A 230686-nucleotide genomic window follows, 5' to 3' on the forward strand; every position below is an offset into this window, starting at 1 on the left:
GCGATATCAGGTTGTCGAGCTTCCAGTGCGCGGCGGACATCAGACCCTCCCAGACCGCGCCTTCGTCGAGTTCGCCGTCGGAGAACAGCGTGTAGACGAAGGAGTCCGAAGCTTTGCGCTTCAAGCCAAGGCAGCGGCCGACCGCGATCGTGAGCCCCTGGCCGAGCGAGCCGCCCGACATTTCCATGCCCGGCGTGTAGCTCGCCATGCCGGACATCGGCAGGCGGCTGTCGTCGCTGCCATAGGTTTCGAGTTCGTCGGCGGGCAGGATTCCGGCTTCGAACAGCGCCGCGTACAACGCAATCGCGTAGTGGCCGTTCGACAGCAGGAAGCGGTCGCGTCCTTCCCATTCGGGGTCGTCGGCGCGGTAACGCATCGCGCCGAAGTAAGCGACGGCCAGCACATCGGCGATGTCGAGCGCCTGGCCGATATAGCCCTGCCCCTGTACTTCGCCCATCAGCAACGCGTTGCGGCGGATGCGGTAGGCATGGTCGGCGAGCGTGACCGACTCGGTCATGGTCTCAGTGTCCATCGGTAACTCCTGTTGCAGGTCGAGAAAGAAGATCATCGGTTCACGGATTGGGCGGGCACCCTAAAGACCAGCAGCGCCCCCAGCGTCACCGCGATGGAAATGAACATCAGCCCGGCGGTGGATTTGCCGGTCAGGTCGTTGAGCCAACCGACGATCGCCGGAGAGAAGAAGCCCGCGAGATTCGCGAAGCAGTTCACGGCGGCGATGCCCGCCGCGGCGGACATGCCGCCGAGCAGCGCGGTCGGCAGCGACCAGAATTGCGACGACGACGCGAGAATGCCCGCCGACGCGACGCTCAGACACACGATCGACGCGCCGACGCTGCCGAGCAGCGGCAAGGTCGCGAAGCCCGCGGCGGCGACCAGCATCGGAATCGCCAGATGAAAGCGGCGCTCGCGGTGGCGGTCCGCACTGATACCGACGAGCGGCAGCGCGACGATCGCGCACAGATACGGAATCGCGGTGAACAGGCCGACCCACAGCGGATCGGCGACACCGGCCTTGCGGATGATCGTGGGCAGCCAGAACGTCAGGCCGTACTGACCCAGCACCACGCAGAAGTAGATCGCCGCCATCAGCCACAGGCGTCGGTCGCGAATGAATTCGCGGATCGAGACATGCGTGACGGTCTGTTGCGCGTCGTTCGCGACGTTGCGTGCGAGCAGCGTCTTTTCCGCATCGGTCAACCACTTCGCTTTGGCGATGCCATCGTCGAGATACAGCAGAATCGCGATGCCCAGCACGAGCGACGGCACCGCTTCGAGCAGGAACAGCCATTTCCATCCCGACATCGACCACGCGCCGTGCAGCGAGTGCATGATCGCGCCGGACAGCGGCCCGCCGATGATGCCCGCGAGCGGAATCGCCATGAAGAACAGCGACAACGCCTTGGCGCGGCGCTCCGCCGGGAACCAGTAGGTCAGATAGAGGATCACGCCGGGCGCGAAGCCGGCTTCGGCCACGCCGAGCAGAAAACGCAGCACATAAAACGCGGTGGGTGACCTGACGAACACGAAGCTCGCGGAGATGACGGCCCAGGTCAGCATGATGCGTGCGAGCCAGCGGCGCGCGCCGACGCGGTGAAGGATCAGGTTGCTCGGCACTTCGAACAGGAAGTAGCCAAGAAAGAAGATGCCGGCGCCCATCCCATACACCGTTTCGCTGAAGCGCAGATCGTTGAGCATCTGCAGCTTCGCGAAGCCGACGTTCACGCGGTCCAGATACGCGCCGAGGTAGCACAGCATCAGGAAGGGGATCAGCCGGCGGCCGACTTTCGTATAGGTGCGCGCTTCGAACGTGAGCGGGTCGCTGCGTGGCACCCGCTCGTCGGCAACGGCCGCGGTGGATTTCGCTTTCATCGATGTCTCCTTGGTAGGCCGCGGCAGCTCGCCGTGGCCACGTGCCCCGGATTGTGTTCCGGGTGCGTTGCTTGCGCCGTCGGGCGGCGCGCACTGTCAGTGAATCAGCATGCCGCCGTTGACGTCGAGCGTGATGCCGGTGAGGTAGCTCGACAGGTCGCTCAGCAGAAACAGGCACGCGTTCGCGACATCGGCGGCATCGCCGAGCCGGCCGAGCGGAATGCCTTTGATGATGTCCTCGCGCATCGCGGGCGTCAGTTTGTCGCCGGTAATGTCCGTTTGGATGAGGCCCGGCGTGATCGAGTTCACGCGGATATGGTTCGCGCCGAATTCACGCGCCATCGCTTTCGCGAGACCGAGCACACCGGCTTTCGCGGCGCTGTAGTGCGGACCGCCGAAGATGCCGCCGCCGCGCTGCGCCGATACCGACGACATGCAGACGATGCTGCCGCCGTTCTCCTCCTGCATCGCCGGCAGCACCGCTTGCGACATATACAGCGTGCCGCGCAGATTGACGTCGACGATCGCGTCGAAGTCCTTGCCGCCGATCTCGAGCGTGCGCACCGGCTGCGTGATGCCTGCATTGTTGACGAGACCGTCGATGCGGCCATAGCGCTGCAGCGTCTCGCGCGCGGCCGCGACGCATGCGTCCTTGTCGGTCACGTCGCAGGCGAGACCGAGATGCGCCGCGCCGAGCTCGGCGGCTGCGCTTTGCGCGTCTTCAAGGCGCAGATCGAGGATCACGACGCGCGCGCCTTGCGCGGCCAGCGCCCGGGCAGTGGCCCGGCCGATGCCGCGTGGCGACGCTGCACCCGTCACGATGACGGTCCGGTTCTCGAGCAACATGGTTTGTCTCCTGTGTGTTGACTGGTGCCCAGAGTGTCGGCTCACGAGGCGCCCGCATCAACGCGGAAACGCTCAGCAATGGCTGAGAAAAATTCAGATGATCGATGCGACCCGCCCCAGGCGCGAGTTCAGCCCCGCAAGTCGGCGGCCGCTTCGCGCTCGATCCACGCGAGAAAGCGCTCGACGCGCGGCAGCTCCGCGTTCTGCGCCGGATAGACGAGATGATGCGCGCCGACTTCGACCGCATAGCTGCTGTCGAACACCGGCACGAGCAGTCCTTCGCGCATCTTCACCGACGCGAGCATCAGGCTTTCGAGCGCGATGCCGAGCCCGAGCGCCGCGGTTTCGAGCGACATGTACGAGCGGTCGAACGAGAAGTCGAAGGTCTTGTGCGCGGCGGTGACGCCGGTCCTGCCGAACCATTGTTTCCACTGCACGAGCGGCGACTCGGAATAGATCAGCCGATGCGACAGCAGGTCTTCCGGCGTCTTCACCGGATGCTGTTCGAGGTACTTCGGCGACGCCAGCGGCGCGATGAACTCGCCGCGCACCGTTTTCACTTCGACGTTGCTCCAGTTGCCGTAGCCGTGGCGCACGTCGATGTCGTAGAAGCCGTTCGAGAACGACACGTTTTCGTATGAGCAGGCGAGGTTCAGCTGGATGTCGTCGTTCGCTTGCTGGAACGACGACAGCCGCGGCAGCAGCCACATCAGACCGAAGCTCGGGCTCGAATGCACCCGCAGGATCTCGACGTCGGCGCGGCTCGATGCGCGTTCGGTCGCGCGGCTCAGGTCCGCGAGCGAGCCCGTCACGTCGACCAGATAGCGCTCGCCGGTCGGCGTCAGCACGAGCCCGCGCCCGGAGCGCTGGAACAGCGGCTGACCGATGATCGATTCGAGGTTGCTCAACTGATGGCTGACCGCCGACGCCGTCAGGCCGAGTTCATCCGCCGCGCGATTCACGCTTTTCGTGCGGGCAACGCTTTCGAACGCGATGATCGCCTTCAGCGGTGGAATGCGCATAGTGAAATTTTTTTCAGTTGCAGTTGAAGGAAACCGGCTTGTTCGCAGGTGATGCACGCTGCCATTCTGTCCATACGCCGCACCGGTCCGGATTGCCTCACGGCAGGGACCCGCCAAGCGGCAGGCTGGAAACGTCGTTCAGGCCACGTTTTCATCACGATACCGAGAATGGCGCAGTGCACCACTGCGCAGGAGACAGACCGCCATGCATTATCTATTTTCCCCTCGCCGCGCGCGATCGTCGCGGCGTCTTCGGTAATCAAGCAAGCTTCGCTCCCGTCGTTCGCGTATTGCATCGCCTGACGGCACGCGCTGGCATTGCCGCCCTTTCCCTGTGATTCACGCGCTGAAGCGCTGATTTTGCGCCGGCTATGCCGCGCGCTCGCCCGCTTTCGCACCTGGAGATTCGACATGGCTCAAACGCCATTCCTGTTGTCCGCCCGCTCGATCGTCAAGAGCTTCGGACCGACGCAAGTGTTGCGCGGCTTCGACCTGTCCATTGCGCGAGGCGAAGTGCACGCGTTTCTCGGCGGCAATGGCGCGGGCAAATCGACGTTGATCAAGATCATCTCCGGCCAGCACGAGCGCGATGGCGGCACGCTCGAATTCGACGGCGAAGCCCTCGGCGCAACGGTAGCCGCGCACGTCGAGGCGGGCGCGATCGCGGTCGTGAATCAGGAGCTCGCGTTGCTGCCGCATCTGTCGGTGGCGGAGAACATCGCGATGCCGCGACTGCGGCGCGCGACGCAAAAGTACAGCGAGCGCGCGGCGCAAGCGCTTGCCGTCGACGCGTTGTCGTTGATCGACCCGCACTTCGCACGCGAGTCCGCCTCCCGGCTGGTTGGCGATCTGACGCTGCACGAGCGGCAACTGGTCGAGATCGCGCGCTCGCTCGGTTCGGGCGCGCGCTTACTGCTGCTCGACGAACCCACCGCGAACCTGACGGCCGCGGAGACGGCGCGGCTCTTCGCGGTGATCCGTAGGCTGATCGCCGAGACCGGACTCGCGGTGCTGTTCGTGTCGCACCGGATGCGCGAGATCCGCCAGATCGCAGACGTCTGCACGATCATCCGCGACGGCAAGACCGCTGTCGATCGCGTCGCGCTCGATGCGATCACGGATCGCGAGATCGTCGAATGCATGGGCCAAAGCGTCGAGTCCGATGGGCAAACGGGTGCGGCCGCGAAGACGATCCGCACGCGCGCCGCGACCGGCGCTTCGGCCGGCGGCGCGCAACGCGATGAAATCACCTTCGCGCAGGCGGACCTCCGCGTGACGCTGCGGCCCGGTTCGATCCTTGGACTCGCCGGCGCGCCGACCGGGCCGTCCGCGCTGATCAACGCGCTGACCGGACTCGCCGCTGAAAGCGCGTGGGACGTCGAGCGCGACGGCGCGCCGCTGCGCTTCGCGAATCCCGGCGCGGCGGCGCGCGGCGGCGTCGGCTTCATCTCGGGCGACCGCGCGAACAAAGGGATCCTCGAAACGCTGCCGATCGTCGACAACCTGATGGCCGCGCAGCGCGTCGTCGAGCGGCGAAGCGTTGCGCGCCGCGCCGAAGTGGAGCAGGGCGCGCGCCTGCTCGAAGCGCTGAACATGCGCGTGGGCTCGCAATGGGACCTACCGTCGACGCTGAGCGGCGGCACCCAGCAAAAGCTGCTCGTCGCGCGTTGGCTCACGCTCAAACCGAAGCTGCTCGTGCTCGAAGAGCCGACCCGCGGCGTCGATATCCGCACCAAGCGCGAGATCTACGCGCTGATCCGCGAGATGGCCGCGCAGGGTTGCGCGGTGGTCTGGTGGTCGACGGAGTACGTGGAGCTCGTCGAGTTGTGCGACACCGTGCTCGCTTTCGATCTCGACGGCCGTCCCACCGGCGTGCTCACGCACGCGGACGTCAACGAAACCAATCTGGCCAACGCGACGGGCATGGCCGCCTGATCACACATAGCAATGGAGACGAACATGAAGACAGTCACTCACACGGTCGCAGCGGAGGGCCGGCAGCCAGGCAGGACCGGGCGCCGTCTGCTATCGACCTACCGCACCGAAATCGCGATCGCCATCGCGCTGATCGTCATCGAACTGGCGGTCGGCATGATCGTGCCGGCCGCGCTGTCGGCGGGCAACATCGCGAACGTCACACAGGCGGCCGCGCCGCTCGTGATCATGGCGTTCGGCGTGCTGCTCGTGATCATCACGGGCGGCATCGATCTCTCGGTCGGCTCCGTGTTCTCGCTGACCGGCATGGTCACCGGGCTCGCGATGGCGCATGGCTACGGGTCGATCGCGAGCAGCTTCGCGGGACTCGGCGTCGGGCTCGTGATTGGGCTCATCAATGGTGCGCTCGTCACCTTCGTCGGCCTCGCGCCGTTCGTCGTCACGCTGAGCACCTATGCGATCGCGGGCAGCCTGTCGTTCATCGTCACCGATGGCCATTCGCTGCCGATCTCCGATCCGAACTACTACCTGCTGAACGCCGGCACGCTGATTCCCGGTCTGCCCAACTACGCGCTGTGGTGCGTGCTGCTGCTCGTCGCGATCGAGTTCTGCCTGCGCAAGGTCGTCGCGGGACGCTGGCTGTATGCCGTCGGCAGCAGCAGCTCGTCGGCGCGCGTGATCGGCATTCCGGTCAACCGCGTGCGGCTGGCGGCTTATCTGCTGTCGGGGCTGCTCGCTTCGTTCGCGGGCATCGTCAGCATCTCGTACATCAGCAATGCCGAGGCGACGGCCGGTTCGAGCCTGATGCTGCAGGCGATCGCGGCGGTCGTGATCGGCGGCGCGAGCCTGTTCGGCGGAACGGGTTCGGCGATCGGCGCGCTGCTCGGCTCGCTGATGATCACGATCATCCAGAACGGCGCGAATCTGATCGGTGTGAACAGCTTCTGGCAGGGCACCGTGACAGGGATCGTCATTCTTATCGCGGTGCTGGTCGACCGCATTACCAAAGCACGGCGCTAAGCCGCGGCAAACACAAGCTCATAGGAGACAGACATGAACCAGATCGCACCGAAGCAGGCCCGCATGACGCGAAAGCCGTGGGGCCGCGTAGCAGCGGCAGCCGTGTTGATGGCGGCGGCCGTGGCGTCGACATCGACGTTCGCGCAGGCGAAGCAGACCGTCGCGTATATCGCGCCGTCGCTCGATATTTCTTACTGGCAGTGGGTCGCGTATGGCGTCAAACAGCGCGCGAAGGAACTCGGCATGAACTACGTCGAGTTCACCTCGGAAAACTCGCCCGCCAAGCAGATGGACAACGTGCGCACGGCCTTGACGCGCGGCGTCGATGCGATCGTGATGGGACCGGTGAGTTCGACCAGCACGCCGCCGGTGCTGCGGGTGCTGAAAGAGAAGTCGGTGCCGATCGCGTTTACCGGGATCGGACCGCAGGCCGGGCAGACCGATTTCACGTCGGCCGTCACGGCGAACAACTACGAAACCGGCAAGGCGCAAGGCTCGTACGTGTGCAAGCTCGCCAAGGAGCGCGGCGGCAACAAGATCGCGATGTTGTCGCTGCCGCAGGACCGTGAGAACGCGCAGAAATACATGAAGGGCGCGCAGGAATCGTTCAAGGCCGATGGCTGCGTACTCGCGCAGGTGCTGGAGACGCATGGCCTGACCGTCAACGAGGCGGTCTCGCAAGCCAACGACATTCTGACGGCGCATCCCGACGTCAAGGCGATCTATGGCATGTACGACGAAGCCGCGACCGGCGCGGCGAAGGCGCTGCAAACGCGCGGGCTGACCGGCAAGGTCGCGGTCGTGACCGCGGACGGCAGCCCGACGACGATCCGTCTGCTGCGCGACGGTTCGATCCAGGGCATCTTCTTGCAGGAAGCGGTCGGACAGGGCATCGACGCCACCACGCAGGTGTTCAACGCACTGAACCACAAGCCGACGACGCAGCAACTCGCGTTGAAGGAACCGCTCGTCACCAAGGACACGATCGACCAGCCCGACGCGCAGGCCACCGTCAAGCGCGTCTATCCGCCTTCGGCCGGCAACTATTGAACGTGAGCCGAACGTAACGCGATGCGAGCCGTCCACGCGAGGTGGACGGCGTTTCGCTCCCATCATTCGTGAGACCCGGAGACACCGTGGACAACCTGCCTATCATCGACCCACACCATCATCTTTTCGATCTGAAGACCGGCAACTATCCCTGGCTGCAAGGCCCGATGCTCGAGCGCGTGTTCGGCGACTATTCGGCGATCCGCAAGGACTATCTGATCGACGACTTTCTCGCCGACATCAAGAATCAGAACGTCGTGAAGACGGTGCATCTGCAGGTCGAATACGATCACAACGACCCGGTCGCCGAAACGCGCTGGCTGCAAGGCGTCGCCGACAAGCATGGCTACCCTCATGGCATCGTCGGTTTCGCCGATCTGTCTGCGCCGGACGTGCAGTCGGTGATCGAAGCGCATTGCGAATTTCCGAATGTGCGTGGCATCCGTCAATGCCTGAATTTCCATCGCGATCCGGTGAAGACCTTCATCGACAATCCGCATCTGATCAGCGACGGGCAGTGGCGACGCGGTTATGCGCTGCTCAAGCGCTACGACCTGTCGTTCGATCTGCAGCTGTACTACACGCAAATGGAGGAAGCGGTCGCGTTGGCGCGCGAATTCCCGGATACCCCGATCGTGCTCAATCACACGGGCATGCCGGTGGACCGTACGCCGGGCGAAATAGAAGGCTGGAAGAAAGCGATGAAGCTGCTCGCGAGCGCGCCGAACGTTTCGTGCAAGATTTCGGGCCTTGGCATGGGCGACTGGAAGTGGACCGTCGACAGCATTCGCCCCTACGTGCTGCATGCGATCGAAGCGTTCGGCGTCGAGCGCTGCATGTTCGCGAGCAACTTTCCGGTCGATAAGCTGTTCAGCAGTTACGACGCGGTCTTCAATGCGTTCAAGGCGATTACGAAAGACTTTTCAGCGCAGGAGCGGCGTGCGCTGTTTCATGACAACGCGGAGCGGGTTTATCGGCTTTGATGCGGGCGAAGCGGGTGGCGCTTGAGTCGTCGCTCGCTTAGGTGGTACTGAAGAAAATGAATCCGTCTACCAGATCAATCTGAATTGCATATCGCCGTTATTGTCGTGCAACAAGTTAACACTAGTTAACTCTTTCGAATCCCCTGCAGCGTTATCTTTCTTGCTAGGTAAAGAATGATCGCTGCGGAAAATGAATTCGAAGTTGCTCCGGCGGGCTTACAGCCGGTACCGGGGTATGCTCGTTGCGGTTGCGGACACCGCAAGTGCCGCACGCAACAATAATGCGGGCGAGACCACTGCCTCGCATTCCGCGACACGCCTCTCGCTGTTTTCAATGCGGCGCGCGGCCTTCGCCGCGCTGCTGACCGATCGTCACTACTTCGGCGCCTCGCAGTTCGACGGTTCGCTCGCGTATCGCCAGAGTGTCGGCGGCCTCGGCGCGACACCGGACTTCTATCCGAACGGCCCGACCTACCGCTTCCGCATGGCCGTGCTCGACGCCAACCTGTCGGTACCGTTCCAGGTCGCGAGCCAGCCGCTACACCGTGCGCGGCTTCGACGGTGAAACCATGCTCGCGGCTGAACGCGGTTTCTACTGGCGCAACGAACTCCAGTTGCCAATTGGCTCGACAGGCCAGTCGTTCTACGCGGCCATCGACTACGGCCATGTATTCGGTCCGAGCGCCGTCTACCTCGCCGGTACGCGACTGGCAGGCGCGGTGGTCGGCATCAAGGGCAGCACATCGGCGAAGGCTGGCGCGCTCGCCTACGACCTGTTTGCCGGCACCCCTATCTATAAGCCGTCGAGTTTTTCGACGGCGCAAGTGACGCTCGGCTTTCAGGTAACGGCGCAATTCTGATGATTGCGTCGATCATTTCTGTTTTATCAAAAGGAGAACGAAGAACATGTCAAAACTTTATGGAGTTTCGATCCTTGCCGCAGCCCTTACGTTGGGCGGATGCGCAACCGAGTCGTCGCAATCGCTGCCGGTCCAGCCGGTGAGCGTTTCCCAGACTCCGTACGCGGGCCAGCGCATCGAGATGGCCGTGGGCAAATTCGACAACCGGTCCAGCTATATGCGAGGCATTTTCACCGACGGAGCAGACCGCCTCGGAGGGCAGGCCAAGACGATTCTGATCACCGCCCTGCAGCAGAGCGGGCGCTTCAATGTTCTCGATCGGGACAACCTCGACGAAATCCGTCAGGAAGCTGGCTTCATGAAGAAGGGGCAGGCGATCAAGGGTGCGAACTTTGTCATCACTGGCGACGTCACCGAATTTGGCCGCAAGGAAGTGGGTGATCGCCAGCTCTTTGGCATTCTCGGCAGCGGCAAGAACCAGGTGGCCTATGCCAAGGTAAGTCTGAACGTGGTGAATACCACGACCTCGGAAGTCGTGGCGTCGAGCCAGGGGGCAGGGGAATACAGCCTGTCGAATCGCGAAATCATCGGCTTTGGGGGCACCGCCAGCTACGACTCCACCCTGAATGGCAAGGTGCTCGACCTCGCGATCCAGGAAGCAGTCAACCACCTGGCGGCACAGGTCGATGGGGGCGTGCTCAACGTCTCGCGATAGACACACGACCCAGCGACGTCGCACAGCTTTTCGTGCGACACACCATCACACTGACGGAATTCACGATGAAACATACGCGCCCGATACGCGGAATGACGCTACCGGCAATGACAGTTGCGGTGCTCCTCACGGGATGTGCGGCAAGCAGCCCGCCGCCCCTTTACCAATGGACCGGCTATCAGCCAGCGGTCTATGACTACCTCAAGAGAGACAAGGACCCGCAGCAGCAGATCGACGCACTTGAAAAAGCGCTGCAGGAAATCCGAGCAAAGGGCGCCACGCCCCCGCCGGGTTTTCATGCGCAACTCGGGATGCTGTACGCGAGCGTGGGCAAGGACGGTCCGGCCATGGAGCAGTTCGGGACCGAGAAGGACCTGTTCCCGGAGTCCTCGACCTACATGGATTTCCTGATGAAACATAAAACTCAACAGCCTTAAACAAGCCGTCATGTCCAGATTCCTTTCTTTCAGACTTTGGTTTGCCCTCTCGGTGTTCACGTTGCTGGCTGCGTGCGCGCAACCCGTCAAGCATGCCGATTACACCGCTTTCAAAAACAGCCGGCCACATTCAATCCTCGTTCTGCCGCCCGAAAACGAGACGACCGACGTGCAGGCGACGAACAGCATGCTTTCGCAGATGACGATGCCACTCGCCGAAGCGGGTTACTACGTGGTGCCGGTGGCGGTGATGGATGAGACATTCCGCCAGAACGGCCTGACCGTCGCGGCCGATATCCAGGCAACCTCCCCCGCGAAGCTTCGGGAGATCTTCGGTGCTGACGCGGTGCTGTATTCGAAGATCAGCCAATTCGGCACCGTGTATCGCGTGCTCGATAGCGCGACTGTCGTCACGGCATCGGCGAAGCTGGTGGACCTGAAGACCGGTGACGTGCTGTGGCAGGGAAGCGCCAGCGCCAACAGCAACGAGGGGAACAACTACAGCGGAGGAGGCTTGATCGGTATGCTGGTGATCGCGGCGGTCAAGCAGATTGCAAACTCGGTGGCGGACAAAAGTCACGATATTGCCGGTGTGACGAGTTACCGGCTGTTGCACGCGGGGCCGCCCAATGGACTGCTATACGGCCCGAGATCGCCGAAATCGGGCACGGACTGATCACGCACGCGCGGGGCGACTACGGTCTGGATTCCACCTATGCGCCGTCGATCTCGACGGTACCCAGACATGTGAGTCTCGCGCGTCAGTGGGTCGCTGCTTCGTCTTCCGTTTCATTCGACTCAGTCGTTTCGCCCGTCGACACGACCGGCGGCGCTCGCTGACCCGCATCGTCATCGCGCGCGGGCGGCGCCAGACAGCCTCCGACAGACCGGGCACCCGGCCGCCGCCCGTCCCGCCCCGCGTACGCACAGCAGGCACCGACGACAAAAGCGCCAAGCGCGGGCAGCGGAAGCGCGAGGGTCAGGAATACCGATCCCGTGCCGATAGCCACCCAAGCCACGAAGGAGAAGTGTTTTCGGTTGGTCAGTGCGCGTCGCAGCATGGTCAGGTCACCTCCGCTGCGCGGTGCCCGGATCGATACGTGTCGCCGGATCGCTTTCGACGACATCGCGCGTCGCTTCCCAGTACGGTTCGCGGTGATAGAACTGATGGACCGACGCGCCCCATGCCCGATCGGCCATCGACGGCCAATGATCCTTGTCGAAGCCCGGCGCGCTTTTCACCTGCTCGGCCGTGGCGTCCAGCTGGAAGCACTTGTGCTCGGTGTCGAGCGTCAGCGAACGCCACGGAATCGCGTGCAATGTGCCGCCCATGCCGAGAAAGGCGCCCTCGGTCAGCACCGCATACGCGACGCGGCCGCTGCGTACGTCGAGCATGATGTCGGAGATCTTGCCGAGGTTCTGGCCATCGGAGGACATCACCTTGTTGCCGTCGAGCGTCGCGGCCGCCATCACCTCGGGTCCTGGACCTTCGCCAATGCCGTTGCCGGCGATTCGTGCGCCCACGCCTGACTGCGCGGGAATCGCGGAGGCGTTCGGGTCGAGTGGATCGAGCGGTGCAACGGGATCGAGCGGGTCCATGATGAACTCCTGATTTCCACTGGATGCCTTGGTCCCGCAAGGCGCGTGCCCGGCCGTTACATCTAACGAAAGCTCTCCTTCTGAAAACGCGCCCTGAAGCAAGCCGGACGGGGCATTGCAAGATTCGACGACTAGAATGAAACGAGCCGTATCGTGACGGGCGCGCTGCGTGCGAATAGGGGGAGCGACCATGCGCTCTGCAATCGTTCGACTGTGTACTGGCGTGGCGGGGACGCTCGCGCTGTCTGGCTGCGTCTACTACGGCCCGTATTCTTACTATCCGGCAGCAGGTGGCTATTACAGTTGCGCCAGCGCGACCGCCACCGCGCAATCAACGCCTGGCAACGGGGCAATGCCGGAAAGCGGTACGACTGGTTCGAACGCGACGCATAACGACTTGCCGCTGTCCGGACAGAATTGCACGTACGTCGCGGTGCCTTTGCCTGCTTATTACGGTTATCCCGGCTACTACGGTTATCCCGGCTACTACGGTTATCCCGGCTACTACGGATACCCAGGCTACTACGGATATCCAGGCTACTACGGTTATCCATGGGCGGGGTACTACGGATGGTGGGGACCTTCAGTGGTCATCGGCGGATATTGGGGCGGCCATGGCGGCTACTACGGACATTGGCACGGCCATGGCGGGCACTGGCATTGAGGAGCGCGGACGCGGCCGGCTACGAAAACATCGCCCACCCAACCGCGTCACAAGATGCAAAACATAAATATTGAATCGATATAAACATATCGAAATAGAATGATTCTCAGCGCGGTTTTTCGTCGCTACGCTGTGTTGCATATCGACAGCGAGGACTTATGACCGCATCTGTTTCAACGTCCATTTCGACACGTCGGCGCACGTTGCTGCGCGCGCTCGCCGCGACGCCGTTCGCCGCGGCATCCGCATTTGCCGGCACGAGCGATGCCCACGCCGCCGAAGCCGTAACCCTCGTGCTCGGCGATCAGGCCGGCGGCACGCGCGCACTCGTCGAAGCGGCGAAAGTGCTAGACGGCACGCCGTACGCGTGGCGCTGGGCCAACTTCCAGGGCGCGGCACCGTTGTTCGAAGCGCAGCGCGCCGGTTCGGTCGATCTTGCGCCGGCCGGCGACCTGCCGGTACTCGCGGCGGCCGTCGGCGACCCGTCGCTGAAAATCGTCGCGACGCGGGTAGGATCGGGCGCGCAACTCGGCATTCTGGTCGCGCCGCATTCCACGATTAGTTCGGTATCCGAGTTAAAAGGCAAGACCGTGTTCGTGTCGTCGGCGCGCGGCAGCATTTCGCAGTTCCAGCTATATGGCGCGCTGGCCGAGGCAGGGTTGTCGAAGGACGATGTATCGGTGCGCTTCATTCTGCCCGTCGATGCATTCGCCGCCTTCGCATCGGGCTCGATCGAAGTTTGGGCGACGTTCGACCCGTACTACGGCATCGCCGTGCAGCGCGGCGGCCGTGTGCTGCGCGACGGCACCGGTATCAATAGCGGGCTCGGCTTCATCACGGCATCGGGCGGCGCGCTGGCCGACCCGCGCAAACGTGCCGCGATCGCGGATCTGCTGCTGCGTTATCAACGCGCGGGAGACTGGGCGATCGCGAACCCCGAGGCCTACGCGCAAATCTATGCGACGCTCACGCGCTCGCCGCTCGACGCCGCGCGGCAGATCACGAAACGCGCGTCGTTGAAGCAGCATTTCGTCAACGACAGCGACATCGAAGCGCTGCAAAAAATCGCCGACCGCGCGCAGCGCGACGCGATCCTGCCAGGCCGCATCGACGTACGCGCGATCTCGGAGACTCATCTTGCCAACGCATGATCTCGCCTTGACGGAGCATGCCGTCGTCACGAATCAATCGCAGTCTCTCGAACTCGCGAGCATTGCCGAGACCGCTGAACCCGTCGCGCACGAACACGGCAAGCGCGTCGTTGCGGTGCTGGCCGCGCTCGGCTGGCTCGCCGGCGCGGCGCTCACGCAATGGTGGCCCGCGCTCGACGATTGGCCGTACACGCGCGAACTGCTGATTCTGAAGCTCGTGCTCGCGGCAGCGTCGCTCGCCATCGGCCTGGCCGGCTGGCGCGCCGGCACGGAAGCGAAGCTCGGTCCAGTCGCCGCGGCAAGAAGGCGTCTTGACGCGTGGCTCGATGCGACGCCATGGCTGCTCGCACTGTCGCTCGGCATCACCGGATGGGAAGTCGCTACGGCGCAACTCGAATGGCTGCCGCGGCCGTTCTTCGCGCCGCCGCAGGCCCTGATCGCCGTCTATGCCGACGATCTGCCGCGCCTTGCCACGAGCGTCGCGCATTCGTTCGTATTGCTGGCGTACGGTTATCTGGCCGGTGCGTTGACTGGCTTCGTGATCGGTGTCGCGATTGGCTGGTCGAGAGCGGTCGGCTACTGGGTGCATCCCGTGCTGCGGCTGATCGGGCCGCTGCCCGCCACCGCGTGGCTGCCGCTCGCGTTCTTCTTCTTTCCGTCGAGCTTCAGCGCGAGTGTGTTTCTGATCGCGCTGGCCACGGCGTTTCCGGTTGCCGTGCTCACGTGGTCCGGCGTCGCGAGCGTCAACTCCGCCTACTACGACGTGGCCCGCACGCTCGGCGCGCGGCCGTCCTTCCTGGTTCTTCGCGTGGCGATTCCCGCCGCGTTGCCGTCCGTGTTCGTCGGCCTGTTCATGGGGCTCGGCGCGTCGTTTGCCGTGTTGATCGTCGCCGAGATGATGGGCGTCAAAGCCGGGCTTGGCTGGTACCTGCAATGGGCGCAGGGCTGGGCCGCCTATCCGAACATGTATGCCGCGCTGCTCGTGATGGCACTGATGTGCTCCGGGCTCATCACGCTGCTGTTCCGCGTGCGCGATCGTCTGCTGGCCTGGCAGAAAGGAATGCTGAAATGGTAGTTGCCTCTGAAGCACACTTCGCCGCCGACACGCGGCCAGGCGCGCGCATCGACGTGCGCAACGTCAGTCATCGCTTCGCGTTGCGCGGCACCGCGTTGCCGGTACTCGACGACGTCAGCCTCTCGATCGAGCCTGGCGAATTCGTCGCGCTGCTGGGACCGAGCGGCTGCGGCAAATCGACGTTGCTGCGTCTCGTGGCCGGCCTCGAAGCGCCGGCACAAGGCGCGATCGACGCCGACGGCGAACGCGTCAGCGGACCGGACCCGTCGCGCGTGGTCGTGTTTCAGGACCCGACGCTGTTCCCGTGGCGCACCGTGCGCGACAACGTCGGGCTCGGTCCCGAGGCGCGTCGCACGAAGCGCGACGCCGCCGGGCGCATCGATGCCGCGCTCGAACTGGTCGGCCTGTCCGCATTCGCGAACGCGTTTCCGCATCAGCTGTCGGGCGGCATGGCGCAGCGCGCCGCGCTCGCGCGCGCGCTCGTCAACGATCCCCAACTGCTGGTGCTCGACGAACCGTTCGGCAAGCTCGATTCACTGACACGCATGCGCATGCAGAGTGAACTCGTGCAGCTATGGCAGGCACAGCGGTTTTCGGTGCTGCTCGTCACGCACGATGTCGAGGAAGCGCTGTATGTCGCGAATCGCGTGATCGTGCTCAGCGAGCGGCCCGCCCGCATCGTCGCCGAGGTGCGCAACGACGCGCCGTATCCGCGCCATCGCGACGACCCCGCGCTCGTCGCGCTGCGCCGCCAGGTGCTGGCACAGCTGGGCCTCGATACCTGATTTCATCACCACACCACACCACACCTCTGGGGAAGCACAGCAATGAACCATTTCGACGACGACTGCGCGCCGGCGAACCTCGCGCGCCGCGCATGGCTCGGTCGCGCGGCACGAGCCACGGGCGCGGCCGCGTTGGGCAGCGCCGCCTTCGGGCTGCCGGGCGTACGCGCATCGGCGGATGAAGCGTTGAAGCCGCTCAAACTGTCGTGGAACGCGGGTGCGATTTGCACCGCGCCGGTGCCGGTCGCCGCGCAGCAGGGCTTTTTCCGCAAGCATGGGCTGCAAGTGGAGCTCGTCAACTTCGCGGGCTCGACCGACCAGTTGCTCGAAGCGATCGCGACCGGCAAGTCCGATGCGGGCGTCGGCATGGCGCTGCGCTGGATCAAACCGCTCGAACAAGGCTTCGACGTGAAGCTGACGGCAGGCATCCACGGCGGTTGCATGAGGCTGCTCGCGACGCGCTCGTCGGGCATCGTCGATCTGCAGGGTCTCAAGGGACGCACGGTCGGCGTCAGCGACATGGCGAGCCCGGCGAAGAATTTCTTCGCGATCACGCTGAAGAAAATCGGCATCGATCCCGACAACGACGTGCGCTGGCGCCAGTACCCGGCACCGCTGCTCGGCGAGGCGCTGAAGAAGGGCGAGGTGCAGGCGATCGCCGATGGCGACCCGACCATCTGGACACTGCGCGAGACCGATCATTTGCAGGAGGTATCGAACAACCTGTGCGGCGAATACGCGAACCGTGTCTGCTGCGTGCTGGGCGTGCGCGGCTCGCTGATCCGCAAGGACCGCGCAACCGCACAGGCACTGACCCAGGCGCTGCTCGAAGCGACCGAATGGACCGCCAATCATCCGGCCGAGGCGGCGGCGATCTTCGCGCCGAACGCGCCGGGCGCGAACGTCGCGCAACTGACCGAGATGCTGAAGAGCCACACGGATCGTCATCACCCGGTCGGCGATGCGTTCAGGAAGGAAATCGCGCTTTATGCGGACGATCTGAAATCGGTCGGTGTGCTCAATGCCGGCACGAGTTCCGATCGTTTCGCGACGCGGGTGTTTTCCGACGTGCTGGCTTGAAGGGACCTGGTGAATATGATCGCGCGGCGCGTCAGTTTTACACGCGCCGCGCTTCTTCATTGCCGCCTCATGAATCAGCCACCGCAGGAATCAGCACAGCGACAGCGCGAGCTCCACGAAAAGCGTGACGCGAGCATTGGCCTCTCCGTATCGGTAGGCCACGGAAAGCGTCGTCGTCGTGTCTTCATCGTCGAGCGCGCGAAATACGACGCCGGGTATCGCGATGGCACGCAAGGTCGCCGGCACCAGTGCGACGCCTAAGCCTGTCGCAATCAATCCGATCAGGGTCGAAGCTTGTTGCGCCTCCTGGACGACGTTCGGCTCGAAGCCACGCTTGGCGCACAACGAAAGCATTTGCTCATGGATGACGACGCCGGCCTTCTGCGGATAGGCGATGAACGACTCATTGCGTAGATCGGCGAGGCGGACTTTGCGAGCCTTGGCGAAGCGATTATGTGATTGGACCGCCAGCAGCAATGGCTCGGTATAAAGCGGCGCAATGGCGATGTTGGAGGGGGGCGGTGCCTCGGGCGCGCGCAACAAGCCGACGTCCAGTTCGCGTTGTTCGAGCGCTTCCAGCTGCCGGGCAGACGAAAGCTCGATCAATGTGATCTTCACGTTGGGCCGCTGTGTGCGGTACGCGTGTATCAGCTTCGGAAACGTGGGAGAGAGCGACGACGCGTTCGTAAATCCCACTCGCAGCCGGCCTACCTCGCCACTTACCGTCTCCCAGACCGACTCTTTGGCGTGCTCGACACGAGCCAGGATCGCGCGCGCGTCGTCGAGGAGCGCGAGGCCCGCTTCGGTCAACGACACCTCGCGCCTGGTGCGATGAAACAGGCGTGCTCCGAGTTCCGCCTCGAGTGCCTGGATGCCGAGGCTCAGAGGAGCCTGCGTGATGCCGAGGCGCTCGGCGGTGCGCCGGAAATGAAGCTCCTCCGCCAGAACCGCGAAGTACTCGAGGTAGCGCAGATTCATTGATATGTTTTGTAAATCAATAATATTGAATTAAAGAATAATACAAAACGTTGTCATGGACCATACTTTCGTCGACCGAGAGAACAGACGGAGACGACATGAATGGAGCGGAACTGCTCGAACGCCTGCGTGGTGGACACAACGTGGTAGCGCTGGGAATCCGCGCTTCACGCACGCCCGAGATCGTTCGTTGGGCGAAAGCGGCCGGTTACGACACGATCTGGATCGACATGGAGCACAGCACGATGCCGGTCGACGCGGTCGCGCAGATGTGTCTATGTGCGCAGGATCTGGGGCTGATGCCGTGGGTTCGCGTGCCCGAGCGCGACTACGGGACGATCAACCGGGTGCTCGACGGCGGGGCGCTCGGGATCATCGTGGCGCGCATCGAGAGCGCGGAGGAGGCGCAAAGCGCCGTCACGGCGACTCGCTTCGCGCCGCTCGGCCAGCGCTCACAGATCCTCACGCTGCCGCACGTAGGCTATGCGGCGCTGCCGGTGCGCGAAATGAATGCTCGAGTGAATGCGGCGAGTGCGCTCAAGGTGCTGATCGAAAGCCGGGCGGGCGTACAGGCCGCCGATGAAATCGCCGCGGTGGAAGGTGTGGATATCGTGGCGCTCGGCTGCAACGATCTTTCGGCGGATCTCGGTCACGCTGGCGAACCCACGCATCCCGAAGTCGTCGAGGCGTGCCGTCATGTGCTCGAAGCCGCGCGTCGCCACGGCAAGGTGGCGATCGTCGGTGGCATGCCCGAAGGCGAAACGCTAGCGGCGCTGCGCCGTGAGGGCGCGAAGCCGTTCCTTTTCGCGGGCATCGATACCGATCTCTTTCTGGCCGCAATGCGGCAGCGGGCCGCACAGGCTCGCGCAATCCACTAATTCATCGATCTACGGGAAGTCATGGCTACCACTACGGAAACTCCGCTTATCTCAACGCCGATGCGCGATTGCCAAACGCTCGAACGCCCCGCGTTCGCCGTGCCCGACCTGGCGTGCGACGCGCACATGCACGTGTTCGGCTCACTCGAGCGTTATCCGTGCGTCGAGCGCCCGCATTACACGCTGCCCGACGGCAAGCTGGCGCACTATCTGCGGCTCATGGAGGTTCTGAAGCTCAAGCGCTTCGTGATCGTGCAGCCGAGCTTTTACGGCACCGACAATCGCTGCATGATCGATGCGCTCGAAGTGGCCGGATCGATCGCGCGCGGCGTGGCGATGATCGAGGAGGATACCGACGCGGCGACGCTTGAGCGTTTCCACAAAGCCGGCGTGCGCGCGGTGCGGCTCGACCTGTTCGCACGCGCGGCGTTGCCGACGGCCGAAATCCAGCAGTACATCACGCGCATGGCGAAGCGCTGCGCGTCGCTTGGCTGGCATGTGCAGTTCTACGCGCCGGGCTGGGTCGTGCGCAACCTGATTCCGTTCCTCGCGGACGTGCAGACCGATTTCGTGATCGACCATATGGGGTACATGCTCGAAGAGGATGGCCTCACGCAGGACGACTTCGCGCGTCTGCTCGGCCTGCTGCGCGACGGCCGCTGCTGGCTCAAGCTCAGCGCGCCGTACCGGATCGCGAAGCACCGTGGCTACGAAGCGGTCGCGCCGATGGCCAAGGGCATCATCGCGGCGGCTCCGCACAAGGTGATCTGGGGTTCCGACTGGCCGCATATTCCCGATGGCTCGCGCGACACGGGTGAACTGCTGAACCTGCTTGCGCAGTGGACCGATGATGCAGCCGTGCATCGCGCGATTCTGGCGGACAACCCGGCGCGCCTGTTCGACTTCTGACGTGGCGAGAGAGGCAACCATGAGTTATCAGCCGGATCCCGCCTTCGCGGGCCTGTTTCGGGCTTTCACATCCGACCCGGAGAGCATCGGTGCCCATCTGAGCATGCAAATGGCGCAACGGGCGGCGCGCGATCCGCTGATCGTGTCGACGGGCTCGGACATCGTGCTGTTTCCAGGCGGCGGCGCAGCACCGCGGATCGAGAGCTTCCGCAAATCCACGCGCGGTTTCATCGAGTTGACCGCGGTCTCGCATCTGCCGCTCGCGCTGGCGTATCTGGCGCGCATGCGCGAGTTGGCAGCCGATGACGGCGACGACGCGCAATGGCGTACGGACGCACGACGGTTGCTGGGCCACGTGCAAAAGACGCGCGACGCCAACTCGCTGGCGCTGTGGCGCGACTACGTCAACCTGGCGAGCTTTGCGGGTTACGAGCAGAAGATCGTCGATCTCGTCGACTATACGTGCGGCGCGTCGCTCGACATGCTCGAGCGCGCGTTGAAGGACCCCGCGCTGCTGCGCTTCGACACACTCAATGCGCAGTTCTTCGCGCCGCGTGGGGGCGAAGGTGTGAGCGTACCGATGAACGACGTGATGTTCGCGACATTCGGGCTTGCCTACCTCGATATCGTGTACCGCATCGGCAACTGGCTGCGCGAGCAGCGGCTCGATTGGAGCCGGGCGATGGCGCTGGTGAGCGGGCAGTCGGGACGCCCGACTGCCGGTGTGACCTGGGCCTCGAACAATATGTGCTACCTGCTGTGGCGCGCGTCGGAGCGTGCGTTGCTACCCGAGCGCGTGCTGGTCGCGCCTCACGCGCCGTCGTTTTCGGTCGTGCAGTTACCCGACGAGGCGGGTTTGGCGAAGCTCGAGCAGGACTATCGGCTGCTTTGGCTCAACACGCGTGCGAGCATCGAGGTCGCCCGCGAGCTGTTTCCCGAGCAGGCCGGCTATCGCTTCGAACCGCAGACGACCGGCGGCATGCCGCCGATCACGGACCTGCGCGATCGCGCGGCGACCACCGCGCGGCTGCGCCGCATCATGGAAGATCCGGCACAGCTGCTTTCCAACTGCGTGGCCGACTATATCGTCGACCAGTTGCATGCGAACGATAACGATCCGACGCGAGTGCCAATACCGGGCTTCACCGATGTCGACTATCCCTCGGCGGGCAGCGTGTGACATGCCGCGCTTCGTCACGGCGAAAGATCTATCGATAACGAAAGGGCGACGCAACGATCGTCGTCCGCAGGAGACGCAACCATGAACGCCCGTCCCACCGAGCGCGCCGCGCTCGTCACGCTCGTCTGTTTCGCCGTGTCGATGATCGACGGGTTCGATACGTTGATGCTGTCATTCGTTGCCCCGCTGATTTCGCACGCGCTCCAGATCGATCATGCCTCTCTGGGCCGGGTTTTCGGCGCGGGCTTCATCGGGACGGTGATCGGGTCGATCGCGGCAGGGCCTGCCGCCGATCGCTTCGGGCGCAAGCCGACGTTGGTCGTCGCGCTCGCGATCACCGGACTGCTCACGCTCGCTTGCGTGCTCGCCAGCTCGGCGCCGCAGCTTGCATTGCTGCGCTTTATCGGTGGCCTCGGGATGGGCGGCGCGATCCCGCCGGTTGCAGCGATCACCGCGGAGTGCGCGTCACCGAGGCAGCGTTCATCGCTCGTCATTCTGATGTTTATCGGCTTTCCACTCGGCGCGGTCGTGGGTGGTGCAATTTCGGCCGCATTGATGACCCGCTTTGGCTGGCAGATCGTGTTCGCGATGGGCGGTTCGTTTGCGCTGGCCATGCTGATTCCGGTGGTGTGGCTGATTCCGGCGCGTGAAGTTCCATTCGCGTCTCGGGCTCAGGGCCATGCGAAGCTGGGCGCAATTCTCGCAGCGGGCCGGGCCGCACCTGCTTTTGCGCTCTGGTGCGGAGTACTGGCGAGCATGATCGTTTCGGGATTCCTCGTCAGTTTCATTCCGACCATCCTGAACATCAACGGTGTGCCACCCGCTCGAGCGGCACTCGGCGCGGTCGTTCTCAATGTCGGCGCAATCGTTGGTGCGCTGGCGCTGTCGTGGGTCGTGCGCCGGCGCGAGCCGTTCCGCCCGGTGGCAGCGTCGTTCGTCGGGGGCGCGCTGTTGACCGGCGCACTCGGTTTGCTGATCGGCGTGGGCGACACGCTGTTCGGCATGCTGTTCCTCGTGGGTGCCTTTCTTGTCGGCGGACAGCTGACGTTCCCCGCGATCGCCAGTCGACTGTTTCCGGCGGCGGTACGAGCGTCCGGCGTCGGTTGGACGATGGCGATCGGCCGGCTCGGTTCGATCATCGGGCCGATGATCGGCGGTCTGATGCTGGCGCATCAAGTCGCGCTCGACAGATTGTTTGTTTTCGCGGGCCTGCTGGCGTTGCTCGCGGCTAGCGGCGTTGCGCTCGCGAGCGTCTGGGGCCGTGGCGCGCAGATGGCCAGCGACCGCGAGCCAGGCGCCGCCGCGCCGCTCGTCGCCGCGGACGGAAAGCATTGAGTCATACCGACTTTCAGTGCGACGACAGTCATTTTGGATAGGAGAAGAATTCAATGAGCGAACGTATCTTGACGCCGATCCAGGCGCTGGCAACGACAGGTGCTCGTGCGCTGGCGACCTGGCAACTCGACGACGTCCGCTATCTTGCCGTGGCGCAACTCGCGCGTGATATCCCCGGCGAGCCGCCGCACATGAATGGTGGTGACAGCGATATCGAGGCGCCACTGTTCCGCATGGAGGGTGAACGCTTCGTTCAGTTCGACGCATTTCAGTTGAGCGGCGGCGAGGATGTCGAGTACTTCGAGATCGGCGCCCGGCGTTTTCTCACCACAGCGGGAATTCGCCAGGGACGAGGCCCGTACGACCTCAATACACAGGCCACACTGTATGAGTGGCGCAATGGTGCATGGGAGCCACACCAGCACTTCGCGGCGTTCGCGGCCAAGCAGTGGCGCGCATTCGCGATCGGCGAAAGGCAATTTCTCGCGCTTGCGCAAGGCGTGACGCTTGACGGCGTGGACGCAACGCACCCGCGCAGTTCGCGGATCTTCGAATGGAATGGCGAGCGCTTCGAACTGTTCCAAACGATAGACGGCCTGTGGGGCTACGACTGGAATGATTTCCAACACGGCGACATGCATCTTCTGGCGTATTCGGATCATGTCAGTGGTTCTGCCGTGATGCGCTGGAACGGCGAGCAATTCGTCACCTTGCAGCGCTTCGAAGAGAAGGGCGGCCGAACATTCCGCTTTTTCGAAGCGGACGGCGAGTGCTGGATGGTGCACGTCAATCTGCTTGCGCACACCACGCTCTATCGATTCGACGGCGAGCGCTTTGTCGAGACGCAACAGTTGGGCGGGCCGGGAGGGCGCGAGCTTTGCCTCATTGAAAGCGAGCGCGGACGTTATCTCGTGCGTGTCTGCTTTATCACCGGCACACCCCAGGCACCAGTCGTCGAACGCGAATCGCAGATATTTGAATGGACCGGGAACACGTTCGCGCTCGTCGAGACGTTCGACACGAGCGCGGCAACGGCGGCCATCAGTTTTACGGAAGGTGGTACGCGCTATCTCGCCGTCGCCAACAGCTTGAGCGCTGAGCAGCGCTTTGGTGTGGCGTCGACGTTGTACCGCTTCGACGCCTAGCGCGACTCGTCGCGTTCCGATTGGGCCCGGAGAGTCCGGGCCATCCCCCACCGAAAGAAATTCCCTCGCACGAGGGAGGGAATCGTTTTGACTAAAAAAAGCAAAGGAGACACGCAATGAAGAGAATCGTGACGAAAGCGGCGGCCGCCGCGCTGATCGGCGCCGGCACCTTGGGGACCGCCCATGCGCAGAGTAGCGTGACGCTCTACGGCATCATCGATGCGGGCATCACCTACTTCAGCAATCTCAACGGGCATGCCACGTTCGTCGCAAACGATGGTTCGATCCAGTCGAATCGCTGGGGTCTGCGCGGTGTGGAAGATCTTGGCGGCGGCACGCGGGCCGTCTTCGACCTGGAAAACGGCTTCAACCTGTACAGCGGAACGATGGTTCAGTCAGGTGTGTTGTTTAGCCGGCAGGCATGGTTGGGATTGTCGAACGACGCGGCGGGCACGTTGACCTTTGGCAAGCAGTACGACTTCGTCTGGGACAACCTGACACAGTTTGCGATGGGACAGCTCGCTGGTCAGTACGCGTGGCACCCGGGCGACTTCGACCATCTCGCAGGCACATTGCACATCAACAACGCCATCAAATACACGTCGCCGACATTTGCCGGCGTGACGCTAGGCGGTCTCTATGCGTTCCCCTCGCAATCGGTGCCGGCGGGGACGGGCCGCGTGTATGCGCTGGGTGCGCGGTATTCGAACGGGCCACTCAATCTGGGAATGGCCTATACGAACACGCACGACCTTGGTCTGAACGGGCCGACCCAGGCGGGCACGACATTCTTTCCCGGGTTGCCCGCCGGGCCTGTCATTGCGAACAACGTCGCGTCGTTCGGCGTGGGCGGAAGCTATCGCTACGGTCGTAGCCTCACGCGTCTGCTCTTCACCAACACGCACTTCAAGATTGGCAGCGACAGCGGTTCGATGCTGACCTACGAGGCGAATGAGGCCTTCTATCTCACGCCAGCGACGATATTGATGGCGGGCGGCTGGTACAGCAAGCTCGGCTCGCAAAAGTGGGTGAACGCAACGGCGCTGTGCGACTACTGGCTTTCGAAGAGCGTCGACGTCTACACGAGCGCGACATGGCTTCATGCGTCGGGTGGAGCCGCGCCTGTATTCCTCGGCGGCGGGTCGGCACCGGTGTTCGAAAATGGCGTTTATGTGGGGACGGGCAATTCTTCGGTTGCGGTACGAGTGGGCATGCGCAAGTTGTTCTGAAGCGTCATACCGATCGTCACCGGGGCTTGCCATCCGCTATCAGAGATCGCGCGTCCGCGGGATGACGACCGCCTGGCCGTGTAGTTTGCCGTCCGCGTCGAGAAGCTGCCACAACGTGGCTTCCTCGATCATGAAGCGCTGGCCTGACTTGGTGACACGCACGCCCTTGTAGCCTGCCTCGTAGCCCAGCCGCTGCACCCGGGCAAGGAACTGCTGCCGCTCATCGCGATTCGGGGCCTCGGCCGAGAGTCGCGACGGCAGTTGGATGATTTCGTCCCAGCTATATCCAAAGCGGCGCTGCGCGGCCTTGTTGCCGTAGATAAAGACCGGGTCCGAAGCTGTATTGTGCGCGAGCACCGCAAACGGGGCGCTCTCATAAAGCCACTTTGCAGCTTCGACCACAGACATGGCCTGCGGCACCAGAGGGCGACCGAGAAGCCGGGCGTAGCTGTCGGCAAGAAGCTGATAGAAAGCTGGATTGCACTGGAGTGGGATCATCCGGGACATCTCGACGTGAGGTCTGCTCGACGGTGAAGGCGCACACGATACAGCATCTACGAGCGAGGGCTCATGGTTTCGCGCCGTTCGTTGCCACATCCCGACCGACCGCGGCTTGCAGATACTCACCGAGAAAGTCGATGAACGTACGCAGCTTGGTGGACAGCCTGTTGCGCTCCAGATAAATCGCGTGGATATCGGCGTTCGGCAGTCCCCATTCGATGAGCAGCGGCACCAGTTCCCCGCGTTCGATAAAGCCGCCGATCTCCCACTGCGAGCGCACGACGATGCCGCGCCCATCGAGCGCCCATCGCAGCACGGTACCGCCGTCGTTACTGGACAGCGCGCCATCGACTTTCACGGTCTCCGCACGCTTGCCCCGCGAGAAATGCCATGTGCCGTATGCGGAGTCGTTTTCGCGCAACACGATGCACGCGTGACTCGTCAGATCGTGCGGCACGGACGGCTTGCCATGCCGCTTCAAATACGCCGGCGATGCGCACACGATGCGCCGGTTCTTCAGCAGCAAACGTGCGTTGATGCGCGCGTCCGGCACTTCACCGAACAGGATGCCGAGATCGAAGCCTTCTTCCTGAAGACTGAGCGGGCGCTCGGTCAGTTGCAACTGGATCTTCATCGATGGAAAACGCTCGACGAAGTCGGATACTGCCGGCGCGATATGCGTGCGCCCGAAACCGAACGACGCATTCACGCGCAGCAGGCCGGCCGGTTCGGCACGACTGCGCGTGACGAGCTGTTCCAGTTCCGATAGTTCGTCGAGGATGCGGGAACCGTTCGCGAGATAGAGCTCGCCTTCCGGCGTGAGCGAAAGACGCCGCGTCGTACGATTCATCAGTCGTACGCCAAGGCGCTGCTCCAACTGCGCGAGACGTTTGCTGACGGCCGGCGGTGTCACGCCGAGCTCGCGTGCGGCAGCCGCCAGGTTGCGATTGCGCGCCACCAGCGCAAACAGATTCAGATCGGAAAAGCCATCCATCGCGTCACTCCACGGCTTGCGTGATTCGTTCCTGAAAGTTACGACCGGATTGCTTTTTGGGAAACCCAATCGCTTATGGCATCAATTAGACTGCAAAACAGCGTTGGGAGACAAGCATGTTCGAAGGCTTCACGGAGGCGTCGGTACAGACCGGCGATGTTCGAATTCACGCAGTCAAAGGCGGAAGCGGCCCTGCGCTTCTGCTTTTGCACGGCCATCCGCAAACCCATGCGATCTGGCACAAGGTCGCGCCCGCACTCGCCGAACACTTCACGGTGATCGCCGCCGATCTGCGCGGCTATGGCGACAGCAGCAAGCCGCAGGGTGCCGCCGATCATGCCAACTACTCGAAGCGCCGCATGGCCCTCGACCAGATCGAACTGATGAGCAGCCATGGCTTCACGTCGTTTGCGGTTCTTGGTCATGACCGTGGCGGACGCGTCGCCGCGCGCATGGCGCTCGATCATCCGAACGCGGTGACGCAACTGGTGACGCTCGACGTCGCGCCGACCGTCGCCATGTACGAGCAAACCTCATTCGAGTTTGCGCGTGCCTACTGGCACTGGTTTTTTCTCGTGCGACCAGCACCGTTCCCGGAAACGCTGATTCGCGCCGACCCCGACCTGTATCTGAAGCAGACCATCGGCGCACGCAGCGCAGGGCTCAGCCCGTTTACGCCCGATGCCTACGCGGCGTATCTGCGTTGCCTGTCCGATCCGGCCACCGCACACGGGATCTGCGAAGACTACCGGGCCTCGATCACCATCGACCTCGAACACGACCGCGCGGATTTCGCGGCGGGCAAGCGCATCGAGTGTCCGTTCCTCGCATTGTGGGGAGCGCACGGCGTGGTCGGGCAGTGCTTCGATCCGCTGGCGGAGTGGCGTCGGTGGAGCGCTCGTGTGAGTGGCGAGGCGTTGCCGTGCGGCCACTACATTGCGGAAGAGGCGCCGGCGTTGTTGCTCGACCGCGTGCTCCCGTTTCTGCAACGCTGATTTGTTCGTTTGCTTCTTTTCAGTCGGACCTCACCATGCCTTCATCAACGCTTTACCGCAAACTGGTCGATTCCCACACGGTATCGACCATCGACGCGGAGCACGTCTTGCTCTACGCCGATCTGCACATCATGAACGAGTACACGAGCCCGCAGGCCTTCACGGGGCTGCGCGACAAAGGCTTGCGCGTGCGACGTCCGCGCCAGCAGATGGGTGTCGTCGATCACGTGATTCCGTCCCGGCCGGTGCCGGTGCCCTCACGCACGATCGAGATCGTCGACGCCGCGAAGCAGGCCGCTAACTTCACCCGCAACTGCGTTGAGCAGGGCATTCATCTGTTCGACGTCAACGATCCGATGCAAGGCATCGAACACGTCGTCGCGCCGGAAATCGGTTTGATTCGTCCAGGTATGGTCGTCTTGTGCGGTGACAGCCACACGACGACCTATGGCGCGCTCGGTGCGCTCGGCTTCGGCATCGGTACGTCGGAAGTCGAGCACGTGCTCGCGACGCAGACGCTCGTCTATCGCGTCGCGAGAGACATGCGCATCGTCGTCGACGGCACGCTGCTGCCCGGAGCGACGTCGAAGGATCTCGTGCTGCACATCATCACGCGGATCGGCGCGCAGGGCGCGCGCGGCTACGCGGTCGAGTACACGGGCGAGGCCATCGATGCCCTGTCCGCGGAGGCGCGCATGACCCTGTGCAATATGACGGTGGAAGCGGGCGCGCGTGCCGCGCTGATCGCACCGGACCGCACGACGCTCGACTACGTGCGCAGCAAGGTGCGGGATCTCGATGCGAAGACGCTCGACGCCGCATGCGCCGCATGGTCGCAATTGCGCTCGGATGCCAATGCGCACTTCGACGCCGAGCACTGTTTCGACGCGACGCGCGTCGCACCGTACGTAACGTGGGGAACGAGCCCGGACCAGGCCATACCGGTCGACGGCCGTATTCCGGACTCGGCCGACGGCTCCGGTCTCGACGCCGCGACGATGCGCAAGGCGCTCGACTACATCGCGTTGCCGGCCGGCGCGCCAATCGAGGGCACGCCGATCGACCGCGTCTTCATCGGCTCGTGCACGAACGCGCGCATCGAGGATTTGCGTGCGGTCGCCGAGGTCGTGCGTGGCCGCAAGGTGGCGCCGACGGTGCGCGCGATGGTCGTGCCGGGCTCGGGCATGGTGCGCGATCAGGCGGAGCGCGAGGGTATCGCGCAGGTCCTGATCGACGCCGGATTCGAGTGGCGGCAGCCCGGCTGCTCGATGTGCCTGGCGATGAACGACGACGTGCTCGCACCGGGCGAGCGCTGCGCATCGACGACGAATCGCAATTTCGAAGGGCGCCAGGGGCGCGACAGTAAAACCCATCTGATGAGTCCCGCGATGGCCGCCGCCGCCGCGATCGCGGGGCGCATCGTCGACGTTCGCAAGGAGTTCGCTCATGGCTGAGCCATTCACGATTGCAGGCGTTGCCGCGCCGCTGCCGGTCAACAACCTCGACACCGACCAGATCATGCCGAAGCAGTTTCTGCTCGGCATCGACAAGTCCGGTCTCGCGCGCGGGCTGCTGTACGACCTGCGCTTCGATACGGACGGCCGGGCGCGCGACGAGTTCGTGCTGAACCGTGCCGACTATCAAGGCGCGAAGATCCTGCTGGGCGGTTCGAACTTCGGTTGCGGATCGAGTCGCGAGCATGCGGTGTGGGGCTTGCAGCAGGCCGGTTTCGAAGCAGTGATCGCGCCGAGCTATGGCGAGATCTTCTACTTCAATTCGGCGAACAACCGGCTCTTGCTCGTGACGCTGCCACCGGAGCAGATCGAGGCCTTGGTCGCGGAAGTCGAGAGCGGCAGCGACAAGCGCTTGTCGATCGACGTCGCCAACGAAGTCGTGACGACGCCTTCAGGCCGGCACTATGCGTTCTCGCTGCCGGCACGCCAGAAACGGATGCTGCTCGAAGGGCTCGACACGATCGGCATGACGCTGCGCGACGCGGCTGCGATCGACGCATTCGAGGCCCGTCATTGGGCGGCGCAGCCGTGGTGCCGCATCGATCTGCCCGCGCAGCAGAAACGCGTGTAGGCAGGCAACGAGGCTCGCGCTGCACGGCGCGGGCCACCCACTGATAACCAGACCGTCGATGCAATGCACACGACGGCAGGAGACACATATGAGCTTTGCCACAGTCGGTCCGCAGGATGACACCACGTTCGAGCGCAGCGTCGTACGCAAGGTGTCGCGGCGTATCACGCCGTTCATCATCCTGCTGTACTTCATGAGCTTCCTGAACCGCGTGAACGTCGGCTTCGCGGGCATCACGATGAATCACGACATCGGCCTCACGCAGGCGATGTTCGGCTTCGGCGCGGGGATTTTCTTCGTCGGCTATATCGCGGCCGGGATGCCGTCGAATCTCGCGCTGCAGCGGGTTGGCGCCCGCCGCTGGATCGCGCTGCTGATGGTGGTCTGGGGGCTGCTGTCCGCGGCCACCGCATTCGCGAGTGGGCCGACCAGCTTCTATACGCTGCGCTTCGTGCTCGGCCTCGCCGAAGCGGGCTTTTTCCCCGGCATCATTCTGTACTTGAGCTACTGGTTCCCGGCACGACATCGCGCATTCGTCACCGCGATGTTCATGGCGGCGGCGCCGCTGTCGAACATGATCGGCTCGCCGATCTCGGGTGCGCTGATGGACCTGAACGGCGTCGCGCATCTGCACGGGTGGCAGTGGCTGTTCATCGCCGAGGGTCTGCCGACCGTGCTGCTCGGCATCGCAACGCTCTTTTTCCTGACCGACAAGCCGGAAGACGCGCGCTGGCTCGCGCCGCAGGAGCGGCAGTGGCTCTCGCGCGAGATGCAGCGCGAGCGCGACGCCAGAGCCGCGCAGGGCAAGTCGAGCATCTGGGACGCGGTGAAGGATTCTCGCGTGCTGTTGCTGTCGCTCGTCTATGCGGGGACGTCGACCGGGCTGTACGCGATCGGCATCTGGGCGCCGATGATCATTCACCGGTTCGGGTTCAGTTACTTCGAGCTGGGTCTCGTCAACGCGATCCCGAACCTGTTCGCGGTTGTCACGATGGTGCTGTGGGCGCGCAATTCGGATCGTACGAACGAACGCCGTCTGCACGTCGCGATTGCGTGTCTGGCGGCCGGGATTGGGATGCTGATGTCCGGACATGCGACGAGCGCGCTCGTGCTGATCATCGGACTCTCGATCGCCAACTTCGGCATCAATGCGGCGAAGCCACCGCTGTGGAGCATGCCGACGCAGTTTCTATCGGGTTCCGCCGCGGCGACGGGCATTGCGTTGATCAACGCGATGGGGAGCCTGATCGGCGGCACGATCGGTCCGATGGTGATCGGCAGGCTGCGCGATATGAGCGGCGATTACTCCCTGGGGCTGTATTTCGTCAGCGCGACACTGCTCGTTTCTGCGGTGCTGTCGTATTCGTTCGGACTGCGTGCCCGGCGCGGTGAGCTGCAACCCGGTACGGATACCGCCGGCCCGTGTTGAAGGGCTAGCGACGTCGTTTCCGGACACGTCGGACACGTCGGACGCGCCGGCGCGCCGGGCACGGAACGCACGCTCGCCGCGGTGCGCGAGAGTCGATACGGAAGCTTGGGCACGGGCCAGACGTCGCCGTTCGGGTCGATGGCGGTACTCAACGCATCGTCGCGAAACGCGGCATCCTGGATCAACGTTTGAATGCTCGCCACGTCGCTTTCGGTGGCGAGTGCTGAGCGCTGGTTCCCTGCTGCGAAAAGCGCAGACCATGCGGCCACATCCTGCATTGCGATTTCTATGAACTTGCCCTCGTCGCTCGATAGCGCCGAAAGACGCGCGACGATGGCAAAGAGGGCCGCCTGTCCGCCGAGGATATCCGCAGCCGATGCGCCGATCTTGACCGGTTGACCGTCGCTGCGCGTCAGATCCATCAGGCCACTCATCGCCTGGATCACCGTATCGAATGCGGGCCTCGCCGGATAGGCGCTACAGACGCCGAATCCAGAGATGGAGCAGTAGATGAGGCGTGGATTGATCCCGGCAAGCGTCTCGCGATCGAATCCGAGCTTGGCAAGCGCGCCGGGCCGAAGATTTTCGACGAGCACATCCGCGTCGGCGAGCAGAGTCTTCAGGTACGCGCGGTCATCTTCCTTTTTCAGGTCGAGCGACAGGGTCCGCTTGTCCGTATTGTTCAGAGCGAAAAAATAGCTCGTGCCTCGTTGTCCCGGCGACCAGGTGCGTGAGAGTTCGCCCTCTGGCGCCTCGACTTTCACGACATCGGCGCCGAGGGCCGCAAGATGTTTGCCGACGAGCGGAGCGGTCGTATATTGACCGATTTCGATCACCTTCACGCCGGTGAGCGGACCTGCGTTCAGATCGAAGTCCGCGCGAGTGCTGGTGGCCGCACGCGCTCCGTTGGACAAGGGCGACTCGCGAAACAACGATACTTGGCGATAGGTGTCGCTACGGATTGCAGCCTGGGTCATACACGCCGCGGCGTCTCGATGGCGCAGGGCAAAATTCGGCTCACGCGCAAGTTCTTCGACGGATACGATCGGTCCCGCCGGTATCCCGAGACGCTCACAAAGCGACGAGATGTCCGCCGTGGTCATCGTGGAAGTCCACGTTTCCAGCAAGGCATCGAGTTCTTCGACGTGCCGCACGCGTTCGCTCAGGCTCGAAAAGCGCGCATTCTCCAGATCGGGCTCGCTGGCCGCGCCCTTGATCTTGCGCCATTGATCCTCGGTGCTCGTGCAAATGACGATCCAGCCGTCGCGTGTTCGGTACGCGTTCCAGGGTGCGCAGGAAGGGTGCCGGTTGCCGATGCGTCCAACCGGATCGCCCACGAGTGCCGCGGGCAGAAACGTCGTGAGCGCAGCAACGGCGCACCCGAACAGACTCACGTCGATATTCTGGTTCAGACCGCACATGCGCCTGACGCGCAGCGCCGCGGCGATCGCCGCCGAGGCATAGAGCGCCGCGGAGATCTCGCTGAACGGGACACCGATGCGCACGGGCCCTCCATCCGAAAAACCGGTGGTGTCCATCAGGCCGCTCATCGCCTGGATCTGCGTATCCGAATACACGGTGTTCTCGCTCGTGCGCTGAAGACCCATTGCCGTGATGTCGCAGACGATCGTATCGGCCGATGCCTTGAGCCGTGCGATGACACGCTTTTGCGCCGCAGAGCACGTATCGGACGACACGATCGCCACGTCGTACGCGAAGTCGCCCAGCGACACCGAGTCCGAATACGTGATCCGAGCCCCGGCCTGCGTGAGCACGCTAGCGCTCAGTTCGACGGCCTCGCGCATGCCGCATGCCAGAATCCGCACGTCGTTCAACATGATTGTCTCCTTGAGTCTGTCTGTGTTGCTTCGCACCGACAATGCGCATTCGCTGCGTGCTACCATTTTTCGATGCGAACCCTTCCGTCACTCAACGCGCTGCGTGCCTTCGAGGTCTGCGGCCGTCTGCTCAGCGTGCAGCTCGCGGCCAACGAGCTGAACGTCACGCCCGCTGCCGTCAGCCGGCAGATCAAGCTGCTCGAAGACCAGCTCGGCATGCAGCTGTTCGAGCGCGGTCATCGCTCGATGACGTTGACGGCGGTCGGCGAGCGCTATCTTGCCGACATCGTGCGTGGCTTCGAAACCATGCGAACCGCGACCATCAATCTCACCGAGGCGCGTCGCCGCCGCACGCTGAAGATTCGCGGCTACACGACATTCGCCATGAACTGGCTGCTGCCGCGTCTTTCCACCTTCCATCGCGACCACCCGGATATCGAGGTCATCTTTACGACCTCGCTGCAACCGGTCGACTTCAAGACTGAAGACGTCGATGCCGCGATTCGCCTCTCGCATGCGCCATCGTCGGACATAGGCTCCGATCGCCTCGTGCCTAACGAACTCGTGCCCGTGTGCAGCGCCGACTTCCTGCGCGCGCATCCCGATCTCAACGACGCCACGCCCGCTGCGCTCTCGAAGGTCACGCTTCTACATTCGCTGGCGCGTCGCGAGGACTGGGCGAAATGGCTCGATGCAGCCGAAGTGCGCGGCGTGAATCCGCTTGGCGGCCTCAGCTACGAAAGTTCGGTGCTCGCCTACGCCGCGGCGGTTCAGGGACACGGCGTCGCGATCGCGCAGCGCGTGCTCGTTGCCGATCAGCTGCGCGACGGCACGCTCGTCACGCCGTTCTCATTCGTGCTCGATCTCGGCGCGTTCACTTACTACCTCGTGTATCCGCACGAACATCTGCAGAAGCCCGAGTTCGCCTCGTTTCGCGACTGGCTTCTCTCCGTGAGCGCCGCATCGCCCGACGTTTAACGCCCCTTGAAACGCGGACTGCGTTTTTCAGCGAACGCGACGCGCCCTTCGACTCGATCCTCCGAATCGCGCATTGCGCCCCACGCGAGTTCCGTGAATTCGATCGCCTGCGCAAGCGGCACGTTGCTGCTCGTCTCGACGATCTTCTTGATCATCTGCACCGCGAGCGGGCCGTTGGCCGCGATCGTGTTCGCCATTTGAAGGGCCGTGTCCATCAGCACCGCTGCACCGACGACATCGGAAACGAGACCCACGCGTTCGGCGTAAGCCGCGTCGATCCGGAGGCCGGTGTACAGCATCTTCATCGCGATGGCGGACGGCACGGCCTTTTGCAGCGCCTGTATCCCGCACACCGCCGGAATGCTCGCGACGACCGGCTCGGGCAAGCCGAACATTGCGGTATCCGAAGCAATCCGCAAGTCGCATTGCAACGCGAGTTCGAGTCCACCACCGAGGCAATAACCATTGATCGCCGCGATGAGCGGCTTGAACAGGCGCAGCGACGTCAGGTCCATCATCCGCACGTAAATGCCTTCGGCGGCGGCGCGATCGACGGGTCTCACGAAAGACGAGGCAAAACTCGTTTGCGGCGGCAGCGTGTTCTTGAGGTCGGCCCCGACGCAAAACGACTTGCTTCCGGCGCCTGTGAGGACGATCACGCGCACGTCGTCGTCGTCGCGTGCGGTGGCGAGCGCTGCGCGCAGCGCCTTGAGGCTGTCGAGGTCGAGTGCGTTGAGCGCTTCTGGGCGATCCAGCGTGACGATCGCGACGTGCTCCGACTTGCCGTAGTGAATGGTCATGATCCGCTCCGTCAAACGCTGGGCGAGGACAGCGAACGTCCGCCGCACACGTAGAGCGTTTGCCCCGTGATGTACGAGGATTCTCGCTGGGCGAAAAACGACACGGCTTGTGCGATATCGTCGGGCGTACCAATGCGCTGCGCAGGCACGGACTTCTGCAAACGCTCCTGAAGCGCGGGATCGAAGGTGCGAAAGAGCGGGGTATCGACGATGCCCGGAGCGACGGCGTTGACCGTGACGCCCGCGCTGGCCCATTCGAGCGCGAGGCTGCGCGTGAGGCTGACTACGCCGCCCTTCGACGCCGAATAGTTGGACTGTCCGACGCCGCCGAGCCACGCGCGCGACGCGATATTGACGATGCGCCCATAGCGCGCGGTCGACATCGGTGCGAGCACCGCGCGGCAGCACAAAAACTGCGACTTCAGATTGACGCCGATGACGATGTCCCAGTCGTCGTCGCTCATCTTCGTGATGCGCCTGTCGCGCACGATGCCCGCATTGTTCACCAGGATGTCCACGCGCCCGAAGCGCTCGATCACGGTATCGACAGCTCCATTGACGGCCTCGCTGTTCGTGACGTCGACCGGCAGGCCGATGACCTCGACGCCAGCAGCCGCCAGTTCGGTGCACGCCTGATCGAGCGCCGCGCAATCGAGATCGAACAACGCGATGCGCCGTCCCTGACGCGCCAGCGTCCGGGCGATCCCGAGGCCGATGCCCTGGGCGCCGCCTGTGACGATCGCGACTTCGGTTGAATCAAGTGAAGCGTTCATGACATGTCTCCGTTCAATCCAGTCTGCAATTCATGGATTCCATGCTAGGGCGCGCGAGCCATCCACTTCAAACGACATTTTTAGCGGCTTCGATTGACATTTGATCAATCGAGAGTGGGCGTCTTCGATACAGAAAAAATCAATCGAACGCGCAGAAAAAGTCGGTTGTCCAGCGTGCTTCAGCACACCTAGGATGCGGTCATGTGCCGCCGGGCATCAACATCGACAGACACGGAGACAAGCATGGAAACCACCCTTCCGGGCGTAGCGGAACCCTCCTCGGTGACGCTCACGCGAGCGCAGAAGAGAGCCATCGTCGCGGCGACGCTCGGCACCATCGTCGAGTTCACGGACTGGATCATTTACGCGACGTTTGCCTCGCTTTTCTCGCGGCATTTCTTTCCCGCGCACGACGAACGCGTGTCGTTGCTGTCGGCCTTCGCGGTGTTCGCCGTCGGCTTCGTGATGCGCCCGATCGGTGGCGCATTGCTCGGCGCCTACGCGGACCGACGTGGGCGCAAGAATGGCCTCGCGTTGTCGGTGGCGTTGATGGCGGGCAGTTCACTCGTGATCGCGACGTGCCCTGGATATCGATCAATCGGTTTCGCCGCACCCGTCGTTCTCGTTCTTGCACGGCTCGTGCAAGGTTTTGCGGCGGGTGGCGAGTTTGGCTCCGCGGCGACGTTTCTGATCGAATCGTCGGCGCCTTCGCGGCGCGGTTTCGCGGGCTCGTGGCAGCACTTTGCGGTCAACGCGGGCGTGCTCGTGGCCGCCTCGGTCGGCGCGCTGCTGACCTCGTTCATCGAGCCGTCCGGGATGGCGGAATACGGCTGGCGAATCGCGTTCGGCATCGCGGGGGCGATGGGTTTCGTCGCACTTTGGGTGCGGCTCGCGGTCGCCGAAACCGACGCGTTCCGCAAGGTCGCGAGGCACGCGCAGTCGCGCCATCCGTTCATCTCGATCGTGCGCGATCACTGGCGCGCTGCGCTGCGCGTGGTCGGCATCGCGATGGCGGGCAATCTCTGCATCTATCTCTGGCTCGTGCTATTTCCGACGCTCGCGCATTTGAGAACCGGCCTGCCGCTTTCCTCTGCGTTTCGGGCGAGCGTGATTTCCATCGTGGTATCGCTGATCGCGATTCCGTTGTTCGGCATGTTGTCGGATCGCGTGGGACGCAAGCCGGTTCTGCTTGTGTTCGCCGGCGGCTCGGCACTCTTTGCGTGGCCCGCACTGAGCCTGCTCTCCAACAACTTCTGGAATGCGACCGTGATCGTCACGATCGGCATGGTGCTGTCATCGGGCTTCGCCGCGACCTGCGCGACCGTGATGGCCGAGCAGTTTCCCGCGCACGTGCGCGCCACCGGTGTCGGACTGCCCTATGCGATATCCGCGGCGCTGTTTGGCGGCACGCTGCCGTACATCGTCACCGCGATGTCCAACTCGGGGTTGTCGAAGTACTTGTGGATCTACGTGGCACTCGTGTGCGCGGTGGGTTTCGTCGTGTATGCGCGTATGCCGGAAACGCGCGGAAAGATCCTCGATTGATGCATTTTCCTCAGGAGACAGCAATGCGAGAAGTAGTCATTGGCGGCGTCGGCATGACGTCATTTGGGAAGTTCCTCGAACGCAATCTGAAGTCGCTTTCCGAGGAAGCGGTCGCGTCTGCTCTCAAGGATGCGCGCGCGAGCGTGAACGACGTCGAGCGCATTTTCTTTGGCAACGCCGCGGCGGGCGTCGTGACGGGACAGGAAATGATTCGTGCGCAAGCGTCGTTGCGCAATACTGGACTCGATGGAAAACCCATGTTCAACGTGGAGAACGCGTGCGCCTCGGGTAGTACGGCGCTCAATCTCGCGTGGTGGTCGGTCGCGTCGGGGCAGTCGGAAACGGCGCTGGTCGTCGGGGTCGAGAAGTTATCGCACGAAGACAAGGCGATTTCATTCGGCGCATTCGCGAAAGCGGTCGATCTCGAAGAGCCGTTGCCCGAAGGCGTCACCACCGGCACCGGATCGCTGTTCATGGATCTTTATGCAGCGAAAGCCCGCAAGTGGATGAAGCGAACCGGCGCCGATGCGAGCGATTTCGCACGCGTCGTCGTGAAGAGCCGCCGCGCGGGATCGCTGAATCCACTCGCGCAGTTCCGCAAGGAGACGACCGTCGATGAAGTCCTGTCGAGCCGCATGGTCAGCGATCCGTTGACGCTGTTCATGTGTTCGTCGATCGGTGATGGGGGCGCGGCCCTGTTCATCTGCTCGGAAGACTATGCACGCAAGCACGACATCGCGCCGGTGTTCATCCGTGCGAGTTCGATCGTCTCCGCGAAGGCCGACGGCTCGGGCGAACTGGTCGCGGTGCGCGCGGCCAGAGAGGCGTATGAGGCGGCCGGCATTGGACCGGAAGACGTGGATGTCGTCGAACTGCACGATGCATCGGCGCCGGCCGAGCTGATTCATTACGAGAATCTCGGCCTTTGCGCCCCCGGCGATGCGCCGAAGCTGATTCGCTCCGGCGATACGGATATCGGCGGACGCGTTTCCGTGAATCCGAGCGGCGGATTGCTGTCGCGTGGTCATCCTGTGGGCGCGACGGGCGTGGCGCAGATCGTCGAACTCACGCAGCAGTTGCGCGGTAGAGCGGGCGCGCGCCAACGTCCTGGGGCGAAGGTGGCGCTCGCCGAAAACAACGGTGGTCAGTTGGCCGGCGATTCCGCTGTCGCTCTCGTCACCATTCTGTCGACCTAAGCTAACCAGGGTGTCGGCGCGCTTCGCACTTTAGCCGCGCAAAGGCCTTAACCCCGTGCGCACTTCGTTCGCGAAGATCATCGGTTCTTCCCATGCCGCGAAGTGCCCGCCCGTTTCGGGTTTGTTGAAGTAAATCAGGTTGTGATAGGCCTTTTCGGTCCAGCTCTTCGGCGCCTGGTAGTTTTCTCCCGGAAATGCGCTCACTGCGGCAGGCACGTTGACGTCGGCCGCGAGGAAAAAATTCGCGTGCGACTCCCAATAGAAGCGCGCCGCCGAAATGCCGGTGTTGGTCAGCCAGTAAAGCGTGATGTCGTCGAGTATGTCGTCTCGGGTCAGCGCGCCGGCTGAATGACCGTTGACGGGATGACCGAGCACGGCTGCGCTCAACGCCGCCGCGGGCTGGCCGTAGCCGTCGCCATGGTCGAGCAGCCAGGAAGCCAGCGCCACCGGCGAGTCCGCGAGTCCGTACAGCGTCTGCGGGCGCGTGGCCATTTCGAAAGCGTAGCCGCGCTTCTTTTTGAAGTTGGCACTCAACTGCTCATACGCGTGCTTTTCGTCGTCCGATAAGCCGGCAGGCATCGGGTCGCCAGCGGCAAGCGACTTCAGAACATCCGCCGGAACGGCGGCGGGGAAGTTCACATGAATGCCGATCAGTTCGGGCGGCGCCTGTTTGGCCATGATGTTCGTGACGATCCCGCCGAGATCGCCGCCCTGCGAAGCAAAGCGCTCGTAGCCAAGGCGTTTCATCAATGTGACCCACGCACGCGCGGTGCGCTCCGGTCCCCAGCCCGTTGTGGTAGGTCGCGCCGAAAAGCCGTAACCGGGCAAGGAGGGAATCACGAGATGAAAAGCATCCGAAGCCGGCGCGCCGTAGGCAGTCGGATTGACGAGCGGGTCGATGATCTTGAACTGTTCGATGACCGAGCCGGGCCAGCCGTGGGTCACGATCAACGGCATCGCGTTGTCGTGCTTCGAGCGCACGTGAATGAAATGGATATCGAGTCCGTCAATCTCGGTGATGAACTGCGGATACGAGTTCAGCCGCGCTTCGCATTTGCGCCAGTCATAGCCCGTTGCCCAATATTGCGCGAGTCCCTGAATGGTCGCGAGCTGAATGCCCTGCGATTCGTCGGGCACTGTCTCGCGATCCGGCCAGCGCGTGGCCTTGATGCGGCCCCGCATGTCGGCGAGCTGCGAGTCGGGGACATGAACCCGGAACGGCCGGAGCGCCGTCTTGTCGCCGTTCGCGGGTTCGGTAATCACGCCGATGGACGGGCTCGTTTCCGCAAAGGCGAGCCGGCTCAGCGAGCCTGCCGCGAGCACTGCGGCGGCCATACCGACAAAGTGCCGGCGCGATGAGGATCGAGGTGTGTCTTCTGACATGGGATCGTTCTCCTGCCCTGGATCAGCGTGTCGCGTTGCGCGAGAAGTCTGCGATGTGCAGTCTCACGAAGTCGTACATGCTCATGGGTTTGCGGCCCGTGAGTTCGAACAGGTCGTTCGTCATGCGGTCGTATCGTCCCTGAACGTGCAGGTCGGCCATCACGGTCAGGTGAGCGACGACGTGAGCGGGAATGCCGAGTTCGCGCAATTTGTCCGACCACGGCGCGACGTCCACATTCCGGTAACGGATCGGCCGGCCGAGCGCGTCTGAAAAGACCCGCGCGGCTTGTTCGAGATCCGTTGATTCAAGACCAGTCAGGTTATAGATCCTGCCGATATGGGGCGCAGGGTCTTCGAGAATCACCGAAACCGCGTTCGCGACGTCAACGGCTGAAATGGGCGACGTCTTGCTATTGCCGAGCGGCAGTGCAAGTTCGTCGTTGTCGCGCACGCCGGCTGCGCCAAGCGTCAGGAAGAAGCTCTCGAGAAACGCCGTGGGCCGTACCGTGACGACGGGCAGCCCCGACCACTGCAAAACCTGCTCAGCGAGCCAGTGCAGTTTATGCTGGGGGCTGTCAGTCGTCTCCGTGATGCTCATTTCAGTGACTGTCATCTGCGACATGTTCACGATGGCTTCGACGCCATGATGACGCGCCACGGCAGCGAAATTGACGGTTGCTTCGAGATACGCCGGGGAGACGGACATGCCGAAATAGACGCGCGAACAGTCTTCGATCGCGCGGTGCAGCGAGGCGAGATCGGTCAGATCACCGACCACCACTTCGGCGCCAAGACGGCGCAGCTCGCTCGCGCGATCGTCTTCCTTGCGCACCAGCGCCCGCACTTTATAGCCTTTCGCCAGCAATGACGTTGTCACATTGCGGCCGATTCCGCCAATCGCGCCTCCGGCGCCCGTCACGAGAATGGGCCGATCATGAGCAGGGTTCGATGTCATATCACTTACCTTTCAGGGAAAAAAATCCTGTTTATGTATGCATATACACACACAGGCATGAAAAAATGCGCGCGGGGCGATTTGAAGTTTAGAAGTCACGCAGCCTGGCTGCGCAGATCGTCGGAACTCTGGTCGTTGACGATCGCCGGGTGCGAAGCGCGCTCGTGAACATGCGCGCTCGGCGTACGGTCGATCATCAGACTCAGCAATTCGGGGCGGTTGTAGTGGCCGGCCGAGTCCATCAGCATCTTGCGGCGGTCGATTTGAGCGAAGTCGAGATCGACGATCACTTCGCCTTCACCCGAGCGAAGCGGTTCGGCCATCAGCATGCCGTCAGGCGCGACGATCGTGGTGAAACAGCCGCCCGAGATCGGACCGATTCCACAACCGGTATCTTTCATGATCTGCGCCTGCTGGTCCGCGTCCAGCCACGCCGTTGCATTGACGACGAACGCGCCGGATTCGAGCGCATGCTGGCGGATGTTGATTTCCATGCGCTGGCTAAAGCCCTCGCCAAAGGCGGAACCGGGGTACATCGCCGAATGGATCTGCTCGCCGTCGGCGATCATCGCGTAGCGAGCGAGGGGATTGTTGTGCTCAAAGCATGCGAGTTGGCCGATGCGGCCGACTGCGCTGTCGACTGCACGCAAGCCCGAGCCATCTCCCTGGCCCCAGATCATGCGTTCGAAATGCGTCGGCGTGATTTTGCGGCGTCGCTGGATCAGCGTACCGTCGGCGTCGAAGAGCAATTGCGTGTTGTAGAGCGTGCCGCCATCGCGCTCATTGACACCAATGGAAACGACCATGCCTGCCTGTCGTGCGGCTGCGCCGATTGCCTCGGTAGCAGCGGACGGCACGGTCACGGCCTGTTCGAAGAGGCGCAGATGTTCGGTGCCCGAGAGAAGCTCGATGCCCGTCTGGACGGCCGCAAAATAAGGGTAGTAGGGCACGACCGTTTCGGGGAAGGTGGCGAACTGCACACCTTTCTGGCCGAGATCGTGGATCTTCCGCACGACCTTGGCGATGGTTGCTTCACGACTATAGAGCACCGGACTGAACTGGACGGCGGCGGCTTTGACGACTTTCATCACAAACTCCTTGACGGGGGGGTACCAAACGTTGGCCGATCTTGCATAGGCAACATCGACCGAAAACTTCAGAGCATGCGCAGCGGCAATTTGCGCGCGATATCGATGAGCTCATGGGCGCCCCCTTCGCCGAGAAAGCTCGTCGCGTGGCTCTGTGCAACCGACCACGCGCTTGCGGCGTTTTTGAGCAGCGCTTGGCCTTCGTGCGTGAGCGAGAGAGGGCGGCTTCGACCGTCGCTTGCCGGGACGTCCTCGGCAATCCAGCCTTGTGCAATCAGCGGCTGCAGATTCCTTGTCAGCGTCGAGCGCTCGTGATGATTTCTTCGACTCAGATCTGAGCGGCTGATAGGCCCGAACTTCGCGATCAGCACGAGCAATGAGAATTGCGGCGCCACGATGCCGAAGGGACGCAACGCGTCGTCATAGACGGAAGTCAGGACTCGGGAGATCTGCCGGGCGCGCGTCAACAGACAATCGCGCGCGATCAGGCTGCCCGGCGGCTCATCCGCGGTGCGGTCCTGTACAACGGTTCCGTTCGACTCGTGTTGCATATGCACGACCTCGGTAAGCCCAATTTATGCGGTGCGGTGTCTTGCTCGCGATGGGCGTATTTGAGCGGATGAACGTATCCCGCTTGTGTCCGAAATTCGCTTGTATGTAAGCGTGCGTATCCCTACCTGGTGTAGATACGTTGAGATACAGAACGATAGTGCGGGGAATGGAGGAGGGAAGCGGTGAGGGGTGCGGCGTGATGATCCCGCGAGGTCTGAGCGGCCGTTGCGGTCTGACTCGGCTTATCTACTCTCCGCTGCGGCACGCGAGAACCGCATCTGATATTCACTTGGCGACAACCCGGTCTTGCGCTTGAACAACTGCCGAAACGTGCTGATATCGCCATAACCGACCTGCTGACTCACCGTCTCAAGCCTGATTGGGCGCGTTTCCAGCAACCTTTTCGCGACCTCGATACGCAGATTCTGCAGATACGTCAAAGGTGCGAGCCCGACGGCTTCCTTGAAACGGCGATTGAGCGTTCGTTCGCTGACTGCAAGCGACGCCGCCAGATCGCTCAACCGGAATCCCTGCTGCAACGTAGCCTCCATCTGCTGCTGGGCGCGCGCGACAAGCGTGTCGGTATGTCCGTGTTCGTCGAGAAGCGTTGCAAAGGATGCCTGCGAAGTCCGGTTCATGTCGATCAACAGCGCCTTCGCGGTCAACGCGGCGAGTTCCTCGCCGGCGAATGTCTCCACGAGCCGCACCGCGAGATTCAGATACGACGTCACGGAACCGCCGGAGATGATGCCGTCTTGCGCGATCAGCAGTTCCTGTGCGCGAACTTCGACACGCGGATAGCGGCGCGCGAAGTCCGCGGCTCTCGCCCAGTGCGTCGTTGCGGCGCGGCCATCCAGCAGGCCCGCCTCGGCGAGCAGGTAGTTGGCCGTGCAATAAGCGGCCAGCACGGCACCTGCCTTGCGCTGACGCCGCAGTGCTGAAGACAGCGCGTTCAATTGCTCGCGGCGCCCGATAAATTCGTCGACGTTCGAGAAAAACGGTGCTGTCAGCAGAACGGCGTCTGCCCGTTTGCGCGGGTCGATCTTGCCGTCGACGTGAATGGTATGCCCGGATGCAGCCGTGACGGGTTGCCCGTCGAGAGATTCCACGCGCCATCCAAACACGGGCGCGGATGTCGTGCCGGGTGCAACTTTGCGCGCATGGAATTGATTGGCCGCGCTGAAGACGTCCACAGGGCCCGCGACGCCGGAGGCGAGAATTCCGTCGTAGACCCAGATGCGAACGATGGTCATGGCGTGTCTGAAATTCCTTGAATAATGGCGATACTGCCACTTCCTGCCGCACGAGTAAACCGCGATCATGGCCACATCCGATGACCTGAAAGCAGGAGCAGCACCATGCCGATCATCGATGCACTATGGCCCGAAGACGCTTTGACGCTCGAAGCAGCGCTCGATGCCGCTAGCGCAGGCATGACGAGCAAACCGTAACCGGAGCCCAGCATGAAATTCAACGACACGGCGCCCTTGCTGGCGCCCGCAGGCGGTCCGCCGCTCTGGCTGACGAGGCTCGCCGAAAACGCGACGCTCGAAGCCACCGTCCTGAAGCGTCCGATCGAGGGACGAGCCGACATTCTCGCCGTGATTAAACACGCGGTCTCGCTCTATGAATTTCAGCATCACAGCTACAAGGGCGAGATCGGCAACGGTTTGTACCTGGAATCCTATCGGTCGCAGATCCAGGGCGTGCCGATCGAAACGGTGGTCGTCGCGCATCTGAACGAACAGGGGGAGACCGATTCCGTGGTCATCAATCATCGCCCGCTCAATGCGGCGCTGCTGTTTTCGAAGCAGATGTGGGAACGCGTCGATGAACGCTTCCGCGATCGCTATCTGACGGGAGCAGAAGCCGCGGCGCTGAATGCGGCATCTGGTGTTGCCTCGCGCCAGCCGTCAGAGTGATGCGAAAAGAGCACGACATGATGAAACGGATTCTCCTTGATTTGACAACAGCCTCTGTGCTGGCCACTTCCGCTGGAGTTTCCATGGCACACACCACTCCAATGCCCACCACGCCAACCACGAAGATATTGGCAATTGGCACCTTTCCGCCGGGCACGGACATGCAGCTCGTCCAACACATTCTTCCGACCGAAGTTCGCGAGACGGCTCAGCTCTATCTCGAGGGCAAAATTGACCAGTGGTATTCGCTGCAAGACCGGGCTGGGGTAGCGTTCATCCTGAACGTTACGGACCAAAGTGAAGCGCATGAAATGCTCGAGGCACTTCCCTTGGGGAGAGCGCACCTGATGACGTTCTCGCTGCTCCCACTAGGCCCACTGAAGCCATTGAGCAAGCTTTTGAATCCGCCGTCCCCCCAGTAGAAAGCGCTCGCCCAACGAGGCGGACATGATTGAGCGGGCTTGGCGTTGACTTCGCCGACGCTCGCAGGACGGCGATGCTCCGTTATAGGGTAAACCTGATTGTTACGTCGAAGCGGCGCAGCGTCGACGGTGAAGTCGCGCACCTGTGAGTCGCTTCGAAGCGTTCGGACTCCCGGTTGTGCGGCACGTCGGCGAGATCATCGACATTGACTGCTGGACTATTACTATTCTCGACCGGACATCCAGGAGATTTAACGATTGTCTCGAAAGTGGTGCAGAAAGCGGAGACAGAATTTTAAGATAATTGCTTTCGTGCTTGCCATCTTGCCTGCCGCTTGAGAAGTCGGAGTCTTTCAACGCGATGACGACTCCCCTGACTCGCAATGTCAATTGAGCCGCCGTTGCGCGCCCATGCGTGGCGCATATGGAGCGCGCATGAGCAGAAGAGCGATGTGTCGCCTTCCATATGGTCGTTATCGAGGTCGTAATCGAATTTAATTTGTTATCTGATTACGATGTTTATATCGATTCTTTATCACCGAAATTAATCGAGTTATCGAATCTTTTATAGAAGCCATTTCTCTTGCTGGCCGAATTAACGAGCTATCGATAATCGGTATTCTCCGAATAAAAATTTCGGAAGATCGGTCTCCCGGCAAGTGATGTCAGTCGCTCGAAAAGCCTAACGAACGTTCGGAAACGCGGCACCAAGGTGCCATCGCAGGCGCTTCTGCGCATAGTCCGTTCGCTAAATCAACTTTTCAATAACTGCTTCGTAATTGGCCGCGCACGGACTAATGATAGCTGTCAGATTACTGTCTTGTCGCTGTAAAAAGTCTGTGTTCTAATGCAGCCTAAATTTTCCAGACCGGCAGGCATGCACCGATCGTGCGTGATACCAAACCGGCCTGACAAGTAAGTCACGGTTTCTTCTTCAAAGGCCATTACCCCTGACCAAGGTAGTGTTCATGGCCTGGAGGAAACCGCGGGGGACGAGCGCTAGAACTGCTACCAGCGCTCTATACGGCAGCCTGCCATCCGCGCAGGTTCGCCCAGCCCTGCAGTGGGTAGCCTGATTCAAAGAAAACTAAAGAAAGGCGCTCACGTTGACGACAACCCGTCAGCGGGCTCGAACTCGCGCGCATGCCGCGGGTGTGATCCTGCGCTCTTCGACCGGCTTTTGTACTTTGTACCCATGCGCTCGTCAATGAAGCGGGCGTTAGCGTTTGTTGTCCTAAACAGTCAAGCGTTTCCGGAGAGATTCATGTCGAACAGTTTGCAGAAATGGGTTGGGCGTAACCGTCCGCCGCGTGTCCAGATCACCTATGACGTCGAAGTCGGCGACGCGGTCGAGAAGCGTGAGCTTCCGCTCGTGGTCGGCCTGCTGGCGGACCTTTCGGGTCACCCGGCTACGCCGCTGCCCAAGCTCAAGGAGCGTCGTCTGGTCGACATCGACCGCGACAATTTCGACGAGATCATGGGCAAGATCGGCCCGCGCCTCGATCTTTCCGTGCCCGACACGATGAAGGGCGCCGGCAATATCAAGGTCGAGCTGAATTTCGAAAAGTTCGAGGACTTCCACCCGGAAAGCATCGTGAATCAGGTGCCGCGCCTCGCGAAGCTGCTCGAAGCGCGCCAGCAACTGCGCGATCTGCTCGCCAAACTCGACGGCAACGACGAACTCGATTCGATGCTCGAGCGCATCGTGCAGAGCAGTGAGGAACTGAAGAAGGTTCAAAGCCAGGCTCAGGCCAGCAATGCACCCGCGGCTGCGGGTGACGTACCGGCCGAATAAGTCACGACTACCTGACTGGCATAACGGGCGCAGCCCGAACCGCCCAGTGGTGGGCGCAATGAACTTTCAAAGGTGATTCACATGGAAAGCACTACTGAAGCCGGCGCAGCCGGTAGCGAAGTCCAGACCCTCGAAGCCCCGGCAGGCGCGGATTTGAGCCTGCTCGAACGGATCGTTCACGAAGGCAACATGGCCGTCGAGCCGTCGCAAAGCGGCTACGCGAAGAAACTGATCGGCCAGCTCGCGTCGCAGATTCTCGACGAAGGCATGCGCACGAGCCCGGACAAGAGCGTCGTCGCGATGATCAACGAGCGCGTCGCCGAAATCGACAAGCTGCTCTCGGATCAGCTCAACGCGATCATGCACGACGAAGCGTTCCAGACGCTCGAAGCGTCGTGGACCGGTCTGCACGACATGGTGTATGGCACCGAAACGGGCCCGCGCCTGAAGTTGCGCCTGCTGAACGTGACGAAGAAGGACCTGCTCAAGGACCTCGAAACCGCGGTCGATCACGACATGAGCGCACTCTTCAAGAAGGTCTACGAAGAGGAATACGGCACGTTCGGTGGCCATCCGTTTTCGATGCTGATCGGCGACTATTCGTTCGGTCGTCATCCGCAGGACATCGCACTGCTGGAACGCATCTCGAAGGTAGCGGCCGCGGCGCACGCCCCGTTCATCGCGGCAGCGGCGCCGAGCCTGTTCGACCTGAAGTCGTTCACGGACCTCGGTGTGACGCGCGATCTGTCGAAAACCTTCGAGAGCGCCGAGCTCGCCGGCTGGCGCGGTTTCCGCGACTCGGAAGACTCGCGCTATGTCTCGCTCGTGCTGCCTTCGTATGCCGCGCGTCTGCCGTATGGCGCGAAGACGAAGCCCGTCGAGAACTTCAACTTCGAAGAAGACGTCGACGGCTCAGATCACGGCAAGTACCTGTGGGCGAACTCCGCCTACCAGCTCGGCCTGCGCATTACCGATGCATTCGCGAAGTACAGCTGGGCGACCTCCATTCGCGGCGTGGAAGGCGGCGGCAAGGTGGAGAACATGGTCGCGCACGCGTACAAGACCGACGAAGGCGATGTCGTCCTCAAGTGCCCGACCGAAGTGACGATCACCGACCGTCGCGAGAAAGAGCTGAACGACCTTGGCTTTATTGCGCTCGTGAACTCGAAGGGCTCGAACTTCGCGACGTTCTTCGGCGGTCAGACGACCAACCGTCCGAAGCTCTACAACAAGGACGCCGCCAACGCCAACTCGCAGCTTTCGGCGCGTTTGCCGTATGTGCTCGCGGCCTCGCGCTTCGCGCACTACCTGAAAGTGATCATGCGCGACAAGGTGGGCAGCTTCCAGTCGCGTGGCGATGTCGAGGCGTATCTGAACAACTGGATCGCGGACTACGTGTTGATCAATCCGTCGGCTTCGCATGAGCAGAAGGCGCGCTTCCCGCTTGGCGAGGCACGCGTGGACGTGACGGAAGTGCAGGGCAAGCCGGGTTCGTATCGCGCGACCTGCTTCCTGAAGCCGCATTTCCAGATGGAAGACTTGACGGCGTCGATCCGTCTCGTCGCGGAACTGCCGGCGGCGGCCGCTTGATGATCGTGCGTGCGGCGCAAGCCGCACGCATGAGCCGAATTAATCAACATTGTTAAGAGACAGTCATGGATACCGTTCTGCTGCAGATCAAGGACATCAAGGGTAATTCGACGCTGGAAGGCGCGACCGACCAGATCGTGTTGTATTCGTATTCGCTCGGCGTGCAGATGCAAATGAACAATGACGTGGGCCGTACTGAACGTACGCTCGGCCGTCCGAATTTTCACGAATTCAGCGTCTCCAAGGCAACCGACCAGTCCACGCCGGCGCTCTACGCGGCGTGTGCGGGCGGCAAGAAGCTCGGCGATGCCAAGATTTCGATTGGGCGTAACGAAGACAGCAAGTTCATGCCGCTGATCGAGTACACGCTCAGCGACGCGATGATCTCGGCGATCACGACCTCCGGCGCCGGTGAATCGAACGATAGCGTGACGCTCAACTTCTCGAAGATCACGACGACGTACACGCAACAGAACGTGGACTCGACGAAGAAGGGCACCGCTTCGTTCGGCTGGGATCTGGGCGCGAACAAGGCGATTACGGTGTCGGCTTCCTGATTCTCAACTGCGCACCGCCCTCGGAGTCTAGAACTTCCCGGTCGGTGCCACACGGAGCTTTTGCGTGATGCCGGCAATCGTAAGCGGTTCACCGATGCCATTGTTCGATCGCCTCGCCGCCAGCGGCGAGGCGCAACTCCCCGGCGCGGATGCGTTGCGGGCGTCGATCGGACGCGAACTCGCGCGACTGCTCAACACGCGGTCTCGTTTGACATTCGAAGAATTCGCCGAAAGCGATGGAAGTGTGATCGATTACGGCGTACCCGACTATTCGGATCGGTCGCTGCATTCGGGACCGGACCGTGATGCGATAGCCGCCACCATCGCGCGGGCGATCTCGCTGTTCGAGCCGCGCCTCGTCGATGTCGATGTGGCGTTCGCTTTTCCCGCTGCCCACGCGCAGCGGGCAATCCTGACCATCAGTGCTCAAATGCGCGCTGGCCAAAGCGTCACGCACGTGGCGTTCGAGCTTGCCGCCAACGGTCATACGCTCGTGACGGCGTGAGGCAACACTCGAGCTGACATGCCGGCCGACGACATCCTTCAATATTACAAACGTGAACTCTCGTACCTGCGTCTTCAAGGTGCGGAGTTCGCGCGTCGCTATCCGAAGATCGCCTCGCGGCTCGCGCTGCACGGCACCGAATCACTCGACCCGCACACGGAGCGTCTTGTCGAGGCGACCGCGTTTCTCGCGGCGCGCGTGCATCGCGATCTCGACCAGGAGTTTCCGCAGGTCGCCTCGGCGTTGCTCGAGAACGCGTGCCCGACGCTCGTGCAGCCCGTGCCGTCGATGACGGTCGCGCAGTTCGCACTCGATCCGACCCAAGGCAAGGTAACGGCCGGCTTTGCCGTGCCGCGACACACGGGCCTGCAGGCGCGCACGGAAACCGGCGACGCGTGCCGTTTTCGCACGGCATGGGATACGGTGCTGTGGCCGGTTGCCATCAGCCATGCCGCGTTCGGCGAGGACGCCACGCTGCGCCTGACGCTCGAATGCGCGGAGGGCGTCGACTTCGCCGAGCTGGAAATCAGGCAGCTTCGCCTGCACCTCCACGGCGACTGGATGGTGACGATGCCGCTCTACGAGTTGCTGGTGTCGGGCGTCACCGACGTCTCGGTGCGTCCCGAAGGCGCGCGTGCGGCCGCCTTGCTGCCCGCGCGCGCGTGGCGCGAAGTGGGCTACGGCGAAGCGGACGACGTGCTGCCGCGCCCGCGCAACGCACAGCCCGCGTATGCGCTGATGCAGGAATACTTCGCGTTTCCGCGCAAGTTTCATTTTTTCGATCTGCACCATCTCGAAGGGCGTCTCGGCAAGGGCCGCCGTTGCGAGATCGTGCTGCATCTGAACCGGACGCCGCGCGGTCTCGGCATGCTGCAAGCGGGACATTTCCAGCTCGGCTGCACGCCCGTCATCAATCTGTTCTCGCAGACGAGCGAGCCGATCGTCGTCGATCATCGCCACTACGAGTACCGGCTTGTCGCGGATCAGCGTCGCGAGTCGATCACGGAGATCCACTCGATCGATTCCGTCGTGGCGTCGCATCCGACACTTGGGGGCGAGGCGACGGTGCCGTGCTTCTCGGCCATCGATCACGTCGAGACCCATGGCAATACCGTGTTCTGGTCCGCGCGGCGAGAGCACAGTCTGAGAGAGAACGTTCAGGGCACCGACATGTTCCTCAGCTTCGTCGATTCGGCCAACACGCTCGCCGATCCCGGCGCGCCCGTGATCTACGCGAACGTGCTGTGCACGAATCGACGTCTCGCGGAGCAGGTGCCAGTGGGCGCGCGCATGCTGATCGAGAAGGTATCGCAGAACGTGCGCGTGCGCTGCCTCTACGAACCGACCGCGCAGCGCAGCCCGGCACTCGGCAGCGAGACGCTGTGGCGACTGATCTCGCTGCTCACGCTGAACTATCACTCGCTCGTGAGCGGCGCGACGGGCCGTGCGCAGTTGCAGGAGATGCTGCGCCTGTTCGCTTCCGACAGCACGCGCGAGCAAGACCAGATTCGCGGCATCCGCAGCGTGGAGGCGCGCAGCGCGACCGCGCACGTGGGTGGCGACGCGTGGCGCGGCTATTGCCGCGGCACCGAGGTGACCGTCGAGTTCGATCCCGAGACTTTCGTGGGCGGTTCACCGCTGCTGCTGGGCGCCGTGCTCGCGCGCTTCTTCGCGATGTACACGTCGGTCAATTCCTTTGTGCGGCTCGTGGTGCGCCGTGGAGACGAGATATGGAAGCAATGGGAGCCGATGACGGGCTGCCAGCCGCTGCTCTGATCGCGCGTCTCAAGGCGAATCCGCAGCGCTTCGATCTGTTCCAGGCGATCAGTCTTCTGGAGCGGGCCGCGCCGTGGGCGCGTCCGCTCGGTCGCGGCAACGGGCTCGCCGAGGCCGTGCGCCTCACCGGCCACGTCTCGCTCGCGTTCGAGCCGAGCGACGTCCACAGCGTGCGCGAAACCGCGCCCGCGCAGCCGGACGGCATGTCCGCCGCCGGCAGTGTGTCGTATGCACCGCGCGCCAGCTGGACGCTGTCGACGCCCGTGCTCACGCTCGCCGGCGCCAACGGCCCACTGCCGATGGCGTACACCGAGCTCGTGCTGGAGCGTCGCGCGCAACGCGATACGGCGACGGCGGACCTGCTCGACATCTTCAACCACCGCTTTCTGTCGTTCCTGTATCGCAGCCGCAAGAAGCACGCGCCGGGGTTGAACTGGCGCTCGCCGCACGCGAGCGCGATCGCGGCCTCGCTCGACGCGCTCAGCAATCTGGGCCTGCGCGACGGCGTGCGCGGCCCGCGCGACGCACGGCTGTGGCTGCGCCACGCCGGTCTGCTCAGCGCCGCGCCGCGCTCGATGACGGGACTCGTCGCCATGCTTGCCGACCGGCTCGGGCTCGAAGTGCGCGGCGCGCAATTCGTCGGGGGCTGGCGCGAGGTCGACGGCGCCGATTCGCTGCGCCTCGCGCGCGCGGGTTCGGGCACTGGAGCGGCGAGGCTCAGCGGCGTGGCCGTGCTCGGGCGGCGCACGTGGGACCAGGCGAGCGGCATCTGCCTGGAGTTTCCCGGCCTGACGAAGGCGCGCTTCGAGGCACTTCTGCCCGGCGGCGCCGATCACGCACTGGCCGCGTGGCTGATCCGCGCGTATCTGCAGCAGGATTTCGACGTGCAGTTCGTGCTGCACCTCGCGCCGCAGCCCACCGCCTGCGAAGTCGGTGGCGCGCGCGCGTCCCGCCTCGGCTGGACGACGTGGCTGGGCGGCTCGCGCCATACCACTCACGCGCCCGCACCGGTGCGCCTCGCGATGCGCGAGGCGGCGGTGCCCGCGCCGAAGCACTACTAAGGAATCCGCGCATGGATATCGATATTCGCACGCTGTTGAGCCGCCTCAATCCCGCTTGCAAGCTCGCGATGGAACAGGCCGCGCAGCTGTGCGTGCGACAGACGCATTACAACGTCGACGTCGAGCATCTGGTGCTCACGCTGCTCGAATCCGACGCGCCGGATCTGAAGGCGATTCTTGCTCACTTCGCCGTCAAGCCCGAAACGCTGACCGCGCAGCTGCAAAAGGCAGTCGACGGCTTCAAGCGCGGCAACGCTCGCACGCCGGCGCTGTCGCCGAATTTCTCGCCGCTCTTCCAGGAAGCGTGGCTGCTCAGCTCGATGCTGCTTGGCGAGCAGCAGATCCGCTCGGGCACGCTCGTGCTGGCGCTGCTCGAAGTCGACAGTCTGCGCGGCATGCTGCTCGAATCGGCGCCCGCGTTGCTCAACTTTCCGCGTGCGGCGCTGCGCGAACGGCTCGCGGAGATTCTCGCGGGCTCGTCCGAGGATGCGGGTGGCTCGCACACGCCCGGGCAGGGCGCCGAGACGACGCAGTCTGGTGCGGCTGCCCCGTCCGCAGCGCCTACCTCGGCGGGGGTAGGCGCGATGCCTAACATGGCGGGCGGCGCCGCTGGCGCGAACGGCCGCAAGTCGGCGCTGGAGCAGTTCACCGTCGACATGACCGGCCTCGCGCGCGAAGGCAAGATCGATCCGATTCGCGGACGCGACGCTGAAATCCGCCAGTTGATCGACGTGCTGCTGCGCCGCCGGCAGAACAACCCGATCCTCACGGGCGAGGCGGGCGTGGGTAAAACGGCGGTGGTCGAGGGCTTCGCGCAGCGCATCGTGCAAGGCGACGTGCCGCCCGCGCTCGTCAACGTGTCGGTGCGCTCGCTCGACCTTGCGCTGCTCCAGGCCGGCGCGGGCGTGAAGGGCGAGTTCGAGAACCGCCTCAAGTCGGTGATCGCGGAGGTGAAAGCGTCGCCGGTGCCGGTCATCCTGTTCATCGACGAGGCGCACCAGCTGATCGGCGCGGGCGGCACCGAGGGCCAGGGTGACGCGGCCAACCTGCTCAAGCCGGCGCTCGCGCGCGGCGAGCTGCGCACGATCGCCGCGACCACGTGGGCCGAATACAAGAAATACGTGGAGCGCGATCCGGCGCTCGCGCGACGCTTCCAGGTGGTCAAGGTGGAAGAGCCGAGCGAGGCCGTCGCGATCGACATGCTGCGCGGCATGGTGCAGAAGCTCGAAGAGCATCACGGCGTGGAAATTCTCGACGACGCCGTGCGCGACGCCGTGAAGCTCTCGCATCGCTACATCTCCGGCCGCCAGCTGCCGGACAAGGCTATCAGCGTGCTCGACACCGCGTGTGCGCGCGTGTCGATCGGCCAGAGCGGCACGCCCGAGGAAATCGAGGCGCTTGGCCGCACGATCGATGCGGCCGAGCACCAGCTTCGCATCCTGCGCCACGAGGCCGCCACGGGCGCCGAGCGCGCGGATGCCATCGCGTCCACGACGAAGCAGCTGGACGACGCTCGCGCGCAGCGTGCGCGTTTGACCGACAAGCTGGGCACCGAAAAGCGCGCGGTGGAGGAGATCCTCGCGTGGCGCAGGAAGATCCGCGGCTTTCTCTCGGAGCCGGACAGCGCGGCCGACGGCGAAGATGCCGAATCGCTCGCGGCGAATCTCTCGCGCCTCGAAAAAGGCCTGGAAGCCGTGCAGAACGACGAGCCGATGGTGCCCGTGTGCGTGGACTCGGAAACGGTCGCCCAGGTTATTTCGGGCTGGACCGGCATTCCCGTGGGCCGCATGCTCGCCGACGAGCTGCACACCGTGCTCTATCTGCAGGACAAGCTCGCCGAGCGCGTGGTCGGCCAGGACGAAGCACTCGACGCGATCGCACGCCGCGTGCGCACGTTCCGCGCCAATCTCGACGATCCGGGCAAGCCGGTCGGCGTGTTCCTGCTCGTCGGGCCGAGCGGCGTGGGCAAGACCGAGACAGCGTGCGCGCTCGCGGACCTGCTGTATGGCGGCGAGCGCAACATGATCACCGTGAACATGTCGGAGTTTCAGGAAGCGCACAGCGTGTCCGGGCTTAAGGGCGCGCCGCCGGGTTACGTCGGCTACGGGCGCGGCGGCGTGCTCACTGAGGCCGTGCGCCGCCGTCCGTACAGCGTCGTGCTGCTCGACGAAATGGAGAAGGCCCACCCGGACGTGCTGGAGCTGTTCTTCCAGGTCTTCGACAAGGGCGTGATGGAAGACGGCGAAGGCGTGTCGATCGACTTCAAGAACACGCTGATCCTGCTGACGTCGAACGCCGCCCAGGACGTGATCACCGAAGCATCCCGCGGCGGCCGTCGGCCGGCGCCCGAGGAACTGATCGAGAAGCTGCGTCCGGCGCTGTTGCGTCAGTTCAGCCCGGCATTCCTCGGCCGGCTCGTGCTCGTGCCTTACTACCATCTCGGCGACGCGCAGATCAACGCGATCGTGAATCTGAAGCTCGAACGGCTCGCGCAGCGCTTCGAGCGCAACCATCATGCGCATTTCACATGGGGCGAGGACGTGGCCACGCTGATCGCGCAGCGCTGCAAGGAAGTGGACAGCGGCGCGCGCAACGTGGACCACATCCTCACGCAGTCGGTGCTGCCCGAGCTGGCGCGCCAGGTGCTGGAGCGCATTTCGCTCTCCGAGCCGTTCGGCGGCGTGCATCTCGCGTTGAGCAAGGCTGGCGCGATCGAGTTCCGCTTCCTCTCCAGCGAGGAGGCCTAAGCGTATGTCGACGCCCAGCCAGTCGAACTGGTTTGCATCGGTCTCGACGCCGTTCGGCGCGGACGTGCTGTTGCTCGACGGTTTTGGGGGCCGTGAAGCGATCTCCGAGCTATTTCGCTTCGACTTGCGGATGCGCTCGACGAACAAGGCGCTCGATCCCGCGCAGATCGTCGGGCAAGGCGTGACGGTGACGCTCAAGGACCAGACGGGCGCGGCGCGATATTTCAACGGCATCGTCACGCGTTTCGCGCATGCGGGCGCCGACGCGCAGTACGGGTTCTATTCGGCGGAGCTTGCGCCGCGCCTGTGGTTGCTCACGCTCGGGCAGGACCGTGTGATCTGGCAGAACCTGACGGCCCTTGACATCATCAAGAGCGTGCTGGGCACCTTCGGCGTCACCTTCGAGGACCGCACGAAGCGCACGAGCGCTTATGGGGCGCGTGAATACTGCGTGCAGTACGACGAGAGCGCGTTTGACTTCATCTCGCGGCTGATGGAAGAGGAAGGCATCTTCTATTTCTTCACGTTCGCGGACGGTGCGCACACGCTGGTGCTCGCCGACGATCCCTCGGCCCACGACGCGACCCCGGCCGGCGAGCTGTACTTCGCATCCGATGCGAATGCCGCCGCCGACGCGAAGCGCCTCGAATCGTTCACGATGGCGCGGGGCGTGGTACCCGGCGAGCACATCGTCAGCGACTACGACTACACCACGCCGGCCACGATGACGTCCTCGTCGAAGGGTTCCACGAGCCTGCCGACCGGCGCGCGCTACACGTTCCCGGGCCGCGTCGCCACCGCCGGACAGGCGACCCATCTATCGACCACGCAACTCGAGGCGCACAACGTCACGCAGCAGACCGGGCAAGGCGGCAGCGGCTACTACGGCCTCGCCGCCGGCGCCACGTTCACGCTGAGCGGACATCCGGACGATTCGTTGAACGTGAGCTATGTCACGCGCAGCGTGCGGCATATGGCTTCGAACACGGCTTATAGCAACGAGTTCGACGTATTTCCCGCCACCGTGCCGTTTCGCGCGCCTCTCGTGACACGCCGGCCGCTCGTGGTGGGCACGCATACCGCGAAAGTGGTCGGTCCGAAGGACGAGGAAATCTGGGCCGACGCGCAAGGGCGCATCAAGCTCAAGTTCCACTGGGACCGCACCGAAGAGGCCGACCAGAACAGCTCCTGCTGGGTCCGCGTCGCGCAGTCGGTGGCGGGGCCGGGCTGGGGGCACCTGTTCTTGCCGCGCGTGGGGCAGGAAGTCGTCGTGAGCTATGTCGACGGCGATCCCGACCGGCCGCTCGTGACCGGCTGTGTCTACAACGGCGAGAACGCGCCGCCCGTTGCGTTGCCGTCGCTGCAGACGCAGAGCGTGATGCGCTCGCGCTCGTCGAAGAACGGCACGGCCGGCAATGAAATCCGCATGGAGGACAAGCTCGATTCGGAAGAGCTGTATCTCCACGCACAGAAGGACATGACCGTCGAGATCGAAAACGCGCTCTCGACGACCGTGAAGGCGGGCGCGGAGACGCACGTCGTGCAGAAGGGCGACCGCAGCATCGAAGTGAGCGAGGGCAAGGAGACGCACACGGTCAAGGGCACGCGCGCGCTGGATGTGACCGGTGACGAAACGCACACCAATCACGCGAAGTTCACGCATAGCGTGACGGGCGATCACGCGCATACCGTCAACGGCAACTACACGCTGAAGGTGGGCGGCAATCTGACGATCGAGGTGACCGGCTCGGTGAGCATCAAGGCCGGCACGTCGTTCGCGAGCGAAGCCGGCACCACGCACGCGAGCAAGGCCACGACCACGCTCAGCACCGAAGGCATGACGGTGTCGCACAAGGCCTCGGCGCAGCAGACGGTCGATGGCGGCGGCCAGCTCGCGCTCAAGGGCGGCATGGTCCAGCTCAACTGAGGAACGTCATGTCCGCGCCCATGCCAACTGCCGCCGTGTTGTCCGTCGCCGAGGCCGTCGAGCCGACGGTGGTCGAGACGCGCGATAGCGCGGGCCGCGTCGTGAGCCGTGCCGAACTCGTCGACGGCGTGCCGCACGGCGAGACCGTGCAGTACGCGCCCACCGGCACGGCGCTGCTGCGCGCGAGCTATGTGTCGGGGCTGGTCGACGGCACGTTGCGCACGTTCGACGCCCAGGGGCGGCCCGTGCAGGAGGCGCAGTACCGCATGGGCCAGCTCGACGGTGCGATGTCGGTGTATCAGGACGGGCGCCTCGCGGGCCGGCAGCAATACGTAGCCGGCGTGCTGCACGGCGAGAGCACGACGTACGCGCCCTCGGGTCTCGTGACCTCGCGCATGACCTACGAGGCCGGCAAGCTGGAGCGAGAAGCACTGTTCCTCCACGACGGAGTGGTGGTGCGCCGCGCGCGCTATGCGAAAGGCCGGCTCGAAGGCGAGACGCGCGAGTATGCCGCCGACGGCACGCTCGCGCAGAGCCTGCCGTATCAGGCGGATCTGCTGCACGGCGCGGTGCGCCGCTATGCGAACGATGGAACGGCGACGCACGAGCGCATCTATCGGCTCGGCAAGCCGCAAGGCGACTGGCGAGCGCTCGACGCGCCCGCGGCCGACGGCGACGCCGCGCGCGGACCGCGCATCGTCAAGCAACTGGAAAAGTGGGTGAGAGGGTAGACATGGGTATTCAGGTGACTTCGGGCGCGACGCTCCAGTGCAGCTTCGGCGCCGCGCCCGCGACGCTGCAGGTGCTGCCGCTGAACCGCGTGATGGCGGGTGCGCCGGCGGCGAACATCATGGACTCCAAGCCGTTCGTCAACATCATGCCGTTCGGCCAATGCAGTTCGATGGCCAATCCGATGGTGGCCGCCGCCACGGCCGCGGCGTTGGGTGCGCTCACGCCGATGCCGTGCGTGCCGGTCACGGTCGCGCCGTGGGCGCCGGGTTCGCCCACGGTCACGATCGGCGCGATGCCCGCGCTGCAGAACTCGTCGAAGCTGATGTGCATGTGGGCCGGCGTCATTCAGGTCGTCGCGTCCGCGCAATTCACCACGCTAACCGCCTGAGGGCGAGAGAGAGATGCAATACGTTTTTTCGATGACTTCGCGCATGGTGACGATCGCCGTGAGCTGTGCGCTCCTGCTCTGCGTGCTGCTGTTCCTGCTCGGGATGGAGATCGGCGCGCGCATGAGCCGCGCGCCGGCAGAGAGCACCGCGCCCGCCGTCGTTTCCGTCGCGCCGCAGCCAGGCGCCGCGGCCCAGACTTCGCTCGACGCGGGCGATATGGCCGCAGCGCCCGCACCCGCTTCTTCGACTCCTTGAGACCGCTAATTCCATGTCGTTTTCCTTGTTCACCTTTCTGTCCAACCCCACGCGCGGCTCGCGAGCCGCGCTCCTGACGGGCGCCGTGCGGCGCAGGCTCGGCGTTTCGCTGGCGGGTGCCGCGCTCGCCGTGATGGCCGGCACGGCCGCCGCGACGACGGCCGGCGCCAGCGCGCCTGGTCTCGCACCCGCGAGCGCGGCTCCGGCTCCGGCAAGCGCGCCCGTCACCACCTCGACCGGTCTCGTCCAGATGCCCGATGGCCGGCTGCTCGCGCCGGAGTTCGCGCGCATCATCGGCCGCGGCGAACTGGTGGTGGCGGTGCTGAGCGTGGACCAGCCGCCGTTCTTCGAGGAGCGTAACGGCAAGCTCGAAGGTCTCGACATCGACCTCGCGCGCGACATGGCGAACAAGCTGCACGTGAAGGTGCGCTTCGACCGTGACGCGCATACCTTCGACGACGTCGTGAGCCTGCTCGCGCGCGGCCAGGCCGACATCGCGGTGAGCAAGCTTTCGCGCACGCTCACCCGTGCGACGGTGATCGCGTTCAGCTCGCCTTACCTGCGCCTGAATCGCGCGCTGCTGCTCAACCGCGTGAAGTTCGCACAGCTCGCGCACGGCCGCTCGGTGCCGGAGGTGGTGCGCACGTTCGACAGCACGATCGGCGTGGTGGCGAACTCGTCGTATGCGGGCTACGTCGTGAGCAATTTCCCGCGCGCGCAGGTGCGTAGCTATCCGACCTGGGACGACGTGCTCAAGGCGCTCAACGCGGGTGAGGTCACGGCGGCCTATCGCGACGAATTCGAAGTCAAGCGCGTGCTGAAGGTCGATCCGACCGCTTCGCTGCGCCTGCGCGTCGTGACGCTCCAGGACCTGGAGGACACGCTCGCGATCGGCGTGAACGTCAACGACCCGGCGCTGCTTTCGTTCGTCAACCAGTTCCTCGCCGAGCGCAGCGTCAAGCTCGACGTGAGCGCGGTCCTCCAGGCCGCCGACCACTAATCGAAAAAAGTGCGGAACAGCACAAACAGCACGAGAGAGACCACGATGAATTCCAGCAGGATTTACGCATTCGTTCTGAACCCTTGGGTGGTGATCGGCAGTCTCGCGCTTGGCGGCGCATTCGGCCTGCTCCTGCCCGAGCTCGCGCAAAAGTTCGGCTTCATCGGCGACATTTACGTCGACCTGCTGAAGATGACGACCTTGCCTTTCATGATCTCCGCGGTGATCTTCAGCCTGCAGCGGCTCTTTCGCGACGGCGGCACCTCGCGGCTGCTGATGCGCGTGATCTCGGTGTTCCTCGGCGCGTCGGCGACGGTCGCCGTGGTCGGCGCGCTCGTGCTGCTGGTCATGCACCCGGGCGCGAACATCTCCACGGCGACGATGCAGACCTTCGGCCTGATGGTCGGCAACGACAGTGCGTCGAGCGACACGGTCATGAACCTCTATGGCGCCGACCTCCCGGCGAAATCGCTGAACCTCTCCGACGTGCTGGCGAGCCTCGTGCCCACCAACATCTTCGCGGCGCTCGCCAATGGCGATGCCCTGAAGGCGCTCGTGTTCGCGCTGCTGTTCGGCCTCGCCGTGGGCCGCGTGCCCGAGCGCATCTCGGTGGGCCTGAGCCAGTCGCTCGAAACCGTCTATCACGCGTGCCAGAAGCTGATGCATTGGCTCAGCTACCCGCTGCCGCTGATTCTGTTCTGCATGAGCGCGGCGCAGCTCGGCAAGTCGGGCGTCGGCCCGCTGCACGCGATGCTGCAGTTCGTGCTGGCGTTCTTCGTGGCTTCGGCGCTGCTGCTGGTGCTCGCGGCCGTGATTATCTGGAAGCGTTCGAGCCACAGCCTCGGCAAGACTCTCGACGCGCTGCGCGCGCCGTTCGCGCTCGCGCTCGCCACGCGCAACAGCGCGGCCTGCATGCCGAGCATGATCGAGAGCCTCGCGGATAAGCTCGGCTTCGCGCGCTCACGCGTCGAACTGCTCGTGCCGCTGACGATCTCGCTGCTGCGCGTGGGACCGATGGTCTATTACGTGTGCGCGACGCTCTTCATCGCGCAGCTCTACGGTCATTCGCTCGGGGTGGTGGAGGTGGTGACGGTGCTGCTCGCCTCGGTGCTCGCGGGCTTTGCCTCGGCGGGCATGACCGGTCTCGTGACCGTTTCGCTGGTGGGCATGACCTGCGCCTACCTGCGCCTGCCGTTCGAGGCCGCGTTCATCCTGTTCCTCGCCGTCGATCCGCTTTGCGACATGCTGCGCACGCTCGTGCTCGTGATCGGCAATGCGGCGGCGGTTTCCGTGATCTGCCCGCGACCGCTGAAGATCTAGGAGCCGCAGATGGCAATGATCGGCATTCTTGGCGGCATGGGCCCGCTCGCGACCGTCGACTTCATGGACAAGATCGTGCGTCTGACCGTGGCGAGCAGCGACCAGGAGCATCTTCCGCTGCTGGTGGCGAACCTGCCGCACATCGAGGACCGTTCGAGCGCAATCATCGACGGCGGTGCCGATCCGCTGCCGGCACTGCTCGACGGCATCGATCTGCTGAACCAGAACGACGTGGGCCTCATTGCGATTCCGTGCAACTCGGCCCATCACTGGTACGAGCCGATGCGCGCGCGCAGCAAGGCGCCGGTGTTGCACATCGCGCAGACGTGCGTGGCGGCCGTGCCGCGCACGGCGCGCCGCGTGGCGATCCTCGCGACCGGCGGCGCGCTCGTTTCGGGTTTCTATCAGCAGGCGCTCACCGATCTCGACATCGAACCCGTGCTGCCCGACGCGTCGATGCAGTCGCGGGTTGCCGCGTGCATCCGTGAAGTGAAGGCGAGCAAGCTCGACGCAGCCGGCGCGCATCTCGAAGAGGTGCTTACGACGCTCGCGAGCCAGGGCGTGAGCACGGCGCTGATGGCCTGCACCGAGATTCCGCTGGCGGCGCAGCGCATTGCATCGCTGCCGCTCGTGCTGATCGACAGCTCGCTCGAACTCGCGCGCGCCACAGTGAAATACGCGTGCGAGCGCGGCTGGAACCGTCCCGCATGAAAGCACTGCATATGCTCTCGCGAAGCACGCTCGGGCTGATCGTCTGCCTCGCGGTGGGCGGCCTGTGCGGCGTGTTCGCCGAGCCGGCCGGCGCGCTCGCGTACTTCGCCGGACAACTGTATCTGTCCGTCGTCAACATGGCGGCGATTCCGCTGCTGGTCGTCGCGACCTTCTTCGGGCTGCGTCAGGTGATCGCGCTGCCGCGTCCGCGCACGCGCGTGGGCACCATCATGCTGCTCGCGCTTGCGCTCGTGGTGCTGAGCGGGATCGCCGGCACGCTGATCGGCGTGCTCGTCATGCCAGGCCAACATCTTTCCGCCGAGGCGCATGCGCATCTCGGCGAACTCGTGCTCAAGAGCGCGAGCGCGGACGAAGTGCGCGTCGCGCTGTTCGACCACGACGCGGGTAGCGCCGGCACCGCTACGAGCCTCATCAGCGTCAGCGACGTCTTTCCCGACAACTTCTATCGCGTGCTGGCGCAGGGGCACTCGCTCGGCATCCTGACCGGCACGATCCTGTTCGGCCTCGCATTCGCGGCGCTCTCGCGCGAGCAGACGCGCATGCTCAGCAATGTGTTCGAAGGCGTCTACCGCGCGCTCGAAACGATCATCGCGCAGGCGAACCTGCTCATTCCGGTGCTGGTGTTCGGCGTCGCCGCGCATCTCACCTCACACACCCAGGGCGCGACGCTCGCGGCCATGTGCAGCTTCCTGCTGTGCTTCGCGCTCTCGGCGTTCGTGCTGGCGAGCCTCGCGCTCGCGACCATCGCGGCGCGCGCCGGGCAGCCGCTCTTGCAGGCGCTGAGCGGTCTGAAGGCGCCGCTGCTGATCGGGTTGACCTCGGGCAGCGCCACCGCGCCGATTCCGCACACGATCGAGGCCATGAGCGAGCGCCTCGGCTTCAGCCGCGGCGTCGTGGAACTCGTGGTGCCGTTCGGCTCGGTGTTCGTGCGCGCGGGCTCGGCGCTGTATTACACGCTGGCGACGGTGTTCGTCGCCAATCTCTACGATCGGCCGCTCGGCGCGGGCGAGATCGCGCTCGTGTGCGCGGCGTCGGTCGTGGCTGCGTTTGTGTCGGCGGGGCAGAGCGGGGTGGCGGCGGTCGGCTACACGGGTGTGGTGCTGTCGATGCTGCATCTGCCCGTCGAGGCGGCGGGTGTGCTGTTCGTGTCGGTCGATCTGATCTGCGAAGGGCCGCGCAACGTGCTGAGCCTGCTTTCGGTCTGCACGGTGATCGCGCTGGTGTCGGCCGGACTGCCCTCCGAGCGCAAGTCGGCCGTCGAGGTACACGGCCATGCCCTGGGCTTGAGCCCCGTGCTGCGTTTCACGTTCACGCGCGGGCAGCTGGCACTCGCGGCGGGCTGCGCGGTGATGGTGGCCTCGCTGATATTGCTGATGGGAATTGGAGTGGGAGCGAGATGAAGAAGGTGGGATTGCATTGGCGCGCACGGCTCGCGCGCAGAGTGGCCGCGTTGCTGGCGGCCTCGGGCGTCGCGCTCGCGCTGGGCGGCTGCAGCATGCTTGGCTTGGGCGGCGAAAAAGCGAAATGGTCGGAAGTGACCTTCACCGCCAGTGACGACGTCAACAACAACAGCCCCGTTGCCGTGGATGTCGTGCTCGTGAGCGACCCCGCGATGCTCGCGCGCCTCGCCGAGATGCCGGCGTCGAAATGGTTCGTGGCGCGCGATGACCTCGTGAGCACCTATCCGAAGAATCTGCGCTATCGCAGCTGGGAGATCGTGCCGGGCCAGCATATGGATGTGAGCGGCGACGCATTCGCGGGCTCGCGTGTAGCCGGTGCGTTCGTGTTCGCCAACTATCAGGATCCGGGCGCGCATCGCGCACGGATCGAGCAGTTCAGCGGCCATATGGTGGTGCAGCTGGACAGCAATAACCTTACCGTCGTGGATTCGAAATGATGCATGACCGCAACATGGCAGTACCCGAGCGCATCGAGTGGTTCGAGGGCATGTTGCTCTCGCCCCAGCATTTTCAGCAGATGGCCTCGCGCAACGATGCGCTCGTGGCCTGGCAGACGCTCGCGGCGGCGCCGTTCAGTTGGGGCGTACGGCGCCTCGTGTTCGACATCGGGCTGCTGCCCGCGGGCCTGCTGCGCGTGCTGGAGCTCGACGCGATCCTGCCCGATGGCACGGCCATCACCTACCACGCGCAGGCCGCGGGCGCGGAGCGGCTCGAATTGTCGCTGGAGCCGTTTGCCGACGAGCTTTCGAACGGGCCGCTCGACTTCTATCTGGTGCTGCCCGGCGCATCGACGATGCGGCGCGCGGCGCAGGTCCGGCGCTTTCGCTCGACCTCGGTCGAGCCGGTGGAGGACCTCGTGTCCGACGCGCCGGCCGCCGACATTCCGCGCCTCGTTCCTAACCTCGCGCTGGCGGCGGGCGAGCTACCGTCGGCGACGCACGTGTGGCTGCGGCTCGGCTCGCTCTACAAGGATAACGAAGTGGTGCGTCTCGGCGAACACCAGCCGCCGCTGCTGGAAGTCGCCCGTGACAACCCGCTGTGGACGAGCGTGGCCTCGCTGCTCGGCCAATTGCGCGGCAAGGCCGCATTCGTCGCGCGACAGACCGCGAATCCCTCATCGCGGGTCGACGATCGACTCACGCAGCTGGAGCTGAAGGACCGCCTGCGCAGTCTGCTGAGCGCGCTGCCGCTTGCCGAAGCGGTGCTGCGCACGCCGCATCTGCATCCGCTCGCGCTGTATCACGCGCTGGCCGCGCTCAACGGTTCGCTTGCCATGCTCAAGCCCGGTGGCATGCCACCCGTGCCGCCCGACTACGATCACGGCGATCCGCTCTCGGTCTTCACGCCGCTCTTGCGCTCGCTGCGCGAGTCGATGTCGGAAGTGAACGAGGAATATCGCGAGCACAAGTTCGAATTCCGTCACGGCGCGTTCGAACTGACGCTGCATCCGGACTGGATCGGCGAGCGGCTCGTCGTGGGCCTGCGCGGCCAGTCGGATCGCGACCTGCTCGCGTGGATGGACGGCGCGGTCATCGGCTCGCAGTCGGTCTACGCCTCGCTGCGCAGCCGCCGGGTGCTGGGCGCGGCGCGGCGCGGCATCGACTACGCCGAGGATCTCGGTTTGCGCTCGGGTTCGGGCTATCTGCTGTTCGAGGTCACGGCGGAGTCCGCGCTCGTGCTCGCGAGCGAAATGCTGGTGATAGGCAATCCGAACGAAGGGGCGAGCGCGCAGCGGCCGCAGGAAATGCTGCTGTTCGTGAAGGGATGATGCGAGCGACGATGGCGGGAAGCACGCCGCACGAGGCAACGATGAAAGCAATGAAGACGTTAAACGCGAAGGCACGCTGAGCATGGCACGCAATCGACCAGAACCCGAAGAAGACGATCTCGTGACGGAGCAGTTCCGCACCTTCCTCGACGAACTCGTAAAGGCTCAGGCGCGCTTCTCCGAGCTGCCTGACGCAGACCCGGACCTTGCCGCGCAGGGCCTGAGCCGGCACCTGCTGAACCTGCTGGAGATCCAGACGCTGCAGTCGCGGCGTGACAGCACGCGCTTCGAAATGGAGATCGTCGCCGACGCGCGCTACCTGAAGGCCGTGCTCGCCGACGAAATCCTGCTCAACACGCCGTGGGCCGGACGCGAGCGCTGGACTGCGTATCTGCTCGAATCGACGCTGTTCCGCACCAACGTGGCGGGCGACCTCGTGTTCCGCCGCATCGAACAGCTGTTGTCCGAGCGCGAGAGCTCGCGCCGCAGCATCGCACGCCTCTATCTGTTCTCGCTCGCGATGGGCTTCCAGGGTCGCTTTCGCGGCGCCGCCGCCGCCGAGCGCCTGCGCAGCTACCGCGAGGAACTCTACGAGTTCGTCTATCAACGCCGCGCCGATCTGGGCGGGCGCGATCGCGTGCTGTCCGAAGCGGCCTATGGGAACACGCTCTCGCACGTCGCGCCGCGCAAGCTGCCGACCGTGAGCCGCTGGGCGGTGATTTTCATGCTCACGGCCGTGTCGCTGCTAGCGATTTCCGAGGTGCTCTGGCTATGGCAGTCGTGGCCCGTGCGCGAAGCCTTGCATGCCGACCCCGTGACGGGGGTGAGCCGATGAATCTGAACCCTGTGATGCGCGAGCCTGCAATGACGCCGTCGAAGCTGTTTTTCCCGGGGGCGCGCCGATGCTGACGAGCAACCTGTTTCTGCTTTCCATCGCGGTGCTCACGCTGGTCGCGTGCGCGGTGCTCGGCGCGGTGATCTACTTCGCGCTGCACGGCTCGCACGCGAAGCCCGCCGCCGAGCGCAAGATCGTGCGCCTGCGTTCGGACTCGCTGCGCAGCGCGTTTCGCCAGGCCGTCGAGCTGATCGAGGGCAACATCGCGTCGCGCGCCGAGCGCTACAACATTCCGTGGATCATGGTCCTCAACGAGGGCGACGATCCGCGTCCGCTGCCGATCGCCCAGGCGGGCGTGGCGAGCGTGCTCGGCGCCGACGCGGCGAGCCCGGCGGCCACGGAGGGCATTTCGTGGCACTTCTTCGATCGCGGCATCGTGGTGGACATCAAGGCGGCCTATCTGGGTTCGCCCGACGATGACGGCGACGGCAAGCCCTGGGACGAGTTCCTGAGCCTGTGCCGCAACTATCGCCAGCAGCGCCCGTTCGACTCGGTGGTGATCACGGTGCCCGCGGCCACGCTGCTCGCCGACGATACCGACGCGCGCCTCGAACTCGTGCGTCACGCGAAGCTCGCGCACCGCCGCCTGTGGCTGGCGCAGAACCGCTTCGCGATGCGCTTCGCCGTGTACGTGGTCGTGACCGGTTGCGAGGCGCTACCCGGCTTCGCGACATTCGCGCGTGCGCTGCCCGAGCCGCTGCGCGCGAGCATGCTCGGCTGGTCTTCGCCGTACGACCTGTCGACCACCTACCAGCCCGGCTGGGTCGACACGGCGATGAACGGCATCATGCGCTCGGTCTCGGACGCGAGTGCTGAGTTGTTCGCGCTCGATTCCGCAAATCTCGACGCGCGTCAGTTCCTGCAACTGCCCTCGCGCATCGACGCCATGCGCGCGCAACTCCAGCTCTACGTCGACGAACTGCTGCGCGCGAGCGCCTACCACGAGCCGTTCTTTTTCCGCGGCATCTATCTGACCGGCGACGCGAGCGAATTCGCGCAATGGAGCGTGGCGCAGACCGATGGCCCGGCGCTGGAGGGCGACGGCTTGCCCGCGCTCGAAGCGCCGTCCGGCGAGGTGCACGACGCGCTCGCGCCGTATGCGGCGAGGGAGCCTAGCTATGCGGCCGACCACCCTGGCAACGCAGCCGATGCGGAGATGGGCGGCGGCCGGCGCGAGCCTGGCGGCCAGATCAACGACCTCATGCTGCAGCCGGCATTCCTGCGCGATCTGTTCGAGAAGAAGATCTTCCTCGAATATGGCCTCACGCGGCCTTCGCGCTCGCAGCATCTCGCGCGCCCCGTGCTCAACCGGGCGTTGCGCTGGGGCGGCATTGCGCTGCTGGGCGGCTGGGGTCTCGGGCTCGTCGTCGCGACGGTGCAGCTCAGCCATCGCAACGGCGAGCTGGTTGCGGCCCTTGGCGCGCTGCATCGTGATTCGGCTGAGCGTGCGAATGCCGCGCAGCAAGGCCAGGACCTGCCCGCCGACTGGTATCGCCGCAAAGCGCTCGCGCTGATCGCGATGAACCAGAACCTCAGGACGGGCAGCGGCTGGACGATCTTCATGCCTGGCTCGTGGGGCTTCGTCGACGATCTGAACGCGCGCGTGAGGGACCGCTTCGAGCGCGAGTTTGGCGAAATTGCCGTCGCCGCGCTGGAGCGCGAGATGTACGCGCACGTGAGCCAGCTGACCGGCGTGGGGCGCGACCCGAGCTCGGGCCAACTGATCATCGGCGACGACTGCGCGGCGCCCAGCGCTGGCCGGGTCGACGCAGGCGCGCCGCTCAGCCTCGCGCTCGACGATCTGCCGCCGATGCGCGCGCTCCAGCTCTACGTGAACAACGTCGATCAGCTCGACGCGGCGCTGCAGGCGCTGCAGCGCCTACAGCATCCCGCGTCCGACAACGCCGACTCGCTGCGGCTCGTGGTGCGCTATGCGCTCGGCGCGGACCTGCAGGGCAATGTGTCGGGCAGCGTGCCTTACTTCTATCGCGATCAGGACGGCCGCAACCTGGCCGCCAATGGCTCGGCGGGTGTCAATCTCGCGGCCGTGCAGCAGGCCTTGGGCTGCACGTTCGTCAAAGGCGCGCAGCAACTCGATGCCGCCATGTTCACGAACAATCCGCTGCTGGTCGCGGAGCGTGCCATCTCCGATCGTCTGAGCAGCCTCACGGTAGCCGACTCGGGCACGGGCGACTTCGCGAAAATCACCGACGGCTACCGTGCGGTGGTGGCGGGCGTCGATACGCAGCGCGATCTGCTCGCATCGGGCAAGGGCGGGTGGATGCATCAGACGCAGTTCAAGCCGGGGCCGACCTACGAGCGCACGCTTGCACACGTGGCGCAAAGCCGCCTGCTCGGCGCCGACCTCGCCGCGCAAATCCGCCAGCGCGAGGACACCGGCTTCCAGGCCTTCCGCAGCGAGTTTGCGCTGCGTTTCGGCAGCGCGGACAGCGGCATCGTCTGGGTCGACAAGGATGCGCGCTACAGCGTTGCGCCGGGTCGCGTCGCATTGCGCGATGGTTTGTCGGGACTGCTGAGCCAGCCGTTCATGGTCGCCCCGCGCAATCGCGAACTGCCCACGCTCACCGAGGGCTCGACCATCGTCTGGGACCGTGCGCAGCTCGATCAGGCGCTCGCGCTCGGCGACGTGCGCAAGCGCTTCCTGGCCGAAGGTCTGGTGAATCTGCCAGCGGCGGCGCGCCCCGGTATCGAAGCCGCGCTCGATCTCCAGTTCGCGCGTCTGATCCTCGACCAGACCGCCGCGGCCGCGAACGTCACCACGGCGCCGGCCGACCTCGACAGCTCGGCGTTCGAGGCGGCTCGCTCGCGGCTCGCGCGCATCGAGGCGCTGCTCACCGAGCTACGCGCGAGCGCGCAACTCGAGGATCTCGACACGCTGGTGTCGAACGACGCCATGGCGCACCTGCGCCGCGTGGACGACGCCCTCACGCAATCCGAGCTGTACGCCACGCGCCAGGATGCGAGTGCCGACAGCGCGCACGGCGCGCGTTCGCCGATTCTCGTGGCGTTCGGCGTGGCCGACGGGGCCGCCCTCGCGCCGTATCTCGACCAGCAGTCCTCGCGCGCGCTGATGCTCGGCAAACAGGCTTCGGTGTATCTCGCCGCGCTCGATACGAGCGACGCCGCCTCGCCGCTCGCGCAACGCTGGCAGGCGATCGACCGCGACCTGGAGCGCTACCGCCTGAAGAACCCGAACAGCAGCTTGCTGCGTCTCGAGCAGTTCGTGCTGTCGGTGTCGGCCGATCCCGGTCCGGCGGGCTGCATGGCGAAGTTCACCGGCCGGCCGTCGACGAATGGCGGCGACGACTACTTCGCCACGCGGCACGCGCGCCTGTATGACAGCCTGCTCGCGCGTTGCAGCCAGGGTTACGCATCGGAAATGCGCCAGCAGTGGGGTAGTTTCGCCACGGCGTTCAACGAGAGCGTGGCGGGACGCATGCCGTTCGACAACAGCGAAATGCTGCGCGTGGCTGCGCGAAACAACGGCACGCCGACGGTGGCCGACTTTGGCGAGCTGGGCCAGGTGCTCAAGCGCTACGAGCCGGTATCGGAGACGTTCCATGCGTCGAGCACGGGCGCTTCGCCGGCGATGACGAACTACAAGGTGCGCCAGTTCATCGAGAACTTCGATCAGGTGAAGACGCTGCTCGCGCCGCTCTATCCGTCGGACGACGGCGCGGCCGCCGGCTACGACGTGGGCGTCGAGTTCCGCGTCAACCGGAACGCCGAGGTCGCGGCGAACCAGATCATCGACTGGACGCTCACCATCGGCTCGCAGAGTCTGTCGATGAACGAAGCGCCGCACGCCATGCACTGGGACTTCGGCACGCCGGTCTCGCTCGTGCTGCGCTTCGCGAAGGACTCGCCGCTGACCGCCGTGGCGGACGCGCAGCAGCGCGGCTACTCCACCGACGGCCGCACGCTCACCTGGCAGTTCTCCGATCCGTGGGCGCTCATCACGTTCATCAACCGGCAGCGGGTGGCCGACACCAGTGGTCGCGGCGAGCGCGCCTCGCAACTGCTGAAAATCGAGTTCCCGCTCGGCACGGCGAACCCCGCCGACCTTTCGCTGTTGCCGAAGCAGGCGCATGGGCGCGTCTATGTGCGCATCGCGCTGATGCCCGCGGGTAAGAAAACACCGCTGCCGTGGCCCGGCAGTTTCCCGGTGCGCGCACCGGAATGGAGTGCACTATGAAACAGGCTTTGCCGATGGAGGTCGAGCCGGGCTCTAACGTCGACTTCGATGCGTTGCTGGCACCCGTGCCCGGCGGCGAAGGCGGCACAGGCGTTTCGCTGCGCTACGAGCCCGTGTTCCAGCAGATCCGCGAAGCGCGACACCAGGACGATCCGAATCTGCCAATGGGCGAATGGGAGCGGCCGCTCATCAAGGCGGACTGGAAACTCGTCGCTGCGCTCGCCAGCGACGCGCTCGCGACGCGCAGCAAGGATTTTCAGCTGGCCGCGTGGCTGTGCGAGGCGTGGGTGCATTTGCATGGCGTCGAAGGCCTGATGAACGGGACACGGTTGCTGACGGTCCTCGCCGAACGCTTCTGGTCAAGCGCGTGGCCGATGCTGGAGGAGGGCGACGCGGAAGCGCGCGCCGCGCCGTTCGTCTGGCTCAACGACACGCTGCCGCTCGTGCTGACGCTGCACATACCGCTGCTCGTCATCGACGGGCGCGAGCCGGCGCAGGTCAACCTCGACGATTGGCAGCGTGTCGTGCTGGACGGCGGTGATGCAGATGCGGCCGACCTCACGCGCGATCTGCTCGACAAGCACGTGAAGAAGGGACGCAACCTTCCAGCGCTCGTATCGCTTCACCAGCAACTGGAACTGGCGCGAGCGGCATGGGCGAAATTCAGGCATCTGCTCGATGAATTGCTGCAAGACGACTCGCCGCATCTTGGCCGGGTCGACGATGTTCTGATGAGTCTGGCTCGTGCCGTGACCAGCCTGTGCGGCAATCAGGCGCTGGCTGCCGCGCCTCAAGCCAGCGTTATCGACGACTCCTCTGACCTACGCCTCGCCGGTGTGTCGAGCGCGGCTTCCCACCTCGCATCGATGGAAAAAACCATGAGCAACGCCACGCTGGACTTGCCGTCACCGACCGCCACAGTCAGGTCTCTGCCCGCGCGAGTGGAGAGCCGCGAGCAGGCGTATGACCTGATCGAACTCGTGGCGAGCTATCTGGCCGAGCATGAACCGCATAGCCCGACACCGTTTCTGCTGCGGCGGGCGGTGTCGTGGGGCGCGATGTCGCTGCCCGATCTGATGCGCGAGGTCGTGCGCACGGAAGGGGACATGTCGCGCTTTTTCGCCATGCTCGGCGTCGAATGACGGAGCCCTGCTGACGTAGCAGACGCTTCAACCTATAACCCGGTATTTTGCCGGCGCACAGCGGTGCGCCCATCTCAAGCCCAATTCAGGAGACCAACATGACTACTCCGTATTTCAATCCAGATCCGTTTGCGCAGGCGAAGGCCGAGGTCGAAAGCAAAAGCTGGGACGAGCAGATTATTCACTCGAGGCTCTTTCACAGCATGCGAAGCGCCGTGTCGAGCAAAGGTTCCGCCGCCAGCAAAGGTATCGGTGCCGCTGTTACGGTCGGCAAACTTTTTCTGTCCTTGATCCCCGTGCCAGTTGTGGGCGCTGTTTCGGGGGCGATCATCGACAAGGTCGGTGACGCGATTCGCGGCAAGGTGCGTGAGGGTCAAATAGCCGATGCGAAAACGAATGAGGAAAAGGCGAAATTCCAGATCAAGGAATTGACCGTTGAAAACCTGGACCGGTATCGCTGGAAACTTGCGCATGCGTTCGAAGCGCTCAACGACGGTATCAGAGAGTACAACAGCAGTAACGAGACCTGCGACGACATGTACAAGCTGGCGCTTCTGATCCAGCAGGTCGAACGTCGAAAGGAAAAGCTCCAGAAAGAGCTGACGACGTTCAATGATGTTCTGACGCTCGTGAACAACTGGATCGCCGATGTGGACGTCAAGCAGGGGCAAAACCTTCACGACGTCAAAGAAAAGCTGAAAAGGAAAAACGACAATAGAGCGAGTACGGTCAATACGAGTACGCCGGATCAAGTCACCGCACTGATCTCTAGTGAGCATGGCAATTGCGAAAAGTGGTGCTGCGTCAAGAAGGAAGCAAAGTACCAGTACAACCCGGCAAAGTGGCAGGAGGTCAAGCAATGGGCGGGCAAGGTTTCGCTGGCGGCGGCCCCGGTGGTTTTCGCAGCGGTTACCGTCAAGGCCGGTGATTACCGCAACGATTCCAGTAACTCGAGCATGACGTAGAGCTCATGGTGGACGGCTGGTTCTGCCTGGAAACCTGTCCGATCCCCAGCAAGAACAGTTCGGCCTTATGCGAAGCTTTTCCTAAGGCCGGGCTGTTGCCGCCAGCCCACCTGAGGAATCAGTCACGCTGCAGGTTCTGGCAAGGCGCCCTGATGGTGTGTGGCGGGAACTATAAAGCGGCGAAACCGGCAAAAGCGGCACGCCCGAGCTGACCCAGCACCGTATCGTTCTGCGGCGTATGAATGCGCGCGCACAGCACGTCGCGATAGTGGCGCTCTAGCGGGTTGTTACGGCTCAGTCCCGGATTGCTGCTCGCTTCGAGCGCGAGTTGCACCGCTTCGATCGCGTGCTGGCTGACCAGATACTTGATCGCCGGCGCTTGTGTCGCGTCGACGTGACCCGCCGCGCCCGCATCGAGCAGCGCGCGGTTGTTGAACAGCAGCGCGTCGATGCAGCCCGCCGTCTGCTGAAAGCGCTCGAGGCTCGACAGCGGCGCGTTGAGCCCTGAAGGCGCACGCTGCGCGGCCCATTGCACGAACCAGTCGCGCGCGGCCCGCGCGACGCCGTCATAGATCGACGGCAGCAGCACGTTCATCCAGATGCCGGTCAGCGGGTCCATGCCGGTGGCGTGCAGCGGTGGCTGCAAATCGACCGCATGGTCGAGCGGCACGCGCACGTCCTCGAAGATCACTTCGTGACTGCCGGTCGCGCGCATGCCGAGATGATTCCAGGGCTCGCCGAAGCGGATACCGGGCGTGTCGCGATGCACGAGCCACGTGCCGACGCGCGGCGAGGCCTCGTCCGTGCGGCCCCACACCGCGAACCATGTGAGCCCCGGGCTGCCGGTCGAATAGAGCTTGCGGCCGTTCAGCAGCCAGTGACCGTCCGCGCGCCGGCCGATCGTCGCGGGCAGACCGCCGCGCGACGGCGAACCGAGTTCGGGTTCGACGCGCAGCGAGTTGATCAGCGCGCCGCGCTCGACGGCGTCGCGTGCGATGCGTTCCTTCAGCGCGACAGGCCAGTTCGGATTGGCCTGCAAACGCAGGTGATACAGGCATTGCATCACGAGGATCAAGGCCGTCGACGGTTCGCCGCGCGCCACCGCGCCGACCACGCGCAGCGTTTGCGCGAGCGAGGCCTCGCGCCCGCCGAGCGCGCGCGGTACGGTCAGCGACAGCAGGCCCGCGCGACGCAGACGCGCGAGGTTGTCGTGCGGGAACAGCGGGCCCGCGTCGAGCGCGGCCGAGTTGGCGGCGAACTCGCGGGTCAGCGCGTCGAGCCAGGCGGCGGCTCGCGGACTGTCGAGATCGGCGAGCGCATCGAGCGCGGCGGCGTCGCGTTCGGTTTCGGCGAGTGCGTTATCGGGGGGACGGCTCGTCATCGTGAAGGGACCGGTTGCGATTGCGGGTTGCCGGGATGCATGCGATCTCACGGCGCGTCGAGCGGAAACTGCCTGTCGAAGCTGGGCGCTACGTCGAGGCGCGTCTTGATCACGTCCGCGCGGTGATACAGGTCGGCGGTCTTTTGCTGCTCGGCGACCACGGCGTCGTCGATCGCAACGGGATGCAGTTGCGCGCGCTGGTAGACCGTCTTCAGCACGTCGGGCGGCAAGCCGGTCACTTTCGATTGCATCGCGGCGACTTCGTCGGGATGCGCGAGCGCCCAGCGCTGGCCCGCGGCGACGCGCTTCAGGAAGTCGGCGATCTGCGCATGCTTGTCCTTGATCGATGTTTCCGTCGCCGCCTGAAAACTGAGTCCCGACGACAGATCGATGCCGTTGGCGATGCTGCGGTCATGATCTTTCTGCTCGGCGAGCGCGACGTAGGGGTCCCACGTGGACCATGCATCGACATTGCCCGACGCGAGCGCCGCTTTCGCATCGGCCGGCTGCATGAAACGCAGCGACACCTCGGACAGTTTGATACCGGCGCGCTCCAGCGTTGCGATTGCGAGGTAGTGACCGATCGAGCCGCGCGTCGTCGCGATGCGCTTGCCTTTGAGATCAGTGGCTGTTCTGATCGGCGAGCCATCGGGCACGACGATCGCGAGGTCGCGCGGGATCGAGCGTGTTGCCGCCACTGCACGGACCCGGGCGCCCGCGGCGTAGGCGAAGATCAGCGGCGCATCGCCGAGACCGCCGACGTCGATCGCGCCCGCATTGAGCGCCTCGCCGAGCGGTTGCGCGGCCGGAAAGTTGAACCATTCGATCTTGTACGGCAGATTATTCAGTTGTCCAGAGGCTTCGAGGATGCCGCGGGTCTGCAACTGCTGGTCACCGACTTTCAGCGTGGAATCGGCCCAGGCCGCAAAGGGCGCGGACACGACCAGCGCGCCGAACAGAAGACCGGAAAGCTTCAGCAAAAACCGATTCGAAAGATAGGACATGGGAAGCGCTGCGCAGGGCCAGGTAGAAAAGCACACGATACGGACCCGTGTTTTATAAGGCAAACGCATTGTTCTTCTTTGTTAATATGCGAGTGAGGAAAGCACGCGCCGCTTGAACAGGGGTGCACCGACACGCTAAGCTCATGTGACGCTCCGGCATGCACGGGCCGCTCAACGTTCCATTCAACACCGCCACCATCCATGAAACTCGATGAAATCGAGGCCTTCGTCGCCGTCGTGCGTAGCCAGTCGCTGAGTCAGGCGGCCGATTCTCTCGCGCTTACGCAACCGGCCGTCACGCGCCGCATCCAGAACTTCGAGGAAGCGCTCGGCGTCGAGCTGCTCGACCGCAACACCAAGCCGCTGAAAACCACACCGATGGGCCGCGCCGTGTACGAGCAGTGTCGCGCGATCGTTCGCGAAGTCGACGCGCTCAGGCATCTCGTCACCGAAGACGCACCGCTTGCCGGTGTGCTGCGCCTGGGCGTCGCGCAGACGGTCGCCGACGTCGCGATGCTGAAGGCCTTGCACGCGCTGCGCGGCGCGCATCCCGAGCTGCAGGCGCGGGTGTCGACGGGCTGGGGCAATCCGCTGCTGCAGAAGCTCGAAGACGGCGAGCTCGATGCCGCAATCGTGCTATTGCCGGCCAATCGCGTATTGCCCGATGCACTGGCCGGAGCAGCGCTCGGCGAGCTGAAGCTCGCTGTCGTCGCGCAGAAGGGGAGCCTGAAAAAGCGCACCCACACGTTGGCCGAATGCCAGCAGTACGGCTGGGTGCTGAATCCTGACGGCTGCGGTTTTCGGGCGGGGTTGCAGCAAGCGCTCGCCGCGCAAGGCTACGCGTTGAAGCTCAACCTCGAAACTCTAGGCACGGAACTGCAACTCGGTCTCGTCGCCGATGGTGTCGGGCTGGGGCTGGTTCCGCTGCCGTTGTTGCGCATCAGTGCGCATGCCGCGCAGCTCGACGTGATTCAGGTCAGCGACTTCAAGCCCGAGATCGCGGTATGGATCGTCAGGTCTCGTGCGCTTGGCAAGATGCAGTCAGCGCTCGCCGTGCTGTCGGAAAGCGTCGAGCAGAGCTTCAAGGCGGCGCGGCTGTCGCGCGCGGCGTAACAACACCGAGGCGGGCGCCCGCTTCACGCGGCGCCCGCGTTGCACCCGCCGATCAGATCACGAAGAAGCCATGCGTGCCATCGCGCTCCAGCTGTGCGACGAGGCCGTACTCCCATTCCAGATACGCGTTCATCGCTTCGCGCGCGTTGTCGGTGCCTTCATACGGACGCCGGTAACGATCGATGCGTGGCGACGCCAGATGCGCGTCGCCGGATTCGGTCGGCAGACCCGCGCGAATCCACGCGGACGTGCCGCCTTCGAGCACCTGCACCGGCTTGCCGGTCAGCGCGGCCAGCTCCGGCGCGGCGAACGGCGCGAGCGCGCTGGTCGCGCACGTGACCACGTAGCGTTTCGCGTCCGGCAGCGTGCGCAGATCGTCGACGGTGTTGGACAGTCGCGAACGCACGAGCCACCAGGCGCCCGGAATATGGGCTTTCACATGATTCGCGCTGGCCGTCACGTCGATCACGAGCGTGCGGCTCGAAGGGTCTGCAAGGAGCGCAGCCAGTTCTTCCGCGGACACGGTCGGTGTGGGCACCGGCTCGGGTTTCGCGCCGCGCCACGCGCCGCTCGCGCTCAGGTCTTGCGCGCTCGCGCCGTCGACGACATAGACCTCGATGTTCATCTGCGCGAGCCATGAGGCCGTCATGTTGGCGCGCACGCCGTCGTCGTCGAACAGCACGACACGCGCGCCGCGCACCGGCGCGAACATGTCGGTCTCCTGGACGAGCTGGCCGCCCGGTGCGCCCTGAAAGCCGGGTGCATGCGCACGTTCGTATTCGGTGGGCGTGCGCACGTCGAAGCGATAGGTGGTGCGCGATGCTTCGGTGGTCCAGCGCGCGGCTTCGTCGAGTGTCGTGCGGCCCACGCCCGCGCGGTCCGCAAGCGCGCGCGCCGCGCCACGCGACGCGGCGAGGTGCTCGGCGTCGAGTCCGGCTTCAGGATCGAACTGCCGGTCGCTGCCATGTTCGAGCGACTGTCCCGCGAGCGTCCAGCCGATCGTGCCGTTGCGCAGCGCCGCGACAGGATTCGGCAGTCCCGCATTGACGAGCGACTGCGCGCCGATGATGCTGCGCGTACGCCCCGCGCAATTCACGATCACGCGCGTTGTCGGGTCCGGCGCGAGCGCTCGCGCGCGCAGCACGAGTTCGGCGCCGGGCACGCTGACGCTGCCGGGGATGTTCATCGTCTGGTATTCGTCGAAACGCCGTGCATCGAGCACGACGACGTCGTCGCCATCGGTCAGCAATGTCTCTACCGCCTCAGCCGACAGAGACGGCGTGTGCCGGAGCGCTTCGACGAATTCGCCGAACGCCTTGCTCGGCACGTTGACGTCGCGAAACACTTCACCGCCGGCGCGAGTCCAGCCGTCGAGGCCGCCCGCGAGCAGCGCAACCTGCGTATAGCCGAGCGCGGTCAGCCTGTCGGCCGCGCGTGCGGCGAGGCCTTCGCCGGCGTCGAGCAGCACGATCGGCACGTCGCGGCGCGGCAGACGCGTATAGGCGTCGAGTTCGAGCTTCGACAGCGAAAAATTCGCCGCGAACAGCGGATGAGCCTGCGCATGCGGATCTTCTTCGCGGACATCGAGCAGCGCGATTTCGCGGCGCGCGAGCAGCGCTTCGCGCACGTCTTCGTAGGTGCGAACCGGAAAAGTCGTCATCAGTGATGCTGTTCCTTGCTGAGGTCCCACAGGTTGGGGAGCGTGTCGTTCGAGTAACCGGAGATGAAGGGCTTCGGCAGACCGTCGGGTGTATAAGTCGAGCGGCGCACCGCGCCGATGTTGGCGCCATAGACGTGGATGCTGATCGACGTGCGGTCGTCGTAGGCGTTGCGCACGCGATGAATGTCGCCGATGCCCGGCGACACCGCTTCGACGTCGCCCGCTTCGAGACGCACTTCGGCGCCCGTTTGACGCAGCGTGCCGTCGTCGTTGCGCGCATACGGCGCGGCGAGTTCGGCGCCGCGCAGCACGCCGATCAAGCCCCACACCGTGTGGTCGTGGATCGGCGTCTGCTGCCCCGGTCCCCACACGAAGCTAACCACGCTGAAGCGCTGGCGGGCATCGGCATACAACAGGTATTGCTGATAGCCTTCGGCGGACGGCTGCACGTACGTGTCCGGCAGCCAGTCATCGACGGCGATCAGTTCGCGCAGTGCACGTGCGCCTTGTTCGAGCAGCGCAGCTTCGTGCACGCCTGAATCGACGAGCGCCGCGATCTCGCCGACGAAACGCCGCAGTTTGTGGATGGCCATCAGTCGAGCAGCTCCGGCTCGGCTTCGACGAGCCCGTCATAGAGGCTGTCGAATGCGTGTCGTGCGCCATTCGCGCGGCCAACTTGCTGGTGCGTGAGCGCCGCCATGTCGTGCGGGATCGGCTGCGGCGTGCCGGCCGCCTGCGCGAGCAGTTGGGCGTGGCACGCGTTATCGAGCGCGATGTACCACCACGCGGCCGCTTCCACGGAAGGACCGGCCGTGAGGATGCCGTGGTTCTTCAGGATCACGGCCTTGTGTGAGCCGAGCGCGTCGGCAATGCGTGCGCCTTCGGTAGTGTCGAGCACGACGCCGCGAAAGTCGTCGAACAGCGCATGGTCTTCGTAGAATGCGCACGAGTCCTGCGTCAGCGGATCGAGCTTGCGCCCGAGCGTCGACCAGGCCTTGCCATACAGCGAATGCGTGTGCGCGGCGGCCACCACGTCGGGCCGTGCCTCGTGAATCGCCGCATGAATCGCGAACGCGGCCTGATTGACGGGTCCGTCGCCGATCACGATTTCACCGTGACTGTTGACGAGCAACAGATCCGACACGCGGATGCGGCCGAAATGCCGGCCAAGCGGATTGACCCAGAAATGATCGGTCCATTCGGGATCGCGTGCGGTGATGTGACCGGCGAGACCCTGCGCGAAGCCATAGCGCGCGAACAGGCGGAACGCGCCGGCGAGGCGCTGTTGCCGGTGCAAGCGCTCTTCCCCGAGCGAACGGGGCGGCTCGGCGTCGTCGTCGAACCAGAACTTGCGCAGCGGGGTGGGGCGAAACGCAAGCGCGGGCTTATCGGCGAGTACGGTGCTCATGATGTCGTCGCGCTCCCGTTACGCCGCGTGGCGTGCGCGCGACGCCAGTTCGCGCGTCGCGGGGATCAGTTCGCGGCCATAGTCGATCGCGTCTTCGAGCGGGTCGAAGCCGCGGATCAGGAACGTCGTGACACCGAGCGCGTGATATTCGGCGAGCGTTTGCGCGACCTGCGCCGGTGTGCCGACGAGCGCGGTGGAATTCGAACGTCCGCCGATCTCTTTGGCAACCGCGGTCCACAGGCGTTCGTCCGCGCGCACGCCGTCGCCGGCCGCCGCGAGCAGACGCCGCGCGCCTTCGCTCTGTTGCGGGCCGCCACGCGCGAAGCCTTGCTCGACGCGCAACCGGCGCGTCTCGTCGAGGATGTGTTCGGCGCGCTCCCATGCGGCTTTCTCCGTCGACGCGAGGATCGGCCGGAACGATACCGAGAAGCGCACGCGTCGCCCGTGTTTGGCGGCCTCGGCTTGCACGCGCGTGATCTGCTCATGGACCTGCTGTTTCGATTCGCCCCACAGCGCGTAGACGTCCGCGTGCTTGCCCGCGACCGCGAGAGCGGGCTCCGAGGCACCGCCGAAATAGATCGGCACGTGGGGCGACTGTTTCGGTTTGACTTCGGAGAAGGCTTTTTCGAAGCGATAAAAGCGGCCCTCGTGATCGAACGGACGCTCCTCGGTCCAGACACGGCGCAGGATCTGCAGATACTCGTCGGTGCGCGCGTAGCGTTCGTCATGGCTCAGATAGTCGCCATCGCGTCGCTGGTCCTCGTCGCTGCCACCGGAGATGAAATGCACCGCGAGGCGGCCGCCTGAGAAGTGATCGAGCGTCGCGATCTGGCGCGCCGCCAATGTTGGCGCGACGAAGCCCGGCCGATGCGCGAGCATGAAGTGCACGCGCGAGGTCACGCTCGCGGCGTAGGCGATCGTGATGGTCGCGTCGGGGCTGGTCGAACTGTGCGGCACGAGGATACGGTCGAAGCCCGCGTTTTCATGGGCCTGGGCGAAACTGCGCACGTAGTCGGTATCGATCGCGGGGCCTTGCGGAGCATGCGTCTCCGAGACCTTGCGTTGCTGGATCATGCCGATGAATTCGACGCTCACGGTAGCTCCTTTCCAGATATTCGTTTCGATGGAGAAATGGAAGCGGGAGCAGACGTGACGCGGTGCACGCCTGCGGGACGAATTCAGGCTAACACCGGGTTATGCAAAGACTAAATATTAAATTTAGCTAAAGATATAGAGTGCGCATGTTAGCGCGCAGTCCGCATGCCTTCGTTCAGGTGTGCGCGGGCTCGTCGCTCAGTTGATCGATCACGAGGGTTCTGATCCAGCGATTCGCGTCATGCGTGTCGTAGTCGCTATGCCAGTGCACGGTGACGGTCACGCCGGGAATCTCGACCGGCAGGTCATAGACCGCGAAGTCGCCAGCGGGATTGAGCAGTTCGATGGTGCGTCGCGGCAGCGTCACGATCCAGTCGGTGTGCGCGAGGATATGCGGTACGACCGTGAAATGCGGCACCTGTAGCGCGATTTGACGGTGGATGCTGCGCTTGCGGAAGCTGTCTTCGATCTGATGATGGCCGCTTTCGAGCGAACCCACGAACACATGGGGAAACGCGAGGTACTGTTCGAGCGTGAGCGCGCGTTTCGGCAGTCCGCGGCGGCGGCGCGTCATGCAAACGTAGTCTTCGTGAAACAGCCGGTGATGCCGGGTGCGGCCGACCAGCGCCGGCAAATTGCCGATCGCGAGATCGAGACGGCCGACGCGCAACGCGTCCTCGATCTGATCGAGCGGCACCGACTGGATGTCGAGACGCACGCGCGGGGCGCATTCCGCGAGTGCCGCGCACAGCCGGGGCAAGAATGCGAGCTCGCCGATATCCGACATCGACAGCCGGAACACCCGGGTGCTGGTCGCCGCATTGAACGGCACCATCAGATGCAGCGCATGTTCCGCGGCCGCCATTGCCGCGCGCAACGGCTCGCGCATCTCCAACGCGGCGGAGGTCGGCTGCATCTCGTTGCCGGTGCGCACGAACAGCGGGTCTTCGAGGATGGCGCGCAGCCTGCCGAGCGCATAGCTGACTCCCGGCTGCGACAGACCCAGCCGGTTCGCGGCGAGCGTCAGGCTGTGCTCTTCGAGGATCGCGTGAAAAACACGCAGCAGGTTCAGGTCGATTCGGTTGGTGTCCACGGCCAATAAGTAAACTTATGCTGCTGCCAGAATTTGATCGATTCGGAGAAGCCGTACTTTATTCCTATACTCGCCTAACCTCAAACGATAGGGTGCGCGATGGCCGAGCGATCATTTGTCGAGGAAGTCAAAAAGCTGCGCCTCGGCGACGGCGAGCTGTTCAGCGGCGAGGGCATCCTGGCGGTCACGAAGGCGCTGCTGGAATCCGGTGTCGCGTACGTGGCGGGCTACCAGGGCGCGCCGATCTCGCACCTGATGGACGTGCTGGCCGACGCGCAGGACATTCTCGCCGAGCACGGCATCCGCTTCGAAAACAGCGCGAGCGAGGCGACCGCGGCGGCCACGCTCGCGGCATCGGTCAACTATCCGTTGCGCGGCGCGGTCACGTTCAAGGCCACGGTCGGAACCAACGTCGCCTCCGACGCCCTCGCGAATCTCGCCTCGGGCGGCGTGCTGGGCGGCGCGCTGATCATCGTCGGCGAGGACTATGGCGAGGGCTCCTCGATCATGCAGGAGCGCAGTCACGCGTTCGCGATGAAGTCGCAGATGTGGCTGCTCGATCCGCGCCCGAACCTGCCTTCGATCGTGCAGGCCGTGAAAGACGGCTTCGAGCTGTCGGAGGCGAGCAGTACGCCGGTCATGCTGCAGATGCGGATTCGCGCGTGCCACGTGCACGGGCAATTCATCACGTCGGCCAATCGCCGTCCCACCTTCACGGTGAAAGACGCGCTCGAAAACCCGACCCGCGACGTCGATCGCATCGTGCTGCCCCCCGCGAGTTTTCTGCATGAAAAGGAAAAGGTGCAGCAGCGCTGGCCGGCCGCGATCCGATTCATTCAGGCGCGCGAGCTGAACGAATTCTTCTCCGAAGACGCGGCCGACGTGGGCATCGCCGTGCAGGGCGGTGCCTACAACACGCTGATTCGCGCATTGGGCAAGCTGGGACTCGCGGACGTCTACGGCGAGTCGAACATCCCGCTGTATGTGATGAACGTGGCGTACCCGCTCGTGGACGCGGAGTTCGAGCGGTTCTGCCGCGGCAAGCGCGCGCTGCTGGTGATCGAGGAAGGGCAGCCGAAGTTCGTCGAGCAGAACGTGGCGAGCATCCTGCGCACGCTGCAGGTCGACACCGCGCTGCATGGCAAGGACCTGCTGCCGATGGCGGGCGAGTACACCACCGCGACCGTGCTGGCAGGCGTGCGGGCTTTTCTCGAACGCTACGGCCACGTCGCTGCGCAGCCTGTCGAAGCGCCGAAGCGCAAAGTCATTCCGGTGGTCCTGGCGAGTTCTGGCAAGCAGGCCGGTGAGCCCACGCCCGCGCCCACGCCGTCGCTCGATCGGACGGTTCATGCACGGCCGCCCGGCTTCTGCACGGGCTGTCCCGAGCGGCCGATCTTCACCGCGATGAAACTCGTCGAGCGGGAGCTGGGCGCGCATCACGTGAGCGCGGATATCGGCTGTCATCTGTTTTCGATTCTGCCGCCGTTCAACCTCGGCAACACGACGATGGGCTACGGTCTCGGCGCCGCGGGCGCGGCCGCGCTCAACGCGCCGGCGGGCAAGCGCGCGATCTCCGTGATGGGCGATGGCGGCTTCTGGCACAACGGTCTGACGAGCGGCATTGCGAACGCAGTATTCAACCGCAGCGACAACCTGACGATCATCGTCGACAACAACTACACGTCGGCCACCGGCGGGCAGGACATTCCGTCGTCGAACGCGCAAAATCCGACGCGCAGCACCGGCCATGAAATCGAACGGGCTGTCCGGGGCGTCGGTGTCGAATGGGTGCGCACGATCAGGCGCACCTACGACCTGAAAGCGATGACCGCGACGCTGCGCGAAGCATTGACGACGACCGCGCGAGGTCCGAAGGTCCTGATCGCGCAGAGCGAATGCATGCTGAACCGCCAGCGCCGCGAAAAGCCCAAGGTGCGCAAGGCACTTGCCGCGGGCGAGCGGGTGGTGCGCGAGCGTTTCGGCGTGGACCCCGATACCTGTACGGGCGATCACTCGTGCATCCGCCTGTCGGGCTGCCCGTCGCTGTCGATTCGCCCGAACCCGGACCCGCTGCGCCGCGATCCGGTGGCGACGGTCGTCGACAGTTGCGTCGGCTGCGGCCTGTGTGGCGAGGTCGCGCATGCGGCGGTGCTGTGTCCGTCGTTCTATCGCGCGGAGCTGATCAGCAATCCGACCCGCTGGGATCGCCTGCGTCAGCGCGTGCGCGATGTCGTGATCGGCTGGCTGCAGCGCCGCGACGCTGCGCGTCGCGCGAAATACGCGTTCTGATTTCTTCCCGCTGTAAGCAGACCCCAGGAGGTCGTTGCGCCATGTCAGCCGTCCCGAATGAACTCGTTGCGTTGCGCGTGCCGTCCCGTCTGACCGGCCGCGTGCTGCTGGTGTGCTGGCTCGCGATTCTGTTCGAAGGCTACGACGTCGGCGTGATGGGGGCCGTATTGCCGGCGCTCGCGGAGGACAAGGCCTGGCACCTGAGCCCGATCCAGTTGGGCGCGATGGGCAGCTACGCGCTGATCGGCATGTTCTTTGGCGCGTTTCTGATCGGCACGCTGAGCGATCTGCTCGGGCGCCGCCGCATGTTGCTCACGTGCGCGGCGCTCTTCTCGCTGACGATGACGGGTGCCGCATGGGCACCGACCCCCGGCTGGTTCGCGCTGTTCCGGCTCGTCGGCGGCCTGGGGCTCGGCGGCGTGATTCCGGTGGCGGCCGCGCTGACCATCGAGTACTCGGCGCCGCATCGCCGTCACTTCAACTACGGCGTCATGTATTCGGGCTACTCGTTCGGCATTCTGTGCGCGGCGGCCGTGGCGATCCGTCTGTTGCCCGAGGTGGGCTGGCGCGGCGTCATCGCGTGCGGCGCGGTGCCGCTCGTGCTTCTGTGGCCGATGGCGCGCGCACTGCCGGAGTCGCTCGAGTATCTGGTCTCACAAGGGCGCCACGCGCAGGCGGTCGAACTGGCCGCGCGTCTCGGCGTCGAGGTGCCCGCGCTGCCGGCGCGCGCGAGTTCGGCGCAGCGCGGCTGGCGCGCGGTGCTGCGCGAAGTGTTCGCGAAGCAGCATCTGCGCGCGACGCTGTGCTTCTGGACCGCGCTGTTTTGCGGCCTGCTGCTGGTCTACGGGCTCAACACGTGGTTGCCGACGATCATGCGCAAAAGCGGCTACGACCTCGGCTCCAGCCTGACCTTTCTGATCGTGTTCAGTCTCGCGTCGGCGCTGGGCGGACTCGTGCTCGGCAAGCTCGCCGATCGTGCCGGCGTGCGTGCGACGCTCGGCGTGTTCTATCTGCTGGGCGCGCTTGCCGTGCTCGCGCTGATGTACCGGCACGGCATGGCGCTGAACTATCTGTTCGTCGGGCTGGCCGGTGTCGGCAGCATCTCGGCGTCGCTGATCCTGACCGGTCATCTCGCCGACTACTATCCGGGTTCCGTGCGCGCGGCGGCCACCGGCTGGGCGCTGAGCTTTTCGCGCATCGGCGCGATGACCGGGCCCTTGCTCGGCGGCTATGTGGCCGCGAGCGGACTCGGCATCGCGGCGAATTTCGTCGTGTTCGCGCTGGTGGGGGTGCTCGCCGCCTGCGCCGTTTTTATGCTGCCGGCGAAACGTTCGACGTAAGCCTGCATCGCGTTACATCCATCAACCTGTCACTGGAAGACTGTCATGGCCGTTGAGCCAATCAAGATCGCGATTCTCGCGATGGGCGGGGAAGGGGGCGGCGTGCTCGCCGACTGGATCGTCAGTCTCGCCGAAGCCGACGGCTACTTTGCGCAGACCACCTCGGTGCCCGGCGTGGCGCAACGTACCGGCGCGACGATCTACTACATCGAGCTGTTCCCGGGCGCGACGCAGCCGGGCGCGCGCGCACCGGTGCTTGCGCTCTCGCCGTTGCCGGGCGACCTCGACATCGTGCTCGCGTCGGAATTGATGGAAGCCGGGCGCGCGGTTCAGCGCGGCTTCGTGACGCGCGAGCGCACGACCCTGATCGCATCGAGCCACCGCGTCTATTCGATTGCCGAGAAATCGGCGCTGGGCGACGGCCGCGTCGACGCGGCCGCGCTGCTGCGTCAGGCGCGCGAGGCGGCGAAGCGCTTCGTCAGCTTCGACATGGCGCAGCTCGCGCAACGCACGGGCAGCGTCATCAGCGCGGTGTTGTTCGGTGCGCTGAGCGCGGCCGAGGTGCTGCCGTTTCGCCGCGAGCAGTTCGAGGCGACGATCGAACGCGGCGCGGTCGGTGTCGCGACGAGCCTCAAGGCGTTCGATGCCGGCTATCGGGCGGCGCGCGACTGCGAGGCAGGCGTTGCGACGGACTTGCCTCGCGTGATGCCGACGGCCGCGGCCCAGTCGCCGCGCGATGCGGGTGTCGCCGCGCTGGTCGAGCGTGTGCGCGATTTTCCCGCCTCGGTGCGGGAACTCGCGACCGAGGGTGTCCGGCGGCTCGTCGACTATCAGGATGTCGCCTACGCCAGTCTGTATCTCGACCGGCTCGACGCGCTGCGCGCCGCGCCGGGAGGCGGCGATGCCGGATTGCTCGGCGAAACGGCGCGGCATCTCGCGCTGTGGATGTCGTATGAGGACACGATTCGCGTCGCGGATCTGAAGACCCGCGCGAGCCGTTTCGAACGGGTCCGCGACGAAGTCCACGCGAATGCCGCACACGTGCTGCAGATCAACGAGTTCATGCATCCTCGCATCGAGGAAATCTGCGAAACGTTGCCGGCCGGGCTCGGCCGCTGGCTGGCGCGGCCGCATGGCGTGCATCGCATCGTCGCCCGGATGGCCGCGAAGGGCCGCGTGATCCAGACCAGTTCGCTCGGCGGCTTCCTGCTGCTGTATCTGCTGGCCGGCTGGCGACGCGGCCGCCGCACGACGCTGCGCTACGCGCTGGAGACGCGCCGTATCGAAGCGTGGTTGAAGCGGATCGAATCAGCCGCCGGCGTCGACGCGACCCTCGCGCTCGAAATTGCGCAATGCCAGCGGCTCGTCAAAGGTTACGGCGACACCCATGCGCGCGGACTGAGGAACTACGAGACGTTGATGAAGGTGGTGGATCGCAGGCCGGCGGCGCTTACGCCGCAAACTTTGCGTGAGTTGCGCGACAAGGCGCTGGCCGACGAGCATGGCAATCAGCTGCGCGAGCATTTGCAGCGTTGCGGTCTCGCGCGCGAAGAACAGTTCGAGGCCGCTTAACGGCGCGCTCGCTCCTTCAGTCCTCTCCGTCGAGCAGCGCGAAATACCGCTGCTCGGCGCTCGCGATGAAGTTTTGCGTAGCCAGCTTGATCTGCTTCGGGTCGCGTTGCAGAAAACCTTCCAGCATCGCGTGCATACCGTCCACGACGATTTTCTGCGTCGCGTGGTCTTTGAGTGTGCGCAGCCGCACCTGCTGGGCATGATCGGCGAAGCGGCGGATCGTGGTCCGCAGCCGCGAATTCTGCACGGCGTCAAGCCATGCGTCGCGAAACGCGACGTTGGCCTCGATCATCATGTCGCCGTCGTCTTTCTCATAGGCCTTGACGGCCTTCTGGTACGCGCGCTTGAGCACGTCGTCGACACGGTCGTCGAGAATCGCGGCCGTGCTCGCCGCGGCGCTCGGTTCGAGCAGGCGACGCACCTCGAAGATCTCGCGCACATCGCCACTCGTGAGCGTCGGCACGACGAAGCCCCGTGTCGTGCCGAGCAGATAGCCTTCGCTGACCAGCCGCAGCAGCACCTGGCGCACCGGCATACGCGTGCAGTCGAATTCATTGGCCACTTCGTAATCGAGCACCCGGTCGTCCGGCCCGATCTCGCCGTGCCGCAGGCGCTTGCGTATCTCCGTATAGATCGTCTCGGTCAGTGTGGTCTGGCGCAGCGCCGTGCGTCGCGGTTGCTTGGTCACGTTGGCGGTGTCTTCGGTCATGCGCGAGCGTTGGCGGAAGTTTGGATTGGGGCCCATCGTATGCGGCGCCCGCTTCGGCCGTCAAGCGTGAGCGGCGATAGCGCGGTGAGCGTCTCGCCGACTACGTCTTCCGTTCTTTTTCTGAATTCAGAATGTAATGTAGACGACGCTTTTCCGTCGAAATCTCGTTGTCTCGATGCAAGCCATGGTACTTTTTCGACGCGTATTTTTGGCTGCAATCAACGTATTATGAGATTGTTTGACATCTAAATATTTTCGTCTTAAAGTGAATTCACGTTAAAACTGAATTCAGAAATTCTGACTTCAGCCATCTCAGGAGTACTCCACATGCTGTTCCCAACGCTGAAGCCGGCATTGCGCGGCGATCAGCCAATCGATCTGATCTGGCTGGCTCTCGGCAGTGTGCCGGTCGTCGAATTCGCCGTGCATGCGAAGCCGGGGGCGCTGGTGCTCGATCTGCAGCACGGCTTGTGGGAGCGCACGCAACTGGAGGCGGCCATCGGTATTGCCGGAGCACGAGTGCCGGTCATCGCGCGCTGCGCGGAGAACTCGCATGCGGCCATTGCGCAGGCGCTCGATGCCGGCGCGGCCTCGGTGCTCGTGCCGCTCGTCGAATCGGCCGATGACGCGCGGCGCGCCGTTGCGGGAGGGCGCTATCCGCCGCTCGGCAGCCGCTCCGCGGGCGGAGTGCGGCCGCTGCTGGCGGGCGTCGAGGCGATGCTGGCGGCCGACCGCGAAGTCGCGATCGGTCTGCTGATCGAAACGGTGGAAGGGGTCGAGCACGTCGACGAGATCGCCGCGGTGAGCGGTGTCGATTACCTGTTCATCGGCACCGGCGACCTGTCGCTGTCGCGCGGCACGGCGGATGCGGACGTGATTCAGCGCGATTGCGAGCGCGTGCTGCAAGCGGCACGCGCGCACGGATTGCCGTGCGGCATCTTCACCGGCGAGGCGGGCGCGGCGCGCCGCGCGTTCGCCAACGGCTACCGGATGGCCGTGAGCGCCAACGACATCGAACTGGTCAAGCAGGGCTTCCTGAGCGCGCGGTCCCTCGCCTGCGGCGAAGCGCGAAGCCGGGCGTGATCCTTTTGCAACGAACCAACCGATTGGAGACGCGATGAATCTGACACGAGACGCGATCCTGACGATGCCCGATTCGCCCATCATCGACGTGTGGCGCCTCGGCGTCGGGCGCAGCGATGTGATCGGGCTGTGGGCAGGCGAGAGCGATCTGCCCACGCCGAAGCCCTTTTGCGACGCCGCTGCCGCGGCGCTGGCAATGGGTCAGACGTTCTACTCACAAAATCGCGGCATCGCCGCGCTGCGCGAAGCGATCGCCGCCTACTACGCGCGCCTGTGCCGCGTCGCGGTGGCCGACGAACGCATCGCGGCCACGAGTTCCGGCATGAACTCGGTGATGCTGGTCGCGCAGGCCATCATCGAGCCGGGCGACAACGTGGTTTGCGTCACGCCGTCATGGCCCAACATTCTGCGCGCGATCACGATCACGGGCGGCGAGGTGCGGTCAGTGCCGCTCAGTCATGGCGAGGACGGCTGGCATCTCGATCTGCAGCACCTGTTCGATGCGTGCGACGAGCGCACCCGCGCGATCTACTACGCGTCGCCCGGCAACCCGACCGGCTGGATGCTCGAAGGCGACCAGCAGCGGCGGCTGCTCGACTTCGCGCGCGAGCGCGGCATTGCGATTCTCGCGGACGAGGTCTATCAACGCATCGTCTACGACCGGCCCTATGCGCCGTCGATGCTCGAGTTCGCGACGCCCGACGATCCCGTTTTCGTCATCAACAGTTTCTCCAAGGCATGGGCGATGACGGGATGGCGCATGGGCTGGCTCGTCTATCCGGCAGCGATGCTCGACACCTTCGAGAAGCTGATCCAGTTCAACACCAGCGGCGGCCAGGCCTTCCTGCAGGCCGGCGCAACGGTCGCGCTCAACGACGGGGAGCCGTTCGTGCAGTCGTTCGTCGAGCGTTGCCGCGGCGGCCAGCGCATTGCGCTCGACCGTCTGCGGGCGATGCCCGGCGTGAGCGTGGTGCCGAACCACGCGTCGTTCTACCTCATGTTCAGCGTCGAGGGCGTGAGCGACACCCTCGAGTTTTGCAAGCGCGCGGTGCGCGAAGCCGGTGTCGGGCTCGCGCCCGGCATCGCGTTCGGCGCGGAGTCCGCACAGCAGATACGCCTGTGCTATGCGCGCAGCGACACGAGCCTGATCGAAGCGATGGACCGGCTCGAAGGCTTTCTCCGCAAGTTTTGACGCAGCACCCATGACCGGCGGCCCACCAGAAAACCGCCACCCACATCGAAGGGGCGATAAGAAAATCATGCAACGAAAACTTCAAGCCGCACTGGCTACCCTGGGCATCGGCCTGTCGGGCGGGGCCTTCGCGCAGAGCTCGGTCACGCTGTACGGCATCGTCGACCAGAGCGTGCGTTTCACGACCAACTCGAACGCGGCCAACGACAACCAGGTGCAACTGACCAACGGTGCGATCACCAACAGCCGCTGGGGCATGAAGGGCGAAGAGGACCTGGGCGGCGGCCTGAAAGCGATCTTTCGCCTCGAGAGCGGCTTCGAGCCGCAAACGGGCGTGCTCGATCAGAACGGCGCGTTGTTTGGCCGTTACGCGTACGTCGGTTTGTCGGGGCGTCTTGGAACCTTCACGCTGGGTCGCCAGGGTACCGAATCGTTCAACTTCTACGGCGACTTCGATCCGCTGACCGTCGGCAATTACACCGCGAACTCGTGGCCGTTCTTCATGACGATCGGGCGTATCAGCAATACGGCCACCTACGCCGGTCAGTTCGGCGGCTTGCATGTTGGCGCGACCTACGGCTTCGGTCAACAGCCGGGCAGCATGAGCAAGGGTTCGTACTGGGGCACGCGCGCATCGTACGACCTCGGTCCGGCGAGCTTCGGGGGCACGTATCAGGAAATGCGCGACCTCGATAACAACGTGCAGCGCATGTGGGGCGTCGGCGGAAAGTATGCGATCGGACCGGCGACGTTGTTCGCCGGCTACATGGGCGGCAGCGACGCGACCGGCTTCGTCGATTCGGCGCTGAACGTCAGCACGGTGACGGGCGGCAACTTCGTGGACAACCAGCGCCGCGACATGACGCTCTACACGGGCGCGGTCTGGCAGGTGATGCCCGCGCTCGCCGTCACGGGCGCGTTCTATTACGACGACATGAAGAACGTCAACGGCTTTTCCGGCAACAGCGGCAAGCGCTACACGGGCGTGCTGCTCGCCGAGTACTCGCTGTCGAAGAGCACTCAGGTGTATGGGACCGTCGATTACAACAAGGTGTCCGGCGGCGCGACGACCGAACTGCCGGGCAAGAGCAATCAGACCGGTGTCGCCGCCGGCATTCGCCACATGTTCTGAGGCGGCCCTCGGGCGCTAGTGTAAGGAGCAATCTATGACGACTCACCCCGACGAATCGCAGCGTGCTGGCTGGCTGCTTTATCACTCGGTCGGCATGTTTCCGGGGCAGGAGGAAGCCGTGCGCGCGGCACTCGACAGATTCGCGTCGAGCTGGTGTCGCCCCGACCTGCAACGCTGGGACTATGGACTCGCGGCGCGCCGCGAGGTGCTGGATCAATGGGCGCGACTGATCCATGCGCCGGCGCATGCGGTGTTCGCCGCCGAGAACGTCACGGACGCGTTCGCGCGTTTCGTCGGCGCGCTCGGGCGGGGACGTCTCGCCGGCAAGCGCGTGCTGATCGCGGCGGACTGCTTTCCGAGCCTGCATTACATGTTGAGCGGCCTCGCGCCCGTACTCGGCTTCACGCTCGACACCGTGCCGCTCGGGCCGGACGAAACGTATGTGAGCGACGCGGCGTTCATGGCGCGCTGGCAGGACGATGTGGTGCTCGCCGTCATCACGTGGGTCACCTCGACGGCCTCGAAGCGTGCGGACGTCGCGCGTCTTGTCGCGCATGGCCGTGAGCAGGGCAGCCTGATCGCAGTCGACCTCACCCAGGGAGCCGGCATTCTCGACTACGACGTGATGGCGCCTGCCGTCGACTTCGTCGCGAGCACCACGCTGAAGTGGCTGTGCGGCGCGCCGGGCACCGGCCTCGCCTACCTGAATCCGCGTCTGCTCGATAGCGACCTGACGCCGCTGGTGCAGGGCTGGTTCAGTCAACCCGATCCCTTCAATTGGGACCTCGAACGATTTTCGCTCGCACCGGACGCACGGCGCTTCGATAGCGGCACGCCGTCGTTTCTGCCGTTCGTCGCGTCGGCGCCCGGCCTCGCGTGGCGGCTTTCGCCCGCCGCGGCCGGCATGCGCGACCACAATCTCGCGCTGTCGCGCAAGCTGATCGCGCTGTGCGATGCGAAGGGCTACCACTTGCGCTCACCGCGCGAAGAGGCGATGCGTGGCGGCAGCGTGATGGCCGATCTGCCACCGCACGTCGATCCACGCGCGCTCGAAGCGAAGCTCGCGAGCCACGGCATTCTCGTCGACACACGTGGCAGCACCGTGCGCATGTCTCCGGGCGTGCTGACCCGACATCAGGTGCTCGACGATCTGGCGACGCTGCTTCCCGAAGTCTGATGCATTGACGCAATTGAAAACATTGACGCAATAAACAATCCGGACGGGACCAGGACATGGAAGACACAAGCATCACGTCACGCGAAAAAGGCTTGCACAAGGCCCTGACGCAGCGACAGATCGGCATGATCGGCATCGGCGGCGCGATCGGCACCGGCCTTTTCATGGGCAGCGGCATCGCGATCGGTTATGCCGGTCCAGGGGTGCTGATAAGCTATGCGATCGCCGCGCTGATCGCCGTCATCATGGTGTTCAGTCTCGCCGAGATGGCCGTCGCGCACCCGACGGCCGGCTCGTTCGGCACCTATGCCGAGATGTATCTGAATCGCTGGACCGGGTTCGTCGTGCGCTATACCTACTGGATCATCGAGGTGGTGGCGGTCGGCGGCGAGGCGATCGCGGTCGGCGTCTATATGAGTTTCTGGTTTCCGGGTGTGCCGGTGTGGATGTGGTCGATCGCGTTCGGCATTGCGCTCGTGTACGTGAATTGCCGGTCCGTGACCAACTTCGGGTCGTTCGAATACTGGTTCGCGTTGATCAAGGTCGTCGCGATTCTCGCGTTCATCGTCGTGGGTCTGGCGAAGGTGTTCGGCCTCGGCACGGGCACGCCGGTCGGCATGCACAATCTGACGGGACTGCCCGGCGGCTTCATGCCGCACGGTTTCAGCGGTGTGTGGATGGGTGTACTGATGGCGATCTTCTCGTTCTATGGCGTCGAGATCGTCGCGGTGACCTCGGGTGAAGCCCAAGACCCTTCGAAGGCCATTCCGAATGCGCTGCGCTCGATGGTGCTGCGCCTCACGCTGTTCTACATCCTCGCGCTCGGCATCATGGTGACGTATCTGCCGTGGACCGAAGCCGGCGCGAAGGTCGTGCAGCAAAGCCCGTTCGTGAAACTGTTCGCGCACGCGGGCATCGCGCATGCCGCGGCGTTGATGAACTTCGTCGTGATCACCGCGGCGTTGTCGAGCATGAATACGAACATCTATCTGTCCTCGCGCACGCTGTTCTCGCTTGCCCGTGGCGGATACGCGCCGCGCTGGCTGGGTACGTTGTCGCCGAGTGGGACGCCGCTGGTCGCGACGCTGATTTCCGGCGCCGGCGTGCTGGCCGCGGCCGCGGTGTCGTTCTTCAGTCCGCTCGCGTACAACTACCTGTTCGGGATCGCGCTGTTCGGCGGCATCTTCGTGTGGATCGTGATTCTCGTCACGCACCTGCGCTTTCGCCGCGCATGGCAAGGCCGCACGTTGCCGGTTCGCATGCCGCTGTTCCCGATCGCGCAGATTACCGGTATCGCGCTGCTGAGCGCCATTCTGGTCACGATGGGTCTCGATACCGACTTCTGGAACATTTCCTGGATCGTCGGCGTGCCCTGGTTGATCGGCATCTCGCTCGTGTATTTCATCTACCGCAAACGGCTCGCTCAGGCCTCGCTGTCGAGCGCGGCGAGCGTGTGATCTGTTCCATGACCGCACGAATCGACGATCTGTCAGCAAAGGAGCTGCCGCAATGAATTCCTGCCTCAATGAACTCGCCGCCGGACTGGTCAGCGGCGACGTGCGCGTGATCGATCTCACGCAGACGCTGTCACCCGAGTTTCCGGCGCTTCAGTTGCCCGCGCAATTCGGTCAGGTGTGGGCCTTCAAGATGGAGAAGATCAGCGAGTACGACGAGAACGGCCCCGGCTGGTACTGGAACAATTTCTCGTGCGGCGAACACACGGGTACGCATTTCGATGCGCCGGTCCATTGGGTTACGGGCAGAGACCATCCACGCAATTCGGTCGATACGATCGAAGCGCGAAACTTCGTGGCGCCCGCGGTCGTGATCGATGCGAGCGCCGAAGTGGCGGCCAATCCGGACTGGCTGCTGACGCCCGATTTCCTGATGCGCTGGGAAGGTCGGCATGGCCGGATACCCGCCGGCGCATGGGTGCTGTTCCGTACCGACTGGTCGAAGCGCACGGACCCCGCCGAGTTTCTCAACCTGAAGGAGGACGGCGCCCATACGCCGGGCCCTACCCAGGAAACGGTGGAGTGGCTCATTCACGAGCGCGACGTGCACGGATTCGGCGTCGAAACGATCAACACCGACGCGGGCCAGGCGTACTCGTGGACCGTTCCTTATCCGTGTCATACGCTGATGCATGGCGCGAACCGATACGGGCTGCAGTGCCTCACCAATCTCGATCTTCTGCCGCCGACTGGTGCGCTGATCGTGGCGGCTCCGCTGAAGATCCAGCATGGTTCCGGGAGCCCACTGAGAGTGCTCGCGATGGTGGCAGGCTAGCGCGGAGGCGCACGTTTCTGTTTCCGTAAGCAACTGTCAACGAACTGTCACCTGAACCGCTTAACGTTGAATGTTGGAGCGAGGCAGCCTGCGCCCGCAGCAGGTGTAGTTGCGGGATCACGGCGCGGAGCGAAGCTTGCTGCACCCCTTGAATCGGTCAGTCAATCTCGTGGAGGTGGACCATGCTGTTCAAACGAGGATTTGCAGTTCTTGCCGTGGCACTTCCCCTGGCGGTCGCGCAAGCGCAAACCGCCGACATCACCGGCGCGGGCAGCACGTTTGCCGCCCCGATCTATAACAAGTGGGCTGACGCTTACCACAAGGCGGGAGGCGGCAAGGTCAACTACCAGGGCATCGGTTCGGCGGGCGGCATCAAGCAGATCATCGCGAAGACCGTCGATTTCGCCGGCTCCGACGCGCCGATGAAGGACGACGAACTCGCGAAGACAGGGCTGTTTCAGTTCCCGACCGTGGTCGGTGGCGTGGTTCCGGTCGTGAACATGCCGGGTGTGAAGCCGGGGCAGTTGGTTCTGTCGGGTGCGGTGCTCGGCGACATCTATCTGAACAAGATCAAGAAATGGAACGATCCGGCGATCGCCGCCCTGAATCCGGGCATGAAGCTGCCGGATACGGACATCGCCGTCGTGCGCCGCGCCGACGGTTCGGGCACGAGCTTCATCTGGACGAACTTTCTGTCGAAGGTGAACCCCGAGTGGAAGTCGAAAGTCGGCGAAGGCACGACCGTGAACTGGCCGACCGGTACGGGCGGTAAGGGCAACGACGGCGTGGCCGCTTTCGTGCAACGCCTGCCGGGCGCGGTCGGCTATGTCGAGTGGGCGTATGCGAAGCAGAACAACATGGTCTACACCAGCCTGAAGAACTCCGCGGGTGCCGTGGTTCAGCCGAAGACCGAGACCTTCAAGGCGGCCGCGGCCGGCGCGGACTGGAAGACGTCGTTCTACCAGATCCTGACGAACGAGCCGGGCAAGGATGCATGGCCGGTCGTCGGCGCGACCTTCGTGCTGCTGCATTCGACGCAGGAAAAGCCGGCGCAGGGCGCGGCAACGCTGAAGTTTTTCGACTGGGCGTTCAAGAACGGCGGCCAGGCGGCCAACGATCTCGACTACATCTCGCTGCCGGATTCGGTCATGGAGGAAATCCGCGGTCAGTGGAAGACGAAGGTCAAAGACGCTTCGGGAAAGCCGGTGTTTCAGTGAAGGTAGCGGTTAGCACGGAGTCAATTGACTCAGGTCAATTGGCTCGCATTTCAAGGCGAGTAACGTGTCGGTGACGGCCTTTTATCACCGCACGCCAGGAGCCGCACATGGTCACGCGCAACGTCGAGGATGTCATCAGGCAGATTGCCGCCGCCACCAACACCCCCGAGGAAATAGTGGCCCAGATGTATCGGGAGACGTGGACGGAATACAGCGAAGGTGCGCGAATCACGGATTACCTGACGGTGCTGGTTGCTCGCCGTGTGAGTGACAATCTACGTCGACGGCAACGGGACTCGCATTGAGTGGCTCGGGTCAATCGCCCATGGGCGTTGCGGCGTCCGCGCCGAAGCGCTCTACGATAAATTCAATAAAGCTCCGAAGCTTCGGCGAGGTCTGCCGCTCACGCAGATACAGCAGGTTCAGTGGCCGCTCAGGCGCGGCAAACTCCGGCAGTACTTCGATCAACCGCTTCGCTCGCAGATCCGCGGCGACGAGCATCTCGGGCAGCATCGCGATGCCCAGGCCGCGCAACACCGCGCGTCGCAGCGCTTCGGAATTGTCGATCCTCAGCCTGCCGTCCACCGGCACGCTCACGCGTCCGTGCGGACCGTGCAGGATCCATTCGGGCTGTGCCGTGTGCCATTCCGAGCGCGGTGGATACGCATAGGTCACACACTGGTGCGAGGCCAGCGCGTCGGGCGATGACGGCGTGCCGTGCGTCGTCAGATACGTGCGCGACGCGCACAACACCAGCCGGTACGGCGTCAATGGCCGCGCCACGAGATCCGGATTGCCCAGCGCGCCGATGCGTACCGCCGCCTCGAAGCCGTCGTCGAGCAGGTCCGACAGCGCGTCGGTGGCGACGATGTCGAGCTTCACTTCGGGATAGCGCTCGCAGTAATCCCCGATCACCGGCATCAGGCATTCGTTGCTGAACACGACCGGCGCGGTCACACGCAGGCGTCCGCGTGGCGTCGCGAGATGATCGAGCGCGAGCCGTTCCGAATCGTCGATCAGGCCAAGAATCTCGACACATCTTTCATAGTAGGCCTGACCAAACGCGCTGACCTGCTGCTTGCGCGTCGTGCGATGGATCAGCCGCGTGCCAAGCCGCGTTTCCAGCGCCTGAAGATGATTGCCGACCATCGTCGGCGACAGGTCGCACGCCACCGCCGCGGCCGTCAGGCTGCCGCTTTCGACTACGCGCACGAACACGGTCATCGCTTTGAGAAGATCCATTCCGCAATAATAATTGGTTCTGTTGTCATTCGCCGTGCGTTTATCAAACTTTGCTTCGGGAATACAGTCCGCATGCACGACGCTCGCGGCCGATCCTGGTCCGCATCGCTCGCTCTCATGCACGGACATCATGCAAAGACCTCTCGCCTCAGCGGCCCGATCACCGCGCCTTGCCTTGCTCGCGACGAGCCTCGGCTTCGTCATCATCTGTCTCGACGTCACGGTGGTGAACGTCGCGCTTGCGCGCATGCGCGCTAGCCTCAGCCTCGATTCGACTGCGCTGGAATGGGTCGTCAACGCGTACACGCTGGCGTTCGCCAGTCTGCTGCTGTCCGCCGGCGCGTTGGCGGACCGGTTCGGCGCACGCCGCATCTTTCTCGCCGGGTTCGTGGTGTTCACCGGCGCATCGGTGGGGTGCGGGCTGTCGGCCGGCGCGGCGATGCTGATCGGCGCGCGCGTGTTACAGGGGATTGGCGCGGCGCTGTGCGTGCCGTCGTCATTGGCGCTGCTCGGCGCGGCGTTTCCGGACCCGCCTGCGCGCGCGAAGGCCGTCAGCATCTGGGCGGGCACGGCGGCGCTCGCGCTGGGCGCGGGGCCACTGGTCGGCGGGCTGCTGGTCGACCGCTTCGGCTGGCCGGCGATCTTTCTGATCAACGTGCCGATCGGCATCGCAGGGATCTGGCTGACCGTCGCTCATGCGCCTGACACGGAGGGGCACGCGGCGCGCCGTATCGATCTGGCGGGCCAGTCGCTTGCCGTCGTGGCATTGGTCGGGTTGACGTATGCGGTCGTCGAAGGCGGCAGGCTAGGGTGGAGCAGCATGACCGTCATGACGGGGCTCGGCGTCGCCGTCGTTGCGGGCGGGCTGTTCGTCATGGTCGAGGCACGACACCCGCAGCCGCTCCTGCCGCTCGCGCTGTTCCGCAATGCCGCGGTCAATGTCAGCTCGCTAACGGGCTTGTCGCTGAATTTCGGCTACTACGGACTGATGTTTGCGATGAGCCTGTTTTTCCAGAACGCGCGCCATGACACGCCGCTCGAAACCGGTCTCGCGTTCCTGCCCATGACGGCAGTGGTGACAGTCGCGAACATCGTGTCGGGCTCGCTCACCGCGCGTTTCGGTTATCGACTGCCGATGGCGGTCGGCCAGGCGCTGGCGGCGCTCGGCTATGTTTCGCTCGTGTTCGTGCATGTGGATAGCAGCGCGCTAGCGGTGGCGTTGCCGATGCTCACGATCGGCGTCGGCGTGGCGCTTGCGGTGCCGTCGATCAACACGGCGGTGCTGATGCAAGTGGACTCGTCGCGCATGGGCGTTGCATCGGGCGTGTTGAATACCGCCCGTCAGATTGGTGGCGTGCTCGGCGTCGGGTTGTTCGGTGCGCTGGTGCGACCGGAGTCCAACGATCTTGTCGCAGGACTTCATCTCGCTGTGATTCTGGCGGCTCTGGTCACGCTTTCGAGCCTTCTGGGCACACTGCTGGGGCTCAGGGCGTCCGGATCGTGGGCCGCGGACGGTGCTCGTTAGCAGCCCTGAGTCACTGCTCGTGAAACCCCGTCAGCCTGCTAGACTGGAAGTTCCCCTGCAAGCCATGGAGGGAGTCATGACAACCGTCTACGTCGTGAAGACCGGCGAGAAGTTCCTCTGCACCGCGGAGGACGGCGATATCGGCATGGCACCGGAAATCAAGGAAGCCACGTCCTTTCACTCCTACGAGGAAGCGAACAAAGTCGCGAACGAGCACGCCGACCCCGGATACGAAATCTTGTCCGTCGAGGTCACGAAACGCTCGTGAGGAGTTCGCTGCCAAACGCTGAGCGAAGGTGGAGCGGCAATTTCGCGGGCGCCATGCGATAGGGCGCCCGATTACCGCGTACTCGGCAGGCGCGCAAAGCAAGACTCTCCACGCCGTCCCTTGCGGAGACGGCGAGTTCTCCCGCGCCCCACCAGATCAGCCGAAAAGGCTTATGACCCGCCAAAGAACACCGGCTTCACCCCGCTCCCGCCGGTCGGATGGCCCATCTGCGACGAACCGTTGATCGCGGGGCCGTATCCGCTGCTTTGGCCTGCGGCGCTGGCGCTGGCGGCCGGCATGTTGGCAGGAAAATCGACGGTATTCGCATTGGCCGGGTTGTAGCCGGCTTGCTGAAGCTGCGCGAGCTCCGCCTGTACTTGCGCGCGCGTCAGCGTCCCGTCCGACTGCGCCAACGATGCGATTGGCACGGCAAGGACGGCGACCGCGCAAACTGTGTGGACTAACGTCTTCTTCATGGCCCATCTCCTGCTTAATTACTCCGGGTGACTCGCGCTTGGCTCGTCGCAATCACCCGATCAAAAGCATAGGCGAGAAACCATACAGTCGTCGTTCATTGTTCGAATGGGGATATCGGCGCTCGAGCGACTGCGAGGACCGAGCTACGAGCGCACCGGCTCACGCGTACCGCGCAAGAAACATATCCGCCGCCGCTTCCGCGATCCGCTTCTGTTCGTCGGCATCGAGCGGCACTTGCCCCATCGCCACCTGCGGCCAGAAAGCAAAACCCTTCACGAGCACCTGCAACTGCAGTGCCGCGAAGACGGGATCGTCGGTCTTGATGCGCCCGTCGGCGGCGGCCGCCCGGACCCACGCCGTCAGATCTTCCTCGCGTTCTCCCATCCGGGCGACCATATCCCGCGCGCGCTCCGGTGCATGGATGCCAGCCGCGATGGCCACCCGTGCAAGCGATAAAAAAGACTCGTCGTGAAGCAGACGCAGCTTGCGCTCCAACAGGTCGAGCAACTGCGCACGCAAGGGGGTGTCGGCACGATAGGCGGGCGCATCGCCGTCCTGGCTCGCGTCCCACAGTTGATGCAGAATCGCCGCGAACAGCGCTTCCTTGCTGGGGAAATGGTTATAGACCGTGCGCTTCGAGACGTTCGCGCGGGCGGCGATACGGTCCATGCTGGTCGCGTCGTAACCGGCCGCGAGGAATTCCTCGATCGCGGCGCCGACGATCGCGAGGCGCTTACGGTCCGTCAGACGTTGAGGGGTGGTACTGGATTCCATGCAACGAATTTTACACTGGCCAGTTTACTTTTCTCAAAAATAAACTACACTGCCGAGTGTACATTTTCTCCGGAAGACCCACTTCATGACGTCGCTTCCCGCCTTTGTCCGCCGTATGCTCGGCGTGAACGCCGTGCAACGTAGTCGCGCGCTGTTCAGCCTGTCGTCACAGCATGACGGCGAGCGCTTTCGCAACGTCAAGCCGCGTCCAGCGCAAGGTCTGCGCAAGACCTTGGGCCTCGCGTGGACGGTGCTGTTCAACAAGCCGCGCGGCACCGTGCCGAACGACGCCCTGCCGGTCGAAACGCTGACGCGCGCGCAACTCGACGCGGCGCCCGACCGCAGCCTGTACCGGCTCGGTCATTCGACGATGCTGCTGAAGCTGCGCGGCAAGTTCTGGCTGACCGACCCGGTGTTCGCCGAGCGGGCTTCGCCGTTCCGCAATCTCGGTCCGAAGCGCTTTCACGCGCCGCCGATCGCACTCGCGGATTTGCCGCCGCTGGACGGCGTGATCCTCTCGCACGATCACTACGACCATCTCGACCGCGACACCGTCCTCGCGCTGGCCGGGCGCACCGAGGTGTTTCTGACGCCGCTCGGCGTCGGCGATCGATTGATCGAATGGGGCATCGACGCGGCAAAGGTGCGGCAGTTCGACTGGTGGCAGGGCACCCAGGTCGAGGGCATCCAGTTCACCGCGACGCCCGCGCAGCACTTCTCCGGGCGCAGCCTGTTCGATGGCAACCGCACGTTGTGGGCATCGTGGGTGATCGTCGATGAGGATTTACGCGTCTTCTTTAGCGGCGACACCGGGTACTTCGAGGGTTTCAGCATGATCGGCGAGCGGCTCGGACCATTCGACGTCACGTTGATCGAAACCGGTGCGTACGACGCGATGTGGCCGTACGTTCATATGCAGCCCGAAGAAACCGTGCAGGCGCATATCGACCTGCGCGGTCGCTGGCTCGTGCCGATTCACAACGGCACCTTCGACCTCGCGATGCATCGCTGGCAGGAGCCGTTCGAAAGGGTCACGGGACTGGCGCTCGCGCGCGGCGTCGCGCTGTCGACACCGCGCATGGGCGAGCGGCTCGACCTGCAGGCGGTGCATCGCGGCGAACGCTGGTGGCGCGACGTCGCGGAAACTCTCGTTGCGCCGAAGGCCGCGTGGCGGTGGTGCGCGTCGCGTCAAGCGGGGGGAGAGGAGTCTTCCCTGGGGCGCTAGGACGCGCAATCGCCGATCTGCGGCCTAGTTCTTCAGATCGGCGAGAATGTGTTCCGCCAGAAAATCGCAGGGTGGGCGTTTCGAACCGGCACTTCGCGCCAGCACGACTTCAAGCGTGCCGATTTCGGGCAGGCCATTCGCCGCGCCCAGCAGCGAGAAATGCGCCGGTACCGCGCATTTCGCCAACGGCGTGACCGCCAGTCCGGCCTCCGCCATCGTCAGCAGCCCCAGCAGGCTCGGACTCTCATATGACGTTCGATACGGGATGCGGGCGCGCTCCAGACTTCGTATCGCCTTCTCTCTGGCGACGCTGCCGGGGAAGAAGACGGCGATGGGCAAGGGCCTTTCGCGCCAGATTTCGGTCGCGCCAGGCGCGGCCGCCCAGACCATCGGTTCGTGGCGCAGGAACTCGCCGTGCAAGCCTTTCACGCGCGTGGCGCAGACCAGATCGACGGTGCCGTCCTTCAACATGGGTTCGAGCGCGACGCTTGGCAGCCCCACCACCTGAATCTCCACTTTGGGGTAGGTCGCCGAGAATTTCTTCAGGATGGGTGGGAACAGCGACGTCGCATAGTCGTCCGGCACGCCGATTACCACGCGTCCGGTGACGTCGGGGCGCACCACCGCGGCCCACGCCTCGTCACGCAGCGCGATCATCCGTCGTGCGTAGGTCAGCAGCATTTCACCGTCCTGCGTCGGCACCACGCTGCGCGGCTTGCGAACGAACAGCGCCTTGCCGAGCGCCGTCTCGAGCGTCTTGATCTGCATGCTCACCGCCGATTGCGAGCGATGTACGACTTGCGCCGCCCGACTGATCGTGCCGGTGTCCGCCACCGCGATCAGCATCGACAGCACGTCCAGGTCGAGCGCCTTCATTTCCGTTGTCATGTTCGGTGGTATCAGAAAAATAGATCGATTCCATCAATATTATGCGATTTTCTTTTGTCAGCACAGCATCGATAGTGTCGCCAAAAGGAGCGCTGTGATGAATGCACGTACTAGCCCATCGATTCTGGCCTCGGTTTATGGCGCGGCTGCGCCGTCGTTTGTGACCACCGCATCGAGTCTTGCCGTACCGTACGTCGAGCGCGGGCAGGGCGAGCCCATGGTATTCGTGCACGGCTCGCTGTGTGACTATCGCTATTGGGACGCCCAGATGGCCTCCCTGTCAGGCCGCTTTCACTGCTTTGCGCCCAGCTTGAGCCACTACTGGCCCGAGGTCGACGCGTTTGGGCGCAGCGAATTCAGCTGGGAGGCGCACGTCGAGGAGATTGCCGAATTCATCACGGCGCTCGAGCTTGCTCCTGTGCATCTGGTTGGTCACTCGCGCGGCGGCTGCGTGGCTTTTCATCTGGCGCGCGAATATCCGCGCCTCGTGAAAACGCTGACGCTAGCCGATCCTGGCGGCCCGCTGCAAACCGAATCGAGGGGTCAGTCCGCGTCCATGCCGCCGGCGACCAACGTCTTGCGAACCCGTGTCGCCGAACTGATCCAGCGCGGCGAGTTCGACGCGGGCCTGTCGATGTTCGTGGATTCCGTCAGCATGCCGGGCTTCTGGAGCAAAAGCCCGGAGAGTTTTCGTCGCATGGCGCTCGACAACGCGCTCACGCTGCCCAAGCAGTTGCTCGATCCGCTTCCCGCTTATTCGCCGGAAGCGGCCCGGGATATCAAGTGCCGTACGTTGCTGATCGACGGCGAGAAAAGTCCTCGCATGTTCCGCAATACCGTCGACAAGCTGGAACAGTGGATCGAGTTTGCCGAACGTGAAACGATCGGCGGCGCGTCGCATGGGATGAACGTCGCGAGACCGGATGCATTCAACCGGGCGGTCACGGCTTTCGCGGCGTAGTCCGCCCGGCGCATCGGGCGCCGCTCAGTGTTGCGACACGGCCAGCAACGTATCGATCTTGTCATCCTGGGCCAGCAGCTCGGCCGCCGAACTCGAATGAATGACCGAGCCGCGCTCGAGCACCACGGCGTTGTGCGTGATGCTCAGGGCCTTGCGGGCATTCTGCTCGACCAGAATCACCGAGAGGCCTTCGTCGCGGATGATGTCCGAGAGGATGCGCATCAAGTCCTGCACGATGATGGGCGCGAGGCCCTCGAGCGGTTCGTCGAGCAGCAGCACCTTCGGATTGAGCATCAGCGCGCGGCCGATGGCCAGCATCTGCTGCTCGCCGCCGGAAAGCTGGTTGCCCATGTTCGCGCGGCGCTCCTGCAGGCGAGGGAACATCCGGTAGATGCGAGCCAGATCCCAGGGACCGGGCACGGCGATCGCCGTTAGGTTCTCCTCGACCGTCAACGACTTGAAGATGTTGCGTTCCTGCGGCACCCAGCCAATGCCCGCCCGCGCCCGCTGATGCGGCTTGAAAGCGGTGATGTCCTTGCCATCGAGCCAGATGCGCCCGCCAAAACGACGCGTGTGGCCGACGATCGTATTGATCAGCGTGGTTTTACCCGTGCCGTTGCGACCCAGCAGCGCCAGCGCCTGGCCTTGATCCAAGGCCAGATCGATACCCGCGAGGATTCGGGCTTCGCCGTAGCCGGCCGCGACTCCTTCCAGCCTCAACAATTCAGACATATTCGCCTCCAGCCAGCTCCTCACCCAGATACACGGCCTTCACGCGAGGGTCGCGGGCGATGTCGGCACAGGCACCCTCGGTGAGCAGACCGCCGCTGACCAGCACCGAAATGCGCTTGGCGAAGCTGAACACCAGGTCCATGTCGTGCTCGATCAGCACGATGGTCACGTCTTCGGGCAACGCGGCGACCGTATTGAGAATCTCGCGGCGTTCGCCGTCGGGAACACCGGCCACCGGTTCGTCCAGTAGCAGCACCCGCGGCTTCGCCGCGAGCGCCAGCGCGATTTCGAGCAGGCGCTGCTTGCCGTAGGGCAGCACGCGGGTTTCGCGATGCATGACGTCGATCAGCTTGCATTGATCGAGCAGTGCAGCGACCTCGTCCATGACTTCGCCGCGATGACCGAGCGCGCGCCAGAAGCGCGCGCCGAGACCATCGCGCTCGGAGATGGCCACAGAGAGCGATTCGGCCGGCGTCATGTGCTTGAAAAGCTGGTTGATCTGGAAGGTCCGGACCAGCCCCGCGCGGGCCCGCTTGTGCACGGACAGCGAGGTGATGTCGTGGCCTTCGAGCTCGATGCGCCCCGAGCTCGGCGCGAGCACGCCGGTCAGCTGATTGATCAGCGTGGTCTTGCCGGCGCCGTTGGGGCCGATCAGGGCCTGGCGGGCGCCTTTCTCGACCGCGATCGACACGTCATTGGTAGCGACGAGACCGCCGAAGCGTTTGACCAGATTGAATGTCTGCAGCGCGATCGTCATGGGTTGCCCCCGCTGCGACGGAACCATGTCCACGGACGCACGAGGCGCTCGTGACCGACGATCACGATGATCACCAGCAGCAGCCCGATCCAGAACTGCCAGTATTGCGGCGTGATGTCCGCCAGCTGGTCCTGCATGAATCTGAATACCACTGCGCCGATGATGCCGCCATACAGATAGCCCGCGCCGCCAATCATCAGCATCAGCAGCACGTCGGCCGAGCGGTGGAAGTCGAGCACGTCGAGCGATGCGAAGCCCGTGGTCTGCGCGAGCAGGGCGCCGGCCACGCCCGCGTAGGCAGCGCTCAACGTGTACACGGCGGTACGGCGCAGGTTGACCGGCACGCCCATGGCCGCCGCGCGCAGCGGATTCTGGCGGATCACCTGCAGCGACATGCCGAATGGCGACTTCACCACGGCGCGCGCAACTACGAACAGCACGAACAGCGTGACGATCGAGTAGAGGTAGGCCACCTTGCCGAACAGATCGAACTCGATATGCCCGAAGAGCGGCACCATCGGCACGCCCGTCATGCCGTCGGCGCCGCCGGTGAGCCAGCTCAGCTTGTTGGCCAGTTCATGCAGGATGGAGGCCACGCCCAGCGTCACCATCAGGCGCGTGAGGTCCGAACCGCGCATCACCAGCACGCTCGTGAGCAGGCCCGTCAGCGCCGACACCCCGCACGAGAGCAGCATGCCCAGCAGCGGATCCACATTGAAGTGCTTGGCCAGCAGCGCGGCCGAATAGGCGCCGAGACCGAAAAAGGCCGCATGGCCCAGCGAGACGATGCCGGTGTAGCCGAGGATCAAGTCGAGCGATACCGCGAACAACGCAAGGATCGCCATCTCGTTGAGCAACAGGTAGTTATTCAGCGGTATCAGGCTGACGCCCAGGGCCACGATCCAGAAGATGATTTCCACGGGGCGCCAGCGCGACCACTGCCTGCCCATGCTGCGGACTTCGGGCGCAAGCGCCGATGTGCCCGTTTCGCTAGAAGTTGCCGACTTCATTTGCCCCCCGCCCTGACGAACAGGCCTTGTGGTCGCCACATCAGGGTGATGATCATGACGCCGTAGATGATGAACGCCCCCAGATCGGGGATGTAGTACTTGCCCGCCACGTCGGCGATGCCCAGCAGCAGCGAGGCCAGCAACGGACCGGTCAGCGAGGTCGTGCCGCCTACCGCGACTACGACCAGGAAATAGATCATGAACTTGAGCGGGAAGATCGGATCGAGGCCGAGCATGTTCGCGCCCAGCGCGCCCCCGAGGCCGGCGAGGCCCGAACCGAAGGCGAAGGTGGTCAGAAACACGACGTTGATGTTGATGCCGAGGCCGCTCGCCGCGCGCGGATCATCGACCGCTGCGCGCAGTTGGCTGCCAAAGCGCGTCCGGGTCAGAATCAGCTGAAGCGCGATGACGAGCACCACGCAGACGAGGATCACGAACAACCGGTAGTAACCGATGCCGATGCCGGCGAATACCGTGCGGCCCTGGAGCCACTGCGGCAGGTTCAGGAACTGCTGGGTCGAGCCCATGAAGTAGTCGACCGTCGCGATGGCCATGAAGGTCAGCCCGATCGTAAACAGCACCTGGTTGAGCTCGGATTGCCCATACACCCGCTTGTAGAGCGTGCGTTCGAGGATGCCGCCCAGCACGGCCGAGGCGACGAACGCAAGCGGCAATGCGCAAAAGAAGGGGACGCCCAGACGCGACATGGCGAGCACCGTGGCGTAGCCGCCCACCATGGCGAAGGCGCCGTGCGCGAGATTGACGAAGTTCATCAACCCCAGCGTGATGGCCAGACCGCTCGCCAGCACGAACAGAAGCATGCCGTAGGCGATACCGTCGAAGAGAATGGTTAGCATGAGTTTTTACCACCGAAACGCCGCGCCCCTGGCAGTGCGAGGGGCGCGGCGGGCAAGTCGGAGCATCTGGATACTGCCTGCCTCACTGTGGCGAGGTTATTTGATCTTGGCCGGATCCTTGACGGCCTCGACCTTGTCGAACGGCACATTGAACAGCTGGCCATTCACCCGTTCCGTCCGGGTGATGTACACGTTCTGGATCATCTCGCGCGTCTGCGCATCAAGCTCCACCGGACCGCGCGGGCTGTTCCATTTCTGCCCCTTCATGGCAGCCAGCAGCTTGTCGCCATTGGTGTCGCCCTTGGTGGCTTCCAGCGCCGCGTAGATCAGATGCATGCCGTCATAAGCGCCGACGCTGTGGAAGTTCGGTCGCATGCCGGGGTTGGCTTTTTCGAAGGCGGCAACGTAGGCGCGGTTCTCGGGATTGTCGAGCGCGGCCGTGTAGTGCATCGATGTCACCGTGCCCAGCGCCACATCGCCCATGCCGTTCAGGATGTCGTCGTCGACCACGTCGCCGGTACCGATCAGTTTGATGCCCTGCTTGCTCAGGCCTCGCTCGGCGAACTGCTTCATGAACACGGCACCGGCGCCCGACGGCACGAAGATGAACAGCGCATCGGGCTTGAGGTCGGCGACCTTCTGCAGGAACGGCGAGAAGTCCGGGTTGGCGACCGGCACGCGCAGTTGCTCGACGACGCTGCCGCCTTCCGCTTCGAACACCTTCTTGAAGGAGTTCTGCGCGTCGATGCCGGGACCGTAGTCGGCCACCAGCGTGACCACCTTCTTGATCCCGTTCTTCGGCGCCCAACGGGCGATGCCCAAGGTGTTTTGCGGCAGCGTGAAGCCCGAGCGCACGATGTAAGGCGACTGCTCCGTGATCATCGCGGTGGCCGCGGCCATCACGACCATCGGCACCTTCGCCTGGGTCGCGAGCGGGGCGGCGGCGAGAGCCAGCGGAGTCAGCCCGAAGCCGGCCAGCACGGCGACGTGATCCTTGACGATCAACTCCTGCGCGAGGCGCTTGGTGGTGTCCGGAACGTTGGTGTCGTCCTTCAGAATGACCTGGATTTTCTTGCCCGCGACCGTGTCGCCGTGCTGGGCCATATACAGCTTGACCGCCGCGTCGATCTGGCGGCCCGTGGAAGCGAACGGGCCGCTCATCGGAACGATGAGTCCGATCTTGACCACATCGTCCGCATGGGCGAGTACGCTCGAACCTGCCAGCACGAGCGCGGCCGCGGCCTTGAGCAAAGTGCGCTTTTTGTTTTGCATTCGATTTCCTTGCTAACGAACCACGTAACAACGTTGAAAATCGGACCCCTCGATCATGGCTGGGAGAACGCGGTGAGCGGGATCCGGCGTAACGGTTTGCACACCCGAAGCTGGGGTTGGTCTGGTCGGTTGGGAGTCGGGGCGGTCACGGCGAATGCGGCAGTGAGCCTGCCAGTGGCTAGTGACTGTGCTTGTTCTTTTCGCGGGGACGGCGTACGGGATCGACATAGCCGTAGTGGGCGGGGCGCGCTCGCACTTGGACCAGCGGTAGACCGGGTCGGGCGGATAAGGCGTTGACGTCAATCATCTTGCATCCGAACATCTCTTGTCCCCTCTACGGAGGCCTCTCGATTGTGTTCTGCTCGCCCGTGAAACCGTCCGGCGATGCCGGCGGCACAGGTATTTTGGTTCGCTTTTCCGCGCGTTTTTCGACACGCCGATTTGACGGTCGCCCCTTCGCCGCGGAAGACGCGCGCCGTCTTGGGCGCGCATGCGATGGCCGCGGATGGCGGCATGCTGGTCAAGGCTGATCGCCCGCCGTTCGCACCCAGCACGATAAGCACGCGCGCCGTGGGTTGAAAGAGCGGGTTAACCACATACGAATGCTTCAGGGCGCATCGCGCATTGCCGAACGCGCACGCGGGGAGGGGCGATGAGACTGTTGCGTAGCCACGCCTGGCTGGTCTTGATGGACCTCGTGGGCGAGGCTTCCATGCTGCCGCTGGCGTTCTATCGCGTCGACCGCGATAAGCAAATTCGATACCCCCGGAAAGAAATCGCAACCCCCGGATGCCGCCATTCGGCGGCACGCGGCCAGCCGACCAACGCAAAGCGCAGCGACACTCGATTTTGATATCGCTTTTACACACCTGGTCCGAAGTTTTTCTGCGTCTTGATATCGCGGATGCTGAAATGGAAAACAGGAAATTCCTTCGGTCGAGGTTGAAGATGTTGACGCTGCTGATCCCGGTGCTGTGCAAGGAAGGCGCGCTCGAAGCCGCGCGCCACGCCGCGTTTCTGTTCGCTGAAAAATGCGTGGCGCGGGTGCAGTTGGTCGAGGTGCTCGAGGAAGTGGAGAAAGGGCGCGCGGTTGCGTACCAGTCGCCCGCGGCGCTGCGGCGACGCGAGAAGTCATCGATGCGTGATGCGCTGACGCGCACTTGCGCAGTCCTCGACGATGCTGGTGTGCCCTACACCTGGAAGCGCGTTTTCGGGCCGCCTGAAAAGACCATCGCCGTTTATGCCGCGACGAATGGCGCAGACGTGGTGGTGCTCGATGCGAGTGGCCTTGGCTTCTTCCGGAAGTGGGGCTTGCTCGCGAAGCTGTGGCGGTTGAGTCCCAAGCCCATCACGATGCTGCATTGACAGCCGGGTTGCGAGAGCCGTTCGAATCGGCATCTGCCTGAACGGGTGACGCTGTGCGGCGGATGGTCGATTCGCGCACAATGAGGCGCGGCTCCAGATTGGTGTATTCGCTATCCGGTTCGCCCATGCCGCCCAGTCGTTTGATGAGCTTGGTCATCGCGAGCTCACCCATCTTTTCGCTTTGCAGATCCATCGTCGTCAGTGCGGGCGACGCATATTCGCCATACGGCACGTTATCGAAGCCGGCTACCGACACGTCTTGCGGCAGGCGAAGACCGAGACCGCGTGCTTCCTTCATGAAACCCAAGGCGATCAGGTCGTTGTAGCAAATCACGGCGTCCGGCGGGTTCGGGCCAAGCATGATGGCCGAGCAGCCGCGCTCTCCAGCGGCCGCGGAGGGAGCGGGCGCGTCGTGAACCTCGAGCGACAAGCCGGAGCTCTGCAAACAGCTCGTGATACCGCGAATCCGCTCGTCGTTCCAGCGCGACCGGGCGAAACCCAGGTAGGCAAGTCGTTGGTGGCCCATGTTGACAAGGTGGCTGGCGAGCATATACGCGGCAAGATAGCCATCGGTTCCGACACTGGTGAGCGGAAAACGCTCGCTGCGTCCGAACAGCACGACAGGCTTGTCCAGATCGACCAGCCATTGAAGCGAATCGTCGGGCATGCGCGAACTGACGATCATGCCGTCGACGCGCTGGGCGAGCGACTCGATCAGCGATCGCTCGCGTTCGCCGCTTTCTTCCGTGTCGACCAGCAGCAGCGTGTAGTCGTGTTGCAGCGCGATCCGGTTGGCACCCTTGACGATGTTCGTGAAGTGGGGGTTGCGGATATCGAGGATGGCCACGCCGATGGTGCGCGTCTGCCCGGTAATCATCGACCGGGCGAGCGGATTCGAGCGATATCCAAGCTGCTCGACGGCTTCCTTGAGCCGGGCTTCGACTGTCGCTGAAAAGCGCTGGGCCCCATTCATGTACTTCGACACCGTGGCGACCGAGACGCCGGCCGCGGCGGCGACGTCGCGAATCGTTGTGGCACTTTTCTTCATTGTCGAGATAACGTTTTCCAAAATTTTCCTGATGTTATCGATAATCCGCGTGCGCGTAAAGGCATCCCGATCGCTGACCCTCGCGAACGCCGCTGCGCAGCGCGCCACTCGATGCCGCATCGAGAAATGGCCACGCCGGATACCGGTGCCGGCTTGTGTTCGTAGTTGGGCTTCAGCGCACGTTCAATTTTCTGCCGCTGGCGTAGCGATAGAAAATCAGTTCGGCGATACGGTTCGATGTACAGGAGTGCGATGCATGCGATGAAAACGCTTTCCCTTCTCGAGCCGATCGGGCTCGGCTCCGCGGGAAACTACCGGCCACGGCGAGCGTAAAGATTTCCCCATCCTTGTCGATATACAGAATGAATCGCCGCCGCGCCGCGCGGCAGGCCTTTGTTTGATCCGTAATGGTACGTGTCGTCCGGCTTATACATACGATGGCTGATCTAAAAACAGGCCGGATGCCGTCCCGATGCGGAAGTCTATGATTCGAATCACGCGCTCGCTTCTGGCAAAACCCGCTCTGTTCATTTTCGCGGGGATTGCCATCACGCTTGCGACCACCGGCGTCACCGCAGTCTCGCTGTACCAGATGAGGCTGGACGCGATGACGCAGGCCCGCGACGCCGCAAACAATCTCGCGCTCTCGCTGGAAAAGGAGACCGAGCACAATCTCGACATCTGTCAGCTTGCCATGCGGGATGTCGTGACGAGTATGGAGACCCCCGCCACGCTCCAACTCACTCCAGATGCCCGGCACCTCGTCGCATTCAGCGCGGCCAAGAACGTAAGGGAGCTGGGCGCGATCTTCGCGGCGGATGCTGCCGGTAACAGCACCCTCGATTCCCGCTGGATTCAGCCGCCGAAGCTCAATGTGAGCGAGCGCGATTTCTTCCAGGTTCAACAGCGGCAAAAAGGGGCTGGGTTGTATCTCAGCAAGCCCTTCATGTCACGCCTGGGCGCTGGGAAGCCGTCGATAGCGCTGAGCCTGCGCCTCGACGATGCAAACGGCCAGTTCGCAGGCATCGTTGCGGGTACGCTCCGGCTGAGCTATTTCCACCATCTATTCGAAGACTCGATCCTCGGCGATCACGGAACCCTGACGCTGTTGGAAACGGATGGGACCGTCGTGATGCGGCAACCGTATCACCGGGACGATATAGGCCGCTCGCTGGCCGGCGGCCATTCGTTTTCGACGCTCGTGCAGTCGGATCACGGAACCTATGTCGACGTTGCGGTGATCGACCATGTCGAGCGTCTATACAGCTTCAGGCGGATCGGAAACTATCCGCTCGTGGTGGTCGTCGGTCTCGCGACTGACGACATCTTCGCCGAGTGGCGTAAGCGGGCGTTCGCCATCGGCATCGTCACCGTCATACTGGATGCGCTCACCATCATGCTATGTCTGATGTTCAGCGCGCAATTGCGTAGGCGACTCGCGATGGAACGCCAGTTGAAGACGCTCGCATGGTTCGATGCGTTGACCGGCTTGCCCAATCGGGCACAACTCAACAAGGAGATGCTTCGTGTCCTGACGGAAAGCGGACGGAATTCGTCACAGTCGGCAGTCTTGTTCATTGATCTTGACCGCTTCAAACGGGTGAACGACACGCAGGGCCATGATGTCGGCGACGAAGTGTTGAGCGAAACCGCGCGGCGTCTGCGCGATTGTGTTCGGGGCGAGGACGTGATCGGCCGCCTCGGCGGAGACGAGTTCCTGGCCATACTGCAAAATTGCGACGTACATCGGGCCGCCCATGTAGCGGGGCGCATCCTGCAGACCCTGTACCAGCCGATCAGCGTCAGCACGAAAGCCGACACCAGCATCACGCTCAGTGCGAGCATCGGCGTCTCGCTGTATCCGCACGACGGGCAGGATGCCGATACCCTGCTGCGCAATGCAGACATGGCGATGTACAAGGCGAAAAGCGCAGGACGCAACCAGGTGCATTTCTATGCCCCTGTCTATGAGCGTCAAGCCAAAGAGCAACTCGAGCTGGAAATCGCGCTGCAACGAGCGTTGCGAGGAGGGGGCCTGAGCGTCGCGTACCAGCCCAAGGTCGATGTGACCGGGGCGCTACAGGGCGTCGAAGCCCTGGTTCGATGGAACGACGCGAAACTGGGGGTCGTGTCGCCGGAGCGTTTCATCGCCATCGCGGAAGAAAGCGGGCTGATTACCGAACTGGATAGCTGGGTGCTCGACGAGGCCTGTCGCCAACTGGCCGAGTGGCGCGCCGAGGGCATCGACGTTCCGGGCATCTCAGTGAATGTCTGTGCCGCCGACTTCAAGCGGCCAGACTATCCTGCCTTTATTGCGCACACCTTGCGCGTTCATGGTCTGCAGCCCGCGGACCTGATCCTCGAGATGACCGAGGGAGTCATGTTCGATGAGTCGGCCGATGACATACGCGCGTCGCTTGACGCGATACGTGCCCTTGGAATCGCGCTGTCGATCGACGACTTCGGCACGGGTTACTCGTCGTTGAGCTATCTGCATCGGATCCCGGTCAAGGAACTGAAGATCGACAAAAGCTTCGTGCGGGGCATCGGAACCGATGCGATGTCCGAGTCTCTGGCGCAGACGCTGATCAACATCGGCAACGTGCTGAATCTGAGTGTCATCGCTGAAGGCGTGGAAACGCGAGCACAGCGCGATTTTCTACAGAACTACGGCTGCCTGATGTACCAGGGATATCTGTTCTCGCCGCCGCTGTCGCCCCGAGACTTTGTCCTCTGGGTCGAAGCGCAGCGACAGCAGATGCCAGCAGGCTGATATCGTTCAACGCCCGAACAGGTTTTCTCTGATTCGCGCAGTGCCTTCACGATGGCGTGGTGCTGCGCCGCCAACACGAGGACGCCGGGCTAACACGGCTCTTCACTGCGAAGCGGGGGTGGCAGAGACTCGAGCAGCCTGATCAACCTTGCCTGCTGGTGCGGAGTCAGCCCTTGTGTAGCACTCACCTGCTGAACGCGTGCGCGCCAGTAGGTTCGGCTGAACAATGAATCCGCGCCTTCGCTCGCCAGGATCCGTTCGAGATGGGAAATCGCATCCTCGGCGGTCAGCGGTGTATAGGGGCTCTCGGCATCGCGAGGCCCTTTCTTGATTGTTGTTTTCATCCACTTCTCTCATGTGGTGACCGGCTGGGTCCGGTCTTGTACTTTCGACTTCACTTGGCCAGTTCGACTCATCGCAAGCGGTACGGCCCCGGCTTTTCGCTTTAGCTAAGCTCCGCGGCCGCAACCCAAGTCATCGTCTTGAACTGTCCGAGAATGATTTGCAACGACCCGGAGAACCGCTCGGCAAACGCTATCGTCATGTCCTCGACATCGCGCTTGCGGTTACTGGTAATCCGGACGTGCTCGATCGCATGAGCGACCGGCATCAACACCTGCCACACCGCCGCGACCCGCATGCCGCCGCGCTTCGTACGAACCGTGATCTGATGGCCCGTGACCTCTGATCGTCCGGCTATTTCCGCTGTCATCCTCCAGCCCCTCTCTCTATGTGTCTGATTTGTTCTCTGCGCGGGCGATGCCTTTACATGCGCCTGCGTGGTTGATGCCACCACTCATGATGATCCAGATGTCGCAGCAGTCTTGCCCGTCTACGCTCACGACGATAGTGATCGATCACCAGAAGCATTGCGATACTGAGGGCGGAGCCCCCGATGATCATGCCCATCCAGGTTTCACTCATGACACGTTCCTCTCGTGGAAGCACAGGGGTGTTGCGTGAATGGTGCTCGCCGGCTCGTCCGATGTGGCGGCGCGTACCGGCGCAATGTTGTCGCTTCACTGCATGTGCTGGCCACCGTTGATCGCGATGTTGGAGCCGGTCACGAAGCCGGCGTCCTCCGAGCACAGATAGACCACGAGCGCCGCCACTTCCTCGGGCTTGCCGAGACGTCCCATCGGGATCTGCGGCAGGACCTTCGTATCGAGGATCTCCTGCGGAATCGCGGTGACCATCTTCGTTGCCAGGTAACCCGGCGAAATCGTGTTGACGGTGACCCCTTTGCGCGCGACTTCCAGCGCTAGCGACTTGGTAAAGCCATGCATGCCAGCCTTGGCCGCGGCGTAGTTGGTCTGGCCGACCGAGCCTTTTGAACCATTGATGGAGGAAATATTGATGACGCGTCCCCAACCGCGCGCGACCATCTCTTCGCACAGCGGTTTGGTCATGTTGAACACCGAGTCGAGGTTGGTGCGAATGACGGCATCCCAGTTGACCTTGTCCATCTTCCTGAGCGTCATGTCCTGGGTGATCCCCGCGTTGTTCACCAGGATGTCGACCGGGCCGACTTCCGCCTGAATTCTGTCCGCGCAATGCTGGCATGAGTCGTAGTCGGCTACATCGACAGGGAAAGCGCGAAAGCTCCGGCCCTGAGCTTCCATGTCCGCCAACCATTGATCCGCACCGGTGTTGTTCGGCGAGTGCGTGACTACCACCGCATACCCGGCGTCATGCAGTTTCGTACTGATCGATTCTCCGAGACCACCCATGCCGCCAGTTACTACTGCGATTCGTTTCGTCATCCTTTCCATCCGTGAACTTAATGTCTGCGAGGATCGAGAATATCCAATGGCTGTCTCGCACAACCCGCCATTGCTTTGCCACAACGCGTTGCCGCCTCCAGCGTGAGCGGAGAGACGGAATCAGCATTGATCAAACTGCGCGGGTTTTTATACGCTTGTGGTATTGCGCGATTGGAGTCAGATGCGCCGGAGAACGACGGCATGCCGTACCGGCGCACGACTCATAATTTCCAGATGCCCCGAGTGGTCAGGCGTGCTCGCCCGACCGTGCCGCTTCGAATGCTTCGCCGACGAGCGAAAAGAAAATCGACATATTCGTTCGACAGAACTCCAAAAAATATTCGGACGAACGGTCGTTCATTACTTCTCCTGAATTGATATTCGAAACCACTTGTCAGGCAACCACATGCTCTATTAATCGGCAGATTGTCGATCGCTGAGAATGCCTGAGTAATAGTCGTATTAGTACGACTAATTAAACCAAACCAGTTCGCTCGATATCGGATCGATTTGCTACCGGTATTCAACAGTCGAAAGAGGGCGCGGTCCTGATCGCCGCGCTGCAACCGACCGGTTTTGCTGCAACGCGATTGGCCGGTCGTGCCACTGACCGGACATTTCAGATCCTTACATCAATTGTCATGCAATGACATAACAATCGATGTTAGAAGTTTTATTCTAACTTCAAAATGTTAAATTTTCGGGAAGAAAATCTAGGTGAATACCCTAACACTAAGGCCCGTACGCGAGGATTACCGACCGGGCTTGAGTTGACGTCTAACCGTCTGAATTAAGGCATGGCGGCCCATCGCAAAGGTGAGCGGGCACGCCGATTGCGCACTGCCGCATCGGCCGGAACCTTCATCTCGATGGCCAAAACAACGGGAGACGGCGGCGAGCGTGCATTGCATGCATCATTGCATAGTGTGCAAGGAGCGACAAGCTAGCCTGAGGCCCGCTGTGCGAGAGGGGCGGCGCTTGCACGCAGCGCAGCCTGGATGGCATGAGCCATCTGCTTTCCCTTTTCGTCGAAACCGAAGCCGATGTCGATGCCAATGTCGCAGGGCTCGATCTAATAGAAATAAACCGAGCTGCATTTTCGCGGGTACTTCGCCATGTCGAATGTCACTCACCCGCGAGCGTAAGATGGAAGCCATTGAACGATGAGTTCAAGGAGACGCCATGAAGGCGGTGTGCCCGTTGCACGGGCCAACGACCATCGTCGGCACGAACGCGTACGGCTTTCCGATTTACGCGTGTTGTCGCGACGACGTTCCTTATGTCACGCCCCCGGACGCCTGTACGCGTGAACCGGCGCAGCGCGGGCAGGAACCGAGGCAGCCGCCGCGGCAGCCTGCGACGAACAAGGAACCGCGCTGAGGTTCGCGGGCAAAGTCGATCGCGCGATGAAGCCTTATCGGCTCCGGTTGCAATCGATCAATGCACGAACGAGGCGCCAGTCCTGCCAATCGCAGAAGTCGAGCAGCATCGTGCCGCACGGTTCCGAACGAGCCGCGAGTCGCTCTTCAAGCTGCGCGTGGATACCGGAGTGCCGTGTATCGCCGAACGCCACCACGGCGGGCGGTGCGGCCATCCCCGTGCCGCTGCAGAAGTTGATCACCCAACGTTCGCCGCACAGGCCTGGGGCGCGGTTCAGCAACGCATCGATGGCGCGCCATTTGTAAGCGATCGATGCCGGCACCGGCACGCGAAACTCGTCCTGGATGGTGAACGCAACCGTCACGTTGCCGATGTCGAACGTCGCGTTGTCGGGCCAGGCTGTCATATCGATGCCGAGCGGCTTCTCGCTCGCGAAGCGCCGCAACAGCACGATGCCGCCGCGTACTGCCTGTAGCAGCGGCAGTTCCGCGGCAAGGTGCCAGCGCGCCTCCGGGTGCCGCTCCACATACCATTCGAAGGTCGCGGCAAACGTGCGGGTGCAGTCACGCGCGGGCCATTCGTCCTTGACCGACATGACGATGCATTCGCCGGGGTGTCGCGCGAGAAACTCAGTGCAGGTCCGCACCACGTCCTCGAAAGTGAGGCCCAGCGGAATGCCGCCGTGATGAATCGCGAAGCGATCGCGCTCATGGCGACAACGGATGTCGAGGACCCGCACGCCATGATGCATCTGCTCATCGAGCGTGGCCTGTTGCGTGCGCGCGAGCCGGTCGTCGACCGTATAGGCGCAGGTGTCGTGGCTGCCGGGCAAGGTCAGTGCGCAAAGCAATCGGTTGCCGTCGATGGCCGCCATCCAGTCAGCCGGCGAAATGGTGGAGTCGGTCATGGCAGTACGCACGCTATTTCAACCCGCCGGAAAAACCCTGCAACAGATAGCGCTGCACATAGCCCGCGAGCAGCAGCGTCGGCACCGACGAAATCAGCCCCGCGCTCATCAGTTCTCCCCAGTCGATGCCGTTCTCGGTCACATAACCCGCCATGGCGAGCGGCAGCGTGAAATGACTCGGCGACGAGACGAACAACAGCGCCAGCAGAAACTCGTTCCATGCAAGGATGAACACGAAGATCGCGGTGGCAACGAGACCCGGCGCGCAAAGCGGCACGACGATGAAGACGATGCGTTGCGCGAGGTTCGCGCCGTCGAGCGCCGCGGCCTCCTCGAATTCGATCGGCACGTCGCGCACGAACGGCAGCAACATCCAGATCGCCATCGGCAACGCGTACAACTGATACACGAGTATCAGCCCGAACAGCGAGTCGAGCAGATGGAGCCACTTGGCCAGCGAAAAGAGCGGGACGGCTACCGTGATCGGCGGCATCAGCTTGAGCGCCAGCACGAGCATCAGGAACAGCAGATCGAGCCGCGCGGGAAACGCGAGCCGCGCGAGGGCGTAGGCGGCCGGGAACGCCAGCGCGAGCGCGAGCAACGTGGCGCCCAGCGCGACCCACACCGAGTTCAGCACCGACTGGGCCATGCCGCTTTCCCAAACCGCCGCGAAATGCTCGAACGTGGGCGCCGAAGGCCACAGCGCCAACGGATGAGCGAGGCGTTCCAGCGTCGGCATGAAGGCCGCGCCAGCCATCCATACGCACGGCAGCAGCAACACCGCCAGCGCAGCGAGGCGCAACAGCCCTCGCACCGCTGCACCGGATGAGCGTCGCGCGAAACCCTGAAGGCGCGCGAGTGGCATCACCGGTCGCGTTTGACGGCCGATTTCCATATGTATCCCGAGACTAGCACCGCGCACGTGATCAGCATCAGTACCGAAGCCGCGCTGGCAGGTCCAACGTTGAAGAACCGGAAGCCGGTGTCGTAGATGTAGGTCGATAGTGTCTGCGTGGCATTGCCGGGACCGCCGCCCGTCAACGCGTAGACCTTGTCGAATAGCTTGAAGGTGTCGATCGAGCGCAGCAGCATGGCGAGCGCGAGGTGCGGCGCCACGAGTGGCAACGTGATGTAGCGCAGGCACTGCCATTCGTTCGCGCCATCGGTGCGCGCCGCCTCCGCGACGTCGGGCGGAATCGACTGCAGTCCCGCGAGAATGACCAGGAAGGCCATCGGCGTCCATTGCCAGATATCGACCAGCATCAGCGACCACAGCGCGAGGTGCGGATCGGATAGCCAGGGCACTCGCGGCAGACCCACCGCAACGAGCAGCGCGTTCAGAAAGCCCTTGTAATTGAGCCAGTTGCGCCAGATGGCCGAGCACACGAGCGTGGAGAGCATCATCGGCAGCACGGCGAGCGGCAACGCGATGCGTCGGCCGGGAAACGCGCGCACGAACAGCAGCGCGAGCGCGAGGCCGAACAGGACTTCAGCGATCGAGGCCACGATCATGAACTGGATCGTATTGACGAAACTCGTGCCGAACTCGCCGTCGGCCATGACCGATCGATAGTTGGCGAGCCCGATGAACGCGCGATGTCCCGATGCATAGTCGACCGAGAAAAACGAATCGATCAGCACGCGCGCCACGGGGTAGAGCGCCAGCACGCCGAGCACGAGCGCGGCTGGGCTCATCAGGACGATCAGCGGCAGATAACGTCGCAACCGGCTCATCGGCCCGTTCCCACGGTGGCCTGTGCCGTCACTGCGACGTGGCGTTGGCCTGGGCGATCTTCTGCGCGGCCTGATGCAGGGCTGCATCGGGCGCGGCCTGCCCCGTCAGCGCGAGTTGCAACGCGTCGCCGAGAATCGCCTCGACCTGCTGCCAGTCCTTCACGCGGGGCCGCGCGCGGCCCGCTTCGAGCGCCTTCAGTTGATCCGGATACCAGCGGTATTGCTTGACGAGCGTCGGATTGGCAAAGACGCTCTTGCGCGTCGGCGGAATGCCGAGCACGGCCAGTTGCGTTTGCGTTTGCGACGAGGTCAGATAGGCCAGGAAATCCGCTGCCACTTTCGCATGCGCGGCATCTTTCGCAATGCCCATTTGCCAGATGCCGAGCATCGGCGCCGGCCCCTTGATCTCGCCCGGCGGCGGTTGCAGCGCGACCTGGCCGACGACGCGCGACTTCGCCGGGTCGTCGAGCGCAGGCAGCCAGGCGGGCCATACTTCGATGGCCTGCGCGGCCGTGCCGCCCTGCAACGCGTCGCGCACTTCGCCGGCGCCATAGACGTCGACGTCCTTTGGTGCCCACTTCTTGAGAGCGAGGAGCATCTTCAGGGCGGCCAGCGCCTCGGGCGAATCGATCGTAACCTTGCCATTCGTGTCGATGACTTCTCCGCCATAGGCCCAAAGGATCGGCAGAAAACCGGTGACGACGGGGTTGCCCTTCACGCCGCGAAACACGACAGCCGAAACGTCCTTGTCGGCGGTGCCGATGGTCTGCGCGATTTTCAGCACGTCGTCCCAGTTGCGCGGCGGCTGCAGGCCGCGACTCGCGAGCAGATCCTTGCGATAGGCGAACATCTCGACGTTGCCGACGATCGGCATCGCGTACAGGGTGCCGGTCGGCGCGCGTCCCAGCGCGACCGTGGAGGTCACCATGTCGGCATCCGCGAGCGTGGTGGGCAGCGGCTGAAGCCATCCGTTGGCGATGAATTCGGGCGACCAGGTGTCGTCCATCATCACGAGGTCATAGGCGCGCGTGTTTTCCCGCAACGAGAGCTTCAGTTTCTGATAGAGGTCGTTGTTCGGCAGCTTCAGCAACTCGATCTCGACGCCAGGGTGCTGTTTCTTGTAGCCGTCCACCGCCTGCGCGAGTCCGCGGCCGTAGATGTCGTCCCGGCCCGCGATCACGAGATCCGCGGCATGGGCGCCGAGCGCGGCGATGGACAGGGAAGCCGCGACGGATGCCGCGCGCAGGCAGGCGAGCAGGGTCGTCCGCTGGATCATTGAAGCCATGGCTCTCGAATTCCTCTTGGGGATTGGCGTTTGCGTGCGATGAGTCCAGAGCAACCCACCCCGCTTTTCTTCATCGCGCGCGGAGGCGCGAATAATTGATGCCAGATGCGGCAGCGAGATTGCAGCAACCTAGCATGACAAACATATGTCATCAAGCGGGGTTGCGCCGTAGTGTTCGAAGGCGCACGCAGGTGTGCCAGTCATGAAATCGGCTTCAGATGCGCTGGCTGAATTCAGACCTCGGGCTCTGGTTCCGGCATATCGCGAAGCGGAGCAATAGTTGGCATAACGAATCAGAGAAACATAAGGATCACTGATCCATCGAGAAATCGCCGCCGCTTCCGAACAAGAAAAAATTGCCTTTGCGGCGGTGCGGAAGGCGGAGTTCTTTCCGCTGCGCACCATGAACTCGGTGGGGACCCGCTCATCGTTTGTACCGATTGAGTGCCCGAACGCCCGTGCATATTGTTGTGGGCGCATTCTTCAAATGCTGCAATGTGGCGGGCAGATGTTGCTCAACGATCCTTTCGAATCGGAGATGCATGATGTCCAGTAACAGAGTGTGGCGAAACCTTCATTGCGCCGTCGCGACGGGGATGGTAGCGGCGGGGCTAGGTCTGGCGGCGGGCGCCCATGCGGCGGCCGACCCGATCAAGATCGGCGTGATCAGCGAAGAGTCCTCAGTGGCGGGCGCCTCGATCAGCAAGGCGGCGCAGCTCGCCGCGGACGAGATCAACGCGAAGGGCGGAGTGGATGGCCGGCCCATCCAGATCGTCGCCTACGACGATCATTCGTCGGCCTCGGACGGCGTGCGCGCGTTTCAGCGAGCCGCGACCCAGGATAAGGTGGTCGCCGTGATCGGCAGCTACATCAGCGAAGTGGCGCTCGCGATGGAACCGTGGTCGGGACGCCTGAAGATGCCTTTCATCACGCCGGGCGCGGCCAGCAACGACATCTCGAAGCACGTTCACGACGACTACGACCACTACAAGTACACCTTCCACGGCTGGATGACCTCGGCGTTCATCGCGCAATCGATCTGCGACTTCTCGCACGATGTTCTGGTCGGCCAGTTCAAGATGAAAACGACGGTCGTCATGAGCGAGGACGCGGCGTGGACCAAGCCGCTCGACGAACGCTACCTGGAATGTCTGCCTAAAGCCGGCCTTCAGGTGCTCGACCATATCCGCTTCAATCCCGATACCTCGGACTTCACGCCGATCTTCAACCAGATCGAGGCCAAGCACCCCGATACGATCACCACCGGCATCAGCCACGTTGGCGTGCAGCCGACCGTGCAATGGCACGACCAGCAAGTGCCGATCCCGATGTCGGGACAAAGCTCGCAGGCCACGACCACGAGCTTCTGGAAGGACACGAACGGCGCGACCGAAGGCGTGATCACGGCCTCGGCCGCGGCGCCGGGCGTGGCGATCACGCCGAAAACGGTACCGTTCACGGATGCCTACCAGAAGAAATTCGGCGTTTCTCCGGCGTATTGCGGCTTCACGAGCTATGACCTCGTCTACATCATCGCGGACGCAATCAAGCGCAACAAAGGTTCGACCGATCCGGACCAGATGGTCGACGCGCTCGAGAAAACCGACTACGAAGGCACGATCGGACGCTGGCAGTTCTACGGCAAGAACGATCAGTTCACGCACGCGTTGAAGTACGGGCCAGGCTATATCACCGGCATCAACCTGCAATGGCAGAACGGCAAGCAGGTCGCGATCTGGCCCAAGTCGCTGGCCAACGGGACGGTCAAGTTCCCGACCTTCATCAAGGTGCAGCAGGCAAGCGCGAACTAGTCGCGCGGCGATGGCGATGGATGTTGTCCCGGTCTGTGCGGACCTGCGCGTAGCGAAGGTCCGCACAGCGCACGCATCGACACCCCAACCGACATGAAGGGCCGCGCATGTTGCTACTGCAGATTCTCATCGACGGCTTTGCGATCAGTTCCCTCTATGCGCTGGGCGCGATCGGTTTCACGCTGATCTTCGGCGTCTCCGGCATCTTGAACCTCGCGCACGGCGGCGTGATGCTGGTCGCGGCGCTGATGGGCTGGATGCTCGCGGGCGAAGTGGGACTCGGCACCTATCTCGGCACGCTGCTCGGCGTGTTGGCGGGTCTCGTGACAGCCTTCGTCACTTACCTGATGGTGGTGCGGCCCATTCAGCGTTCGGCTGCGATTCCCGGCGAAGAAAAGGAAATCTTCGTGCTCACCGGTACGCTGCTGTGGGGCATCATGATCCAGCAGGGCATGGCGTGGCTCTTCACCGACAACCCTGTGACGATGCGCCCGCTGATCAGCGGTGTGGCGATGGTGGGCGGCGTGCGCGTGCCGTTCAACGAGATCATGATCGCGGTGGTCTGCTGGGCCGTGATCGGCCTGTTGTGGCTATTCGTGAACCGCACGCGTGCAGGCAAGGCGCTGCTCGCGGCTTCGATGAATCCACGCGGTCTCACGCTGCTCGGTTTCGAACTCTCACGCATCTATCTTCTCGCGTGGACCATCTATGGCGTGCTGGCCGGCATTGCGGGCGTGCTGCTCGCTTCGTTCCTCGGCGTGAGCACGAACAATGCGGGGCAACTCACGGCGAGCGCGTTCTCGATTGTCGTGCTGGGCGGCCTTGGCAGCGTGTCCGGCTCGTTGATGGCCGCGTATGTCGTCGGTTATCTGGAAACGGTCACGGCCTATCTCATTGCGCCGACCCTGCGGCCGCTGCCCGCGTTGCTCCTGCTGGTGCTGGTGGTGTATGTGCGGCCCCAGGGCTTCCTGGGACGACGCTAACCCTGCGAATGGAGCGTACCCCCATGTCGGTTCTTCTCCGTTCGCGTGGCACATGGATTGCCGTCGCGCTCGCCGTGATGGCGGCGACATTGCCATGGTGGCTCTCGGGATACATCCTGGGGGTGCTGACGGTTGCGTACTACTTCGGCGTGTTCGCCATGTCGTGGGACCTGTTGTTCGGCTTCGCCGGCGAGGTCAACTTCGGGCCGACGTTTCTGATCGGACTCGGTGCCTATTCGGCTGCGATACTCGACGCCCGCTGGGGCCTGCCGATCCCCGTTTGCGTGATCGCGGGCGGCGGCGTCGCGCTGGTGGGCGGCCTGTTGCTCGCGGTGCCGGCGCTGCGCTTGCGCGGCCCTTACTTCGGGCTGGTCACGCTCGTGGCCGTGCTGCTGCTGCAGAACGCCATCGTGATCTTTGCGGGCGTGACGGGCGGCGAGATTGGCATGACAGTGCCGGACGTGTTGTCGGTCGATGCGAACCATAACTACTGGATCGCGCTCGCGTTCCTGATCGTTTGCGCGATCCTGCTGTTCGGCCTTTCGCGCTCGGCGGTCGGTCTGATCCTGCAGGCAAGCGGGCAGGACGCGACCGGCGCGCAGGCGTTGGGCTTCAATGTCACGCGCCACAAGCTCGTGGCCTTCTGCATCAGCGCCGTCTTCTCGGGCGTGGCCGGCGCGATGCTGGTGTTCTACCAGGGCACGGCCTCCGTCAGCACGGTGGTCGATCTCAGCGTGGGCGTACAGATCATCATCGCGGCCGTGCTAGGCGGACGGCGCACGATACTCGGCGCGGTGCTCGGCTCGATCTTCCTGATCGTTGCCGGCGAGTTTCTGCGTCCGCTCGGCCAGTTGAACACGTTCGTCGTCGCGGCGGTCGCGCTGGCGGCGCTGCTGTTCTTTCCCGACGGTCTGCTCGGCAATCTGCTGCGTGTGAGGGAGCGCCCATGAACGACACGCCGCTGCTCTCCGTACGCGGGCTGACCAAGCGCTTCGGCGGTCTCGTCGCCGTCAAGGATATCGGCTTCGACATCCGGCCCGGTGAGATTCTCGGCTTGATCGGACCGAACGGCTCGGGCAAATCCACGGTCATGAAGCTGATCATGGGCATCGAGCGGCCCAATGCAGGGTCGGTCAAGGTGAATGGCGTGGAGATGGCGGGCTGGGCGCCGCACCGCATCGCGCGCGCGGGCGTGGGCATCGTGTTCCAGCATTCGCGGCCGCTTCATCGGCAAACGGTGCTGGAACATATCAAGCTCGCGCTGCTGCCGGACTCGCTCGTCAAGCTCGTTGCCGAACCCCACGTGCACGAGCGCGCCCAGGAAATTGCCGCGCGCGTGGGTCTGGCCGCCGTCATGCATCGGCATCCCGCGACGCTGCCGTTCGCGGATCTGCGCCGCATGGAAATGGCGAAGGCGATCGCGCGCGACCCGCAGGTCGTGCTGGTGGACGAGCCGTTCGCGGGACTGACGGTGGCCGAATCGGAGGCGTTTTCCGAGCTGATTCGCGGCTTTCGCGCAGAAGGTCGCGCGGTGCTGCTGGTCGATCACAACGTGAAGAGTCTCGCCGCGCTCGCCGACCGCGTGCTCGCGATGTACCTTGGCGAGCATGTCGCCGAGGGCACGGCTGAAGAAGTGATGCAGAACGAGACGGTGCGCCGTGTCTATCTGGGCGGCAAGCTGGAACTGCGTCAGCGCACCGGACTCGCGGCCAATGCGAAGCCCACGATCCTCGAAGTGGCCGGGGTGCGCGTGCTATACGACAAGGCCTGCGCACTCGACGACGTCAGCCTGCAAGTCCGCGAGGGCGAGTTCGTATCGGTTGTCGGGCTCAACGGTGCGGGCAAGACGACGCTCTTCAACGCGCTCTCGGGGCTCGTGCCGTACAAGGGCACGATTCGTTTCGACGGGCGCGATCTGCGCGGTATGAGCGGTGCGGCCATCTCGCGCGGTGGTCTCGTGCAATGCCCGGAAACGCGTGAGCTATTCGGCGACATGACGGTACGCGAGAATCTCGAACTCGGCGGTTTTCATCTTGCCGATTCGGTGCGCACAAAACAGCTCTCGTGGCTCTACGATCTCTTTCCGATCCTCAAGTCGCGCCAGGGCCAAACCGCGCGCACGCTTTCCGGCGGCGAGCAGCAAATGCTCGCGATCGCGCGCGCGTTGATGACCCAGCCGAAGCTCCTGATTCTCGACGAACCGACGCTCGGACTCGCTCCCGTGATTCTCGAGCAATTGTCGAAAGCGCTGGATTCGCTTCAGAAGTCCACGCCCATTACCGTGCTGCTGGGCGAGCAGAACGTGAGGTTCGCGCTGCCGCATGCAGACCGCGTCTATGTGCTCGAACACGCGCGCATCATCTGGGAGGGCAGCGCGTCGCGCTTCGAGGCCGAGATGGGGCGCGGCTTTCTCGAAGCGGTGCCTGCCGGCGAGACCGATGCCGCGAGCGGCAGATAACAGTCGCCCGTTGTGACGATCGTCGTGTTGCGGTTATCGAGGCTTACCGCGCCGGATTTCACGAGCGGCGTACACCGCGGTGAAGATGCCGATTAGCGTGGCACCGACCGCGATCGGCCCGTCGAACGGGTTCGGGTCATGGTTTGCCACGGCGTAAAAGCCCTGGCCGATTCCAATGGCGATCATGAAGACACCGAAAACCAGCCCCCACGCGGGTCCGGCTGTACGCGAGCGCAATTTGCGAAGCGATTTCATCGCGCTTTCTCCGTAGACGTTCTGGCAACGCGAAGCGATGCGGCGCGCCCAAAGGCGGCGCCACATGGGTTAATCAACAAGGTGCACGGGGAATATTGCTACGACGCGCACCGTCTGCCTGTCGGCAGGACGGCGGCTGGAAAAGGCGGGCGCAGACGTCTTGCCGGTCAGGCAGCGACTTGATTCGAAGGTCGACTACTGCAAGTGTCCAAGGCAAAAGCCCCGTTTGTGAAGACGTCTAAAGTCTAGGAGACGGGCAACTGGCGAGTCAATGTGGAAACGTAAGGAGCACCGCATATTTTCGTAAGCGACGATCGTTCCTCAAACCGCAAAGCGAACGAACCGAGCACTCGGCAACGCAATCTGATGCGTCCATGCCGCCAGTGTCCTTGCGACGACAGGCGCCTTGCTCAATATCGCGCTGTCGTAGACCTTGCCGGCGAAGCGCATGACGTCGACCATGCGAAATCCCTGGGCGCGATAGAAGGCGACCAGGTGCGCTGCCGGATACGGTGTGTCGAGGGCGAGCTCCGTGTAGCCGCGCGTCGCCGCCCAGTGTTCGGCGAACGCCAGCAGGGATTTGCCGATGCCGTGGTTCTGCCATGACGGATCGATAGCCAACTGACGGATCGTGGCGACATCGCCGCGATGGTAGTGCTCGCAGGCCGATTCGCGATCTCGCGTATAGAGCGTCACGGTGCCGACGATATGGCCGTCGTTGACCACGATGAAGCAGTCGCCCGCTTGCGCTCTGCGCTTCGTCACGCTCACATCCTGATCCACGCAAGTGCAATTGAGCCCCATCGCGCCGAGGCGCTCGAACGCGCGATGCAGCATCGTCGTGAGCTGCTCGTACGAGTCGCGCGACGGGTCGAAGCGTCTGAGCACCACATCGCGAACGCCGCGTTTGAGATGCGTGAGGGATAGGGGTTTTGCGCTCGTTGCAGGTGGCCTCGACAAGACATCTCTCCACACTTCCTGATTTATTCGCAGTGTAGAGACGGCCTCTGCGTGCCACAAGAAAAAATGTCGTAAAGACTGTCGAGGCGCCACCTCTACATCTTCTATCTGCTCGCCGCCCTCTGGATTTACAGCCTTTTCATTCCAGCCGGCCGGTCACGCAGCAGCAGGGGCATCAAACGCCGGTTGGCTGTTTGCGCCGCCCACTCGCAATACGCGGCGCTGCCGAGTACCCAGCCATTGAGCGTCGACTGAATCAGGTGATCGACCTCGGATTCGTCGAGAGGCTGTGCGCCCAGCGCGCGATAAGCCTGGTGACGCGCGAGCGGTGTATCGCCGAGTGCCCGGTAGAGTGGATGGTCCTTGATGAAGCTATCGACACGCAGCCCGACGTGGTGCGTGTAACTCGACCACGGGTAATTTCCCGGCTCGGCGACGAGGTGCTTGCGCACCGGCGCATGATCGATGACCTGACTCGCAAGCAGACAATACCGATCGGGCTCGATCACCGTTGCCCGGTACTCGCCACGCCACACCGTACCGCGACGTCCGTGGCGGCGGTTGAAGGTCTCGACATAGCGACGCCCGACCGCCTGCATCGCCATTGCCACGCTCGACTCGTAGGCAGGCGTGACGAGCAACTGGACCGCGTCAGGCATCAGCACCCACGCGTGGACGGCCAGATCGGCGACGCGCGCGGCGTCCGCCAGGCAGGCGAGGAAGTATAGATAGTCGCCTTCATCGAGGAAGGCGGGCCCCTTGAGCCCGTGCAAAATTACGTGCTGCGGTTGTTCCGGAACGTAGTGCCGTGCAAGCCTTGTCATGCTGAATTGACCGGAAATCCTGGGTGAGAACGCGACCCGACAGGTATCGGACTCGCGACGATTTATAACGCGGGTATAGGAAGAAATTCTATCGATCACGCGCATACGTTTGCGTCGCGAAAAGGCCTTTTTTCTGGCCTCTTTTCGATGATTTGACGATCGCTAACAACGTCTTTTCTGGCCCCGCTGAATAACGGCGCCACACGGTCACGTCAGCGGGAAACTGGTGCCATATCGAGCGGTGGTTCAATCAGTGACTACGCTCTCCCGCCCTGCGCCTTAAAATGGGCTGATCGAGTTACGCACGGATATATCTAGATGAAAGACGCTTTCGAACGACGCGCGTTGCTGTTGCACCTCGGCGACGCGCTGCAAGCAATGGCTGCGGCGCTCGCCGCCAACGTCACGCACGTCACGGTGCGCGATCTGATCAATGCCGACACACAGCTCGGCTCCTATGCATGGCTTGTCGCCGTATCACCGGACATGAGTGCTGCGGACTTCGCGAAACGCGTAAGCGCGTCGTTTGCCGCATGGCCCGCGCAATTACTGGAAGAGAAGGTCGACTATGCGCAACTGGCGCTCGTCGTGCGCGGCAATCTGTTCGCGGACGACCCAACGGGCTGGCAAGCGTATGTCGACGCGCTAAAGCGCGAGGTGCAATGGTTCGGCGATGCATTGCCCATCGTTTCGGCGACGACCGCGCAACCGCATGAATCGGCCGACGAGGACACACTCACGGCGGAGGTCTCCCGCACCGCCGAAGTGGAACGCGCCGAACCGGCGGGCGAAGAGCAACGGGAGAGTGTCGAGAGCAACGGACGTATCTATCCGTCGTGGCCGTGGAAGCCTGGCATGTGAGTTCCTCGCGCGAGCGAGGCGCTCACGCAAAAGCCTGGCTGGCCGCCGCAGCGCGCTTGCGCAGCCAGGTCATGCACGCGAACAGCGCGATGGCGAAAATCATCAGCAGTGTCGCGACCGCCAGAATCGAAGGGTTGATCGAATCGCGAATGCCACTCCACATCTGGCGCGGCACCGTGCGCTGATCGGGGCCCCCGATGAAAAGAATCACGATTACCTCATCGAACGACGTGGCGAACGCGAACACGGCGCCCGTTGCGACCGCGGGCGTGATCAGCGGCAACGTCACGCGCCGGAACGCGATCCACGGCGGCGCGCCCAGTCCCGCCGCCGCGCGTAACAGCGATTGATCGAACGACAGCAGCGACGCGGTGACCGTGATCACCACGAACGGCGTGCCGAGCGCCGCGTGCGCGAGCACGACGCCGAGGTACGAATTGACGAGTCCGAGCGGCGCAAACACCAGATAGAAGCCTGCTGCCACGACCACGATCGGCACGATCATCGGCGACACGATGATGGGCATCACGATCGAGCGGAACGGAAACTGCGACCGGCTCAAGCCGAGTGCCGCGAGCGTGCCCAGAACGGTCGCGATCAGCGTGGCCGCCGCGCCGATGCCGATACTGTTCGCGAAGGCCCGTTGCCAGTCCGCCGAGCCGAGTGCCTGAGCGTACCAGCGCAGCGAGAACCCCTGCATCGGATACGAAAAGAACGAACCGGAATTGAACGACAGCGGCACGATCGCAAGAATCGGCGCGACGAGGAAGAAGAACACGATCGCGCAATGCACGCGCAATCCCGCGCCTGCGATGCGTTCGGAAAGAAGCCGGGTGCGCCCGTCTTTCATGGGGATGCGCCTCCTGATGACAGTCTCAACCGAAGCGCAGGCGGTCGATGCCGACCAGCCGGTTGAAGATGAAATAGAACACCGCGGTGAACGCCACGAGATAGAGCGACAGCGCGCCCGCGAGTCCCCAGTTCAATTGTTCGTTGGTCTGCGAGGCGATCAGTTGGCTGATCATTTCGTCGCCGGCACCGCCGAGCAGCGCCGGCGTGATGTAGTAGCCGAGCGCGAGCACGAACACGAGAAAACAGCCCGCGCCGACGCCTGGCAGCGTCTGCGGAATATAGACGCGGACGAACGCGACGGCCGGATGGGCGCCGAGCGACTGCGCCGCGCGCATGTACGAAGGCGATACGTTTTTCATCACCGAGTAGATCGCGAGGATCATGTACGGCAACAGAATGTGCGTCATGCCGATCAGCACGCCGGTGCGGTTGAAGATGAGCGGCACCGGATGGCTGACGAGCCCGACACTCATCAGCAAGCTGTTGATCACGCCGCCCGGTTGCAGCAGCACGTACCACGCGGTGGTGCGCACGAGCAGCGAGGTCCAGAACGGCACGATCACGAACAGCATCAGGCGGCTGCTTTGCTTGTCCGGCAACGTCGCCAGCAGATAGGCCACCGGATAGCCGAACAGCAGGCACAGCACCGTCACCGTCGCGCCAATCGCCACGGTGCGCAGGAACGCCGCGCGATAGACGGCACTATCGGCCGGCACCGGTGCAATCGAGCCGTCCGGCGCGATCGTTGCGTCGACGGCATTCAGCAGGTAATCGGGGGTGGGCGAGAGGGAGGCCCGTTGCAGCAGCCGCCATGTCTGCGGGTCGTTCCAGCGCGCGTCGAGATCCACTAGCGCGGGCTTCCATTGCGCAGGTGTCTGCGAGCGGGCGGCGCGCGCGGTCTTGAACAGCAGGCTGCGAAATTCCGGCTGGGAGAAGTTCATGCGTCGCGCGATATTGCCGAGATCGCCGGACTCGGCCGCGTCCTTCAGATCATGCGCGAGCGCGGCAAAGACGGGTTCGTCCGGCACGCCCGCACCGTTCCACGAGGCGAGCGCCGCGGTGAGTTGCGGCATGCCGTGGCGAACTTCGGGATTCTGCACGCTGCGGGAAAGCAGACTGGCGATCGGTCCGACGAACGTGGCAAGCAGGAACACGAGGAGCGGCACCGCGAGCAGCAGTGCACGCAGCGCCGCCTTGCGGCGCACCGCCCGGAACGCGGCGCGGTCCACGTTGGGCGTGCCGCGGCCGAGTGGGGCGGTGGATGGAAGCGGCGTGTTCATCGGCGCGCGAGGCTCCTCGTGAGGTGGGGATCGAGCTTGGTGTTACTGCGCCAGCCAGTTCTGGAAGCGCTTGTTGATCGCATCCGAATTGTCGGCCCAGAATTGCGCGTTGATCTGCACCGGACGCTTGAAGTTTTCCGGCGCGGTCGGCAGGTCGTTCAGCCGTGTCTTGTCGATCAGCGGAATCGCGTTCTTGCGCGGCGGCGCGTACGCAATGTATTTCGACAGGTCGGCATAAGCCTGCGGTGTCGAGGCGGACACGATGAACTTCGTCGCCGCGTCGGCGTGCTTCGCGTCTTTGACGACCGCCCACCACTCGTAGTCGTACACCTGCGCGTCCCACACGACCTTGAACGGCTTCTTGTCCTTGTGAACCGCGTCGTCGATCCGGCCGTTATAGGCCTGCGTCATCACGACGGCGCCATCGGCGAGCAACTGCGGCGCCTGCGCGCCCGCTTCCCACCAGACGATGCTCGACTTGATCGTATCGAGCTTCTTGAACGCGCGATCGACACCCGCAGGCGTGGCGAGCACTTTATAGACATCCTTTGGCGCGACGCCGTCGGCGATCAGCGCCCACTCCATGGCCACCTTCGGCGACTTGCGCATGCCGCGCTTGCCCGGATATTTCTTCAGATCGAAGAAGTCGTTGATCGTGGTCGGCGCACTCGTGAGCTTCGTCGTGTCGTACGCATAGACGGTCGACCAGACCATCGCGGCGACCGCGCAATCGCTGATCGAGCCGGGCAGGAAATCGCTGGTGTCGCCGAGCGACTTCCGGTCGAATTTGGCGAGCAGGCCTTCGTCGCAAGCGTTGATGGCGTCGTTGGTCTCGAGGTCGATCAGATCCCACGTCGGATTCTTCGCCTGTTCCATCGCCTGGAGCTTGGCAAGACCGCCGTCGTACGACTCGGTGGCGAACTGATTGCCGGTCTTGGCGGTGAACGGCACGAACCACGCCTGTTTAGCGGCGTTTTCATAGGCGCCGCCGAACGTGACGACCGAAATCGTATCGGCCGCGTGAGCCGTGGCTGCCGCGAGGAGGCCGAGCGCGCAAGCAGCGGTGGCGACCCGGAACACAGAACGGTTGTTTTTCATGTCTAGTTGACTCCTGCGATGAGTGGCGAAGCGGACGGTGAAGACGAGGAAGTGGAACGGCTTGCATCATCGGGTGACGCGGCGGCGCGCGCGGCGGCGGTGGCAGGCAGGACCTTGCAGTCGTCGCGCCGCCATACGACGGTGGTCTGACTGCCGAGCTCGGGCAGGTCCCGATGCTGCGTATTCGGTACTTTGACCACGACGGTTTCACCGTGACCCAGCTTCAGGTGCACGCGGTGATGGTCGCCGCAGTAGACGAGTTCCTGCACGAGTCCTTGCACGAGGTTCATGTTCTGTTGCGCGGCCTGTGCGACGCTGTCCGCCGTCGCGGCGATGTGCGCGCGTTCGGGGCGCAGCGCGAGCATCGCGGTATCGCCGTTGCCCAGACCGCTGCCCGCGCGGCCGTGCACGACGCTGCCGTCGGTCAGCTGCAGTGCGGCCCAGTCGGCATCGTTCGAGGTGACGCGGCCCGTCAGGCCGTTGTTCTCGCCGACGAAGTTCGCGACGAACGCATTCGCCGCGTTTTCATAGAGTTCGGTCGGCGTGGCGGCTTGCTGGATGCGGCCATCGGAAAACACCGCGACGCGGTCCGACATCGTCAGCGCTTCGTTCTGGTCGTGCGTGACGTAGACGATCGTCAGCGACAGATCGCGGTGAAGACGCATGATTTCGTATTGCATCGTCTCGCGCAGACGTTTGTCGAGCGCGCCGAGCGGCTCGTCCATCAGCACCACGCTCGGCTCGAACACCAGCGCGCGCGCCAGCGCAACCCGCTGCTGCTGGCCGCCCGACAGTTGCGCCGGCCGGCGACCCGCGAGATGCGCGAGTTCCACCATCTCGAGCGCGCGCAGCGTGCGGGCCTTCTGTTCGCTGCGGCTCACCTTGCGCACCGAGAGCGGAAAGGCGACGTTCTCGGCGATCGTCATGTGCGGGAACAGCGCGTAGTTCTGAAACACCATGCCGATGTCGCGCTGATGCGGCGGCTTGTCGTCGAGGCGTTTGCCCGCGAGCCGGATTTCCCCGCGGGTGGGCGATTCGAAGCCGGCGAGCATCATCAGCGTGGTGGTCTTGCCGGAGCCCGACGGCCCGAGCAGCGAGACGAACTCGCCGCGGGCGACGTCGAGGTCGAGCCCTTCGACCACGCTGTGCATGCCGTCGTATGACTTGCTGACGCCCGCGAAAGAGATGAACGATTGATCAGGCATAGGAGTGTCGGCGATAGGTCGGCTGGTCGTGCGCGGCATCGATGTCATGCCGCACCGATGCGGTGCGCGAGATAGCGCGCGAAATCGTAATTGGGCCGCTCGAGGTGGCTCAGGTGGCCGGGCTTCGCGAGCGGTGCGTGCACGCCCCGAAACACCGCCTCGACGCCGCGCCGGTCTTCGGCATTGACCTCGTCGAGCAGCGCCTTGAGCGTGCCCATGTACTCGGCGGCCTTGGGGTCGTCGATGAACTCCGGCGCGAGCCCGCCGCCGAAGCGGATGTGCACGCGGCCGACGCCTTGCGGTTGCAGGATCAGGTACCAGAAGTAGCCGGGCGTGAGCGTGACGAGGTGCGTCGGGTAGATCGCGAGCAGCGCGGTGGTCCGCCGCCAGTGTCCTTCGAGCCGGGTGTTGGCGGGGTGCGCGTTGCCGATCGGCAGCGTCGCTTCCTTGGTGATCCAGTGATAGTTGAACGCGGGCAGTCCCGGCGGACACTCCATTTCCTCGAGCTTCGAATGCGGCCCTACCGTCGCGCGATGCAGCATCGGCAGGTGGTAGCTCTCCATGAAGTTCTCCGCGAGGATCTTCCAGTTGGTATCCCACACGTGCTCTTCATGAAACGTCTCGATGTAGTCGGTCATCCCGTATGGCTCGATCAACGACGTGAGTCCGGCCAGTTGCGTCGCCACCGACGGCGCATGGTCGTTGAGCGTCACGTAGATCCAGCCTTGCCAGGTCTCGCAGCGCACCGCGGGCAGTGCGTATTGGTCCTTGCAGAAGCCGGACTGACGCTCCATCAGCGGCGCACCGGCCAGCTTGCCGTCGAGCGAGTAATTCCACGCGTGATACGGGCAAACGATGCGGCGCACGTTGCCGCGTCCCTCGAGTAATACCGACATGCGGTGCAGGCAAACGTTGGAGAACGCACGCAATTCGCCGCCTGGTTCACGCAGTACCACGACAGGCTGGTCGGCGATTTGCGCCGTCAGATAGTCGCCGGTTTGCGCGAGCGCGCTCGCGCGGCCCACGCAGAGCCATTCGTTGCGGAACACGTCGCGCTGTTCAAGCGCCAGAAACGCCTCCGACGTGTAGACCCCGGGCGGCATCGAACGTGCGTCCCCGAACGGGCGCTCGCAGTTTGCGCGTAGTGCCCGGACCAGGTCGGATCCGGCTTCTGTCGAGATCGAAAGAGCTGCCATGAGGCCTCCGGTCGGCTCAGCGTCTACATTGCGATGAATACCAATCTAACAATCCAAATTTCTAGTCAAAATACTGTTTTTCGATGCATTGCATAGGCAAATACAATGCAGGCCCGCTGACGGCTATTGGCTATTCGATGTGCAAGCGTCGGATAAAGGTCTCGCAAAAGGCCGAGAACCGTTTCACGATCTCGCGCGGCTTCATCGAACTGGACATCGCGATCCCAAGCGTGGTCGCATTGACGTTTTCCTTGAAACGTTTAATCACGAAGTCCTCGCCGTCGACCGTGCGGCTCGACTTGAGCGGAAAGTTGAGGATGCTGTAGCCAAGACCGTTGGCCACCATGCCGCGCACGACTTCCGGTTGGGACGAGCGGAACGCCGCCACCGGACGGCTGCCGACCGAATCGAACAGCGCCGAGAAGTACTCGCGGCTATGGGGCAGATCCAGCATCACATAAGGCTCAGGAAGCAGGTCCGCCAGCGAGATCCGGCGCGCGCGCGCGAGGCGATGCGTACTGGGAAGAATAGCGTACGGCGGCAGCGAAAGCAGTGGCTTGAACGTGATGCCGTCGGTGATGTCGAGGCTATACGTCAGCGCAATATCGAGCGAGCCATCGGCGAGACCGCTCAGGAGCGTGTCCTGATGCGCCTCGGTGGTGCGGAACGTGATCGACGCATGATCCTTGACGAAATGGCTGATGATTGCCGGCATCAACGGTGGCGCGAGCGACACCATGCAGCCGAGTGAAATCGAACCGGACATGCCGCCGTCGAGTTCTTTCGCGGTCAGTTGCAACTCCTCCGCGTTTTTAAGCAGATTGCGAGCGTGGCCCAGCAAGTCGCGCCCCGGTTGCGTCAGCGACAGTCCGCTCGCATGATGGCGAATGAAAAGCTGGACTCCGAACGACTCTTCCAGATCCGCAAGGGCAGTGGAAATGGAGGGCTGCGAGATGTGCAAGCGTTTCGCCGCTGCGGTAAACGACAGCGTTTCGGCAGTGACCACGAAGTATCGCAACTGACGCAACGAATACCGTACCGGATGGCCTTCCATCTGCATCTCCCCACGTCCGAACGACACGCATTCTGCGCCTGAAAAAAATCTCTGCATAGGTAAAAGCAATGCATAGCATTTTTTGAATGTATTTTTGATTGCCGGGCACCGGGCGTACATTCTGACCGGATCCAACCATATTGAACCTCGTGCTGCTTTGAAAGGAGACGGCCATGACGGCTGAAACGATGTCGATCGACACGCTGGTCATAGGCGCGGGTCAGGCCGGTGTGGCGATGAGCGAACACCTCAGCAAGGCGGGCGTGCAGCATCTGGTGCTGGAGCGCAGCCGCATCGCCGAACGCTGGCGCTCGGCACGCTGGGATTCGCTGGTCGCCAACGGACCCGCCTGGCACGACCGCTTTCCCAATCTGGAATTCGCAGGCGACCCGGACGGCTTTCCGGGTAAGGAGCAGGTGGCGGATTATTTCGTCGCTTACGCGCAGCAGTTCAACGCGCCGATCCGCACCGGGGTGGAAGTGACAGGGGTCACGCGCAACGAGGGGCGGCCGGGTTTCAGCGTCGAGACCTCCGACGGCACGATTACGGCGAATCGCGTGGTCGTGGCGACCGGCCCGTTCCAGCGCCCGGTGATTCCGCCCATCGCGCCGCGCGATGCGTCGATCAAGCAACTCCACTCAGCCGACTATCGCAATCCGGCGCAGTTGCCCGACGGCGCGGTGCTGGTGGTGGGGGCGGGTTCGTCGGGCACGCAAATCGCCGACGAATTGCGGCGCGCGGGTCGTACCGTGTATCTGTCGGTCGGCGCCCATGACCGGCCGCCGCGCAGCTATCGGAATCGCGACTTCTGCTGGTGGCTCGGCGTGCTCGGCGAATGGGACAAGGAAGTCGCCACCCCCGGACGCGAACACGTGACGATCGCGGTGAGCGGCGCCTACGGCGGCAAGACGATCGACTTCCGCCGTCTCGCGCACGAGGGCATGACGCTCGTCGGCTTGACGAAGTCGTTCGAGAACGGCGTGGTGAGCTTCGAGCAGGACCTCGCCGCGAACCTGAAGCGCGGCGACGAGAACCTGCTGTCGTTGCTCGATGCCGCCGATGCCTACGTGGCACGCACCGGCATCGACCTGCCCGCCGAGCCGACCGCGCGCGATATTCCGCCCGATCCCGAATGCGTGACCCATCCGTTGCGCGAACTCGATCTGGCGAAGGCGAACGTCAACACGATCATCTGGGCGACCGGCTATGCGGTCGACTTCAGCTGGCTGCACGTCGATGCCTTCGACGAGAAGGGCAAACCGAAGCATCAGCGCGGTGTGTCGAAAGAGCCGGGCATCTATTTTCTCGGCTTGCCGTGGTTGTCGCGCCGTGGGTCGTCGTTCATCTGGGGCGTGTGGCATGACGCGAAGCACATCGCCGATCACATCGTCACGCAGCACAAATATCTGGACTATCGCGACGCGTCGCAACGCAAGGACGATGCGCAGCGCACCCAGCTTCACGACCCGCGTCATGGGTCCGACCTCTCGCATGCTCTGGGAACCAACGAACAAGGAGTGATTTGATGCCGACCCATACTCGTATCCGGATGTTCAACACCAAGGACACCTATCCGAACCAGTCGCTCGACAACGACCTCTGTCAGGCGGTACGGGCCGGCAATACGGTCTATGTACGCGGCCAGGTCGGCACGGACTTCGAAGGCAATCTCGTCGGCCTCGGCGACCCGCGCGCCCAGGCCGAACAGGCGATGAAAAACCTCAAGCAGTTGCTCGAGGAGGCGGGCAGCGATCTGTCGCACATCGTCAAGACGACAACCTATATCACCGACCCGCGCTATCGCGAGCCCGTGTATCAGGAAGTCGGCAAGTGGCTCAAGGGCGTATTTCCGATTTCGACGGGCCTGTGCGTCAGCGCGCTCGGCCAGCCGCAATGGCTGATGGAGATCGACGTGATCGCGGTCATTCCGGACAACTGGACGCCGCCTCAGGCTTAAGGAGCGATGCGATGACGTTCTCGATCGTCGGACGCTGCCGGCAGACCGGCCAGCTAGGCATTGCCATCAGTTCTTCGAGCATTGCGGTGGGGGCGCGCTGTCCCTGGGTGCGCGCGGGCGTCGGCGTGGTGGCGACGCAGAATGTGACGCTGCCCGCCCTGGGCCCGCAGATTCTCGATCTGATCGAAACGCGCGGGCTCGCCGCCGATGCGGCGCTCGACGCTGCGCTCGGCGCGCACGAATGGCGCGCATACCGGCAGGTGAGCGTGGTCGACAGCGAAGGCCGCACGGCGCTGTTCACCGGTGCCGAGGCGCTCGGTCTGCATCACGCGGTCGCCGGCGATCAATGTGTCGCGGCCGGCAACATGCTCGCGAATACTCAGGTGATCGATGCGATGGTCGGCGCATTCGAGTCGACGGCGGGCGCGCTTGCCGACCGGCTGCTCGCCGCGATGCACGCGGCAGTGAAAGCGGGCGGCGAAGCAGGGCCGGTGCATTCGGCCGGACTGAAGATCGCCGATACGCAGGTCTGGCCTATCGTCGATCTGCGTGTCGATTGGGCCGACGACGATCCGATCGGGCAACTCGACGCGCTTTGGCACGCCTATCGTCCGCAGATGCAGGACTATGTGACCCGTGCGCTGAACCCGACTGCCGCGCCAAGCTATGGGGTGCCCGGCGATGAGTGACCACACGAGCCGCACGCTGCTCGATCGACTGATCGGCTTTGCGACCGTCAGCCGCGACTCGAACCTGGAACTGATTGCCTTCGTGCAGCACTACCTGGCGGAACTGGGCGTCGAAAGCGAGCTGTTTCATAACGCCGAGCGCACCAAGGCCAATCTGTTTGCGACGATTGGGCCGCGCGAGCGTGGCGGCATCGTGCTCTCGGGTCACACGGACGTCGTACCGGTCGACGGCCAGCCATGGACCGTCGATCCGTTCCGGCTGACCGAAAAGGATGGGCGGCTGTACGGGCGTGGCACCGCCGACATGAAAGGCTATCTGGCCTCGGTACTCGCGGCCGTGCCGGTGTTTCTCGAGCGCAAGCTCGAAGTGCCGGTGCATCTGGCGTTCTCATACGATGAAGAAGTGGGTTGTCTCGGCGTGCGGCCCATGCTCGCCGAACTGGAGAAACGCGCGCACAAGCCGCGGCTTTGCCTGATCGGCGAGCCGACCGGATTGCAGCCGGTATTGGGTCATAAGGGCAAGTTCGCGATGCGCTGCCACGTGAAAGGGGCGGCATGTCATTCGGCGTACGCGCCGTACGGCGTCAACGCGATCCAGTATGCGGCGCGCTTGATCAATCAGCTGGAGTCGATCGGCGATGAACTTGCGCGGCCCGAACATCATGACGAGCGTTTCGACCCGCCGTTTTCGACGGTGCAAACGGGTGTTATCAAAGGTGGCCGCGCGCTGAATATCGTGCCCGCCGAATGCGAGTTTGATTTCGAGGTGCGCACGGTGCCGGGTTTCGATGCGAACAGCGTCGCGGACCGGCTGCTGCGCTATGCCGAAGCGGAACTGCTGCCGAAAATGCGCGCCGTGAAGGCGGATACCGGCATCGATCTACAGCCGCTGAATGCCTATCCGGAGCTCGCCACGTCACCGGATAGCGAGGCGGCGCGTCTGCTGGCGTGGCTGAGCGGATCGAACCAGTTCGGCACGGTGGCATTCGGCACCGAAGGCGGTCTCTTCACGCAGGCAGGCATTCCGACGGTCGTGTGCGGGCCGGGCAGCATGGAGCAAGGTCACAAGCCCGACGAGTTCGTCACGGTCGAGCAGTTGGAGCGCTGCGATGCGATGCTGGCCCGGCTGGCGCAGTATGCGGCGCAGGAGACGATGCTGGCTTGAAAAGCCGGCCGTTTCTGCTGATAAAGATATGAAACTTCGTTGTTTAGCGCGCAAAGCATCCTTCACTAGAATGAGCCGCTCCTTGGTCAGCATCGGCTGGCCTCACCGGATGCGTGCTCATGCCTCGACAACTACACCTGAATCTCTTCGTCCACGGACGCGGCCACCATGAAGCGGGGTGGCGTCATCCCGGTGCGACGCGGCAGGCGCTCACCGATATCGATTACTTCCGCGATCTCGCGGTAAAGGCCGAACGAAGTCTGTTCGATTCGATCTTCTTTGCCGACGCGCTCGCGTTGGGCGATGGCGCGCAGTTCGTCGCGTCCGGCGCGCTCGAACCCATTACGACGCTGGCGGCACTGTCGCAGGCGACTTCGAAAATCGGTCTCATCGCCACCGCATCGACCACGTACACCGAGCCGTTCAACCTCGCGCGTCAGTTCGCCTCGCTCGATCACATCTCGCGCGGCCGCATCGGCTGGAACATCGTGACCTCGTGGGTTGGGGGGGCCGGGCCGAACTTCGGCTACACGCAGCAGATCGAGCATGCCGAGCGCTACGCGTGGGCGCACGAGTTTCTCGAAGTCGTCACGCGGCTGTGGGACAGCTGGGCCGACGACGCCGTGATCGACGATGCGGCGAGCGGCCAGTTTCTCGACCCCGCGCGCGTGCGGCGCATCGGCTACGAAGGGCGCTTTCATCGCGTAGCGGGACCGCTCAATCTGCCGAGGCCGCCGCAAGGGCATCCGGTACTGGTTCAAGCCGGTTCGTCGGCGACCGGCAAGGCGTTTGCGGCGCGCTACGCGGAGGCCGTGTTCACCGCGCACCTGACGAAGGAATCGGCCATCGACTTCTATGCGGAACTGAAGGGCGCGGCGGTCGCGCTCGGCCGTGCCGAAAAGGACATCGTGATTCTGCCGGGCCTGAGCGCGGCCATCGGCTCGACCGAGAAGGAAGCGAGCGCGCTGCTCGACGAGCTCGATTCGCTGACCGACATCAGCGTGGGGCTGGGGCGCCTGTCGAACCGCTTCGGCGGCCACGACTTCTCGAAGCTGCCGCTCGATCAGCCGCTTTCCGTCGATGATTTCCCCGACCCTTCCACCGTGCAGGCAGCGCAGAGCCGCGCGGCAGTCATCACGCAACTGGTCGCGCGCGAGCGGCCGACGTTGCGCGGCCTGCTGCGACAACTCGCGGCGGCGCGTGGGCATTTCACCTTGAGCGGGACCCCCGAGCACATCGCGGATGTGATCGCCGACTGGGTGGAGAGCCGCGCCGCCGACGGCTTCAATTTGATGCCGCCCGTACTGCCCGCGCAACTGGACATCTTCGCCGACGAGGTCGTGCCGATTCTGCAAAAGCGCGGCCTGTTCCGGCGCGAATACGAAGCCGCGACGCTGCGCGGCCACTACGGCCTCGCTCGCCCGCACAACGCTTCTTTCGAATCCCGATGACTCCCCGATCTCTTCTTCGCGCAGTGCGCGGTGTGGCCGTCGCCGTCGGCTGCCTTGCGCTCGTGTGTAGCGCCCACGCCGACGAGAGCTATCCCGAGCAGATTCGCATCGGCATCCAGAAGGGCGACGGGCTAGTGGCCTTGCGCGCGTCGGGCAAGCTGGAGCAGGCGTTCGCCGCACATCATGTGAAGGTGTCGTGGCACGAGTTCGTGTATGGCGCGCCGCTCGTCGAGGCGATCAACGCGGGTGACGTCGATGTCGGCACGGTCGGCTCGACGCCACCGATCATGGCGCAGGCAGGCGCGGCGCCGGCGGTCGTCTACGTCGCCTACGCGCCGAAGATGTCGCGCAGTTATGCGATCGTGGTACCGAAGGACTCGCCGGTGAGGGATCTGCGCGATCTCAAGGGCAAGAAGATCGCTTTCGCGAAGGGCTCGCAAGGCCATCTATTCGTGCTGAAGGCGATGCAGGACGCGCACATGGACCCCAGCTCCGCGCAGTTCACCTATCTTTCGTACGCCGACGCGCGCTCGGCCTTCGAGCGTGGCTTCGTCGACGCGTGGGCCGTGCCCGACCCGCGCTATGCCGATGCGGAACTGAGCACCGGAGCGCGCACCATTCTCACGATCGGCAACCTGTCGGTGCCGCAATATGGTTTCTATATCTCGACGCGCAGCTTCGCCGAAAAATATCCCGCTGCACTGCGTCTGGTATTCGACGAGCTAGCCCGGCAGGCCAGCGAAAGTCTCGCGCACCCCGACGAAACCGCGCGCTTCCTGTCGAGCAGCACGGGCGTTCCGCCGCAGGTGTGGAATCGAGCGATTACACGGCTCGAATGGGGCGTCAGCTATCCGATTCCCGCCGACGTGATCAAAGCGCAGCAGGACGCGGCGGATCTCGCCTACGACGACAAGGTGATCCCAAGGCGAGTCGATGTAAGCAAGGCCGTGTTGCAGATCAAGTGACATTGAGTCGGGTCGGGCCGCTTCGAAGCAACGGAACACGGGCCCATGCGGGCAGTGCGTCTGACGTGGCCGCTCAACGAAAATGGGTCGGCGTTGCGGCACCGAGTCTTGCTGATGCCGCGCGAGTGGCGAGAATGCTGCGCATGGTCGCAAGCGAGTGTTCGGCGATCGGACTCGACTCTTGCCGCGGCACGGAAAACTCCGGCGCCCGGACACCCAGGCGTCTGCAGACAGCCGAGACATACGGCTTGCCCGGTCCCGCGCAGCGCTCGACGGCGCTGGCAATGGCCGCATCGCCAACGTGCCGGCGAAGCCATTCGAGTGTTCGACGGTCTTTCTCGTTGTAGACCCTGATCAGGTGCTCCATCACGCCTCCCGAAAAGAAAACACTGTATGCAAACACAGTACTGTTAATTTATACAGGTTTTCGGCGGATGGCAAGCATCTATCGGCATCGTCCATTCGATGCGGGTGGGTGAAAGACGAAGTGCGAGATTCCTGGCTGTCCGGCCAGCCGTTTCATGCATTCCTATCTATCCATCAGTCAGCCGGGCCGGTATAGCCGGGGAGTCCAAGCGCCGATTCGGTCCTGGCAAGTTTCACCGCCTGTTCAACGAGCGCCTTGAACTCCGCATCGCTTTTTGGCACAGGTAACTTGCGACGGAAGAAATCCGCCCATCGGAACTCGGCAAGCGGCACGGAAGTTTTCTCGTATCCGCCTGCATCGCGTACCGACGCGGACAGGCTCCGGAATTCATCGTCGACCAGTTCCCACACGTGTTCTCGCATTTCGGAAAATGCCACGCGATGGCCATTGGCATCGTACGGATAGGTCCAACGGTTGTTTTCGAGAGTGAGCCAGAATTCGGTCTTCGAGAGCGACGATAGGTCCCGCACCAGAACGACAGGAACCCGCTGCACGTCAGCGCGCCACAATGCGGTGGCGACATGGTGATGGTCAATGACGAAGGGCGCGCCTCCCGGGCCGAGCACGACGGGCACGGGCTTCTCGGCAATGGCCATTTCCAGATCATGACCCGCCAACGACCTATAGGCTTTCGTCTTGTCGCGTATTTCCCGCATCCCGTGGGTCACCTGCGTAGGCCGCAGCTGGTCGATTTTCAAGTTCTTCATTTCGGTCTCTCCATTGCGGCGAAAAAAGAGCGAGCCCCGCCCTGCACAATCCGGCATCCCCTGACTCTCCAAATACCGCTACAGCAGAGACTGTGCCGCGACGGATAGAGAAAAACCAATCGACGCGCTAGAAACTGCTTCTGCATTGCGTGCGTTCACCTCATTTACGAGGGCTGCGTCTCTTCCGTTCGCGCGGTTCAGTGCCCGTTTCGACCGGAGCTATCTGATTTTTCTGCCGCGGGTAATAGACGAATAGATCGGTAGACGGAACGACAGTGTTGGGCAACTTGAGATTGAGCTGTCCGCTCTGCACGTATTTCGCCAGATCCCATTCCGAGCGGATCAGGATGCCTTGTTCGTCTAAAGCCCAGCGAAGCACGAAGTCGCCATCGTTGCTGGACAATGCGCCTTTCACTTTGATTGCCTCGCCTGTGCCTGCTGGGCGGGAGACGGGCCGCTAGCGATAGCGCAAATGCTCGAACAGCGACGCTGCAGTCACGGATCCAGAATTTTCATTCGGAGTGACAAAGCCGCCAGCGCGATCCGGGCGGTCGTACCGCGAATGCCCCGTAGTCCCTCAACCTGGTGCAGATCTGCACGAGGAGAGCAGGTCGTGGATCAGTCGCGACGAGCTAGGTGTGACCTGCCCGGGTGTCCTCGTATATGCCCGCAACGAGACCGTCGACTTGCGAGCCGATGAACCGGTTGACGGCCATTAACCCAGATTCACCGTGAGCCGCGTATTTCGCATGATCCATGTCGTGCACCGGGTGCCCCATGGGGAGCACGCGTTGTGCCGCATTCAGGCAAACCGAAACCTCAATAGTGGTTCATCCGCGGCGACGCAGGCATGGTGTCCGGCATCGCCGCCGTCCCTACCCACCACTTAGCGCCGCATGACACCCATCAACAGCGTCACGATAAAAATAACGAGGAAAATAAGGAAAAGAATCTTCGCAATGCTTGCCGCACCCGCAGCAATGCCGCCGAATCCAAACACAGCGGCGATGATCGCGATGATGAAAAAAACCAGCGCATAGTAAAGCATCTGTCGACCTCCCCTGGAATGACTCCGCGCTCGACTGCGCGGATGCATTTCAACTGCTTAGCAACGGTCGTTCCCAGGCACGCCGCGTCGACGTCGGTTTCTAAAGTTTTCCGGGTTCGTTGCCGATAACAGCACCCAGGAGACCAATACCCCGGTTACAGCTCGCAGTAACCGGTAAAAAATGCTGACGCACGGCCATGCAGCGTGCGCTGATTGCCAATCAATGCGACCTATCCCCAGTCTGAGCACCGTCGGCGTTGTCGAACGCTGGAGGCGGCGACACCACGTCGACCGGCGACTGGTCATCACCGTAGTACTGGTGCTGACCGGCCTCGTCATCTTCGCTCTCGGCATTGGCTACACGTTGATGTGGCATGGACGGTCCGACGCTGAACGCGATCATGCTCTGCGAGCGCGCGATGACATCGAGACACTACAAGCAGTGGACATCCAGGCGAACGCCGATTTTCTGTTAGGGCTCGACAGTGCGCGGGTGGCATCTTTTGCGTGGCCGGTGCAGCGTGTCGTTGCGGCGGCCAGCTGCTTTGATCGACTCGAAGAAAGCTACGCAAACGACCCGCACAGTGCCTCTGTGATACGGCAACTGCGCGGTGATACGGCTCGCTGGGCGTGGCTCCTCGCGGATATCGCGATACGCGCGCGCGTGGCGGATGGCCGCGCCTCGGTCGAGAGTCCCCGGCTACTCGAAGCGAACCGCATGCTGGCGAGCATGGTCACCCAATTGGTGAGCCTGCGCGATGCACAGACCGCTTCGCTGAGGATTGGATCGGACAGCGCGACGCGGCACCTGGTGATCGAGCGGACCGTGCTCGCCATCACCGCACTGATGGCCTGTTTTCTCTTTTGCTATGCGCTGGCTGCGCACTATCGCGCCCGTTTTGCACAGCAGCGCATGCGTGTCATTGCCTCGGAAAGTGAGCGGCGGTTCCGTCAGTACTTTCATCACCACCCGCTTCCGATGCTGATTTTCGACGTCGGGACGCTATCGATCCTCGCTGCGAACCGCGCCGCCGCATCACAATATGGACGTAAGCGGCGAGAGCTCTGCTCGCTTGCTATGACTTCTTTATATGCGGACGCCGATTTGCCGTCATTCCTGCGCGATCTGCATGCTCTGCTGGCCACCGCCACCCGGAGCGGTTCGGCCGGCGTGTGCCGGCATCGACGCAGCGACGGCACGCCGCTTTATGTGGATCTGTCGTATCACTTCCTCACCTATGGCCGCCGGCAGGCATGCTTCATCACTGCCGTCGACGTGACCGAGCGCAAGAACGCCGAGCTTGCGTTGTTGCTGCGAAGCCGGGTACTCGACGCGATCGGCAATGGCGTGCTGATCACGCGGCCCGGTCCGAACGGCGACGTAGTCGAATACGCCAATCCAGCGTTCGAGAACATCACCGGCTATCAGCGGCCGCGGAGCGCAGGTCATCACTTCGCGTTGCCGGCATCGCCCGGGTTGTGGAAGCAGATCAGTACCGCGATTGCCGACAAACGCGAGGCAACGGCGCTGACGAAGAGCCGGCGCGCGAACGGAACTGAATTCTGGAATCAGCTATACGTTGCGCCAGTGAGCGACGAGTCGGACACGGTGACGCATCACATCAGCGTGATTACCGACCTGACGGAACTCATCGAGTCACGCGATCTGCTGATCAGGCAGGCGCGCCGTGATGCGCTGACCGATCTGCCGAACCGTGTGACGCTGCATGAACTGATCGACACGGCGATTAGCAAGAGTCACGAATTTGCGCTGCTGTTCATCGACCTTGACCATTTCAAGGACATCAACGATAGCCTTGGCCACGGGGCAGGGGATCGCTTGTTGCAGGAAGTGGCGCGGCGGCTGTCGACAGCGGTCGGATCCGATGGCGTGGTCACCCGCTATGGCGGCGACGAGTTCGTGACGATGCTAAAGGGTTCAACCGACGATGTGCGACTTTCCGCACTACTCGCCCGCGTGATGCAAACGCTGGACGAGCCCGTGCAAATCGACGACATGCAACTGCGGGTCCGAATGAGCATCGGGGTCAGCTGCTATCCCCAGGACGGAGCGGACTGCGAGACTTTGCTGAAACACGCCGACCTTGCCATGTATCGAGTCAAGGTAGGCGGGCGCAACGGCGTCGAGCGATTTGCCCCTGCGCTCGCGCATGCGGCGGCCCAGCGTATCGCGCTGTCGCACAAGCTACGCAATGCTGTCGAGCAGAACGGTTTCGATCTGGTGTATCAGCCGCAATTGGACATACGCAGCGGCCGCATGACTGGAGTGGAGGCGCTGATCCGTTGGCATGACGCGGACTTCGGTTCGGTCAGCCCGGCAACGTTTATACCTCTGGCCGAAGACAATGGCCTGATTGCGGCAATCGGAGAATGGGTGCTGCAAACGGCCTGCGCACAGGCAATGCGCTGGGAGCGAATCCTGCCGGAGCTGCGCATGTCGGTGAACGTGTCGCCCAGCCAGCTTGCATCGGGAGACTTCGACACCGTCGTGCGCCGCGCGCTTGCCGCATCGCAACTAGCCGCGAACCGGCTTGAACTGGAGATTACCGAAGGAGGGCTGGTTGCCCCGGGCGCGTTGCCCACCTTGCGCGCCCTGCACGATATCGGCGTCTCCATAGCGATCGACGACTTTGGCGCCGGTTACTCGAGCCTGTCCTACCTGCGCAGCTTCCACGCGGACCGTCTGAAGATCGACATGTCGTTCATCCGCGGCATCGGCAGCAGTGTTGCGGACGAGACGATCATTCATGCGATCCTGGCACTCGCCCGCAACCTCCGCTTCGAAGTCGTTGCGGAAGGCGTGGAGCGAGCCGAGCAATTGGCCTTTCTGGTCGAGGCCGGATGCGAGATCGTTCAAGGGTATTACTTTGCCGCGCCCCTGGCAGCGGCGGATATGCCCGCCTACGCGGCAAGCCTCATGGCGGATTTCCAAAAAAATTCGGCGCAGACCTGCGGTTTCGGCAGCCCGTGCCGATAACACCGCACATCAGTCCCCGCCAGATGAGGTTTCCCATGCCATTTGATTTTGTCGCCCGCTCCTCGACTCGCGTGAAACGCACGGTCACTCTGCTGATCGGAGGCGTTGGCGTATTTGCCAGCCTGTCGATCTGGGGCCGGGTACCCGCCGATGTGCTCGCAGACGCGGACAGACAGGCCGCCCACTACGGCCCCGCACTCACGGGCACTGTCTGTCCTGTCGAAGGAGAGGTCTCGCGAGACCCTCACGGCAATTTCGTGATGTGCTGGAAACAGGTGTGGACCAGGCCGTAGACCCTGCTCTCAGGTGATCGAGAGAAGCAATACGGCGGCGCTTACTTCTCGCTCGTCGTCTTGTCTTGATCGACAACTGTCTGCGATGCGCCGATTGGCGGCACGGCGTCGTTGATCGACGGCAGCGGCGGTGGCTCCTGCGCTGCCGTGGCCGTGACCTTAGCTGGAACTGGAGCCGCAGCCACAGCCGCGGTCGCGGTCGCGGTCGTGGCAACAGCGTCCGGCTGGACAGCGTCCATCTTCAGGTAATGATCGACCAGCGCGAAGTAACGCTGATAGAAGACCCCGGCTGGAATCGTCTCGCTCGCGACCTTGACCATCGAGTCATCACTCGAACCGATCGGCAGCGACAAAGATCCGAACACGCTCAAGCCGACGCTCGCCGACGTGTTGCTCTTCTTCAGCGCGTAGCGATCCTGCACCGCATTCACGTACGCGGTGCTGTGGTTGCTCTTGGGGTCGTCAGCGGCGCAGACGACGTGGATTTCGATCACGGCATGCGAATCGTTGTTGGGCTGAAAATTCTTCGAGCCGTCGACCGATTCGGACCTCGCCGAACTGGCGATATAACCCTGGCTGAGCAATGCACGGCGGGCGGCCTCGCAGGTGGCGTCCGCCTTCGCATCGAACTTGTGCATATAGGGACTATCGGCGGAGTCGAACTGTTCTTGCTGATACAGCGGCTTCGGCGACGAGCACGCAGACAGTGCGCTCGCAAGCACAAGAACGGCAGCCGCAGGGACAACGCGGGACTGTGTAGGCATGGCTGATAGAGCGGATCAGCGCGAGCGGAAAGGGGTCCGATGCAAAAAGATCAGGAGGCCCAATGCTCTTGCGCGGCACGAGAGGGACACATCATGCCGCCGATCCTGAAGTGAATGGGCCGCGCCATTATAGTTTTTTTTCCCTACAAGAACCTTCGAGCTGTTGTAACGAAAGATCCCCGATTCGTTAGACGTAACGTGCGCGTCTGAATACGCCGAAGGTGGAGTGCTTGCCTCATGCGACCTGCACGTCCTGATCGTTAGCTGCTGCGCGCTCGAGCAGCGGATAAGCGAGTGCACAGATGTGCGACTGGATTCGCACGAGATCGCGCAGCACGTCGAGGTGCAATGAACTCGACGCGATGCTGTCGGCCTTGCCTTCGCGCAAGCGATCGAGATGAGAATCTCGCGCGGCACGTTCGAGACGCCGCAGCGCCTGTTTATCGTCGAGCAGTTGCGCCGCAGTCTGGGTCCGGCCCGACACGAGCAGCGCCTGAGCCCGGTGGAAACTGTCGATCACCGACTGGTGCAGCGCGCGCAACTCCTCGGCGCCTTCGGCCGAAAAGCTGAGCTGTGCCTTGATCTTTTTCTGCGCCAACTCCATCAGATTTTTATCGACGATGTCGCCGATATGTTCGAGGTTGATCACCGAGGTCATGATCGCCGAAGCCCAACGCCGGTCTTCGTCGTCGAGCGGCTCCCGCGTCACCTCGGTGACGTAGCTTTTGATCGCGTCGTGCAGCATGTCCACGGCGTCGTCGCGTGCCGCGATCTCGTTGACCGCGCGCCGGTCGTTAGCGATCAGCACCGGCACGCTCGCGCTCAGCATCGCTTCGACGATATCGCCCATGCGGATCAATTCGCGCGTCGCACATGCCAGTGCCTGCGAGGGGACCGACAGCGCGGCCTCGTCGAGGTAGCGCGGCGCGTTGTCGTTTTCAAGCGCGCTTGGCGCCGGCAGTAGCTGTTCGAGAAAGCGCGCGACCGGATCGAGCAGCCCCATGAAGACGACGGCGATCGCCACGTTCAGGCCCGTGTGAAAGTCGGCGATGGCCCGCCCGGGATCGCTGTAGACCCCTTGCAGCAGCCTCGCCAGCGGCGAGCACGCGGCCAGCATCAGCAGGCACACGCCGCCGCGCAACACGAGGTTGCCCGCCGGCAGGCGCCGGCGGCTGCGGTCGGCGCCCTTGGCCGCCTCGAAATACGGATTGAGCGCACTGCCCACGTTCGCGCCGAGCACCATCGCCACCGCCGTGTCCATCGGCACGGTATGCAGATTGGCGAGCGACATCACGAACAGGACGACCGGAATGCTCGAATGCGCGGCCCACGTGAGCACGCACGCCAGCGCCGCGTTCATCGCCGGTTCGCCCGCCAGCGCGCCGAGTACCGTGCGTAGCGCCGGGGCGGTCTCGGCGGGTCGCACCGTTGCGACGAGCAGCGTGAGCGCGAGCAGCATCAGGCCGAGGCCGATCAACGCGCGGCCGATGTCGCGATTACGCGAGCCCTTGCCCTTCTCGAAGAGGGTCATGCCAACCAGCAGACAAACCGGCGAGATCCAGCTCAGATCGAACGAGAACGCCTGCACGATCAGCGTCGAACCGACATTGGCGCCCAGCATGATGGCCAGCCCGGTAACCGGCCGCATCAAGCCGCGGGACGCGAACGAGGACGCGATCATGCCTGTCGCCGTGCTGCTCTGTAGCGCGCCGGTGATCGCGAGCCCGGCGCAAAACGCCTTCAGCCGGCTGCCGAGACTCTTCGCCATGAAGCGCTTGAGCGCGGCGCCGAACGCGCGCATCAGGCCCGACTCGACCATATGCAGGCCCCACGTCAGCAGCGCGACGCCGCCCGCGAGATGAAGCGTGATCATGATCATCCGGCACCTCCCTGGTGTTTTTTTTGTGCAGCTGTTCAGGCCTGGCGGGTGCCCGCCGCGGTTGCTTCCTCGAGTATCGGCAGCGCCTCCGGTATCAGCGGCGGCGCGTGAGCCGGGTGTCTGTCATCCGCGCACCATGGCACGGTTGGAGATGCGCGAGAGTCCCATCAACACGGCCAGGGTGCCGACACCGAGGATCATCGTGAGGGTCGCGGCGTCGAAGATCGCACCACGGTCCGACAGCGCGAAAATCCCGACCGGCAGCGTGACCCAGCCCGGCGGATAGATCATCAGCGTCGCACCGAGCTCGCCCATCGACATCGCGAAGCTCAGGCTGAACGAGGCGATCAGATACGGCGCGACGAGCGGCAGCGTCACGCGGCAGAGCTGATAGAACGGCCGTGCCCCGAGGCTCTGGGCCACCTCGCCGTATTCGGGCGCGACGCGCGAAAGTCCCGCGGCGACGTTGCCGTAGGTGAACGCCGAGATCAGCAGGAAGTGCGCGATGAAGACGATCGTCGCCGTGCCGTTGAGCAACACCGGAGGCCGGCTGAACGCGACCAGCAGGCCGAGCCCGATCGAGACCGATGGCACCGCGCTCGGCACGAAGAAAATCACGTCGAGCACGCGGCGCGGCAGGCCGCTCAGGCGGCGCAGCGCGAGCGCGGCCCAGGTGCCGCTCACCAGCGCCGCGACACTCGCGACCACACCGGTCAATACGCTCACACGCAACTGGCTGGCCGAATCGGTGTGCAGCACCCGTGCATAGTGTTCGAAGGTGAGGTGGCTCGGCAGGATGCCGTTCCACTGTCCGCTGATGCTGGCGAGCGCGATCATCGCGACCGGCAGCCCATAGATCGCGCAGAACAGCACCGCGGTGCCGCCCCACGTGAGCCATCTAGCCCATCTAGCCCATAGCAGCACGGCGACCTCCGCAGAATGACACGACTGAGCGGTAGCAGGCATAGAGCCCGAGCGACAGCGCGATATTGACGACGGCGATCACACACGCAGTGGTGTAGTCGAACTCCTGGATCGCCTTGCCGTAGATCAGCAGCGGCAGGGTGATCACGTCTTTCGCGCCGATGAACAGCACGATGCCGAACTCGTTGACGGTCAGCAGCAGACAGAGGCTGCCGCCCGCCAGCAGCGCCGGCAGCGCGGCCGGCAGGATGATCTGGCGGATGATGCGCAGCGGCCGCGCGCCGAGGCTGCCGGCCATCTCGATCTGCGCGCCGTCGATCTGCGAGAAACATGCGAGCAGCGGTCGCATGATGAACGGCGTATAGACCGTGATCTCCGACAGCACGACACCCCATTGCGTATAGAGGAAGTTCAGCGGCGGCAGCGACAGATGAAACGCCTGCATCAGCGACTGGTTCAGCAAGCCCGCCGAGCCGTACACGAACGTGAAGGCGAGCGCGACGAGGAACGTGGGCAGCGCGATGAACGTATCGATGAGTCGCCCCACGAGCCGCGCGCCCGGAAACGGCACGAACGCGATCACGAGCGAGAACACGAAGCCGAGCACGAGGCATCCCGCCGATGCGGCCACCGCGATCGAGATCGTGTGAGAGAGCCCGCTCAGAAACTGCCGCGAGCGCAGCACATGCTCGAAGTTCGCGAACGACAGCACATGCTGGTCGCCGCCGAACGCCTGCGCGACGATCAGCCCGAACGGGTAGAAGAACAGCGCGGCGAGTATCGCCAGCGGTGGCGCGAGCCACAGGCCCTGTAGCCGCGCGGCGGGCAGACTTGCCCGGACCGGCGGCGCGACGACGATATCAGCCATGGCGCTCGCCCTCCGGTACGAGAGTGACATCCGCCGGATCGAAACGCACGGTGAGCGACGTGCCCGGCTCGGGTGGTTGGGCGAGCGGCGAGCAGGTGAGCCGCAGCATTTCGCCTTCGACATCGAGCACGATGCTGTGCATTTCGCCCAGCCATTGCACGCTGACGACGACGCCCGTCAGCTGGTTCAGGCGTTGGCCGTCCGCGAGTGGCTCTGCGGCGCCCGGCACGAACTGCAGGTCGTGCGGCCGGACGCACACGAAGCAGGCGGCACCGGCCGCCAGCCCGTGATGGTTGCCGCCTTCGAGCAGCTGGCCATGAAAGCGCACGCGGGCCCGGCCGTCGGCCATCGGTTCGAGCTGCTGCGCGGGCAGCACGTTCGCGCGGCCAAGGAACTCGGCGGCGAAGCGATTGGGCGGACGACGGTAGAGCCCCTGCGCATCGCCGTAGGCGACCAGGTGGCCGTCGCGCATGATGCCGATGTGATTCGCGAGGGTCAACGCTTCGGTCTGGTCGTGCGTCACATACAGCACCGTGAGGGACGGCAGGCTGCGATGCAGCTTCGCGAGCTCATCGAGCATCGAGCGACGGATTTGCGCATCCAGCGCCGAGAGCGGCTCGTCCAGCAGCAGAACCTGCGGACGGATCGCGAGCGCCCGGGCGATCGCCACGCGTTGTTGCTGCCCCCCCGACAACTCGCGCGGATAGCGCTTGGCGTACTTCGCCATGCCGACGAGACCGAGGCACTCGGGCACCCGTTCGCGAATCACCTCGGCGCCGGCGCCGCGGGCACGCAGCCCGAAGGCGACGTTGTCCTCGACCCGCATATGCGGAAACAGCGCGTAGTTCTGCACCACCATGCCAATGTTGCGCGCATACGGCGGCAAGCGGGTCACGTCGCGATTGCCGATCGTGATGCGCCCGGCACTCGGCTGCACGAAGCCGGCGACGGCGCGCAAGGCGGTCGTTTTGCCGGAGCCGGACGGCCCAATCAGGGCGACGATTTCCCCCGGCTTCACGCTGAGCGTCAGAGACTCCAGAATGGTCTGGCTGCCGTAAGCCACCGACACGCCTTCGAATCCGATGCCGCTCGCTTCGTGCGCGATGACGGACGGGGCCGCGGAGGCGCGCTGCTGCGGCCCCCTCTCCATGGTCATGGTGTTTGCCATTAGTCGCTCGTCAGTGACTCGGTTAGTCGATGGAAATAGCCTGGTTGTAGGCGGCCACGTCAGGTTGCAGCTCATGCAGGACCTGATTCCAGTTGGGCTGCCAGATATCGACGCCCTGCAGCATCTTGTTCAACGCCAGGAAGTTGCTGTCGTCCGGATGCACGTCGGTGCGCACCGGGAAGCCGTACGCGACCTTGCTGACCTCGCGCTGGGCCGGCGCGCTCAACAGGAAGTCGATCAGCTTCTTGCCGGCGTCGGTGTGCGGCGCGCCGGTCACGAGGCCGACGTAATACGGCAACGCGAAGGTCGTGCGGCGGCCATCGGGTCCGGCTGGGAAGAACATCGCGACGTTGGGGTTGTCGCGCATCTGGGCGAGGTTCATCTGCATATCGCCGTTGGCCACGAACAGTTCGCCTTTGTTGACGAGCGCGGTGAGCTTGCCGGTCGATGCGGAGGGCCCAAGGTTGTTGGTCTGCAGCTTGCGCAGATAGTCGAACCCGGCCGGTTTGCCGCCGAACGCGTGGAACGTCTGCAGCATCAGCGCGGTGCCGTCGCCGGCCTGGCCCGGCGTCGAGTACTGGATCTTCTGCTTGAACTGCGGCGCGAGCAGTTCGGCGTAGGTCTTGGGCGGAGTCTTCAGCACCGCGGAGTTGTAGATGAAGCTCGGGTAGTTGCCGACCATCGCGTAGTACAGGCCCTTCGGGTCTTTGTCGCGCGCCTCGATCTTGTCGGCGGCCGCCGGCGTGTAGGACTGCAGCAGGCCGTCGGCCGCGGCTTTCTGCATGAATGGCGGCAGCGTCACCAGCACGTCCGCCTGGGTGTTCGACTTTTCCTTGCTCAGCCGGTCGACCACGCCGCTCGAACCCGCCTCGATGTACTGCACCTTGATGCCGGTCGCCTTCGTGAAGGCATCGAACTGGTTGCCGAACCAGCTTGGCGAGCCGTCGTGCAGGCCATCCGCGGCATACAGGGTCACGACATCGGATTGGGCGTAGAGAGGGGCCGCCGGCAGAGCGAGCGCACAGACCGCGAGAGCAATCAGACGAGTTTTCATAGCCATCCTTCCTTGCGTTGAGTTCGGACGAGCACAGCAGTTCATGGAGTCGGGCGGGCGCTCACTCCCAGGGCATCGACCAGGTCCGCACGTTCGTGTAGCTCTTCATTGCCTCGACCATGCCCTCCTTGTAACCGTTGCCTGAATCCTTGATGCCGCCGAACGGCGACATCTCGGTGCGGTAGCCGGGCACTTCCCAGACGTTCACGGTGCCGACCTCCAGTTCCCTGACGAAGCGCGTGATGTAGTCGAGCCGGTTCGTGCAGACGCCCGAGGACAGGCCATAGTTGGTCGAGTTCGAAATGCGGATGACTTCGTCGAGCGCATCCGGTACGCGGATGATCGGGATTACCGGGCCGAAGGTCTCCTCGTACACGAGCTCGCAGTCATACGGCACATGGTCGACGACGGTCGGATGGAACAGGGCACCCTGGCGCGGTGCGCCGTACAGCACGCGCGCACCGCGAGTCTGCGCATCGGCCACGCGGCGCTCGAACAGTTGCGCGGACGCCTCGTTGATGACCGTGCCCACGTCGACGGAAGGGTCCATCGGATCGCCGCACTTCAGCTTTTTCGCATGCACGAGCACGCGCTCGACGAATGCATCGGCCACGCTTTGCACGACGAGAATCCGCTTGACCGCCGTGCAGCGTTGCCCCGAATTTTTTGTCGCACCGGTCACCGCGAGCTGCGCTGCGCGGTCGAGATCGGCATCCTCCATCACGATCAGCGGATCGTTGCCGCCGAGCTCCAGCACCGTGCGGCGATAGCCCGCGTGTTGCGCGATGTACTTGCCGACTCGAACGGAACCGGTGAACGTGATCAGATCAGCGTGCGGATCGGTGATCATCGCGTCGCCCATCGTGCGCGGATTGCCGGTGACGACGCTGAGCATCTCCGGCGGCAGGCCCGCTTCGTAGAGCACGTCGGCGAGCGCGAGCGCGGTGAGCGGCGTGAGCTCGGTAGGCTTGAGCACCACGCGGTTGTTGGTCGCGATCGCGGGCGCCAGCTTGTGGCTCACCATGTTCAGCGGGTGATTGAACGGCGTGATCGCCGAGATCACGCCGAGCAGCGGCAGCCGCGTCGTGAAAATCTTGCGGTTCTTGCCGTTCGGACTGATATCGCAGGAATAGATCTCGCCGTCGTCCTTGCAGGTGAGTTGCGCCGCGAACGACCACACGTCGAAGGCGCGGCTCGCCTCATAAAGTCCGTCCTTCCAGCACAGCCCCGACTCCGCGGTGATCAGGCGCGCGAAGTCTTCCTTGCGCTCGCTCAGCAACTCGGCCGTGCGCTGCAGGATGCGCTGGCGCTCGTAGCGCGTCAGCCGCGGCTTGAATGCGTGCGCTTTCGCGAACGCTTCCTGCACGTGCTCGGGGCGGCCCGCGGGCACCGTCCCCACGACTTCGTTCGTGTACGGGTTGAAGACTTCGATCAGCTCGTCGGTGCTGACGTGGCGGCCGGCGATGCGCATCGATTCCTGCCTGATTGCGGGTTTGGTCATCACGTTCATCGAATACCTCGTTCAATGATCCGGTAGGGTCCGCGCGCCGCCGCGCAAGCGGGGCACGTGGACGGTGAGCGCCGCGCTATGCGGCGGCGGCCTGTAACACGTGATTCAGCGCGACGTCGAAGATGTCGAAGTTGCGCAGCGCGCGTTCGGCCGGCCAGTCGGTTTTACGATTGACGATGAGCGGCACGTTTTCCTCCGACAGCCCGCCATGCGAGCGCAGCGGCTCGGTCAGACCCGACAGGTCGTGACGCGTGGCGCTGGTGCCGAATACCTTGGCGCGGGTGCCGATCACGACCACGTCGCCGATCCGGTCGGGCGGCAGCTCGAAGCGCTCGCAGGCCTCTGCACTCGTCAACGCGAGCTGGATACCCTCGGTGCGGCGCAGCCGTTCGAGCAGCGCCGATGCTTGCGCCGCATCGATACCTTCGGGCAGATAGATCGTCGCGAAAGAACCGAGCGCACCGTGATGCGCGACGTACGGATCGGTGATCGGCAGGATCACGCGCGAGCGGCCCGGGCCGGTCCATGCGTCGAACAGGTCCTGCAGATACAGCACGTCGGGCACACCGTCCGCGCGATGTTTGTCGTTCATGCCGTGATCGGCGGTGATGGCCAGCACGCAGCCTGCCGCATCGAGCGCGCCGACGTAGCGGTCGAACATCGCGTAGAACGCGTTGGCTTTGGGAGAGCCCGGCGCCGCCTTGTGCTGCACGTAGTCCGTGGTCGACAGGTACATCAGATCGGGCCGGAAGCTGTCGAGCAGCTTCACGCCCGCCGCGAAGACGAACTCCGACAGGTCCGCCGAATACACATCCGGCAGCGGCTTGCCGACGTAGGCGAGCACGTCGCCCAGGCCGTTTTGGGCGCGCGTCGCCTCGTTGGCTTTCTCGGCGGAGAAGGCAATCGCGCGGCCGCTCGTGAAGTCGAGCCCTTTGCCGAGCAGTGTGCGTAGCTTGTCCTTCGCGGTGACCACCGCGACCTTCGCGCCGGCGTCGTGGAACGCCGCGAAGATCGTCGGCGCGCGCAGGAAGCGGGCGTCGTTCATCATCACTTCTTCGCCGCTCGTGCGGTCGTAGAAGTAGTTGCCCGCGATGCCGTGCACTTTCGGCGGCCGGCCCGTCACGATCGACAGATTGTTCGGGTTCGTGAAGCTTGGGATCACGCATTGCGCGATGCGATTCGTGCCCGTGCGCAGCAGCCTCGCGAGATTGGGCGCGTGCCCGGCCTTCGCCGCTTCCTCGATATAGGTCGGCTCCGAACCATCCAGGCAGATGACGACGACCGGCACCGGCGGAAACCGGTAGTCGCGGCCGTTGACGTTCAGTTCGGTATCTTGCAGCGTACTCATCAGATCCTCCTTCATGCCGTTCTGGCGACAGCCCGGTTCATGCCCATCTCGTCGAGCACTTCGGCGATCGCGTTGAGCGCCGCGCGCATTTCGCGCTCGCCGAGGCGGCCGATGCAGCCGATACGAAACGAGTCGGCGACGGTCAGCTTGCCCGGATAGATCACATAGCCACGCGCCTTCAGGCTGTCGTAAAAGCGCTGGAATTCGAAACGCGGGTCCTCGGGCATGTGGAAGGTCACGATGATCGGAGCCTGCAGCGCTTCGGACAGCAGCGGCTTGAAGCCCAGCGCACGCATACCTTCGACGAGAATCCGGCAGTTGTTGCGATAGCGCGCGCCGCGTCCGGCCACGCCGCCTTCGGCATCGAATTCCTCGAGCGCCTGATGGAACGCGACGATCACGTGGGTGGGCGGCGTGAAGCGGTACTGGCTGGTTTTTTCGAGGTTGGTCCACTGCTCGTGAAGATCGAGCACGAGCGTGGTCGCGTTGCCCTTGGCGCGCGACAGCGCCTCGCGCCGGCAGATCACGAAGCCAAGGCCCGGCACGCCTTCGATGCACTTGTTCGATGAAGCGGCGACGGCATCGATATGCATCGTCTGCACGTCGACCGGCAGCGCGCCGAACGCGCTCATCGAATCGAGCAGATAGCCCTTTCCGTAGCGAGCCGCGATCGCGCCGATCTGCGCGATCGGATTGAGGATGCCCGCAGTGGTTTCGCAATGGACCGCGAACACGTGCGTGATCGAGGGCGTGGCGGCTAGCACTTTCTCGATCTGGGCGAGGTCGGGCGGCGTGTCTTCGGCCGTTTCGTGTACGACGGTCTTGCGACCGGCGATCTCGAGGATGCGTTTGGCACGCTTGCCGTAGGCGCCGTTGATCAGCACCAGCACCTCGCCGCCGGGCGGCACGAAGGTCGTGAGCATCGCCTCGACGGCGAAGGTGCCCGAGCCCTGCATCGGCACGCTCACCCAGTCGTTGCCGCCGTTGGCGATTGCGGCGAGGCGCGCGAGCACCGAGCGATTGATCTCGATGAAGTTGGCATCGCGGGAACCCCAATCGTGAACCATCGCGGTCTTGACGGTGCGCGAGGTGGTGAGCGGGCCAGGGGTGAGCAGCAGTGGATCGCCAGTTTCGGAACAAGCCGGCGAGGCATACGTGGAACCGGTCATCGATGTCTCCTGGTGGGTCGAATCGGGTATTGCGTAAGTGCTTGGAAGGCACTCTAGGAGATGCAACAAAAACCGTCAAGACGCCAAAAATTGCCACATTCGCGTGCGACGCGAAAAGACCGCTGGACACGGTGGCTAAGTCCGCGACAGATATGGGAAAACCGCCTGCGCTCGGGATAAACCCGCACAGGGCAAGCGTGGAGGGGAGGGGCGAGGTGACCGGTTTCGAGAAGGTGAGCGAGTTGACCGCTCGCGTCATCGCTCAGCCGATGAGGAGGAGCGCGCCGCTCGCGCCGGGACTGGCGCCTGCGGCTGCGCTCAAAAAAGCCGCATCAACGCGAGGCCGGCCAGCGTCAATGTGGCGGCCGCAGCCCGCACGCGGCTGAAGGGTTCCTTCAGCACGTACACGGCGATGAAACCGGCGAACACCACGCTCGTCTCGCGTACTGCCGCGACAAGTGCGATGGGGGCGAGCGTCATGGCCCAGATCACGATCCAGTAGGCCGCCAGCGACATCGCGCCTCCTGCGAAGCCCGGCAGCAGGAAACGCCGCATCGGCGCCATGCCGGCGAGCCCATGGCGGTAGAGGCAAAGCGTCAGCATCGGCAACGCATCGAAGACGAACAGGGTCGCCGCATAGGCATTGGGGTCGCCGGCCGTTCGCGCGCCCACGCCGTCGACGACCGTGTAGCCTGCGATCGTCATCGCCGTGAGCAGCGCGAAGCCGAGCGCGACACGGTTTTTCGAGGCGTCGTGATGATGGCCGCGCAGCGACAGCAGCAGAACGCCGCTGCCGAGCAACAGGACGCCCGTGACGCTGCCGGCGCTCATCGTCTCGCGCAGTATCGTGAGGGAAACGAGCGCGGTCATCAGCGGAGCGCAGCCACGCGCAATCGGGTAGATCTGGCTCATGTCGGCACGACGGTACGCCTCGCTCAGACACACGTAGTAACCGAAATGAAGCGCCACCGATGCAGCCACCCAAGGCCACGCGGCAGGGCGAGCGAACCCGGTGAACGCCAGCGACGGCAGCGCGATCAAACTGCACGCCACACAGATCAAGGTCATCGCCAGAAAAGGATCGAGCCGCAGCTTGATCAAGGCGTTCCAGCCGGCATGCAGCAGCGCGGCCGACAGCACGGCGATAAAGACGGGTAGTGTCATCCTAGCTATGGCGAACGGCGACGATGATTTCCCGGCCCTGTTCGGCGCAGGCGCGCACGATGCCCGCGGGCGGTTCCGAGTCGACGATGAGGCCGGCGATATGCGGCACGGAGGCGATGCGCACGGGCGTGTCCTGTTCGAATTTGCTGTGGTCTGCGAGCACATAAACCTTCTTGCCCGACTTCATCATCAGATGACGTTGCTCGGCCGCGAGCCGGGAGTAGTCGGTGAATTCGCCTTCCGGCGAGATGCCACCCACCCCGAGAAAAACCAGATCGACGCGGAAATGGCTGAGGGCCGTCATGGTTTCGACGCCGAACGCGGCTTCATCGTTCGGATCGATGTCGCCGCCGAGCACGACGACTTTCACGCCGGGCGCACGGCACAGCATCAGTGCGATCGGCAGGCTGTTCGTGATCACGGTGAGATCGCGGTGATGCTGGAGCGCCTCGGCTAACGCCAGGGTGGTGGAGCCTGAGTCGAGCAGCACGACCATCCCGTCCGAGACGAGTCGCGCGGCTGCGGCGCCAATGGCCGCCTTGCCCAGTGCGTTGGCTGCCTCGCGGCTTGCCAGTGAGGGTTCGGCGACCGACGGGCGCGCCGCGCCGCCGTGGACCAGATTCGCACGGCCCTGTTCCGCGAGGGTCTTCAGATCGCGCCGGATCGTCTCGCGCGAGACGCAGAGCGTCGCCGACAGGTTCGCGACGCTGACCGAGCCGCTCGCTTCGAGGCTTTGCAGAATGTAGTCGATGCGCTCGATCGCGAGCCGGCGGTTCGGGGTCAGCGAAGTCGGCACGGGCGGCGTTGGTCGGTTATCGAGCATGGTGTTGGACTCCGTGCGCTTCGTCGGCGATAGGGGCGCTAGCGGGTTGGCAGGTGGCGTCGTCGTGTGGATCGCGCGCAAGCTCGGCGGACGCGCCTGCCAGCGGAGGCGCCATTGGCGTTTGCGCGTCGCGGGTCGCGGCCATCGGTCCGGTCGCGCTGCCTGGATAGCGTACCTCCACGCCGGCCGCGGCGAAGACCCGCGCAAAGCGCGCTTCCAGCGGTGCATCGGTGACGAGCATGTCGATCTCGTTGGCGCTCATGGCGAGCACCAGCGCGCTGTGATCGAACTTCGGATGCACAGCGACGACGACTCGCTGCCGTGCCTGCCCGAACGCCGCGCGCGCGAACTCGACGTCCCAGGGCTGCGCGTCCATCAGGCGCCCCTCGGCATCGACGGCCGTGACTGAGACGATCGCGTACTTGACGTGAAACTGCCGGATATAGGCGAGCACCGACTCGCCGAGCGAAGCGGCGTCGTCCGCGCAAAGCTCGCCGCCTGCCATGAACACGCGATTGCCGTTGTGCTGCGCAAGCAGGCTGGCGATGGCCGCGGAGTTGGTGACCACCGTGAGCCGCGAGCGACTGCGCAGCGCCTGAGCGATGTGCGTGCAGGTGGTGCCGCTGTCGAGGATCAGCGAATCGCCGTCTTGCACCAGCTCGCCAATCTGCTGCGCGACGTGCAGCTTCTCAGCCTGGTACTCGTGCATGCGGCGCCGGAACGGCGACTCTTCCAGGTGGCTGGGCAGCATCACACCGCCGTGCACCTTGACGAGCAGCCCTTCTTCGATCAGCGGTTTGACGGTGCGTCGGATCGTTTCGTCGGAGACGGCGAGCGCCTGCGCGAGCTGGCTAATCGACGTGGTGCCCTGAGACTGGGCGATCCGCAGAATTTCTGCACGGCGTAGCAACGGATACATGGCGAGCAGGGTGACAAAAACAGAAAGGGGCCTCGGCGCGGCGCGCGATAGCACGCCGAGTTTCGACCATCATGGAGCCACAAAATAACACATAATTCCACGTCATTTGGATTTTTTCGAGGTTCGATCGCTGTGTGAGGTGCGCTAAGGCGGCCGCTGGCTGTGCCTTGAATCCAACGTCACGTGCGATCCCTTCATTTCGCCAAACCCGCCGCTGCTATTGCGTTACGCGTGGATTTTTTTTTCTGCATCTAGCAAGTTGCCATCGAAGCGGAGCTTGTTTTTATGTTGTTTTTTGCCGTTTTTTGTTGCAAGCTTCAGCCACATCGTTTTCCACAAAGAGCCACACATTTCCACGCGGAGGTGACCTGATGTCCACGGAAATCCCTAGCCAGGCGCGAGTCGTCATCATTGGCGGCGGCATCGTCGGCTGCTCGGTGGCCTGGCACCTGACGAAGCTCGGCTGGACCGACATCGTCCTGCTCGAACAGGGGCAACTGTCCTGCGGTACCACCTGGCATGCGGCCGGTCTCGTTGGGCAACTGCGGGCTCAGGAAAGCATGACCAGGCTGATTCGCTACTCGACGAAGCTCTATGCGGAACTCGAAGCCGAAACAGGTCTCGCCACAGGCTGGAAACAGTGCGGCTCGCTGTCGGTCGCGCGCACGGCAGAGCGCATGACCCAGCTCAAACGCACCGCGGCAGTCGCTCGCGCTTACGGTGTTACCTGCGAAGTCATCGGGCCGCGCGAGGCCGGCGAGCTATGGCCGGTGATGCGCACCGACGATCTGCTCGGCGCGGTCTGGCTGCCGGGCGACGGCAAGGCAAACCCCACCGATCTGACGCAGTCGCTCGCGCGCGGGGCACGCATGCGCGGCGCGCGCATCGTCGAGAACGTTCGCATCACCGCAGTGCAGACCCGCATGACGCGTCGAGGCCGCGAGGCCTGTGGCGTCACATGGCGCCGCAAGGACGGTGCCGAAGGGACGCTGCATGCGGACATCGTGGTCAACTGCGCCGGCCAGTGGGCCAAGGCGGTCGGGCGGCTGTGCGGCGTCACGGTGCCGCTGCATTCGGCCGAGCACTACTACATCGTCACCGAGCAGATCCCCGGCGTGCATCGCGACCTGCCCGTGATGCGCGATCCGGACGGCTTCATCTATTTCAAGGAGGAAGTGGGCGGCCTCGTGATGGGCGGCTTCGAGCCGAATGCGAAGCCGTGGGGCATGGCGGGCATCCCCGAGAACTTCGAGTTTCAGCTTCTGCCCGATGACTGGGATCAGTTCGAGATCCTGATGGAAAACGCGCTCGTGCGCGTACCGGCGCTCGAAACCGCGCAGGTCAAGCAGTTCTACAACGGGCCCGAATCGTTCACGCCCGACAACAACTTCATTCTCGGCGAGGCGCCGGAGCTGCGCGGCTTTTTCGTGGGCGCCGGCTTCAACTCGATGGGCATCGCGTCGGCGGGCGGCGCGGGCATGGCGCTCGCCGAGTGGATCGTCGCCGGTGAGCCGACCATGGACTTGTGGCCCGTGGACATCCGCCGCTTTGCGCGCTTCAATGGCAATGACACCTGGCTGCATGATCGCGTGAAGGAAACGCTCGGCCTGCACTACGCGATGCCTTGGCCGAATCGCGAGCTCGACACAGCGCGGCCGTTCCGGCGCTCGCCGCTCTATGCGCAATTGCGCGACGAGGGCGCATGCTTCGGCAGCAAGATGGGTTGGGAGCGGCCGAATTTCTTCGCGCCAAGTCCAGCCGAGGCGCGCATCGACTACGCGTTCGGTCAGCAGAACTGGCTGCCGTGGAGCGGGGCGGAGCACCGTGCCTGCCGCGAAGGGGTCGCGCTCTTCGACATGACCTCGTTCGCGAAACTGCTCGTCAAGGGGCGCGACGCCGAAGCGGTGCTGCAAGGCATCGTAGCGAACGACGTTGCCGTGCCGCCCGGCACCACCGTCTACACCGGCGTGCTCAACGAGCGCGGCACCTATGAATCCGATGTCACGCTGACCCGCCTCGCCGACGACCAATACCTGATCGTGACGGGCTCGGCGCAGGCAACGCGCGATCTCGACTATCTGGAGAAGGCGATTGCGCCCGAGCACCACTGCGTTGTCGTCGACGTTACCGGGCAATACGCGGTGCTCGCCGTGATGGGACCGCATGCTCGCGCGCTGCTGCAAAGCGTGTCGAAGGCGGACTGGAGCAACGAGGCTTTTGCGTTCGGCCAGAGCCGCGAAGTCGACATCGGCTACGCGACCGTGCGGGCGACGCGCCTCACCTACGTGGGCGAACTAGGCTGGGAGTTGTATGTGCCGGTCGAATTGGCGGTGGGTGTCTATGAGACGTTGCACGCGGCCGGCAAACCATTCGGTCTCGTCAACGCCGGCTACTACGCGATCGAATCGCTGCGGATCGAAAAGGGTTATCGGGCGTGGGGCCGCGAGCTCTCACCCGATTGCAATCCGTTCGAGGCAGGTCTCGGCTTTGCCTGCAAGCTCGACAAGGACATCGCGTTCCGTGGTCGCGACGCCCTGTTGCGGTTGCGCGAAGCGCCGTTGCAAAGACGTCTCGTGATTCTGACCGTCGACGGCGCCGAATCTCTGATGCTGTGGGGCGGGGAAGCCATTTTGCGCGACGGTGAGCCGGTAGGGGCGGTGACGTCTGCCGCTTTCGGGCATACGTTGCGGTGTCCGGTCGCGATGGGCTTCGTGAGTCGCGCGGACGGTGCCGCCGATGCCGGCTGGCTCACTGAAGGGCACTACACGATCGACGTGGCGGGCGAACAGGTGAAGGCGACCGTTCATCTGAAGGCGCCGTATGATTCGCGATCCGAGCGTGTGAAGGGCTGAGGGTGTCGTCATCTGGAGGCGAGCTTTCGGACACGCAGACCTGTGTGGTGCTTCCTGACTGTCGGTAAAACATCATGTCGTGATGTAAGTTTTCTTTGATCGGGACCTCCCCGCGAGCTTGCGTGGTCCTCACGGCTGGAGGCGGGGGGAAAGTGCTAGCATCGCGTTAGCGAAATTTCCCTCGACAAGTGTTCGGACCAACGAGATGCAGAACGACAGACCGCCGCCTCGGCGCGTGACATACGAGAAAGGGATCCGGATCGGCGGTTCTGGATGGTTCGGCCGATTGCTGGCTGCGGTTCTGAGCGTGATCGTGCTCGTGGCTGCCGCGATGGTGTCCGTGGTGGTGCTCGCTGTGTTGTTCGGGGTGGGCACGATCGCCATCGGGTATCTGTGGTGGAAGACGCGCGCGCTGCGCCGGCAGGCGCGCGCGTTCGGCGACGACGGCCGGACCGTCGACGTCGAGTTCGTCGACAAGGACGCACCCGAGGATGACGCCACGAAACGCTGACGATCGCCAATGGCCAACTCGCCAAGATCGTCAATCGACTGCTCCATGCTGCCCACCCCGATGTTCATGTCGATGCCGTCGCCCCCGTTGGGGCGACGCACCGATTTCATCCGCGTGCCGAGGCGCGCCCGTCTCCGCCAGAAATAGCTCGGACCCGCCGCGACGCCGCACGCATTCGCCGGCACTTCTGCGTTTCCAGCCACTGCAGCGACGCCTGCACCACCTCGGGCGGAACCTCGTCGAATGACGCACTGCGAATCAGCGTCTCGCTTGCGGCAATGTCGTTGAACTGCCCCAGCTTGTTTTGCACGGACGTCAACTCCTTGATGGTGCGACCGTGCCCGCCCTTGATAACGGGTTGAAAGAACTCGAGCAGGTACCGCAGCTTCTTGCCCGCCTTTCGAACGTCGTGAAGATCTTCCTCGTGCGTGGTCTCGCTACGTGCCGCGTATCTGCTTCGCTTTTGAAGCGTTCGCTGCGCCAGGCGGACGCGCTTCTCGGCGAACGCCCGAATGGGGAGATCGTTGCAACGCGATTGCAGTGTGGTTTGCGCGCGAAGCAGGGCATCGTTCAGGAACGCCTCCACTTCGTCGCTTCTGATCATGGTCTGGCTATGCACCACCGCCTGTGCGCGCTTCTCGCGTGCTGCGGCCACGAGCGGTTCGATCGATGCGCCTGATTTCTGCGCGGTGTCGAGCAGATCGCGTGCAATGTCCCAGTCGCGCGTTCCGCCGGCCACCGCCGCGAGACGTTTGAGTTCTTCGGTGGCTTGCGCGGTCGCCTCCTCTCCGAGGTATGGGGAGTACGCCCAGTACAAAGCCCGAAGCTTTCTGAAAGCGACCCGAAGCTGATGAAACCCCTCCACATCGGTCTTTGTGGATAGCTCTTTCGCCCTCTGCACTGCTTCGGCCACGACCGGCGTGGCCAGTGACGAGAAGGTAGTGGCGATAGAACTCTTTTTGGAGAGTGAGGTACCGGCAGGCCGGCTATTGACTTTGAAGAGCGTGTTTGGCCGCGGCAAGGACCAGTCACCATCCATATCCATTGAAGCCTCGAGTCGGACAAATATTAGACGTTGCCAGACCTTACCATATCCAATTGCTAGCGCCGATATTGTGACGCTTTGATGAAATACAGGTGCTTTTTCTTGTCGCGCGTACGTCAAAATCGTTTCACAACATTACCCGCTTCTGCCGTTCTGTATTAGGATACTGAGCTAAGTCTGGCACCGGCCGATACGCTGCTGCGCCGAGTGTGCCTGGAAAATATCTCCGCATAAGTGGGAGTCCGGTTTGAAGAAACGCGCCACCGTGATTTGTCGCAGAGGTAAGCGAATCCTCCTGGTCGCACGTAGTCAATCAAAATGGGTTTTGCCGGGCGGGATCCTCAAGCGTGGAGAACATCGCTCGGATGCCGCACTTCGGGAACTCAAGGAAGAAACCCAATTGTCCGGGAGGTCAGCCAAACACCTCTTCGACTTCCGTGGCAAGCAGAAGCACCATCACGTGTTTTCGTGCGAAATCTCGAATCGCGCCAAAGCGCGCCCGAGTAACGAAATATCCAGGTGCCGCTGGGTTCACGTCGACGACATCCCGCGCCTCATAACCAGTGGGCCGACAAACGATATCGTGAAGCTCATCAGTCAGCGACGTCGGAAATAGCCCAGCTATTCAGCCCGATACACGACGGCCCGCGAATTTTCCATCAGCGTCCTCAGGTGTAGGCCGTCGCGTTTCCAGTCCGTTTGCCCCCAAAGCCGAATCAGAAAGCGTGCTGCATGCGCCATCCAAGGTGCGCCATGTAGTGGGAAACGCTGACAGCAGTGTCCCCAGCTTCGGCGCGGAACCGAATGCCAGCTTAATCAGGAGTCGCAGAGGCGTCGGCCGGACCCGATTCGATGAGACTCATCAAGGTCTGCATTTCTACTAGCGGCGTAGCAGTCACCGCAGTCGCTACGCCGTCGGATTGTGGAAGCAGGCCAGCGAATGCCGCGATTCCAGTGCCGCATATCGCGATGAGTAGGGCGGCAGCAAGTAGAGCCGCACTGCCTCGAACTGTTTGCTTGGGAGCGAAGTCCGCAAAACGCCGCATCATGGCTATCTCCGGTTGATGCGGCCTCTGTATGCAAAGGCCGTGCCGACGGCAGCGACGGTCAGCGGAGCGCGCCACCGGGCGGCAGCACATGCGTCGATTGCTTTCGCGACAGACGCGACGTGGGGCCGGATTGGTGGGACCAACCCCACACCTTGACCCGGCGCGACGGTCCGAAGCCAACACTACACAGCGCGAACGACGTCTCTTATGTATTAAGTATTGGCCGGCGAACGCCAGGAAACTGAAGCTCGAACATGGCCGGAAACATATAGAAGGCATTCGGCCAGCGCGTCTTGTCCTCATCGCAGCCCCGTCCTACTCTGAGCTCAATCGACACCCCGACGCCTGAGCAACCCACTCTTTCTGTAAAGAACGCACTGCTAGGGGCGCGTACCGGCATACCTATCGGAGATGACATGCAAGAGAATATGACCGCTACCTTCGTGATCGGAACAAGAGAGATTGCGCAGGGCTATTCCGCTGTCGAGGTGCAGGCACGCGTACGGTCGGAGTTACCGGCATTCGGCGACGGCGCATTAGTGGACACGATGCGAAGAGGCTCAAGCGGCGTTGTCAAAACCTATCCGCTGTGCCGCTCATCAACACGGCGCGATGTCTACGTGATAGGAATGAGGACCGGGGGCAGGCACGACGATGAGCGGCCTGACTTTGACCTGACTTTGAAGGATGGGGACGAGATTCTCGTCGGAAAGCCACGCATTACACCAGTGACGGTCAATACCGGCGCTCGCTATATTCTCCTCGGAGGCGGAATAGGTATTGCGGCCATTGCGGGAGTAGCCCGTAGGCTCGCTGCGTTTGGCATATCCTTCGAGTTACACAACTTCGCTCGCACGCCCGAGCGAGCCGTATTCCGCGATCAGTTGGATGGAGTACGAGTGCATGGAAAAGTCTTTCATCACTTCGGGTTGTCCGACGAAGAAATCGCGCAAGAGGTCGCTCACGCGCTTGGTCCAACTCATGCGAACTCGCAGGTTTATTGCAGTGGACCGCCGCCTTTTATGGACTTCATCCGTCGGCGCGCTCGGGAGTGGGTCTACAAAGAGAACATTCACCAAATCTTTCTGGGTGACAGAAGCCGCATGACCTGAAATCTATCGACAGGCCGGACGCTCAAGTATCAGGATGGCTCGCGATAAAACTCGCGAAGGCGTTATACGGAAGCGGAAGCACCGTGCCATTGATCATCAGACCGTAAGTAGCGTCACCGCTATCGAGCTCGTAATACATCGCCGATTGAATGTTCTTCGTCTTTCTCGCCTGATAGTAACTGAGCAGGCGAGATGTGATGTAGTCGGCCCGGTATGTCTCAGTCTTCTCCGGCCCCGTGTTCCACTCCGAAATCATGAAGGGGACGCCATATCGGGCCTTGCAGTAGGTGGGCAAATCGAACCCCGGGCCGGACCCGTCGGAACCGATATCGAAGATGTCGCCGTACACCTCGTAGTTGTGCCAGGTCGTCAAGTCCCACCGTACCGTTGGATGACCGCTCGTCCCATCGGGCTGCTTGCCGTCCCACAGAGCGTCGGATGCACCGGTATCCGCGACGCAAAAATTGATGCCGCATTTGGCATCCGCCTGCACGGACTTTGCCCCGTCGATCATGCCGCGCATCGCGCCGCGCATCAGCGGCCAGTTCGTATTGTTGAAATCGGCCGCGCTGGTTCCAGCGTTGGTCGAATCGAGAATGATCCCGCTGGCACGCGTCAGCTCGTTGCCGCATTCATACATGGTCACGCCGTAGGGTTGCAACGCCGTCGCGACAGCTACCGCGCAATTGAAGCCCCGCGTATAGGCCGCCGATTCACTCGTGAAGAGGTTGCCGTTGCTGTCGTAGATGCCGGTGTCGATCAGCACGAAAAGGTTCAAGCCCGCCGGCTGGAATGCCTGGGCCAATGCCACGACGGCGGCGAGTTGCGGCGGGTAGTCGGTACAGCTGAGCCGGTACGTGGAGCAACCGAGAGTTTTGATGATCGACACGAGCTGTGTCGTCGAATACAGGTAGTCGTAGTGCCCGTTGATACCGTGAAACGAACCCGCTGACGCAGGGGTCACGATGCGCGGATCGTTGCATGGCAACCATTGATCGGCATCGGCGCACACATAGAACTGGCCGCCGGTCGATTGTGCCCAGAACTTGCCGCCGTACCACAGTAGAAGCGCGGCATTCGACATCGTACCGACGGCACTCCGATTGCGGTACACGATACCGTTCTCAACGGTCCATATCGCGCCGACTTTGTCGATCAGATACGACGCGGGAGGGATCGAGGTGCCGTCGGCGGAGGTGCCGCCCAAACGCGGGTCATTGCACGATTGCCATCCGGAACCATTCCATCCGTAAAACTGACCGCCTGTTCCCTCGTGATAGATCGCGCCTCCGTACCAGAGTATCAACGAGACGTTGTAGGTGTTGCCTGCCGCGGCCCCGTTTCTGTAGACAGACCCGTCGACCATTGTCCACGACGCGTTCTGACTGTCGAAGATGACCGTCGCCGGCGGGATGGTCGTGTTCTGTGGCGATGCGCTCGATGCGTTGCTCGAAGATCCAGAGCTCGAGTCTGAGGGATTGCCGGAGGTGTCGCCCGAACCCGAACTCGAGCCGGACGGATCGGTGGACACCGTTCCACTTGAGGGCGCCGGCGACGAGCCGTTCACCACCGTCGTCCCGCCACCGGTCGAGGTGGTCATACCGGTGGTGGCCGTACCCGGCGAAGTCGCGATGCCGGAGCTTGTCGTGCCCGTAGAGGGCGCTGCGGTCGTGCCCGACGGACTCGCGGAATTACCGGTGGAAGAGCCGCCGACATCGGCAGTACCGCTACCACCACCCCCACACGCGCTCAATACGACGCTTCCGCCGAGCGCGGTGAGACAACCAAGAAATTGTCGTCGTCCAATCATGACAATAGAGGGGGCTGCCGCGAGGCGGCCCCAAAAATACTGGAGAGAAGTCGGGGAGTCCTGCGGATCGCGAGGGCGTCGCGTGAGCCGTTCAGGACATTCGATGGCCGGCCGCGCGCGGTCTTTCGTTGCGACGCTTCACTTCGTCCGGCTGGTCATGCCTGTCTGTCGGCACAGACGACGCGGGGGAGGAGGGTCGTGCGGAAATAAAATCGTTCTTCCTGCAATGGAAGCACGGCGGGTAGATTTCACTCTACGGGTGAAGGCGAGGGAATCGCACGTTGTCTGTGCAGCGGTGGACCTGGATCAGGATTCGACCGCGTCCGACAGAGTCGCGTCAAAATGAACACACGACTAGAGCGTGCGCGGAGAGGCGGGGCGTCATGTGATGATTCAATCGCCCTGTCTGGAGTCCCCTTTTTTGAGCAATAGTTTCAGGCTCGCTCAAGCCCACTTGGTTAGGTGGGCTTTTTTTGTGTGCTTCGCGTACACGCCCGATCGCAAAGACATCCACCCGCAGCGTAAGCACGCGACGAGCACCGTGGCGCGGCTTGTTGACGGCGGAGACGGCGAGTGCTCGCGAATCGGCTGTACGCGAGCGGAAGAGGGCGGCTGCGACGCGACGCTCAATGGCAGGAGCTCGCCGATGCGGTTGACGGGATGGTGGGCAATCCGGTCGATGAGATGATGCAGATAAACCGTATCCGCCAAGTCTCACTCCGTCGCGCTCAGTGGAGTGGCAAGCCGCTATCGAGCTGGCGCTGCAGGTCGCGCACCTGGCGCTGCGCGACGCGCAACTGATCCTGCGCGGCGGCCTTCTGCTGTGCCAATTCGGTTGCCTCGGCGCGCTTCTGCTCCTGCTGGCTCGCGACGATGCTCTGCTGCTGACGCGCGATCTCGAGGTCGGCCTGCAGCCGGCTCGCGCGGTCCTGTGACAACGCGACGAGCCGTTGCGTGAACGCCTTCTGCGCTTCGAGTTGCGTGCGACGGATTTCGACGTCCGACAGCTGCACGGTCTGGCGCACGAAATCCTTGTAGATGAACTCGGCGCGCGTGACGTCCTGGGTCTTGATCACGCGCCAGAAATTCTTCTGCTGGAACAGCGCGACGTAGTAGGTCATCTCCTTGCCGTAGAACATCAGGCTCGCACCATACGTGCCGTTATAGGTGGTGCGCAGTTCGCTCAGATCCGAGCCGTGGATCATCTGCTGCAATTCCGCGACATTGCCAGTGGCGGATTGGCGGTTTTCATCCGGCGTCAGCGCAGTGGTCTCGGCCTGGCCGGTCTGCGATGTGTCGGGCAACGCGCTCGTCGCACCCGGTTGTGAAACGATTACGCTGCTGGTGCCAGTGTTCTCCAGAGCCTGTGCATTCGCGCCCTGAAGGGGCGCCAATGCGATGCATGCGGTCAGAGCAATCTCTCGTAGCTTTGCGTTTCGGTCCATGTATTACCTACTGAACGGATCATGTTTGAGTAGAACCCGGCCAATATTACTCACTTTCGCGGCTTTCGGGCTGTACATCGATGATAGGAATTTGCGTGTTTTCTGCCTTACAACGAGCACAAGCGCAGCCCGTTTCGCGGGCGCGGCCGTCCGCGGCTCGGCATGTCGCATACACAGTCTTATGCAAATACCCTATTGCAAGTGCGAGACCGTCTCCGGTTTTTCAGGGCGTAGCTCCAGGTGGAAAACGCACCAAAGTTGTAGATTTCACAATTGTTTTCACCGCGACGCCAGCTGCTCGGTAGGCTGTGAACACGTTTCTTGTTGATGTGACATTTCAGAGTCTAGTTCTCCGTCCGCCATGTACCTCGGCTTAATGTCGGCTGAGTCGGCAGCTTTGCTGGTGATCGAAGAGACTGGGATGAGATGAGCAAGTGGATTGTGGTATTGGCAGCAGTACATGGAAGCACGTCACGAAGCAGGGATATGAGGTCGACCACGCACAGTCTCGTTTGGCGGTGTCACTTCGTGGTAGCTGAGCTGAGGCGTGCCATCAGGGCGGCCGTGCACGACAAGGGGGCGTAGCTCAATAGCAAGGTAGGGCGCGGGCAGGATCGGGATGGCAGTTTCGAGTTCATCCTGATTCCCAAACACAAGCGCAGTTTCACCGGCTCGGACGAACGCATCATCGCCCTGTACGCGCGTGGGGTGAGCGTCCGCGGGATCCAGGCGTTCCTGGCCAAAACCTACGGCACGGGCTTCTCCCCCGACTTCATCAGCTGGGTCACGAACCGGGTGGTGGCCGGGACGCTTGCCCGGCGAAGCCGACCGCCCGAACCAATGTTCCCGGTGGTGCTTTTCGATGAACTGCGCGTGAAGATCCGTGACGACGGTGTAGTGAGCAACAAGGCCGTGGATCTGGCTTTCAATGAGCTCAGAATGCGCGCAAGACCATCAAGACTCGCGATCACTCCCCAACGACGTAGCCGCCATCAAGCGCCTCGGGCTGGCCTCGCGCAACGTGCTGGCGAAGTCCGTGAAGGCCCCCTTCGACCGGAAATCAGCCATGAACCGGTTTGCGATCCTGTTTGGCGAGCACTTGTAGCTACAGGTTTTGTATTCGAATAGCGGCAGCGATCCAAGAGGGAGTGAACCGCGAAGGCCACCTTGTCTGTTCCGGCGCCGGCCTTGCAGAGTCGTCGAAAATGCTGATGGTAATCGCCTTCGATGTAGCGTCGGAGCCCACGAAGGAGCCAGCTACGATGACCTTAGGTCGCAAGGTGAGCAAACGACGGTCGGCAGTCTTATATGGCCCTCATCGAATCGAGCTCGATCACGCTGCCCGGCGACATCGACCCACCGAAGGGATTGCTGCTTGAGCGCAACGCTCGAGTCACTGGGCTGCGAGAACAGATCTCGTCGCGCACGCTCGAGCAGTTCGAATTGTTGGTGGAAGATCGGCAGCCTTACGAAGGCACCGTCGACATCGCCGTCACTCTCACAACGAAGTGGTCGCACCGAGAGAGCGTTAACGGTAAGTACTGTCGATCCTCTCGATGGCCGCGATCTGTTCGCCGACGCCGGCGGCCTCGATTGCGGTGGTCATATCTTTTGCCAGCTGTGCGGGAAAAAGGTGAAGCCCCGACAGTCGGGGATCCATCGGGGCTTCGGTGGGCAGGCAGTGCTTTCTAAAGATCGCTCCCCCGCCCTGACCGATCAGAAGATCGATACATTGAGCATAACCTGAGCGGCGGGCGATCTTTGTGAACAATTGTCGCGCAATCGAGTCTTTTCGTTGAATAAAAGTACTTGCTTCTTCGTCGACATCTCCCTGAAGCATCATTTAGAAAAGGGACTCTGACAAGGTGAGGAACGAAAATTAGGTTTACCGAAGAAAAACGAGTAGGAATAGACAAAGACGGAGTTTGTGGCTGACTTTAACAGATCGACACGCGAGGCCGACAGGGTTCTCGCATGGATTCCTTGTTGCGACCTGTCTGTTGCATTGAGAGCGGGTGGGATTCGACCCGTCGCCAGATGGATTCACAAACGTTGACAGACCCGCGCCTCCCGCGCGGCTACAGTAGATGCATCCGCTGAGCGGGCCGGCGGATCCTCGGTATTGCGCGACTCCCGGCGGCTCGAATTCCACCCACATGCTTAAACACGATTACCGCGAGCTAGTTCGGCTCCGTCATCGCGGAATTGAGAAATCACTTAATTGATAATCGAATGTGGGCCGCACAAAAGGTATTGCAAATTTTCTATTCGAGGAGAGTCGATAGATGCAACGAGAAGTAACTACTCGACCCGGTCTTTCCGATGCGAAGGCATACAAGCGCCCGATCGCCGAAGCGGGGCGAGTATCGCGTCTTCGCAAGCGGTGGATTATGTTGCTCGCCATCGGGACGTTTTCGCTATCGATTCTGTTTGTGTGGGGATTTCTTCACTTAATTCTCGTGCTAGTGTTTCCAAAGACAGTCATTGCCCATTAGGCCGCTCCTTTGCGGTCTCAACGACGTTATATTCCGGTCGTACAGTCATAGATGACGATCGTCGTCGGGTCATATGATGGAGTATCCCTATGCGGACGGACGCCTTCTCATCTCTCGCGGTCGCTGTCCATGATGCAGCATATCGGGCACGGCCGTTCTACTTCGACGATGAACAGCAGGCTCTCTTAAATAGGATTCGCGATGCTTGGGGCGAGGATTGCGTAATTCAGATCTCGAATGGACGATTGAAGATTTTCGCCGAGGAGGGGCGCTTCGAGTTCTTCAGCCGCGTCGAACTTTTCGACGCGATCGCTGCAAGGACACTGAAGAGAAGCAATAGATAGAGTAAGCAAAGAGTGGTTACGCTCCCCAATCTCGGACCGGTTGGTATGCAGCGACTACCGCCGCGAATGAACGCTCAGGTGCCAGAGGCTGTCGATATTGCGATTCTCACCAGGCACGGACTGGAATATGCGCCGAAAGCCTTGGGGTCGGCCACCCGCACGATAGTGCGATATCGTCACGTATTATTGCCTCATGCCCTCGAGGTGTCAGGGTCATCGAGAATATATAAACAGGCACCACGCGCTAATGAGTGATACCGTTTTTCTCGATAAATCTGTCAATCTGCTCGTCAGTAATCGGCTTTGAAATGTAGTAACCCTGGCAGTCGATCTGTCCGATTGTCTTCGCCCAAGCGAATTGCGCTGCCGTTTCAATGCCTTCGAGAACAACCCGCTTTCCAAGGCGTTGGCCGAGCTGCACGAGCGTTTCGACCATCACTTTCAAATCAGCGTTCTCTTGTATGTCGTACATGAACGTTCGGTCCAATTTGAGTGTGTCGACACCAAGCTTATGGAGAATGGAAAGCGACCAGCATCCTGAACCGAAGTCATCGATTGCTACGCTTACGCCGGCTTTTCTGAGAGACGCTATGGCTGAGGCAAGCACGTCAATCGGACCGGGGTCGGTGGTCTCGGTGAGTTCGATCTGCAACCGGGACGCGTTGAGTGCGCGGGTCCGAAGGAGTGTGGATAGCTTGTTTGCCAATCCGGGACGGCCAATTTCGCTGGCGGGAAGATTGATAGCCAACGAAAGGGTTTCGTGTCCGCGGACGGTCCAGTCTGCTAGCGTTCGAGCGGCTTCCGTAACGACAAAATCCGTGAACCTCGCGGTTAGCGGAGAGTTCTCCACAAAGTGGATAAACGCCGCGGGCGTTAGAACTCCGTGTACGGGGTGACGCCAACGTAGCAGCGATTCGAAGCCGGATAACCGGCATTCCTGCAGCCGCAATTTGGGCTGAAAGACGAAAAAGAATTCCCGTCTGTCCAGTCCGCGCTCCGCGTCTCCGATTGCACAGGAGTTGCATAGATCCGCGGCGATGTGTTCCATGGCGATCTCGACTGCAAGTGTGTTGCAAGCCTCACATCGAGTGGATCGACCCCACCTCATGAAGTCAAGATCGTGTGAGTTATGTCGTTATGCCCATCTTCCTTCCATCGGGCTTGCTACTCCAGATGATCCGATAAGCCGTCTCGACAAGCGGATCGTAGCCAATAGATTCGTGTGAATTCTGAATTAATGAAACATTGCGCATAGAATTTCATATACGTTTAATGTCATTCACCGTGCCTTTAGTTCACTTTTCGTGACGCCGTGCTTCTCTATGCCTTTTACCATTCGAATGCTAGTGGATGTGAGATGGCTAGAGGGTTTGTGCGAGCGGGATGTGGAATTTGGGAAAAATCGTGCCTTCAACGTATTCGACCGAACGCTTTGCTTCGGGAATGGTATTGGGTGCTCTCGTCGGGTGGCTTGTCTCGGCGGGGGTGGATCATTGGAGGTTGATGTCATCGATTGATCATGGCTTTGGCCTGCGGCTGGCGTTGGAAACCGCGGCGGCGTGCTGTTTGCTTCTGCCGAGGCCATTGCTGCTGAAAACGGTATTTCGGTCTCGGCGTAGCGTGTTCATCCGGGACGAAGATATACGTGCAATGCTGCTGGGGCGCGTCGTTGGTGTGGTGAGTGGCATCTGGATCGGCGCGACAGCCAATTGCATGCTTGTTTGAATGCCTCACGTTGACTTGCGGATAAGTCGGTCCATAGGTGGCATTACCCCCATACATCGCCTTCATCGATTTCGCGCTCATCGTTGATAGGCTTGGGTAGTGTGAACACGCCCTGGCTGTACATCGCTTATGTTATGTGGGGCTGGTTAGCTGACGGCGCGCGGTGAAGAAGTGGCTTGCAACCACGAAGCAATGTCCCTTACGACGGGATCCCAATCACCTTCGCGAGTCTGCCGTAGCACGGTCACGCCGTTGATCCACGGGCTGGTAGTTCCTTCGCTACCCCATCGCCAGTCTCCCGATGTATTGACTGGCACACAAGTCGGTGTGCCCATCATCGCGGCAAGATTAGCAACTCCCGAATCCACCGCGATCACCGCATCCAGTTGCTCGATACAGGCGGCGGTGTCGTCAAAATGCTGGATACCGGGAAGATAGCGGCTAACGTTGCGTGCCGGTGCGCCGGCGAGTGGCTCGACTAACGGGTGATGCAAATTCACGAAATGTACTCGATTCGCTACGGCGGGATTCTCCGCGAGCCAATTGACCGCGTCAAGCGGCAGACTGCGACGCGTGGCCCAACACCGAGCGATGCTGCCCAGTTCGGGCCTGTGGCGCTGGTCGCAGTCCCAGAACAGGCCAACCAGCTTCTTCCACGGGTGCTGCGCGCGTAAATGTAGTGCCCACTCGGCTGCAATTTGCTGTTTCGAGAGCGGCGGACGGATATAAGGTTGGAAACGGTATCCGGAGGAGATTGTCGCCCCGGATTTCAACAAGGGGAGATGTAGCAGCGTGGCGTGGAGTTGTGGCGCGAATGTCTCTACATGCGACTGCACTTCGTCCGGCAATATTTCGTGCAACTGCGTTGGACGCCGTGCGCTCACAACCTCGCAGTGCGGCAGCGATGCCTGCATGAGTGCATGGCTCTGAGGGTCACAAGTGAGCATTACGCTGGCGCCGGCATCAAGCCAATCATCCACACAGGCAGCCAGCAGAAAGTTGTCGCCAAAACCCAACTGATGTGTGATCAGCACACGCTGGCCGTTCAGACCGGTTTCACTAGTCCACGTCGGGATACCGGCCGGCCGGTAGTTGCCAGTGGAACTGGAATCCCCGTTACGCCTCTCCCAGTGCGTAAAGCCTCGTGAATCGCCCGTTTTGAGCATCGCCTCACCCAGGAAGTGTTTCGATGCCGCGAGGAACCCTGCGTTGCCCGATGCCGCCATCCGCCCGGCCTCGTCCAGCAGCGTGATTGCTCGGGTGAACTCGCCGGCCATCATCAGGCTATAACCGCGCCGTAACAAATAGACCGCCGGCTCGGTCAATAGCGATGGGTCACGAGTCCATGCATCTGCGGCCTCCGCATGACGCCCCAGCAGGTTTAGCGCCAAAGCGCGTAGCGCAACAAAATAGGGGGCATTCGGGTTGAGCGCCAGTGCATGTTCTGCCCATGGAAGCAGCTTTTCCTCGAGTTTGAGCGCAATCAGCGTTTGACAGATTTCGCTCACATTCGATAGATCGTACGGGTTCTTTTCGTGCCTGGTTTGCGCAGTACGCAATTTCCGTGTCAATTCAGCAGTCGTTGTCAGATCTTTCAATTCCATGACTCGAAAAACATGTGATGTGCCGTACCCCGTGCATAGCTAGCGGCTAGATGACTGTGCGTGATTGTGACAGGGAAGGCACGGAATTTCTGTCAACTTTCGCGCGCTATGTGAGGTCACCAGACTAGAAGCCGTGCTTCATAGTCTCGGGGAATGCGCTTTCCTTGGTCTGAAAATCGTTGGCGATTTGTGTCGAGAAAGACGGGCGGAATCGTCTGGTGTTCGGTGAACAAATGCAGAAACATTCGAGCACGGCAATATCTATCGACCTACTGCGAACCCATCGGCAATAAGGGTGACATACGCTTGAGCGGCTGGCACTGGCGTTTCTCGGCATGTGTGAGTTGCGCGCTGCGCGATTGCCCTGTGGGACTCGTTGTCACGCGCAGCAGTACGATTCGCGCGCGCATGGCCAGTGCAGGTCTAGATCGGGAACGTGCGAGTGACATTAGTCGCGAGCGTCCTCATAGTTCACCGACAATTCTCTCGTTTCATTGACATGTTGACGTCCCCCATTACGGTGACGTCAACATGCTGCGCGACTATAGATCAGACAATAACGGAGTTGCGCACTATTCAATTGCTAACAGCAGCCACACGCGGCCGGCAATAGAACGCAATCGCAAAAGAAAGCGTATCTAAGCAGCGGGTTCGTATCTTGGCGCATTGACAGTGCAGCGAAACTGACCGAGCTTTTCGCGAGCGACGCACAGCATGTTTAGATCGTCCATGAACCACAGTTCGTAGCCGAGCCGGTGGAGTTCATTGCAAATGTTTTCCTTGTCGAGCCAGTACTCGATCCAAAGAATCGGGCGATGAGTTGCAAGGGTGTGTTTTGCGCCTTCTAGCACACGTAATTCCATACCTTCGACGTCGATTTTGATTAGATCGACGCGTGTCAACTCCAGGGCATCAATTGGAATAGCCTTGACCGACTCCTTGCCAACGAGTGCGCCCAAGGGGTTGTTTGGCTGGTCCAGATCAGCAGCGTGGCCAAATTGAATCATGCCGAAATCGCGAGCTTCGGTGTAGACGACCGAGGGGATTTGAAGAACGGTAGACGAATCCGATGCAGCCAGATGGTAGCAGTGCAAGTTCAATAGATTATTCGCGACGCAGTTCGCGGCCAGCATGTAGAAGACAATACGCTGAGCCTCAAAGGCGATCACTGACCCTCCCTTGGATGCAAGAAGCGAGGCACAAGGAATAGCCACCATCCCGACGTTTGCGCCTACGTCGAGCATGCACGCTCCATTGTCGAGTTGTCCTACGATGGTTAGCAGGTTAGACAGCTCGGCGTCAATGTGCAGTTTTCCGGTTTGCAGGATTGCTTTCGGTTGATGAGCGTCGCCGCGCAACATTGTGAATTTTCCGCGATTGCTCTCCAACTGGATCGCGTAGCCGGGAAACTCATGGGGATTCGCAGAAGACATATCGTTGATTGAATCAGGATTGCTAGGGGAGCAACACCTTAAATGGTGCTAGCTTTCACGGGCTGCGCCCGAGCTAAACGAGCGCTTCGAACATGATCCTTGAACTCTCATTTTCTTGAATCTCATGCATGAAGTCGCGGTCCAACTTCTGCGTGTCTGCCTCTAGCCCAATGCTGACTGGCAAGTGCCAAAAGCCCTGTGAAGGCGTGGATGGTCACGGCCACGACGGACGCTGTAATGGAGTCTACTGCGGCCGGCGCAATCTCTTCGATCGAATTGACACCGATGGCATCAGTGAGCTCGATTTGCAGCTGGCAACAGCATCGCTTCATCAAAGCCAGCCTCACTACAGATCGTATTGAATAGGGTGGCGAGAACTGGGAAGTAGTGTAACGGGATGAATTTCCCCGGATGAGCGCGTTTCTATGATGCACGAACTCCTCAGACGCCACGCCAGGCTGGTCGGTAACAACTAAATGTTTTATGGGAATCGTCGACCCATATCGCGAAGCGCCAGTTCAGATGCGCGGAGCAGACCTCGTGACTGCGGTTTGCAGCGCGATGCTAATCATATGGTGGCCAATAGTTGTGAATATTCGTGAACTTTTACGATGTTTTTCACGCAGTGTGTCGAATTAGTCAATCAAGAAGAAATGGTGTGGCTTCAACATGTTCCGTTTGATATACATGCGCGCTCATAACAAATCTTCCAGCGTTCGGGGCTGTACCTAAGTGGTTTCATAAGATTCGACGGGGTTTCTTTTCCTTCACTCATTAGATGCGCGCAAATTTCGGAAATTCACTGATTTGTCAGTGGATGGTCTCCGGCATTCCTTGTTCCGAGCATCCGGATCTGACTTCTGTCGGCGTGCGGAGGTCGGAGTTTGAGGGGCTATTTGTGCTACCCGGATTGAAATCGCAATGTGCCTCCAGGCAAGCGGGTGGAAGCAGAGGGCGGGGTGCCGCGTGTGCCGATGCAGAAAGAGTCGATGGCATGTCACAAAGATTCGCAAATACGAGATAAGGCTATCGATATTCTCCCTGGTAGGCGAATCCCGGTCGGTAAATTCGATGACGAATTTTCGAGCAATGGAGTTTGGACCGCGATCGTATTTTTCTGTTTAAGCCGCAGTGAAGCCAGATCAAAGCATTTGTGAACGATCGGGTGAGTGAATAGCGTGAGGATAAGAAATGAACAAGACGTACCGATCGGTCTGGAATGAATCACTGGGTGCATGGGTCGCGGTGTCGGAACTTGACTCCGCCCGAGGCAAGCCCAAGAAATCGAAGGTGGTTCATGTTGCCACCTTGGCTGTAGCGGCTTTAGGTGCGCATGTGCATATTGCGCACGCGCAGTACATTGCCCCGGGCTCTTCCGGCGCGGTCGCCAGCGCGGGTGGTACAACGGCTGTTGGGAACAATGCTTCTGCCGCTGCGAGTAATACAACGGCTGTGGGGCAAGGTGCTATTGCCTCTGCGGGTAATGCAACGGCTTTGGGGCAAGGTGCTACTGCCTCTGGGGGTAGTTCAACGGCTTTGGGGGAAGGTGCTATTGCTGCTAGCTCCTACAATATTGCAATCGGAAATGCGGCCAACGCGAACGGGACGAGTGACGATGCTATTGGCGCCAGTACTACTGCCAGCGGGTATTATTCAGTGGCTTTGGGGCAAACTGCAAAAGCCTTGGGCGATAATGCATCGGCTTTGGGGTCTTATTCTAGCGCCGGTGGCTCGCATACCACGGCTGTTGGCTCTTCAGCTACTGCCGCAGGAACTAATGCAACGGCTCTTGGCAGTGGTAGCACGGCTAATGCCGACTACGCTGTAGCAGTCGGAGCCTACTCCACTGCGAGCGGGGTGAATTCAACTGCCGTTGGTACCAGTGCTATTGCCAGCCAGGATAATTCAGTCGCTTTGGGGCAAAGTGCTGCTGCTGCCGGAGGTTCTTCAACGGCTCTTGGCGTCTTGGCCAATGCGGGCGGGCTGAGTTCAACGGCTCTGGGCATCTCGTCCACTGCCAGCGGGGCTTATGCAGAGGCTTTGGGGCAATCTGCACGTGCCCTCGGGGCGGGGGCAGAGGCGCTGGGATCTTATGCTACCGCGTCAGCGACGGTTGCCACGGCTGTTGGCTATGCCGCTACGGCTAGTGGCGCCAGCGCTGTAGCAATCGGAGTCTCGGCCTTTGCTACAAATTCATATGCGATTGCGTTTGGGGCGACTGCCTCATCGTCGGCGTCCGGCGCCATAGCGATAGGGGGGGCGTCGATAGCGAACGTCGCGGGCTCGGTCGCACTCGGCAATGGCGCGTCTACGATCGGTGGTGCGTCGGCAGCCACGGGCGGCACCGGCACTATCACCAGCGTGACGATTGGCAGTACAACGTATGGGTCGTTTTCGGGAACTAGCGGTTCTGCTGGTGTCGTCAGTGTCGGTAGTCCGGGGTCCGAGCGACGCATACAGAACGTCGCTGCTGGGCTTGTCGGTGCGTCCAGTACCGATGCGGTCAACGGCAGCCAGTTGTATTCGGTCGCAAGTACGGTAGGCTCTAACCTCACTTCACTGTCCACTTCGACGTCGACGGGACTGAACTCATTGTCAACCGGTCTGAGCACGACCAACAGTGCGGTGAGTTCGCTGTCGACCTCGGCATCCACAGGCATCTCGTCGCTGTCGACGGGCCTGAGCACGACCAATAGTTCGGTGAGTTCGCTGTCGACCTCGGCGTCCACGGGTATCTCGTCGCTGTCGACGGGGCTGAGCACGACCAACAGTGCGGTGAGTTCGCTGTCGACCTCGACGTCCACGGGTATCTCGTCGCTGTCGACGGGTCTGAGCTCGCTGTCGACCTCGGCATCCACGGGCATCTCGTCGCTGTCGACGGGCTTGAGTACGACCAACAGTGCGGTGAGTTCGCTGTCGACAGGTCTGAGCACGACCAACAGCACTGTGAGTTCGCTGTCGACCTCGGCATCCACAGGTATCTCGTCTCTCTCGACAGGTCTGAGTTCGCTGTCGGCCTCGGCGTCCACGGGCATCTCGTCACTGTCGACGGGTCTGGCGGCGGCCGCGCTCGGCGTGCTCGTGCTCGCATACGGCGCAATCAGCCTGGGACTCGACTCGCAGGGCCGGCCGATCCGCAATGCGCTCGCCGCGTGGATGCCGCCGACGCGCACGATCAATCTGGCCGAGACGCTGCCGCCGCCGCTGCCGCAGCTCCTGACCGAGGGATGGCTCACCGCGTACAAGCATCCGCAAGGCTGGCTGCTGGTGTTCAAGACCGACGGCGCGTTCGACGTCGGCAAGGCGAGCGTGCGACCCGACTTCGTCAACAACATCGAGCGGTTGGGGCTCGCGTTCGCGCCGTGGCAAGGCGATCTCGAAGTGATTGGCCACACGGACCGGCAGCCGATCCGCACCGGCGAATTCCCGAACAACCAGGCGCTCTCGGAAGCGCGGGCGCGCACGGTCGCCGACGAGTTGCGCCGGACTGCGCTGCCAGGCGGTGAGCGCGCGCCGCAGAACGCGGTGCAGCGAAACATCGAGTACTCGGGACGCGGCGACTCGCAGCCGATCGATACCGCGCAGACGCCTGACGCCTACGAGCGCAACCGTCGCGTCGACGTGCTCTGGAAGGTGATTCCCAGCGGCGCGCCGCGCCACGACCGCGATGTGAATCTGCGCAAACCGGTGTCGCCCACCGAAGCGGCGGCGTACCCCGCGATGCCGGAAGGCGTCGAGATCGCACCCGAACGGCAAGCGCCGGGCTCGGCGACGGAGGGTAATCAGCCATGATCCGCACGACTTTGAGAATGACCGCGGCGATCCTGATCGCGATCCTGATCTGGTGGGTCGGGCCGCTCTTCGCGTTCGGGATCTATCATCCGCTCGGCGCTGTCTGGGTGCGCGAGGTACTCGTCGCGCTCGTGCTGATATGGGGCTTCTGGCCGACGCTCGCGCGGCTGTGGGCGCGTCTCGCGATGAGTCCGCGGCAGGTGAAGGTCGCGCCAAAGGCGAAGCCGCTCGATTTCGTCGACAGGCATCTGCGTGAGCTCGACCGGCAACTGAAGGAGCGCTGGCGCAAAGAGCCGCGCAGCCGCTGGAAACACTGGGCCGGTGCGCTCACGCGCGAACATCGCACGATGCTGCCGTGGTACCTGGTGCTTGGCCCGGAGGGCAGCGGCAAGACCAGCCTCGTCTCGAAGGCGGTCGGCATGTCCGGCCCGCAGCAGGATAGCGTAGCCGGCGCCGACGCCACGTATTCGCGCGGCGATGACTTCAGCTTTCGAATCGCGCGCGACGCGGTATGGATCGAGATCGGTGGCCGTTGGAGCCTGCGCCCAGGCATCGACGAGGTCGAGCTCGGCGGATGGCGCAAGCTGCTGCACGGAATCCGACGGCTGCGCAGGGACGCACCCATCAGCGGCATCTTGCTGTGCGTCGACAGCGCCGCCATGGCCGACGCGCCACTCGACACCCGCAAGGGGCTCGCTGAAGCGGCGCGCGCGCGGCTCGACGACCTGCGCGACGCATTTGGCCAGCAGGTCCAGGTCTACGTCGCGCTGAACGGGCTCGACCGGCTCGATGGTGCGGTGTCCACGCTGTCGCTGCTTGACGGGTCGAAGTGGGCTAAGGGTGTCGGCTTTTCATTGCCCCACGACGACAAGCAGACCGATGCGGCTCACGCCGACACGGCCTGGCAGCACGAATTGCAGGCGCTGCAGGAGCGGGTTCAGCAGCAGGTGCTGTACTCGGCGCCCGCAGCGACCGATGTGTCGATGAACCATGCGCAACTGCATTTCGTCGAGGCACTGAGCCGTCTGCACAAGGCGCTTGTCGCGTGGCTGCATGTCGCGCTCGTGCCTGGCGACGCGCGGCCGTCCGCGCGGCTGCGCGGCATCTGGCTGGGCTCGATGGCCGCGCTCGCGGAGCCGATTCCGGCCATGTCGGGCGCCGGTGCGTCACCTCTGCCTGTGTCGTCGCGGCCGCTGAACGAGCTGTGGACGCCGCTCATCCGGCAAGCCGTACTGGAACGCGACGCGGCGCGGCCGAGTGGTCCGAAGGCGTGGCGCGGCCGCCTCGGCGACGTGCTGCGCTGGTCGGCGGTGCCGCTTGCCGTGCTCGGGCTGCTCGTTTGGCTTGGCTGTGGCTACCTGGCCGAGCGCGACTACCTCGATGGTGTGGAGGCGCAATTCACCGAAGCGAAACGGCTAGCGCAGGCGCAGAGCGCTTACGGTGCGGACGGGGGCTCGCCTCTCATCGAGATCTCGAACCAGATGCGCTACGCGCAACTCCAGGCCGAGGGCGCCGCGGAGGGGATGGTGACGCCTTACCTCGAGCACGGGTTCGTCGCTGAGACCGCAAGCGCGACCTATCACCGGCATCTGCAGAAAATGCTGATGCCCGAGCTGTACAACGAAGTGAGGCGCACGCTCGTGTCGCAGGTCAACGGCGACGGGGGCGACATCTACCAGACGTTGAAGGTCTACCTGATGCTTTGCCGCCCGAATCGCCGCTCGCCCGACGATGTCGTTCGCTGGCTCGATGGCCGCTGGGAGGCGCTATCGGGCGGCCAGTATTCGGCCGACGACCGCAGTGCGCTGCTCAAGCACGTACACACGCTGATCTCGTTGCGGGATCTGCCGGCGACCCCGGCAGATGAAAACCTCGTGCGTTCGGCGCGCGCGAAGGCCGCGCAGATTCCGCTCGTCACGCGCGTGCTGCAGGACATCCGCTCACAGGGACTGCCGGCGCGGGTCAACGACATCTCGCTGTCACGCGCGGCGGGCTTTGAAGCGGCGATGAGTCTGCGCATGCGCAGCAACGTGCCCGCCACCGACACCGCGGTGTCGGGCTGGTTCACGCGAGCCGGTTACGCCGACGTGTTCACGCCGCGGCTCCTGAAGAGCGCACGCGCGATGCTCGAAGAGGAAAGCTGGGTGCTGCGCGACGAAACGTTTTCGGGCAACAGTTTCGAGATCGACGAACTCGTGCAGAAGCTTGCCGATTCCGCGCGCGACCAGTTCCTGCAGGACTACATCGCCGCGTGGCAGAACTTCCTGAACGACGTGACGGTGCGCAGCGTCACAGGCCTTGACGACGCGTCGCAGCTCGCCGCGGCGATGATGGAGGCGCAATCGCCACTCGCCAACCTGCTGCGTTTCGCGGGGCGCGAGACGACGCTGACGGGTTCGGGCGACGAAGGCAACATCGATAGCTGGATCGACCGTCAGAAATACCGTCTCGAAGAAGGGCGGCGACAGATCGATGGTGAGCTGAACGGCCAGCACTATCGGACCGTGATCTTGCCCGAGCACGTCGTCGAGGAACACTTCCAGCCGATTCGCCAGCTTGCCGCGGAGCTCAACCGCAACAGCGCGAGCGCGAGTAATCCGCTTTCGCGGCTGTTCGAGCCGATCTACCGACAGCTCGGGCTCGTCAATGGCGCGCTGCTCGCGGGGCAGGTTCTGCCCGCTCAATACGATGCGTTCGCCCAACTGAAGGAAACAGCCGCCCGTCAGCCGGAGCCCGTGCGGGGAATCATGCTCGACCTCGTCAGCAACGGCAGCACGATGTCAACGCGCGAGACGGGTGCGCTCCTCAATCGCGGCGCGGCAGGCGCGACGAAGATGGTCTGCGATCAGGGCTTCACGAGCCGCTATCCGTTTCGCCGCAACGCGCGGGCAGACGCGGGCGTCGAGGATTTCGAACGGCTCTTCAGTTCACAGGGGCTGATGGCGACTTATTTCCGCGACCATCTCGCCGCCTACGTCGATACATCGGTGAAGCCGTGGCAGGCGTTGCGCTCCAACGGTGGTCCGACCGGGATGGTCAGCCAGTCGGTCCTCAATTCATACGAGACCGCCGATCGCATCCGCGGCGCAGCGCTCGACGATTCGGGGCGTCTTCGCATCGCCATCCTGCAGTCGTTCAAGTTTTGCGGATTTACATCACTTATCCAGAATGCCTCAAAGCGTGCTTCACAGCCTCGGTAAAAGCGTTTACCTTCCGCAAAAAAAGATCCGTCTTACGTCGATAGAATTTCCTTGGCAAATCATCCAGGCAGTGACGTTCTGGTGAACGAAGGAAAATGCGCCGATACGCTGCAATTTCACGAGAACAGATATGAAGAGCGTCGATATTTCCAGATCAGTTGAAGCCATATTTTCCGAAACGAGCCGACAGTGTCTTGCGGAGCAGATAGGCCTCTCATCGGAGATACTCGGTGGGGTCGTTGCTCACTCGAGTTCTGCGCTGATCGCGTCACTTATGGCAGAAGCGGTGATGTCCAACGGTACGAAGGCGGTGTTCTCCGCCATCATGTCGCCTGAGTCGAATGCACGTATCGACCAGCAGTTCTTGAGTCTGTGCCGTGCCGCGTCGACCATTAAAGACCTTGAAACAATAGGAGAATCACTCACCTTGCGCGCTACCGGCAGGCGTATCGCCGTGGCGAGTGAACCGATATCGACGCAAACAGGCATACCGCCTCAGGCGGCCCATGTGATGACCGCGCTGGTGAGTGCGGTGTTGTTTGGCGTACTCAAACATCACGTTCTGCTCGAACAGGGTACCGTGGACGGGTTGCCCGCACTGCTCGGGAGCCAATTGCCGAACATATCGAAGAGTTTGACGGACCGCGCTGCCGAATCGGTCGGATTTGAAAATGCCGGCAATTTCACCAGGTCGATTGCAGCGCGCCTCGAGTCGGCCACGTCGAATACAACTCAGCCGGTATTTAGAGGTCAAAGCGCACCCACTCCTTCAATCCCTGTCACCGCGCATGCAGGCGGCTCACCGGTGGAAAGAACGCGCTCAACGCGCTGGGGGATATGGCTTCTGTTTGGGGTGCTGGCAACCGTACTGACGGGAGTTTTCGCGTACGCCCATTACTTCGGAAATTTAATCAATCCGGTATCGGCCGTATCATCAAACAGTTCGCCCATCGGGCTTGTCACGCCTGCAACCGCGTCGGCGGTTTCTGGCGTTGTCGCTGAGCCGAATTCGCGTTTGCAGGCGCCGCCGGACGGTGCGGCCGCTTCGGAGGCGGAGCCAGGAAGCGTCGCATCTGCCGCGGCGGAAAATCGAATCTTCGGCGCAGCATCGAGCCCTGCGGCAAGTATTTCCATGAGAAGTGGAAAGCTTGCTTTTAATGTCAATCTAGCCGGTATACCTTCGTTGACCGGTACGCTCAGTAGCGATGCGGAGCGGCAGGCGCTAGTCGATGCGTTGACTCGAAGGTTTGGCGCGCGCGGTTTCGTCGCCAATCTGCAAGTTGACACGAGCCTGCGCTCAGCAGATTGGCTGGCGTACATCGACGAACTCTTGTCGCTGATGGCTCTGCCACGCGCTGAGGTCGGAATAGACGGAGGGCGTGTCGAGCTAGGCGGCGCGGCCGCGAACGCGTCCCTTGGCTGGCAAAAGCGCCTGCACGATCTGTTCGGGCCATCCTGGGTCATCGGCCAGTTCAGTAGCGATAAGGCCGTCGATCTCGCAACGCAAGCGTTCCTGAGCGCGATGGCGAGGATGCTGGATACCGGCGGCGCGTGCGTCGGTCCGGATGTCGCCAGAGTACTGAACCTGCAGGTCGTGGACTTCGCGGCATCCAGTGGACATATTCCTTCCTCCGCCAAAGAAAACCTTTCCGAGTCCGCGCAACTGCTCAAGGCATGTTCCGACGACGACCATCCTGTGGCTCTTGATATCAGCGCGTTTTCCGACAACGTCGGGGATGCGCAGGCCAATTTGCAGCTTTCGCAAAAGCGCGCCGAATCGGTTCGCGATTTTCTGATCGGGGAGGGGGTGAAGCCGAACTTGCTGAGGGCGCGAGGTTACGGTGCGACAAGTCCGGTTGCAAGCAATGCGACGGCAGGTGGGCGCTTTGCGAATCGCCGCATCGAATTCGCTGTGGCAAAGCAGGAAGCCGGTTAGAACTGGTTGGGAACTCTGAGCAGTAGCAGCGGTAGTGGGTCTTCTATTTATCGACATCCTCAATTGACCATTCGAGCGGAGCGACCTTCCAGGATCCGAGCTCTTTCGATGTCACAATTCTTGGCAACTCGGGCGCTGGCATCCGGTTACATTCAGTTGCAGGTACTCAATCCAGAACATGACGAGCACCCAAACAAGCTTGGAGCTATCAATGACAACCCCGAATCAGGTTCAAGTGACGCTGTCGTTCCAATTGGAAGATTACGCCGCATTCAAGATGGCCGCGCGAGCTAGCGGTCTCGACGAGCGATCCTTTGGCGTGCTGGCTGTGCATCGCGAGGCCCATCGCGTGTTAGGCGAGGCGCGACTCAATTGCGGGACTGCGTTCCACAATCACCCAGTGTTCTGAGTGGTGCACGCGTAGGGTGTCGATCAAGCGGCCCCTCGCTGTGGTAAATGAAGAATTACCTTTTTCCTCGACTCGATAGAGTTCCGTCGCACATACGCTGATTTTCGCGTCACGAAGTTGGATACTCTGTGAGAAATTTCGGTGATATTGTGGGTAGGTCATAATGAGTGAGTTAGAAGCGAAGGCAATCTCCGAACTGCATCATCGACTTGACGCGATGGAAGCAAAAGTCGCGTCAAATCCGACAATCGTAACGGGAGTGCAAGGGGTGAGAATCATGCGCCTGGTTGCGTTGATGTCGGGTGATGCATTTCACTATGTCCTTGTCAGAGCGAAACGAAAAGGGCGCTGGTGCTAGGGGGAGGATGATGGTATGCCTGTCGCGCCGTGATAGTCGGACCTCGGCGCTTAGTCGACGAATACGTCGACAGTAGAGCCGGAAACGGCTGCATCTGAACCCTCTCGTATGCGAGCATATGCGGATTGACGGATATTATATTAATCTCGATCGGTCCATTGACCGCCGGCAGCTTTTTGATCTGCAACTTGATCAGCTCGGTTTGACCAGCTGGATTCAGCGCTTTACAGCAGTTGATGGAAAGGCAGTGGGCCCATCCGAAGAACAACTAAAAAACAATGTTTGGGCGTGCCGCAAGTCACACGAACTGATCATTCGACATGCCGATCCCGATTCGGCGACAATTATATTTGAAGATGATGTGGAAATTTTTCGAGATTTTTCCTCGACGATCACGAAAGAGAACTTGCAAGGTCTTGTTGAGCAAGCGCCCACTACTGACATCGTATTCCTTGATTGCGCGATGTACTGGCTTAAAGCCCCATTGTTGCTTGCATCGGCGGAAAGGCACCTTAAAAGAAGGATCGACAGCTTGGATGGTGACGATGACGATCGTCACTTTTCCGGGGTCGATATAATCGATGCGAAAGGAACCTATGCTTATTGTTCTGCAGCGTACGTGGTAACGCCGCATGGGAAAAGTACGTTGTTGCGCTTGATTGATAGTGTTCGTGAAGAGGAGTTTGTAGCGATTGATACGTTGTATCGCCGTTGGATCGAGACCGGCGACTTAACATGCAGCCTGTTCGTTCCATTCCTGGCGACACCACGATTCAATATTCAATCAACGATCACCACCAATGAGGATGTATCGCAAACGGTAGATTTGGATGAACATTTGCGAATTAATGTCCTGCGACGCCTTCTATTTGCGGGGAAGGTGGCACTTGACCTGCAAGCGCTAGAGTCAAGCAAGATTGAACGTCCATCTTCATTGGCATATCGGCTTGGAATGCAGGTGTACGAGACGTTTCGGGAAAAGTTCTAAGATGTAGTTTTGATGGTTTAGCTGTAAGCGTTGCGCGGGCCTTGCGACTGCCCACCTCCCATGAAGAGGCATATTGATCCAACGCGGGTCCCCATTTAGGAGAAGTCGCCGTGTCGCCCGGCTTCCGCGGGTCGTATCGAGCGTATGTCGACGGCGGCTTGCCGCGCCGCTGTACGAATAGACGAACGGGACAGTTGTCTACTTTCCTGTCCGGAAGCGGTTCGGAGTCTTTCCCGTCAACCGCTTGAAGAATCGATTGAAATAGGTAGGCTCGGAGAAGCCGAGCAGATCGGCAATCTGGCTCACGTTTAGCGTGGTGTAGACGAGGTTGCGCTTAGCCTCGAGGAGCAGCCTCTGATGCACGATCGAGAGAGCACTTTGATCCGTGAGTCGCTGGCATAGCGTATTCAGATAGACCGGTGTGACACCTAGCAGTGCCGCGTAGCGACTCATTGGAAGATGTTCGCGGTAGTGCTCTTCGATCAGTTTCGAGAAAGCCGACAGATAGCTCTGGCCGCGATCCGGGCGCTCTCCGGCGACGTGGAGCTCTTCGTCCCGTCTTACGATCCATACCACCAGCGCGCCAACAAGTGAGCGCAGAAGAAGGTCACGTGACGGCGCCGGGTTCGCGTACTCCTGGTTGAGCGTTGCACAGAGTGTGTCCAGCCAGGATGTGTCCGTCCCCACAGCATGGCAACTCGGTCGCTGCAAGATTGACCGTTTGTCGTCACCTTGCTCCTGCAACCAGCCAATTAGCGGTGCCGCGATCGTAATGACGAACCCGTCGACGTCCGGACTGAACTGAAACCCGTGCACGCACATGGGCGGCACAACCTGAATTGACGGGCGGTCGATCTGCGTCTGCTCACCCTCGACCTCCAGCAACGCGGTTCCTTTCCGCACATACAGCAGTTGCGTCAGATCAGCGTGCCGATGTCGCCGAATCTCCCAGTCGTGCAGGCTGCTGCGCTCGGGAATCGATTCGCAATGCAGCAGGTCAGGCGTTCGCCATTCTCCGCGTTCGCCATACAATTTGAAGACGGGAATGTTGTGAAGGGTCGAGCGATCCATTTGCTTGCCGATGTCCTGGGCGACTTTTGGCGGACATTTGAAAAGTACAATTTTAACGCTGAAATTTGCCTTACCAAGGGTTATGAATTGAAAAAAAATACAGTTCAAATATGACTTAAGCCGCTACAGCAGTGTCGTCCGGACACGAGGCGGCGATCAGGTGAAACAGTGGAGGAGGTGGAGATGCGAACCAAGGTCGCGATCATCGGCGCTGGCCCGTCTGGGCTGCTGCTTGGCCAGTTGTTGCAAACGGCCGGCGTGGACAACGTCATTCTGGAACGGCAAACCGGCGAATATGTGCTGGGCCGCATTCGTGCTGGGGTGCTCGAGCAGGGCACCGTGGATCTGATGCGAGAAGCCGGTGTCAGTGAACGCATGGATGCGGAAGGGCTTGTCCATGACGGGATCGAACTGGTCTTCGGCGGCCGGCGCGATCGCATTGATTTGAAGAAGCTGACTGGCGGCTCGTCGGTATTGGTTTATGGTCAAACCGAGGTGACGCGCGACCTGATGGAAGCGCGCGCGGCGAGTGGCGCAACCACGATCTACGAAGCCGGCAACGTCCAGTTGCATGACGTGAAGGGGGAAAGTCCCTACGTCACGTTCGAAAAGAACGGTGAGACGTTCAGGCTGGAGTGCGACTACATTGCAGGCTGCGACGGCTTTCATGGCGTAGCGCGCAAGACTATTCCCGAAGAGGTGCTGACGCACTACGAGCGGCTGTACCCGTTTGGTTGGCTTGGTCTGCTCTCCGACACGCCACCCGTCAACCACGAGCTGATTTACGCTCACCACGAACGCGGCTTTGTGCTGTGCAGCCAACGCTCGATGACCCGCAGCCGTTACTACCTTCAGGTGCCGTTGACGGAGAAAGTCGAGGACTGGTCGGATGAGCGCTTCTGGGACGAACTGAAAACCCGTTTGCCGCAAGATGTCGCCGGCAAGATCGTCACGGGCCGTTCACTGGAGAAGAGCGTCGCGCCCCTGCGTAGCTACGTGGTCGAGCCGATGCAGTACGGCAAACTGTTCCTGGTGGGAGACGCGGCGCATATCGTGCCGCCGACCGGTGCGAAGGGGCTGAATCTGGCCGCCAGTGACGTGCGCACGCTTTATCGCATTCTGCGGAGCGTCTATCAGGACGGTCGGATCGACCTGCTCGACAAGTACTCCGAGGTGGCATTGCGACGCGTTTGGAAAGCGGAGCGATTCTCCTGGTTCATGACCAATCTGCTGCACGAATTTCCAGAACGCGATGCATTCGACAAGCGCATGCAACGCACGGATTACGACTACTACACGGGTTCCGAGGCGGGGCTGAAAACCATCGCGGAGAACTATGTCGGTTTGCCGTACGAGCCGATCGAGTAAGGTCACGCGGCGGTCTTGATACCGGGTGGGAGCATCGGCAAATTACGTCGCTGACTCTGCGGCTCATTGGCGGCGGCGATGTCCCGTCGCCAATCCGGTCGAAGGAAGGCGCGTGCTTGCACGCGCAAATCGTAGGGGGCGCCGGTAGATACACAAGTGGTCGTCAACGGATGGCATTGTTATTTGACATAACGTAATTTATCACCAAATCTGATGTCAGAGCTTTTTAGTAATGTCGTGTTCTGGCCATTTGGAAATGTCGTGGTTGGACCTCGGTATGCTTGTCGGTACCCGATGTGCGCGATTGTGGTCTGCTGTCGATCAAACTCGCGCCACAGCCCGAACGGGCGTGTTTTGTTGGCCACCTCCCGTATGGGATGGTGCTGAAGAAATGGTGGTCCGAGTCTGCGGGCTGCGCCGACTCCAGCTTGTGCGCGTGCCACCGCGGCGGCTACGATCGGGAAGTCGAAGCTCTGAGGGCTCGTCAGCACTTCGCGGTTCATCGGTTGAGATCGATTGCTCGCTCGAGTCCCAGTCGACCCGCGGCAGGTTCCGATGTCTCAGTGTATGCGTTTGAGGTTACGAAGAAGCGAATCGCCGTCCTGCGTCACGCGAGGTCGCACTGCCCCCCCGGCGAGCCTTTCCATGGTGACGAGCTGACGTTCAAGCAGCGTATCGAGTTCTTGCCGCTCGGCAATGTGGTCAGCCGAATCCCTGACCAACATCAATGTCGCAAATTCATGAGCGCTGAGCATTCTTGTCTCCTGATAGCCTGGGAAGGTGCTGTATGGATTACGTCGGCTGAGGCGCTCGCTTTTGACGTCGCCTGCCGGTGGCACAACCGCTGCAATGGCGCGGGGAGTTGATGGTAAGGGGGAGCGCAGCGGCGCGGCAATCCAGGGTCGTCCCGCATATTGGGTAGATCGGGGCGCGCTGCACCGCAACAAGTATGGTGGCGGCGAGGCAAATGCGTCTTGCTGGGGGCGGTGGCCGATCGCTCGGGGAGACCAAAACTTCAGCGACAGCGGGTGCGGCCTCCACCCTCTCAAGTTGAGCCAGTCCGGCCGCCATTGACTAGAATTTAGGAATGGTCGCGTTCCCTAAGGAGGCTGCCATGACTCAGTCAATGATCAGTTTTTGGGTTGGCCTTGTGGTTATCGTTGTCGTTGCATCGGCCCTTTCCAGGCGCTACAGGCGCGATCACCCGGGAGAGAGCCTTGGCCAGTGGCTCGACACGCATCATATGAGCTGGATGCATCGCAAGCACTAGCTGGCGGCGCAGGCTTGCGCCGAGGAGCGCTCCCACAGCCTTCACCCTCACCTCGCAAGCTTTCCACGAAGGAAGCGAGATTCCTCGGCGCTACACCTGCTTGGGCGCGGACGTCTCCCGCCGCTCGCGTGGTCCGGGATATCCGTCGATGCGAAAGCCTCGTGCCGATCGTCGACGATCCTGACGCGCCCGACCCGGCCAACCGGACTCGAAGAAGGCAGGCAACTATCTGGAACTAGCGCTGAGCATCGCCGTCGCCCTACCTGACGGACTCGATGCCTCAGGAACTGCACGGTTCCCTCAACCAACTGACGCTTCTCCATCACCAGTTCTGCGCCAAACCGGCACACCGATGGGCAAGACACGCGAGCGAAAAAAAGCTCCCCCGCCCTCAAGAATTGCCGCGCGTTGCCGACATTGCGTACAGAGCGCGTTCGTTTGAATCTTCTGACGTTTGCGCCGGACGATGTATGCTTTCTCGTCAAATAAAAAGCATTAGCCCCATTCAAGGCGGCCCTATGGTGCGCAGCGTCCGCCCGCGTCATGCAGGCAATATTGATTGGGTATTCAAGTCATCTTCGTACGACGGAGGTACTGTGATTCGACATGGCCTTGCCGGGTTGCTGCTGGCGCTGAGCTGTATCGGTAGCGCGATGGCCTCAGGCCCCGAATGCTCGCGGTCATTCACGCTCGCTTTGCACGATCACGGTCTGCTCTATTCCGTCGATACCGACACCGGCATCGACAAGGACTTCGCCGACGAACTGATCCGCCGCAGCGGTTGCCAGATCAGGGTCAGCCTGATGTCGCGGGCCCGCATCTGGAAGCTGATCGAATCCGGCGCACTCGATTTCAGCTTGTCGGGCATCGCTAACGACGAGCGCAATCAGTACGCGGACTTCGCCTGGTATTTCAGCGACAAATACTATCTGCTGGTGCGCAAGGACGCGGGGATCCACCGCCTCGCCGATTTCGAGAACCACGACCAGTTTCAACTCGGCGTGATCCGCAGCTTCCGTTACAGCGAGTCGGCCAACCGGCTCGTCGATACCCTGGCGGCCCAAAACCGCGTCAGTCAGGCCGGCGGTCTCGATCCGCTCTACCAGGCGCTGATTCTGCGGCGCATTCAGGGCATGATTATCGAGCCTTTCGATTACCCTTCGATCGACGAAAAGAAAATCCGCGACGTGACCAGCATCGTGGAATTCGACGACCCCGCCGTCCCTCACGGTCTCATCATGTCGAAGAAAGCACTGCCGCCGGCCGAGCGCGAAAAGTGGCGCGCCCTGGTGAACGAAATGCGTGCGGACGGCACGGTCCGGCGCATCTTTGCGAAGTATTTCAAACCCGACCTCGTCGACTCGATGGTCAATTTCCAGACGCCGTAGTGAACTGGACACGCCTCGTCCTGCTTCCCCTGCTGGTCCTGTCCGCGGCGCTCAGCGTCACGTGGATGCTTTGGGACCATGAGCGGCAAGCGGCCCGTCACGAACTCCTCGGCCAGTTCGACTTCTCGCTCGGCGACGCCGTCAGCCGGATCGAGCAGCGCATGGGCACTTACGAACTCCTGCTGCGCGGCGTGCAGAGCCAGTTTGTCGCGAGCGGCGAGGTCAGCCGCGAGCAATTCCGCGACTATGTCGACACGCTCAATCTCGACCCCAACTTCTCCGGTATTCAGGCGATTGGCGTTGTCGCGTGGGTGCCGCGCGCACAGAAGGCCGAGCATATAGCGGCGATGCGCCAGCAGGGCTTGCACGACTACGCGATCCAGCCTGCGGGCGCGCGCGACGACTACGCGCCCATCATCCAGCGCGAACCCTATATCGGCATCAACCGCGTGCCGCCCGGCTTCGACGCGTGGGCCGACCCCGTGCGGCGGCGCGCCATGGAGCAGGCGCGCGATTCCGGTATGGCGACCATTTCCGGCAAGGTTCGCCTCGCTGTGGACGTCGATGCCAATGCGCGCCCCGGTTTCGTCATGTACCTGCCGATCTACGCGCGAGGTCAGCCGCAGGACAGCGTCGCTCAGCGACGCGCGCACCTGGTCGGCTGGGTTTTCGCGTCTTTCCGGATGCACGACGTTATCGCCAGCCTGTACGGCGAGCAGCCGCCGGGTCTGAGCATCGCGATCTACGACGGCGTCGAACCGTCGGGCGCCGCGCTATTGCACAGGACACCCGGGACGCCCGGTCATCACCTGGCGACGGACATGTCGGCGAATGAATATCTGGTCGTGGGTGGACACGACTGGACACTCTCGATGAGCGCGCAGGACGACTTCAAGGCGCGTTTCGGCCGCAACGCGAGCTTCCAGATCGCGAGCATCGGCACCGGCCTCAGCCTGCTGCTGGCGCTCCTCACCTGGCTCATCATGACGGGCCGCGGCCGCGCTATGCGCCTTGCCTCGGCGATGACGAAGGAATTACGCGAGAGTGAGGAGAAATTCCGCGCGATTGCCGACTGTACCGTCAATTGGGAGATCTGGTGGGGACCGGACGGCAAGCCGCGCTGGATCAACTCGGCCGTAGAGAAGTACATCGGCTATACCGTCGACGAATGCATGGCCTTGAGCGACTTTGCCGGCACGGTGATTTATCCGGAGGACATCCCGCGCGTCGACCCCGAGTTCCGCAAGGCGCTCCAAGGTTTTCGCGGCGATGACCTGGAGTTTCGCTGCGTGCGCAAGGATGGTTCGCTCATGTGGCTGTCCGCGTCCTGGGTTCCGATCAGCGACGCGCGGGGCGATTTCATCGGATTCCGTACGAGCGGCCGCGACATTACCGAGCGCAAACAGGCCGAGGCTGAACTTCGGATTGCCGCGGTCGCATTCGACTCGATGGAGCCGATGATGATCACGGATATCAACGCGGTGATCTTGCGCGTGAACTCGGCGTTCACCGAATGCACCGGTTATACGGCCGAGGAAATCGTGGGCCACACGCCGCGACGACTTCGATCGGGCCGTCACGACGACGCATTTTTCGAGCAGATGTGGGACACGATTCATCGCGCGGGCGGCTGGCAGGGGGAAATCTGGGATCGTCGCAAGAACGGCGAGGTGTATCCGAAATGGATCACGATTTCCGCGGTGGTGGGTGAAGACGGCATCGTCAGCCACTATGTCGTGACGCATCACGACATTACCGAGCGCAAGATCGCGGAAGAAAAGATCAAGGAATTGGCCTTCTTCGACGCGTTGACCCGCTTGCCCAACCGCACCCTGCTACTAGACCGGCTGAAGCAGGCCATCACGGCCAGCGCGCGCAATGCAGTGTGCGGCGCCCTGCTCTTCATCGACCTGGACCACTTCAAGACGTTGAACGATACGCTGGGCCACGACAAGGGCGATCTACTGCTCCAGCAGGTAGCGCAACGTCTGGCGGCGAGCGTGCAGGAGAACGATACTGTCGCCAGGGTGGGCGGTGACGAATTCGTGGTAGTGGTCGGCAATTTGCACAAAAGCCGTCAGGAAGCGGCCCGTCAGACCGAAGCCATAGCCGAAAAGATCCTCGCCGTTTTGAGCAATCCTTATCAGCTCGGGGAGATCGAATACCGCAGTACCGCGAGTATCGGCGCGACTGTGTTCCGCGGCCACCAAGCCTCGATGGACGAACTCCTGAAGCAGGCCGACCTCGCGATGTATCGGTCAAAGGAAAGGGGTCGCAATGCCGTGCGTTTCTTCGATCCGGACATGCAGACCGTCGTACTGGAACGGGCGGCGCTGGAAGTGGGATTACGAAACGCCATCAAGAACAATCAGTTGCTGCTTCATTATCAGGCGCAGATCGATTGCAATCGAATAACGGGCGCCGAAGTCCTGGTACGCTGGCAGCACCCCGAGCGCGGCATCGTGCCGCCCGCCGATTTCATCCCACTCGCCGAAGAAACGGGACTGATTCTCGCACTGGGCAACTGGGTCCTGGAGGCAGCGTGCGCGCAACTGGCACGTTGGGCGACGCGGCCGGACACGGCCCATCTCACGATAGCGGTCAATGTCAGCGTCCAGCAGTTCCGCGAGCCTGATTTCGTGGACAAGGTATTCGCCATCGTTCGCCGTACGGGCGCGCGGCCGAACAGGTTGAAGCTGGAGTTGACCGAGAGCGTGCTCGTGGACAATGTCCAGGACATCATCGAAAAGATGAGCGCGCTCAGGGAGAAAGGTGTCGTTTTCGCACTCGACGATTTTGGTATTGGCTATTCGTCGCTGTCGTATCTGAAGCTCTTGCCGTTGGATCAGCTGAAAATCGACCGCTCCTTCGTGCGCGACGTGCTCGTCGATCCTAACGATGCCGTGATTGCAAAAACCATCGTGGCGCTCGCGCGCAGCCTCGGTCTGGGTGTGATCGCCGAAGGCGTCGAGACCGAGGCTCAGTGTGAGTTCCTCGCTGCGGTGGGGTGTTACGCGTATCAGGGCTACTACTTCTGCCGCCCGCTGCCCGTCGAGGGTTTTGAAGCGGTGCTGAGCAGGTTCGAAGCGCGTCAATGCACGGCCGAGTAATCGGCAGGGGCCTACTCGCGCGCCGACAGCCAGACCGCGAGCAGCAGCCGCAATTCAGCACTGTCGTGCGGCGTAAGCCTTTCGCTGAGGATACGATCGACGTTCGCAACGTGCGCATACACGCCTGCATTCTTGCGCGTACGGCGAAGGCGCACGGCCTGCCCGCTACAACATGCCCATTGCACTCAGGGTGACGCGCAATGGAACGCCGATGCCCGGATCGACCCACCTGTCGCCCCCGGGCATGACCGCGTGGTACGACGTATCGTCGATCTCCCAGTCGTCGAGTACGCCCTTGCATTGCGGACAGCACGGCTTCGAGACGCCGATGCGTGTACATTGCTCCAATAACCCGAGCGATTCGAGCCGTTTGAGGATCTTCATTTCCGCGTGCATGGTGTCGCCTCCTACGCGCACTATCTCGTAGTTGTGCGTGAGCGCGCTGTAGTATCGGACACCGCCAAACTCCTCTGCCGCGTCGACCGCGCGCCCGATTGGGGCGTCGGTCAAGACGATTTCGTGATCCGTCAATTCGATAACGTTCGACGCGATGTACCACTTCTTATCGACATACGCCACCGCCACACAATCCAGATGTGACCGGCGCTGTCGCTTGGGTGATGCTTTCACCGCGGCCGTTCCCGCCGTGAGTCCTCCTGTCCTGCTCCAATTCAGGGCAAGGATATAGCTTGCGACCTTGTCGGGGTGCCATCAGGATTCGGATTTTTTAGCACGATAGCCGCACCGCACAATCAATGAAATCAACGGCTTATCGTCCGATCGTGTTGTCGGCTTGACGATCACTGGACTGATGACTCGCGCCCTTACCCAGTAAGGCTTTGCGGGCCGCTAGCGTACGTTTTTTCCCGAATCCTGAAGGCATCCCATCTCGCGGACAGCCCGATGGGACGCCGCGTAGCCGTCCAGCGTAATCGCTTCGGGAGCGCGCCCCTGCGGTTTGATCGCCTTCGCGAAGAACGCCTTTGCTGCCGCCACATCGCGCCTGGCGCTGAGGCGAGAATCGATCGTCTTTCCCGCAGGGTCGACAGCACGGTAAAGATAGGCCCATTTGCCCCGAATCTTCACGTAGGTCTCGTCGACGCGCCACGACCGACCGGATGTCGCGGCCAGCCGGTTCCAGCGTTTGACGAACTCCGGCGTGTAGTGCTTCACCCAACGCAGGATCGTCGTGTGGGCCAGCGACAGGCCGCGTTCGGCTATCATCTCGACAAGATCTCGCAGGCTGAGCTTTTAGCGCAGATACCAACGTACGCAAAGGACGATGACTTCGCGGTCGAAATGACGGCCGTTGAACAACCACTCCATATCTTTCAGCTTGCTCATTGGCTCATGATCGTCAAAAGCTCAAGGCTAACAGACCGACGCATCGGAATTGCACCATAACCGCTTTCGTCGATGGTCACCGTCTCGGGCGCGCCATTCGAGGCGATCGATGTCTCGAAGTAACGCCGGGCAGCGGTCTTGTCCCGATGGGCGCGTAGCAGAAAGTCAATGGTGTTGCCGTCCCGGTCGACGGCCCGGTAAAGATACCGCCATTCACCCTTGACGCGAATGTACGTCTCGTCCATTCGCCCGCTCTTGCCAACTGGCCGCTTGCGCAGGCGAAACGTTTTCTCCAGCACTGGCAACAGCTTGAGCGCCCAGCGATGCACCGTCGAATGATCAACGCAGATGCCACGCTCAGCGACCATCTCTTCAATGTGACGCAGGCTTAGCGGATAGGCCACGTACCAGCGTACGCACATCAGGATCACGTCGAGCGGGTAATGCAGGCGCTTGAGCACTCGGGCCACTGCGGGATTCAACGTCGTCATCGAAGTTTCTGTCGTTCATCTTATTCCGTACATCATAACGGACCGCGTTACTGCGACAGATCCGTTAATTCGGCGTAGGTCCAACGTCTCTTGTTCGTCATGTTTTCCCCTGTTTAGCTACAGACGAACCTGCTGCCCCGGAGGCTGCCGTTACAAACGTTCACGCCTTGCCAATGGAAGAGACCGAGCCCCACTATCACTAGCAAGACGCTCAGCGTAATTAGCAGAACTAGCCCATTTTTCATGTGTTTTCCGTCGTGTCAGACTTGAATCAGAAACTGCTCCCGCGATTGTCCCTTGATCCAAAGCGGCTCATGCCTCATACCGTTCCATGTGGCACCGGACACGGGATCACGATACTTCGGCGGCTTGGTTCTAGGCTTCGGTCCGCGTTTAACTTTAGGTGGAGCAAACACCTGATCCGGCGCCAGCGAATACTCGCTGACGATCGCCCGGACTTTTCCGATCGCAACGGTAACTTCCTGCTCGCGCGCTGCGTCCGCCGAAGTAATGTTGGTGCGTTTTGCGAAGTAAAGTTGAACCTTCGCCGAATTCAGGTGAATTTGCGCAGTGTTGAAGAATTATTTTCACGCAAAATCAATTGGTTTGGGCTGCTGCGAAGTAAAGTTGGCGCTTTCATGGGGGCGGGTTAATGGCCATGTAGCCGCCGTCCCTACCGCTCGGCAACACCAAAAGCCTGATCGTACTGCCTCGCCCGCTTGACCTCGTCGCCGTGCAGGTAGGTTGACGTGGTCGAGATCGACGCATGGCGCAGGTTGTCGCGCACCATGATCAGCTCGGCCCCGCGCGCGAGCGCATGCGAAGCGTGCGTATGACGCATCCAGTGCGGGCTCGCCCGGCGCAGCTTCGCCGCCATCGTGGGCCGCTCATCCTCGACTGACTCGCCGACCAGCGCGAAGAAGCGCAGCAGCACGCGTCCGAGTCGCGTGGTTTCGATGCCTGCGCCATCTTCCACGAGGCTGGCCACGATGGCCGTTGCAGGGTCCCATCTTTTCCCGTGTGACGGGCAACCGGCGTTGCACCAGGTACTGATCCAGCGCCCTGCGCGCCAGTGCCGGGAGCGCGACCTTGCCAGTCTTGCCGCCCTTGCCGACAAGGTGCAGCCATTGATCACCATGCTCGTCGACGTGGATGTCACCGAGCGTTGCGTCTGTCAGCTCACTGGCTCTCAGGCCTGTCGCGTACCCGAAATCCAGCAAGAACCGAAGGCGCTGTGCGGCCGTCTCGCTCCAGCCGCAGGACCATTCGAGGCCATCGGCGATCGTGCGGAGCAGCAGCCATTCGCCTTCAGTAAAGCCGCGGGTGACGTCGAGGCCCGTCTTCACCCGCCCTCGCACCCTGACACCCGCGAACGGATTCGCGAGGACGTAGCGCTGCTCGACCAGCCGGCGGAACAGTGCCGCCAGGACGGTCAGCGCGTACGCGGCGGAGCGGGTCGACAATGGTCCACTGAACGGCCGCCATTCCACGCTTTGTCGCGTCCGCGACGGCCCGACCCAGCGTTCGCGCGGTGTTGGCCGGCGAAGGAACGCCCGGTAGGCGATCGCATCATCGGTGGTCAGCGAAGACAGCGCACAGCCCCGCGCGACGATCGCCCATAGCATCAGGCATTCCGCCTCCTTCCGGTAGGCGCGCTCCGTGGCGGCGGATTCGTGCAGGGACACCAGGATTGCACGGCCTCGTAGTCGTTCGACGCCTTGAGCAAACATACGTGCGGTGGTGCGCGAAACTGTCCTTGCGAGCCACGGCGCGATCGGCCCTGAAGGTGCTGCCGCAACCAGCGCACGGGCACGTTCAGTCAGAGTTGGATGGGCGGCAAAGAATCCTTCGACGTGGCGTGCGCCTGCAGCGCCGAGCCCGACGATCGTCGTCCACCGGCGCCGCCGGCGCGGAATCCGCACGGTCAAATCTGCGAGCGTCCGGATCCCGTGCGCCTGCAGGGCGGCCACCACCCGTGGAGGCTACCACTGGCCGATGTCATCGGCGATGTGTGGTACCGGTATCGGCAACTTCCGCAGTGCTTCGATCGCACGGGTGACAGCATCAGCGGTCACCGCGGAGCGCTCCCGGAAGTTCACCGTCAGGTCGGCGCGATGCCGGCTCGTCGCAAAGGCGACCAGAACCCGCCGGATGCGGCCGAGCACGCCGCGCGCTGATGCGCCCGGTGCCTTACGGCTGCCCAAATAGCGCATGACTGCCGTACGAGCATCGAGCCCGGTGTACCACGCCCGCAATGCGGCCAGCTCGGCGTCGTCGGGGAAGGCGACGAATTCAGTGTCACGCGTTTTCATGAGTACCAGTTTAGACTGAATTTGCATGCGGACTGATAATATCTCTTATCAGTCTAGGTACGTTTCGCGCACCCAAGAGATTACTCGCCGCGGGTCACTTATTGCCCACGTTCTCCGCCTCCCGGAAAGATGATTTGACACGTCGCATTTTGGATCCCGTTACAACGCCCTTGGCTTCGTCCACGATCACGACCGAGCCGACAAATCAAGCTTTCCCTAGTGGCCGTAATATTCCCAGCGACGCTCGGCCCAACGAGAAGACCTTTCAAGGCTAATCAGCCAGTCTAGTGCGGCATGTCCCCGTGCTGTGAGAACTATGCAGTTGATTCCCGCATTCTGACAGCAAGCGTATCGTACGTGGCTGTATGAAATATTACACTTCAACGAAATGAATTCAAGTCGAATCAAATCGGTGAATAATTGTTCGTGGAATTGTATTTCTAATTCTTTTCGCCTAATTTTCCTAAGAACATCCAGAACATCTGCATTTGTTGGAAATCCAGGGGAAAACGATGAATTATCGATGATAGATGGCATAATGCTTCTATTAGGGAGCAAAAAATTTTCTATCTATAGAGCTTTTGTGGAGATAATCCAATCCCGTGACCAATCTCAAACATTTCCTCGAAAATTCTGTTTGAGTGGAGCACTGCAGGATAAGCTCTCATGTACCTAGCGCGCCCGCAAAGCCACCATGGCTGTTGCGAGAACTATTGTGCCTCCGACCACGGTTCTGACAAGCGGTAGTTCACGTAGAACAGCGCCGCAATTGCCGACCCGTACAAAGGTTCCAGATCGGTGAACATGCTGTCCGTTGCGACACTGACATGGCGCATGGCTGCTATGAACAGCGTATGGGCCAGTGCTGTGCAAATCACACCCCAAAAAAATAATGCAGCAATCGCTTGTGCTGTTTCGGGTAGTCCGACATGCCTCATCATCGGCAGAAGAATGAGTGTAGCGATAGAGTTTTGATAGGCAGCTATCTTAATTGGATTTTGCTCTTCTACGAGCACCCTGCTGACCAGCTGCATGAGTGCAAAGGTGAAGCCGGATGCGATTCCCCATGCAGATCCTCGGATGACGTATAACCCAATTTTGTGCGTTGACATCATAAGCCAAACTCCGAACAACATTGCCGGAATGAGTGCAAGGTGATGAGTATTTACAGCCGACTTTTCAACAAATGGTGCCAGAAACACGACGAAAATCGGAAATGATGAAAATGAGAATAAACCGATGGCTACGCCAGATAGTTGAATTGTTAGAAAAAAGCTATACCAATGAAAGGCTAGTAGAGCCCCGAGTATAAAAAGCACTTCCAATGATCCGCTTTTAACTCAAATGATATTTTTCTTAGCCGCATGATGAAAATCAGTGCTAACGCGGCAAGGCTTGCCCGTGCTTCAACGAGCATTAGTGGTGACAGGGCTGTGGCCCGGCCAATCACTCCCGCAGCCCCGAAAAGCAAGGTTGCAACATGCAACTGCACCGTTGCGGCACGAGTCCTTAGCAAGTTCAGCCCTAGTAGATGGTGTCGCGGTAAAACGCTTGCTGAAGTTCTTGGCTTCATGAAAGGCAGATGAGATGGGCAGGCAGCGAGGGCGCGCCATGGCGGCTCCCCGCGCTTCGGACCGTTCTTTCCAACATGAAGCGCGAGGGGGCAGCGAGGTTTCGTCCCTAGAAAAGACCCTTGCGGAGTGGGAAGCGCTCGTTCATTGCGCGCGATCCAATATAAAACGTCCGCATTTTCTCGCAGTGCTCCACGAGGTCTTCGCGTTGGGTCAGCTTTGCGACCTCAGACAGATTTTTGTAAATATCACTTACAGGGGAGTCGAAGCGAAGTTGAATTTGCGACAGCTTCACCAAAATTTGTTCAGCATCGTCCTTATCGTGAAATCGCTCTGAAAGCTGTTCAAGGTAGTCTTGCAAATCTTCCGATTCAATTGGTGTCCGCGAGACAACGGCAGGCTCAACCGTCTCGTCATGAATCGAACGGTCCTTGAAAATCAGCGAATAGTGGGGATTTTCTACATCAGCATATCGAAAATCCAGGCTGAGGATACGTCGGTTATCGGAGGTGAGATTGATAGCAGAGTGCGGCACCGTTGACTCCAAAATCCAAATGTCGCCCTTTCGCATACGAAAGACGCCGAATTTCTCTTCAGAATGATAAGAGTCGATGCAGGTTTCAAGAGGAATAAGAATTCGAACGTATTGGGCCTTCTCTTTGGAGAGTTCGAGAAAATCAGTGTGCGGAATGACAAGGCCGTCAATGAGGTTTCGTACGCGCGCCATCGAAATATGATCGGTATCGAAATATTCCTCGATAATTCTGCTGAGATACGGCATCGCTGCGCCGACTTCCGTTTGGATCGCGGGATGGTTAATGTCGGTAAAGACTGTGTCTTTCCACTCTCCTGATTTGTTGTAGAGCGAGTGATTGATCCATGTTCCGGAACCGAACTCGTCATATTGCTCCTTGATAGACGGGAGCTCCGAGAGGACCTTCAAGTCATTCTTCAATAATTCGCCATCGAATTTGATACGTCCTACGAGGCGTGTAGAAGTCGCCATCTTTATTCCCTTTTGTTGAAAAAATTAAAAGCGATGTTTCGGTAGTCGATCAAGTCGATAATTCGTGGGTCGACTCGAGGATTCGATGGTGCGTGTTCTCGACTCCGCATGACAACCTGTTGGATTTCTTGCGCACTGTAGTTGCTAAGACCTTTTGCCACAGCACGTTCATCAGGTGACGCGATAGTCACCACGTCGTCCCGCTGGAAACTTCCCCGCACACCAAGTACGTCGTCCGCTTGAATACTCTTTCCACCGCGCAAAAGTGCTTGTAGAGCGTCTGAATCGACCACTACTGTGCCGTAGGTTGTCAGTTGACCGGCAAGCCAGCGTTCGGTCTCAGGGAGGCTCTCCGTACTAGGAACCAATTCAGTACAGGTTGCAGTTCGTCGCCGGATTTGCTCAAGTACACCCTTGGTCCTGCCGGAAGCGATAGTGGTCGTGCCGCCTGATAGGGCAAACATTCGAGCGGATTTGACCTTACTTAGCATTCCGCCCCGGCCTATGTGACCAGCGCCACCTGCTATATCAAGGAGCCTTTCGTCTTCAGCATCCGCACGCTGAATCAGCTCGGCGTTCGGAACAGTTCTGGGGTCGCTGGTCAGCAATCCAACTTGGTCGGTAAGAATGACAAGTCGATCTGCCTTAATCATATTTCCAACAAGTGCAGCGAGCATGTCGTTGTCGCCAAAACATATCTCTTCCGTGCTAACAGTGTCATTTTCATTAACGACTGCAATGCTTCGCATTTGTGCGAGCTTGTTGAGAGTGCCCTTCACATTGAGATAACGCTGACGACTAGAGAAGTCTTCGTGGGTCAGAAGAACCTGGGCTGAACATATATTCCTTTGTCGAAAGTTAATTTCATATGCCTGCATCAATCCCATTTGGCCAACGGCAGCAGCGGCTTGGAGGGCTGCAATTTCAGATGGACGTTTTCGCCATCCGAGGCGACTCAATCCTTCAGCAACGGCACCGGATGAAACGACGACAATTTCCATGCCGGCATTGTGTAACCCAGATATTTCATCCACCCAGCCGGCCAGTGCGGTGTAGTCGAGGCCCTTCCCATCCTGGGTAAGAAGTGAACTACCGATCTTGATAACCCACCTAGTCTCAGATGGGCTGCCTGCGTATCCTGTCATCTTGAGTATGGTTTCGATGAGATTGGACTAGGTCCGCTCTGATTGTGCGGCGGTCACTGAAGCCTGCTGAGAATTCATATGTCTTTTCTTAGTAGGGGTCAGAGACGACTTTTTGGCGAGAGCGATCGAAAAAATCGCACCGGAAATTAGTCCCCAGAGAGCAGACCCGAGGCCGAAGAAAGACATACCAGAGACCGTAACCACAAACGTGATAGCCGAGGCTTCGCGATGTTTCTCACTTGCGAAGGCAGATGCCAAACTCGATACGAATGTACCGAAGAGCGCTAAGCCTGCTAATGTAGTCGTCAAACCAGCGGGAAGGCGAGCGAAGAGAGCAAGGACCGACGCGCCAAAAATTCCAACGATGAGATAGCCGACACCACAGACGACACCAGATATGTATCGGCGTTGCGGGTCTTCGTGGCACTCATTGCTCGCGCACATCGCTCCTACAATTGCTGCGGGGTTGATTCCTGAGTTTCCGAAGAATGACAGGGGAATTGACATTAGTGCGCTAGCGCCAACTACCGATCGTGGGGAAATGTCATAGCCCGCGCTCCGGAGAATGTGGATGGACGTAGCTAGTTGAGTTAGCGCGAGGAGAAACAACGGTAGTCCCAAACCAATCAGCGCTTCCGCTGAAAAACTCGGCATGGTGACCTGCGGTTTTACAATGCGAATGTCAATTCCGTGAACGCCAAAACTCGCTCCTGGAAGAGATGCGATGACCCCTATAAGTAGCGCTAGCGCAACGGCATACCGCGGGGTAAAGCGGCGACATACAACGTATACAACGACGACGGGCACTACAATTCTCGGCGCAGATTGGAGCGAGCTAAATATGCCGGCGCAAAATTCGTAGAGCACACCGGCGATCATCGCGGAGAGCAAATGAGCAGGCAGATGCTCAATCAGTCGATTGAAAACTCCCGAGAGACCAATCGCTGCAATAACAATGGACACGACAAGATAGCAGCCGATTACATCGCGAAATGGATAGTGGGAAAGCGCGACAATAAGCAGCGCAACACCCGGAGTGGACCATGCGCCGATTACTGGCATCTTATGTCGCAAGCTTAGCCAAATTCCCACGGTGCCGGCGCCAATCGACACAGCCCAAATCCAAGTGGACAATAGGTCGTGTGAGAGATGCCCCGCTTGTGCAGCTTGGACAACGATAAGTACAGGGCCGCTATAGGTTGCGACGAGTGCGATGAGTCCTGCAAGTGCAGCTGACAGCGAAAAATCTGCGCGTATTTGTTTGAGCATTGGCATGTATCTTCCGACGATGCCAGCCTTCCCGCTGACATCTTGTTCCGCCCGACATAACTCGAATCGTTACTTGGATCTGTACCGTATCTCGGGGAGGGCGCGTGTAACAAACAGTTGCTATAACACACTTTGTTCGTGGAGTTTCGATCGCATACTGGATGCGCCGGCTTGACATATCGCAATACACAAATGTCAATCGACAAGATATCTCCAAGATATGCGGGCAGATACTAGATCGCAATTCACCTAAAGGCATTAAAACTACCTAGATTAGGCCCTAGTATTTTTTTAAGATAAACCTATCAGAGAGATAGGTTGTAAAGAGATATCAATGTGATCAAAGCCGACCTTCCGGCTCGAGTGACTCGGCTGAGGAGCAAAGTGAGGCAACATGTTGGGCTACTGCCGATTCCGTTGACAGCAAATTGAGATTTTCGAGACTACCAACGGATCTGTCGCAGTAAAGCGGTCCGTTATGATGTACGGAATAAGATGAACGACAGAAACTTCGATGACGACGTTGAATCCCGCAGTGGCCCGAGTGCTCAAGCGCCTGCATTACCCGCTCGACGTGATCCTGATGTGCGTACGCTGGTACGCGGCCTATCCGCTAAGCCTGCGTCACATTGAAGAGATGGTCGCTGAGCGTGGCATCTGCGTTGATCATTCGACGGTGCATCGCTGGGCGCTCAAGCTGTTGCCAGTGCTGGAGAATGCGTTTCGCCTGCGCAAGCGGCCAGTTGGCAAGAGCTGGCGAATGGACGAGACGTACATTCGCGTCAAGGGTGAATGGCGGTATCTTTACCGGGCCGTCGACCGGGACGGCAACACCATTGACTTTCTGCTACGCGCCCATCGGGACAAGACCGCTGCCCGGCGTTACTTTGAGACATCGATCGCCTCGAATGGCGCGCCCGAGACGGTGACCATCGACAAAAGCGGCGCCAATCTCGCCGCACTCGAAGCCATCAATGCCGATCGTCAAACGTCTATCAAGATCCGCCAGTCCAAATATCTCAAGAATCTTGTGGAGCAGGACCATCGCGCGATCAAGCGACGAACGAGGCCCATGCTGGGATTCAAAACTTTTCGCTGTGCCCGGATTCTTCTGGCCGGAATCGAGATTGTGCACATGATCGCCAAAGGCCAGATGAAATGTGCTCGCGGAGCCCATCCGTCCATCGCTGATCAATTCTACCAACTGGCAACATAAGCAGTATTTTGCATATCGATCAACTCTACTCCGCGAGCCTTACTGCGACAGAACCCCAAAATTCTTCCGCGCTAGCCGCCGGTGCACGCAACCGGCATGGCGCGCCCAACGGCCCACGACGTGCGGCCTTGCTCGATAATCAGCGTTTGGCGTCCGTTGGAAAACGTGGTCCCTGAGTTTCCGATCGAGGGAAGATCGACGGCGGCTGCTCCGTCAACGGAGACCGAGGCGCTTTCTCCCATCAAGCGCACAGCCAGGCGTGTCCCATCGCAGACGTAGCTGCTGACTGGATAGGGGTTGCCGACACCGATCGACGAACTCGGCGTCGTATGCTGGCAGGCCGCCAGTGTCCATATGGAAAGCGCGCCAACGATTGAACAAAGAACGCGTTGCACCTTGCCTCTCACAACGTCCGCCATGTCGTTCGGCAGGGTAATGCTTATTTGCTGCGTGGTTCGCACGATGGGCTCCTTGATGTCGATAGGATTGAACCCTACTCTCTTGGGCGACCATCGTCCAGCCAAGCCACGCTGCACGGCATTTAGAGAACCGTATCCCAAGCACGGCGTTCAGCGTATTGCCGGCAGCGATCTCGCTGGAGTCCATGCGAGGAATGTGAAGTGAACCTCGTTGCTGGGCGCAACACAACGCCACATGTAACAAGAAGCACCGCTTGGGGAACGCAGAGGCATCCTGAATCGGGCCCAACGCGGACGTTCGAAAAAAGCACCAGGTGTCCGCTTTTGGGTCCAAGAAAATCCGGTCGCTAGATCACAGCACGGTCTTTTGCAATCCGGGCGATACCCGTCCGCGCAGCTCGGATCCGGTTACAAACGTGCCAATTAACCACGTCATTGAGATAAGTTTTCTTATCATAAGGCGTCGATTTCAGCGTTAAACTCGCGCTCATGAAAACACGCGATACCTCCGTACCGTCAATGCCCGACTCCACTCCCGCGGGCCTGCCCAACGCCGACGAACTCGCCGTGCTGCGCGCGTGGTATGCCGGCCTGCCGGTGCGGCAGGCGGTGGCGCGCTACCTGCCCACGGCATTGGGTGACGGTAAATCCGCACGCGGCGTGCTCGGCAAGATCCGTCGGAAGGTGCTCGCGGCAGCGCGGGCGATCCATCGCGACGATCTCGCCGCCCTGCTCGACCATCCCGCCGACGAACGCGAACAGCACGCCAAAACGGTTGCACACGCGATCGAGGTCCTGCGCACGGCACGACCGGCCGAGCCGCGGATTGCCGACGACATCGCGCAATGGCTCGCCCCTCGTGCGGTCCGCGTGCTGCGCGCGCACGGCATCGCGACACTGGCCGATCTGACCGTGCGGATTCCGCGGCGGCGTCAGTGGTGGAAAGCGGTGCCAGGTCTCGGATCGGCGAGCGCGCGTGTCATCGAACAGTTTTTCGCCGCGTGGCCCGCCCTCACGGAAAAAGCCCGAGCGCTCATCGTGGCGAGCCCGCGCAACGACATCGTGCCGTGGGAATCGCTGAAGCTGCCTCACGAAGTCGACGGGACCAGCGGCACGTTTCGTGCGCCACACGCAAGCTGCACGCTGGACGCATCGAATGACTATGAGGCCGTACAGACCTGGCTTGCGCTGCAGGAGTCGCCCGCCACGCAGCGCACTTACCGCAAGGAGGCCGAGCGCCTGATCCTGTGGGCGATCGTCGAGCGCGGCCGCGCGCTGTCATCGCTGACGACCGAGGACGCCATCGCCTATCGTGCCTTCCTGCGGCATCCGTCGCCACACGGACGCTGGATCGGCCAGGTGCGCCCACGCACCTCGCCCGAATGGCGGCCGTTCACTGGCAGCCTGTCCGCGCGTTCGATGGCACATGCGCTCTCCATTCTCGGCGCTCTGTTCCGCTGGCTGATCGAGCAGCGCTATGTGCTCGCCAATCCATTCGCGGGTGTGAAGGTGCGTGGTGGCAATAGCACATCGACGCTCGATGCCTCGCATGCGTTCACCGAAGGCGAATGGGCACTCGTGCGCACGATCGCCGATGGGCTCGAATGGTCGCTTGGCTGGACCGCTCCCGCCGCGCAGCGTCTACGCTTCCTGCTCGATTTTGGCTACGCAACAGGACTGCGAGCAAGCGAGCTGGTCGGCGCGACGCTTGGACACGTGGAAACCGACGCGCGCGGTGAACACTGGCTGCGCGTCACGGGTAAAGGAAAAAAGCTCGCGCGCGTCGCACTGCCCCCGCTTGCCTGGGAGGCTCTCGCGCGTTACCTGGCCGAACGCGGGCTGCCGGTCACGCAGACCCTCTGGCGCCCGGAAAAGCCGGTCATCGGCAGCCTCGAAGCCGACAGCGGCGCGGCCATCAGCAGCGTGCGCCTGTGGGGCGTGCTGCGCCGCTTCTTCCTGCTCGCGGCGGACACCATCGAAGCTGACCACGCGCCCCTCGCAGAGAAACTGCGCCGCGCGAGCCCGCACTGGATGCGGCACACGCACGCGACGCACGCGCTCGGTCGCGGTGCCGAGTTGACCACCGTGCGCGACAACCTCCGTCATGCCTCGGTCTCCACGACCTCCCTCTATCTGCACAGCGACGAGGTGAAGCGGGCGCGGCAGATCGGGGACGCTTTTGGTACGCGCAATGAGGTCGTGCGCGGCACGCATCGACGCGACGTGTGAAACCGACGAACCGACCCTCGCCAACCCTTGACCGTGAATCGCTATCGAACCCGACGCCGATGTGTTCTTTCACGGGCTCGCCGCGATTGCTGCGGGTGATGGACTATTCATCGACTACGGCCATTACCGTCGATGGCGAGGTCGCCGAAGACGTGCGCGCCCAGTACCCCTGTCGTTTTGCCGCTTCGGCCTACAGGCAGCCAATGCCGAGAGCCGGTCAGTCGTAGCGACCACGTCCCTCTTCTTCGCCTTGAGGCGCGCCGCAACGCCTGAAGCGTTCGAGGCAAGTCCCCGGCCCTGACAAATCCTCCTACTCGCCCAAAGTTTTCATATAACATGCAAACCTGATAACTGGAAAAATAGATGCTTAAATCGATGACGCTGACCCAGCAGGTCGCGCAGCAGATGACAGACGAAATCCGCAACGGCCTCTATCCGGTCGGCGCCAGGCTGCCTTCCGGCAAGGAACTGGCCGCGCGCTTCGGCGTGAGCCAGGCCGTGATCCGCGAAGTCACGGAGCGCCTGCGCTCGCAGGGGCTCATCGATAGCCGGCAGGGGTCGGGCTGCACCGTGAAGGCGCGCACGGAGGCCGGCGGCTTCCGCGTGCCCGTCGCCGCAGGCGAAGATCACGCGAGTCTCGCGAGCATCTACGAACTGCGGCTCGATCTGGAAGGCGCGGCGGCGGCACTCGCGGCCGTGCGTCGGACGGAGGCGGACATCGCGGCGCTGGCGGCGATCCTGAGATCGCTCGACGACAAGCTCTATGCACCCGACGAAGCGGTCGAACTCGATATCGCCTTTCACGTCGCGATCGCCAAGGCGACCCACAACCGCTACTACGTCGATCTGCTCCAGTACCTCAATCTCCAGATCCGCCGGGCCGTGCGTACGGCGCGCACGCATTCGCTTTCCCTTGAGCGGCTGACCGACGACGCGCAGCACGAACACTTGCGCGTTTTCGAAGCGATCCGGGCCGGCGACCCGCTGGCGGCCCGCGCCGCCGCGATGGCGCATCTGCGCTGTGCCACCGCCCGGCTCAACCTGTCGATTCCCGGACGCGATGCGCTGAGCGACGCCGCCGCCCCGGTCGCAACAACCGCAACAACCGCAACCGCGAAAAAAGCCAAGGCCAAATGAACAACAGCGCTTTCTCCCAAAGTCTGCTCGACAAGCTCGGGCCCGAGGCCGTCATCACGACGCCCGCCGACATCGCCCCTTGGCTCAGCGACTTCCGCGGCATGTACAAAGGTCAGGCCCAGGCCGTCGTGCGGCCAAACACTACAGACGACGTCGCGACCTGTATCGCGCTGTGCGCCGACGCGCGGGTGCCGGTCGTGCCGCGCGGCGGCAATACGGGCCTGTGCGGCGGCGCCACGCCGGATACCCGGTCGGACAACGTGATCCTGAGCCTCGACCGTATGCACGCGATCCGCAGCATCGACACGATCGGCAACACGCTCGTCGCCGAAGCGGGCTGTATTCTCGGCAATCTGCGCCGCGCTGCGGCCGATGTGCATCGCCTGCTGCCGTTGAGCCTCGCGGCCGAGGATTCATGCCAGCTCGGGGGCAACCTGTCGACCAATGCGGGCGGCGTCAACGTCGTGCGCTATGGGATGACGCGGGAGCTCGTGCTCGGTCTCGAAGCGGTCCTGCCCAATGGCGAGATCTTTCACGGGCTGCACACGCTGCGCAAGGACAACACCGGCTACGATCTCAAGCAGTTGCTGATCGGCGCCGAGGGCACGCTCGGTGTCATCACCGCGGCGGCGTTGCGGCTGTATTCCCGTAACGACGTGCGCGTGATCGTGTTGGCTGCGGTGGATTCGCCGCAACAGGCACTTCATCTCTTCGAACTACTGTTCGAGCGCTCGGGGCCGCGCATGCAGGCCTTCGAGTTTTTCACGGCCGAATGCGTCGACATGGTGCTGGCGCAAACCGACGGCCTACGCCAGCCGTTCGCCGACCGCCACCCCGGCTACGTGCTCATCGAACTTGCCGATACAGTCGACGAAGCCTCGTTGCGCACGCTCGTGGAGACCGTCATCGGTGAAGCGCTCGAACGTGAGTTGTGCGCCGATGCGGCGGTGTCTGAATCGATTGCGCAGGTCAACAGCATGTGGCGCTTGCGTGAGGAAATATCCGAGGCGCAGCGCGCGGATGGCCCGCACCTCAAGCACGACGTGTCGCTGCCGATCGCGTCGATTCCTGCCTTCATGGCATCGGTCGGCGAACGGATCGTCAAGCAGCAAGAAGGCATCCGGCAGATCGTGTTCGGCCATTTCGGCGACGGCAACCTGCACTACAACCTGTCGCGTCCGCTCGGCGCGCCGCGAGATTTTTTTGCCGAACACGGCGCGCGCCTGACCGCCGAAGTGCTCGATGAAGTCATGCGCTATGGCGGTAGCATCAGTGCCGAACATGGCATCGGGCAACTGAAGCGCGAATACTTCAGCCGCTACAAGGACCCGCTCGACATCCGCCTCATGCGCGAGATCCGCAAGTGCTTCGATCCACACGGAATCATGAATCCGGGCAAGATCTTCTAAGGTCTTGCAGACCTTTTCCCGACGTGGGCCGCACATTGAAACGCCGCTGACGCTCAGTTCGGCGTCACGCCCGTTTGCTTGAAGAGGCTCCGCCACTCGGCCGACTCGGTGGCGATACGGCGCGCGGCGGCTTCACCCGTGCTGCTGACCGGAACGAAGCCGATCTGCTCGAAGCGGCTTTGCACCTCAGGCTCATTGAGCGCGCTCACGATCGCCGCATGCAAACGCTCGACGATCGGCGCCGGTGTCGACGTGGGCACGAACACCGCGTTCCATGTCGTGAATTCGTAGCCGGCCACGCCCGATTCGGCGACGGTCGGCACGTCGGGAAGCCGCTTCGCGCGCGCCTTGCTCGTCACCGCGAGTGCACGCAGCTTGCCCGCGTCGACATGCGCGGCGACGTCGGTGACGCCGCTGAATTCGAGGTCGGCAAAACCGCTCAGCACGGCCATCGTGTCTTCCCCTCCGCCCTTGTACGGCACGTCGAGAAAGCGCACGCCCGCACGCGCCGAGAATTCCATGCCGGCCAGCGCGACAGGGCTGCCCGAGCCCGCCGTCGCGTTGGTCAGCTTGCCGGGATTCTTCTGCGCGTAGACGATCAGTTCCTGCACCGAGTGGATCGGCAGCGACGGCCGCACCGCGAGCACATAGGTCTGCTCGGACAACGTGCTGACGGGCTTCAGATCCTTCAAGTCGTAGCCGATGTCGCGATACATCAGTGGATTGGTCTCGAAGAAGGTATTCGAGCCAAGCAGGATCGTATAGCCGTCACCGCGCGACTTCGCGACATAGGCGGCCGCGATGTTGCCACCGGCACCCGGCTGCGCCTGCACGATGACGGGCTGGCCGAGATACTTGCCAAGCGCCTGCGCGAGAATGCGCCCCTGCGCTTCGCTCGATCCACCGGGGAACGCGATGATCAGGCGGATCGGCGCGTCGGGATAAGCGGCCTGCGCGACCGGCGCCCAGTTCATTAGCACGGCCGTGGCGATCGTCGTCGCGATCGGCAACGCGCGCGACGCAACGGTTCTCACGATCCAGTCTCGCAGACCGGCCAGCTTGCCGCGTGACCCACGCGCACCGTGCATCATCAGGCTCGTCGAGTCGCTCATGGCGCGGCCAGTTCGTAACCAGGCGAGCGGGGTCGCTCCATGATCCGGCCCACCGACGGCGTGGGGAAATGCGACGTGCAGCAGAGCGTGTCGCGATCGGCCAGGTTAGCGAGAAAATCACGCCGCGTCGCCACGGCCCGATCGGCATCGTAGTCGCGCCACATCCGCAACTCGGGATGCCGCAACTGCAGCGGCGAATGAATCAGGTCGCCCGTCACGATGGCCGCATCGCGGCTGCGTCCGAGCGCGATCGCGACGTGATCGATCGTGTGCCCTGGCGTCGGCACGAGACGGACGTGTTCGCAGCACGCATGCGTATTCGTCACCAGTTCGGCGCGGCCGGCCGCGACGATCGGCAGCACGCTATCGACGAGGTGCGCGACCGGCTCGCGAGCATTCTGCTCGGTCCAGTACGCCAGTTCCTTCTTCGAGAACACATAGCGCGCATTCGGGAAGGTCGGGACCCAGCGACCGTCCTCCAGCCGCGTATTCCAGCCGACGTGATCGACGTGCATATGCGTGCACATGACGAAGTCGATATCGCGGACGCTGAGACCCGTACGCGCAAGTCCGCTCAGATAGGCGTCGTCGTGTTTTCGATGCCAGTGCGGCCGCGACTCGCGCTCCTTATCATTGCCGACGCAGGTATCGATGAGCACGTTAAAGCGTGGCGTGCGGATCAGGTACGACTGGAAGCACAGCACGATGCGATCGTCCTCCGACAGCGCACCGAGCGATTGCAGCCACGCACGGTTTTCGGCCAGCACGTCCGGGGTCAGGTTCGGAAACATCGACGTGACGGGCACCATGGCCGCCTGGTATTCGACGATGCGATGAATCGTCATGTCGTCGATGCGGAAAATCGTGTTCATGATTCCTCGCTTGCCTCTCTAGTTGACCTGCGTGAGCGGCGGCAGTCCGGCAAGATGACGTGTCGCGTTGTCGATGAAGCGCACCACGGATGCATGAATCGCCTGCGGCGAGATGCCACCGACATGCGGCGTCAGCACCACGTTCTCGAACTCGAACAGCTCCGACGGCGGGGTCGGCTCGCCTTCATACACGTCGAGCGCCGCGTTGTAGAGACGGCCTTCGCGCAACGCGCGCGCCACCGCGGCCGTATCGACGACCCCGCCGCGCGCGACGTTCACGAGTATCCCTTCGGGGCCGAGCGCATCGAGCACCGTCTCGTCGACCATGTGGTAAGTCGCCGTGCCGCCGGGCACCGCCACCATCAGGAAGTCGCACCAGGCGGCCATGCTGAGCAGACTGTCGAAGTAGCGGTACGTCACGTCGGTTCGCGGCGTACGGTTGAAATAGCCGATTTCGAGGTCGAAGCCGAGGCCGCGCTTCGCAATCTTGCGGCCGATCGCACCAAGCCCGAAAATCCCCATGCGCCGTCCCGACACGTGTGGCGGACGTGGAATATCGTCGCGCCAGATACCGTCGCGGCATTGGCGATTGAGCTTCGGCACGCCGCGCACGGCGGCCAGCAGAATGGCCAGCGCATGATCGGCGACGCAATCGTCGTTCGTATTGGCCGCGTTGCAAACCACGACGCCGCGCTCGCGCGCATACGCAAGCGGCACGTTCTCGTGACCGACACCAAGCGTGCAGACAATGCGCAGATTCGGCATCGCATCGATCTCCTGCATCGTGATGCCGTTCGTGCCATTGGTGAGTACGACTTGTATATCGTTGCCGCGCGAGGCGATCTGACGCGCACCGTTCGAGCGGTCCGCACCGAGACCGGCATTGGGCGCATAGATCAGCTCGAAAGACCGACTCACCAGCTCGCGATGCGCCTCCGTAATGAACACGAGAACGAGAGCAACCGCGAGCGTGCGCGATTCAGAAGTGGCGTCGTTCATAGGACGGTTTTTCAAAGCCTGCGGTTGAACATGCGACGAAATCTCCGGCGACGCGTCCCGGACCAGCCTCAGCGTTGCCCGTCGTTGACCGAAATCTCCGCGACCCGCAGGCCGCCGAGGCGCTCGTGGATCCGGCTGCCGGTCGACATCGCGAGCACGTACAGCAGCTCGTCGGGTCTCGGCGCATCGACGACGCCGATATCGATCGTATTGAAGTGGCTGCGCACGTAGGCCGCGCGAATATGATGCAGCGGCACCTGCAAACGAAAGCCGGCCGTCGCCACCGCCTTGGCCGCCGGCACGATGGCGAGCGCCTCCTTCAGCACGGCGCGCATGGCCCAGCCGCCCGCTTCATGCCAGATCGCGCCATGCTCGAGTTCTCCATTCAGCCCGACGATGGCGCCCTTCCCGTACGCCTCGATCCTGTCGTTGCCGCCGAGTGCGGCGATCAGTTCGGGCACCATCTCGTTGGCCATTTCGCGCGCGTCGCGCACGAGCGGGCTCAGGTCCTCCACGTAACGCCCCGCAAACGGATTGGCGATCACGCAGGCGATCGCGCCGAGCTTGAGCGGCACAGGCGCGTCAGGGCCGCCCTCGTGATAGATGGTCTCGATGTTCAGCAGCTTCTTGCGGATTCTGATCAGCGACATGACATGTTCTCCAGATGCAAAAACGGCGCGACGCCGCGTGAGCGGCCTCTGCCGTCAGGGCGTGGCCGGCGTATCCGGTTCAGCGCCGAACTGCACGCCGGCCCATTTTTCGAAATGCTCGATCGTGTGAGCGTAGTCGCGGTTGCCGTCGCCCTGAGTGATCGAGAACGCGAGGAACGAGCGTGCGGCGGGACTGACCCACATTGGTACACCGATTCTTTCCGCTTCCTCGATGCACAGCTTGATGTCCTTGTGAATCAGCTCCGTCGTGAAGCGCATCGGAAAGTCGCGGTGCAGGATGCATTGCGGGATCTTTTCGAGCGTCGCAAACGAGCGTCCGCTCGACACGTTCAGGATGTCGAGCATGATCGCCGAATCGAGGCCTGCCTTGACGCCGAACACGAGCGCTTCACAACTCGCCACCATGCCGACCGCGCACAGCGTGTTGTTGATGATCTTCATGGTCTGGCCGAGGCCATGCCCCTCGCCGAGATAGAACAGGTTCTTGCCGATCACCTGGAGCCAGGGCTCGACCGCGTCGAATATGTGACGCGGGCCCGCGGCCATGATCGTCAGCGTGCCTTTTTCGGCGGCGACCGTGCCGCCGCTGACCGGCGCGCCAAGGAACTCGATCTGCCGTTGCGCGAGCGTCCGCGCGATGGCGTTGGTGACGCTCGGGCCCGTCGTCGACAGATCGACCACGACGCGGGCCCGGGTGCTGTCGATCATGCCGCCCGGCGCCGTCGCCACCTGCTCGACGACCGATGGCAGCGGCAGACTGAGGAACACCGCATCCGTCTTCGACGCGAGATCGAGTGCGCTACCCGCGGCCTGCGCGCCGAGCTTCACGAAACGCTCGACGGCTTCCGGTCGCGTGTCGTAGACAACGAGCGGATGCCCCGCCGCCAGCAGCCGCGTTGCGAAATGCTGCCCGATGTTGCCCAATCCGATCAGACCGATCATCACTTTGACGACTCCAGGAGAAAGAAGCGTTGCTCGCCTGGGCAGGCCGCGGTTCCGCGAGCGGACACAGCCATGCCGTTTGTGTTTATATGCAGACCAATCTTAGGGAGGATGACTCGTCTCGTCGCATGCCAAATTAGCGGTGGGATATAGCATCGTGTTAAGACATGCCAGCGGCGCGCGCCGCGCCGTCACCTGAGCCAATGCGCCGTGAACCGCGCCGCCATTGGGTTTTGCCCGTTTCGAGCGGGTTTCACGAAATCGCCCGATCTCCTCTTTCGTCACATCGAGTGTGACTAAAACTCGCTTTGTAGATGCCTGGGCCCTTACCTAGCATGACTACAACCTGCTTACGGGACGACCTGCGCCACGCTCAAGTCCCCTGTCAGCAAGGGTTGCGCCCCACGACAACGACATTTCGCAGCCCCTACGGGCCGAGCGGTTCGCGCCGTTGCATCGAAGGCATAGGAGCAGCAATGGCGATCCGCCAAAGCAGCGCAAGCGACACAGTCAACCGGGACTTCGCATGACAAGCACGGCATCCACACAGGTTCTACTCAGGGGTCTGTCGTTCGGCGAGGGCACTCGCTGGCATGACGACGAACTGTGGTTCTCGGACTTTTATACGCACCAGGTGCAGACCGTCGATCTCGATGGACACACCGAGGTGATCGCGCACGTGCCGGAACGTCCATCGGGGCTCGGCTTTCTGCCCGACGGCACGGCGCTCGTGGTGTCGATGCTCGATCGCCGGCTGCTCGCGATCGTCGGCGACGGCAGCACGCGGCTCGTCGCCGATCTGTCCGAAGTGGCGGGTGGCCCCTGCAACGACATGGTGATCGACCGTCATGGCCGCGCCTACGTCGGCAACTTCGGCTACGACAAGAACAACGGCGCCGAGCCGCGGCTCACCCGCATCATCCGCGTGGATCCGGATGGCTCGATTCATCCGACCGGCACGGAAGTCAGTTTTCCGAACGGCATGGTGATCACGCCCGACGAACAGCATCTGATCGTCGGCGAAACCTTCGCGCACCGGCTCAGCATGTTCGATATCGACGCCAACGGCGATCTGCACAATCACCGCTATTTCGCGCAGATCGAGGGCTGCAACCCCGATGGCCTCGCGCTCGATGCCGAGGGAGCCGTGTGGGTCGCGGACCCGTTCGGCAAGCGCGTGCGGCGCGTGTTCGAGGGCGGGCGCATCGAGCGCGAAATCACCTTCGAGCCGGGACGCGACGCCTATACGTGCGCACTCGGCGGCAAGGAGCGGCGCACGCTCTTTATCGTGACCAACACCGCGAGCGGGCCGCGCATGGCGGAACACCGCGAGTGCTGGATCGAAACCGTCGAAGTCGAGGTACCTGGCGTGGGCTGGCCATGACCTCTTCATGAATGTGGCACTCAAGCATCGACACATAAATCGAAATATTCAGGAGACCTTCAATGAAGATGAAGTGTGCGGCGACCTTTGCGCTTGCGGTGACCGCAGGCGCCGCCCAGGCGCAAAGCAGTGTGACCCTGTACGGAATCGCTGAGGTGGGTATCAACTACGTCAGCAACTCCGGCGGCGGCAAGACGATCAACATGGTCAGCGGCGAGTGGTACGGCAGCCGCTTCGGTCTGAAAGGGAACGAGGATCTCGGCGGTGGTCTCTCGGCGATCTTCCGCTTCGAAAACGGCTTCGACATCACGAACGGCAAGCTCGGCCAGAACGGCCTGCTGTTCGGCCGCGCCGCCTACGTCGGGATCGATTCGAAGCAGTGGGGTACGCTGACGGCCGGGCGTCAGTACAGCACGGTGTACGACTTCGTCGGCGGCAACCTCGTCGCGTCGAGCCGATGGGGTGGTGGCTTCATTGCACACGCGGGCGACGTGGATAACCTGAACAATACGTTCCGCGTCAACAACGCGCTGAAGTACCAGAGCGTCAGCTATCACGGCTTCACGATCGGCGGTTTGTACAGCTTCGGCGGCGTCGGCGGCAACTTCCACAAGAATTCAGGCTGGGGCCTGGGGATCGGCTATGCGCAGGGTCCGCTGCAGGCTGCCATCGCCTACACCGACCAGCGCGATCCGTTCATCACCGCCTACAACAACGGCGCGAATGCGCCGGCCGCCATCACCTCGCCGATCTACAACGCCTATGCGTCGGCGGGGAACCTCAACATTCTGGCCGCGGGCGCCATCTACCAGATCGGCAATTTCTGGTTCGGCGGCACCTATTCGAACACGCGCTTTACCGGGCTCGGCACCGATCCGGGTAATGCCGGCGCGGTGGCCAAATTGAGAGGAAGCGCATCGTTCAACATCTATGAAGGCGATTTCGGCTATCAGTTCACACCGGCACTGTCGGCTTCGGCGGCATACAGCTATACGCGGCGCGCCTCGGTGGGCGGTGACGTGGGTGCAACCTACAACCAGTACTCGCTCGGTGCCGACTATCTGCTCTCGAAGCGCACGGATCTCTACATGGTGCTGTCGTATCAAACCGCTTCGGGCGTGAACTCGAATGGAACGCCGGCCGTCGCCGCGCTCAATTTTCTAACGCCTTCGACGGTCAATCACCAGGGCGTGGTGCGCTTCGCCATCCGCCACCAGTTCTGAGGCTGTACTGAGTTCGTCCGGCGCCCGTTCGCGAGGAGACCACCTGATGATCATCGAAGAACGCACCTACGACCTGGCTCCCGGACGTCTGCCCGCCTACGTCGCGCTCGTACAGGAGGAAGGCATCGCGATCCAGCGGCCGATACTGGGCCGCCTGGTCGGCTACTTCCACACTGAACTCGGCCCGCTCAACCAGATCGTTCATCTATGGGCCTACGAGAGTTTCCGGGATCGCGCCGAACGTCGCGCGAGACTGGCCGCCGATCCGCGTTGGAACGTATACGCCGCGAAAGTGCGCGGCTTTTCGCTTCGACAGCAGAGCAGGATTCTTCTGCCGATGTCTTTTTCGCCGCTGCAGGAGCTGCCGGCGGATGACCCGCAAGCGCGTTGAGCCCTTGAATCGACGCCCCGCATTGAACCCTTGAACTCGACCCGGCACCGCTGCGAAGTCCGCAGCGTTCCGGGTAAAGGTGGCCTTGCGGCTATCCGGGGTCCGCTTCAGTCGATGCGCACCCGCGCCTCGCCGAGTCCCTCGAACACCACGCGAACCGTAGCGCCGCGCTCGGCGCGATTCAGGCCCGTGCAATTACCGGTGATGACGGTCTGCCCGGCCCGTAACGGCAGCCGGCGCTCGGCGGCATTCGCGAGCGCCATGAGCGTCGACAGCGGCGGCGCCCCCTTGCCGCCGCCGATGCGATCGACGGCCACGACGCCATCGATTTCGAACACGACCCGCAGCGCCGCCGGATCGATATCGCGCCAGTGCAGCGTGCCGCTGCCCCAGACGATCGCGCCATTGCCCATGCTGTCGGCAAGCTTGTGCGACAGCGGCGCGGTATCGAAATTGGCGATCCGTGGATTGCCGACCTCGATGGCGGCACAGCAGCTTTCGATCGCTGCGCGCACCTCGAACTCCCGATAGGGACGCGCGCGTACAGGCAGATCCGCCCCGAGCCGGAAGGCGATTTCCCCTTCGACGAACGCCGTCTCGACTTCGCCCTCGACGACGCCGTCCGCCAGACGATACACGGCGGGACTACGCAACACGTCCGACGCATATACGGGCGCACAGGTGAAACGCACGTCCGGCACGAGCCCGGCCTTCCAGCCCGCAACCTTGCGTGCGAGCCGGTGCCCGACCTCGTACTGCACCGCCATCGCCTCGGCGAGCGACAACGACCCCTCATGATCGGGCAGCGCCGCCAGCGTCTGCTTGCGCATGCGCGCCTCGAACAGCGCGCCCGCGATGCGGGCCACCCGCTCTCGCGAACTCGCACTGAGCCCGGTAGCGTCCTCGATGCGAGCAGAGTCCGATGGTTCGATCCTGTCGGACACCTGAGCTCACCGCTGCTGTCGCGTTTCGTCGCCGGGTTGCCAGAGTGGCGGCAGCGGCGGCGAGAACGACATCGGCACGAGTATCTTGTTCTGCATCCGCACGAGCAGCGGATGGATGTTCTCTTTCACATACTCACGCCAGACCGGATTGGCGGCGAGCACCGCGCGCCGCTTCGCGCGGTCTTCGAGGTCCTCGTACGCCCACAGATGAACGATCTGGTTGAGCGGCCCGATCTCGGTATAGAAATAGCCGACCAGCCGCCCCAGTATCGGGCGCTGGATCGCGATGCCCTCGCGCTCGAAATGGCGGGCGAATTCGGCCGCCGAGTTAGGGCGCAGATCGTAGATACGTTCTTCGACAATCATGGGTGGTCTCCGTGACAACGCAAGCGTCGGAGGGCGCGTGCCCCTGCCGGCTCGATGGAAGATCAGCGCCGCACCGGCGCTTCGCTGCGCGGCGCGATGCGCGCGAACTTCTGCAGGCTGCGCAGCCGCGTCGGCATCGGCTTGTCCGGGAACAGCAGCGGCCAGGACGTGTACGACGTCTCGCCGACGTAGATGTCGCCGTGCGAATCGACCGCCACGCCATGCACCGACAGGAACTGCCCCGGGTTCGTGCCGGCCGAGGGCGTGCTCTGGATGCGGATCAGCACTTCGCCCTTGTTCGACAGGATCGACAGACGCGGCCCGAGATTCGGCGCGCCGCGATTGAAGCCGTACATCGGCCCCGTTTCGCCGACATAGCACAGCGGGCACTTGCCGCGCGGCATGTACATGCCGTTGGGCCGGTGCAGGTTGTGCCATTGCGTTTCGAAGCGGCCATCGCTGTCGAAGATCTGGATGCGGTGATTCTCGCGATCGGCGACATAGAGCCAGCCGTCCTCGTCGCACGAGATGTTGTGCGGCAGGTTGAACTGGCCCGGCTCGCAACCCGGCTCGCCCCATGACTTGATGAGCTTGCCGTCGGGCGTGTACTTGTGGATGCGCGCATTGCCGTAGCCGTCGGACACGAAGATGTCGCCGTTCGGCGCGAGTGCCGTGTGCGTGCAGTGATTGAACGGCTGGCCGCTCATGAACGGGGTCGGCTTGCCGGGCAGACCGATCGTCATCAGCGTCTTGCCGTGCAGGTCGCACTTGTAGACCGCGCTGCCGCCGTCGTCGGTCAGATAGATCGTGTCGTCGGGGCCCATGTGCACGCCGTGAGGGCGCACATACACGCCCTCGCCCCACGAGCGCAGGAATTCGCCGTTGCGATCGAACACGATCATCGGATGCAGGCCGCGATTGAACACATAGACGTTGTCATGGCGATCGACACCCACTGCGGCGACTTCGCCCATCTCCCAACCCGTGGGCATCTTCGCCCAGCCATCCACGGTCTCGTAGGTGAATTCGCCGCCGCCAACTATGGTTGCCATGAGTGCGATCCTCGCAGACAGTTACTCGCATCGACGCCGCGCGCGAAGCGCTCGCGATGCATCGGGATACGTAACAGTCACACGTCGCGAACAGCCGTCGCAAGAGATTTTTTTGCACGTCCCGTATGACCTGAAGCTGCTCTCGCACGGCGTGAAAGCACTGCATGTGTAGCCCTGTTGCAGGTCCGGATTTGTGATGCGGCCTGTGACTTAATCTCGCTTGCAGATGCCTTGCACCCGCCGATAGCATGGCCTGATCATCCCGCCTCGCAGTGCTTCGAACGACACGCACACCGGGCCGCGACATAAGCGATGACCTGACAGGGGACGCAGCCATGACTTCACGACGCACCTTCCTCGCCGCGCTCGGCGCGCCCGTGCTGGCCGCATGGGCGAGCAGCGACGCGTGGGCGGCCTGGCCCGACAGCCCGATCCGTCTCATCATTCCGTTTCCGGGCGGCACCCAGGAAGCCCAGGCGCGCCTCGTCGCGAAGACGCTCGGCAAATACATCGGACAACCGATCGTCGTCGAGGCGCATCCCGGCGCCGGCGGCAACATCGGCGCGGCCTATGTCGCCAAGGCGCGCGGCGACGGCTATACGATGCTGCTCGGCGTGAGCACGTTCTTCGAAACGAATCCGCTCATCTACAAGGACATCGGCTACAAGCTCAGCGACCTGACGCCGGTGAGCCTGCTCTCCGAGCAACCGTTCCTGCTCGTCGCCAGGCCCGGACTGCCGGTCGCCAACGTGCGCGAGCTCGTCGACTACGCACGGCGCAATCCCGGCAAGGTAACGGTCGCGACCGCGGGCCCCGGCAGCCCGCTCGATCTCGCGAACCGCGAGTTCATGTCGCGCACCGGCGTGCAGATGACTCCGGTGCCGTACAAGGGCGGCGGCGAAGACACGCTCGCCGTGATGAGCGGCTTCACGGATCTCGAGTTCGGCGGCATTCCGAACGTGGTGGGCAACATCAAGGCCGGCAAGCTGCATGCGCTCGGCGTGACGGGTTCGAAACGCCTCGCGAATCTGCCGGACGTGCCGACCATCGCGGAGGCCGGCGTGCCCGGTTACGAGTTCTCGGTATGGAGCTGCGTGTCGGTGCCCGTCGCGACGCCGCCCGACATCGTCGCCCGGCTCAACGCGGCGCTCGTCAAGACGATGGCGGACCCGGAAGTGCAGACGGGCTTCGCGCAGATCAACCTGATCCCTGTCAGCAGCACGAGCGAAGCGGTCGCGCAACGCATCGCCACCGAAAGCGCCGCGTGGCGCTCGATCTTCCAGAAGTCGGGAATGACGCCGATGTGAGCAACGCACCGGCGTGAGATTTAGGCGTCGACCCGCTCGAACTTCTGCAGACAACGCAGGCCCTGCTCGGGCACCGGCACGCCGGGAAAGAGCGACGGCCACGCCGTGTAGCCGACCTCCCCGACATAGAGATCGCCGCGCGAATCGACCGCGAGTCCATGCGGCGAGAGGAACTGTCCGGGCCCCGTGCCCGCGGCCGGCGTGCTCGTGATACGCGCGAGCAACTCGCCCTCGTTCGACAGAATGCTCACGCGCGGGCCGAGATTCGGTGCGCCCCGGTTGAAACCCCAGTACGGTCCTGTCTCGCCGACATAGCACAGCGGGCACTTGCCCGCCGGCATGTACATGCCGCACGGCCGGTGCAGGTCGTGCCATTGCGTCTCGAAGCGACCCTCGCCGTCGAAAACCTGAATGCGGTGATTCTCGCGATCGGCGACGTAGACCCAACCGTCTTCATCGCAGGCAATGTTGTGCGGCAGATTGAACTGGCCCGGATCGGAGCCCGGTTCGCCCCACGAGCCGAGGAGCTTGCCGTCGGGCGAATACTTATGCACGCGGCCGTTGCCGTAGCCGTCGGTCACGTAAATATCGCCACGTGGCGAGAGCGCCGTATGCGTGCAGCGATTGAACGGCGTGCCGCTCATGAACGGCGCCGGTAGTCCCGGTGTGCCGAGCGTCAGCAGAACCTTGCCCTCCGGCGTGCACTTGCGCACCGTATGGTCGCCGTCGTCGGTCAGATAAACGGCGCCGTCCGCGCCGATATGCAGTCCATGGGGACGCTTGAAGATGCCGTCGCCCCACGACCGCCGGAACTTGCCGCCGCGATCGAACACGATGACGGGATGCTCGCCGCGATGAAACACATATACCTGGTCATCCTGATCGACACCGACCGCCGCCACGTCGCCGAAGCGCCAGCCATCAGGAAGCTCCGCCCAGTTTTCGACGATCCGGTATGTGTATTCCCCGCTGCCATAAAGTCGACTCATTTGCGTTGTCCTCGAGTGGATCGTCAGGTGAAAAAGCGCGCCGTTGCGTGTCTGAACGATCACATTCGGGCGCACACCTCGCAAGCCACTTTTTTTCACAACGCATATGACCGCGTTCATGCGCACCTGCGCTCGCGCGGTCATGAGGACTATGCCGGCTCGACGCCTGCCTTGCGGAATATCTCGCGCCACATGGGCACTTCCAGTTCGATGCGGCGCTGGACCGCATCGCCGTCGAGATGCAGCGGAAAGAGTCCCATCTGCTCGAGGCTCGCGCGGCATGCCGGGTCCGCGATCGCCTTCGCGGAGGCATCCTGGAGCCTCGCCACGACGTCGGCGGGCGTTGCCGCGGGGACTGACAGGCAGGTCCAGATCGTGACGTTGTAGTCGGGCACGCCGGCCTCGGCGATGGTCGGTACGTCGGGGAAATTCTTCAGCCGCTTGATGCCCGTGACGCCGAGCGCGCGCAGCTTGCCCGACTCGATATTGCCGGTCACGTCGGTGACGCTGCCGAACATCATGTCGGCGAAGCCGCTCAGCAGCGCGAGCGTGTCCTCGCCGCCGCCCTTGTAGGGCACGCTCAGAATCTTCGCGCCCGTGCGCGACATGAACTCGCGCGTGCACAGGTCGAGCGGACTGCCGAGGCCGCCCGTCGCGTTCGTGAGCTTGTTGGGATTCGCGCGCGCGTATTCGATCAGTTCCTTCACCGAGTGAATCGGCAACTGCGGCCGCACGGTCAGCACGAACTCCTGTTCCGACAGCAGGGAAACTGGCCTCAGGTCGCTGTTCTTGAATCCGGGGGTGCGGTAGATCAGCGGATTGATCTCGAAGAACGTGCTCACGCCGAGCAGCATCGTGTAGCCGTCGGGGCGCGACTTCGCGACATAGGCCGTGGCGATGTTGCCGCCCGCGCCGCCCTGCCCCTGCACGATCACGGGACGGCCGAGAATCTGCCCGAGCGTCTTCGCGACGATGCGCGCCTGGGCCTCGCCCGAGCCGCCGGGGAAGCCGACCACGAGCCGGATCGGGCCGTCCGGAAATGCCGCCAGCGCCGCGGGCATCCAGCCCAGCAGCACCGGCGCGCCGAGCGCCGCCACGAATCTGCGTCTCCTCATCATGATTGCCTCCATCCAGTCTTGTGATTGTAATAGTCAGTCAGACCGTGCGCGGCCCGGGCGTGGCCGTTTGGTGCATGGCGTGGGGCTCATGCCGCCGGAGCGTCGGCCCATAGCGTGGTCTCTTCCCACGTATCCAGATCCGCGGCCACCCGCGCGAGTTTGCCGCGAACCATCTCCAGACCGCTGCGCCCGAGCACCAGATGCGCGGGCGGCGTCGGCGAGCGCACGGCGGCGATGATCGCCTCGGCCGCGCGCACCGGATCGCCGGGCTGCTTGCCGCTGCGCTCGACGACCTGCACGCGTCGCTTGCCCGCGATCGAGGCGTAGTCGTCGATCGGCTTGCGGGTCTGCTTCAGCGAGCGGCCGGCCCAGTCGGTGCGAAACGGTCCCGGCTCGACCGCAGTCACCTTGATGCCGAGTTCGGCCGTCTCGCGCGCGAGCGATTCGCTCAGGCCTTCCAGCGCGAACTTGGTGGCCGCGTAATAGCCGCTCGCCGGGTTGCCGATGAAGCCGCCCACCGACGTCACGTTGACGATGTGACCCGAGCGCCGCGCGCGCATCGACGGCAGCACGGCCTTGATCATGTTGACCGCGCCGAAGAAGTTCGCTTCGAACATCGCGCGCACCTCCTCGTCCTCGCCTTCCTCGACGGCCGCGAGATAGCCGTAGCCGGCGTTGTTGACGAGCACGTCGATCCGTCCGAACGCGGTTTCGGCCCGCGCGACGGCCGCCGCGGCATCGTCCGGGCGCGTGACGTCGAGCCGGATCGCGCTCGCCTGCTGTGGGAACGCGTCGGCGAGCGCGGCGATTTGCGCCGGGTCGCGCGCAGTCACGACCGCGCGCCAGCCGTGCCTGAGCACCGCGCTCGCGAGTTCGCGGCCGAAGCCGGTGGAACAGCCTGTGATCAACCAGACCAGCGTGGAATCATTCGAATCGGACATGTGAACACTCCTTCAATACGGGACACGCGCAGAGCCGCAACGAACATGTCGTGCGGATACCTCGATGCTCATGGCCAGCCTGCGCCCGGTACGTCGACTTCGATGGTTTCGATGCAGCCGTCGCGCAGGTGCGCCATCTGCGGACCGCTGGAGGTGTTGGTGACGATGTAAAGCGTACGCCGTTGCGGGCCGCCGAGCGCGCACGTATAGGCGCCGCGCCCCGGCTCGAAGGTGATTTCGCGCTCGATGCGCCCGCCCTCGAACACGCGCCGCACGCGCTTGCCGAACGGGTCCGCGACCCACACGGCCCCCTCGGCATCGAGCGCGAGGCCATCGGGGTTGCAGCCCTCGATCTGCGCGAAATAGCGGTGATTGTGCAGATCGCCGTTGGCGTCGATATCGAACATGCTGAGCCGGTGCGCGAAGGTTTCGCCGACGATCAGATGCTGTTCGTCGGGCGTGATCACCATGCCGTTCGGAAAACTGACTTCCGTGCCGGTCGGATGAATCGAGCCATCCGGGTCCACGCGGATGATGCGGGTGAGCCGCGGCTCGGCGCCGTTGTTCTTGTCGTAGCCGAAGTTGCCGACGTAGGCGCGGCCATGACGGTCGATCACCATGTCGTTGCAGGGGCCGCCCGCCACGTCGGACAGATCGGCGACGAGCCGCGTGCTGCCGTCGTCGTTGATTGCCAGCAGCCGGCGGTCGAGCATCGACACCACGAGCGCCGTGCCGTCGGGCAGAAAGCCGAGCCCCGATGGACGTTTCGGCACCTGCGCCAGTACCTGCGTGTGTCCCTGCTGGTCGATGGTCTGCACCTGGTAGGTATAGAGATCGGAGAACCAGAGTCGATCCTCCCGCCAGCGCGCGCCCTCGGCGAACGACAGACCGGTGAGGATGGTTTGCGTATGCGGTCCCGGCATGATGACCTCGGCTGGAGCGGGGAAGAACCTTGCGGTCCGGATTGACGACGGCGTGCGGTCCGCCGCGAGGGAAGCGGCGCGCGCTGCGCCTACCCGACGGTCTCGCTGTGCTTCGGACGCGACCACGACAGGTCGTCGATCGTCGAGGCCCGGTGCATCTCACGCACGTCGGTGTCCGGATAGTGCCGGCGCGCGCGATGCATGAGCGAGCGGTTATCCCACATCACCAGGTCGCGCACGGACCACTGATGCGTATAGACGAATTGCGGCTGCGTCGCGAATTCGGTCAGCTCGCGCAACAGATCGAGCCCTTCGGGCACCGGCCAGCCGATCACATGCGACGCGTGACCGGACAGATAGAGCGACTTGCGCCCAGAGATCGGATGGCGGCGGACGAGCTTCTTTTGCGTCGGCGTGAAGCGCGCGCGCTCGGCTTCGTCGAACTCCGTGAAGCCCGCGACCGCGCGCGAATGCATGACGTCGTGCTCGAGCACGAGGTCCTCGACCATCTCGCGCAGTTCCTCGGGCAACGCGTCGTAGGCTTCGCGCATATCGGCGAACTGCGTCTGCCCGCCGCGCTTGGCGACCGTATAGGACAGCAGCATCGAATAGCGGTTCGGCGTCGGCAGATACGAACCGTCCGTATGCCAGCGACGGCTGCTGAGAAAGTTCATGCGGCGGCGATCGCCAGCGGGAAACGTGCGGTTATCGCGGTCGAGATTCGAAATGTCGGAGACCATCGGCGAGAGCCTGTGATCCTCCACGGCGGTATGAAACGACACGACCGGCTGCAGTGGGCCGAAATTCGCGCTGAACGCCAGCAGCTGGCTGTCGTCGATGTACTGGCCCGGAAAGATCAGGACCGGGTAGGTGCCGCTCGCCTGCTCGATCTCTTCGATCTGCGTGTCACTCAGCGGCCGGCTCAGATCCAGTCCGTGGATGCGCGCGGCGACCGTTGGATGCGCTGCCTCGATGTCAAGACTCATGGTGATTCCTCGGTTACGTTTTGCCATTGGACTGCTGCGACGCCTGTCGCCTGCATGGTTTTGCGTCGCACACCGGAACATCGTTATCGTAGGCGCGGCGATTTCGTCCTCACAAGACAGATTTATTCACAGCGCGCGTGACGTGCGGGCGTTTGACATCGTCCGATGGAGCACATATCCGCAGCAACCCGACTGGACGCGCACGTACAGTGCTGTACGCTAGTCATCGATGAATACGCACGCCGCGTGCGCTTTGATCACACCAGATGTGCAGCCGGCGCACACGGCCCGGCGAACATCGAACAAGACAAGTCGCTCTTCCCCGTACGCATGGAGGCACCATGAACTTCCGGCTGCGACAGATGGAAATTTTTCGGTCGGTCATGCTGACCGGATCGATCAACGGTGCCGCGAAACTGCTGTTCATTTCACAACCCGCGGTGAGCCGGATCATTTCGCACACCGAGCAAACACTCGGACTCAAGCTGTTCAGCCGCGCCAAGGGCAAGCTGATTCCCACGCCCGAAGGCATCGCGCTGTTCCGCCAGGTGGACGAGTTCTACGATCATGCCCTACAGGTGAACAACTTCGCACGTGATCTCGCGCAGGGCGCGACCGGTACGCTGAACCTGTCGTCGAGCCCATGCCTTAGCTACTCGATGATGCCGCTCGCCATCTCGCGCTTCGTGGCGCGCTATCCGAAGATTCGCGTCGTCTATCACACCACGCTGCTCAACGACATGGCGATCGAGGTGCTCAGCAACAAGGTCGACGTCGCGGTCGCTGTGATGCCGATCCAGCACGTCAACCTGAAGGTAGAGGTGTTCACGTCCGGCAAGATGGCCTGTGTTCTGCCGCAAGGGCATGCGCTGGAACGCGAGGCGTCGCTGTCATTGGCGGACGTGGCGCGCTATCCGCTGATCGCCCATCACCCCGGCATCCTGTTCGGCAAGATCGTGACCGCGGCCTTTCACGATGCCGGGCTCGAACTGCGCTCGCGCATCGACGTCTTCCAGACCGACGTCGCGTGCTCGCTCGTGCGGGCAGGCGCGGGCATCGCGATCGTCGACGAATACACGGCAAGCGCGGGAGCGTGGTCCGATCTCGTCGTGCGGCCGCTTGCGCAGGCCATCACGCTCACGCCATGCATCGTGCGCTCGGCGTTCGATCGCGAGGGCAATCACGCCGACAAGTTCGTCGAGATCCTGCGCAGCGAAAACACGCGTCATTGACCTCGCGCACCGGCCTCGCCAACCCGCGACGAGGTCACATCGTGTGTGCGTTTATTGCGCTTGAGCGCCGGTGACGGGCTCGTAGAATCGGACCGCAGAGTCATTCTGTCCGTCCTTCTACCCGCTCTCCGACCGCTACGCAGCGAGGCCAACATGAGTGCGATTCGACGCGTCACGCAAACCACCGACATCCTCGGCGAATGCCCGTTATGGAGTGAAGCCGAGCAGGCGCTGTACTGGATCGACATCCGCCGGCCGGCGGTCCAGCGCTGGCATCCGGCCACCGATGCGATGCGCTACTGGCCGATGCCCGACCTCGTCGGCTCGATCGCGCTGTGCGGCGACGGCCGCGTGCTCGTCGCCTCGCGTTCGCTGCACTATCTCGACACGCGCACGGGCGAGCTGACGCGCATTGCGAACCAGCGTGCCGAGGATCCCGCCTTACGCTTCAACGACGGCAAATGCGACCGGCAGGGCCGCTTCTGGGTCGGCACGATGAACGACCGCACGCGCGAGCCGGTCGGCGAGCTGTATCGCGTCGACGGCCACGGTGTGACGAGTGTCGCGACCGGCGTGCGCGTGCCCAACGGCACCTGCTTCAGCCCCGACGGCCGCACGATGTACTGCGCCGACTCGGATCTGCAAACGATCTTCGCCTATGCGCTCGATCCCGACTCTGGCGCGCTCGGCGCGCGTCGCGAGTTCGCGCGGACCACACTGCCCGCGGTGCCCGACGGCGCCACCGTCGATGAGGATGGCTTCATCTGGCTCGCCGAATACGGCGGCTGGCGCGTCACGCGCTATGCGCCGGACGGCAGCGTCGAGCGCGTCGTCGAGATGCCGGTGCAGAATCCCACCAGTTGTACGTTCGGCGGTCCTGATCTGGACATCCTGTACATCACGACCGCGTCGCAGCGCCTCTCGAAGGATGAGCTGGCCAAGCAGCCGCTAGCCGGCAGTCTGCTCGCGATCGAACCCGGCGTGCGCGGCTTCGCGGAGCCGAAGTTCGTCTGCGATCTGTCGTGAGGGGCGAGGATCGAGGGCCGCCGTCGAAGCGCCGGTCGGCCCGTCCTCATTGCTGCTGCAGCGTCCCCGACTTCTTCAGCACCGCACGCCATATCTCCGTTTCCGATACGATCCGCTTCGACAGTTCTTCGCCCGTGCTGCTGGTTGGGAAAAAACCGATCCGGTCGAAGCCGGTCTGCACGTCCGGCGAGGCCATCGTCGTCACGATTGCCGCATGGAGCTTGGCGACGATCGCGGGCGGCGTCGACGACGGCACGGACAGGCAGTTCCAGACCGTGAAGTCGTAGCCGGCGAGTCCCGCTTCGGCGATGGTCGGCAGATCGGGAAAATGCGGCAGGCGCCGGTTGCCCGTCACGCACAGCGCGCGCATCTTGCCCGACTGGATACCGGCCGTCACATCGGCGACGCCGCCGAACAGCATGTCGGCGAACCCGCCGAGCACCGCGAGCGTATCTTCGCCGCCGCCCTTGTACGGCACGTTCAGGATTTGCGCGCCGGTGCGCACCATGAACTCCTTCGCGATGAGGTCGAGCGGACTGCCGAGCCCCGCGGTCGCATTGGTCACCTTGCCCGGATGCTGCTTCGCGTACGCGATCAGCTCCTGCAGCGAATGAATCGGCAACGACGCATTGACGACCAGCACGAACGGCTGCTCCGAAATCACGCTGACCGGTTGCAAATCCGCGGGCTGATAGCCGATGTCCTTGTAGATCATCGGATTCGTTTCGAAGAACGTGCTCACGCCGAGCAGCAGCGTGTAGCCGTCGCCGCGCGACTTCGCGACATAGGCGGCCGCGATGTTGCCGCCGGCGCCGGGATGCGCCTCGACGATCACCGGCTGCTTGAGCACCTCGCCCAGCCGCTTCGCGACGATCCGCGCCTCGGCCTCGCCCGCTCCGGCCGGAAACGCGATGACGATGCGAATGGGACTGTCCGGATAGTCGGCGCGCGCCGCCGGCATCCAGCCGAGCAGCAGCGGTGCCCCCACGGACCCCAATGAGATCAGAAGCCGGCGCCGCGTCAGCATAGATGTGTCTCCCGGGCTGTTCAGTGCGTCTCGTCGTCCCGGCAGCGACCGCCCTCGCGCCGGGCCGCCGCGCTCGCCATGGACGCGCTCATACGTTGTCTTGAGATGTAGGCCGCGACGACCCCGTCATGCGAAATTTTCTCGGCCGTGCCTTGCGCCGGCGTATCGCGCCACGAATCGCGAAGCCGACCTGCAGCAGGATCAGCAACGCCGAGGCGCCGATGAAGACCGCGCTGATCGGCCGCTGGATGAAGATGCCGATGTCGCCGCGCGAGAGCAGCACGGCGCGCCGGAAATTGTCTTCGACCATCGGGCCCAGCACGAAACCGAGCAGGATCGGCGCGACCGGAAATTCGAGCGCGAGCAGCACGGCACCGATCACGCCGAACGCGAGCACCTCGCCGACCTCGAAAAGACTATTGTTGGTGCTGTACACGCCGACCGCGATGAACAGCAGCGCCGAGGGAAACAGGTAGCGGTACGGCACGCGCAGAAACTTCACCCAGATGCCGATCAGCGGCACGTTCAGCAGCATCAGCAGAATATTGCCGACCCAGAAGCTCGCTACCAGCCCCCAGAACAGATCGGCGTGATCGGTGATCAACTGCGGGCCGGGCTGGATGCCCTGGATCATCAGGGCACCGAGAATCAGCGCCATCACCGCGTCGCCGGGAATGCCGAGGCTCATGGTCGGAATGAAGTCGACCTGGGTCTTCGAGTGCGACGCGGCTTCCGGTGCCGCCACGCCTTCGATCGCCCCCTGCCCGAACTTCTTCGGATTGCGCGAGATCTTCTGCTCGAGCGCGTAGGCGATGAAGGTCGTGATCGTCGAGCCGGTGCCCGGCATGCCGCCGAACAGCGCACCGATCGCCGTGCCGCGCACCATCGGCAGGAACGCCTGCTTCAACTCCTTCCAGCTCGGCCGCATGTCGCGCAGACGCACCCGCGCGCCGCCGCTCACCACCTGCAGCCGGTTGACGTTGCGCAGGAAGTCGGCCACGCCGAACAGGCCGAGCGCGAGCGCGACGATCTCGACACCATCGCCGAGCCTTGGAAAACCAAACGTGAAGCGCATGGTGCCGGTATTGACGTCGGTGCCGACGATGCCGATCAACAGCCCGAACAGCGTCATCGCGACGC

At 62.8% G+C, this 230686-nt stretch carries 195 protein-coding genes and 11 pseudogenes (1 of these 206 cut by a window edge); 105 read left to right on the forward strand and 101 right to left on the reverse strand.

Features of this window, described 5'->3' with window-relative positions; translation table 11 throughout:
• The 5 genes and pseudogenes from CI15_RS19500 to CI15_RS36575 all read right to left on the reverse strand — a co-directional run.
• Nucleotides 1-532: pseudogene (locus CI15_RS19500) on the reverse strand (transketolase); the annotation flags it as partial.
• A 32-nt stretch (nt 533-564) separates the two neighbouring features.
• A complete protein-coding gene (locus tag CI15_RS19505; protein WP_062129967.1) occupies nt 565-1890 on the reverse strand; it encodes an MFS transporter in 1326 nt (441 codons plus the stop codon).
• A 96-nt stretch (nt 1891-1986) separates the two neighbouring features.
• Nucleotides 1987-2736: an SDR family NAD(P)-dependent oxidoreductase gene (locus CI15_RS19510; protein ID WP_062129969.1), complete on the reverse strand. Its 750-nt coding sequence runs from the start codon at nt 2734-2736 to the stop codon at nt 1987-1989.
• 128 nt (nt 2737-2864) lie between these two features.
• On the reverse strand, nt 2865-3758 hold the full coding sequence (locus tag CI15_RS19515; protein ID WP_062129971.1) for a LysR substrate-binding domain-containing protein: 894 nt from the start codon (nt 3756-3758) through the stop codon (nt 2865-2867).
• Nucleotides 3740-4171, reverse strand: a complete 432-nt coding sequence (locus tag CI15_RS36575) for a hypothetical protein (protein WP_153041150.1) — start codon at nt 4169-4171, stop codon at nt 3740-3742. Before CI15_RS36575 ends, CI15_RS19515 begins: the two co-directional genes overlap by 19 nt.
• On the opposite strand from CI15_RS36575, the gene CI15_RS19520 reads away from it, so the two are divergent.
• From CI15_RS19520 to CI15_RS19560, 8 genes and pseudogenes are all read left to right on the forward strand, one after another.
• Entirely contained in the window at nt 4170-5693 is a 1524-nt protein-coding gene (locus tag CI15_RS19520; RefSeq protein WP_062129972.1) for a sugar ABC transporter ATP-binding protein, read from the forward strand. The two genes, CI15_RS36575 and CI15_RS19520, sit on opposite strands and share 2 nt — an antisense overlap.
• A 24-nt stretch (nt 5694-5717) precedes the next feature.
• Complete coding sequence (locus tag CI15_RS19525; protein ID WP_062130399.1) at nt 5718-6713, forward strand: ABC transporter permease; 996 nt, start codon at nt 5718-5720, stop codon at nt 6711-6713.
• A gap of 33 nt (nt 6714-6746) precedes the next feature.
• Nucleotides 6747-7763, forward strand: a complete 1017-nt coding sequence (locus CI15_RS19530) for a substrate-binding domain-containing protein (RefSeq protein WP_241495872.1) — start codon at nt 6747-6749, stop codon at nt 7761-7763.
• A 95-nt stretch (nt 7764-7858) separates the two neighbouring features.
• Nucleotides 7859-8746, forward strand: a complete 888-nt coding sequence (locus tag CI15_RS19535) for an amidohydrolase family protein (protein ID WP_206597776.1) — start codon at nt 7859-7861, stop codon at nt 8744-8746.
• A gap of 361 nt (nt 8747-9107) precedes the next feature.
• Nucleotides 9108-9606, forward strand: a pseudogene (locus tag CI15_RS36110) (ShlB/FhaC/HecB family hemolysin secretion/activation protein); the annotation flags it as partial.
• A 46-nt stretch (nt 9607-9652) separates the two neighbouring features.
• The gene (locus CI15_RS19550; protein WP_062129982.1) at nt 9653-10321 is read left to right on the forward strand and encodes a CsgG/HfaB family protein; all 669 of its coding nucleotides are present in this window, start codon (nt 9653-9655) and stop codon (nt 10319-10321) included.
• 65 nt (nt 10322-10386) lie between these two features.
• Nucleotides 10387-10758: a DUF4810 domain-containing protein gene (locus tag CI15_RS19555; RefSeq protein ID WP_062129984.1), complete on the forward strand. Its 372-nt coding sequence runs from the start codon at nt 10387-10389 to the stop codon at nt 10756-10758.
• 10 nt (nt 10759-10768) lie between these two features.
• A complete protein-coding gene (locus CI15_RS19560) occupies nt 10769-11434 on the forward strand; it encodes a DUF799 domain-containing protein (protein ID WP_062129986.1) in 666 nt (221 codons plus the stop codon).
• 392 nt (nt 11435-11826) lie between these two features.
• On the opposite strand, the gene CI15_RS19565 is transcribed toward CI15_RS19560, so the two are convergent.
• Nucleotides 11827-12357: a PRC-barrel domain-containing protein gene (locus CI15_RS19565; RefSeq protein WP_062129988.1), complete on the reverse strand. Its 531-nt coding sequence runs from the start codon at nt 12355-12357 to the stop codon at nt 11827-11829.
• Between the two features lie 190 nt (nt 12358-12547).
• On the opposite strand from CI15_RS19565, the gene CI15_RS35490 reads away from it, so the two are divergent.
• From CI15_RS35490 to CI15_RS19590, 5 genes are all read left to right on the forward strand, one after another.
• A complete protein-coding gene (locus tag CI15_RS35490; protein WP_075643735.1) occupies nt 12548-13021 on the forward strand; it encodes a hypothetical protein in 474 nt (157 codons plus the stop codon).
• A 158-nt stretch (nt 13022-13179) separates the two neighbouring features.
• Nucleotides 13180-14172 (forward strand): ABC transporter substrate-binding protein, encoded by a 993-nt coding sequence (locus tag CI15_RS19575; protein ID WP_062129990.1) that lies wholly within the window; start codon nt 13180-13182, stop codon nt 14170-14172.
• Between the two features lie 61 nt (nt 14173-14233).
• Nucleotides 14234-15247 carry an ABC transporter permease gene (locus CI15_RS19580; RefSeq protein WP_241495879.1) on the forward strand — a complete coding sequence of 338 codons (1014 nt, stop codon included), beginning with the start codon at nt 14234-14236 and terminating at the stop codon, nt 15245-15247.
• On the forward strand, nt 15241-16032 hold the full coding sequence (locus CI15_RS19585; protein ID WP_062129994.1) for an ABC transporter ATP-binding protein: 792 nt from the start codon (nt 15241-15243) through the stop codon (nt 16030-16032). The genes CI15_RS19580 and CI15_RS19585 overlap by 7 nt, the downstream gene beginning before the upstream one ends.
• A 42-nt stretch (nt 16033-16074) precedes the next feature.
• A complete protein-coding gene (locus CI15_RS19590; RefSeq protein WP_062129996.1) occupies nt 16075-17112 on the forward strand; it encodes an ABC transporter substrate-binding protein in 1038 nt (345 codons plus the stop codon).
• A gap of 90 nt (nt 17113-17202) precedes the next feature.
• Here CI15_RS19590 and CI15_RS19595 read toward each other — a convergent pair whose 3' ends face one another.
• Entirely contained in the window at nt 17203-18090 is an 888-nt protein-coding gene (locus CI15_RS19595; RefSeq protein ID WP_062129998.1) for a LysR family transcriptional regulator, read from the reverse strand.
• Nucleotides 18091-18188: 98 nt separating this feature from the next.
• Here CI15_RS19595 and CI15_RS19600 point away from each other — a divergent pair, with 98 nt between their 5' ends.
• The 6 genes from CI15_RS19600 (at nt 18189) to CI15_RS19625 (ending at nt 24766) form a co-directional block, all read left to right on the forward strand.
• The gene (locus tag CI15_RS19600) at nt 18189-18968 is read left to right on the forward strand and encodes an HpcH/HpaI aldolase family protein (protein WP_062130000.1); all 780 of its coding nucleotides are present in this window, start codon (nt 18189-18191) and stop codon (nt 18966-18968) included.
• A gap of 21 nt (nt 18969-18989) precedes the next feature.
• Nucleotides 18990-19877 carry an amidohydrolase family protein gene (locus tag CI15_RS19605; RefSeq protein WP_162842055.1) on the forward strand — a complete coding sequence of 296 codons (888 nt, stop codon included), beginning with the start codon at nt 18990-18992 and terminating at the stop codon, nt 19875-19877.
• Nucleotides 19878-19896: 19 nt separating this feature from the next.
• Nucleotides 19897-21057 (forward strand): DUF5624 domain-containing protein, encoded by a 1161-nt coding sequence (locus CI15_RS19610; RefSeq protein WP_062130004.1) that lies wholly within the window; start codon nt 19897-19899, stop codon nt 21055-21057.
• 81 nt (nt 21058-21138) lie between these two features.
• A complete protein-coding gene (locus tag CI15_RS19615; RefSeq protein WP_062130006.1) occupies nt 21139-22392 on the forward strand; it encodes an MFS transporter in 1254 nt (417 codons plus the stop codon).
• Between the two features lie 68 nt (nt 22393-22460).
• Nucleotides 22461-23537, forward strand: coding sequence for a hypothetical protein (locus tag CI15_RS19620; RefSeq protein WP_161950045.1), 1077 nt, complete (start codon nt 22461-22463; stop codon nt 23535-23537).
• Nucleotides 23538-23653: 116 nt separating this feature from the next.
• A complete protein-coding gene (locus CI15_RS19625) occupies nt 23654-24766 on the forward strand; it encodes a porin (protein ID WP_062130010.1) in 1113 nt (370 codons plus the stop codon).
• 39 nt (nt 24767-24805) lie between these two features.
• On the opposite strand, the gene CI15_RS19630 is transcribed toward CI15_RS19625, so the two are convergent.
• The gene (locus CI15_RS19630; RefSeq protein ID WP_062130012.1) at nt 24806-25264 is read right to left on the reverse strand and encodes an MEKHLA domain-containing protein; all 459 of its coding nucleotides are present in this window, start codon (nt 25262-25264) and stop codon (nt 24806-24808) included.
• A gap of 70 nt (nt 25265-25334) precedes the next feature.
• Nucleotides 25335-26261 (reverse strand): LysR family transcriptional regulator, encoded by a 927-nt coding sequence (locus tag CI15_RS19635; RefSeq protein WP_062130014.1) that lies wholly within the window; start codon nt 26259-26261, stop codon nt 25335-25337.
• A gap of 116 nt (nt 26262-26377) precedes the next feature.
• Between CI15_RS19635 and CI15_RS19640 the strand changes: the two genes are divergently transcribed.
• The 4 genes from CI15_RS19640 to CI15_RS37740 all read left to right on the forward strand — a co-directional run bounded on the left by CI15_RS19640 (nt 26378) and on the right by CI15_RS37740 (nt 30770).
• Nucleotides 26378-27256, forward strand: coding sequence for an alpha/beta fold hydrolase (locus CI15_RS19640; RefSeq protein ID WP_062130016.1), 879 nt, complete (start codon nt 26378-26380; stop codon nt 27254-27256).
• 35 nt (nt 27257-27291) lie between these two features.
• Nucleotides 27292-28710 carry a 3-isopropylmalate dehydratase large subunit gene (gene leuC, locus CI15_RS19645; RefSeq protein WP_062130018.1) on the forward strand — a complete coding sequence of 473 codons (1419 nt, stop codon included), beginning with the start codon at nt 27292-27294 and terminating at the stop codon, nt 28708-28710.
• A complete protein-coding gene (leuD, locus tag CI15_RS19650; protein ID WP_062130020.1) occupies nt 28703-29341 on the forward strand; it encodes a 3-isopropylmalate dehydratase small subunit in 639 nt (212 codons plus the stop codon). Before leuC ends, leuD begins: the two co-directional genes overlap by 8 nt.
• 88 nt (nt 29342-29429) lie before the next feature.
• Nucleotides 29430-30770 (forward strand): MFS transporter, encoded by a 1341-nt coding sequence (locus CI15_RS37740; protein ID WP_062130023.1) that lies wholly within the window; start codon nt 29430-29432, stop codon nt 30768-30770.
• Nucleotides 30771-31018: 248 nt separating this feature from the next.
• Here the strand turns inward: CI15_RS37740 and CI15_RS35495 are convergent.
• Nucleotides 31019-32674 (reverse strand): annotated as a pseudogene (locus CI15_RS35495) (CaiB/BaiF CoA-transferase family protein); the annotation flags it as partial.
• 6 nt (nt 32675-32680) lie between these two features.
• Here CI15_RS35495 and CI15_RS19665 point away from each other — a divergent pair.
• Nucleotides 32681-33586: a LysR substrate-binding domain-containing protein gene (locus CI15_RS19665; RefSeq protein ID WP_062130025.1), complete on the forward strand. Its 906-nt coding sequence runs from the start codon at nt 32681-32683 to the stop codon at nt 33584-33586.
• On the opposite strand, the gene CI15_RS19670 is transcribed toward CI15_RS19665, so the two are convergent.
• Both CI15_RS19670 and CI15_RS19675 read right to left on the reverse strand, forming a co-directional pair.
• On the reverse strand, nt 33583-34386 hold the full coding sequence (locus CI15_RS19670; RefSeq protein WP_062130027.1) for an enoyl-CoA hydratase/isomerase family protein: 804 nt from the start codon (nt 34384-34386) through the stop codon (nt 33583-33585). The genes CI15_RS19665 and CI15_RS19670 overlap by 4 nt on opposite strands.
• A gap of 11 nt (nt 34387-34397) precedes the next feature.
• Nucleotides 34398-35159 carry an SDR family oxidoreductase gene (locus CI15_RS19675; RefSeq protein WP_062130029.1) on the reverse strand — a complete coding sequence of 254 codons (762 nt, stop codon included), beginning with the start codon at nt 35157-35159 and terminating at the stop codon, nt 34398-34400.
• Nucleotides 35160-35402: 243 nt separating this feature from the next.
• Here CI15_RS19675 and CI15_RS19680 point away from each other — a divergent pair, with 243 nt between their 5' ends.
• Nucleotides 35403-36704, forward strand: coding sequence for an MFS transporter (locus CI15_RS19680; RefSeq protein WP_062130030.1), 1302 nt, complete (start codon nt 35403-35405; stop codon nt 36702-36704).
• Between the two features lie 23 nt (nt 36705-36727).
• The gene (locus CI15_RS19685; RefSeq protein WP_062130032.1) at nt 36728-37900 is read left to right on the forward strand and encodes a thiolase family protein; all 1173 of its coding nucleotides are present in this window, start codon (nt 36728-36730) and stop codon (nt 37898-37900) included.
• Between the two features lie 30 nt (nt 37901-37930).
• On the opposite strand, the gene CI15_RS19690 is transcribed toward CI15_RS19685, so the two are convergent.
• From CI15_RS19690 to CI15_RS19710, 5 genes are all read right to left on the reverse strand, one after another.
• Nucleotides 37931-39283 carry an epoxide hydrolase gene (locus CI15_RS19690; protein ID WP_062130034.1) on the reverse strand — a complete coding sequence of 451 codons (1353 nt, stop codon included), beginning with the start codon at nt 39281-39283 and terminating at the stop codon, nt 37931-37933.
• Nucleotides 39284-39305: 22 nt separating this feature from the next.
• Nucleotides 39306-40238: an NmrA family NAD(P)-binding protein gene (locus tag CI15_RS19695; protein ID WP_062130036.1), complete on the reverse strand. Its 933-nt coding sequence runs from the start codon at nt 40236-40238 to the stop codon at nt 39306-39308.
• Nucleotides 40239-40333: 95 nt separating this feature from the next.
• Nucleotides 40334-41326, reverse strand: coding sequence for a carbon-nitrogen hydrolase family protein (locus CI15_RS19700; RefSeq protein ID WP_062130038.1), 993 nt, complete (start codon nt 41324-41326; stop codon nt 40334-40336).
• Nucleotides 41327-41394: 68 nt separating this feature from the next.
• Nucleotides 41395-41877, reverse strand: a complete 483-nt coding sequence (locus tag CI15_RS19705) for a MarR family winged helix-turn-helix transcriptional regulator (RefSeq protein ID WP_062130043.1) — start codon at nt 41875-41877, stop codon at nt 41395-41397.
• A 243-nt stretch (nt 41878-42120) separates the two neighbouring features.
• Nucleotides 42121-43131, reverse strand: a complete 1011-nt coding sequence (locus CI15_RS19710) for a GlxA family transcriptional regulator (protein WP_062130045.1) — start codon at nt 43129-43131, stop codon at nt 42121-42123.
• Nucleotides 43132-43341: 210 nt separating this feature from the next.
• Between CI15_RS19710 and CI15_RS19715 the strand changes: the two genes are divergently transcribed.
• From CI15_RS19715 to CI15_RS19825, 23 genes are all read left to right on the forward strand, one after another.
• Nucleotides 43342-43800 carry a hypothetical protein gene (locus CI15_RS19715; protein WP_062130047.1) on the forward strand — a complete coding sequence of 153 codons (459 nt, stop codon included), beginning with the start codon at nt 43342-43344 and terminating at the stop codon, nt 43798-43800.
• 83 nt (nt 43801-43883) lie between these two features.
• Nucleotides 43884-44222 carry a muconolactone Delta-isomerase family protein gene (locus CI15_RS19720; RefSeq protein WP_062130405.1) on the forward strand — a complete coding sequence of 113 codons (339 nt, stop codon included), beginning with the start codon at nt 43884-43886 and terminating at the stop codon, nt 44220-44222.
• Between the two features lie 1264 nt (nt 44223-45486).
• Nucleotides 45487-46017, forward strand: a complete 531-nt coding sequence (gene tssB / locus CI15_RS19725; protein ID WP_062130049.1) for a type VI secretion system contractile sheath small subunit — start codon at nt 45487-45489, stop codon at nt 46015-46017.
• 81 nt (nt 46018-46098) lie between these two features.
• Complete coding sequence (gene tssC, locus CI15_RS19730; protein WP_062130051.1) at nt 46099-47607, forward strand: type VI secretion system contractile sheath large subunit; 1509 nt, start codon at nt 46099-46101, stop codon at nt 47605-47607.
• A 65-nt stretch (nt 47608-47672) separates the two neighbouring features.
• A complete protein-coding gene (locus CI15_RS19735; RefSeq protein WP_062130053.1) occupies nt 47673-48164 on the forward strand; it encodes an Hcp family type VI secretion system effector in 492 nt (163 codons plus the stop codon).
• A 67-nt stretch (nt 48165-48231) separates the two neighbouring features.
• Nucleotides 48232-48669, forward strand: coding sequence for a type VI secretion system baseplate subunit TssE (gene tssE, locus CI15_RS19740; RefSeq protein ID WP_062130055.1), 438 nt, complete (start codon nt 48232-48234; stop codon nt 48667-48669).
• A gap of 18 nt (nt 48670-48687) precedes the next feature.
• Entirely contained in the window at nt 48688-50445 is a 1758-nt protein-coding gene (gene tssF / locus CI15_RS19745) for a type VI secretion system baseplate subunit TssF (protein WP_062130057.1), read from the forward strand.
• Nucleotides 50400-51506 carry a type VI secretion system baseplate subunit TssG gene (gene tssG / locus CI15_RS19750; RefSeq protein WP_062130059.1) on the forward strand — a complete coding sequence of 369 codons (1107 nt, stop codon included), beginning with the start codon at nt 50400-50402 and terminating at the stop codon, nt 51504-51506. Before tssF ends, tssG begins: the two co-directional genes overlap by 46 nt.
• A gap of 11 nt (nt 51507-51517) precedes the next feature.
• The gene (tssH, locus tag CI15_RS19755) at nt 51518-54253 is read left to right on the forward strand and encodes a type VI secretion system ATPase TssH (RefSeq protein WP_062130061.1); all 2736 of its coding nucleotides are present in this window, start codon (nt 51518-51520) and stop codon (nt 54251-54253) included.
• A 4-nt stretch (nt 54254-54257) separates the two neighbouring features.
• Entirely contained in the window at nt 54258-56180 is a 1923-nt protein-coding gene (gene tssI / locus CI15_RS19760) for a type VI secretion system tip protein TssI/VgrG (RefSeq protein WP_062130063.1), read from the forward strand.
• An 8-nt stretch (nt 56181-56188) separates the two neighbouring features.
• On the forward strand, nt 56189-56911 hold the full coding sequence (locus tag CI15_RS19765) for a toxin-antitoxin system YwqK family antitoxin (RefSeq protein ID WP_062130065.1): 723 nt from the start codon (nt 56189-56191) through the stop codon (nt 56909-56911).
• 2 nt (nt 56912-56913) lie between these two features.
• Nucleotides 56914-57300 carry a DUF4280 domain-containing protein gene (locus tag CI15_RS19770; protein ID WP_062130067.1) on the forward strand — a complete coding sequence of 129 codons (387 nt, stop codon included), beginning with the start codon at nt 56914-56916 and terminating at the stop codon, nt 57298-57300.
• A gap of 13 nt (nt 57301-57313) precedes the next feature.
• On the forward strand, nt 57314-57556 hold the full coding sequence (locus tag CI15_RS19775; protein ID WP_062130068.1) for a hypothetical protein: 243 nt from the start codon (nt 57314-57316) through the stop codon (nt 57554-57556).
• Nucleotides 57557-57569: 13 nt separating this feature from the next.
• On the forward strand, nt 57570-58556 hold the full coding sequence (locus CI15_RS19780; RefSeq protein WP_062130070.1) for a substrate-binding periplasmic protein: 987 nt from the start codon (nt 57570-57572) through the stop codon (nt 58554-58556).
• 45 nt (nt 58557-58601) lie between these two features.
• Entirely contained in the window at nt 58602-59876 is a 1275-nt protein-coding gene (locus CI15_RS19785) for a dicarboxylate/amino acid:cation symporter (RefSeq protein WP_062130072.1), read from the forward strand.
• Nucleotides 59877-59885: 9 nt separating this feature from the next.
• Nucleotides 59886-60587: a cysteate racemase gene (cuyB, locus tag CI15_RS19790; RefSeq protein WP_062130074.1), complete on the forward strand. Its 702-nt coding sequence runs from the start codon at nt 59886-59888 to the stop codon at nt 60585-60587.
• Nucleotides 60584-62008, forward strand: a complete 1425-nt coding sequence (locus CI15_RS19795) for a dicarboxylate/amino acid:cation symporter (protein WP_062130076.1) — start codon at nt 60584-60586, stop codon at nt 62006-62008. The genes cuyB and CI15_RS19795 overlap by 4 nt, the downstream gene beginning before the upstream one ends.
• Entirely contained in the window at nt 62005-62505 is a 501-nt protein-coding gene (locus CI15_RS19800) for a hypothetical protein (protein WP_062130078.1), read from the forward strand. The genes CI15_RS19795 and CI15_RS19800 overlap by 4 nt, the downstream gene beginning before the upstream one ends.
• Entirely contained in the window at nt 62502-63836 is a 1335-nt protein-coding gene (tssK, locus tag CI15_RS19805; protein ID WP_062130080.1) for a type VI secretion system baseplate subunit TssK, read from the forward strand. The genes CI15_RS19800 and tssK overlap by 4 nt, the downstream gene beginning before the upstream one ends.
• 82 nt (nt 63837-63918) lie before the next feature.
• Entirely contained in the window at nt 63919-64671 is a 753-nt protein-coding gene (locus CI15_RS19810) for a DotU family type IV/VI secretion system protein (RefSeq protein ID WP_062130082.1), read from the forward strand.
• 67 nt (nt 64672-64738) lie between these two features.
• Nucleotides 64739-68947, forward strand: a complete 4209-nt coding sequence (locus tag CI15_RS19815) for a type VI secretion system protein (RefSeq protein ID WP_062130084.1) — start codon at nt 64739-64741, stop codon at nt 68945-68947.
• The gene (tssA, locus tag CI15_RS19820) at nt 68944-70089 is read left to right on the forward strand and encodes a type VI secretion system protein TssA (protein WP_062130086.1); all 1146 of its coding nucleotides are present in this window, start codon (nt 68944-68946) and stop codon (nt 70087-70089) included. The genes CI15_RS19815 and tssA overlap by 4 nt, the downstream gene beginning before the upstream one ends.
• A 98-nt stretch (nt 70090-70187) precedes the next feature.
• On the forward strand, nt 70188-71054 hold the full coding sequence (locus CI15_RS19825; protein WP_062130088.1) for a hypothetical protein: 867 nt from the start codon (nt 70188-70190) through the stop codon (nt 71052-71054).
• Nucleotides 71055-71223: 169 nt separating this feature from the next.
• On the opposite strand, the gene CI15_RS19830 is transcribed toward CI15_RS19825, so the two are convergent.
• Nucleotides 71224-72435: an acyl-CoA dehydrogenase family protein gene (locus tag CI15_RS19830; RefSeq protein ID WP_062130089.1), complete on the reverse strand. Its 1212-nt coding sequence runs from the start codon at nt 72433-72435 to the stop codon at nt 71224-71226.
• A gap of 47 nt (nt 72436-72482) precedes the next feature.
• A complete protein-coding gene (locus tag CI15_RS19835) occupies nt 72483-73439 on the reverse strand; it encodes an ABC transporter substrate-binding protein (RefSeq protein ID WP_062130091.1) in 957 nt (318 codons plus the stop codon).
• A gap of 201 nt (nt 73440-73640) precedes the next feature.
• On the opposite strand from CI15_RS19835, the gene CI15_RS19840 reads away from it, so the two are divergent.
• On the forward strand, nt 73641-74552 hold the full coding sequence (locus tag CI15_RS19840) for a LysR family transcriptional regulator (protein ID WP_062130093.1): 912 nt from the start codon (nt 73641-73643) through the stop codon (nt 74550-74552).
• A gap of 52 nt (nt 74553-74604) precedes the next feature.
• Here CI15_RS19840 and CI15_RS19845 read toward each other — a convergent pair whose 3' ends face one another.
• The 5 genes from CI15_RS19845 to CI15_RS19865 all read right to left on the reverse strand — a co-directional run bounded on the left by CI15_RS19845 (nt 74605) and on the right by CI15_RS19865 (nt 79808).
• Nucleotides 74605-76212, reverse strand: coding sequence for a rhodanese-related sulfurtransferase (locus CI15_RS19845; protein WP_062130095.1), 1608 nt, complete (start codon nt 76210-76212; stop codon nt 74605-74607).
• Nucleotides 76212-76805, reverse strand: a complete 594-nt coding sequence (locus CI15_RS19850; RefSeq protein WP_062130096.1) for a cysteine dioxygenase family protein — start codon at nt 76803-76805, stop codon at nt 76212-76214. Before CI15_RS19850 ends, CI15_RS19845 begins: the two co-directional genes overlap by 1 nt.
• Entirely contained in the window at nt 76805-77620 is an 816-nt protein-coding gene (locus CI15_RS19855) for a class II aldolase/adducin family protein (RefSeq protein ID WP_062130098.1), read from the reverse strand. The genes CI15_RS19850 and CI15_RS19855 overlap by 1 nt, the downstream gene beginning before the upstream one ends.
• 18 nt (nt 77621-77638) lie before the next feature.
• Nucleotides 77639-78715, reverse strand: coding sequence for an LLM class flavin-dependent oxidoreductase (locus CI15_RS19860; RefSeq protein ID WP_062130100.1), 1077 nt, complete (start codon nt 78713-78715; stop codon nt 77639-77641).
• A 175-nt stretch (nt 78716-78890) separates the two neighbouring features.
• Nucleotides 78891-79808 carry a LysR family transcriptional regulator gene (locus tag CI15_RS19865; RefSeq protein WP_062130406.1) on the reverse strand — a complete coding sequence of 306 codons (918 nt, stop codon included), beginning with the start codon at nt 79806-79808 and terminating at the stop codon, nt 78891-78893.
• Nucleotides 79809-79907: 99 nt separating this feature from the next.
• On the opposite strand from CI15_RS19865, the gene CI15_RS19870 reads away from it, so the two are divergent.
• From CI15_RS19870 to CI15_RS19880, 3 genes are read left to right on the forward strand one after another with little or no spacing between them, the layout of a single operon-like run.
• Nucleotides 79908-82097: a thiamine pyrophosphate-dependent enzyme gene (locus tag CI15_RS19870; protein ID WP_062130102.1), complete on the forward strand. Its 2190-nt coding sequence runs from the start codon at nt 79908-79910 to the stop codon at nt 82095-82097.
• Nucleotides 82098-82138: 41 nt separating this feature from the next.
• Nucleotides 82139-83437, forward strand: coding sequence for an MFS transporter (locus tag CI15_RS19875; protein ID WP_062130104.1), 1299 nt, complete (start codon nt 82139-82141; stop codon nt 83435-83437).
• A gap of 45 nt (nt 83438-83482) precedes the next feature.
• On the forward strand, nt 83483-85009 hold the full coding sequence (locus tag CI15_RS19880; protein ID WP_062130106.1) for an indolepyruvate oxidoreductase subunit beta family protein: 1527 nt from the start codon (nt 83483-83485) through the stop codon (nt 85007-85009).
• Between the two features lie 16 nt (nt 85010-85025).
• Here CI15_RS19880 and CI15_RS19885 read toward each other — a convergent pair whose 3' ends face one another.
• Nucleotides 85026-85718 carry a GntR family transcriptional regulator gene (locus CI15_RS19885; protein WP_062130107.1) on the reverse strand — a complete coding sequence of 231 codons (693 nt, stop codon included), beginning with the start codon at nt 85716-85718 and terminating at the stop codon, nt 85026-85028.
• 327 nt (nt 85719-86045) lie between these two features.
• On the opposite strand from CI15_RS19885, the gene CI15_RS19890 reads away from it, so the two are divergent.
• From CI15_RS19890 to CI15_RS19925, 8 genes are all read left to right on the forward strand, one after another.
• Entirely contained in the window at nt 86046-86801 is a 756-nt protein-coding gene (locus CI15_RS19890; RefSeq protein WP_062130109.1) for an HpcH/HpaI aldolase family protein, read from the forward strand.
• 34 nt (nt 86802-86835) lie between these two features.
• Nucleotides 86836-87993, forward strand: coding sequence for a pyridoxal phosphate-dependent aminotransferase (locus CI15_RS19895; RefSeq protein WP_062130111.1), 1158 nt, complete (start codon nt 86836-86838; stop codon nt 87991-87993).
• A gap of 67 nt (nt 87994-88060) precedes the next feature.
• The gene (locus CI15_RS19900) at nt 88061-89125 is read left to right on the forward strand and encodes a porin (RefSeq protein ID WP_062130113.1); all 1065 of its coding nucleotides are present in this window, start codon (nt 88061-88063) and stop codon (nt 89123-89125) included.
• A gap of 34 nt (nt 89126-89159) precedes the next feature.
• A complete protein-coding gene (locus CI15_RS19905) occupies nt 89160-90302 on the forward strand; it encodes an aminotransferase class V-fold PLP-dependent enzyme (protein ID WP_062130115.1) in 1143 nt (380 codons plus the stop codon).
• Between the two features lie 56 nt (nt 90303-90358).
• The gene (locus CI15_RS19910) at nt 90359-91759 is read left to right on the forward strand and encodes an amino acid permease (protein WP_062130117.1); all 1401 of its coding nucleotides are present in this window, start codon (nt 90359-90361) and stop codon (nt 91757-91759) included.
• A 52-nt stretch (nt 91760-91811) separates the two neighbouring features.
• Nucleotides 91812-92591, forward strand: coding sequence for a cyclase family protein (locus tag CI15_RS19915; protein ID WP_062130119.1), 780 nt, complete (start codon nt 91812-91814; stop codon nt 92589-92591).
• A gap of 182 nt (nt 92592-92773) precedes the next feature.
• Complete coding sequence (pstS, locus tag CI15_RS19920) at nt 92774-93808, forward strand: phosphate ABC transporter substrate-binding protein PstS (RefSeq protein ID WP_062130121.1); 1035 nt, start codon at nt 92774-92776, stop codon at nt 93806-93808.
• Nucleotides 93809-93915: 107 nt separating this feature from the next.
• On the forward strand, nt 93916-94113 hold the full coding sequence (locus CI15_RS19925; protein ID WP_062130124.1) for a DUF3562 domain-containing protein: 198 nt from the start codon (nt 93916-93918) through the stop codon (nt 94111-94113).
• Between the two features lie 10 nt (nt 94114-94123).
• On the opposite strand, the gene CI15_RS19930 is transcribed toward CI15_RS19925, so the two are convergent.
• Nucleotides 94124-95050 (reverse strand): LysR family transcriptional regulator, encoded by a 927-nt coding sequence (locus CI15_RS19930; protein ID WP_062130125.1) that lies wholly within the window; start codon nt 95048-95050, stop codon nt 94124-94126.
• A 130-nt stretch (nt 95051-95180) separates the two neighbouring features.
• Between CI15_RS19930 and CI15_RS19935 the strand changes: the two genes are divergently transcribed.
• Nucleotides 95181-96575: an MFS transporter gene (locus CI15_RS19935; RefSeq protein ID WP_062130128.1), complete on the forward strand. Its 1395-nt coding sequence runs from the start codon at nt 95181-95183 to the stop codon at nt 96573-96575.
• A 76-nt stretch (nt 96576-96651) separates the two neighbouring features.
• Nucleotides 96652-96843 carry a hypothetical protein gene (locus CI15_RS19940; protein ID WP_062130130.1) on the forward strand — a complete coding sequence of 64 codons (192 nt, stop codon included), beginning with the start codon at nt 96652-96654 and terminating at the stop codon, nt 96841-96843.
• Between the two features lie 170 nt (nt 96844-97013).
• Here the strand turns inward: CI15_RS19940 and CI15_RS19945 are convergent, their stop codons facing one another.
• Both CI15_RS19945 and CI15_RS19950 read right to left on the reverse strand, forming a co-directional pair.
• A complete protein-coding gene (locus tag CI15_RS19945; RefSeq protein WP_062130132.1) occupies nt 97014-97319 on the reverse strand; it encodes a DUF4148 domain-containing protein in 306 nt (101 codons plus the stop codon).
• Nucleotides 97320-97479: 160 nt separating this feature from the next.
• On the reverse strand, nt 97480-98094 hold the full coding sequence (locus tag CI15_RS19950; RefSeq protein WP_062130134.1) for a TetR/AcrR family transcriptional regulator: 615 nt from the start codon (nt 98092-98094) through the stop codon (nt 97480-97482).
• Nucleotides 98095-98179: 85 nt separating this feature from the next.
• Between CI15_RS19950 and CI15_RS19955 the strand changes: the two genes are divergently transcribed.
• Nucleotides 98180-99319, forward strand: a complete 1140-nt coding sequence (locus CI15_RS19955; RefSeq protein ID WP_062130136.1) for an MBL fold metallo-hydrolase — start codon at nt 98180-98182, stop codon at nt 99317-99319.
• A gap of 24 nt (nt 99320-99343) precedes the next feature.
• Here the strand turns inward: CI15_RS19955 and CI15_RS19960 are convergent, their stop codons facing one another.
• Nucleotides 99344-100195 (reverse strand): LysR substrate-binding domain-containing protein, encoded by an 852-nt coding sequence (locus CI15_RS19960; protein ID WP_174543248.1) that lies wholly within the window; start codon nt 100193-100195, stop codon nt 99344-99346.
• A 109-nt stretch (nt 100196-100304) separates the two neighbouring features.
• Here CI15_RS19960 and CI15_RS19965 point away from each other — a divergent pair, with 109 nt between their 5' ends.
• A complete protein-coding gene (locus tag CI15_RS19965; protein ID WP_062130140.1) occupies nt 100305-101168 on the forward strand; it encodes an alpha/beta fold hydrolase in 864 nt (287 codons plus the stop codon).
• 24 nt (nt 101169-101192) lie between these two features.
• Here CI15_RS19965 and CI15_RS19970 read toward each other — a convergent pair whose 3' ends face one another.
• The 5 genes from CI15_RS19970 to CI15_RS19990 form a co-directional block, all read right to left on the reverse strand.
• The gene (locus tag CI15_RS19970; protein WP_062130141.1) at nt 101193-101900 is read right to left on the reverse strand and encodes an ABC transporter ATP-binding protein; all 708 of its coding nucleotides are present in this window, start codon (nt 101898-101900) and stop codon (nt 101193-101195) included.
• Nucleotides 101893-102657 (reverse strand): ABC transporter ATP-binding protein, encoded by a 765-nt coding sequence (locus tag CI15_RS19975; protein ID WP_062130142.1) that lies wholly within the window; start codon nt 102655-102657, stop codon nt 101893-101895. The genes CI15_RS19970 and CI15_RS19975 overlap by 8 nt, the downstream gene beginning before the upstream one ends.
• Entirely contained in the window at nt 102654-103667 is a 1014-nt protein-coding gene (locus CI15_RS19980) for a branched-chain amino acid ABC transporter permease (RefSeq protein WP_082814245.1), read from the reverse strand. Before CI15_RS19980 ends, CI15_RS19975 begins: the two co-directional genes overlap by 4 nt.
• On the reverse strand, nt 103664-104524 hold the full coding sequence (locus CI15_RS19985) for a branched-chain amino acid ABC transporter permease (protein ID WP_062130147.1): 861 nt from the start codon (nt 104522-104524) through the stop codon (nt 103664-103666). The genes CI15_RS19980 and CI15_RS19985 overlap by 4 nt, the downstream gene beginning before the upstream one ends.
• A gap of 96 nt (nt 104525-104620) precedes the next feature.
• A complete protein-coding gene (locus CI15_RS19990) occupies nt 104621-105796 on the reverse strand; it encodes an ABC transporter substrate-binding protein (RefSeq protein ID WP_062130149.1) in 1176 nt (391 codons plus the stop codon).
• Nucleotides 105797-106585: 789 nt separating this feature from the next.
• On the opposite strand from CI15_RS19990, the gene CI15_RS20000 reads away from it, so the two are divergent.
• Nucleotides 106586-107161 carry a universal stress protein gene (locus tag CI15_RS20000; RefSeq protein ID WP_420915868.1) on the forward strand — a complete coding sequence of 192 codons (576 nt, stop codon included), beginning with the start codon at nt 106586-106588 and terminating at the stop codon, nt 107159-107161.
• Here the strand turns inward: CI15_RS20000 and CI15_RS20005 are convergent.
• Nucleotides 107145-108209: a LacI family DNA-binding transcriptional regulator gene (locus CI15_RS20005; RefSeq protein ID WP_082814246.1), complete on the reverse strand. Its 1065-nt coding sequence runs from the start codon at nt 108207-108209 to the stop codon at nt 107145-107147. The two genes, CI15_RS20000 and CI15_RS20005, sit on opposite strands and share 17 nt — an antisense overlap.
• A gap of 484 nt (nt 108210-108693) precedes the next feature.
• Here CI15_RS20005 and CI15_RS20010 point away from each other — a divergent pair, with 484 nt between their 5' ends.
• Nucleotides 108694-110982, forward strand: a complete 2289-nt coding sequence (locus tag CI15_RS20010; protein ID WP_062130154.1) for a putative bifunctional diguanylate cyclase/phosphodiesterase — start codon at nt 108694-108696, stop codon at nt 110980-110982.
• A gap of 89 nt (nt 110983-111071) precedes the next feature.
• Here CI15_RS20010 and CI15_RS35500 read toward each other — a convergent pair whose 3' ends face one another.
• The 7 genes from CI15_RS35500 to CI15_RS20045 form a co-directional block, all read right to left on the reverse strand.
• On the reverse strand, nt 111072-111326 hold the full coding sequence (locus CI15_RS35500; protein WP_075643737.1) for a hypothetical protein: 255 nt from the start codon (nt 111324-111326) through the stop codon (nt 111072-111074).
• Between the two features lie 101 nt (nt 111327-111427).
• On the reverse strand, nt 111428-111694 hold the full coding sequence (locus CI15_RS20015) for a hypothetical protein (RefSeq protein ID WP_062130156.1): 267 nt from the start codon (nt 111692-111694) through the stop codon (nt 111428-111430).
• Between the two features lie 307 nt (nt 111695-112001).
• Nucleotides 112002-112745: an acetoacetyl-CoA reductase gene (gene phbB / locus CI15_RS20020; protein ID WP_062130157.1), complete on the reverse strand. Its 744-nt coding sequence runs from the start codon at nt 112743-112745 to the stop codon at nt 112002-112004.
• 1414 nt (nt 112746-114159) lie between these two features.
• Nucleotides 114160-115032, reverse strand: coding sequence for a phosphatidylinositol-specific phospholipase C (locus CI15_RS20030; protein WP_153041152.1), 873 nt, complete (start codon nt 115030-115032; stop codon nt 114160-114162).
• A 13-nt stretch (nt 115033-115045) separates the two neighbouring features.
• The gene (locus CI15_RS20035; RefSeq protein WP_062130161.1) at nt 115046-115897 is read right to left on the reverse strand and encodes a carbohydrate ABC transporter permease; all 852 of its coding nucleotides are present in this window, start codon (nt 115895-115897) and stop codon (nt 115046-115048) included.
• Complete coding sequence (locus CI15_RS20040) at nt 115897-116766, reverse strand: carbohydrate ABC transporter permease (protein ID WP_062130163.1); 870 nt, start codon at nt 116764-116766, stop codon at nt 115897-115899. Before CI15_RS20040 ends, CI15_RS20035 begins: the two co-directional genes overlap by 1 nt.
• 28 nt (nt 116767-116794) lie before the next feature.
• Nucleotides 116795-118051: an ABC transporter substrate-binding protein gene (locus CI15_RS20045; protein ID WP_062130165.1), complete on the reverse strand. Its 1257-nt coding sequence runs from the start codon at nt 118049-118051 to the stop codon at nt 116795-116797.
• Nucleotides 118052-118596: 545 nt separating this feature from the next.
• Between CI15_RS20045 and CI15_RS20050 the strand changes: the two genes are divergently transcribed.
• The 4 genes from CI15_RS20050 to CI15_RS20065 all read left to right on the forward strand — a co-directional run bounded on the left by CI15_RS20050 (nt 118597) and on the right by CI15_RS20065 (nt 123303).
• Nucleotides 118597-119862, forward strand: a complete 1266-nt coding sequence (locus tag CI15_RS20050) for an ABC transporter substrate-binding protein (protein WP_062130411.1) — start codon at nt 118597-118599, stop codon at nt 119860-119862.
• Between the two features lie 107 nt (nt 119863-119969).
• Complete coding sequence (locus CI15_RS20055; protein ID WP_062130167.1) at nt 119970-120845, forward strand: branched-chain amino acid ABC transporter permease; 876 nt, start codon at nt 119970-119972, stop codon at nt 120843-120845.
• A gap of 23 nt (nt 120846-120868) precedes the next feature.
• The gene (locus tag CI15_RS20060) at nt 120869-121795 is read left to right on the forward strand and encodes a branched-chain amino acid ABC transporter permease (protein ID WP_062130169.1); all 927 of its coding nucleotides are present in this window, start codon (nt 120869-120871) and stop codon (nt 121793-121795) included.
• Nucleotides 121792-123303 carry an ATP-binding cassette domain-containing protein gene (locus CI15_RS20065; protein WP_062130170.1) on the forward strand — a complete coding sequence of 504 codons (1512 nt, stop codon included), beginning with the start codon at nt 121792-121794 and terminating at the stop codon, nt 123301-123303. Before CI15_RS20060 ends, CI15_RS20065 begins: the two co-directional genes overlap by 4 nt.
• 33 nt (nt 123304-123336) lie before the next feature.
• On the opposite strand, the gene CI15_RS20070 is transcribed toward CI15_RS20065, so the two are convergent.
• From CI15_RS20070 to CI15_RS20080, 3 genes are all read right to left on the reverse strand, one after another.
• Nucleotides 123337-123558, reverse strand: a complete 222-nt coding sequence (locus tag CI15_RS20070; RefSeq protein WP_063910554.1) for a hypothetical protein — start codon at nt 123556-123558, stop codon at nt 123337-123339.
• A gap of 321 nt (nt 123559-123879) precedes the next feature.
• A complete protein-coding gene (locus CI15_RS20075; RefSeq protein WP_062130174.1) occupies nt 123880-124518 on the reverse strand; it encodes a GNAT family N-acetyltransferase in 639 nt (212 codons plus the stop codon).
• A 128-nt stretch (nt 124519-124646) separates the two neighbouring features.
• A complete protein-coding gene (locus CI15_RS20080) occupies nt 124647-125342 on the reverse strand; it encodes a transposase (protein WP_062130176.1) in 696 nt (231 codons plus the stop codon).
• 318 nt (nt 125343-125660) lie between these two features.
• Between CI15_RS20080 and CI15_RS20085 the strand changes: the two genes are divergently transcribed.
• A complete protein-coding gene (locus tag CI15_RS20085; protein ID WP_062130178.1) occupies nt 125661-126203 on the forward strand; it encodes a hypothetical protein in 543 nt (180 codons plus the stop codon).
• A gap of 22 nt (nt 126204-126225) precedes the next feature.
• Here CI15_RS20085 and CI15_RS20090 read toward each other — a convergent pair whose 3' ends face one another.
• From CI15_RS20090 to CI15_RS20115, 6 genes are all read right to left on the reverse strand, one after another.
• Nucleotides 126226-127053, reverse strand: coding sequence for an ABC transporter permease (locus tag CI15_RS20090; protein ID WP_062130179.1), 828 nt, complete (start codon nt 127051-127053; stop codon nt 126226-126228).
• A gap of 25 nt (nt 127054-127078) precedes the next feature.
• Nucleotides 127079-128335 carry an ABC transporter permease gene (locus CI15_RS20095; RefSeq protein ID WP_062130180.1) on the reverse strand — a complete coding sequence of 419 codons (1257 nt, stop codon included), beginning with the start codon at nt 128333-128335 and terminating at the stop codon, nt 127079-127081.
• Nucleotides 128336-128377: 42 nt separating this feature from the next.
• Nucleotides 128378-129433, reverse strand: coding sequence for an ABC transporter substrate-binding protein (locus CI15_RS20100; RefSeq protein WP_062130181.1), 1056 nt, complete (start codon nt 129431-129433; stop codon nt 128378-128380).
• Between the two features lie 2 nt (nt 129434-129435).
• The gene (locus CI15_RS20105) at nt 129436-130638 is read right to left on the reverse strand and encodes an ABC transporter ATP-binding protein (protein ID WP_062130182.1); all 1203 of its coding nucleotides are present in this window, start codon (nt 130636-130638) and stop codon (nt 129436-129438) included.
• Nucleotides 130639-130682: 44 nt separating this feature from the next.
• Nucleotides 130683-131834 (reverse strand): SRPBCC family protein, encoded by a 1152-nt coding sequence (locus CI15_RS20110; protein WP_174543246.1) that lies wholly within the window; start codon nt 131832-131834, stop codon nt 130683-130685.
• A 130-nt stretch (nt 131835-131964) separates the two neighbouring features.
• Nucleotides 131965-132888 (reverse strand): LysR family transcriptional regulator, encoded by a 924-nt coding sequence (locus CI15_RS20115; RefSeq protein ID WP_062130414.1) that lies wholly within the window; start codon nt 132886-132888, stop codon nt 131965-131967.
• 173 nt (nt 132889-133061) lie between these two features.
• Between CI15_RS20115 and CI15_RS20120 the strand changes: the two genes are divergently transcribed.
• From CI15_RS20120 to CI15_RS20145, 6 genes are all read left to right on the forward strand, one after another.
• A complete protein-coding gene (locus CI15_RS20120) occupies nt 133062-134414 on the forward strand; it encodes a flavin-containing monooxygenase (protein ID WP_062130183.1) in 1353 nt (450 codons plus the stop codon).
• Complete coding sequence (locus CI15_RS20125) at nt 134414-134845, forward strand: RidA family protein (protein ID WP_062130184.1); 432 nt, start codon at nt 134414-134416, stop codon at nt 134843-134845. Before CI15_RS20120 ends, CI15_RS20125 begins: the two co-directional genes overlap by 1 nt.
• 11 nt (nt 134846-134856) lie before the next feature.
• Complete coding sequence (locus CI15_RS20130; RefSeq protein ID WP_062130186.1) at nt 134857-135534, forward strand: DUF1028 domain-containing protein; 678 nt, start codon at nt 134857-134859, stop codon at nt 135532-135534.
• A complete protein-coding gene (gene argE, locus CI15_RS20135; protein WP_062130187.1) occupies nt 135527-136699 on the forward strand; it encodes an acetylornithine deacetylase in 1173 nt (390 codons plus the stop codon). Before CI15_RS20130 ends, argE begins: the two co-directional genes overlap by 8 nt.
• Nucleotides 136700-136818: 119 nt before the next feature.
• The gene (locus tag CI15_RS20140) at nt 136819-138150 is read left to right on the forward strand and encodes an LLM class flavin-dependent oxidoreductase (RefSeq protein WP_062130189.1); all 1332 of its coding nucleotides are present in this window, start codon (nt 136819-136821) and stop codon (nt 138148-138150) included.
• Complete coding sequence (locus CI15_RS20145) at nt 138147-139115, forward strand: aliphatic sulfonate ABC transporter substrate-binding protein (protein ID WP_062130191.1); 969 nt, start codon at nt 138147-138149, stop codon at nt 139113-139115. The genes CI15_RS20140 and CI15_RS20145 overlap by 4 nt, the downstream gene beginning before the upstream one ends.
• A gap of 73 nt (nt 139116-139188) precedes the next feature.
• Here the strand turns inward: CI15_RS20145 and CI15_RS35505 are convergent, their stop codons facing one another.
• From CI15_RS35505 to CI15_RS35515, 4 genes and pseudogenes are all read right to left on the reverse strand, one after another.
• Nucleotides 139189-139482: a CppA family protein gene (locus CI15_RS35505; RefSeq protein WP_075643738.1), complete on the reverse strand. Its 294-nt coding sequence runs from the start codon at nt 139480-139482 to the stop codon at nt 139189-139191.
• Nucleotides 139483-139655: 173 nt separating this feature from the next.
• Nucleotides 139656-140249, reverse strand: a complete 594-nt coding sequence (locus CI15_RS20150; protein ID WP_062130193.1) for a ParB-like protein — start codon at nt 140247-140249, stop codon at nt 139656-139658.
• Nucleotides 140250-140409: 160 nt separating this feature from the next.
• Nucleotides 140410-140676, reverse strand: a pseudogene (locus tag CI15_RS35510) (type 2 periplasmic-binding domain-containing protein); the annotation flags it as partial.
• Between the two features lie 459 nt (nt 140677-141135).
• Nucleotides 141136-141297, reverse strand: coding sequence for a DUF1328 domain-containing protein (locus CI15_RS35515; RefSeq protein WP_075643739.1), 162 nt, complete (start codon nt 141295-141297; stop codon nt 141136-141138).
• Nucleotides 141298-141520: 223 nt separating this feature from the next.
• Here CI15_RS35515 and CI15_RS20160 point away from each other — a divergent pair, with 223 nt between their 5' ends.
• On the forward strand, nt 141521-144295 hold the full coding sequence (locus CI15_RS20160; RefSeq protein WP_062130195.1) for a putative bifunctional diguanylate cyclase/phosphodiesterase: 2775 nt from the start codon (nt 141521-141523) through the stop codon (nt 144293-144295).
• Nucleotides 144296-144629: 334 nt separating this feature from the next.
• Here the strand turns inward: CI15_RS20160 and CI15_RS20170 are convergent, their stop codons facing one another.
• The 12 genes from CI15_RS20170 to CI15_RS20225 all read right to left on the reverse strand — a co-directional run bounded on the left by CI15_RS20170 (nt 144630) and on the right by CI15_RS20225 (nt 158178).
• Nucleotides 144630-145226 carry a DUF2242 domain-containing protein gene (locus CI15_RS20170; RefSeq protein WP_338152553.1) on the reverse strand — a complete coding sequence of 199 codons (597 nt, stop codon included), beginning with the start codon at nt 145224-145226 and terminating at the stop codon, nt 144630-144632.
• 361 nt (nt 145227-145587) lie between these two features.
• The gene (locus CI15_RS20175) at nt 145588-147225 is read right to left on the reverse strand and encodes a Na/Pi cotransporter family protein (protein WP_241495874.1); all 1638 of its coding nucleotides are present in this window, start codon (nt 147223-147225) and stop codon (nt 145588-145590) included.
• 129 nt (nt 147226-147354) lie between these two features.
• Entirely contained in the window at nt 147355-148155 is an 801-nt protein-coding gene (locus CI15_RS20180) for an ABC transporter permease subunit (protein ID WP_062130202.1), read from the reverse strand.
• Nucleotides 148139-149023: a 2-aminoethylphosphonate ABC transporter permease subunit gene (locus CI15_RS20185; protein ID WP_062130204.1), complete on the reverse strand. Its 885-nt coding sequence runs from the start codon at nt 149021-149023 to the stop codon at nt 148139-148141. Before CI15_RS20185 ends, CI15_RS20180 begins: the two co-directional genes overlap by 17 nt.
• The gene (locus tag CI15_RS20190; protein ID WP_082814249.1) at nt 149016-150191 is read right to left on the reverse strand and encodes an ABC transporter ATP-binding protein; all 1176 of its coding nucleotides are present in this window, start codon (nt 150189-150191) and stop codon (nt 149016-149018) included. Before CI15_RS20190 ends, CI15_RS20185 begins: the two co-directional genes overlap by 8 nt.
• Before the next feature lie 22 nt (nt 150192-150213).
• Nucleotides 150214-151245, reverse strand: a complete 1032-nt coding sequence (locus CI15_RS20195) for a 2-aminoethylphosphonate ABC transporter substrate-binding protein (RefSeq protein ID WP_062130206.1) — start codon at nt 151243-151245, stop codon at nt 150214-150216.
• A gap of 61 nt (nt 151246-151306) precedes the next feature.
• A complete protein-coding gene (gene phnY / locus CI15_RS20200) occupies nt 151307-152755 on the reverse strand; it encodes a phosphonoacetaldehyde dehydrogenase (RefSeq protein ID WP_062130208.1) in 1449 nt (482 codons plus the stop codon).
• A gap of 76 nt (nt 152756-152831) precedes the next feature.
• Nucleotides 152832-154103 (reverse strand): phosphonoacetate hydrolase, encoded by a 1272-nt coding sequence (phnA, locus tag CI15_RS20205; RefSeq protein WP_062130418.1) that lies wholly within the window; start codon nt 154101-154103, stop codon nt 152832-152834.
• 11 nt (nt 154104-154114) lie between these two features.
• Nucleotides 154115-155272: a 2-aminoethylphosphonate--pyruvate transaminase gene (locus CI15_RS20210; protein WP_062130210.1), complete on the reverse strand. Its 1158-nt coding sequence runs from the start codon at nt 155270-155272 to the stop codon at nt 154115-154117.
• A 318-nt stretch (nt 155273-155590) separates the two neighbouring features.
• Nucleotides 155591-156436, reverse strand: a complete 846-nt coding sequence (locus CI15_RS20215) for an EamA family transporter (protein ID WP_062130211.1) — start codon at nt 156434-156436, stop codon at nt 155591-155593.
• A gap of 1 nt (nt 156437) precedes the next feature.
• A complete protein-coding gene (locus tag CI15_RS20220; protein WP_062130213.1) occupies nt 156438-157259 on the reverse strand; it encodes a DeoR/GlpR family DNA-binding transcription regulator in 822 nt (273 codons plus the stop codon).
• Nucleotides 157249-158178, reverse strand: coding sequence for a DeoR/GlpR family DNA-binding transcription regulator (locus CI15_RS20225; protein ID WP_062130214.1), 930 nt, complete (start codon nt 158176-158178; stop codon nt 157249-157251). The genes CI15_RS20220 and CI15_RS20225 overlap by 11 nt, the downstream gene beginning before the upstream one ends.
• Nucleotides 158179-158549: 371 nt before the next feature.
• On the opposite strand from CI15_RS20225, the gene CI15_RS20230 reads away from it, so the two are divergent.
• Together CI15_RS20230 and CI15_RS20235 are read left to right on the forward strand one after the other, a co-directional pair.
• Nucleotides 158550-161030, forward strand: coding sequence for a GcvT family protein (locus tag CI15_RS20230; protein ID WP_062130216.1), 2481 nt, complete (start codon nt 158550-158552; stop codon nt 161028-161030).
• 205 nt (nt 161031-161235) lie between these two features.
• On the forward strand, nt 161236-161541 hold the full coding sequence (locus tag CI15_RS20235; protein WP_062130218.1) for a hypothetical protein: 306 nt from the start codon (nt 161236-161238) through the stop codon (nt 161539-161541).
• Between the two features lie 106 nt (nt 161542-161647).
• Here CI15_RS20235 and CI15_RS20240 read toward each other — a convergent pair whose 3' ends face one another.
• The gene (locus CI15_RS20240; protein ID WP_062130220.1) at nt 161648-162586 is read right to left on the reverse strand and encodes a CHAD domain-containing protein; all 939 of its coding nucleotides are present in this window, start codon (nt 162584-162586) and stop codon (nt 161648-161650) included.
• Nucleotides 162587-162833: 247 nt separating this feature from the next.
• On the opposite strand from CI15_RS20240, the gene CI15_RS35520 reads away from it, so the two are divergent.
• A complete protein-coding gene (locus CI15_RS35520; RefSeq protein ID WP_075643740.1) occupies nt 162834-163202 on the forward strand; it encodes an NUDIX hydrolase in 369 nt (122 codons plus the stop codon).
• 849 nt (nt 163203-164051) lie between these two features.
• Nucleotides 164052-164747 (forward strand): ferredoxin reductase domain-containing protein, encoded by a 696-nt coding sequence (locus CI15_RS36580; RefSeq protein WP_075643741.1) that lies wholly within the window; start codon nt 164052-164054, stop codon nt 164745-164747.
• Between the two features lie 22 nt (nt 164748-164769).
• On the opposite strand, the gene CI15_RS20250 is transcribed toward CI15_RS36580, so the two are convergent.
• Both CI15_RS20250 and CI15_RS20255 read right to left on the reverse strand, forming a co-directional pair.
• Nucleotides 164770-166557 (reverse strand): hypothetical protein, encoded by a 1788-nt coding sequence (locus CI15_RS20250; protein WP_174543247.1) that lies wholly within the window; start codon nt 166555-166557, stop codon nt 164770-164772.
• Nucleotides 166558-167285: 728 nt separating this feature from the next.
• Complete coding sequence (locus tag CI15_RS20255; protein ID WP_062130225.1) at nt 167286-168002, reverse strand: DUF2968 domain-containing protein; 717 nt, start codon at nt 168000-168002, stop codon at nt 167286-167288.
• A gap of 609 nt (nt 168003-168611) precedes the next feature.
• Between CI15_RS20255 and CI15_RS37745 the strand changes: the two are divergent.
• A pseudogene (locus tag CI15_RS37745) lies at nt 168612-168938 on the forward strand (transposase); the annotation flags it as partial.
• 592 nt (nt 168939-169530) lie between these two features.
• On the opposite strand, the gene CI15_RS20260 reads toward CI15_RS37745, so the two are convergent.
• The gene (locus CI15_RS20260; RefSeq protein WP_153041153.1) at nt 169531-169845 is read right to left on the reverse strand and encodes a hypothetical protein; all 315 of its coding nucleotides are present in this window, start codon (nt 169843-169845) and stop codon (nt 169531-169533) included.
• Between the two features lie 741 nt (nt 169846-170586).
• On the opposite strand from CI15_RS20260, the gene CI15_RS20265 reads away from it, so the two are divergent.
• On the forward strand, nt 170587-170841 hold the full coding sequence (locus tag CI15_RS20265; protein WP_062130230.1) for a hypothetical protein: 255 nt from the start codon (nt 170587-170589) through the stop codon (nt 170839-170841).
• Nucleotides 170842-171085: 244 nt separating this feature from the next.
• On the opposite strand, the gene CI15_RS20270 is transcribed toward CI15_RS20265, so the two are convergent.
• Entirely contained in the window at nt 171086-171889 is an 804-nt protein-coding gene (locus CI15_RS20270; RefSeq protein ID WP_062130232.1) for an EAL domain-containing protein, read from the reverse strand.
• 344 nt (nt 171890-172233) lie between these two features.
• On the opposite strand from CI15_RS20270, the gene CI15_RS20275 reads away from it, so the two are divergent.
• Complete coding sequence (locus CI15_RS20275; protein ID WP_153041154.1) at nt 172234-172566, forward strand: hypothetical protein; 333 nt, start codon at nt 172234-172236, stop codon at nt 172564-172566.
• Between the two features lie 146 nt (nt 172567-172712).
• Here the strand turns inward: CI15_RS20275 and CI15_RS20280 are convergent, their stop codons facing one another.
• Nucleotides 172713-174170, reverse strand: a complete 1458-nt coding sequence (locus CI15_RS20280) for a glycosyltransferase family protein (protein ID WP_062130236.1) — start codon at nt 174168-174170, stop codon at nt 172713-172715.
• Between the two features lie 638 nt (nt 174171-174808).
• On the reverse strand, nt 174809-175603 hold the full coding sequence (locus tag CI15_RS20285; protein WP_062130238.1) for an FkbM family methyltransferase: 795 nt from the start codon (nt 175601-175603) through the stop codon (nt 174809-174811).
• 1191 nt (nt 175604-176794) lie between these two features.
• Here CI15_RS20285 and CI15_RS38265 point away from each other — a divergent pair.
• The 6 genes and pseudogenes from CI15_RS38265 to CI15_RS20320 form a co-directional block, all read left to right on the forward strand.
• Nucleotides 176795-177520 (forward strand): annotated as a pseudogene (locus tag CI15_RS38265) (ESPR-type extended signal peptide-containing protein); the annotation flags it as partial.
• A 225-nt stretch (nt 177521-177745) separates the two neighbouring features.
• Nucleotides 177746-179395, forward strand: a pseudogene (locus CI15_RS38270) (OmpA family protein); the annotation flags it as partial.
• Nucleotides 179392-182532 (forward strand): annotated as a pseudogene (tssM, locus tag CI15_RS20300) (type VI secretion system membrane subunit TssM); the annotation flags it as partial. The pseudogenes CI15_RS38270 and tssM, both read left to right, overlap by 4 nt.
• 193 nt (nt 182533-182725) lie before the next feature.
• Nucleotides 182726-184531 (forward strand): OmpA family protein, encoded by a 1806-nt coding sequence (locus CI15_RS36145; protein WP_082814251.1) that lies wholly within the window; start codon nt 182726-182728, stop codon nt 184529-184531.
• A 211-nt stretch (nt 184532-184742) separates the two neighbouring features.
• Nucleotides 184743-184940 (forward strand): hypothetical protein, encoded by a 198-nt coding sequence (locus tag CI15_RS20315; protein ID WP_062130243.1) that lies wholly within the window; start codon nt 184743-184745, stop codon nt 184938-184940.
• A 476-nt stretch (nt 184941-185416) separates the two neighbouring features.
• Entirely contained in the window at nt 185417-186286 is an 870-nt protein-coding gene (locus tag CI15_RS20320; protein WP_062130245.1) for a glycosyltransferase family 25 protein, read from the forward strand.
• A 198-nt stretch (nt 186287-186484) separates the two neighbouring features.
• On the opposite strand, the gene CI15_RS20325 is transcribed toward CI15_RS20320, so the two are convergent.
• Nucleotides 186485-187357 (reverse strand): helix-turn-helix domain-containing protein, encoded by an 873-nt coding sequence (locus CI15_RS20325; RefSeq protein ID WP_062130247.1) that lies wholly within the window; start codon nt 187355-187357, stop codon nt 186485-186487.
• Nucleotides 187358-187540: 183 nt separating this feature from the next.
• Between CI15_RS20325 and pobA the strand changes: the two genes are divergently transcribed.
• Entirely contained in the window at nt 187541-188725 is a 1185-nt protein-coding gene (gene pobA, locus CI15_RS20330) for a 4-hydroxybenzoate 3-monooxygenase (protein ID WP_062130249.1), read from the forward strand.
• Between the two features lie 179 nt (nt 188726-188904).
• On the opposite strand, the gene CI15_RS37000 is transcribed toward pobA, so the two are convergent.
• Together CI15_RS37000 and CI15_RS20335 are read right to left on the reverse strand one after the other, a co-directional pair.
• Complete coding sequence (locus tag CI15_RS37000; RefSeq protein ID WP_161950046.1) at nt 188905-189228, reverse strand: hypothetical protein; 324 nt, start codon at nt 189226-189228, stop codon at nt 188905-188907.
• Between the two features lie 57 nt (nt 189229-189285).
• Nucleotides 189286-189480 carry a hypothetical protein gene (locus CI15_RS20335; RefSeq protein WP_062130251.1) on the reverse strand — a complete coding sequence of 65 codons (195 nt, stop codon included), beginning with the start codon at nt 189478-189480 and terminating at the stop codon, nt 189286-189288.
• 1111 nt (nt 189481-190591) lie between these two features.
• Between CI15_RS20335 and CI15_RS20340 the strand changes: the two genes are divergently transcribed.
• Nucleotides 190592-191383: a substrate-binding periplasmic protein gene (locus CI15_RS20340; RefSeq protein ID WP_062130422.1), complete on the forward strand. Its 792-nt coding sequence runs from the start codon at nt 190592-190594 to the stop codon at nt 191381-191383.
• Entirely contained in the window at nt 191383-194493 is a 3111-nt protein-coding gene (locus tag CI15_RS20345; RefSeq protein ID WP_062130253.1) for a bifunctional diguanylate cyclase/phosphodiesterase, read from the forward strand. Before CI15_RS20340 ends, CI15_RS20345 begins: the two co-directional genes overlap by 1 nt.
• 165 nt (nt 194494-194658) lie before the next feature.
• Here CI15_RS20345 and CI15_RS20350 read toward each other — a convergent pair whose 3' ends face one another.
• The 8 genes and pseudogenes from CI15_RS20350 to CI15_RS35565 all read right to left on the reverse strand — a co-directional run bounded on the left by CI15_RS20350 (nt 194659) and on the right by CI15_RS35565 (nt 203637).
• On the reverse strand, nt 194659-195072 hold the full coding sequence (locus CI15_RS20350) for a hypothetical protein (RefSeq protein WP_062130255.1): 414 nt from the start codon (nt 195070-195072) through the stop codon (nt 194659-194661).
• A 306-nt stretch (nt 195073-195378) separates the two neighbouring features.
• Nucleotides 195379-195837, reverse strand: a pseudogene (locus CI15_RS20355) (IS6 family transposase); the annotation flags it as partial.
• A 17-nt stretch (nt 195838-195854) separates the two neighbouring features.
• Nucleotides 195855-196328 (reverse strand): annotated as a pseudogene (locus CI15_RS20360) (IS6 family transposase); the annotation flags it as partial.
• Nucleotides 196329-197001: 673 nt separating this feature from the next.
• Nucleotides 197002-198640, reverse strand: a pseudogene (locus tag CI15_RS20365) (phage integrase family protein).
• Nucleotides 198641-199350: 710 nt separating this feature from the next.
• Nucleotides 199351-199959 carry a DMT family transporter gene (locus CI15_RS20370; protein ID WP_241495881.1) on the reverse strand — a complete coding sequence of 203 codons (609 nt, stop codon included), beginning with the start codon at nt 199957-199959 and terminating at the stop codon, nt 199351-199353.
• Nucleotides 199960-200320: 361 nt separating this feature from the next.
• Nucleotides 200321-201217, reverse strand: coding sequence for an aspartyl/asparaginyl beta-hydroxylase domain-containing protein (locus CI15_RS20375; protein ID WP_062130259.1), 897 nt, complete (start codon nt 201215-201217; stop codon nt 200321-200323).
• A 2-nt stretch (nt 201218-201219) separates the two neighbouring features.
• On the reverse strand, nt 201220-202362 hold the full coding sequence (gene proB / locus CI15_RS35560) for a glutamate 5-kinase (RefSeq protein WP_075643744.1): 1143 nt from the start codon (nt 202360-202362) through the stop codon (nt 201220-201222).
• 27 nt (nt 202363-202389) lie between these two features.
• The gene (locus CI15_RS35565) at nt 202390-203637 is read right to left on the reverse strand and encodes a benzoate/H(+) symporter BenE family transporter (protein ID WP_241495875.1); all 1248 of its coding nucleotides are present in this window, start codon (nt 203635-203637) and stop codon (nt 202390-202392) included.
• A 508-nt stretch (nt 203638-204145) separates the two neighbouring features.
• Here CI15_RS35565 and CI15_RS20385 point away from each other — a divergent pair.
• Nucleotides 204146-204847 carry an IS6 family transposase gene (locus CI15_RS20385; RefSeq protein WP_062130262.1) on the forward strand — a complete coding sequence of 234 codons (702 nt, stop codon included), beginning with the start codon at nt 204146-204148 and terminating at the stop codon, nt 204845-204847.
• Between the two features lie 71 nt (nt 204848-204918).
• On the opposite strand, the gene CI15_RS37755 is transcribed toward CI15_RS20385, so the two are convergent.
• The gene (locus CI15_RS37755) at nt 204919-205308 is read right to left on the reverse strand and encodes a hypothetical protein (RefSeq protein WP_062130264.1); all 390 of its coding nucleotides are present in this window, start codon (nt 205306-205308) and stop codon (nt 204919-204921) included.
• A gap of 447 nt (nt 205309-205755) precedes the next feature.
• On the opposite strand from CI15_RS37755, the gene CI15_RS20395 reads away from it, so the two are divergent.
• The 3 genes from CI15_RS20395 (at nt 205756) to CI15_RS20405 (ending at nt 210041) form a co-directional block, all read left to right on the forward strand.
• Nucleotides 205756-207495, forward strand: a complete 1740-nt coding sequence (locus CI15_RS20395) for a site-specific integrase (RefSeq protein ID WP_062130267.1) — start codon at nt 205756-205758, stop codon at nt 207493-207495.
• 363 nt (nt 207496-207858) lie between these two features.
• Entirely contained in the window at nt 207859-208632 is a 774-nt protein-coding gene (locus CI15_RS20400) for a FadR/GntR family transcriptional regulator (protein ID WP_062130269.1), read from the forward strand.
• Nucleotides 208629-210041: an FAD-binding oxidoreductase gene (locus tag CI15_RS20405; RefSeq protein WP_062130271.1), complete on the forward strand. Its 1413-nt coding sequence runs from the start codon at nt 208629-208631 to the stop codon at nt 210039-210041. Before CI15_RS20400 ends, CI15_RS20405 begins: the two co-directional genes overlap by 4 nt.
• A gap of 53 nt (nt 210042-210094) precedes the next feature.
• On the opposite strand, the gene CI15_RS20410 is transcribed toward CI15_RS20405, so the two are convergent.
• The 5 genes from CI15_RS20410 to CI15_RS20430 form a co-directional block, all read right to left on the reverse strand.
• Nucleotides 210095-211153 (reverse strand): Bug family tripartite tricarboxylate transporter substrate binding protein, encoded by a 1059-nt coding sequence (locus CI15_RS20410; RefSeq protein WP_241495876.1) that lies wholly within the window; start codon nt 211151-211153, stop codon nt 210095-210097.
• Nucleotides 211150-212025: an MBL fold metallo-hydrolase gene (locus CI15_RS20415; protein ID WP_062130272.1), complete on the reverse strand. Its 876-nt coding sequence runs from the start codon at nt 212023-212025 to the stop codon at nt 211150-211152. Before CI15_RS20415 ends, CI15_RS20410 begins: the two co-directional genes overlap by 4 nt.
• An 18-nt stretch (nt 212026-212043) precedes the next feature.
• On the reverse strand, nt 212044-213024 hold the full coding sequence (locus CI15_RS20420) for a 2-hydroxyacid dehydrogenase (RefSeq protein ID WP_062130275.1): 981 nt from the start codon (nt 213022-213024) through the stop codon (nt 212044-212046).
• Between the two features lie 68 nt (nt 213025-213092).
• Nucleotides 213093-213674 carry an amino acid synthesis family protein gene (locus tag CI15_RS20425; RefSeq protein ID WP_062130277.1) on the reverse strand — a complete coding sequence of 194 codons (582 nt, stop codon included), beginning with the start codon at nt 213672-213674 and terminating at the stop codon, nt 213093-213095.
• 54 nt (nt 213675-213728) lie between these two features.
• Nucleotides 213729-214682, reverse strand: a complete 954-nt coding sequence (locus CI15_RS20430) for an NAD(P)-dependent oxidoreductase (RefSeq protein WP_277621043.1) — start codon at nt 214680-214682, stop codon at nt 213729-213731.
• A 481-nt stretch (nt 214683-215163) separates the two neighbouring features.
• Here CI15_RS20430 and CI15_RS20435 point away from each other — a divergent pair, with 481 nt between their 5' ends.
• The 3 genes from CI15_RS20435 to CI15_RS20445 all read left to right on the forward strand — a co-directional run bounded on the left by CI15_RS20435 (nt 215164) and on the right by CI15_RS20445 (nt 217635).
• Nucleotides 215164-216021, forward strand: a complete 858-nt coding sequence (locus tag CI15_RS20435) for an SMP-30/gluconolactonase/LRE family protein (RefSeq protein ID WP_062130280.1) — start codon at nt 215164-215166, stop codon at nt 216019-216021.
• A gap of 62 nt (nt 216022-216083) precedes the next feature.
• A complete protein-coding gene (locus CI15_RS20440) occupies nt 216084-217244 on the forward strand; it encodes a porin (RefSeq protein WP_062130282.1) in 1161 nt (386 codons plus the stop codon).
• A 46-nt stretch (nt 217245-217290) separates the two neighbouring features.
• Complete coding sequence (locus CI15_RS20445; RefSeq protein ID WP_062130284.1) at nt 217291-217635, forward strand: NIPSNAP family protein; 345 nt, start codon at nt 217291-217293, stop codon at nt 217633-217635.
• A gap of 107 nt (nt 217636-217742) precedes the next feature.
• On the opposite strand, the gene CI15_RS20450 is transcribed toward CI15_RS20445, so the two are convergent.
• From CI15_RS20450 to CI15_RS20460, 3 genes are all read right to left on the reverse strand, one after another.
• The gene (locus tag CI15_RS20450) at nt 217743-218501 is read right to left on the reverse strand and encodes a 2-keto-4-pentenoate hydratase (RefSeq protein ID WP_062130286.1); all 759 of its coding nucleotides are present in this window, start codon (nt 218499-218501) and stop codon (nt 217743-217745) included.
• Nucleotides 218502-218585: 84 nt separating this feature from the next.
• Nucleotides 218586-218945 carry an NIPSNAP family protein gene (locus CI15_RS20455; RefSeq protein WP_062130288.1) on the reverse strand — a complete coding sequence of 120 codons (360 nt, stop codon included), beginning with the start codon at nt 218943-218945 and terminating at the stop codon, nt 218586-218588.
• 62 nt (nt 218946-219007) lie between these two features.
• Nucleotides 219008-219997, reverse strand: coding sequence for a peptidyl-alpha-hydroxyglycine alpha-amidating lyase family protein (locus tag CI15_RS20460; protein WP_062130290.1), 990 nt, complete (start codon nt 219995-219997; stop codon nt 219008-219010).
• Between the two features lie 335 nt (nt 219998-220332).
• Here CI15_RS20460 and CI15_RS20465 point away from each other — a divergent pair, with 335 nt between their 5' ends.
• Nucleotides 220333-221304, forward strand: a complete 972-nt coding sequence (locus CI15_RS20465) for a Bug family tripartite tricarboxylate transporter substrate binding protein (RefSeq protein WP_062130292.1) — start codon at nt 220333-220335, stop codon at nt 221302-221304.
• A gap of 20 nt (nt 221305-221324) precedes the next feature.
• On the opposite strand, the gene CI15_RS20470 is transcribed toward CI15_RS20465, so the two are convergent.
• From CI15_RS20470 to CI15_RS20490, 5 genes are all read right to left on the reverse strand, one after another.
• Nucleotides 221325-222293, reverse strand: coding sequence for a peptidyl-alpha-hydroxyglycine alpha-amidating lyase family protein (locus CI15_RS20470; RefSeq protein ID WP_062130425.1), 969 nt, complete (start codon nt 222291-222293; stop codon nt 221325-221327).
• Nucleotides 222294-222442: 149 nt separating this feature from the next.
• Complete coding sequence (locus tag CI15_RS20475; RefSeq protein WP_062130294.1) at nt 222443-223411, reverse strand: Bug family tripartite tricarboxylate transporter substrate binding protein; 969 nt, start codon at nt 223409-223411, stop codon at nt 222443-222445.
• A gap of 86 nt (nt 223412-223497) precedes the next feature.
• On the reverse strand, nt 223498-224352 hold the full coding sequence (locus CI15_RS20480) for an oxidoreductase (protein ID WP_062130296.1): 855 nt from the start codon (nt 224350-224352) through the stop codon (nt 223498-223500).
• 68 nt (nt 224353-224420) lie between these two features.
• On the reverse strand, nt 224421-225275 hold the full coding sequence (locus tag CI15_RS20485) for an SMP-30/gluconolactonase/LRE family protein (protein ID WP_062130297.1): 855 nt from the start codon (nt 225273-225275) through the stop codon (nt 224421-224423).
• 89 nt (nt 225276-225364) lie between these two features.
• The gene (locus CI15_RS20490) at nt 225365-226261 is read right to left on the reverse strand and encodes a TauD/TfdA dioxygenase family protein (protein WP_062130299.1); all 897 of its coding nucleotides are present in this window, start codon (nt 226259-226261) and stop codon (nt 225365-225367) included.
• A gap of 341 nt (nt 226262-226602) precedes the next feature.
• On the opposite strand from CI15_RS20490, the gene CI15_RS20495 reads away from it, so the two are divergent.
• Both CI15_RS20495 and CI15_RS20500 read left to right on the forward strand, forming a co-directional pair.
• Nucleotides 226603-227493 carry a LysR family transcriptional regulator gene (locus CI15_RS20495; protein ID WP_062130301.1) on the forward strand — a complete coding sequence of 297 codons (891 nt, stop codon included), beginning with the start codon at nt 226603-226605 and terminating at the stop codon, nt 227491-227493.
• A gap of 153 nt (nt 227494-227646) precedes the next feature.
• Complete coding sequence (locus CI15_RS20500) at nt 227647-228519, forward strand: SMP-30/gluconolactonase/LRE family protein (RefSeq protein WP_062130303.1); 873 nt, start codon at nt 227647-227649, stop codon at nt 228517-228519.
• 46 nt (nt 228520-228565) lie between these two features.
• Here CI15_RS20500 and CI15_RS20505 read toward each other — a convergent pair whose 3' ends face one another.
• Nucleotides 228566-229546 (reverse strand): Bug family tripartite tricarboxylate transporter substrate binding protein, encoded by a 981-nt coding sequence (locus CI15_RS20505; protein WP_062130304.1) that lies wholly within the window; start codon nt 229544-229546, stop codon nt 228566-228568.
• 88 nt (nt 229547-229634) lie between these two features.
• A protein-coding gene (locus tag CI15_RS20510) for a tripartite tricarboxylate transporter permease (RefSeq protein ID WP_062130306.1) crosses the window boundary here: on the reverse strand, nt 229635-230686 show its 3' portion. 508 nt of this gene lie beyond the right edge of the window; only the last 1052 of its 1560 coding nucleotides appear in the window; its start codon lies off the right edge, out of view; it ends in the stop codon at nt 229635-229637.

Origin of the sequence: Paraburkholderia monticola (genome assembly GCF_001580545.1) — a bacterium.
GTDB classification, from domain to species: Bacteria; Pseudomonadota; Gammaproteobacteria; order Burkholderiales; family Burkholderiaceae; genus Paraburkholderia; species Paraburkholderia monticola.

Excerpts from the sequence above, each read along its gene's own strand:
- CI15_RS19505 (WP_062129967.1), bottom strand. The coding sequence starts at position 1,890 with ATGAAAGCGAAATCCACCGCGGCCGTTGCCGACGAGCGGGTGCCACGC.
- CI15_RS19510 (WP_062129969.1), bottom strand. The coding sequence starts at position 2,736 with ATGTTGCTCGAGAACCGGACCGTCATCGTGACGGGTGCAGCGTCGCCA.
- CI15_RS19515 (WP_062129971.1), bottom strand. The coding sequence starts at position 3,758 with ATGCGCATTCCACCGCTGAAGGCGATCATCGCGTTCGAAAGCGTTGCC.
- CI15_RS19520 (WP_062129972.1), top strand. The coding sequence starts at position 4,170 with ATGGCTCAAACGCCATTCCTGTTGTCCGCCCGCTCGATCGTCAAGAGC.
- CI15_RS36575 (WP_153041150.1), bottom strand. The coding sequence starts at position 4,171 with ATGTCGAATCTCCAGGTGCGAAAGCGGGCGAGCGCGCGGCATAGCCGG.
- CI15_RS19525 (WP_062130399.1), top strand. The coding sequence starts at position 5,718 with ATGAAGACAGTCACTCACACGGTCGCAGCGGAGGGCCGGCAGCCAGGC.
- CI15_RS19530 (WP_241495872.1), top strand. The coding sequence starts at position 6,747 with ATGAACCAGATCGCACCGAAGCAGGCCCGCATGACGCGAAAGCCGTGG.
- CI15_RS19550 (WP_062129982.1), top strand. The coding sequence starts at position 9,653 with ATGTCAAAACTTTATGGAGTTTCGATCCTTGCCGCAGCCCTTACGTTG.
- CI15_RS19555 (WP_062129984.1), top strand. The coding sequence starts at position 10,387 with ATGAAACATACGCGCCCGATACGCGGAATGACGCTACCGGCAATGACA.
- CI15_RS19560 (WP_062129986.1), top strand. The coding sequence starts at position 10,769 with ATGTCCAGATTCCTTTCTTTCAGACTTTGGTTTGCCCTCTCGGTGTTC.
- CI15_RS19565 (WP_062129988.1), bottom strand. The coding sequence starts at position 12,357 with ATGGACCCGCTCGATCCCGTTGCACCGCTCGATCCACTCGACCCGAAC.
- CI15_RS35490 (WP_075643735.1), top strand. The coding sequence starts at position 12,548 with ATGCGCTCTGCAATCGTTCGACTGTGTACTGGCGTGGCGGGGACGCTC.
- CI15_RS19575 (WP_062129990.1), top strand. The coding sequence starts at position 13,180 with ATGACCGCATCTGTTTCAACGTCCATTTCGACACGTCGGCGCACGTTG.
- CI15_RS19585 (WP_062129994.1), top strand. The coding sequence starts at position 15,241 with ATGGTAGTTGCCTCTGAAGCACACTTCGCCGCCGACACGCGGCCAGGC.
- CI15_RS19590 (WP_062129996.1), top strand. The coding sequence starts at position 16,075 with ATGAACCATTTCGACGACGACTGCGCGCCGGCGAACCTCGCGCGCCGC.
- CI15_RS19595 (WP_062129998.1), bottom strand. The coding sequence starts at position 18,090 with ATGAATCTGCGCTACCTCGAGTACTTCGCGGTTCTGGCGGAGGAGCTT.
- CI15_RS19600 (WP_062130000.1), top strand. The coding sequence starts at position 18,189 with ATGAATGGAGCGGAACTGCTCGAACGCCTGCGTGGTGGACACAACGTG.
- CI15_RS19605 (WP_162842055.1), top strand. The coding sequence starts at position 18,990 with ATGGCTACCACTACGGAAACTCCGCTTATCTCAACGCCGATGCGCGAT.
- CI15_RS19610 (WP_062130004.1), top strand. The coding sequence starts at position 19,897 with ATGAGTTATCAGCCGGATCCCGCCTTCGCGGGCCTGTTTCGGGCTTTC.
- CI15_RS19615 (WP_062130006.1), top strand. The coding sequence starts at position 21,139 with ATGAACGCCCGTCCCACCGAGCGCGCCGCGCTCGTCACGCTCGTCTGT.
- CI15_RS19625 (WP_062130010.1), top strand. The coding sequence starts at position 23,654 with ATGAAGAGAATCGTGACGAAAGCGGCGGCCGCCGCGCTGATCGGCGCC.
- CI15_RS19630 (WP_062130012.1), bottom strand. The coding sequence starts at position 25,264 with ATGATCCCACTCCAGTGCAATCCAGCTTTCTATCAGCTTCTTGCCGAC.
- CI15_RS19635 (WP_062130014.1), bottom strand. The coding sequence starts at position 26,261 with ATGGATGGCTTTTCCGATCTGAATCTGTTTGCGCTGGTGGCGCGCAAT.
- CI15_RS19640 (WP_062130016.1), top strand. The coding sequence starts at position 26,378 with ATGTTCGAAGGCTTCACGGAGGCGTCGGTACAGACCGGCGATGTTCGA.
- leuC (WP_062130018.1), top strand. The coding sequence starts at position 27,292 with ATGCCTTCATCAACGCTTTACCGCAAACTGGTCGATTCCCACACGGTA.
- leuD (WP_062130020.1), top strand. The coding sequence starts at position 28,703 with ATGGCTGAGCCATTCACGATTGCAGGCGTTGCCGCGCCGCTGCCGGTC.
- CI15_RS37740 (WP_062130023.1), top strand. The coding sequence starts at position 29,430 with ATGAGCTTTGCCACAGTCGGTCCGCAGGATGACACCACGTTCGAGCGC.
- CI15_RS19665 (WP_062130025.1), top strand. The coding sequence starts at position 32,681 with ATGCGAACCCTTCCGTCACTCAACGCGCTGCGTGCCTTCGAGGTCTGC.
- CI15_RS19670 (WP_062130027.1), bottom strand. The coding sequence starts at position 34,386 with ATGACCATTCACTACGGCAAGTCGGAGCACGTCGCGATCGTCACGCTG.
- CI15_RS19675 (WP_062130029.1), bottom strand. The coding sequence starts at position 35,159 with ATGAACGCTTCACTTGATTCAACCGAAGTCGCGATCGTCACAGGCGGC.
- CI15_RS19680 (WP_062130030.1), top strand. The coding sequence starts at position 35,403 with ATGGAAACCACCCTTCCGGGCGTAGCGGAACCCTCCTCGGTGACGCTC.
- CI15_RS19685 (WP_062130032.1), top strand. The coding sequence starts at position 36,728 with ATGCGAGAAGTAGTCATTGGCGGCGTCGGCATGACGTCATTTGGGAAG.
- CI15_RS19690 (WP_062130034.1), bottom strand. The coding sequence starts at position 39,283 with ATGTCAGAAGACACACCTCGATCCTCATCGCGCCGGCACTTTGTCGGT.
- CI15_RS19695 (WP_062130036.1), bottom strand. The coding sequence starts at position 40,238 with ATGACATCGAACCCTGCTCATGATCGGCCCATTCTCGTGACGGGCGCC.
- CI15_RS19700 (WP_062130038.1), bottom strand. The coding sequence starts at position 41,326 with ATGAAAGTCGTCAAAGCCGCCGCCGTCCAGTTCAGTCCGGTGCTCTAT.
- CI15_RS19705 (WP_062130043.1), bottom strand. The coding sequence starts at position 41,877 with ATGCAACACGAGTCGAACGGAACCGTTGTACAGGACCGCACCGCGGAT.
- CI15_RS19710 (WP_062130045.1), bottom strand. The coding sequence starts at position 43,131 with ATGACCATCGTTCGCATCTGGGTCTACGACGGAATTCTCGCCTCCGGC.
- CI15_RS19715 (WP_062130047.1), top strand. The coding sequence starts at position 43,342 with ATGAAATTCAACGACACGGCGCCCTTGCTGGCGCCCGCAGGCGGTCCG.
- CI15_RS19720 (WP_062130405.1), top strand. The coding sequence starts at position 43,884 with ATGGCACACACCACTCCAATGCCCACCACGCCAACCACGAAGATATTG.
- tssB (WP_062130049.1), top strand. The coding sequence starts at position 45,487 with ATGTCGAACAGTTTGCAGAAATGGGTTGGGCGTAACCGTCCGCCGCGT.
- tssC (WP_062130051.1), top strand. The coding sequence starts at position 46,099 with ATGGAAAGCACTACTGAAGCCGGCGCAGCCGGTAGCGAAGTCCAGACC.
- CI15_RS19735 (WP_062130053.1), top strand. The coding sequence starts at position 47,673 with ATGGATACCGTTCTGCTGCAGATCAAGGACATCAAGGGTAATTCGACG.
- tssE (WP_062130055.1), top strand. The coding sequence starts at position 48,232 with ATGCCGGCAATCGTAAGCGGTTCACCGATGCCATTGTTCGATCGCCTC.
- tssF (WP_062130057.1), top strand. The coding sequence starts at position 48,688 with ATGCCGGCCGACGACATCCTTCAATATTACAAACGTGAACTCTCGTAC.
- tssG (WP_062130059.1), top strand. The coding sequence starts at position 50,400 with ATGGAAGCAATGGGAGCCGATGACGGGCTGCCAGCCGCTGCTCTGATC.
- tssH (WP_062130061.1), top strand. The coding sequence starts at position 51,518 with ATGGATATCGATATTCGCACGCTGTTGAGCCGCCTCAATCCCGCTTGC.
- tssI (WP_062130063.1), top strand. The coding sequence starts at position 54,258 with ATGTCGACGCCCAGCCAGTCGAACTGGTTTGCATCGGTCTCGACGCCG.
- CI15_RS19765 (WP_062130065.1), top strand. The coding sequence starts at position 56,189 with ATGTCCGCGCCCATGCCAACTGCCGCCGTGTTGTCCGTCGCCGAGGCC.
- CI15_RS19770 (WP_062130067.1), top strand. The coding sequence starts at position 56,914 with ATGGGTATTCAGGTGACTTCGGGCGCGACGCTCCAGTGCAGCTTCGGC.
- CI15_RS19775 (WP_062130068.1), top strand. The coding sequence starts at position 57,314 with ATGCAATACGTTTTTTCGATGACTTCGCGCATGGTGACGATCGCCGTG.
- CI15_RS19780 (WP_062130070.1), top strand. The coding sequence starts at position 57,570 with ATGTCGTTTTCCTTGTTCACCTTTCTGTCCAACCCCACGCGCGGCTCG.
- CI15_RS19785 (WP_062130072.1), top strand. The coding sequence starts at position 58,602 with ATGAATTCCAGCAGGATTTACGCATTCGTTCTGAACCCTTGGGTGGTG.
- cuyB (WP_062130074.1), top strand. The coding sequence starts at position 59,886 with ATGGCAATGATCGGCATTCTTGGCGGCATGGGCCCGCTCGCGACCGTC.
- CI15_RS19795 (WP_062130076.1), top strand. The coding sequence starts at position 60,584 with ATGAAAGCACTGCATATGCTCTCGCGAAGCACGCTCGGGCTGATCGTC.
- CI15_RS19800 (WP_062130078.1), top strand. The coding sequence starts at position 62,005 with ATGAAGAAGGTGGGATTGCATTGGCGCGCACGGCTCGCGCGCAGAGTG.
- tssK (WP_062130080.1), top strand. The coding sequence starts at position 62,502 with ATGATGCATGACCGCAACATGGCAGTACCCGAGCGCATCGAGTGGTTC.
- CI15_RS19810 (WP_062130082.1), top strand. The coding sequence starts at position 63,919 with ATGGCACGCAATCGACCAGAACCCGAAGAAGACGATCTCGTGACGGAG.
- CI15_RS19815 (WP_062130084.1), top strand. The coding sequence starts at position 64,739 with ATGCTGACGAGCAACCTGTTTCTGCTTTCCATCGCGGTGCTCACGCTG.
- tssA (WP_062130086.1), top strand. The coding sequence starts at position 68,944 with ATGAAACAGGCTTTGCCGATGGAGGTCGAGCCGGGCTCTAACGTCGAC.
- CI15_RS19825 (WP_062130088.1), top strand. The coding sequence starts at position 70,188 with ATGACTACTCCGTATTTCAATCCAGATCCGTTTGCGCAGGCGAAGGCC.
- CI15_RS19830 (WP_062130089.1), bottom strand. The coding sequence starts at position 72,435 with ATGACGAGCCGTCCCCCCGATAACGCACTCGCCGAAACCGAACGCGAC.
- CI15_RS19835 (WP_062130091.1), bottom strand. The coding sequence starts at position 73,439 with ATGTCCTATCTTTCGAATCGGTTTTTGCTGAAGCTTTCCGGTCTTCTG.
- CI15_RS19840 (WP_062130093.1), top strand. The coding sequence starts at position 73,641 with ATGAAACTCGATGAAATCGAGGCCTTCGTCGCCGTCGTGCGTAGCCAG.
- CI15_RS19845 (WP_062130095.1), bottom strand. The coding sequence starts at position 76,212 with ATGACGACTTTTCCGGTTCGCACCTACGAAGACGTGCGCGAAGCGCTG.
- CI15_RS19850 (WP_062130096.1), bottom strand. The coding sequence starts at position 76,805 with ATGGCCATCCACAAACTGCGGCGTTTCGTCGGCGAGATCGCGGCGCTC.
- CI15_RS19855 (WP_062130098.1), bottom strand. The coding sequence starts at position 77,620 with ATGAGCACCGTACTCGCCGATAAGCCCGCGCTTGCGTTTCGCCCCACC.
- CI15_RS19870 (WP_062130102.1), top strand. The coding sequence starts at position 79,908 with ATGGCCGAGCGATCATTTGTCGAGGAAGTCAAAAAGCTGCGCCTCGGC.
- CI15_RS19875 (WP_062130104.1), top strand. The coding sequence starts at position 82,139 with ATGTCAGCCGTCCCGAATGAACTCGTTGCGTTGCGCGTGCCGTCCCGT.
- CI15_RS19880 (WP_062130106.1), top strand. The coding sequence starts at position 83,483 with ATGGCCGTTGAGCCAATCAAGATCGCGATTCTCGCGATGGGCGGGGAA.
- CI15_RS19885 (WP_062130107.1), bottom strand. The coding sequence starts at position 85,718 with ATGACCGAAGACACCGCCAACGTGACCAAGCAACCGCGACGCACGGCG.
- CI15_RS19890 (WP_062130109.1), top strand. The coding sequence starts at position 86,046 with ATGCTGTTCCCAACGCTGAAGCCGGCATTGCGCGGCGATCAGCCAATC.
- CI15_RS19895 (WP_062130111.1), top strand. The coding sequence starts at position 86,836 with ATGAATCTGACACGAGACGCGATCCTGACGATGCCCGATTCGCCCATC.
- CI15_RS19900 (WP_062130113.1), top strand. The coding sequence starts at position 88,061 with ATGCAACGAAAACTTCAAGCCGCACTGGCTACCCTGGGCATCGGCCTG.
- CI15_RS19905 (WP_062130115.1), top strand. The coding sequence starts at position 89,160 with ATGACGACTCACCCCGACGAATCGCAGCGTGCTGGCTGGCTGCTTTAT.
- CI15_RS19910 (WP_062130117.1), top strand. The coding sequence starts at position 90,359 with ATGGAAGACACAAGCATCACGTCACGCGAAAAAGGCTTGCACAAGGCC.
- CI15_RS19915 (WP_062130119.1), top strand. The coding sequence starts at position 91,812 with ATGAATTCCTGCCTCAATGAACTCGCCGCCGGACTGGTCAGCGGCGAC.
- pstS (WP_062130121.1), top strand. The coding sequence starts at position 92,774 with ATGCTGTTCAAACGAGGATTTGCAGTTCTTGCCGTGGCACTTCCCCTG.
- CI15_RS19925 (WP_062130124.1), top strand. The coding sequence starts at position 93,916 with ATGGTCACGCGCAACGTCGAGGATGTCATCAGGCAGATTGCCGCCGCC.
- CI15_RS19930 (WP_062130125.1), bottom strand. The coding sequence starts at position 95,050 with ATGGATCTTCTCAAAGCGATGACCGTGTTCGTGCGCGTAGTCGAAAGC.
- CI15_RS19935 (WP_062130128.1), top strand. The coding sequence starts at position 95,181 with ATGCAAAGACCTCTCGCCTCAGCGGCCCGATCACCGCGCCTTGCCTTG.
- CI15_RS19940 (WP_062130130.1), top strand. The coding sequence starts at position 96,652 with ATGACAACCGTCTACGTCGTGAAGACCGGCGAGAAGTTCCTCTGCACC.
- CI15_RS19945 (WP_062130132.1), bottom strand. The coding sequence starts at position 97,319 with ATGAAGAAGACGTTAGTCCACACAGTTTGCGCGGTCGCCGTCCTTGCC.
- CI15_RS19950 (WP_062130134.1), bottom strand. The coding sequence starts at position 98,094 with ATGGAATCCAGTACCACCCCTCAACGTCTGACGGACCGTAAGCGCCTC.
- CI15_RS19955 (WP_062130136.1), top strand. The coding sequence starts at position 98,180 with ATGACGTCGCTTCCCGCCTTTGTCCGCCGTATGCTCGGCGTGAACGCC.
- CI15_RS19960 (WP_174543248.1), bottom strand. The coding sequence starts at position 100,195 with ATGAAGGCGCTCGACCTGGACGTGCTGTCGATGCTGATCGCGGTGGCG.
- CI15_RS19965 (WP_062130140.1), top strand. The coding sequence starts at position 100,305 with ATGAATGCACGTACTAGCCCATCGATTCTGGCCTCGGTTTATGGCGCG.
- CI15_RS19970 (WP_062130141.1), bottom strand. The coding sequence starts at position 101,900 with ATGTCTGAATTGTTGAGGCTGGAAGGAGTCGCGGCCGGCTACGGCGAA.
- CI15_RS19975 (WP_062130142.1), bottom strand. The coding sequence starts at position 102,657 with ATGACGATCGCGCTGCAGACATTCAATCTGGTCAAACGCTTCGGCGGT.
- CI15_RS19980 (WP_082814245.1), bottom strand. The coding sequence starts at position 103,667 with ATGAAGTCGGCAACTTCTAGCGAAACGGGCACATCGGCGCTTGCGCCC.
- CI15_RS19985 (WP_062130147.1), bottom strand. The coding sequence starts at position 104,524 with ATGCTAACCATTCTCTTCGACGGTATCGCCTACGGCATGCTTCTGTTC.
- CI15_RS19990 (WP_062130149.1), bottom strand. The coding sequence starts at position 105,796 with ATGCAAAACAAAAAGCGCACTTTGCTCAAGGCCGCGGCCGCGCTCGTG.
- CI15_RS20000 (WP_420915868.1), top strand. The coding sequence starts at position 106,586 with ATGCCGCCATTCGGCGGCACGCGGCCAGCCGACCAACGCAAAGCGCAG.
- CI15_RS20005 (WP_082814246.1), bottom strand. The coding sequence starts at position 108,209 with ATGAAGAAAAGTGCCACAACGATTCGCGACGTCGCCGCCGCGGCCGGC.
- CI15_RS20010 (WP_062130154.1), top strand. The coding sequence starts at position 108,694 with ATGATTCGAATCACGCGCTCGCTTCTGGCAAAACCCGCTCTGTTCATT.
- CI15_RS35500 (WP_075643737.1), bottom strand. The coding sequence starts at position 111,326 with ATGAAAACAACAATCAAGAAAGGGCCTCGCGATGCCGAGAGCCCCTAT.
- CI15_RS20015 (WP_062130156.1), bottom strand. The coding sequence starts at position 111,694 with ATGACAGCGGAAATAGCCGGACGATCAGAGGTCACGGGCCATCAGATC.
- phbB (WP_062130157.1), bottom strand. The coding sequence starts at position 112,745 with ATGACGAAACGAATCGCAGTAGTAACTGGCGGCATGGGTGGTCTCGGA.
- CI15_RS20030 (WP_153041152.1), bottom strand. The coding sequence starts at position 115,032 with ATGACCGACTCCACCATTTCGCCGGCTGACTGGATGGCGGCCATCGAC.
- CI15_RS20035 (WP_062130161.1), bottom strand. The coding sequence starts at position 115,897 with ATGCCACTCGCGCGCCTTCAGGGTTTCGCGCGACGCTCATCCGGTGCA.
- CI15_RS20040 (WP_062130163.1), bottom strand. The coding sequence starts at position 116,766 with ATGAGCCGGTTGCGACGTTATCTGCCGCTGATCGTCCTGATGAGCCCA.
- CI15_RS20045 (WP_062130165.1), bottom strand. The coding sequence starts at position 118,051 with ATGGCTTCAATGATCCAGCGGACGACCCTGCTCGCCTGCCTGCGCGCG.
- CI15_RS20050 (WP_062130411.1), top strand. The coding sequence starts at position 118,597 with ATGTCCAGTAACAGAGTGTGGCGAAACCTTCATTGCGCCGTCGCGACG.
- CI15_RS20055 (WP_062130167.1), top strand. The coding sequence starts at position 119,970 with ATGTTGCTACTGCAGATTCTCATCGACGGCTTTGCGATCAGTTCCCTC.
- CI15_RS20060 (WP_062130169.1), top strand. The coding sequence starts at position 120,869 with ATGTCGGTTCTTCTCCGTTCGCGTGGCACATGGATTGCCGTCGCGCTC.
- CI15_RS20065 (WP_062130170.1), top strand. The coding sequence starts at position 121,792 with ATGAACGACACGCCGCTGCTCTCCGTACGCGGGCTGACCAAGCGCTTC.
- CI15_RS20070 (WP_063910554.1), bottom strand. The coding sequence starts at position 123,558 with ATGAAATCGCTTCGCAAATTGCGCTCGCGTACAGCCGGACCCGCGTGG.
- CI15_RS20080 (WP_062130176.1), bottom strand. The coding sequence starts at position 125,342 with ATGACAAGGCTTGCACGGCACTACGTTCCGGAACAACCGCAGCACGTA.
- CI15_RS20085 (WP_062130178.1), top strand. The coding sequence starts at position 125,661 with ATGAAAGACGCTTTCGAACGACGCGCGTTGCTGTTGCACCTCGGCGAC.
- CI15_RS20090 (WP_062130179.1), bottom strand. The coding sequence starts at position 127,053 with ATGAAAGACGGGCGCACCCGGCTTCTTTCCGAACGCATCGCAGGCGCG.
- CI15_RS20095 (WP_062130180.1), bottom strand. The coding sequence starts at position 128,335 with ATGAACACGCCGCTTCCATCCACCGCCCCACTCGGCCGCGGCACGCCC.
- CI15_RS20100 (WP_062130181.1), bottom strand. The coding sequence starts at position 129,433 with ATGAAAAACAACCGTTCTGTGTTCCGGGTCGCCACCGCTGCTTGCGCG.
- CI15_RS20105 (WP_062130182.1), bottom strand. The coding sequence starts at position 130,638 with ATGCCTGATCAATCGTTCATCTCTTTCGCGGGCGTCAGCAAGTCATAC.
- CI15_RS20110 (WP_174543246.1), bottom strand. The coding sequence starts at position 131,834 with ATGGCAGCTCTTTCGATCTCGACAGAAGCCGGATCCGACCTGGTCCGG.
- CI15_RS20115 (WP_062130414.1), bottom strand. The coding sequence starts at position 132,888 with ATGGAAGGCCATCCGGTACGGTATTCGTTGCGTCAGTTGCGATACTTC.
- CI15_RS20120 (WP_062130183.1), top strand. The coding sequence starts at position 133,062 with ATGACGGCTGAAACGATGTCGATCGACACGCTGGTCATAGGCGCGGGT.
- CI15_RS20125 (WP_062130184.1), top strand. The coding sequence starts at position 134,414 with ATGCCGACCCATACTCGTATCCGGATGTTCAACACCAAGGACACCTAT.
- CI15_RS20130 (WP_062130186.1), top strand. The coding sequence starts at position 134,857 with ATGACGTTCTCGATCGTCGGACGCTGCCGGCAGACCGGCCAGCTAGGC.
- argE (WP_062130187.1), top strand. The coding sequence starts at position 135,527 with ATGAGTGACCACACGAGCCGCACGCTGCTCGATCGACTGATCGGCTTT.
- CI15_RS20140 (WP_062130189.1), top strand. The coding sequence starts at position 136,819 with ATGCCTCGACAACTACACCTGAATCTCTTCGTCCACGGACGCGGCCAC.
- CI15_RS20145 (WP_062130191.1), top strand. The coding sequence starts at position 138,147 with ATGACTCCCCGATCTCTTCTTCGCGCAGTGCGCGGTGTGGCCGTCGCC.
- CI15_RS35505 (WP_075643738.1), bottom strand. The coding sequence starts at position 139,482 with ATGGAGCACCTGATCAGGGTCTACAACGAGAAAGACCGTCGAACACTC.
- CI15_RS20150 (WP_062130193.1), bottom strand. The coding sequence starts at position 140,249 with ATGAAGAACTTGAAAATCGACCAGCTGCGGCCTACGCAGGTGACCCAC.
- CI15_RS35515 (WP_075643739.1), bottom strand. The coding sequence starts at position 141,297 with ATGCTTTACTATGCGCTGGTTTTTTTCATCATCGCGATCATCGCCGCT.
- CI15_RS20160 (WP_062130195.1), top strand. The coding sequence starts at position 141,521 with ATGCGACCTATCCCCAGTCTGAGCACCGTCGGCGTTGTCGAACGCTGG.
- CI15_RS20170 (WP_338152553.1), bottom strand. The coding sequence starts at position 145,226 with ATGCACAAGTTCGATGCGAAGGCGGACGCCACCTGCGAGGCCGCCCGC.
- CI15_RS20175 (WP_241495874.1), bottom strand. The coding sequence starts at position 147,225 with ATGATCACGCTTCATCTCGCGGGCGGCGTCGCGCTGCTGACGTGGGGC.
- CI15_RS20185 (WP_062130204.1), bottom strand. The coding sequence starts at position 149,023 with ATGGCTGATATCGTCGTCGCGCCGCCGGTCCGGGCAAGTCTGCCCGCC.
- CI15_RS20190 (WP_082814249.1), bottom strand. The coding sequence starts at position 150,191 with ATGGCAAACACCATGACCATGGAGAGGGGGCCGCAGCAGCGCGCCTCC.
- CI15_RS20195 (WP_062130206.1), bottom strand. The coding sequence starts at position 151,245 with ATGAAAACTCGTCTGATTGCTCTCGCGGTCTGTGCGCTCGCTCTGCCG.
- phnY (WP_062130208.1), bottom strand. The coding sequence starts at position 152,755 with ATGAACGTGATGACCAAACCCGCAATCAGGCAGGAATCGATGCGCATC.
- phnA (WP_062130418.1), bottom strand. The coding sequence starts at position 154,103 with ATGAGTACGCTGCAAGATACCGAACTGAACGTCAACGGCCGCGACTAC.
- CI15_RS20210 (WP_062130210.1), bottom strand. The coding sequence starts at position 155,272 with ATGACCGGTTCCACGTATGCCTCGCCGGCTTGTTCCGAAACTGGCGAT.
- CI15_RS20215 (WP_062130211.1), bottom strand. The coding sequence starts at position 156,436 with ATGACACTACCCGTCTTTATCGCCGTGCTGTCGGCCGCGCTGCTGCAT.
- CI15_RS20220 (WP_062130213.1), bottom strand. The coding sequence starts at position 157,259 with ATGCTCGATAACCGACCAACGCCGCCCGTGCCGACTTCGCTGACCCCG.
- CI15_RS20225 (WP_062130214.1), bottom strand. The coding sequence starts at position 158,178 with ATGTATCCGTTGCTACGCCGTGCAGAAATTCTGCGGATCGCCCAGTCT.
- CI15_RS20230 (WP_062130216.1), top strand. The coding sequence starts at position 158,550 with ATGTCCACGGAAATCCCTAGCCAGGCGCGAGTCGTCATCATTGGCGGC.
- CI15_RS20235 (WP_062130218.1), top strand. The coding sequence starts at position 161,236 with ATGCAGAACGACAGACCGCCGCCTCGGCGCGTGACATACGAGAAAGGG.
- CI15_RS20240 (WP_062130220.1), bottom strand. The coding sequence starts at position 162,586 with ATGGATATGGATGGTGACTGGTCCTTGCCGCGGCCAAACACGCTCTTC.
- CI15_RS36580 (WP_075643741.1), top strand. The coding sequence starts at position 164,052 with ATGCAAGAGAATATGACCGCTACCTTCGTGATCGGAACAAGAGAGATT.
- CI15_RS20250 (WP_174543247.1), bottom strand. The coding sequence starts at position 166,557 with ATGATTGGACGACGACAATTTCTTGGTTGTCTCACCGCGCTCGGCGGA.
- CI15_RS20255 (WP_062130225.1), bottom strand. The coding sequence starts at position 168,002 with ATGGACCGAAACGCAAAGCTACGAGAGATTGCTCTGACCGCATGCATC.
- CI15_RS20260 (WP_153041153.1), bottom strand. The coding sequence starts at position 169,845 with ATGATGCTTCAGGGAGATGTCGACGAAGAAGCAAGTACTTTTATTCAA.
- CI15_RS20265 (WP_062130230.1), top strand. The coding sequence starts at position 170,587 with ATGCGGACGGACGCCTTCTCATCTCTCGCGGTCGCTGTCCATGATGCA.
- CI15_RS20270 (WP_062130232.1), bottom strand. The coding sequence starts at position 171,889 with ATGGAACACATCGCCGCGGATCTATGCAACTCCTGTGCAATCGGAGAC.
- CI15_RS20280 (WP_062130236.1), bottom strand. The coding sequence starts at position 174,170 with ATGGAATTGAAAGATCTGACAACGACTGCTGAATTGACACGGAAATTG.
- CI15_RS20285 (WP_062130238.1), bottom strand. The coding sequence starts at position 175,603 with ATGTCTTCTGCGAATCCCCATGAGTTTCCCGGCTACGCGATCCAGTTG.
- CI15_RS36145 (WP_082814251.1), top strand. The coding sequence starts at position 182,726 with ATGAAGAGCGTCGATATTTCCAGATCAGTTGAAGCCATATTTTCCGAA.
- CI15_RS20315 (WP_062130243.1), top strand. The coding sequence starts at position 184,743 with ATGACAACCCCGAATCAGGTTCAAGTGACGCTGTCGTTCCAATTGGAA.
- CI15_RS20320 (WP_062130245.1), top strand. The coding sequence starts at position 185,417 with ATGCGGATTGACGGATATTATATTAATCTCGATCGGTCCATTGACCGC.
- CI15_RS20325 (WP_062130247.1), bottom strand. The coding sequence starts at position 187,357 with ATGGATCGCTCGACCCTTCACAACATTCCCGTCTTCAAATTGTATGGC.
- pobA (WP_062130249.1), top strand. The coding sequence starts at position 187,541 with ATGCGAACCAAGGTCGCGATCATCGGCGCTGGCCCGTCTGGGCTGCTG.
- CI15_RS37000 (WP_161950046.1), bottom strand. The coding sequence starts at position 189,228 with ATGAACCGCGAAGTGCTGACGAGCCCTCAGAGCTTCGACTTCCCGATC.
- CI15_RS20335 (WP_062130251.1), bottom strand. The coding sequence starts at position 189,480 with ATGCTCAGCGCTCATGAATTTGCGACATTGATGTTGGTCAGGGATTCG.
- CI15_RS20375 (WP_062130259.1), bottom strand. The coding sequence starts at position 201,217 with ATGGCGACTTCTACACGCCTCGTAGGACGTATCAAATTCGATGGCGAA.
- proB (WP_075643744.1), bottom strand. The coding sequence starts at position 202,362 with ATGACAGGATACGCAGGCAGCCCATCTGAGACTAGGTGGGTTATCAAG.
- CI15_RS35565 (WP_241495875.1), bottom strand. The coding sequence starts at position 203,637 with ATGCCAATGCTCAAACAAATACGCGCAGATTTTTCGCTGTCAGCTGCA.
- CI15_RS20385 (WP_062130262.1), top strand. The coding sequence starts at position 204,146 with ATGACGACGTTGAATCCCGCAGTGGCCCGAGTGCTCAAGCGCCTGCAT.
- CI15_RS20395 (WP_062130267.1), top strand. The coding sequence starts at position 205,756 with ATGAAAACACGCGATACCTCCGTACCGTCAATGCCCGACTCCACTCCC.
- CI15_RS20400 (WP_062130269.1), top strand. The coding sequence starts at position 207,859 with ATGCTTAAATCGATGACGCTGACCCAGCAGGTCGCGCAGCAGATGACA.
- CI15_RS20405 (WP_062130271.1), top strand. The coding sequence starts at position 208,629 with ATGAACAACAGCGCTTTCTCCCAAAGTCTGCTCGACAAGCTCGGGCCC.
- CI15_RS20410 (WP_241495876.1), bottom strand. The coding sequence starts at position 211,153 with ATGAGCGACTCGACGAGCCTGATGATGCACGGTGCGCGTGGGTCACGC.
- CI15_RS20415 (WP_062130272.1), bottom strand. The coding sequence starts at position 212,025 with ATGAACACGATTTTCCGCATCGACGACATGACGATTCATCGCATCGTC.
- CI15_RS20420 (WP_062130275.1), bottom strand. The coding sequence starts at position 213,024 with ATGAACGACGCCACTTCTGAATCGCGCACGCTCGCGGTTGCTCTCGTT.
- CI15_RS20425 (WP_062130277.1), bottom strand. The coding sequence starts at position 213,674 with ATGTCGCTGATCAGAATCCGCAAGAAGCTGCTGAACATCGAGACCATC.
- CI15_RS20435 (WP_062130280.1), top strand. The coding sequence starts at position 215,164 with ATGACAAGCACGGCATCCACACAGGTTCTACTCAGGGGTCTGTCGTTC.
- CI15_RS20440 (WP_062130282.1), top strand. The coding sequence starts at position 216,084 with ATGAAGATGAAGTGTGCGGCGACCTTTGCGCTTGCGGTGACCGCAGGC.
- CI15_RS20445 (WP_062130284.1), top strand. The coding sequence starts at position 217,291 with ATGATCATCGAAGAACGCACCTACGACCTGGCTCCCGGACGTCTGCCC.
- CI15_RS20455 (WP_062130288.1), bottom strand. The coding sequence starts at position 218,945 with ATGATTGTCGAAGAACGTATCTACGATCTGCGCCCTAACTCGGCGGCC.
- CI15_RS20460 (WP_062130290.1), bottom strand. The coding sequence starts at position 219,997 with ATGGCAACCATAGTTGGCGGCGGCGAATTCACCTACGAGACCGTGGAT.
- CI15_RS20465 (WP_062130292.1), top strand. The coding sequence starts at position 220,333 with ATGACTTCACGACGCACCTTCCTCGCCGCGCTCGGCGCGCCCGTGCTG.
- CI15_RS20470 (WP_062130425.1), bottom strand. The coding sequence starts at position 222,293 with ATGAGTCGACTTTATGGCAGCGGGGAATACACATACCGGATCGTCGAA.
- CI15_RS20475 (WP_062130294.1), bottom strand. The coding sequence starts at position 223,411 with ATGATGAGGAGACGCAGATTCGTGGCGGCGCTCGGCGCGCCGGTGCTG.
- CI15_RS20480 (WP_062130296.1), bottom strand. The coding sequence starts at position 224,352 with ATGTCCGATTCGAATGATTCCACGCTGGTCTGGTTGATCACAGGCTGT.
- CI15_RS20485 (WP_062130297.1), bottom strand. The coding sequence starts at position 225,275 with ATGCCGGGACCGCATACGCAAACCATCCTCACCGGTCTGTCGTTCGCC.
- CI15_RS20490 (WP_062130299.1), bottom strand. The coding sequence starts at position 226,261 with ATGAGTCTTGACATCGAGGCAGCGCATCCAACGGTCGCCGCGCGCATC.
- CI15_RS20495 (WP_062130301.1), top strand. The coding sequence starts at position 226,603 with ATGAACTTCCGGCTGCGACAGATGGAAATTTTTCGGTCGGTCATGCTG.
- CI15_RS20500 (WP_062130303.1), top strand. The coding sequence starts at position 227,647 with ATGAGTGCGATTCGACGCGTCACGCAAACCACCGACATCCTCGGCGAA.
- CI15_RS20505 (WP_062130304.1), bottom strand. The coding sequence starts at position 229,546 with ATGCTGACGCGGCGCCGGCTTCTGATCTCATTGGGGTCCGTGGGGGCA.